The 230686-nt window shown below is 34.1% G+C and carries 175 protein-coding genes and 2 tRNA genes (1 of these 177 only partly in view); 102 read left to right on the forward strand and 75 right to left on the reverse strand.

From position 1 onward, the window contains the following. The first annotated feature begins 230 nt into the window (after positions 1–230). Complete coding sequence (locus HGP29_RS00800; RefSeq protein WP_168880403.1) at positions 231–1793, forward strand: tetratricopeptide repeat protein; 1563 nt, start codon at positions 231–233, stop codon at positions 1791–1793. Between the two features lie 47 nt (positions 1794–1840). Here the strand turns inward: HGP29_RS00800 and HGP29_RS00805 are convergent, their stop codons facing one another. Next, positions 1841–3022 (reverse strand): Na+/H+ antiporter NhaC family protein, encoded by a 1182-nt coding sequence (locus HGP29_RS00805; RefSeq protein WP_348646718.1) that lies wholly within the window; start codon positions 3020–3022, stop codon positions 1841–1843. 403 nt (positions 3023–3425) lie between these two features. Between HGP29_RS00805 and HGP29_RS00810 the strand changes: the two genes are divergently transcribed. Then, a complete protein-coding gene (locus HGP29_RS00810) occupies positions 3426–4685 on the forward strand; it encodes a hypothetical protein (RefSeq protein ID WP_168880405.1) in 1260 nt (419 codons plus the stop codon). Between the two features lie 86 nt (positions 4686–4771). On the opposite strand, the gene HGP29_RS00815 is transcribed toward HGP29_RS00810, so the two are convergent. From HGP29_RS00815 to HGP29_RS00830, 4 genes are all read right to left on the reverse strand, one after another. Next, entirely contained in the window at positions 4772–5776 is a 1005-nt protein-coding gene (locus HGP29_RS00815; RefSeq protein WP_168880406.1) for an aspartate-semialdehyde dehydrogenase, read from the reverse strand. A 214-nt stretch (positions 5777–5990) separates the two neighbouring features. Further along, a complete protein-coding gene (locus HGP29_RS00820) occupies positions 5991–6596 on the reverse strand; it encodes a sigma-70 family RNA polymerase sigma factor (RefSeq protein ID WP_168880407.1) in 606 nt (201 codons plus the stop codon). Further along, the gene (locus HGP29_RS00825; protein ID WP_168880408.1) at positions 6587–7717 is read right to left on the reverse strand and encodes a glycosyltransferase; all 1131 of its coding nucleotides are present in this window, start codon (positions 7715–7717) and stop codon (positions 6587–6589) included. The genes HGP29_RS00820 and HGP29_RS00825 overlap by 10 nt, the downstream gene beginning before the upstream one ends. Continuing rightward, a complete protein-coding gene (locus HGP29_RS00830) occupies positions 7717–8985 on the reverse strand; it encodes an asparagine synthetase B (protein WP_168880409.1) in 1269 nt (422 codons plus the stop codon). Before HGP29_RS00830 ends, HGP29_RS00825 begins: the two co-directional genes overlap by 1 nt. A gap of 310 nt (positions 8986–9295) precedes the next feature. Between HGP29_RS00830 and HGP29_RS00835 the strand changes: the two genes are divergently transcribed. Continuing rightward, positions 9296–10039, forward strand: a complete 744-nt coding sequence (locus HGP29_RS00835) for a PorV/PorQ family protein (RefSeq protein ID WP_168880410.1) — start codon at positions 9296–9298, stop codon at positions 10037–10039. Between the two features lies 1 nt (position 10040). After that, a complete protein-coding gene (locus HGP29_RS00840) occupies positions 10041–12038 on the forward strand; it encodes a hypothetical protein (RefSeq protein ID WP_168880411.1) in 1998 nt (665 codons plus the stop codon). 54 nt (positions 12039–12092) lie between these two features. On the opposite strand, the gene HGP29_RS00845 is transcribed toward HGP29_RS00840, so the two are convergent. The 4 genes from HGP29_RS00845 to HGP29_RS00860 form a co-directional block, all read right to left on the reverse strand. Next, on the reverse strand, positions 12093–13052 hold the full coding sequence (locus tag HGP29_RS00845) for an acetyl-CoA carboxylase carboxyltransferase subunit alpha (protein WP_168880412.1): 960 nt from the start codon (positions 13050–13052) through the stop codon (positions 12093–12095). A gap of 182 nt (positions 13053–13234) precedes the next feature. Continuing rightward, positions 13235–14929 (reverse strand): Na/Pi cotransporter family protein, encoded by a 1695-nt coding sequence (locus HGP29_RS00850; protein WP_168880413.1) that lies wholly within the window; start codon positions 14927–14929, stop codon positions 13235–13237. A gap of 270 nt (positions 14930–15199) precedes the next feature. Then, complete coding sequence (locus tag HGP29_RS00855) at positions 15200–16102, reverse strand: histone deacetylase family protein (protein WP_168880414.1); 903 nt, start codon at positions 16100–16102, stop codon at positions 15200–15202. Positions 16103–16105: 3 nt separating this feature from the next. Beyond that, complete coding sequence (locus HGP29_RS00860) at positions 16106–16468, reverse strand: CoA-binding protein (protein ID WP_168880415.1); 363 nt, start codon at positions 16466–16468, stop codon at positions 16106–16108. Positions 16469–16578: 110 nt separating this feature from the next. On the opposite strand from HGP29_RS00860, the gene HGP29_RS00865 reads away from it, so the two are divergent. From HGP29_RS00865 to HGP29_RS00875, 3 genes are read left to right on the forward strand one after another with little or no spacing between them, the layout of a single operon-like run. Next, a complete protein-coding gene (locus HGP29_RS00865) occupies positions 16579–18603 on the forward strand; it encodes a DUF3858 domain-containing protein (RefSeq protein WP_168880416.1) in 2025 nt (674 codons plus the stop codon). Continuing rightward, entirely contained in the window at positions 18600–20528 is a 1929-nt protein-coding gene (locus HGP29_RS00870) for a DUF3857 domain-containing protein (protein ID WP_168880417.1), read from the forward strand. The genes HGP29_RS00865 and HGP29_RS00870 overlap by 4 nt, the downstream gene beginning before the upstream one ends. Before the next feature lie 49 nt (positions 20529–20577). Continuing rightward, a complete protein-coding gene (locus HGP29_RS00875) occupies positions 20578–22623 on the forward strand; it encodes a hypothetical protein (protein WP_168880418.1) in 2046 nt (681 codons plus the stop codon). A 51-nt stretch (positions 22624–22674) separates the two neighbouring features. Here the strand turns inward: HGP29_RS00875 and HGP29_RS00880 are convergent, their stop codons facing one another. Together HGP29_RS00880 and dapF are read right to left on the reverse strand one after the other, a co-directional pair. Further along, positions 22675–24636, reverse strand: a complete 1962-nt coding sequence (locus HGP29_RS00880) for an OmpA family protein (protein ID WP_168880419.1) — start codon at positions 24634–24636, stop codon at positions 22675–22677. A gap of 209 nt (positions 24637–24845) precedes the next feature. After that, positions 24846–25625 carry a diaminopimelate epimerase gene (gene dapF, locus HGP29_RS00885; protein ID WP_168880420.1) on the reverse strand — a complete coding sequence of 260 codons (780 nt, stop codon included), beginning with the start codon at positions 25623–25625 and terminating at the stop codon, positions 24846–24848. A 209-nt stretch (positions 25626–25834) separates the two neighbouring features. On the opposite strand from dapF, the gene trpA reads away from it, so the two are divergent. Next, entirely contained in the window at positions 25835–26611 is a 777-nt protein-coding gene (gene trpA, locus HGP29_RS00890; RefSeq protein WP_168880421.1) for a tryptophan synthase subunit alpha, read from the forward strand. A 96-nt stretch (positions 26612–26707) separates the two neighbouring features. Here trpA and HGP29_RS00895 read toward each other — a convergent pair whose 3' ends face one another. From HGP29_RS00895 to HGP29_RS00905, 3 genes are all read right to left on the reverse strand, one after another. Then, positions 26708–27106 carry a hypothetical protein gene (locus tag HGP29_RS00895; protein ID WP_168880422.1) on the reverse strand — a complete coding sequence of 133 codons (399 nt, stop codon included), beginning with the start codon at positions 27104–27106 and terminating at the stop codon, positions 26708–26710. 752 nt (positions 27107–27858) lie between these two features. Then, the gene (locus HGP29_RS00900; protein ID WP_168880423.1) at positions 27859–28251 is read right to left on the reverse strand and encodes a hypothetical protein; all 393 of its coding nucleotides are present in this window, start codon (positions 28249–28251) and stop codon (positions 27859–27861) included. Positions 28252–28808: 557 nt separating this feature from the next. After that, on the reverse strand, positions 28809–30113 hold the full coding sequence (locus HGP29_RS00905) for a dihydrolipoamide acetyltransferase family protein (protein ID WP_168880424.1): 1305 nt from the start codon (positions 30111–30113) through the stop codon (positions 28809–28811). A gap of 266 nt (positions 30114–30379) precedes the next feature. Between HGP29_RS00905 and HGP29_RS00910 the strand changes: the two genes are divergently transcribed. Both HGP29_RS00910 and HGP29_RS00915 read left to right on the forward strand, forming a co-directional pair. Continuing rightward, entirely contained in the window at positions 30380–31066 is a 687-nt protein-coding gene (locus tag HGP29_RS00910) for a YjjG family noncanonical pyrimidine nucleotidase (RefSeq protein ID WP_168880425.1), read from the forward strand. 187 nt (positions 31067–31253) lie between these two features. Next, a complete protein-coding gene (locus HGP29_RS00915; protein WP_168880426.1) occupies positions 31254–31397 on the forward strand; it encodes a hypothetical protein in 144 nt (47 codons plus the stop codon). A gap of 54 nt (positions 31398–31451) precedes the next feature. Here the strand turns inward: HGP29_RS00915 and HGP29_RS00920 are convergent, their stop codons facing one another. Continuing rightward, positions 31452–32660 carry an aspartate aminotransferase family protein gene (locus tag HGP29_RS00920; protein WP_168880427.1) on the reverse strand — a complete coding sequence of 403 codons (1209 nt, stop codon included), beginning with the start codon at positions 32658–32660 and terminating at the stop codon, positions 31452–31454. Positions 32661–32799: 139 nt separating this feature from the next. Beyond that, a complete protein-coding gene (locus HGP29_RS00925) occupies positions 32800–33165 on the reverse strand; it encodes a hypothetical protein (RefSeq protein WP_168880428.1) in 366 nt (121 codons plus the stop codon). A 221-nt stretch (positions 33166–33386) separates the two neighbouring features. Between HGP29_RS00925 and HGP29_RS00930 the strand changes: the two genes are divergently transcribed. The 3 genes from HGP29_RS00930 (at position 33387) to HGP29_RS00940 (ending at position 35381) form a co-directional block, all read left to right on the forward strand. Next, the gene (locus tag HGP29_RS00930) at positions 33387–34811 is read left to right on the forward strand and encodes a sialate O-acetylesterase (RefSeq protein ID WP_168880429.1); all 1425 of its coding nucleotides are present in this window, start codon (positions 33387–33389) and stop codon (positions 34809–34811) included. 133 nt (positions 34812–34944) lie between these two features. After that, complete coding sequence (locus tag HGP29_RS00935) at positions 34945–35136, forward strand: hypothetical protein (RefSeq protein ID WP_168880430.1); 192 nt, start codon at positions 34945–34947, stop codon at positions 35134–35136. A gap of 53 nt (positions 35137–35189) precedes the next feature. Further along, positions 35190–35381: a hypothetical protein gene (locus HGP29_RS00940; RefSeq protein ID WP_168880431.1), complete on the forward strand. Its 192-nt coding sequence runs from the start codon at positions 35190–35192 to the stop codon at positions 35379–35381. Between the two features lie 78 nt (positions 35382–35459). Here the strand turns inward: HGP29_RS00940 and HGP29_RS00945 are convergent, their stop codons facing one another. Both HGP29_RS00945 and HGP29_RS00950 read right to left on the reverse strand, forming a co-directional pair. Continuing rightward, positions 35460–35678, reverse strand: a complete 219-nt coding sequence (locus HGP29_RS00945) for a hypothetical protein (RefSeq protein ID WP_168880432.1) — start codon at positions 35676–35678, stop codon at positions 35460–35462. Continuing rightward, on the reverse strand, positions 35675–35860 hold the full coding sequence (locus HGP29_RS00950; protein ID WP_168880433.1) for a DUF6132 family protein: 186 nt from the start codon (positions 35858–35860) through the stop codon (positions 35675–35677). The genes HGP29_RS00945 and HGP29_RS00950 overlap by 4 nt, the downstream gene beginning before the upstream one ends. A 131-nt stretch (positions 35861–35991) precedes the next feature. Here HGP29_RS00950 and HGP29_RS00955 point away from each other — a divergent pair, with 131 nt between their 5' ends. Further along, entirely contained in the window at positions 35992–36978 is a 987-nt protein-coding gene (locus HGP29_RS00955; RefSeq protein WP_168880434.1) for a helix-turn-helix domain-containing protein, read from the forward strand. 1368 nt (positions 36979–38346) lie between these two features. On the opposite strand, the gene HGP29_RS00960 is transcribed toward HGP29_RS00955, so the two are convergent. Together HGP29_RS00960 and HGP29_RS00965 are read right to left on the reverse strand one after the other, a co-directional pair. Further along, complete coding sequence (locus HGP29_RS00960; RefSeq protein WP_168880435.1) at positions 38347–38802, reverse strand: T9SS type A sorting domain-containing protein; 456 nt, start codon at positions 38800–38802, stop codon at positions 38347–38349. A 30-nt stretch (positions 38803–38832) separates the two neighbouring features. Next, on the reverse strand, positions 38833–42963 hold the full coding sequence (locus HGP29_RS00965; protein ID WP_211093167.1) for a di-heme oxidoredictase family protein: 4131 nt from the start codon (positions 42961–42963) through the stop codon (positions 38833–38835). Positions 42964–43668: 705 nt separating this feature from the next. Between HGP29_RS00965 and HGP29_RS00970 the strand changes: the two genes are divergently transcribed. From HGP29_RS00970 to HGP29_RS00985, 4 genes are all read left to right on the forward strand, one after another. Continuing rightward, positions 43669–44070 (forward strand): hypothetical protein, encoded by a 402-nt coding sequence (locus HGP29_RS00970; protein WP_168880437.1) that lies wholly within the window; start codon positions 43669–43671, stop codon positions 44068–44070. A 175-nt stretch (positions 44071–44245) separates the two neighbouring features. After that, positions 44246–45181 carry a DUF1989 domain-containing protein gene (locus HGP29_RS00975; RefSeq protein WP_168880438.1) on the forward strand — a complete coding sequence of 312 codons (936 nt, stop codon included), beginning with the start codon at positions 44246–44248 and terminating at the stop codon, positions 45179–45181. Positions 45182–45307: 126 nt separating this feature from the next. Beyond that, positions 45308–45865: a sigma-70 family RNA polymerase sigma factor gene (locus HGP29_RS00980; protein ID WP_168880439.1), complete on the forward strand. Its 558-nt coding sequence runs from the start codon at positions 45308–45310 to the stop codon at positions 45863–45865. Then, positions 45865–48108 (forward strand): serine/threonine protein kinase, encoded by a 2244-nt coding sequence (locus tag HGP29_RS00985; protein ID WP_168880440.1) that lies wholly within the window; start codon positions 45865–45867, stop codon positions 48106–48108. Before HGP29_RS00980 ends, HGP29_RS00985 begins: the two co-directional genes overlap by 1 nt. Before the next feature lie 3 nt (positions 48109–48111). On the opposite strand, the gene HGP29_RS00990 is transcribed toward HGP29_RS00985, so the two are convergent. Beyond that, positions 48112–48525: a MerC domain-containing protein gene (locus HGP29_RS00990; protein WP_168880441.1), complete on the reverse strand. Its 414-nt coding sequence runs from the start codon at positions 48523–48525 to the stop codon at positions 48112–48114. A 230-nt stretch (positions 48526–48755) separates the two neighbouring features. On the opposite strand from HGP29_RS00990, the gene HGP29_RS00995 reads away from it, so the two are divergent. After that, positions 48756–49820 carry a DUF1989 domain-containing protein gene (locus HGP29_RS00995; protein ID WP_211093168.1) on the forward strand — a complete coding sequence of 355 codons (1065 nt, stop codon included), beginning with the start codon at positions 48756–48758 and terminating at the stop codon, positions 49818–49820. A 66-nt stretch (positions 49821–49886) separates the two neighbouring features. Next, positions 49887–50384, forward strand: coding sequence for a transporter suffix domain-containing protein (locus HGP29_RS01000; protein WP_168880442.1), 498 nt, complete (start codon positions 49887–49889; stop codon positions 50382–50384). Positions 50385–50457: 73 nt separating this feature from the next. Here HGP29_RS01000 and HGP29_RS01005 read toward each other — a convergent pair whose 3' ends face one another. Further along, a complete protein-coding gene (locus HGP29_RS01005) occupies positions 50458–52503 on the reverse strand; it encodes a M13 family metallopeptidase (RefSeq protein ID WP_168880443.1) in 2046 nt (681 codons plus the stop codon). Positions 52504–53102: 599 nt separating this feature from the next. On the opposite strand from HGP29_RS01005, the gene HGP29_RS01010 reads away from it, so the two are divergent. The 6 genes from HGP29_RS01010 (at position 53103) to HGP29_RS01035 (ending at position 64312) form a co-directional block, all read left to right on the forward strand. After that, on the forward strand, positions 53103–57050 hold the full coding sequence (locus HGP29_RS01010) for a starch-binding protein (protein WP_168880444.1): 3948 nt from the start codon (positions 53103–53105) through the stop codon (positions 57048–57050). Positions 57051–57226: 176 nt separating this feature from the next. Continuing rightward, on the forward strand, positions 57227–57712 hold the full coding sequence (locus tag HGP29_RS01015; RefSeq protein ID WP_449401705.1) for an HPP family protein: 486 nt from the start codon (positions 57227–57229) through the stop codon (positions 57710–57712). Next, complete coding sequence (gene hmpA, locus HGP29_RS01020; RefSeq protein ID WP_168880446.1) at positions 57687–58907, forward strand: NO-inducible flavohemoprotein; 1221 nt, start codon at positions 57687–57689, stop codon at positions 58905–58907. The genes HGP29_RS01015 and hmpA overlap by 26 nt, the downstream gene beginning before the upstream one ends. 355 nt (positions 58908–59262) lie before the next feature. Next, positions 59263–60900, forward strand: a complete 1638-nt coding sequence (locus HGP29_RS01025) for a DUF6377 domain-containing protein (RefSeq protein WP_168880447.1) — start codon at positions 59263–59265, stop codon at positions 60898–60900. Between the two features lie 277 nt (positions 60901–61177). Next, positions 61178–63322 (forward strand): glycoside hydrolase family 97 protein, encoded by a 2145-nt coding sequence (locus tag HGP29_RS01030; protein ID WP_168880448.1) that lies wholly within the window; start codon positions 61178–61180, stop codon positions 63320–63322. A 219-nt stretch (positions 63323–63541) separates the two neighbouring features. Further along, entirely contained in the window at positions 63542–64312 is a 771-nt protein-coding gene (locus HGP29_RS01035) for a GIN domain-containing protein (protein ID WP_168880449.1), read from the forward strand. 572 nt (positions 64313–64884) lie between these two features. Here HGP29_RS01035 and HGP29_RS01040 read toward each other — a convergent pair. Next, positions 64885–65544 (reverse strand): HD domain-containing protein, encoded by a 660-nt coding sequence (locus HGP29_RS01040; RefSeq protein ID WP_168880450.1) that lies wholly within the window; start codon positions 65542–65544, stop codon positions 64885–64887. Between the two features lie 43 nt (positions 65545–65587). Here HGP29_RS01040 and tpx point away from each other — a divergent pair, with 43 nt between their 5' ends. Next, entirely contained in the window at positions 65588–66163 is a 576-nt protein-coding gene (gene tpx / locus HGP29_RS01045; RefSeq protein WP_317169928.1) for a thiol peroxidase, read from the forward strand. Positions 66164–66295: 132 nt separating this feature from the next. Here the strand turns inward: tpx and HGP29_RS01050 are convergent, their stop codons facing one another. Then, entirely contained in the window at positions 66296–67630 is a 1335-nt protein-coding gene (locus HGP29_RS01050) for a hemolysin family protein (protein ID WP_168880452.1), read from the reverse strand. Between the two features lie 138 nt (positions 67631–67768). Between HGP29_RS01050 and HGP29_RS01055 the strand changes: the two genes are divergently transcribed. Beyond that, positions 67769–68845 carry a branched-chain amino acid aminotransferase gene (locus HGP29_RS01055; protein WP_168880453.1) on the forward strand — a complete coding sequence of 359 codons (1077 nt, stop codon included), beginning with the start codon at positions 67769–67771 and terminating at the stop codon, positions 68843–68845. Positions 68846–68953: 108 nt separating this feature from the next. Here the strand turns inward: HGP29_RS01055 and trmD are convergent, their stop codons facing one another. Then, positions 68954–69688, reverse strand: coding sequence for a tRNA (guanosine(37)-N1)-methyltransferase TrmD (trmD, locus tag HGP29_RS01060; RefSeq protein WP_168880454.1), 735 nt, complete (start codon positions 69686–69688; stop codon positions 68954–68956). Positions 69689–69877: 189 nt separating this feature from the next. Here trmD and HGP29_RS28975 point away from each other — a divergent pair, with 189 nt between their 5' ends. Further along, positions 69878–70012, forward strand: coding sequence for a hypothetical protein (locus tag HGP29_RS28975; protein ID WP_262889511.1), 135 nt, complete (start codon positions 69878–69880; stop codon positions 70010–70012). Between the two features lie 92 nt (positions 70013–70104). Here the strand turns inward: HGP29_RS28975 and HGP29_RS01065 are convergent, their stop codons facing one another. Beyond that, positions 70105–70812 (reverse strand): SDR family NAD(P)-dependent oxidoreductase, encoded by a 708-nt coding sequence (locus HGP29_RS01065; RefSeq protein ID WP_168880455.1) that lies wholly within the window; start codon positions 70810–70812, stop codon positions 70105–70107. Positions 70813–70973: 161 nt separating this feature from the next. Here HGP29_RS01065 and HGP29_RS01070 point away from each other — a divergent pair, with 161 nt between their 5' ends. The 5 genes from HGP29_RS01070 to HGP29_RS01090 all read left to right on the forward strand — a co-directional run bounded on the left by HGP29_RS01070 (position 70974) and on the right by HGP29_RS01090 (position 75959). Further along, entirely contained in the window at positions 70974–72107 is a 1134-nt protein-coding gene (locus HGP29_RS01070; RefSeq protein ID WP_168880456.1) for a DNA polymerase III subunit, read from the forward strand. A gap of 182 nt (positions 72108–72289) precedes the next feature. Then, on the forward strand, positions 72290–72967 hold the full coding sequence (locus HGP29_RS01075) for a ClpP family protease (protein WP_168880457.1): 678 nt from the start codon (positions 72290–72292) through the stop codon (positions 72965–72967). 233 nt (positions 72968–73200) lie between these two features. Continuing rightward, complete coding sequence (clpX, locus tag HGP29_RS01080) at positions 73201–74436, forward strand: ATP-dependent Clp protease ATP-binding subunit ClpX (protein WP_168880458.1); 1236 nt, start codon at positions 73201–73203, stop codon at positions 74434–74436. A gap of 93 nt (positions 74437–74529) precedes the next feature. After that, on the forward strand, positions 74530–74859 hold the full coding sequence (locus HGP29_RS01085; RefSeq protein ID WP_168880459.1) for a YbaB/EbfC family nucleoid-associated protein: 330 nt from the start codon (positions 74530–74532) through the stop codon (positions 74857–74859). Between the two features lie 65 nt (positions 74860–74924). Next, a complete protein-coding gene (locus tag HGP29_RS01090) occupies positions 74925–75959 on the forward strand; it encodes a glycosyltransferase family 2 protein (RefSeq protein WP_168880460.1) in 1035 nt (344 codons plus the stop codon). Here the strand turns inward: HGP29_RS01090 and HGP29_RS29110 are convergent. After that, positions 75951–76178, reverse strand: a complete 228-nt coding sequence (locus HGP29_RS29110; protein ID WP_168880461.1) for a PspC domain-containing protein — start codon at positions 76176–76178, stop codon at positions 75951–75953. The genes HGP29_RS01090 and HGP29_RS29110 overlap by 9 nt on opposite strands. Before the next feature lie 241 nt (positions 76179–76419). Here HGP29_RS29110 and HGP29_RS01100 point away from each other — a divergent pair, with 241 nt between their 5' ends. From HGP29_RS01100 to HGP29_RS01110, 3 genes are all read left to right on the forward strand, one after another. Next, the gene (locus tag HGP29_RS01100; protein ID WP_168880462.1) at positions 76420–78222 is read left to right on the forward strand and encodes a tetratricopeptide repeat protein; all 1803 of its coding nucleotides are present in this window, start codon (positions 76420–76422) and stop codon (positions 78220–78222) included. Between the two features lie 305 nt (positions 78223–78527). Continuing rightward, a complete protein-coding gene (locus HGP29_RS01105) occupies positions 78528–79508 on the forward strand; it encodes a pyruvate dehydrogenase complex E1 component subunit beta (RefSeq protein ID WP_168880463.1) in 981 nt (326 codons plus the stop codon). A gap of 120 nt (positions 79509–79628) precedes the next feature. Beyond that, on the forward strand, positions 79629–80093 hold the full coding sequence (locus HGP29_RS01110; protein ID WP_168880464.1) for a GNAT family N-acetyltransferase: 465 nt from the start codon (positions 79629–79631) through the stop codon (positions 80091–80093). Between the two features lies 1 nt (position 80094). On the opposite strand, the gene truA is transcribed toward HGP29_RS01110, so the two are convergent. From truA to HGP29_RS01130, 4 genes are all read right to left on the reverse strand, one after another. Continuing rightward, positions 80095–80856 carry a tRNA pseudouridine(38-40) synthase TruA gene (gene truA / locus HGP29_RS01115; protein ID WP_168880465.1) on the reverse strand — a complete coding sequence of 254 codons (762 nt, stop codon included), beginning with the start codon at positions 80854–80856 and terminating at the stop codon, positions 80095–80097. 85 nt (positions 80857–80941) lie between these two features. After that, positions 80942–81014, reverse strand: a tRNA-Trp gene (locus HGP29_RS01120). Between the two features lie 205 nt (positions 81015–81219). Next, the gene (locus HGP29_RS01125) at positions 81220–82869 is read right to left on the reverse strand and encodes a dipeptidyl-peptidase 3 family protein (protein WP_168880466.1); all 1650 of its coding nucleotides are present in this window, start codon (positions 82867–82869) and stop codon (positions 81220–81222) included. Positions 82870–82943: 74 nt separating this feature from the next. Further along, positions 82944–83735 (reverse strand): endonuclease/exonuclease/phosphatase family protein, encoded by a 792-nt coding sequence (locus HGP29_RS01130; RefSeq protein ID WP_168880467.1) that lies wholly within the window; start codon positions 83733–83735, stop codon positions 82944–82946. A gap of 530 nt (positions 83736–84265) precedes the next feature. On the opposite strand from HGP29_RS01130, the gene ccoS reads away from it, so the two are divergent. The 10 genes from ccoS to HGP29_RS01180 all read left to right on the forward strand — a co-directional run bounded on the left by ccoS (position 84266) and on the right by HGP29_RS01180 (position 94777). Beyond that, a complete protein-coding gene (gene ccoS / locus HGP29_RS01135; RefSeq protein ID WP_168880468.1) occupies positions 84266–84448 on the forward strand; it encodes a cbb3-type cytochrome oxidase assembly protein CcoS in 183 nt (60 codons plus the stop codon). Then, a complete protein-coding gene (gene ccoN, locus HGP29_RS01140; protein ID WP_168880469.1) occupies positions 84402–86564 on the forward strand; it encodes a cytochrome-c oxidase, cbb3-type subunit I in 2163 nt (720 codons plus the stop codon). The genes ccoS and ccoN overlap by 47 nt, the downstream gene beginning before the upstream one ends. A 54-nt stretch (positions 86565–86618) precedes the next feature. Beyond that, on the forward strand, positions 86619–86819 hold the full coding sequence (locus HGP29_RS01145; protein ID WP_168880470.1) for a hypothetical protein: 201 nt from the start codon (positions 86619–86621) through the stop codon (positions 86817–86819). Positions 86820–86859: 40 nt separating this feature from the next. Beyond that, positions 86860–87048 carry a hypothetical protein gene (locus HGP29_RS01150; protein ID WP_211093169.1) on the forward strand — a complete coding sequence of 63 codons (189 nt, stop codon included), beginning with the start codon at positions 86860–86862 and terminating at the stop codon, positions 87046–87048. A 35-nt stretch (positions 87049–87083) separates the two neighbouring features. Further along, positions 87084–87965: a cbb3-type cytochrome c oxidase N-terminal domain-containing protein gene (locus HGP29_RS01155; RefSeq protein ID WP_168880472.1), complete on the forward strand. Its 882-nt coding sequence runs from the start codon at positions 87084–87086 to the stop codon at positions 87963–87965. A 124-nt stretch (positions 87966–88089) separates the two neighbouring features. Continuing rightward, the gene (locus HGP29_RS01160; protein WP_168880473.1) at positions 88090–89703 is read left to right on the forward strand and encodes a 4Fe-4S dicluster domain-containing protein; all 1614 of its coding nucleotides are present in this window, start codon (positions 88090–88092) and stop codon (positions 89701–89703) included. Positions 89704–89720: 17 nt separating this feature from the next. Next, entirely contained in the window at positions 89721–90161 is a 441-nt protein-coding gene (locus HGP29_RS01165; protein ID WP_168880474.1) for a FixH family protein, read from the forward strand. Positions 90162–90194: 33 nt separating this feature from the next. Further along, a complete protein-coding gene (locus tag HGP29_RS01170; RefSeq protein ID WP_168880475.1) occupies positions 90195–90905 on the forward strand; it encodes a sulfite exporter TauE/SafE family protein in 711 nt (236 codons plus the stop codon). 147 nt (positions 90906–91052) lie between these two features. Further along, positions 91053–91262, forward strand: a complete 210-nt coding sequence (locus HGP29_RS01175) for a cysteine-rich CWC family protein (protein WP_168880476.1) — start codon at positions 91053–91055, stop codon at positions 91260–91262. Positions 91263–91645: 383 nt separating this feature from the next. After that, the gene (locus HGP29_RS01180; protein WP_168880477.1) at positions 91646–94777 is read left to right on the forward strand and encodes a M4 family metallopeptidase; all 3132 of its coding nucleotides are present in this window, start codon (positions 91646–91648) and stop codon (positions 94775–94777) included. 77 nt (positions 94778–94854) lie between these two features. Here HGP29_RS01180 and priA read toward each other — a convergent pair whose 3' ends face one another. The 3 genes from priA to HGP29_RS01195 form a co-directional block, all read right to left on the reverse strand. After that, positions 94855–97338, reverse strand: a complete 2484-nt coding sequence (priA, locus tag HGP29_RS01185) for a replication restart helicase PriA (protein WP_168880478.1) — start codon at positions 97336–97338, stop codon at positions 94855–94857. A gap of 56 nt (positions 97339–97394) precedes the next feature. After that, positions 97395–98069 carry a tRNA (adenosine(37)-N6)-threonylcarbamoyltransferase complex dimerization subunit type 1 TsaB gene (tsaB, locus tag HGP29_RS01190; protein WP_168880479.1) on the reverse strand — a complete coding sequence of 225 codons (675 nt, stop codon included), beginning with the start codon at positions 98067–98069 and terminating at the stop codon, positions 97395–97397. A gap of 182 nt (positions 98070–98251) precedes the next feature. Next, positions 98252–99019, reverse strand: coding sequence for a peptidylprolyl isomerase (locus HGP29_RS01195; protein ID WP_168880480.1), 768 nt, complete (start codon positions 99017–99019; stop codon positions 98252–98254). Between the two features lie 242 nt (positions 99020–99261). Between HGP29_RS01195 and HGP29_RS01200 the strand changes: the two genes are divergently transcribed. The 3 genes from HGP29_RS01200 to HGP29_RS01210 all read left to right on the forward strand — a co-directional run bounded on the left by HGP29_RS01200 (position 99262) and on the right by HGP29_RS01210 (position 104114). Then, entirely contained in the window at positions 99262–102021 is a 2760-nt protein-coding gene (locus tag HGP29_RS01200) for a TonB-dependent receptor (RefSeq protein ID WP_168880481.1), read from the forward strand. Between the two features lie 90 nt (positions 102022–102111). Continuing rightward, positions 102112–103326: a hypothetical protein gene (locus HGP29_RS01205; protein ID WP_168880482.1), complete on the forward strand. Its 1215-nt coding sequence runs from the start codon at positions 102112–102114 to the stop codon at positions 103324–103326. A 212-nt stretch (positions 103327–103538) separates the two neighbouring features. Continuing rightward, positions 103539–104114 (forward strand): porin family protein, encoded by a 576-nt coding sequence (locus HGP29_RS01210; protein ID WP_168880483.1) that lies wholly within the window; start codon positions 103539–103541, stop codon positions 104112–104114. Between the two features lie 53 nt (positions 104115–104167). Here HGP29_RS01210 and fabG read toward each other — a convergent pair whose 3' ends face one another. Continuing rightward, complete coding sequence (gene fabG / locus HGP29_RS01215; RefSeq protein ID WP_168880484.1) at positions 104168–104914, reverse strand: 3-oxoacyl-[acyl-carrier-protein] reductase; 747 nt, start codon at positions 104912–104914, stop codon at positions 104168–104170. Positions 104915–105117: 203 nt separating this feature from the next. On the opposite strand from fabG, the gene pepT reads away from it, so the two are divergent. Further along, positions 105118–106344, forward strand: coding sequence for a peptidase T (gene pepT / locus HGP29_RS01220; protein WP_168880485.1), 1227 nt, complete (start codon positions 105118–105120; stop codon positions 106342–106344). A gap of 52 nt (positions 106345–106396) precedes the next feature. Here pepT and HGP29_RS01225 read toward each other — a convergent pair whose 3' ends face one another. Then, positions 106397–106654, reverse strand: coding sequence for a hypothetical protein (locus HGP29_RS01225; protein ID WP_168880486.1), 258 nt, complete (start codon positions 106652–106654; stop codon positions 106397–106399). Positions 106655–106808: 154 nt separating this feature from the next. Between HGP29_RS01225 and HGP29_RS01230 the strand changes: the two genes are divergently transcribed. Continuing rightward, the gene (locus HGP29_RS01230; protein ID WP_168880487.1) at positions 106809–107192 is read left to right on the forward strand and encodes an AAA family ATPase; all 384 of its coding nucleotides are present in this window, start codon (positions 106809–106811) and stop codon (positions 107190–107192) included. Between the two features lie 13 nt (positions 107193–107205). On the opposite strand, the gene HGP29_RS01235 is transcribed toward HGP29_RS01230, so the two are convergent. Beyond that, positions 107206–108951: a DcaP family trimeric outer membrane transporter gene (locus HGP29_RS01235; RefSeq protein ID WP_168880488.1), complete on the reverse strand. Its 1746-nt coding sequence runs from the start codon at positions 108949–108951 to the stop codon at positions 107206–107208. Between the two features lie 30 nt (positions 108952–108981). Beyond that, complete coding sequence (locus HGP29_RS01240; RefSeq protein ID WP_168880489.1) at positions 108982–110736, reverse strand: DcaP family trimeric outer membrane transporter; 1755 nt, start codon at positions 110734–110736, stop codon at positions 108982–108984. 141 nt (positions 110737–110877) lie between these two features. On the opposite strand from HGP29_RS01240, the gene HGP29_RS01245 reads away from it, so the two are divergent. From HGP29_RS01245 to HGP29_RS01270, 6 genes are all read left to right on the forward strand, one after another. Then, positions 110878–110950 (forward strand) — tRNA-Arg (locus HGP29_RS01245). Between the two features lie 120 nt (positions 110951–111070). After that, the gene (locus HGP29_RS01250) at positions 111071–111634 is read left to right on the forward strand and encodes a Crp/Fnr family transcriptional regulator (RefSeq protein ID WP_168880490.1); all 564 of its coding nucleotides are present in this window, start codon (positions 111071–111073) and stop codon (positions 111632–111634) included. Between the two features lie 70 nt (positions 111635–111704). Next, positions 111705–113138: a hypothetical protein gene (locus tag HGP29_RS01255; RefSeq protein ID WP_168880491.1), complete on the forward strand. Its 1434-nt coding sequence runs from the start codon at positions 111705–111707 to the stop codon at positions 113136–113138. A gap of 1 nt (position 113139) precedes the next feature. After that, positions 113140–113859 carry a VOC family protein gene (locus HGP29_RS01260; RefSeq protein ID WP_168880492.1) on the forward strand — a complete coding sequence of 240 codons (720 nt, stop codon included), beginning with the start codon at positions 113140–113142 and terminating at the stop codon, positions 113857–113859. A gap of 343 nt (positions 113860–114202) precedes the next feature. Beyond that, positions 114203–115708 (forward strand): DUF262 domain-containing protein, encoded by a 1506-nt coding sequence (locus HGP29_RS01265; protein WP_168880493.1) that lies wholly within the window; start codon positions 114203–114205, stop codon positions 115706–115708. Between the two features lie 2 nt (positions 115709–115710). Beyond that, positions 115711–117648: a DUF262 domain-containing protein gene (locus tag HGP29_RS01270; protein ID WP_168880494.1), complete on the forward strand. Its 1938-nt coding sequence runs from the start codon at positions 115711–115713 to the stop codon at positions 117646–117648. Between the two features lie 77 nt (positions 117649–117725). Here HGP29_RS01270 and HGP29_RS01275 read toward each other — a convergent pair whose 3' ends face one another. Further along, on the reverse strand, positions 117726–119108 hold the full coding sequence (locus HGP29_RS01275; protein ID WP_168880495.1) for a glycoside hydrolase family 30 protein: 1383 nt from the start codon (positions 119106–119108) through the stop codon (positions 117726–117728). Between the two features lie 255 nt (positions 119109–119363). Here HGP29_RS01275 and HGP29_RS01280 point away from each other — a divergent pair, with 255 nt between their 5' ends. The 7 genes from HGP29_RS01280 (at position 119364) to HGP29_RS01310 (ending at position 125990) form a co-directional block, all read left to right on the forward strand. Next, entirely contained in the window at positions 119364–120698 is a 1335-nt protein-coding gene (locus tag HGP29_RS01280) for a caspase family protein (RefSeq protein ID WP_168880496.1), read from the forward strand. Between the two features lie 26 nt (positions 120699–120724). Next, positions 120725–121615: a helix-turn-helix transcriptional regulator gene (locus HGP29_RS01285; protein WP_168880497.1), complete on the forward strand. Its 891-nt coding sequence runs from the start codon at positions 120725–120727 to the stop codon at positions 121613–121615. Positions 121616–121925: 310 nt separating this feature from the next. Then, positions 121926–122138 (forward strand): DUF6140 family protein, encoded by a 213-nt coding sequence (locus HGP29_RS01290; RefSeq protein ID WP_168880498.1) that lies wholly within the window; start codon positions 121926–121928, stop codon positions 122136–122138. A 21-nt stretch (positions 122139–122159) separates the two neighbouring features. Beyond that, a complete protein-coding gene (locus HGP29_RS01295) occupies positions 122160–124460 on the forward strand; it encodes a hypothetical protein (RefSeq protein ID WP_168880499.1) in 2301 nt (766 codons plus the stop codon). A gap of 18 nt (positions 124461–124478) precedes the next feature. Further along, positions 124479–124811 carry a hypothetical protein gene (locus HGP29_RS01300; protein ID WP_168880500.1) on the forward strand — a complete coding sequence of 111 codons (333 nt, stop codon included), beginning with the start codon at positions 124479–124481 and terminating at the stop codon, positions 124809–124811. A gap of 17 nt (positions 124812–124828) precedes the next feature. Continuing rightward, positions 124829–125341 carry a hypothetical protein gene (locus HGP29_RS01305; protein ID WP_168880501.1) on the forward strand — a complete coding sequence of 171 codons (513 nt, stop codon included), beginning with the start codon at positions 124829–124831 and terminating at the stop codon, positions 125339–125341. 97 nt (positions 125342–125438) lie between these two features. Further along, positions 125439–125990, forward strand: coding sequence for a hypothetical protein (locus HGP29_RS01310; protein ID WP_168880502.1), 552 nt, complete (start codon positions 125439–125441; stop codon positions 125988–125990). Between the two features lie 9 nt (positions 125991–125999). Here HGP29_RS01310 and HGP29_RS01315 read toward each other — a convergent pair whose 3' ends face one another. The 7 genes from HGP29_RS01315 to HGP29_RS01345 all read right to left on the reverse strand — a co-directional run bounded on the left by HGP29_RS01315 (position 126000) and on the right by HGP29_RS01345 (position 134927). Continuing rightward, positions 126000–128255 (reverse strand): TerD family protein, encoded by a 2256-nt coding sequence (locus HGP29_RS01315; protein ID WP_168880503.1) that lies wholly within the window; start codon positions 128253–128255, stop codon positions 126000–126002. Positions 128256–128602: 347 nt separating this feature from the next. Further along, positions 128603–129025, reverse strand: a complete 423-nt coding sequence (locus HGP29_RS01320) for a hypothetical protein (RefSeq protein ID WP_168880504.1) — start codon at positions 129023–129025, stop codon at positions 128603–128605. Positions 129026–129209: 184 nt separating this feature from the next. Further along, complete coding sequence (locus tag HGP29_RS01325) at positions 129210–130658, reverse strand: hypothetical protein (RefSeq protein ID WP_168880505.1); 1449 nt, start codon at positions 130656–130658, stop codon at positions 129210–129212. Positions 130659–130759: 101 nt separating this feature from the next. Beyond that, positions 130760–132862 (reverse strand): xanthine dehydrogenase family protein molybdopterin-binding subunit, encoded by a 2103-nt coding sequence (locus HGP29_RS01330; protein WP_168880506.1) that lies wholly within the window; start codon positions 132860–132862, stop codon positions 130760–130762. Between the two features lie 2 nt (positions 132863–132864). Continuing rightward, positions 132865–133329: a (2Fe-2S)-binding protein gene (locus tag HGP29_RS01335; protein WP_394354069.1), complete on the reverse strand. Its 465-nt coding sequence runs from the start codon at positions 133327–133329 to the stop codon at positions 132865–132867. A gap of 16 nt (positions 133330–133345) precedes the next feature. Next, a complete protein-coding gene (locus tag HGP29_RS01340) occupies positions 133346–133927 on the reverse strand; it encodes a nucleotidyltransferase family protein (protein WP_168880508.1) in 582 nt (193 codons plus the stop codon). Beyond that, positions 133920–134927 carry an XdhC family protein gene (locus HGP29_RS01345; RefSeq protein WP_168880509.1) on the reverse strand — a complete coding sequence of 336 codons (1008 nt, stop codon included), beginning with the start codon at positions 134925–134927 and terminating at the stop codon, positions 133920–133922. Before HGP29_RS01345 ends, HGP29_RS01340 begins: the two co-directional genes overlap by 8 nt. A 165-nt stretch (positions 134928–135092) precedes the next feature. On the opposite strand from HGP29_RS01345, the gene HGP29_RS01350 reads away from it, so the two are divergent. Beyond that, positions 135093–136622: an MFS transporter gene (locus HGP29_RS01350; RefSeq protein ID WP_168880510.1), complete on the forward strand. Its 1530-nt coding sequence runs from the start codon at positions 135093–135095 to the stop codon at positions 136620–136622. A 31-nt stretch (positions 136623–136653) separates the two neighbouring features. Here the strand turns inward: HGP29_RS01350 and HGP29_RS01355 are convergent, their stop codons facing one another. Continuing rightward, positions 136654–137046 carry a DoxX family protein gene (locus HGP29_RS01355; RefSeq protein WP_168880511.1) on the reverse strand — a complete coding sequence of 131 codons (393 nt, stop codon included), beginning with the start codon at positions 137044–137046 and terminating at the stop codon, positions 136654–136656. Positions 137047–137226: 180 nt separating this feature from the next. Here HGP29_RS01355 and HGP29_RS01360 point away from each other — a divergent pair, with 180 nt between their 5' ends. The 4 genes from HGP29_RS01360 (at position 137227) to HGP29_RS01375 (ending at position 140782) form a co-directional block, all read left to right on the forward strand. Then, positions 137227–137685, forward strand: coding sequence for a MarR family winged helix-turn-helix transcriptional regulator (locus HGP29_RS01360; protein ID WP_168880512.1), 459 nt, complete (start codon positions 137227–137229; stop codon positions 137683–137685). A gap of 159 nt (positions 137686–137844) precedes the next feature. Next, positions 137845–139017, forward strand: coding sequence for a MalY/PatB family protein (locus HGP29_RS01365; RefSeq protein ID WP_168880513.1), 1173 nt, complete (start codon positions 137845–137847; stop codon positions 139015–139017). A gap of 103 nt (positions 139018–139120) precedes the next feature. Beyond that, entirely contained in the window at positions 139121–140473 is a 1353-nt protein-coding gene (locus HGP29_RS01370) for an MATE family efflux transporter (RefSeq protein ID WP_168880514.1), read from the forward strand. A gap of 51 nt (positions 140474–140524) precedes the next feature. Then, positions 140525–140782: a hypothetical protein gene (locus tag HGP29_RS01375; RefSeq protein ID WP_168880515.1), complete on the forward strand. Its 258-nt coding sequence runs from the start codon at positions 140525–140527 to the stop codon at positions 140780–140782. 62 nt (positions 140783–140844) lie between these two features. On the opposite strand, the gene HGP29_RS01380 is transcribed toward HGP29_RS01375, so the two are convergent. Together HGP29_RS01380 and HGP29_RS01385 are read right to left on the reverse strand one after the other, a co-directional pair. Next, the gene (locus HGP29_RS01380) at positions 140845–141414 is read right to left on the reverse strand and encodes an NAD(P)H-dependent oxidoreductase (RefSeq protein WP_168880516.1); all 570 of its coding nucleotides are present in this window, start codon (positions 141412–141414) and stop codon (positions 140845–140847) included. 74 nt (positions 141415–141488) lie between these two features. Next, the gene (locus HGP29_RS01385) at positions 141489–142265 is read right to left on the reverse strand and encodes a hypothetical protein (protein ID WP_168880517.1); all 777 of its coding nucleotides are present in this window, start codon (positions 142263–142265) and stop codon (positions 141489–141491) included. Positions 142266–142468: 203 nt separating this feature from the next. Here HGP29_RS01385 and HGP29_RS01390 point away from each other — a divergent pair, with 203 nt between their 5' ends. Both HGP29_RS01390 and HGP29_RS01395 read left to right on the forward strand, forming a co-directional pair. After that, entirely contained in the window at positions 142469–143209 is a 741-nt protein-coding gene (locus HGP29_RS01390; RefSeq protein ID WP_168880518.1) for a transmembrane-type terpene cyclase, read from the forward strand. Further along, positions 143167–145413, forward strand: a complete 2247-nt coding sequence (locus tag HGP29_RS01395; protein ID WP_168880519.1) for an NAD(P)-binding protein — start codon at positions 143167–143169, stop codon at positions 145411–145413. Before HGP29_RS01390 ends, HGP29_RS01395 begins: the two co-directional genes overlap by 43 nt. 63 nt (positions 145414–145476) lie before the next feature. On the opposite strand, the gene HGP29_RS01400 is transcribed toward HGP29_RS01395, so the two are convergent. From HGP29_RS01400 to HGP29_RS01445, 10 genes are all read right to left on the reverse strand, one after another. Next, on the reverse strand, positions 145477–145656 hold the full coding sequence (locus HGP29_RS01400) for a hypothetical protein (RefSeq protein ID WP_168880520.1): 180 nt from the start codon (positions 145654–145656) through the stop codon (positions 145477–145479). 146 nt (positions 145657–145802) lie between these two features. Beyond that, positions 145803–146558 carry a class I SAM-dependent methyltransferase gene (locus tag HGP29_RS01405; protein WP_168880521.1) on the reverse strand — a complete coding sequence of 252 codons (756 nt, stop codon included), beginning with the start codon at positions 146556–146558 and terminating at the stop codon, positions 145803–145805. Positions 146559–146671: 113 nt separating this feature from the next. Further along, on the reverse strand, positions 146672–146995 hold the full coding sequence (locus HGP29_RS01410; RefSeq protein ID WP_168880522.1) for a DUF6686 family protein: 324 nt from the start codon (positions 146993–146995) through the stop codon (positions 146672–146674). 135 nt (positions 146996–147130) lie between these two features. Continuing rightward, complete coding sequence (gene creD / locus HGP29_RS01415; RefSeq protein ID WP_235958244.1) at positions 147131–148489, reverse strand: cell envelope integrity protein CreD; 1359 nt, start codon at positions 148487–148489, stop codon at positions 147131–147133. A gap of 155 nt (positions 148490–148644) precedes the next feature. After that, on the reverse strand, positions 148645–150111 hold the full coding sequence (locus HGP29_RS01420; protein ID WP_168880523.1) for a B12-binding domain-containing radical SAM protein: 1467 nt from the start codon (positions 150109–150111) through the stop codon (positions 148645–148647). 47 nt (positions 150112–150158) lie between these two features. Then, positions 150159–150449 (reverse strand): winged helix-turn-helix domain-containing protein, encoded by a 291-nt coding sequence (locus HGP29_RS01425; protein ID WP_168880524.1) that lies wholly within the window; start codon positions 150447–150449, stop codon positions 150159–150161. After that, a complete protein-coding gene (locus tag HGP29_RS01430; RefSeq protein WP_168880525.1) occupies positions 150446–151051 on the reverse strand; it encodes a hypothetical protein in 606 nt (201 codons plus the stop codon). Before HGP29_RS01430 ends, HGP29_RS01425 begins: the two co-directional genes overlap by 4 nt. Before the next feature lie 490 nt (positions 151052–151541). Beyond that, positions 151542–152717: a PepSY-associated TM helix domain-containing protein gene (locus tag HGP29_RS01435; RefSeq protein WP_168880526.1), complete on the reverse strand. Its 1176-nt coding sequence runs from the start codon at positions 152715–152717 to the stop codon at positions 151542–151544. 143 nt (positions 152718–152860) lie between these two features. Beyond that, entirely contained in the window at positions 152861–154153 is a 1293-nt protein-coding gene (locus HGP29_RS01440) for a PepSY-associated TM helix domain-containing protein (RefSeq protein WP_168880527.1), read from the reverse strand. A gap of 4 nt (positions 154154–154157) precedes the next feature. After that, positions 154158–156485, reverse strand: coding sequence for a TonB-dependent receptor (locus HGP29_RS01445; RefSeq protein WP_168880528.1), 2328 nt, complete (start codon positions 156483–156485; stop codon positions 154158–154160). Between the two features lie 365 nt (positions 156486–156850). Between HGP29_RS01445 and HGP29_RS01450 the strand changes: the two genes are divergently transcribed. The 7 genes from HGP29_RS01450 to HGP29_RS01480 all read left to right on the forward strand — a co-directional run bounded on the left by HGP29_RS01450 (position 156851) and on the right by HGP29_RS01480 (position 165087). After that, complete coding sequence (locus HGP29_RS01450; protein ID WP_168880529.1) at positions 156851–158374, forward strand: pyridoxal phosphate-dependent decarboxylase family protein; 1524 nt, start codon at positions 156851–156853, stop codon at positions 158372–158374. After that, positions 158374–159729, forward strand: a complete 1356-nt coding sequence (locus tag HGP29_RS01455; RefSeq protein WP_168880530.1) for a lysine N(6)-hydroxylase/L-ornithine N(5)-oxygenase family protein — start codon at positions 158374–158376, stop codon at positions 159727–159729. Before HGP29_RS01450 ends, HGP29_RS01455 begins: the two co-directional genes overlap by 1 nt. Next, a complete protein-coding gene (locus HGP29_RS01460) occupies positions 159726–160925 on the forward strand; it encodes an MFS transporter (protein WP_235958245.1) in 1200 nt (399 codons plus the stop codon). The genes HGP29_RS01455 and HGP29_RS01460 overlap by 4 nt, the downstream gene beginning before the upstream one ends. Further along, entirely contained in the window at positions 160922–161509 is a 588-nt protein-coding gene (locus HGP29_RS01465) for a GNAT family N-acetyltransferase (RefSeq protein ID WP_168880532.1), read from the forward strand. The genes HGP29_RS01460 and HGP29_RS01465 overlap by 4 nt, the downstream gene beginning before the upstream one ends. A gap of 45 nt (positions 161510–161554) precedes the next feature. Beyond that, entirely contained in the window at positions 161555–163339 is a 1785-nt protein-coding gene (locus tag HGP29_RS01470) for an IucA/IucC family protein (RefSeq protein WP_211093170.1), read from the forward strand. Positions 163340–163342: 3 nt separating this feature from the next. Next, positions 163343–164440, forward strand: a complete 1098-nt coding sequence (locus tag HGP29_RS01475; protein ID WP_168880534.1) for a heparan-alpha-glucosaminide N-acetyltransferase domain-containing protein — start codon at positions 163343–163345, stop codon at positions 164438–164440. A gap of 443 nt (positions 164441–164883) precedes the next feature. Beyond that, a complete protein-coding gene (locus HGP29_RS01480; RefSeq protein ID WP_168880535.1) occupies positions 164884–165087 on the forward strand; it encodes a hypothetical protein in 204 nt (67 codons plus the stop codon). A gap of 77 nt (positions 165088–165164) precedes the next feature. Here HGP29_RS01480 and HGP29_RS01485 read toward each other — a convergent pair whose 3' ends face one another. The 5 genes from HGP29_RS01485 to HGP29_RS01505 all read right to left on the reverse strand — a co-directional run bounded on the left by HGP29_RS01485 (position 165165) and on the right by HGP29_RS01505 (position 172185). Then, on the reverse strand, positions 165165–166304 hold the full coding sequence (locus HGP29_RS01485; protein ID WP_168880536.1) for a PepSY-associated TM helix domain-containing protein: 1140 nt from the start codon (positions 166302–166304) through the stop codon (positions 165165–165167). A 118-nt stretch (positions 166305–166422) separates the two neighbouring features. After that, positions 166423–167655 (reverse strand): DUF4374 domain-containing protein, encoded by a 1233-nt coding sequence (locus tag HGP29_RS01490; protein ID WP_168880537.1) that lies wholly within the window; start codon positions 167653–167655, stop codon positions 166423–166425. A gap of 26 nt (positions 167656–167681) precedes the next feature. Further along, the gene (locus HGP29_RS01495; RefSeq protein WP_168880538.1) at positions 167682–170015 is read right to left on the reverse strand and encodes a TonB-dependent receptor; all 2334 of its coding nucleotides are present in this window, start codon (positions 170013–170015) and stop codon (positions 167682–167684) included. A gap of 18 nt (positions 170016–170033) precedes the next feature. Further along, positions 170034–170993, reverse strand: a complete 960-nt coding sequence (locus HGP29_RS01500) for a helix-turn-helix domain-containing protein (RefSeq protein WP_168880539.1) — start codon at positions 170991–170993, stop codon at positions 170034–170036. A 244-nt stretch (positions 170994–171237) separates the two neighbouring features. After that, positions 171238–172185: a helix-turn-helix domain-containing protein gene (locus tag HGP29_RS01505; RefSeq protein ID WP_168880540.1), complete on the reverse strand. Its 948-nt coding sequence runs from the start codon at positions 172183–172185 to the stop codon at positions 171238–171240. Positions 172186–172446: 261 nt separating this feature from the next. Here HGP29_RS01505 and HGP29_RS01510 point away from each other — a divergent pair, with 261 nt between their 5' ends. The 6 genes from HGP29_RS01510 to HGP29_RS01535 all read left to right on the forward strand — a co-directional run bounded on the left by HGP29_RS01510 (position 172447) and on the right by HGP29_RS01535 (position 180013). Beyond that, complete coding sequence (locus HGP29_RS01510; RefSeq protein ID WP_168880541.1) at positions 172447–173397, forward strand: sirohydrochlorin chelatase; 951 nt, start codon at positions 172447–172449, stop codon at positions 173395–173397. Between the two features lie 81 nt (positions 173398–173478). After that, the gene (locus HGP29_RS01515) at positions 173479–174906 is read left to right on the forward strand and encodes an FMN-binding protein (RefSeq protein WP_168880542.1); all 1428 of its coding nucleotides are present in this window, start codon (positions 173479–173481) and stop codon (positions 174904–174906) included. Between the two features lie 12 nt (positions 174907–174918). After that, entirely contained in the window at positions 174919–177117 is a 2199-nt protein-coding gene (locus HGP29_RS01520) for a TonB-dependent receptor (protein ID WP_168880543.1), read from the forward strand. A gap of 51 nt (positions 177118–177168) precedes the next feature. Then, positions 177169–177900, forward strand: a complete 732-nt coding sequence (locus tag HGP29_RS01525; protein ID WP_168880544.1) for an HmuY family protein — start codon at positions 177169–177171, stop codon at positions 177898–177900. Positions 177901–178038: 138 nt separating this feature from the next. Continuing rightward, on the forward strand, positions 178039–178917 hold the full coding sequence (locus tag HGP29_RS01530; protein ID WP_168880545.1) for a ChaN family lipoprotein: 879 nt from the start codon (positions 178039–178041) through the stop codon (positions 178915–178917). A gap of 247 nt (positions 178918–179164) precedes the next feature. Continuing rightward, the gene (locus HGP29_RS01535) at positions 179165–180013 is read left to right on the forward strand and encodes a helix-turn-helix domain-containing protein (protein WP_168880546.1); all 849 of its coding nucleotides are present in this window, start codon (positions 179165–179167) and stop codon (positions 180011–180013) included. On the opposite strand, the gene HGP29_RS01540 is transcribed toward HGP29_RS01535, so the two are convergent. Further along, positions 180010–180837 carry an alpha/beta fold hydrolase gene (locus HGP29_RS01540; RefSeq protein WP_168880547.1) on the reverse strand — a complete coding sequence of 276 codons (828 nt, stop codon included), beginning with the start codon at positions 180835–180837 and terminating at the stop codon, positions 180010–180012. The two genes, HGP29_RS01535 and HGP29_RS01540, sit on opposite strands and share 4 nt — an antisense overlap. A gap of 242 nt (positions 180838–181079) precedes the next feature. Between HGP29_RS01540 and HGP29_RS01545 the strand changes: the two genes are divergently transcribed. Then, the gene (locus HGP29_RS01545; RefSeq protein WP_168880548.1) at positions 181080–183263 is read left to right on the forward strand and encodes a hypothetical protein; all 2184 of its coding nucleotides are present in this window, start codon (positions 181080–181082) and stop codon (positions 183261–183263) included. 387 nt (positions 183264–183650) lie between these two features. Here HGP29_RS01545 and HGP29_RS01550 read toward each other — a convergent pair whose 3' ends face one another. The 3 genes from HGP29_RS01550 to HGP29_RS01560 form a co-directional block, all read right to left on the reverse strand. Then, positions 183651–184712 (reverse strand): hypothetical protein, encoded by a 1062-nt coding sequence (locus tag HGP29_RS01550; protein ID WP_168880549.1) that lies wholly within the window; start codon positions 184710–184712, stop codon positions 183651–183653. Between the two features lie 313 nt (positions 184713–185025). Continuing rightward, positions 185026–186030 (reverse strand): hypothetical protein, encoded by a 1005-nt coding sequence (locus HGP29_RS01555; RefSeq protein WP_168880550.1) that lies wholly within the window; start codon positions 186028–186030, stop codon positions 185026–185028. An 896-nt stretch (positions 186031–186926) separates the two neighbouring features. After that, on the reverse strand, positions 186927–187484 hold the full coding sequence (locus HGP29_RS01560; RefSeq protein WP_168880551.1) for an NAD(P)H-dependent oxidoreductase: 558 nt from the start codon (positions 187482–187484) through the stop codon (positions 186927–186929). A 226-nt stretch (positions 187485–187710) separates the two neighbouring features. On the opposite strand from HGP29_RS01560, the gene HGP29_RS01565 reads away from it, so the two are divergent. After that, on the forward strand, positions 187711–188301 hold the full coding sequence (locus HGP29_RS01565) for an SRPBCC family protein (RefSeq protein WP_168880552.1): 591 nt from the start codon (positions 187711–187713) through the stop codon (positions 188299–188301). Positions 188302–188387: 86 nt separating this feature from the next. On the opposite strand, the gene HGP29_RS01570 is transcribed toward HGP29_RS01565, so the two are convergent. Both HGP29_RS01570 and HGP29_RS01575 read right to left on the reverse strand, forming a co-directional pair. Further along, positions 188388–189179 carry a T9SS type A sorting domain-containing protein gene (locus HGP29_RS01570; protein ID WP_168880553.1) on the reverse strand — a complete coding sequence of 264 codons (792 nt, stop codon included), beginning with the start codon at positions 189177–189179 and terminating at the stop codon, positions 188388–188390. A 12-nt stretch (positions 189180–189191) separates the two neighbouring features. Then, positions 189192–190685 carry an SUMF1/EgtB/PvdO family nonheme iron enzyme gene (locus tag HGP29_RS01575; RefSeq protein ID WP_168880554.1) on the reverse strand — a complete coding sequence of 498 codons (1494 nt, stop codon included), beginning with the start codon at positions 190683–190685 and terminating at the stop codon, positions 189192–189194. Between the two features lie 293 nt (positions 190686–190978). On the opposite strand from HGP29_RS01575, the gene HGP29_RS01580 reads away from it, so the two are divergent. After that, positions 190979–192154, forward strand: coding sequence for a BamA/TamA family outer membrane protein (locus HGP29_RS01580; RefSeq protein ID WP_168880555.1), 1176 nt, complete (start codon positions 190979–190981; stop codon positions 192152–192154). A gap of 85 nt (positions 192155–192239) precedes the next feature. On the opposite strand, the gene HGP29_RS01585 is transcribed toward HGP29_RS01580, so the two are convergent. Continuing rightward, positions 192240–198314, reverse strand: a complete 6075-nt coding sequence (locus HGP29_RS01585) for an Ig-like domain-containing protein (RefSeq protein WP_168880556.1) — start codon at positions 198312–198314, stop codon at positions 192240–192242. A gap of 402 nt (positions 198315–198716) precedes the next feature. Between HGP29_RS01585 and HGP29_RS01590 the strand changes: the two genes are divergently transcribed. From HGP29_RS01590 to fabV, 4 genes are all read left to right on the forward strand, one after another. Then, positions 198717–199544, forward strand: a complete 828-nt coding sequence (locus HGP29_RS01590; protein ID WP_168880557.1) for a DUF2490 domain-containing protein — start codon at positions 198717–198719, stop codon at positions 199542–199544. Positions 199545–199681: 137 nt separating this feature from the next. Then, positions 199682–201907, forward strand: coding sequence for a helix-turn-helix domain-containing protein (locus tag HGP29_RS01595; protein WP_168880558.1), 2226 nt, complete (start codon positions 199682–199684; stop codon positions 201905–201907). Between the two features lie 239 nt (positions 201908–202146). After that, positions 202147–202359, forward strand: a complete 213-nt coding sequence (locus tag HGP29_RS01600; RefSeq protein ID WP_168880559.1) for a hypothetical protein — start codon at positions 202147–202149, stop codon at positions 202357–202359. Positions 202360–202591: 232 nt separating this feature from the next. After that, the gene (fabV, locus tag HGP29_RS01605; protein ID WP_168880560.1) at positions 202592–203779 is read left to right on the forward strand and encodes an enoyl-ACP reductase FabV; all 1188 of its coding nucleotides are present in this window, start codon (positions 202592–202594) and stop codon (positions 203777–203779) included. A gap of 74 nt (positions 203780–203853) precedes the next feature. Here fabV and HGP29_RS01610 read toward each other — a convergent pair whose 3' ends face one another. The 4 genes from HGP29_RS01610 to HGP29_RS01625 all read right to left on the reverse strand — a co-directional run bounded on the left by HGP29_RS01610 (position 203854) and on the right by HGP29_RS01625 (position 208292). After that, the gene (locus tag HGP29_RS01610) at positions 203854–204315 is read right to left on the reverse strand and encodes a hemerythrin domain-containing protein (RefSeq protein WP_168880561.1); all 462 of its coding nucleotides are present in this window, start codon (positions 204313–204315) and stop codon (positions 203854–203856) included. 75 nt (positions 204316–204390) lie between these two features. Then, on the reverse strand, positions 204391–206286 hold the full coding sequence (locus tag HGP29_RS01615; protein ID WP_168880562.1) for a carbohydrate porin: 1896 nt from the start codon (positions 206284–206286) through the stop codon (positions 204391–204393). Between the two features lie 220 nt (positions 206287–206506). Beyond that, entirely contained in the window at positions 206507–207001 is a 495-nt protein-coding gene (locus HGP29_RS01620; protein WP_168880563.1) for a GNAT family N-acetyltransferase, read from the reverse strand. A 40-nt stretch (positions 207002–207041) separates the two neighbouring features. Continuing rightward, positions 207042–208292, reverse strand: coding sequence for a peptidoglycan DD-metalloendopeptidase family protein (locus HGP29_RS01625; protein ID WP_168880564.1), 1251 nt, complete (start codon positions 208290–208292; stop codon positions 207042–207044). A 650-nt stretch (positions 208293–208942) separates the two neighbouring features. Between HGP29_RS01625 and HGP29_RS01630 the strand changes: the two genes are divergently transcribed. The 10 genes from HGP29_RS01630 to HGP29_RS01675 all read left to right on the forward strand — a co-directional run. Next, entirely contained in the window at positions 208943–218473 is a 9531-nt protein-coding gene (locus HGP29_RS01630) for a T9SS type A sorting domain-containing protein (RefSeq protein WP_168880565.1), read from the forward strand. Between the two features lie 178 nt (positions 218474–218651). Next, positions 218652–222437: a GEVED domain-containing protein gene (locus tag HGP29_RS01635; RefSeq protein ID WP_168880566.1), complete on the forward strand. Its 3786-nt coding sequence runs from the start codon at positions 218652–218654 to the stop codon at positions 222435–222437. A gap of 73 nt (positions 222438–222510) precedes the next feature. Then, positions 222511–223698 carry a class I SAM-dependent methyltransferase gene (locus HGP29_RS01640; RefSeq protein WP_168880567.1) on the forward strand — a complete coding sequence of 396 codons (1188 nt, stop codon included), beginning with the start codon at positions 222511–222513 and terminating at the stop codon, positions 223696–223698. Positions 223699–223827: 129 nt separating this feature from the next. After that, positions 223828–225090: a GTPase HflX gene (gene hflX / locus HGP29_RS01645; protein ID WP_168880568.1), complete on the forward strand. Its 1263-nt coding sequence runs from the start codon at positions 223828–223830 to the stop codon at positions 225088–225090. A 205-nt stretch (positions 225091–225295) separates the two neighbouring features. Then, positions 225296–225724, forward strand: a complete 429-nt coding sequence (locus HGP29_RS01650) for a YybH family protein (RefSeq protein WP_168880569.1) — start codon at positions 225296–225298, stop codon at positions 225722–225724. 20 nt (positions 225725–225744) lie between these two features. Further along, entirely contained in the window at positions 225745–226473 is a 729-nt protein-coding gene (gene bshB1, locus HGP29_RS01655; protein ID WP_168880570.1) for a bacillithiol biosynthesis deacetylase BshB1, read from the forward strand. A 184-nt stretch (positions 226474–226657) separates the two neighbouring features. Next, on the forward strand, positions 226658–227017 hold the full coding sequence (locus HGP29_RS01660) for a hypothetical protein (RefSeq protein WP_168880571.1): 360 nt from the start codon (positions 226658–226660) through the stop codon (positions 227015–227017). Between the two features lie 92 nt (positions 227018–227109). Continuing rightward, positions 227110–228717, forward strand: coding sequence for a S1C family serine protease (locus tag HGP29_RS01665; RefSeq protein WP_168880572.1), 1608 nt, complete (start codon positions 227110–227112; stop codon positions 228715–228717). 88 nt (positions 228718–228805) lie between these two features. After that, positions 228806–230362 (forward strand): S1C family serine protease, encoded by a 1557-nt coding sequence (locus tag HGP29_RS01670; RefSeq protein ID WP_168880573.1) that lies wholly within the window; start codon positions 228806–228808, stop codon positions 230360–230362. A gap of 168 nt (positions 230363–230530) precedes the next feature. Beyond that, positions 230531–230686 carry the start of an arylsulfatase gene (locus tag HGP29_RS01675; RefSeq protein WP_168880574.1) on the forward strand. 1605 nt of this gene lie beyond the right edge of the window, so 156 of the gene's 1761 nt are visible here — the first part of the coding sequence; it begins with the start codon at positions 230531–230533; its stop codon lies off the right edge, out of view.

The following is a 230686-nucleotide window of genomic DNA, read 5'->3' on the forward strand; positions in this document are numbered from 1 at the left end:
AAACAGGATTGAATTTTATGTATTGAAAGTTTGAGTGAATCCAATATGGGGTAGAAAATGATATGGAAAAGCATTTCTTACATAGACATGATATAGACAAAGCGATATTTTACCTGAAAAAAATTGTAGAGAATATCCGTTTAGAGCATCTTATCATTGGTTTATGACTAGACAAAAGAACAATTCTAATGAAAACGTATAGACGGACGGTATTTTTGATATTCTGCTTAATGATTAGTCTTAGCTCTCAATTACTCATTGCACAGAATAACTTTTTTTCAGACGATATATTGATAACACCAAGTGTTTTAAAAAAGGTATATAATGACGATCGAGTGATAGCTTTTGAAAAACGTTTGACAGAGGTTCGAGATTCCAATGAAAAAGTTGAAATATTGATTGAGCTAGGAGATATTTATTGCAATAGAGTTAATTACCAGAAAGCGTATACGACGTATTGGTCAGCACTTGCTTTATTGGACCAAAACGATAATGAGATTTTAAGAGCATCGGTGTATAATGGTATGGGGATTCTATACAGTTTGTACAATAGGAATCAGCAGGCACTAAAATATTATAAGAAGTCATTATCAATTAACAGGAGATTAGACGATGCTTTAGCTCAAGGAAGATTGAGAGCGAATTATTTTACCATAGCAGTTCATTATCGATATGAAGAAAACCTCACTAGAGCTAAAATCTATTTAGATAGTTGTGTTCATATTCAAAAAAGGCAGAATTACGATGGATTTTATGCAGAAGCGGAAGCGGCATACCACTTGATGTTGGAACATCAATTAGATATGGCGTACAAAAAGTTTATGGCACTTCATAAAGCATTGGATAAAGGAATAAATGAACCCTATAAGGTTGTTTTTTACTCACTATATGGAGAGTTGTTTTATAAGTTAAAAGAGTATGATTTAGCGATATCAATGTATCATAAATCAATAAAATATGCTTTTGAAACAAAGTCTCATATCAATTTTGTTCCAGATACTTATCGATCACTTTCTGATGTATATCTCACAATAGGAGAACATAAGAAAGCATATATTCATTTGGATGCGGCATCAAGATTAGAGGAATATTTGTATAGCAGTAAAAGCCTAACAAATCAGTTCTTATTAGAGATAAATGATACTTATAAAAAGAGAGAGCAGGAACAACAACATGTAATAGCTCTTCAAGAAATACAAAGAATAAAGCAGGATAAGCAGATTCTCTGGTTATATATTTCTTTACTGATTCTTTTCACTTTGTTCATTATTGTAATAATTGCTTCTCGTATAAAGAGTCTAAAAAAGAACCATAAACTGGAGAGAGCTGCGATGCATGAACGACAAGAGCTGGAAAAAGAACAACAGAATAAGATTCTTACCATTAGAAACCAAGAACTCACTCAGTCAACACTTCAGAGTATTGCAAAAGATGAGGTACTCGCATCTGTAAAAGAAAAGTTGAAAGTTTTACAGAAGCAACATAATTCCAAAGAACTAAAATCTGTCATAAATACGATAAAAGTGAACCAAGATATGAGTTGGCTCGACTTTGAACATCGTTTTACAAATGCCAATAAAGAGTTCTTTAAGAATCTAAAAACAAAGTTTCCTCAGCTTAGTAATTATGATTTAAAAGTTTGCGCCTTAGTAAAGCTGAACTTTTCAGCAAAAGAAATGGCTAAGCTGTTGGGTATATCTCCGGAGAGTGCCACTACATCGAGGTATAGATTGAGGAAAAAGTTGGGTATACAGAAAGGAATAGACCTGACGAATTTTATTAATTCGATATAAAAAAGGCTTTCCATTTGGGTGATGGAAAGCCTTGAATTTGAATATTTTTATTTCCTTTTCATCAGGAAAATATATGCTAGTGCACAAATACCTAAAATAAATGGATAGTAAAGGTATTGTATTACACCTAAAGGAGTAATCACTTCGGCTACACTTACAGCAACCAATATCTGAGCTCCATAAGGAATAATTCCTTGTGTGAAGCAAGAGAAAGTGTCTAATATACTTGCAGCCCTTTTAGGTTCAATATTGTATTTGGTACTGATCTCTTTAGCTATTGGACCTCCAATGATTATCGCAATGGTATTGTTTGCTGTACACATATCAATAAATACAATTAAGAAGGCAATACCTAGCTCACCACCTTTGGTACTATTAATTCTAGATGTAATCGCATAGATGATATAATCAATACCTCCATTTTTATGAGTGATAGCTACAACACCACCGATCATTAAACAAAGAATGATGATTTCAGACATCCCCATAAAGCCCTGAGAGGTGGCTGCAATGACACCCCATATATCAAAGCTATCCATAGAAATTCCAATGATACCAGATAATACAGTTCCTAGTAACAAAACTATAAGAACATTAATACCAGCAAGTGCACCAACTAGAACAACTAAGTAAGGAACTACTTTCATAAAAGAGTACTCATAACTTTCTTCTAAGTTAAGGTGAATATTACTCGTAGTGATCAAGTAAATTAATATGGTTATTATAGCCGCAGGTACAGCAATCTTAATATTCGCTTTAAACTTATCTTTCATCTCTACACCCTGTGTTCTAGCAGCAGCAATAGTGGTATCTGAAATCATAGAAAGGTTATCACCAAACATTGCACCTCCAATTACAGCACCTAGACCGATACCCACAGGCATGCCAGTTTTCTCGGCAATACCCACAGCAATTGGGGCAATTGCTACAATAGTACCCACTGAAGTACCCACTGAAATTGAAATAAAACACGAAATAATAAAGAGACCCGTAATCAATAAATTACTTGGTAAATAGGTTAATGCTAAGTTGACAGTAGAGTCAATAGCTCCCATTGTTTTACTGACACTACCAAAGGCTCCCGCTAACAAGAAAATGATACACATCAACATAATGTCTGAGTGTCCCATACCTTGAGTATAAGTGGCAATTTTTTCTCTTAAAGTAACTTTTGGATTCATTGCCAACGCTACAACTGAGGCAAGTAAGAAAGATACTGTAGCTGGCATTTTGTAGAAGTCGTTAGTGATTATTGACACTGCCAAATAACTCACTAAAAATGTTAGCAATGGAAGTAATGCGAGGGGATTCCCCTTTTTTGTAATTGTTTGTTCCAAATTTATCTTATTTTTCTCATTAGAATACATAGTCGGACGCACACACAAATAGGCCCGAATTGCGAAACTACTAAATGTTGATCAAGCGATTAAGTTTTTGTTGTTAAATAATCTAATGCAAGAAAGGATAATAACTGCCTAATTATGAATTAAGTAAAGTTGTATTACACTTCTTTTATAATTGATTTTCGATTTGTCTACTTCAATTCTACTTCAAGTAAGTACAATAGCTAGGATCAATAATAGAATAACTTAAGTTTAAATCAATAATGAACTTACTTATCAACTAAACGAAATGAAATATCTAGCAATTATTGTATTTGCCTTTCTATTCAGTTCATGTAATCTTCTTGATTTTGATTCTGAAACCTCCACATTTATTTATCATCAAAAGAAAGAGGATCTTCCTAAGGTCTCTTCAGGTAGTGCGGATGAAAGGGGGGAAGGATTGTTATATTATGTGGATTATGAAGGTAATATTATATCCGATTTGTATGAGTTTACGGATGCGTCTTATGATTTAATTCCAATTGTGATAGATGAGGAGTATCTAGGTCAATATGTATATCGAGTTACATTAGTCACTCAGACCTGGAATGAAAGTACTAATGAACGACATTCGCTTCTTTTATTTCAATCGGTACAATTAGAGGAATTTAATTATAGTGTTGAAACTCCTATGGTCATTAGAAGAAGGTTTATTGTTCCAAATGACTATCAAGTAAAGCTTAGATCAAACAGTGCTTCTTTTTTATTAACTGAGAGATATAGCGAAGATCCTGAGGTACATGTTTATGAAGTAACAGGAGATTTATCTGAAGACCACTCCACCTATTTGGAAATAGTTAACGGTAATAATAACGAGAAATCCTACGTTCCGTTATTTTATTACCAACGAGAAGAAGCTGTATTTACAGCTCAAGACCTAAAGTCTTCAACAGCAAAACTTGATACTGATAAAATCAAGTTAACGAGTGGATATAATAGTTTAACCGGTCGTTCTTATTTTATTAAGGATGATCAATCTGCTGAATTACGCATGTTGTTTGAAGTGAATGAAACGGGGGATTTAATCATTCCTAAAATCTTTTCAGATGTAGCGCCAAAGCTCTTTATCAATAATTATGAAGAAGTAAGTTCAACGGTTTATAAGATAACAGCATATGAATATGATATCAATACAGGAAAAGTAAAATCATATAGCACTTTGAAGGAGGACAACTTAGTAAATGCTTATTCAAAAACACCTAAAGAGAATTTATCTTATCAGAATTCACAAAATATCGATACCTATTCAATATGGACTCGCTATAAGCAGACAGGAAGTATCTCTGACGGTACAGCATTCCAGTTAAGACTTTTCGTTAATAGTTCAGATCCTATTCAAGGGTTTGTTCCAATTGTACACCCTGATTTATCAAAGCTTCATCAGGTGAATTTAAATATCAATGACCTTGAAGTGGAAGAGAAAAGGATTATGGTATATGAAAGTTTTTTAGAACAGTCTTCTCTTCTTCTAAAGAATTTTTTGAGTATCGATATCACCAATAAATAAATATAAAAAAGGCTGAGATAATCAAATGATTATCTCAGCCTTTTTTGAATCTATTAATTTAAGAACCCAGAAAGATTCTTTTTTCCTTATACAAGACCTGCAGATACTAAGTATTCAGCAATTTGTACAGTGTTTGTTGCTGCACCTTTACGTAAGTTGTCAGCTACAATCCACATGTTTACAGTTTTTTCTTGTGTTTCGTCTCTTCTGATACGACCTACAAATGTTTCATCTCTATTATGCGATGTCAATGGCATTGGATATACATTGTTGGCAGGATCGTCTTGAATGATGATACCAGGAGCATCAGCAAGGATCTGACGTAATTCAGCTTCGTCGAACTCGTTTTCGAACTCAATATTTACTGATTCAGAGTGACCACCAACTGTAGGAATACGAACTGTAGTAGCAGTAACTTTTACAGAATCGTCTTCTAAGATTTTCTTAGTTTCATTGATCATCTTCATCTCCTCTTTAGTGTATCCATTATCTTGGAATACATCGATGTGAGGAAGAACGTTTAAGTCAATTGTGTGTGGATAAACTTTGTTTACCTCTTGCTCTTGACCTGCAGAAACAGCTCTTTCAGCAAATAATTGATCTACTGCAGCTTTACCTGAACCAGTAACTGATTGGTAAGTAGAAACTACAACACGCTTAATTTTATATTTTTCATGCAAAGGACCAATTGCTACAATCATTTGGATTGTTGAACAGTTAGGGTTTGCAATAATTTTATCTTCTTTAGTTAATGACTTTGCATTTACTTCAGGAACGATCAGTTTTTTAGAAGGGTCCATTCTCCATGCAGAAGAGTTGTCAATAACAGTAGATCCAACTTCTGCAAACTTTGGTGCATATTCTAATGATGTTCCTCCACCTGCTGAGAAAATAGCAATATCAGGCTTTTGGGCAATTGCTTCTTCAGCAGTTACAACTGTATATTCTTTTCCATCATAAGTGAACTTTTTACCTGCAGATCTTGCAGAAGCTACTAATAATAACTCATCGAAATGGAAATTTCTTTCTTTGATAACATTTAGGATTTGTTCTCCCACAAGTCCTGTTGCGCCTACTACTGCTAATTTCATAATTAGTGCTTGATTGTGTTGGTTTGTTTGAAAATAATCGCTTGAGTGTTTAACTCTAGAATTAGATTATAGCTGTAAAACTAAATAATCTAATTTAAATATGTTATTAATGTAACTGATTTATACAATAATAACACAGTTTGTTATATACAAAACAGCATCAATCTATTTGACTAGATTGATGCTGAGCTTATATCTGAATTTCTTTACTTAATTAAAGAACGTTTTTACTATTCTTTGCTAAGTCATACAGTAACTCTCTTGCTCTGTGTAGCTGTGCTTTGATGGTACCTAGTGGAGCATCCAATTCAGCAGCAATCTCATCGTAAGATTTTTCTTCAAAATATCTCAGTTTTACAAGTCTCTGATATTTTGGAGGTAAAAGACTCACAAATTCATGTACAATCTGAATCTTTTGTTTTTTGATTGCTTCTTCATGTGGAGTCAACCCTGAGTCTTGAATATTCATACTCATGGTATCACCATCTTTATTGGTTACTTCAGCATCAATAGAATATGTTTCTAATTTCTTTTTACGGATAAAATCAATAGCGTTATTAGAGCCAATTCTGAAGAGCCACGTACTAAAAGTATAGTCTTTTTTAAACTTTGATAGATTTTTAAATGCTTTAGCGAAGGCTTCAATGGTTAGATCTTCTGCGTCATCCACATTTCTAACCATTTTCAAGATCGTATGGTATACCGATTTACGGTAACGACTCATTAGCTTTGCATAAGCTTGTTCATTACCAGCAATCGCTTCGTCTATTAATTTAAAATCTTCTAGCGCTTTTTGGGAAAACTGTCTGTCTAAATCCATGTGTTTCGCTTTGAGATCACTGAGGATACTCCTATAATTATTTGATATGCAATAAGCATTAAGTCCATAATAGTTATTTGCCACCACTTGTACTTGGTTTTAGTGACCGAGCAGAATTTGCAAAAGCATAAAGTGACGAGCAAAATACGTATAATTAGCAGCATAGGTATGAACAATAAATTTGCCATACTTTGTGGTACTAATAGTAAATATATAAAATATACTGCTATGTGAGAAGTGCTAAGTGTACCTAAAATTAATTTATTTGAAAAATTATAATGGTATCCAGCACCTGCATGTCTATTTTTTTGTCTAAACCAGCTCTTCCAATCTTTAGGAGGAGTACTCATTGTGATACTGTCAGGATAGGTAATTGCTTGAGTATTATGGGAGTTAGCCACTTGATTGATAAAGAGGTCATCGTCACCACTCATCACAGATTTATGTTTTTCGAAACCATTGTTTCGAATGAATAAATCTTTACAATATCCCATATTTCTTCCAACACCCATGTAATTTACCCCAATATTTGAAAAAGAAACATATCCAATTGCGGTCAGAATAGTCTCAAATAGGGTAAATTGTTGGACCCAAGAATGATTGTCGCATTTGTACATTCCTACACCTAAAACAAGCTCTTTATGAGCTAATGTAGAAGATAGACGTTGAATCCATTGGTTGGATACAGGAATACAATCTGCATCGATAAAGAGTAGGTGTTTATGTTTTGCCTTTTCTATTCCCTTAGTAATAGCATTCTTTTTTGGACTTATTCCATCCTCAATCTCTTTTATGTTTACAGCAACAATATTTTTATGATGATGTTGATATTGCTTGATGATGTTCTCCGTACAATCTGTAGAACGGTCGTTGACAATCACAATTTCAAAATCTGAATACTCTTGTTGTAAAAGTTTATCTAACAGGAGGGGTAAGTTGTTTTCTTCATTTTTTGCAGCAATTATTACACTGACAGGAAATGATGAAAATTCAACATTATTTTCCTTTTTCCAAAGTCGGATTGGAGCGATAATACCCCAAAATACCAACTGTGGTAAGGCAAGAAGAAAATAAATGATATTCCATTCAGTAATAGAAAAAAGTGAAAATAGATTTAGCATCAGGTTTTTTGCTTCTTTTTCTTAGCGGCAGGGAATAGGATATTATTAAGGATGAGTCGGTACCCAGGAGAATTAGGGTGAAGGTTTAAGTCGGTAGGTTCTTCACCAACTAAGTGCTGATAATCTTCTGGATCATGTCCACCGTAAAATGTCCACGTTCCTTTACCATAAGTACCATGAATATACCTTACTTCATTGGCTTCTGCTGTTTCACCCATCACAATCACATCCGACTTAACTAATTGTTTTTTAAAGGCAGTAGTTTGGCCCATAAAGCCTTTGATGTTTTGTTCATGATTTTGTGTTAACATTGTTGGAATAGGATCCCATTTAGCTGAAAACGAGAAAAGCTTAAAGAAGTCGTTGGCCTCCGTTAACCCTCTTTCATAATACTGATTATCAATATTTGAATATTCGTATTTGTATGGATCCATATATAGACGGAAGTCTTTAAAAGCAAATGTTTTACTAAAGTCTAATTTTGATTGTGCATGGGGATCTGGAGGATCACCATCATACATAAAATCACAAATATCTACCCCTTCAGCAGAAAGTGAGATGTCATAGGTATCTGTGGCAGAACACATAGCAAAAAGGAATCCACCACCAGCTGTGAAATCTCTAATTTTTTTAGCTACAGCTAATTTTAATTGAGAAACTTTTTCAAAACCATGTTTATGAGCTGAAGCTTCAAATTTCTTTTGGTTATCGATATACCACTTTTGTCTACCATATGCTCTAAAGAACTTACCATATTGTCCGGTAAAATCTTCATGATGTAGGTGTAACCAATCATATTTTGGTAATAGATCCGCAATTACTTCATCATCAAAAACGACATCGTAGGGGATTTCAGCATAGGTTAAAACCAATGTAACCGCATCATCCCAAGGCATTTTCGATGGAGGAGAATATACCGCAATTTTTGGTGGAACATCCAAACGCATAATATCCATATTCGCTTCAGGGTGTTCAATCTCTCTTTTTATTTGTACGGTTTGAGCATCTGAAATTACTTCATAGCTTACCCCTCTAACAATCATTTCGTTTTCGAAATCCTGTGCATATTTGAAAAGGAAACTTCCTCCTCTGAAGTTTAGTAGCCATTCTGCTTCCACATCTTTTTGTAAAACCCAATACGTAATACCATATGCTTTTAAATGATTGGTTTGGGTTTTATCCATAGGTACTAATATATAATTGGCATGTACCGAAAAGCTGATTAATAGTAGAAACCAAAAAAATATATTGTTGATCTTTTTTCTCATCGAGAATAATTTAGGCTTTCTTGATATGCTTCAAATTACTGAGCATGTTGATGAATTGAGTTATCTAAGTTCAATCATGAGGCGTTAAAATGCAATTCATTTTAGCAAGATTGTAAGATTTTAGTATAAATTTTCATCTATTACACTTAAAAATATTAAAAATCAGTAACTTAGAATCAGCGAACTAAAATTTTTTATTAACGATTCATCTCATTAGCTAATTATGAAAACTAAAAAACTAACCATTCTTCTATGTTTGGTGTTTACTATTATTGCTAACGCTCAAATCCCACAACCGTCTAAAACGACAATGACCTCCGGTGCAGCTCTGTTAGGAAGAGGAAATATACCGTTGTTTTCAAATAATGTATGGTCTGCTGTGAATGATGCCTCCTCCTCTGTAAATGTAAAAGAGTTTGGCGTTGGTTTAACTCATCAATTCCAGTTTCAGGATATTTCATCATTTGCTCTTGCAACTGTAATTCCTTTTTTAAATTTTTCAACATCATTTGGACTTGTTCGACATGGTAATACTAATTTGTCTGAACATGAATTACATTTTGGAATTGCCCATAAAATAGGAATTATCTCATTCGGTGGTGGTGTTATAGGTTATCAGCTAGGGGGACAATCTATATCGTCTTTATATACTTATGGAGTAAATATTAGCGTATTGGCAGATTTAACAGAAAAGTTTTCGCTAGGTCTGAGTATGAAAAATATAAGTCAATCAGTCTATAAGGAAGGGGTCTTTGGAGCAGATTTAAATTCCCTTTTTATTCTCGGAGGACAATGGATCCCGCATTCCACTTTAAAAATAATTGCAGCAGTTGAACAGCAGAAGTTTTATGATTTAATGTTTAAAACAGGTTTGGATTATCAATTATCATCAATAGTGTCTTTAAGGGGAGGTATTCAACTATTTCCTCTGGATTTAACCATAGGTACAGGTGTCAAATTATCTCATTGGAGTTTCGATTATGCATTTATTACCGATGATGTTTTGGATTGGTCTCATCAATTCTCCTTAGCTTACCACTTACATCACAAGTAGAATGAAAACTAACTTAACGATTCTCTTTCTTTTATTAGTGAACATCTGTATAGCCCAAATGATAGAAGATGAACAACTATTGTCTAAAGTATTTAGTGATGAACAACTTGAGCTCATGAGTCAAAGAGAAATAGATTATTGGCTAGAACTTTTTCATCATCCTAAAAATATAAATAAACTATCACTTTGTGATGCTCAAGTAATTTTGGCTTTGACTTATGATGAAGTTGAAGTTCTCAGTAACTATAGAAAGAAGTTTGGAAAATTCGTATTGGTTGATGAAATCGATCGTCTTAATTGGAGTATTCAAACGAAAGAGCGAGTGAAAAAAGCTATTTATGTAGCTAAAATAGATGAAAGTAATATGAGTGTTAAGCAAAGGTGGATGTCTCCAGATCAACATTATTTGATGCTTAATACAACAGTGAAGTACCCGCTTTCTAAAGGATTTACAGAAAACTATTATCAAGGAGTTCCACTATCATCACAGCTCCGGTTTAAATGGAAAAAACGGAATGATTACAGTTTTGCTCTCAATTTGGATCATAATGAAGGGGAAATTTGGTTTTGGAATCATAAGCAAAGGAGCTATGGGGTTAGTCATGCATCAGGACATATTTCATTGTATAATAAAGGTATCTTTTCTAAGATCTGTTTGGGAGATTATCAAATGATTAGTGGTCAGGGATTGGTGTTTGGTGGTGGATATTTTTTAGGGAAAGGAAGTGATCCTATTTTAAGCGTTATTCGAGGACAAGATGGAATTAGAGAGTATGCTTCTATGAGTAATGCTGGGTTTATGAGAGGGATGGCAACAAGTATAAAAATTACCAAAAACCTAAGCACAGACCTATTCTTATCATCAAAACGATTAAATGTAAACTTTAAAGATAAAGATTTTACGATTAATAATAGTTTAGTTCTGTATGACTCAACACTTATTGGCAGGAAAAATAATTTATCAGAAACGCTAATTGGAGGTAGGTTAGGGTGGAAAAATGATACGTTTTCTACTCACCTTAATTTTATGCAAGTAAATTATTCAACCCCAAGAGAAGGTCTAAATCACGATATAAGACTAAGTGCAAATATTCAGAGTATTCGTAATATGAGTTTAGACATGAGTTATCGTTGGAAAAATCTTTACTTTATTTCTGAAGTAGCAAATGATCTAAATAACAATTACGCTATTAGTACTTCATTGTTTATTGGTTTACTTAAAGGGGTCGATTGGTCGGTACTTTATCGCGATTATGATGTAGCTTATCAAGCACCATATTCGAATAGTGTTTCCGAAGGTAGCCAAGTTTCAAATGAACAAGGTTTTTATATGGGGTTTAAGGTGAATCCTAATAAGAAATTAAACATGACTTTTTTCTTTGATGTATTTAAGTTTCCTTCTTCAACTTATCTAAATAATGGTGGTAGAGAAGGAAATGAATGGAAATTGAACACTAGTTATGTTTTAAAAAAAGGACAGCAGATTCATTTTGTATGTAGTTATAAAGAGAAAGGGAGGTTCTATGCAAATGATTCATCACGAGTAAAACAGTATACTCAAGAACATTGGGTAAAATACAGTTTGAAATACTCGTTAGCCGTAACAAAATTTCTGAATTGGTCTGTTAGAGGGCTTGTTACACAATATCAATTAGGTCAGTGGAAAACTGGCTATATGTTTTTACAAGATGTAGGTTATAATAACCCAATGAAATGGAATGTTTTTACCAGAATTGCCATGTTTTATTCTCCAAGTTATGAAACAAGATTATATGCTTATGAGAAAAATTTACGGTATTCTTATTCATTCCCTCCGTATTATGGCATAGGATGGAAGTCGTACATATTGATGAAGTATAAATTCGGAAGAGGTAATTCCATTCAAGCAAGGTGGGCTTATACTGTATTTAATGATCTACAATCAGTGGGAAGTACTTGGAATAGTAGTAATGGAAATACTATTCAAGAAGTAGGGGTACAATTGTTTCTTAAGATATAAAAAAAGCGGTAAGCCAAATGATTGGATTACCGCTTTTATATGTTTAGAGATCAATTACTCATTGAAAACACCCATTTTTGAGAATTTCTCAATACGGTTGTTCTTTAAAGTAAGTGTATCTAATTTTTCTAATTCAGCAACCTCTTCAAGGATTGTTTTCTTCATGATATCAAACATTTCTTGAGGGTTAGTGTGAGCACCACCTAGAGGTTCAGGAATAATCTTGTCGATAAGACCGAAAGATTCCATATCCTTAGCTGTAAGCTTTAATGCTTCTGCAGCTTGCTCTTTGTAATCCCAGCTTCTCCAAAGGATCGAAGAACAAGATTCTGGAGAAATTACAGAATACCAAGTGTTCTCTAACATCATTACAGAGTCACCGATAGCGATACCTAAAGCACCACCAGAAGCTCCTTCACCAATAACGATACAGATAACAGGTACTGTAAGCTTGAACATTTCTTTCAAGTTACGAGCAATAGCTTCCGCTTGTCCTCTTTCTTCTGCTTCAATACCAGGGAATGCACCTGGAGTGTCAATGAAAGTAACGATTGGCTTTTGGAATTTCTCTGCAAGTTGCATCAAGCGAAGTGCTTTTCTGTAACCTTCAGGGTTCGCCATACCGAAGTTACGCATTTGGCGTTGCTTCGTGTTACGTCCTTTCTGTTGACCGATTAGCATAAAAGTTTTGCCTGCGATAGTACCAAGACCACCAACCATAGCTTTATCATCACCGAAAGCACGGTCACCATGCAATTCAACGAAGTCGTCTGTAATTTGGTAAATGTAGTCTAGTGTATAAGGGCGATCAGCATGACGAGAAAGTTGTACTCTTTGCCAACGTGTTAGGTTTTCAAAAGTACTCTGTTTTAACTGAGTAATTTTACTTTCAAGTTCGTTTATTGCTGTACTTACATCTACGTTATTTTGAGATGCAAGGCTTCTCATGTCTTCAAGTTTCGCTTCGAGTTCTGCGATAGGTTTCTCGAAATCTAGCAGTGTATTTTGGTCCATTGCTGCGAAATATAAATGGTTAAATTGAATTTAGTAGACAAATGTGTTTACTAAATATTTAATATTCAGATCGCAAACATACACAATAAAGTTCGGAAAGGAATATTTTAATCGTTAAATCATACGAAAAAAGCCACTTCTTGTAATAGAAGTGGCTTATTCCTAGTGTATTATATATTTTATTATGCTACACCTGCTAATGCTTCAGAGATGTTCAAGATGTGATCACCGATTCTCTCCATTGAAGCTAGAAGGTCGTTGTATGCTAACATCTGACCTGCTGTTGTATCTGCATTTTGTAACTCATTAGAACGTTGTAGATGTTCTCTACGCAATTCTTTACGTTTAGCATTTACCTTTTTCTCAGCACTAATAGCACTATCAAGATCTACATTTTTGCTGTCGAGGTTTTTCATCATTACTTCGAATGCTTCATCAACAATATTAAGGAAGTCATCTAAATCTTTGGCTTGCTCTTGAGATAACCAAATTTTTTCGTCATAACGCTTCTCGATAGTAAATGTCATCCCTTTATAGATATCACCAATTCTTTCAATTTCGTGAGCAGCTCTTAGTAAGTTGTTCACCTCAGTAATTTGAGAAGAAGAAAGTGATTGATCTTTTGAGATTTTAGATAAGAAGATCGTTACCTCGTGGTGCATTCTATCAGAGTTTTCCTCGAATTTACGCAACTTAGAAGTATACTTCTTTCTATCTTTTTTATTTTCACTACTTGTAGAAAGCATCGCTCTACATGTATTTGTTTGTTTTGCTGCAATCTTACCAAAACGCTTAATCTCATTTTTAGCTTGCTCAACACCAGCTTCATTTGCGATTGGTCGTCCATCAGAAATAAATTCTAAAGAATACTCATCTTCATCTTCTTTCTCTGGTACCATCTTGATTACGATATCACGAATCTGATGTACAAAGAATACCATGATAAATGTATTCAGAATGTTGAATGTGGTATGGAAGATTGAAAGAGCTACTGGAACTGCTTCAGGATCTGTCATTGGATCACCTGTTCCAAAGTAATTTGTAGCTATATATACGATTAACTTCAAAAAGAAAGGATAAATCAGTAACATCCAGAATACACCTGTAACGTTAAAGATTAAGTGAGCTCTTGCCGATCGTTTTGCATTAGTATTACCAACAATAGCAGCAAGGTTTGCCGTAATTGTAGTACCAATATTTTCACCTAAAACCATTGCTGCAGCAACATCAAAAGGAATGACCCCTTGGTTACATAGTACAAGCGTTAATGCCATGGCTGCTGATGATGATTGTACGATAATCGTAATTAAAGTACCCACTACTACAAATGCAGCAGGAGCAAATACACCTAAAGCACCAAATGATTCTAAGAAAGAAAGTTGTTCGTGACTTAATTCTGGAACAGAGTTCTTTAACTCTTGAAGACCAATAAATAATAAAGCGAATCCTACTAATGTGTTACCCCAATCTTTTGTTTTCTTCGAATTAGCAAACATCATTGGGAAAGCGACAGCAATAATTGGCATTGCTAGCTTTGCCATCTTTACTTTGAAGCCTAAGATCGAGATAATCCAAGCGGTAACTGTAGTACCTACATTGGCCCCCATAATCACCCCTATAGATTGAGTTAAGCTTAATAATCCAGCATTAACAAAACTTACTACCATTACAGTAGTAGCTGAAGAGGATTGAATGATTGTAGTGATAAGAAAACCAGTAAATACACCGGCAACTCTGTTTGAGGTCATTGCAGAAAGAATGCTTCTCATTTTATCTCCTGCAACGTTTTGGATACCTTCACTCATGATTTTCATCCCGTAGATGAAAAGCCCTAGCGATCCAATAAGTTGTAAAAACTCAAAAATACCAAATTCCATATCTAACGTAAATACTACGAACTCAAATTCACTTGAATTTTGAACTCACAAATTAACTCAATTACAATCGAATCTCCCTTGGTTGAGTAGTTAAATTAATAATTTGTTAACCTTGGATGAAAATAAATGTAAACCTGAGTACTTATTTTATTAGTCTTGAATAAATATTTTCCAACTAATATTTACCCCCAAAATGAATACTTTCTCATTTTGAAACGCAATAATGTAACTTTCTAAATTATTATCATAATAAGTTCCTTATTTACACCATTAAAAATAGATATTATTTGCAATTCGGAAGGTATTTGCATGAGCTTCTATGATTAAGTTTAGTTGTGGAGAATACCCTCCCCCCATACTTACTGCGACAGGAACTTTCTCTGTAAAACACTTTTCAAAGACCATTTGATCTCTGTCCTTACAACCTTGCATACTCATCCCTAGTTTTCCCAATTTGTCAGTTTTTAAAATGTCTACACCTGAAAGGAAAAAAACAAACTGTGGTTGAATGTTAGAAAATAGTTCTTCTATTTTTTGTCTGAGTATTTTTAAGTAAGTAGTGTCATCTGTTTGATCTTCTAATGGGATATCTAGATCTGATGTTTCTTTATGCATAGGGTAATTGTTTGCGCCATGCATGCTGAAAGTAAATACCTTATTGTTGTCTTGAAAAATTTCTGCAGTACCATTGCCTTGATGTACATCAAGATCGAGAATTAAGATGCGTTCAAACCCTTTATAGTCGATTAAATATTGAGCGGCAACTGCAAAGTCATTAAGTAGGCAAAACCCTTCCCCATGTTCTGAATAAGCATGATGTGTACCTCCAGCAATATTCATCGCAACACCATATTTTAAAGCATATTCAGTACAGTCTATTGTCCCTTGTGTAATAATTAATTCCCTTTTAATTAATGCTGGAGACATAGGAAGACCAATACGTCTTTCTTCTTTATAACTTATTTCTTGATGTTTAAGCTTATGCCAGTATTCCGGAGTATGTACCTTTAATATATGTTTTTCTTCTACTTCCACTGGAGCAAAAATATTATCTTCTTCTATTGTACCTTCATATTTTAGTTGTTCAATAAGAAGAGGATATTTATCCATCGGGAATCGATGATCTTTCCTAACGGGATGTCCATAGCAAGGGTGATACGCAATCTTCAGCATTCACTAATAGGTTTTTGCAGATAACATTACTAAAGTACAAGCTTCCTCGAAGAAGATATTTTCTTGGCGAAGCTTCTCATAAAAAACTTCATTTTCTGTACCAGGATTGAATATGATTCTTTTCGGCTGTAATGAAATAATGTAATCCATCCAGTTTTCCTGATGTCCTGGTCCTACATACATAGTTACAGTATCTACGTTATCAATGTGTGGCTTTTCATTAATAATTTTTACACCATTGCCTACTTCACCTTTTTTTATTCCTAATGGTATGATTTCATGACCATGTTCTGTTAATCGCTGTGCTGCAAAGAAAGCATATCTAGAAGGATTTGGAGTAGCTCCAATAATCACTGTTTTCTTCATTTTGATGTTTAATTCAATTGTTTTTTATGATTTTGCGAATATAAAATTTACATTTACTAACAAAAGTAAACTCTTCAAATTTTTTATTCACCAAAGCAAACTAATTAACTATGATAACAAAACTAATTAGATCATACTATGTGATCTTGATTTCATGTGTCAGTCTCATTGCCCAAGAAGTTCCAAAGAAAATGTCATACGGTAAGGTTTCTGAAGAGATGTTGAAACTCAAAACCTATGAAAAAGACTCTACTGCCAACGCCTTTGTTATTGGTGATGTTGGCCGACTATATTTCGATGTTAAAGATGGGAAATGGGTGACATATTTTAAACGCCACACAAGAATTAAAGTTTTCAATAAGGAAGGTTATGATCAAGGAGATATATCAATTCCTTATTATATGGCGAAAAACTCTGAAGAAAAAGTGACAAATATAAAAGGTTCTATATACTCATTAGAGAATGGAAAAATCGTTAAAGAAAAGATTTCTGGAGATGATGTTATCAAAGAAGAAATAGATAAAAACCATGGAGTTTATAAAATTACATTTCCGAATTTAAAGGAAGGTTGTGTATTTGAATATACTTATGTTCATCAATCTGAGTTTACATATAACATTAATGATTGGGATGTACAAAGAGAAATACCTGTTTTGTTCAGTAGCTACAATATGGAAATTCCTGAATATTTTAAATATCAGGTAACTAATTCAAGATATTACACCATCCCAGAGTTGCAGTCTGGAAGAAATCAAAAAACATTTAATTTAAGAATTACTCCACCAGATGGAGGCAGACCTGAGTTGCACACTTTCGATGAAGATATTACAGTGAGGAAATGGAGAGCAGAATATGTTCCGGCATTTAAAGAAGAGCCATTTATGACTTCTCCTCATGACTATTTAGGTCGTTTAGAGTTTGAGTTGCTAAGCTCGAACTATGATCGAGAATTTCATTCATCTTCTTGGAAGAAAGTAATGAATGAACTGAGAACTTCCGTTAGTGTAGGAGGACAATTAGGAAGAACTTCTTACATGAAAGCTCAGTTGGAAGCAATTAAGTCAGAGACTGAAGATCCAATGCAAAGAGCATTTTTAGCTTTTGAATTAGTAAAAAACCGTATGATGTGGGATGGTAAAGCAACGATTTATTCAAAGGATGGTTTGAAAAAACCTTTTCTCGAGAAGAAAGGTAGTTCCGCTGATATTAATTTAATGCTTGTTGCTGCTTTGCAAGAGCTGGATGTTGCAGCAGTACCTCTATTTACCAGTACTCGTAATTATGGGAAGATTGTTAGGAGTAGCCCAAAAATGACGCAATTAAACTATGTATTGGCTTGTGTGAATATTAATGACAAGATTATACTTTTAGACGCTACGGATAAACTACTTTCTTTTGGAATGTTACCCAAAAGAGCACTCAGTTATCAAGGTGTTGTGATGAGTGATAACTCTCATGTTAATGGTGAGTTCATCAATATCAAACCAAGTAATACAGATTATGAATCTGTTAGAAGCAGTATTGTAATTGGTGATGATTTCTCAGCAAATGCAGAGATAATATATACTTATAAAGGATACGGAGCTTATCGTTGGAGAAAAAAGTTAGTCAAGGAGCCAGAGGAGGAAGAGTACCTTACAAAAATTGAGGAGAAACATAGTAATGTTTTGATAGATGAATATTCAAATGAAAATAAAGATAAAATAAACGATTTCGGTAAAGAAAACTTTAAGGTGACATTCGAAAGTGTTGTGGAAAAAGTAGGGGATAAGTTGTTTTATAATCCTATGCAAATGATAGAAAAAAGTAAAAATCCCTTTACTCAAGAAGCTAGAAAATATCCTATTGAATTCCCTTTTCCTATTGCTAGAAAGTTTATGATAGAAACTCAACTTCCTAAGGGATATGTTGTAAGTGAAGTGCCAAAACCCATCATCATGAAGCTACCAGAGAATGCGGGTAAATTACGTTATAGCGTTCAACAATCTGGAGATAAAATTATTGTCATTTTCGATCTGAAAATTCAGAAACAAGTATTTCTACCTACAGAATATGGAATACTGAAATCGTTCTTCGATAAAATTTATCAGTTCGAAACTAATCCTATTATGATTTCTAAAAGAGAAGTAGAATGATAAGAAAAATATTTTTAATTGTTCCTTTGATCATATTTTCAATTAGTGCAAATGGTCAGGGGAAAATTACTGAGGAACTTAAAAAAAATGCTGATGCTATAATTTTAGAAGATCGACAGGTGTTTAATATCATCGATGATGGTCATGCTGTATTTCAGCAAACCATGAAAGTGATGATTTTAAATAAATCAGGAAAAAAGTATAGTGTAATGGGAACTTCTTACGACCCTTTAACTCCAATAAAGGAATTTGAAGTTAAGATTTTAGGACCTGGAGAAAAAAAAGCTCGAAAGTTTAAGTCATCTGAAATAAAAGATGTTAGCTATGTGAGTAACTTTTCTGTTTTTGAAGATGATCGAATAAAATATGTAGATCCTGAGATTACTACTTTTCCTACTATCGTTGAGTTTTCCTATGAGCAAGAATTCGATGGATTATTTATTTATCCTTCTTGGAGCCCAATGGCAGGTGAAAACTTATCAGTGCTCCAATCCACTTTTGAAGTACATACACCCCAGAATTTTCCTTTACAAATAGATTCGCAACATGTGAACAAACATAACGTGTCTTTGGTAAATGGAAGAACTGTCCATGAATGGAAAATTGAAAATGTATCATCTATAAAAGGGCGAGAGAAGTTGGCTCCTAGCCTAATCTCAAACTTCCCAAGAGTAAAAATTGCACCAAGAACCTTTACTTATGAAAATACAAAAGGTGAATTAGACAGTTGGTCGTCTTTTGGAGAATGGATAGTAGGTTTAAACGAAGAGTCTGATGATTTACCAGCATCAACGATTTCAGAAATAAGAGCTTTAACATCAAAAGCCTCAACAAACCTTGAGAAAGCTCAAATTGTGTATCAGTATGTTCAGGATAAAGTTCGATATGTAAGTATTCAATTAGGTATTGGAGGCTTCCAACCTATGAAAGCATCATTGGTTGATGAGAAGAGTTATGGAGATTGTAAAGCACTATCTTTTTATACACATTCTTTGATGAAAGCTGTTGGAGTAAAAAGTCACTATGCGTTGGTAAAGGCGGGAGACAGTAATTATTCTATTAAAGAGTCTTTTATTAGCTCTCAGTTCAATCATGTTATTTTATGTTTACCTGAGATAGACCAAGATACAGTATGGCTTGAATGTACAAGTCAGTCAGCACCTTTTGGCTATTTGGGAGATTTTACTGGAAATAGAAAGGCGTTATTAATAGATAAGGGACAATCACACCTAGTAAATACTACTAATTATTTATCTGATGATAATTCTTTTGAAAGATCTACTAAGATTAATGTATCAGGTACAAACTTATCTTCGGCATCATTAGAAACTGTCGCAAAAGCAAAAGGTTATCAGTATGATCGATTTAGCTATTGGGTTAAACTGACAGAAAAAGAAAGAAGAGAAACATTTCTGAAAAGGTATGGTTTGATGACTTCTGAGCTTATTCATTTAAATATTGAACTTAATAAACAATACCCATCACCTTCTGTGGATGTTGATTTTCTACTTCAAGTGAATGAATATGCGAAGACCTTTGAAGAGGGAGGAATGTATCCTATTTATCCTTATGCAGATGAGTATAGTTTACCTAAAAGGTATAGATCAAGAACTCAGCCATTTGAGATTAAATACCCTTATACAGACTCTGATACTCTATATTTTAATTTGACTGAAGGTGTTGAACTAAAAGAGATGCCTGCAGATATATTTATTGATAAAGACTTTGGTAAGTACCGATTATCTTTTGAAAAAGTAAATGAACAACAGATCAAAGTACTTCGTATTTTGACAATGAATAAAGGAATCTACCCTGCTGAATTATACTCTCAATATTATCTATTTTGGAAGAAAGTGTTGTCAAATGATCATCAGAAATTCTGGATTAGTAAAGTAGAGAAAAATGAGCAGAGTTTGGATAATTAAAGTTCTCAATTAATTTTTTACAATTCTATTATTACTATTTAAACTTACTATGAAAAACAGTGTATTCTGTCTTATTATCGCAATTGCTATCATTTTTACTCAACAATCTTATGGTCAGAAAGTACCTAAAAAGCTGACATATGGAAAGGTCTCAAAAGAGTTATTAGCGTTAAAGAGCTATGACAAAGATTCTACTGCCAATGCATTAGTTATTGGTGATATGGGGTGGCTAACTTTTGATATTGAAAATAATTCATGGATCATCAGAACCAAACGTCATTTGAGGATCAAAGTTTTTAATAAAGAGGCATTCTATTTAGGGAATATCAAGTTACCGTATTATAAGTATAAAGGCACTGATGAAGTAATCAACTCTATAAAAGGAGCTATTTATTATCTGGAAAAAGGTAAAGTAGTCAAGAAAAAAATTGATCAAAGTGATGTTCGAATTTTAAGACATTCTAAAACTAAAGGTTTTTATAAAGTTACCTTTCCTCGTTTAAGAGAAGGCTGTGTTATCGAGTTATTTTACAATAAAAACTCAGAGTTTTTAAGCCATATTGATAATTGGGAAGTTCAACGAGAAATTCCAGTTTTAATGAGTACTTTCTCAATGGAAATACCAGAAAGTATGAAATATAAAGTAGTGAACTCTAGATACTTTCCTATAAAAGAATTGCCTTCAACAGGTTCATCAAAGACATTCAACCTTCGAACTAAAGATAATACATCTCTTCAAAGTTTAACTCTCGTAAAAACAACAAATGACGAGTATATACAGAATTATAATGTAAGAAGATGGAGAGTAGAACAAGTTCCTGCGTTTAAAGAAGAACCATTTATGACTTCACCTCAAGATTATTTAGCAAGATTGAAGTTTGAATTATTTAGTGCGAATAATAAACAGGATTATCATTCGAATTCTTGGACAGGGGTTGTAAAGGTTCTGAATTTACATTCGAGAGTAGGTGATCAGATGCATAGGGTTGGTTTTATGAAAGAAAGGTTGGATGACATAAAAAATAAGACTCCAGATCACCTTGAAAGAGCTAAACTAGCATATGATATCATATCAAAGAGAATGAATTGGAATAAAGAATTGTCAGTTTATTGTCATGATGGAGGAACGAGAAAAGCCTATCTAGATCGAAGAGGTAATGTTGCAGAGATTAACTTGATGCTTTTTGCTGCTTTGGAATATCTAAATGTTCCTACAATTGCAGTTTTTTCATCAACGAGAGGTTATACTATGATCACACCTGATGAAGCTGAAATTAATCGTTTGAATTATGTTTTAGCTGCAATTAATATTGATGGAAAATATATTCTATTAGATGCAACAACAAAAAGCCATCCTTTTGGTGTTTTACCTCTTAGAGCTTTGAACTACCAAGGGGTGATCTTATCAAAAAATCAAAATTTAGACGGTAAGCTTCTTTCTATAGAACCAACTTCATTAGAATATAAATCAATACAATCACGAGTAAGTATTAATAGAGATCTATCGGCAATATGTGATTTTACAGTTTCGCATAAAGGGTATGATGCTATCAATTGGAGGAATAAACATTTATCGAAATCAGAGGAGACTTATCTTGAGGAAAAAGAAAATCAGTTAGAAGGTTTAACTGTAGAGAGTTATGAAAGAGAAGGTGCTAAAAGTTTAAACTCTTCTATAAAAGAAATCTATAAATTTAATCTCGAAAAATGTATTGAGGATGTAGGTGGGCAATTGGTGTTTAATCCAATGGTAATGATTGAAACTAGTAAAAATCCTTTTACTCAAGAAACTAGAAGGTACCCAGTTGAGTTGCCATATGGTGTAAAGAGGAAATACATGATTCAAGTAGAAATACCGGATAATTTAGCAATTAAAGAATTACCAAAACCTCAGATAGTGAGGATGCCGGGGAATAGTGGGAAATTAAAATATGTAATTACTCAAACATCAGATCGTTCATTTATGATTTTGTTTGATTTAGAAATCAAAAAGATAGTTTTTTCTCCAGATGAGTATTCACTCTTAAAAAACTTCTTTGATCAAATTTATAAATTCCATACATCACCTGTATTATTAGTTAAAAACGAGATGTAAAAAAAAGGCCAACTGATACATGATCAGTTGGCCTTAATACATTCCAAACAATTATATTTCATCTAATAGTGTAATGGTAGTTCTACGGTTGAGTTGGTGTTCCTCTTCAGTTTCAGCGTTAAATACTACTGGAAGAAGTTCACCATATCCCTTAGCTTCTAAACGATCTCTATCAATTCCTCTAGAAATGATATAATTAACAGCCGCTTCAGCTCTTTTTTGGGATAACTTGATGTTGTACTTTTCAGAGCCTCTATCATCGGTATGAGATCCAAGTTCAATACTTATATTTTGATGCTGTTTTAATAGAGTCACAACTTTATCTAATTCTCTAGCAGCATCGACCCTGATTCTATAATCATCAAAATCATAAAGAATATTGTTCAGAGTGATTTCACCTTCTTCGATTAATTCGTCATAGTAATCTTTGGTCAATTCAACCTCAGATTCTAAAGTGTAATCAACAATTTTCTCAGGACGGTCTTTAATATCCTCTTGGTCTACCTCTTTATCTGCGGTAGTGTAGTATACAGAGTCTTTAAAATATTTCTGCTTAGTGGCTATTAAGATATAGTCATCACCCATCTTTAGTTGGGTTTTAAATTCATAACGTCCATCTGTATCTGATACCACTTCTTCAATAACATTACCTTCAATATCTTGAAGTTGTACTGTCACTTCTGGTAACTTAGATTCTGTAGTATCTTTTATAGCAATAGAATTACCCGCTAAGAAATAATTGACAGGTTTAAGTATTGGAGTTTTGTCGGAGAAGAAATATATATTGTCTTTTCCACTACCATTATCAGCCCTGTTTGAAGTAAAAGCACCAAATCTTTTTTCAAGGAATACCAATCCAAAATCATCACCTGGAGAGTTGAACGGTTGGCCCATGTTCTTGATTGTAATTTTATTATCCTTTCTTGTTGCCTGATAAATATCCAAACCTCCTAAACCTGCATGTCCATCAGAGGCGAAATACATTTTGCCGGTAGGAGCAACAAATGGAAACATATCATTACCTCTTGAGTTGATTCTTGGCCCCATATTACGAGGTTTTCCCCATGTGCCATTTACATTTCTCTTCGAACGGTAGATGTCAATACCACCATATCCACCTTTTCTATTTGATGCAAAGTATAATGTTTTTCCATTTGTACTTAATGCAGGACAAGCATCCCATGATTGTGGGTTTGAAATAGGTAATAAAGTAGGTGTAGACCATTCTCCGTTCTCAAACGTACTTTCATAGAGATCTACCTCTTTAAAGTTTTCTTTATGGTGCCCTGTATTACTTCTGGCAAAGATCATATACTTACCATCTTTCGAGAAAGTGGCAGAAGCTTCATGAATTTTTGGAGAGTTGATTAAGCTGTCGAAAAAGGTAACGGATCCATTGCAGCTATCTGCTCGATCAAAGGTGTATTGGTAGATATTAGAAAAACCATCTCCAGTACCATGGTAAACCGTTTCAGCATCTCTTGTTGATGTAAATACCAATTGGTCTTTATAAAACATCGGAGAGTAGTCGTCAGCTTCACTATTGATTGCATCACATTTTGTGATCTCAATAAAAGGATCTGTATTTTTTGATAAGCTATCTACTACTGCAAGATGTTTGATTTCGTCTTTTGCTCTACGGATTAATTGACGATTTGTACCTTCTTTTGTGTAACGTTCAAAAAGAGAACGAGCCTTTTTATAATTACCTTGAAGTTCTAAACCATAGGCATAATAAAAGTACATGTCCATATTTTGATAGCCAGCATCTTTAGCCTTTTTATAATAAGGTAATGCTTCTAACATTCGGTTTGACAAACGATAGGCTTCTGCTATTTTGAAATATGCTTCAGGCTTTTCTTTTTTATACTTTTCTGACTTAGCAATTTCTTCATATTTTTTTATAGCAGGTTGGTATTCACCTTGATCAAAGTGTGTTTCAGCAACTTTCAAGGGAGAAGAGCAGCTAGTGACTAGGCTGATAACAGATATAAATAGGAGAAGACGCTTCATATTGTTTATATGCGTTTCGAGGGTTTGCAGAGTTAGTGATCCATAAGGATCTAAATTTTTCAGAACTATTCTGAGTATAGAAGTTACCTTATTGTTTGAAAATAAGCAAATATTTTATCTACAATCAGAACTAAAAAGAAAAGGAAAAAACAGAAGCACATCTTCTACTTTTTCCTTTTGTATTATTTTAATAATAGGCTTATTAAGTATTAAGCATCAATTTCCGCTTTAAATACTGGTGTGGCAGGGCCTGAAAGAATTATATCAGTATAATTACCTTCTGATACTTTTTGGAACCCAACACCTAAAATTCCACCTAAAACTTTAATTTCAATAGGACTTTGCATCCCTAATTCAATATTAGCTGCGATTGCACAAGCTGTTACACCTGTACCACAAGCATAAGTTTCATCTTCAACACCTCTTTCATAGGTTCTTACACTTAATGCCTGTTCACCGGTTACTTCAGCAAAGTTTACATTGGTACCTTCTTTGGCAAAACGATCATTGTAACGTACGTCCTTGCCTTCAGCTACTGCATCAAAGTTGGTAATGTCTTTTTCGAATCGAACATAATGAGGTGAACCAGTATCCATAAAATAATGATCCGAATTATTTTCGATTTCACCTGGAGGATTCATTTTTAAATGAACAGTTTTTTGATCGTCTAATGTTGCTTCATGAGCACCATCAGCAGCCCAAAAAGATGTATCTGTATCGAATAAACCTAATGTATGTGCAAATCGTACGGCACAACGTCCGCCATTTCCACACATAGATCCCAAATGCCCATCAGCATTAAAGTATACCATTTCGAAGTCATACCCTTCCTTTAAACGGATTAAGATTAACCCGTCTCCACCTACACCAAATCTTCTATGGCATAAAAAAGCCACTTTTTCATGATCTGTAATATCAAAAGTATTTTCTCTATCATCAATCATAATGAAGTCGTTGCCAGCCCCTTGGTATTTCCAGAAATTTATCATCGGTTTATATTTTTTTCTATTAAATCGTATTTATCACAAAGGTATTTTTTTTACCCAAAAACAGAAAAATAATACAAAATGTATACAGAAATAACACAACCTGTTAGAAATCTATATTCATTTTCTTTCAAAAATCACCTTAAACGAATTTTCAATTTTAGCTTTTGATCATTATATGTAACTTTCGACAAATAACAAACAAGAAGTTTATGCATAGAATTAACGAGTTATTCGAAAGAAAGCAGCAGGACGTATTAAATATTTACTTTACTGCTGGCTATCCAAAATTAGAAGACACTAGAACTGTATTAAAAGCATTGCAAGATGGCGGTGTTGACCTTATTGAAATAGGTATTCCTTTTTCAGACCCTGTAGCTGATGGTCCAACTATTCAAGAGAGTAATATGAAAGCTCTTGATAATGGTATGACAATGCATAAACTATTTGAACAATTAGAAGGGTTTAGAGAAGAAGTAGATGTGCCTGTAGTAGTAATGGGTTATTTTAATCCTATTATGCAATATGGTTTAGAGAAGTTCTGTAAGGATGCCCAAAGAGTAGGAATCGATGGTATTATTGTTCCAGATTTACCAATGATTGAATACCTAAGCAATTTAAAAGGTATGTTTGATGAGCATGGTATTCGAAACACATTCCTTATTTCACCACAAACTACCGATGATAGAATTAAGGAAATTGATAATAACACAGAAGGATTTATTTATATGGTTTCTTCAGCGAGTGTTACAGGAGCAAAAACAGGTATTTCTGACGAACAGGTAGATTATTTTAAAAGAATTGAAAACATGAATTTGAAAAACCCAAGATTGATTGGTTTTGGTATTTCAGATCATGCATCATTTAAGCAGGCTTCTTCCTATGCAAATGGAGCCATCATTGGTTCTGCATTTGTGAAATTGATTGGACAGTCTGAGAATTTATCTGAAGATATTCAACAATTCGTAAAGGATATAAAAGGAGAGTAGATTAAGTTATTTTTCTACATCAATAAAAAAAACCTAGTCCAATAAGTTGAACTAGGTTTTTTTATTTTAAGGTGTTTAACAATCAATAGGCGTTGATTATCTACGGCTCATTTTTAAAACTTTCTTTTGAAGTTTTTGAACGTCTTTACCTTCTTGCATTCCAGCAAGAATAGCTTTGTTATAAGCAGTGATTGCCATGTCGTTAGCACCATTCAATGCAAGGTAATCTCCTTTTACTTCTAAGTTGTCTGAGTTAGCATTGATTTCGATTGATTTCTCAATCCAAATGTAAGCTTCGCTCAAATTCGCTTTCAATTCAATACATCTCTCAGCAGCGTCTGAATAAACAGCCCAATCAGATGCAGAAGCATTTTCTACTGACTCACGAAGCTTTGTGATCTCGTTGTCCTCATTTTCCATTCCTTTAGCTAAAGAAACGTTTACAGCAAGAATTGAAACTAATACGAATGCAAGAAGTTGTTTTAAAGATTTCATGATTGATATATAATTTTGAGGTTTATTTTAAATCTAAATGTTTACACAAAGAGTATTGCTATAAGCTTGCCAATTGAAGTTATATTATTGATATTCAGTTATTTGTGTTTATTTTTTATTGAAAAAGCCAATTTTAAGTGTAAAAATGACTAAGAAATCGTCACAGATTTGAACAGAGTGTACGAAAATGATCATATTTTTGTGAGTTATTCCGAATAATATTTTGTTTTAACTCTTTTGTTAACTGTTGTTTAGAATTTTATCTATGTTTTATGTGTGATATTTAGAATTTAATATCGCTTGTTTACATTTGGTAAGTTGTGTTTTTTGTACATTTATAAATACAATGCTGCTGTTTTTGTGGATTTCATAAATATTTGATTGTTATTTTGATTATTCTGTAAAAATTAATCTTTATATAAAATATTTTTTACGATAATATCATTTTACTCTTGGTTTGTGAATCAACTGAATAAAGGTGTTCACTTTTGAAACATGGGATATTTTGTCGTTAAATAGGGTATAGAAACGGTCACTTTTTAAATACTATAGGAAGTACTTTTAAGTACTTATTAGGAGGCTAGATTAACTATATCTACCAAGAGTAATATTTCGAATTGATTAAGAGAAGTAGAGGGCATTTACTAATGAAATTTCGTTTACATTTGAATAGATAGTAAGGAAAAAAGTTTATATACAAAAAAGCCTCTCTATTTCTAGAGAGGCTCACATATGGTATTGATATGTATATATTATCTAGCTAAATTCAATAATTTCTTTTGTACTTTGCTTACATCATAGCCATCGTTGTCAGAAATCGCTTTTAAAATAGATTGTCTGTAAGCTTCGATCGCCATTTCTTTAGCTCCGTTTACTGCAAGATAGTCACCTTTTAATTCTAAGTTTCTTGCATTAGGATTAATTTCAATAGCTCTTTCTAACCAGATATAAGCTTCGCTCATATTTGTTTCTAGTTCGATACATCTCTCAGCTGCATCTGCATAAATTTGCCAATCTGATGCAGAAGCATTTTCTACAGCTTCACGTAATCTAGTGATTTCGTTATCATCATTGGCAGCGAAAGTAGTACCGAATGCAAAAACTGAAATAATTGTAACTGCGATTAAGTTTCTTAAATTTTTCATGGCAATATATATTTTAATAGAAAGTGTTCGAAAATTGTTTACATATACCGTAATACTATTCTTGTGCCATAAAAATGTAAAATACTGATAATCAATTAATTAAATATTAATTTTGTAGAAATAAGTATAAAATATACACTTTAAATTGTATCATGATTGGACAAGGTGTTCAAAAGTGTACATAGAATAATGCAATTTCCAAATATTATTTTATTTACAACCTAAAAGGTGATCTCTGTCAATATTAAAAATAGGTAAAAGTGATAATGATTAGTTTTTTATTTTGAGTCTAAGTGACAAAGGAATTAATATTTATGGCATTTTTATTTAAACATGATAATTTTTTGTTCTTTGTTTTGATAATATTGAAAATTTTCAATCAATTATTTATTAATATGTAAATTTATATCTCATATTTTCTGTGAAATTTCACTTTTCATAAAAAACTGTCCGTTTTTGGAAGTATAGGTGTTTTATGTACGTTTATAGTGTTCGAAAACAAAAAAAGAGGTATTTCTACTAGAGAAATACCTCTTCATATTTATGTACAATTGAACTTAGATAGACATATCTAAATCCCAGTTTTCTAAGATATCAGCAACCTTTCTAACGAACATTCCGCCTAAAGCTCCATCTACAACTCTATGATCATATGAGTGAGAGAAATAAGCAAATTGTCTAATACCAATTACATCCCCTTGTGGTGTTTCAATTACCGCAGGTTTTTTACGGATAGTACCTACAGCCATAATCGCCACTTGTGGTTGCATAATAATTGGTGTTCCGATAGTATTACCAAAAGAGCCGATGTTGGAAACAGTATATGTACCACCAGAAAGTTCTTCTGGCTTTAATTTGTTTTCTCTTGCTCTAATCGATAGATCTTGAATAGCGATAGCTAAACCGCTTAAGCTTAATCTATCTGCGTTTCTAATTACAGGAACGATAAGGTTACCATCAGGTTTAGCTACAGCCATACCAATATTGATGTCCTTTTTAACTACGATATTATCGCCATCTACTTGAACATTAATCATTGGGAACTCCTTAATTGCTTTAGCAATTGCAGAGATGATGATAGGCATAAATGTTAGTTTAGCACCTTCGTTTTTTTGGAATGCATTCTTATTTTTATTTCTCCATAATACAACATTCGTAAAATCAGCCTCTACACATGAAGTAACATGTGGAGCGATTTGTTTTGAAGCCACCATACGTTCTGCAATCATCTTACGGACTCTGTCCATTTCGATCACTTCATCACCATTGTCCATTGAAACTGCTGGAGCCTGAGGAGCAGGACGGGCAGCAACTGGTGCAGGTGCAGGAGTTGAAGTAGGTTGAGATACTTTTGGAGCAGGAACATGACCTTTCTCAAGGAAAGCCATCATATCGTTCTTTGTCACTCTTCCGTCTTTACCAGAACCTGGAATAGTATCTAAGACTTCTTGTGAAATTCCTTCTTTCTTGGCAATATTTCTAACTAAAGGAGAATAGAAACGGTTACCGCTTTTAGCAACGATTTCATTATTTGCATTATTAGAAGGAGGAGTATTTGGGGTGGATTGTGAAGTAGTGGTAGTTTCAACAGGAGTTGTTGTTTCTTCTGCAGCACTTTCGCCTTCAGTTTCTACTATAGCGATAGGAGCACCAATTTGAACAACATCGTCTTTTTGAACTAATATTGTTTTAATAACTCCTTCTACTGTGGCAGGAACTTCTGTATCTACTTTGTCGGTGGCTACTTCAACTACAGATTCATCAAGGGTAATAGAATCACCCTCATTTTTTAACCATTCTAAAACTGTAGCTTCCATAACACCTTCTCCCATTGCTGGAAGAATCATTTCTACTTGTGCCATATATATAGTTGATTTGTATATCTAATCTCAAAACAGGACAGGCCAATTTTCTGCAAAGGTAATAAAAGAGTTAGAGAAAAATTAGCGTACAAAATACATTTATGTGATTATCGTCACCTTTCGAAAATTATACTTTGTTAATTATTGTGAGGTTTTCTTAAAGAATCTCATTAATAACTTTTGTCTACACTTTAAACCTTAAAAGAATAGTAGGTAATCTGCAGAATTATCAGAAAATTGATGAAATAAATATTTTGAAAAACATTATGAATAAAAATTCAATCCAACATATATTTTTTGATTTAGACCATACTCTATGGGATTTTGAAAGAAATTCTGAAGAAACACTGATCTCTTTATTTGAGAAATATAAAATAGGAGAGCAAGGAGTAAATATTGAAGACTTCTTAGTTGCTTATAAAAAGATAAATCATCAACTATGGGATTTATACAATCATAGTAAAGTCACAAAAGAAGACATAAGGTTGAAGAGATTTCCTATGGCTTATGAAGAGATCGGGTTGGACCCTACAACTTGTCCGGGTAATATTGGTGATGAATATTTGGAAATTTGTCCGCATAAACCTTATCTAATCGAAGGTTGTATAGAGCTTTTAGATGGGTTGAAAGGGAAATATACACTACATATTTTATCGAATGGTTTTGACAAAACACAAAGTATAAAGTTATCAACAACGGGGTTGAATAAATATTTTGATGTTGTTGTTACTTCAGAATCTTGCGGTGCAAAGAAGCCTTCTCCAGAAATTTATACCTATGCTCTAGAAAAAGCAGGTGCAAATGTTGATAACTCAATAATGATTGGGGATAACCCTATTACAGATATTAAAGGAGCGAAAGATTTTGGCCTACAAACGATCTATTTTGGACAAGAAAATACTGTAGCTGATATTGAAGTAAAGTCATTAATTGAAATCCTGGAGTATCTGTAAACCTTGTTAGTAGGTAAACATTAGGTATATGAACATAATGTGAATCAAAAGGAGCTAACAATCAATAAGGTAGGATTGATGTTAAATTTGTTGAAATTAGTTGTTAATGTTTGGCGTGTAATGTGTTAATTGTAGTATATTTATTTTGTAAATATTTATTAACATCCGATTCACTAACGAAACACATATGACAACTACAGTTAAATCATCATCTGAAAGAGAAAAAGCAATTAAACGTCTCAAATCTGACCTCCATAAATGGAGAAAATATGAAAGAGCTTCTGCTTGGCTCAAAGAGCAAATGTTGCAATGGGAAATTAATAATGCATAAAAAAGGTCATCACAACAAAAAGTGATGACCTTATATATTTTTATCGAGCTCTAATTATTTGGCAATACAGGTATCTATTGCGGCCAGAATAATATCACAAGCTTTATGAATTTCTTCATCTGAAATGATTAGAGGAGGGGCAATTCTGAAAGCATATGGAGTAGACAAGAACCAGTAAGTGATAACTCCATTTTCTATACAAGTAGTAACCACTTCATTAACTAATTCAAAGCTTTCCATATCAATGGCAAACATCAGCCCTTTTCTTCGAATCTCTTTTATGGCAGGGTGAGACTTTAATCGATCTTCAAATAATTGACCTTTTCTTTCTACATCATCAATTATGTTGTCTTCTTTTAATGTTTGAATAACAGCGTTGGATGCTGCACAACATACCGGATGACCACCAAATGTAGTGATATGTCCTAAAATAGGATCATATGATAAGACTTTCATCTTTTCTTGAGAAGATACAAAACATCCCATAGCCATACCACCTGCCATTCCTTTGGCAATAGTTAGAATATCTGGTGTTACTCCAAAGTGTTCAAAGGCAAAGAATTTTCCAGTTCTACCGAACCCTGTTTGGATTTCGTCAAAGATTAATTGGGCACCTACTTCATCACATCTTTTTCGTAAAGCGGTCATGTATTCTATAGTAGGTATTCTTACTCCTGCATCCCCTTGAATTGGTTCTACAATTACTCCTGCTGTTTTTTCAGTTATATATTGAAGGTCATCTTCAACATTGAAGTTGATAAAACGAACATCAGGTAATAATGGCCTAAATGCATTTTTCTTTACTTCATTTCCTGATACACTTAATGACCCATGAGTATTACCATGGTAGGAACGGTTAAAGCTAATGAGCTCAGTTCTTCCGGTGTATCTTTTGGCAAGTTTTAGTGCAGCTTCATTGGCCTCTGTACCAGAATTTACAAAGTAGGTGGCATTTAGCGAATCTGGTAATACAGACAATAAACTTTTAGTGAGTTCTATTTGTGGTTTTTGAACCATTTCTCCATAAACCATCACAAACAAGTATTTATCTACTTGGTCTTTTATCGCTTTGGTGATTTTTGGATGTCCATGCCCAAGATTGTTTACAGCAATACCAGAAATAAGATCCATATACGACTTACCATTCACATCGTACATATATACACCTTTGGCATAATCAATTTCAATCCCTAAAGGGTAAGGAGAAGTTTGAGCTTGATGCTCAAAAAATATGTCCTTATTAGATTTGTTCGAAATATCCATTTGTAAATTCCTTTCGTTTAGCGAAGGTCTCGCTTAGAATTACAAAAATAATGAACAGACATGGTATTTGGTACAGATATCTGTTACTGCTTCGTAATAGGAAATAAAAAAAGGGAACCTTTCAGTTCCCTTTTCTATGCTATTGCTTAGCTTTATTTTGTTCTTTCAATTTTTTATTGAAAGCATTAATCTCTTTGCTGGTAACACCTGTTGCTTCACTAATTTTTTTAGTAGCAGTTTTACCAATTTCTTTTCTCTTTTCTTTGAAAGCCTCAGCAGTTACATCACCATTTTTCTTTGCCTTGTTGTTGTTGCCGTAGTCTTTGATTTGTTGAAGTTTAATTTCGTAAACACTCTTTTGTTGTTCTTCATTAAGACTAAATTCTTTTGCGAAGACTTCAGCATACTTTTCTGCTTTCACTTGAACCTTGCTTTTCTTTTTGTCTTGAGCAAAAGATGTGATTGAAACCATCACCGCTAGTAAAATAAATAAGTACTTTTTCATTTCTGGTTAACTAAAAAATAATAATAAATAGTATAAATGTCTATTGTCAAAAATAGACGAATAAGAATACACACATGGTATAAGAATGATTCGCAAAATAATACAAATCGTTCAAAAAGGAAGAAAAGTTAATTTACGACTGTAATAAGTCGATAATGTATTCACCTTTGTCATCAAAAATAATTACCTAACATTACACTAACAATAAAAATTAGCCATTTATGAAAAATACTTTTTTATCATTTTTGATCATTATAACATCTGCATTATATATTAAAGCACAAACTAGGGTAGGAAGTCCTTTTACAGATCACATGGTTTTGCAACAGAATGAAGAAGTTAATCTTTGGGGATGGGATACTCCGGCAGCAAAATTAACGGTGAAAGGGAGTTGGGGAGAAAGTGTTAAGACGATTGTTGATCAATCAGGAAAATGGAAAGTGACTTTAAAAACACCTGAAGGAAGCTATACTAATTATCAAATTACTATTAAAGGAACATCAACGATTAAGCTTAGTGATGTTTTATTTGGAGAAGTATGGTTATGCTCAGGGCAGTCCAATATGCAAATGCCTTTGCAAGGTTATTATGGCCAACCGGTAATAGGTAGTAGAGAAATGATAGCCTCATCAAATCAAAAGAATTATATCCGTTTGTTTCAAGTAAAAAGAGCGTTTAATGGTGTAGTACAGGATACCCTTTCAGGTAAATGGACAGAGGCTACCCCATCTACTGTAAGAGCTTTTAGTGCAGTTGCATATAGTTTTGGTAAAAAGCTGGCTGAAAATTTAAATGTACCTATAGGATTAATTCATTCGTCACAAGGAGGATCAAAAGCTGAAGCTTGGATGAGTGAAAGTATGTATAGAGAATTAAGTGATGATGAGATTGTTTATGAAGGGATCAACCAGAAGAAGGCAATTAAAACTCCTACCTTATATTATAATGCAATGATACACCCGCTGGTAGGGTATACAATACGAGGAGCTATTTGGTATCAGGGTGAAGCCAATCGATCTACTAATGCTACTCAGAAGTATAGTAAAGTTCAATCTACTTTGATAAATGGGTGGAGAACACTTTGGAATCAAGGTGATTTCCCATTCTACTTTGTGGAGATTGCTCCATTTGGTTACAATGGAAAAGACAATGTAGAAGCAGCAGAATTAAGAGCGGAACAATACCTTACGACTGAACTAGTGAAAAATACTGCAATGGTATCCACAGCTGATTTAGGAGATCTAAAATACATTCATCCTTCACAAAAGATCGAAGTAGGTAACCGTTTAGCGAATATTGCTTTATCTAAGAACTATGGAATAGAAGGGTTAGATTATCTGTCACCTATTTATAAGAGTTCAACTGTAAAAGGGAAATATGTTAGTGTTCAATTTGATGATGCACCTACAGGGATTACTACTTATAGTAAAGAACTAAAAGGATTTGAATTGGCGGGTGAAGATGGAAAATTCTATCCAGCAAAAGGAAAGTTTAAAAAATATCGTTTATCGGTTTTTTCTGATAGTGTCTCTCACCCAAAATATATAAGGTATGCATTCAAGAACTATCATGAAGGAAATTTATTTAGCGTAAATGGCCTTCCTGTGATACCTTTTAATAAAGAAATTGATAAAAAAGTGGAATAATCAAGCAAATAAACTAGTAAGAATATAAATATGACCTTTTGAAGGAACAATTTGACCCGATGAAGGAAATCGAACTTGAAATAGTGGCGTTTAATTAACTGTAATTCAGATTAAAACATAAAAAACTAGTCTTATGAAAAAGTTATTATTTGCTACAATTATTGGAATGTTTATGATGTCATGTAATGATTCGGAAGTTAATCCAATTGTAGATGATAATGTAGATCCAGGTTATGAAAACCCAAGTGATCCAGGATTTGATAACCCAGGTGTTGATCCAGATTATGATAATCCAGGTAATGTAACACTTCCTATTTCTGAATAGTTACTGATAAATATTTATAAAATTAATTTGAAACAACCTTACTAGAAAATATTATGAAAAAGTTATTATTTGCTGCAATTATTGGAATGTTTATGATGTCATGTAATGATTCGGAAGTTAATCCAATCGTAGATGATAATGTAGATCCAGGATATGAAAACCCAAGTGATCCAGGTTTTGGTAATCCAGGTGTAGATCCAGATTATGATAACCCAGGTAATGTAACTTTACCGACAGCTGAGTAATAATTAGGTTTAAAGTATACGCTAAACCGTAAAATATATATTAAAAGGTATTTTCCAGAAAGTGGAGAATACCTTTTTTTATTGTCTTCCTTTACTTGAATCACAAGAACAACTAGATCCACAGCAGCCATTTTTGGCATTGCATCCCCATCCCATAATACTCATCAGAATAAAATATCCACCCATAACAATACCAACAACTTCGTGATTTTGTACGGATGGAGCTAAAACTGCAACACCAAGAACGAGCCATAGCACTCTAGGTATATTCCAATTATTGAGTAATCTCTGTTTCATTTTTTCCAATTTAGAATTACTGCACTTACAAATATACCATATAATGTGCTATTAACAGGAGAAGAAGTAATAGCACAAGTTCCATTATTACATCCAATAAAATAATAATAGCTGTAACCGAGAGTTCCTCCTAGAAGTACCACAAGGATATTTTTCCAATAATTTGATATAAAATGCATCATTTCTTTATTCTCTTTTTTCAAAAATAACCAAATGAAATAGTATCTTATGTGATAAAGATTACATATTGTAGTACGATCTCTTAGGGTAAATTAAGAGTGTATTACTTCATTTGGTTTTAATCGAAAGCATTTTGAGAATATTTTATATACAGGAATCTAAAAGAAAGGAGAATTACCAAAAATTCGCAGAGGAGTTTGGTGGTACTTTTGACGGAGAAAACCTTAAGATTGATAATGATGACCTTAAAGTTGATATTACCTACTTTGAAAATATTTTTGGTGTAAGCGTTATTATCAATGAAGTGTATTTGGAGGATGATGTACGTTTTGAGATTAACCCAACCAAAGAGGAACAACTGATGTTATATACTCGATTTATGACGTCTTCTGATTCTCAGGTCATCATAAACGACAAAACTGTGGAACAAGAGTACATAGATTCTGCGGTGATCTCTAATAATAAAAATAGCCTAGAAACAATATATCGTAAAGGGAAAAAGATTAAATCAGTGACTATCGTAGTTCCATTTTCTGAGTGGATAAAAGTAACCAAAAACGATTACCCTGAGCTTACAGATCTTTTCAAGGAAGAAACGCCATGGATAGAAGTGGTGAAAGTCTCTTCAATTATGAAAAAGACCTTAGCAGAAATTTTTTCTCTAAAGAAAATGAGCTTTGGTAGGAGAGCTTTTACAGTAACTAAATCATTAGAGCTATGTTCCTTATTGTTTATTGAGCTGATGAAAAAGAAGCAGGATGGGGAAGAAATAGGTATGAAAAAAGAGGAGTTTGAGTTAATGGAAACGATGAAAGAAGATCTACGAAATAAATTAGCCAAACCTCCTAAAATTGATGATTTAGTAAGGGAATATGGAATGAGTGCCACAAAACTCAGAGAAACCTTTAAAAGGGTAGTGGGTACTTCAATACATCAATTTATTCTTTCGGAGAGATTTCATTTAGCATATGATGCCTTGGTTAATTCTGAAGTCCCAGTATCAAAATTAGCGATAGACCTAGGTTTTAATACAACAGCACACTTTTCAGATGCTATCAAAAAGAAATACGGAGTCAGTCCTTCTGAGTTAAGAAAATCGATAAAATACGGAGCTAATTGATTTACGGAGAGTAGCTTTTACATTTTGTCTTATGTGTTAGTATCCTAAATGTATGTTTTTAACACAAAATCTAAAAAAAGTTATTTATGATTGGTTTTAATCAATAATTTTCATGTACCTTTAGAGTATACTCAGCTCCTTTTCATGTAAAAGGCATTTACGACAGGAGCTAATCCTATACAATAAATAGAGATTAGTTATCCTCCATCTTAAAAGATGGCAACAATTAAAAATGAGAAATTACAGCTTGAAATATTTTCAAGCTGTTTTTTTATGCCCAAAATTTAATGAAAGCCAAAATGTATAAGTTTATGCCTACCTAGTACAAATACAGTCTCTTACATTTCAGTATATATATACAAATTCATAGTGTAGTAATATTTAAAACCCAAGATTAACTTATTGGAATATAATTATTCCATTGCTTTGTTGAGATGATGATAGTTTAAAAAAGATGTAAAGAAATGGGAAACAGTCTGGAATTATTTTCAGGCTGTTTTTTTATTTCTATGTTTTTAAGAGAATAATCGGATTGTGTAAGTTTATTATTTATATGTGAAAATACGTTAGGCTAAAAATCGGTTTATATAACTGTAGTTTAATAATTAGCGAAATATTTTTACCCAAAAACATTTTTTAAATCGATAATTTTTTGCCCATATCGATAATGCTTTATTGCGATGATGATAGTTTAAAAAAGATGTAAAGAAACAGAAACAGCTTAGTAGAATACTGAGCTGTTTTTTTTATATGTTGTTTTTTGAAACTCAAATGATATTTATCGAAAATCGAGTGCTTCAAAATCGAGTTTAATTTAATATATCAACAGTAGTATAATTAACTAAGACTAATACCAATTAAACATTTACAATTCTTTTTTACTTGAATATGGAATTCATTTATGAAAGAATCACTCGTTTAACCAGCGAGTCCAGTTAAAAATGAGAATGATGGACAGCTTGTAGAAGAATCTGCAAGCTGTTTTTTTATGCTATTTCATAAGAAAAATAACGAAATGTTGTTTTTTGAAATAATTGAGGTTGAATTCGTAAATACTACCTATGTTTTGTGAGTATAATAATAATGTAAACTGTAAGTAAAAAAGCTTATAAACTGTAACCGAAAAGGTTACCAATTAGAAATGAGACAGAAAGCCAAAGGTTCAAGACCTTTGGCTTTTTTTATGTCAAAAATCAGATATTTTGTTTTTTGAAACTATTATGTTTTAAAATGGAAATCTTTTCGAGACAAAGCAGGTATATTTACATTGTAAACTGTAAGTAAAAAAGCTTATAAACTGTAACCGAAAAGGTTACCAATTAAAAATGAGATAGAAAGCCAAAGGTTCAAGACCTTTGGCTTTTTTTATTAATAGTCTACCACAAGTTTCTTGCTTACTGATTTACCTTCTTTGTCTGTATACATTAATATGTATACTCCTTGAGGAAGTCCTTTCTCTTCACCGATACTAGATTTCCTAATTGGAGATAGAATTCTTCTTGTTTGAATAAGTTCACCTGTAGCGGAAAATAATTGTATTTCCCCTTCTAGTAGAGCTTCCCCTTCAATTTTAAATAATCCGGAACTAGGATTGGGGTAAACTGAAAGTTCTAAGTCCGTTAATTCATTTTCTAATGAAAGCCCTTTTACTCTTGAAGATGAATTACAATTACTATTTGCTTCTTCTTGAGTTGCAAAGCATTGATCACAACTCTCAATAGGTCTGCAAGGCGGACATTTTACTGTAATAGAACTTTGTTGGCCATATGCGTTTGACAATGCCATAATTAGCATCATCAAACTGATATAAATATATTTTGTCATTATTAATTTCAATTCAAGTGTTACTTCACTTTACAGTGATTTGATAAACTGTACAATAAATGCTCTTTCTTCTTCAGAAAGGTTATTGTATGCAGTTCTAGAATTAGAGGCATCGCCTCCATGAAGTTGGATTGCCTTTTCTATCGATGTTGCTGAACCATCATGCATAAATAATGTCGCTTTACCATTTCGTTCTAGTAAATCAATGTTTCTACCCATTCCCCATAAAGCAGGCGTTCTGAAAGAACCATTATATACATTATGGACTTTCATATCTGTATATGGACGTATCACCAAATCTCTAAATTCCTTTGGAGCATCAGAACTCGTTTTCTGAGTAACTTGGTGGCAACTAGCACATCCCACTGTATTAAAGGCAAGTTCACCCTCAGCAACACCAGGGATATTGTAAGAGTTGGCAGACCTTGTTGGTACGGTTAGGAATTTGGTATAAGCAACGATTTGTTCTAAATCTTCTTGAGAAATATCAGTATCAGGATTGATACCATGATCTTCTATTAAAGCATTTTTAGTTTGATCTTCTACAGTGGCAACACCACCATCCCAACGTAATCCGGCTTCAGCACCTGCAATCCATTGGAGCATACCTATACCAAATACTGGAGGAGCAATTCTAGGACCTCTAGGAGTATTGATCACTTCTGATCCTCTACCATCTCTAAAGTGACAGCTTCCACAAGAAGTTGAGCCAATGCGTGCTTGATCTAATTCGACTTGGAATTGATTGTACTCGCTGGCTTCACTTCTGTGGGTTACACCATGGAATAAGTGATGTCCTTCTAAGAAATCATCAACGTCGTCTTCACTTTCGAGTGTGATAATATGTTGAGTGAAAATAGCATCTCTTTCAAGATTATAATTTCTTTCGTTCCCACCTGCAGTAGCTAAACTCGGTAAAATCATAAGTGTAGAAGCTTTACCCGCGGATGCTAAACGAGGATCACCTAGTGTATTGAAACCTTGTCCGATAAAATAATTTTGAAGAGTATTATAGGTTTGAGCACCTGATCCACCAGCAACTGCAGTAATTTCATAATTGACCATATTACCATAGTTATACCCAGGTCCTAAATCAGAATATGTTGTCCCTGATACTCCACCAACGGTAGTAGCATATCGAGGTGCAGGTGAATCACCAATATCTAAAATATCAATTCTTACAGGAGTAACAGGAGCTCCTGCATGAGGATGGAAAGTTCCATTAGCAGATGTTAGTTGAGGATCAATTCTTAGATTGTCAGGACCATCTGTGATAATAGTTTCATAACGATCTAAATAACGAAGTTGATCGGCATTATGTACAGCGTCAAAAACAGCTTCTGTGATACCATCATAAGCATGTGGATGTCTAAAACGCATCCAGTTGGCTGCAGTAGAGGCAATCGTAGGTCTATTTCGAGGATCAATTCTTTCTCCTTTTGTTGTAAATAATGAAGAATACATATATTGATCACCTGGGTCATCTGTCATATACCCTTTTTTCTTATATCTAAAGAAGTAAAAGAAATTATCCGCTTGTAAACATTTAGTAGGAACACTGTTCGTTTCGTTTAACTTGATCCCCTCAAATTCTATTTGGTTACAAGAACAGAAAAACTCAAAATCAGGGTTGCCATCTGCTTGAATATCTATTGTTTGACCATGACTTACTGAAATAGTAGTTAAATCTTCAGACAGATCAAATGTATACCCATGTGTACCAGGTTGAACTCCAAGAACCGGAGTTGGTAATGCAGGTGAAGGGTAGAGTACCATTGGAATATCACCACATGCTTCTTCTTCACAAGGAGCACAAGGGCCTCCACAATCGACTCTTTCTTCTCCTTGATTTAATATACCATCAGTACATGAAGGAGCAGCACCGCCTTCCAGAATTGCTGTATTTCCTAAATCTATAGGACAATCGCCACCGTCTCCCCAACGAACAAAAATGTGATAATTACCTGGAGCTAAACCCGTAATAGTGATCCATTTTAAATTGTCTTTTTCAGTGTAAGGGTAGGTATTGCCTCCATCAATTGAAAACTCAATATTTTCTCGATTTTCAACATCGTCAAATGATAAAGTAAGTATACCATCATTTTGTCCTTCAAAAGATTCATTTTGTTTAGTGATTACAGCATTTGGATTAGGTGTTCCATTACAAACTTCTTCACAAGAGATACAATTGGCTCCACCGCAGTCAACACCAGTTTCATCACCATTTTGGATGCCATCGCTACATGTAGGGCAATCGTTACAAGAAGCACCCCCACAATCAACACCGGTTTCATCACCATTTTGTATACCATCTCCACATGTAGGAACAAAGAAACATTCTGATACTTGAACAACTTTTTCTTGTTCGTTACTTCCTTGTACTTTGATGGTGTAATCTGTATTTGCACTAATATTGACAAATCTTTGATAGTAACCATCTTCTTGTTTATCAGGAGTATAGCAGCTACCATTTAGACATAGATATAAAGCAGACCCTAAATCTTCATGATAATATAAAATTCCTTGTCCGTCTATAATAGTTAAACCAAAGTCACCGCAAGAACCTTCTCCTGGTCCAGAGGAACAAGGAGTACATGAGCCCCCACAGTCAATACCGGTTTCATCACCATTTTGAATATTATCGGAACAGGTGTCAGTAATAGTTTCTTTTAATAGCCACCAAACATTACCAGCTCCTTCACCATTTGTATCATTTTCCTGATTATCCCCTGCAAAGTAATATAATGGTTGACCATTAAAAGTAAGTTGAAGCTCCCCATCACAAGTTCCACTCAACCCGAAGTCTCCAGTTAAACCCTGTGGTAAACTATTGGGTAAAATGATATTTAACTTAGAAGATGCAACAACTAATGGCCAATTCTGAGCACAACCATCGGTACAACTTCCAAACTCGTTCGTATCATTATCCCATGTATAGATAGCTTTCGCTGGTAAATTTCCGTACTTCGCAATGAGGTATTCACCATGTGTAGGTGAGCTTGCTACAGAAATAACTAAGTCTTCCTTAGTCGGAATAGGGTCTTCTGGACAAATAGGGCAAACTCCCCCACAGTCAATTCCTTCTTCATTACCATCTTTAATCTGATTCTCACATGAACCAATAGTTACCGTACCTAAATAGGTGTTACATTCGCTATTTCCCCACTTCATACCAGCGGTATAGCTTCCTGAAGCTTTGTTAGGTACAGTCAATTGCCCCTCTTCGATACTGACTTTAAATGAATCAGAATCAAAGAAAAATAAGATGGAATCATACTCGTTTTCGACATTATTAAAATGGAATGTAACACTACCATCTAAGGCACCATCTGAAGTTTCATTGCTTGTCGTAACATGTGTGAAAACATTGGCAGGGTTATTTAAACCTGTGCAGGGTTGCGGTTCTGCAGGTGTGCCAATAAAATTAATTTGGTCAATATTTAATGCAGCATCACCAGATTGGAAGATAATTGCAAAAGTATCACCCTCCTGAATGTTTACACTAACAGAAGTTGTATTATAATTACCCACCCATGCTCCTGAAGATGAAAATGGGATATTATCAATGTCATTACCATTGATAAAGAAAGATATCTCACCGGATAGCTCAGAGGCATATACAATTTCTACGGAAGATGCAGATGGTGAATTTTCAATTTGAATACCTGCACCTTGTGCTGATATATATGCTACACCTTTGCCATTTGAAGCAGCAGGGTCATCATAAACAGAGGCACTTCCGACGATTTGTGCAAGTTCTACTTCTATTTTGTGACGATCAGTTGGAGGGGGAGCAATGCATGGTTCACAATCTCCTCCACAGTCTACTCCTTCCTCGTTTCCATTTTGGATTCCATCAGAACAAGTAGGAATTACTGGGTTTGTTCCATCTCCTTTTGCTGTGGCAACAACAGAGTATTGATCGGAGATATACTGACCACTACTATTGTCTTGGATTTTCAACTGAATAGTGTAAGTGTTGCCTACTTCTAGTCCGCTGACACTTCTTTCCCAACGATTTCCTACTTTTTCTCCAGGCGAACAAGCAGCACCTAGACAGATGTAATTCCATCCACCTGTCCAGTTTTGGTCTTCAAAGTAGATGGTAGCATTTCCATTTTCAACTTCAATCCCATAACCTTGTGCATTTGAAAAGCTCATTGTTGAAATGAAAAGCAGAGCAGTACAAAGGAATTGTACATAATAGTTAGTTGAACGACCGCTATTCTTAGTATTAGAGTAGCAGTATAAACAGAGAATCTTATCCCTGATTACTGTAGATAATTCATTCATTTTCGTGTAGTTAAATAGTTACCTAAATGGTATTCGACAACGAAAAATTATGAGTTGTTAACAAGCTTACCTAAAATAGATCTACTGCATTTCTACAGGTGATTATTACTTAAATTCTACGTTTTAAGATTATTGATATTATAAACTATCGCCAATTATAAGTGAGTTTTTTATGATGAATTTATGAAGCGTTGTAGTGTAGTAATTTATGGTAGTAGTAGTGTTTTAATGGATGATCTTATGTTGGGTGATTCTCTTTTCTAATTGTCTTATTTCTATATAGGGAGTGTATTTTAAATTGATTATAGAATATTCTATTGGACATTTTAGGTATCGATTTATTGAAAAACCTAAGAGTGTTCAGTAATGGAGTAGTAGTCCAATTCCTTTATATATGAAGTAATTTTCGATCATCCATGTTCATTTAAGTAAGAATCTTAAATAGAAAAATTCTTGAAATAAGAGATACGTCAATATAGGATGTAACTCAATAGGAAGATAAACGAAAATTAAGGTGACTTTTTTTAATGTTAGATATAAGTAGTCAAATATTTAAAATAATCTTATCAAAATATGAGGAAATTTCATCTAATCTTTATCGGGATATTTATCTTTTTTTCAACAGTATTTACAGCGATGATTAAGGCTGAAAATAAGTTAGATATAGAGGATGAAAAGAGTAGTGTAGTTAACGATTTTAACCAAGATTTTGAAGTAGGAGAAGCGATTTATTATCAAGATGTAGTAACGGTAAACGTCGATTTAGAAAAGATGGCTAATTCATTAGGATGGACCGTTTATCATTATCATGAATATTCTATCACTTTTGATGGGAGAAATTCCTTTGTTTTATTCTGTGATTTTATAAAAGAGGTGAATCAAGAACGATTTTTAGCTTCAGGTTTTAAAAACATCGAAATGAAACTAATATATAAAGAAGAAGTGATTCAATATTTTCAAGAAGAATTAGAATAATCGTTTCGTCCAAATAAGATATTAGCACTAATAAGTGATATTCGTTCCAACTTTAAGGTTGTCAGAAATGGCAACCTTTTTTTGTAGAAAAAAAATAATGATTAGCTAGGGGTTTTATTTAATTATCACGCCTATGAAGATGAAAAGGAAATAAGAACCAAAAAAATCTTCAATTATGTGTAATTCAAATCAATTAAAAGCAAATTATCAAGCTGATGTAGATCCAGTAAAAAGCTATCAAGAAAAGTGTAAAGTGAATTATGATTTCTATGAGCAAGTGATAAACACTAAAGGGAGTAGAAAAGAAATTTATTCAGATATGATTCTTCCTCATACAGGAAATGCTTTTCCTGTTAAGCAAGGACAGGTAATTAGATTCGAGCAAAAGCCTAGCTTACATAATGGGAGAACTCAAATTCTTGATGTTCAATTTATCACACCAGATTTAAAACAATGGAGTGATCATTTAAATAATGGACCAATAGAAGGGTTAAATCTAAAACTCTTTTCTGGAGTATGGACACAAAGCCAGTATATGGAGAAAATAGCAACTGTAGTAGCGGACGAATTCCCATATGAACTTCTAGATGATAAGAACACATCACATATGTTTTTTGCTGCACATTGTTGCCCTGAGTGGATTGAGATGACTCATGGTAAAGAAGCGAACGTCAATAGTTGTCAAGAAAATTTCATTCATGGTTTTAATAGAATTCCTGCTATTCAGGCAATAAAGGATGAAAAAAAGAGACGAGAGACAGTACAGTTTTTCGCAGATAAAAATGATATTAATATTTTTCAAGGCAATAGATTTGGACAAGATGAAAACGGAATAACAAGGTGTTTTTTATCACCAACTCCTCAGGTTCCTGATGGTACAGGTGTTGAGTTTTATGCAGAAAAAGATTGCTATGTAGTGGTTAGTAATTGCCCTTATGCGGATCAGGCTTTACCGTTTCCAGAAGCAGACCCTAATCCAGTGTATATTACTGTAGAAGATACAGGGATACTTCCTTACTCATCAAATCATTTGAATATTAATCATGGATGGGAGGATAGAATTTATGATAGAATCTACTCTAAAGATATGACTGCAAAACCTATTGACTAACCTCTTCAGTGAATATGGCTTTCAGCAGTCAATAACTGCTGAAGCTATATTTTACTTGAATTTGTTGTATTAGATATCGACAAATATTGTTACATTTAATCACTCTTCAATTATTATCATTCTACTATGGAAAAGAACAATATCACCCAGATATTAAATAATAAATCAGACCTAGACAGATCAGATAAAATTTATCCTTTAGTCTATGATAACCTACATCTTATATCAGAAAAACTATTCCAAAGAGAAAGAGTAGGTCATACCCTTCAGCCTACCTTATTGGTCAATGAAGCTTTTATGAATTTAGTGGATAATGACAATATTGAGTGGCAAGGGAAAACACATTTTTATGCCATGGGTGCTAGGGCAATACGTAGAATATTAGTAGACCATGCCCGCTCTAAAAACACATCTAAAAGAGGAGGTGATTGGCATAAAATTGATCTTGAAAAAGTAGTAGCTTTCCACCCAGAAAAAGGAGATATGGCTTTAGCTTTAGATGAAGCTATAGAACACCTTGCCGAAAAACATGAACGTCAGGCGAAGGTTGTAGAAATGAAATTTTTTGGGGGGATGAAAATGAAAGAAATAGCGGATGAATTAGGTGTATCTATCAAAACCATTGAAGTAGATTGGACCGTTGCAAAGCAATGGATAAAGATTTTTTTAACTAAAGAAGTATAATGTCAGACGATTTACATGTAAAGGCTTCAGAACTCTTCGGTCAGGTAATGGAATTACCTTATGAAGACGCCATATCTGTCATTAATAAGTCTACAGAAAATGATGAAGCTTTAAGAGAGTATACCCTTAATCTGTATACATCTTTTGCAAAGGAAAAGGAAAACTTTGGACAATCTGATAATAATTCAAACACACAAGAACACATCACTAATTCCTCTTTTTTACAAAAGAAACTTACCCAATCATCAGTTAATGAAATAGATAAAAAATCTTTCTTTCGAAAAAGGAAGAATTGGCTAACTGTTGCATTGGTATTGTTATTAGTCATTGCCGGTTTTTTCTATGGAACCATTGTTCGCAATAAATTAATTAATAGTGAGTTAAGAGAGCATCAAGCCTTTTTAAATTCTCAATCTTCGATCGTAGAACATTGGATGGTAAGTGAGAAAATGAAGATTAAGGATCTCGCTAAGCTTTCTATTGTTCAATCTTTATGTAGGGAGCTATTAGAACAATACAATAAAAAAGGAAAGGCATACCTCACCTCGAATTCTCCACAACTAGAAGAGTTTACCCAAGAACTTAAAAAATTAAGTAAGAGTGAACAGGTGTTAGGAATGAGTATTATCCATGCTAATACACCTATAACGTTTATTAGTACAGGACTAATAGGTGAAAAAACAAAAGTTTCCATCTTAAATGGTCAAATGTTAGGTGATGGAGGGTATAAAAAATATTTAGAGGTAATTAAAGGAAAAACAGTGTTTGTACCGCCACTAACACTTTCCGAGCAAGTAGATGTATTGACTAACCCAATTGATAATTATTTTTCAGAATGTCATTTTGCAACACCCGTTTATTCTGAAGGAAATATTATTGGAGTGTTAAGTATGAGTCTTTCCTCAGAAGCTACATTTAGCCGTCTATTTGAAAATGCATTAACTCTTGATGAAACAAATGTTTATGCTTTTAATAAAAATGGTCAAATTTTAAGTAGTACTCTAAAGTATGATGGAGACGATACTTATTTAGCAGATCCATTAAAAGTTAAACTAAAGTATAATAATGAACCCACTTCTCTTTTTTCAGATATCCAAGAAAAGCTCACTCATGATCCTGTAGCTCTAAAAGGACATCTATTAAAAAGTTATTATGATTATAATGGTAATGATGTTGTTGGCTCTTGGGTTTGGTTTCCTTCAGAAGAATTTGGGCTAATTTATGAACAAAACCAATCTGTATTTTATCAATCAGTTCATCTCTTTGACCTGACTTACCTATTATCTGTTTTAGTAGTATTGATTTTCGGTGGAATAATCATTAAAACAGATTTCCAACTGAATTTATTGAATAAAAAACTACAGAAATTAGGTCAATATCATCTTCTGGAAAAAATAGGAGAGGGAGGATTTGGAGAAGTTTTTAAAGGGGAACATCAATTATTAAAGCAACCTGTGGCGATCAAATTGTTGAAAAAGAGTTTTAATGATACTGATGCCTTAGATCGTTTCAGAAAAGAGGTGATGGTCACTGCTTCATTACATCACCCCAATACAATTAGAGTATTTGATTATGGTCATAATCACCAAAATCAGTTCTATTATGTGATGGAATATCTTCATGGAATTTCATTAGAAGAATTATTAATACATAATAAGAAAATTGAAATTGGACGAGGTCTTCATATCCTTTTACAGGTTGGATATAGTTTGATGGAAGCACATCAAAAAGGGTTATTACACCGAGATATTAAACCTGCAAATATTATGGTGTGTAATCAAGGAGGAGCCTTTGATACCGTGAAACTACTAGACTTCGGATTGGTGAAAGAAGTTAATACTATAGAGCATACAAAATTAAATAGAATCGGTGGTACTCCTATGTTTATGGCTCCCGAAAGGTTACATGATCCTTTTAATGCAGATGTAAGACAGGATATTTATGCTTTAGGAGCAGTAGGATTGTATATGTTCAGTGGTAAATATATAGTGGAATTAATATCACAAAAGATGCTTCAAGGAGTAGACTCTATAGATACATTGCTAAACGAGGAAGTGTTTGATCGAAAGGACTTACCAACTCCTCTAATACAATTATTTTTTCAATGTGTCAGCTTCAATGTAGACGAACGTCCTTCTAGGGTTCTTCAATTTATACAAATACTGAGAGAGATTGCTAAAGACTACCCTTGGACCGTTGATGATGCTCAACAGTCTTGGAAAGCATACGATGTGTATGGTTAAGGCTTATACTATTTCTACTTTCTTAGTGTGAAAAAGATTTTTAAGATGAAGACTTATTAATGCAATCGATGCAGTGTAAGAAAGGATACTTAACCACATAGGCTCAAATCCAAAGTACTTAAGAATACAAGTAATAACATATAGCAAATACACAATCCACATCACTTTAGCATGTAAATGATGTTGGCATTTTTTTGTAGTGAAATATACAGCTACTCCACTTACTAAAATCATAGAAAGATCAACAAACCCCCAAAAATCTAATGTATGATGATGATGATGTTCATGTCCATGTTGCATCAATGAACTACCTATAATTAAACCTGAGGTAAGCATACAATGAACAAGACAAATAAATGACCCTGTAATTCCAATTTGATCAGACTTTTTACGAAGTGTTTCTTTAATAGTACACATAATAGATAATAATTATTTTGATAAATTGATTTTGATATCTTCATTATCATATGCGGTAACTATTGCTAAATCCCTAACTCAATTTTTGATTTTTATTCTACGCTTTGATATTCTCTCATTTGAAGGCTCATCCGTGCATAATAATTTTAGTATACATACCTTTTAAGTCTTGATTTTTAAATCGATTATTTGACTTAATACTTACACCCCTTTCAACAATAAAATGATAGATGTGGTTAACGAAGGTTAATGGTATAGGGAGTTTAAAAAGATCTCCCGCCTATGTTGGTGAATACGAATTAATCACAATCAAAAATCTATCAATTATGTGTAATAATAGTTATAACGCCGACATCGATCCAGTAGAACAATTTGCAAGAGGAGTAAAGCCTAATACTGAATTTTATGATAGTGTAATTGCTACTAAATCAAATGGTACAAGAAAGTTAGTATACGAAGAAACATTACATCCACATACAGGAGATGCTTTTTATGCGAAAGCAGGTCAGGTGATTCGAATTGAGCAAAGACCACATCAACATAATGGCAGAACACAAATTGCTGATATTTTATTTTTTACACCAGATTTAAAACAATGGAGTGATCACCTTAGCACAACTGCAGTAGCAGGTTTTTCTCCATCAATCTATGGTGCATTATGGACTCAAAGTAAGTTTATGGAGAAGATTGTAACGCTTGTTGCGGACGAATATCCCTATGAACTTTTAGAGGACCCTGATAACAATATGAAGGTACAGCATATGTTTTTTGCAGCTCATTGTAGTAAGGAATACAATATGTGTGCTTATGGAAATGATGCTGTACATATGAACAGTTGCCATGAAAACTTTATTCAGGCACTAAATAGGATTCCAGCAATTGCAGCTATTGAGGATGAAAAAGAAAGAATGGAAAAGGTGCAGTTCTTAGCAGATAGAAATGATTTAAATATCTTCCAACCCAATCAGATAATACCTGATGAGGAAGGAGTTACAAGAGGGAAGATGTTTTTGAGCCCTTCAGTTCCTGATGGTACAGGGCTGGAATTTTATTGCGAAAAAGATCTTTATTTGGTAGCAAGTAACTGCCCTTATGCAGACCAGAACTTACCATTTCACGAGGCTGATCCAAATCCAATTTATATTCAAGTATTTGATACAGGGATTACACCGCATACTGACGATCACTTAGGTATGATAAAAGGTAGTGAATGGGAAAAACTAGTCTATAATAAATTTAAGACTGGAGAAAAAGAAATCTCAGTTCGTACACCTGAGAGTTTCAACAACAAATAATTTTTTAAAGAAAGTAACTTTATTGATTTGATGGGTTACTTTCTTTTCTACCAAACTATTATCGTCATGAAAACATCATTAAAAAGTAAAATCGGTTTAGGGTTTATCATTTTAGGTTTTATATGTCCTGTATTTGGGTTGATTGTGCCTTTGTTAGGTTTTAGTAGTACAGTAACGGCCGCTCTTGTTACATTTTTTTTAGTAGGAGGCCCTGAAATTCTGTTCGTATTAGGAGGGATTTTAGCAGGAAAAGAAGGAATACAGCTAGTAAAAGGAAAGATCAAAAAACTTTTTGGATTGCCAGAAGAGAACTATCCGGCAACTTCTGCACAATATAAATTAGGTGTTATATGTATAGTGACTTGGTTTATTCTTTTGGTTGTTCCTGGGTATATTCCTAACCTTTTTGAAATGCCCTTTATTAGAGAAAACCTTCTTTATTTATCTATAGGGACTGATATAATGTTTATTGTTGGAGTATTTATTTTGGGAGGAAATCAGATGATCACAAAAATTGGAGATGTGATAAAATGGCAGCCTTGGCAATTACCTTTAAAAAAATAAAAAAAGCCCTCTACCGTTTCATACGGTAGAGGGCTTTGGTTTTTAAACAACGATAATATTGTTTAAATGATGACTACCAAACTTTAGCTCTGTCATTAGGAGCAACATACATTGAATCACCTTCAACAACATTGAATGCCTCATAGAAAGGATCAAAGTCTGATAAAGGACCTGTAGCTCTATATTGACCTGGTGAGTGTGGATCAGACATAATTTGATTTCTTAATGCCTCTTCTCTAGATTTTGTTCTCCAGATTGTTGCCCATGATAGGAAGAAACGTTGTTCTTGTGTGAAACCATCAATCATACCTGGCTTTTCTGGTTGCATTTCTAAGTAGCGTTGTAAACCATCGTAAGCAACAGCAACACCACCAATATCTGCGATATTTTCACCCAGTGTTAACTCACCGTTGATATGTAAATCTTCTAATGGATAATAAGCGTTGTATTGGTCTACAACCATCTTCGCTTTTCCTTGGAAAGTTTCACCATCCTCATGTGTCCACCAATCTTTCATTTCGCCATGAGCATCAAATCTACGACCTGAATCATCAAATCCGTGAGAAATTTCATGACCGATCACAGCACCAATACCACCATAGTTTACTGCTTCATCAGCTTTGTAATTATAGAAAGGTGGTTGAAGAATCGCTGCAGGGAATACAATCTCATTATATAATGGGTTGTAATAAGCATTTACCGTTTGAGGAGTCATACCCCATTTAGTTTTATCTACAGGCTTACCGAACTCTTTCATGTTTTTCTTAAACTCATAAACACTAGAGTTTACGATATTTTGGAAGTATGCATCTTTAGAGATTTCTAAATCTTCATAAGTCTCCCACTTGTCAGGGTAACCAATTTTTACTGTAAAGCTTGCTAATTTCTCTTGTGCTTTTTGTTTTGTTTCAGCACTCATCCAATCAAGGTTATTGATTCTTTCAGAGAAAGCCTGCTTAATATTATTGACCATTTTCTCTGCTTTTTCTTTAGCTTCGGCAGGGAATTCTGTCTCTACATATAATTTACCTAATGCAAAACCTAAAGTACCATTTGTAGTTCCTAAAACACGCTTCCATCTTGGACGGTTCACTTCTAAACCACGCATTTTTTTACCATAGAAGTCAAAGCTTTCATTAACGAAATCGCTACTTAAATAAGGAGCTGCTTCATGAACGATATGCCACTTCAAGTAGTTTTTAATAGTAGATATAGAAGTAGATTTTAAAATACCATCTAACTTTTGGAAGTAGATAGGGTGATTAACAATAATAGTATCTGCAGGTACATTAATGTAAGCTAAATACTCTTTCCAATTAATTGTTTTACACTTTTTTTGCAAGTCACTAATCGACATTGGATTGTATTGTGACCTTGGATCACGTTCTTCCACTGGCGTCATATTGAATTCCGCTAAAGAGTTTTCGAGATCAAAAATCTTTTGTGAAGCACCAGATACGCCAATCATCGACATCATATTTTCAATATGTTGTATGTATTGAGCTCTTTTTTCTTTTGATGCATCATCGTCTTTAGTGTAATAGTCTTTGTTTGGAAGACCCAAACCAGCATATCCTAAATACAATGATTGAATTTCAGAATTTTTCAAATCTTGGAATACACCAGGACCAAAGAATACAGAAGTACTTGAAAGGTGAAGTTCTTGAAGAACTTTTTGAAGATCTTTTAAATTCTTGATACCATCTACCTTAGCTAAATAAGGTTGGATAGGTGAAGCTCCTAGAGATTCAATTTTTGCAGAATCCATACCGCTTTCATACATGAAAACAGCTTTTTCTTGGTCAGATCCTTTTTTTAGTGATGAAGATGTCGCCGCTTCTTTTAAAACTTTTAAAGTTGCTTTCTCATTTCTTTCTCTTAGTTCATCAAAGCTACCCCATCTACCTCTATCAGCAGGGATTTCTGCTTTTTTCATCCATCCACCATTAGCGAATGCATAGAAGTCGTCTCCTGGGTTTACAGACTTATCCATATTTGACAAGTCTAAAGCTGCTTCGGTAGTATCTGATTCAGATGATTGAGGCGAGTTACATGAAGTCGCAAGCATTGTACCGACACCTAACGTCAGGCATAATGCTTTAGATAAGATTTTACTCATGAAGTTTAATTATTATTGGTATGCTGCAAATGTATAAAAAAAAACATCCTTTTAAAGGAACTACCAACAGTTCCCTTACTTTAAAATAATTACTTTTTATTGATATCCCTCTTATTCATTGACTGAAAATATGTTTTTGATAACATAATAAGTTATTGGTACGGAATGGAATAGTACCTTATTTATCATTTATAGAAATATTTTTAGTTGTCATTCATTATTGATTTTCACTCGACTACTTAGAATTTTAAATATGGTAATACAAATAGACATGAAGTAGCCAAAATATATCTAATTCAATTGTTTTTCATTCTCTTAATAGTGTCGTATTCGTTGTTGTGATTGTTGATATTTAGCTTTTTTCTGACGTACCATTTTATGCTTCGCCCCGTACCAATACTCCTCAATACCTCATTTTCATCAATCAGCACGCTTTAAAATAATCTTATCCCGTATTTGCAAGTGTAACTTTTCAATGACAGAGTTTAGGTGATTTAACTACGATTTTTTCCCAACGAATTATTACAACCAACTACAAAAATTAAAGTATGAAAATGAAATGTACTCGATTAATACTTTTACTTTCCATGTTTTGGAGTATGAGTATTACTTCTCTATTGGCACAAAACGACTTTAGAGAAGAAACCATTTACTTCCTTCTAACGACACGTTTTTTTGATGGCGACCCTTCTAACAACCGACCGAATGAATGGAGTTCGTATAACCCCGATCCGGAAGTCAATCCTCAAATTACAGATCCTAATGATGTAACTTGGAAAGGTGATTTCAAGGGACTGATTGATAAATTGGATTATATCCAAGATTTAGGGTTTACAGCCATTTGGATCACACCGATTGTACAAAACTGGAGTCCTTTGGATTACCACGGTTACCATGCTTATGATTTCACGAAAGTAGATCCTAGATTGGAATCCCCAGGGGCTACTTTCCAAGATTTAATCAACGAGGTGCATGCTAGAGACATGAAGATCGTTCTTGATGTCGTTACTAACCATGCTGGTAGATTTGGTATCAAAGGTTTAGCTGAAATCAAATATAATACTGATACTTCTCAAGTTTGGGGGCAAGATCTAAATGGAAATCCATTGCAACCTAATCCAAATTGGGAGTATGATGGAATGACACCAAACCCCGACGATGGACTTATTTGGAGTAGAGCGAATATTCCAACAATGCCTGCACCTTATAATGAAAATCTTAAGTTGTATAACTGGCCATCTACTCAATCCTATGTGGATACTTCAGATCCTGAATGGTATCATCATTCTGGAAATGGTTTCGCCCAAGGTTGGGATGATACTGAAAACTTATACAATAGAGCATTAGCAGGAGATACTCCAGATTTAAACACAAGTAGCCCTGTAGTAAGAGAGTATTTAGTAAATGCTTACAAGACATTTATTGAAATGGGTGTTGATGCTTTCCGTTGGGATACCATCAAACACATGAGTAAAGAAGATGTTTTATATTTCTTGGATGCTTTTAAAGCGATTAACCCAGATCTATTCGTTTTCGGTGAAGTGGCTCAAAAAAGACATGAGTTGCATAGTATTGAAGAAATTAACCCTCACTGGTATACTTGGAGAGGAGCTACGAATGCTTCTGATCCGTCAGGTATGGCTGTTATTGACTTTTATGCTGAGGCTAGTTTTCATGATCCATTTGAGTATGGTGGAAGTTTTTCTGGTGTAAAAGCTGCAGATAGATATGATCATTTATATGCTGATCCATCAACCAACCTATTATGGCTAGATAATCATGATTTTGGTCCTAATAACGATTGGAATAAAAGGTATGGAGGAACAGATGAGAACCTTGCAGCTTGTCTAAATTTTATGTTTACATGGAGAGGTATTCCTATTGTATACTATGGTACAGAAATGCGCTTTATGTCTGGAGCATATGCAGATATCCATGATGCAGAAGGAATCAAGAAGTCGATCAATGAAACAGGTAGAGCATATTATGGTGATGTAATGGATCAAGCTCCAAGTCATAAAATCTATCAACATATCAAAAAATTAAACGCTATGCGTAAAGCTATTCCTGCATTACAAAAAGGGGAATGGCGATGGAATGGCGATAATGGTGGGAATGGCGTAGGTTACGTTAGAGTTTACGGAGATAGTGAAGTAGCTGTGGGCTTAGCAAAAGACGGAGCAGCAACTTTCAACTTTACAGGTTTAACAAATGGCGTTTATAGAGATGCTGTTACAGGAGCAGAAGTTGCGGTCGCCAATGGAACTTTAAACTGTACTGTAGAGTCTGCTTCAGCAGCGGTATTTGTATTAAATGGCCCAGGTATGATTGGAGGAAATGGTTTAGGTTACTTCCAACCAGGAGTTGGTGGACCTTCGCTACCATTTGTAACCGCTTCCCCTGAACCAAAAAGGTATTTAGATCCTGTGAATGTATCACTTTCAGCAACATTGGGAGCAGGCGGACCTTACAGTATATATTATACAACAGATGGTAGTACTCCTACCACTTCATCACAAAAGTATACATCAACGATTGCTGTTACTGAGGATACAGAGATTAGAGCGTTAGCGATAGATAGCGATGGAAATACATCTTCAGTCACATCATTTAATTATAGAATTGGAGAAGTTCAGGGCTTAGAAGTGTACTTTAAAAAACCATCTAATTGGGGGAATGTCAATGTACATTATTGGAGTGAAACTCCTGCAGGAGCTTTAGCACCTAGTAACTGGCCTGGACCAAGTATGGAACAATATGATGGAGATTGGTATAAATATGTATTTGAAGAAACCGAATCTGTAAATCTATTATTCAGTGATAACGGTTCAAATAAAACGGATGACTTGTCTAGAAGTAGTAATGGTTGGTTTGATGGTACTACATGGCATAACCAATGCCCAGATTGTGGACCTCAAACAGAACAACCTCCTGTTTTAAGTAGCTCATTAAATGGAGCACAAGTATCATTATCGGCAACAAATAATGGCGTTATTTATTATACGTTAGATGGTACCAATCCTTCATCTACATCACAACAGTATACATCATCGATTACTTTAACTGGTGCAGAAGGAGAGACAATTACTTTAAAAGCCATAGCGATTAATTCTGCAGGCCAATCAGAGATAGAAATGATCTCTTATACTGTACCTGAAATTCCTGTAATAGAAGGAGGAATGACAGTATATTTTAAAACGGAATGTGCTAGTCCTGCGATTTACTTCTGGAATGTTGATGGGAATGATGCTACAACTTGGCCAGGAGAATCTATGTATGTTTCTTCGAAATACCCTGGTTTTTACGAATATACTATTGATGGTACTTGTACCAACTTGATTTTACTTTGTGATGGAAACAAAGTGACAGGTGATGAGATGAATATTTGTGGAGATGTTTGGTATGATAACGGTTGGATAGATGAACCAATCACCTCACCGGATGTCACTTCACCTACAGTAAATATTTCTCCAAGTGGAGCTGAATTTACAAATAGTGGCACTGTATCTATTTCGGCCTCTGATGATCGCCAAGGTTTACTAACTATATATTACACTACCGATGGAAGTACTCCAACTACAGCTTCTTTATCATCAACTCAAAATGTGAGTTTAACAGTTACTGAAAACACTACCGTTTCAGCAATAGCTGTAGATGAAGCAGGAAATAGTTCTGCAGTAAGCGTTGCGAACTTTACAGTAGTTGAGGTAGAACAACCAGTTGAAGGGTTTACAGTTTATGTAAAAGGCTATTCTAATATCTACCATTGGAATGCATTCCCTTCAGGAAGTATAGCAAATGCGACTTGGCCAGGAGTATCTATGGCTCAAGAAGGAAATTGGTATAGCTTTACTTTCCCTGCTGAAGTAACATCTACAAGCTTAATCTTCAATAATGGTAATGGAGATCAAACAGGAGATTTAACTAGAGGAAAAGATGGCTGGTATGAAAACGGTCAATGGTACGATAGTAATCCTGATTTTGGAGATCACCCTGTTCCAGGTCTAACAGTTCATTTCAGAACAGATTGGTCTAACGCTTCACTTCATTACTGGGGAGCTTCAGGTGGATCAAGTTCAAATTGGCCTGGAGTTGAAATGTCAAATGATGGCAATGGATGGTTTAGTTACACTATTCCAAACATAACTTCTACGAACCTTTTATTCCATGATGGTAATGGAAATCAGACAGTGGATCTAACAAGAAGCCAAGAAGGTTGGTATATGAATGGTCAATGGTATGATACGGACCCTGAATTAAGTGGAAGTAGAGTGACTTCATCATTAGATTTGGAAAGAGATATCATGATCTATCCAACGCTTATTCAAAATAATTTTTATATCACTTTACAATTGCCGACAGCTTCTGAAGTAGGAGTACAAATTATTAATCTTAGTGGTCAGGTGGTACATCCATATCAAGAGTTTAAAGTTTCATCAGGTATTCATAATCTAAAAGTATCAGATTTAAACTTGAAAGCAGGAATGTATCTTGTGAACCTAAAAGTAGGGGAACAGAAAACGGTACGTAAGCTGATCAAACAATAATATGTTTTAAATAGTAGTTCAATATAGAATCGTAGATTCAATAACATTAGTCAGTCATTTATTTATATAAGTGGCTGGCTTTTATTTTCTGATATATATCAGGTTTTGGATAGAATATTAGCAAGAATTAAACTATACCACTCTTTCATCTTTGTACTGTAGGTAATCAGGAAAAGATGAAAAATTATAAAACAGCAATTCAATCAGGTACATATAGTTTTATCGGAATAAGCATTTTGGCTTTACTTAATTCATATTTCGATCAACAGTCTGTACTGCTAACTGGAGCTTTTGGTGCAACTGCTGTTTTATTGTTTGCAGCTAGTGATAGCCCTTTGGTAAAGCGAAAGAATATGTATTTAGGACATCTTTCTTCTGCATTTATTGGGGTCAGTAGTTATTCTCTTTTTTACTCAATTAGCCCACAAATAGCCGTTGCATTAGCGGTCGGTGTATCAATCGGAGTGATGGTATTTTTCGATATCGTTCACCCTCCCGGAGGTGCTACCGCTTATATCGCAGTGTATGGAGGACAAAAAATTCACGCATTAGGGTATGGATATCTATTTTTTCCAGTCCTCATAGGAGTGATAATTCTTGATATTATTAAAACAATCCAACCAAATAAAAAACATTATGAGTGTAAATCAGAAAACTATTGATATAGTAAAAGCAACAGCCCCTGTCATTCAAGAACATGGTGTTGCCATCACTTCACATTTCTATAAGTTGATGTTTCAACATAACCCTGAATTAAAAAACGTATTTAATATGGCTCATCAAGCCGAAGGTACTCAACCCAAAGTACTGGCAGGGGCAATATTAGGTTATGCGACTTATATCGATAATTTACCTATGTTATCGGCAGCAGTAGAGCGTATTGCTCAAAAGCATGCAAGTTTAAGTATTCAACCAGCTCAATATACTATTGTAGGAAAACACCTTATTCAAGCAATAAAAGATGTTTTAGGCGAAGCAGCTACTCCTGATATTATAGAAGCATGGACAGATGCTTACGGTATTTTAGCCAGTGTATTTGTAAAAAGAGAAGGAGATATTTACAATGAAAAAATCAATGAAGATGGAGGCTGGGTAGGTTTCCGCGATTTTACTGTAACCAAAAAAACAGAAGAGTCAGACGAGATTACTTCTTTCTATTTACAGCCTGTTTCCGGACAATTATTACAATACAATCCTGGGCAATATATTGCTGTAAAGTTAAAGGGTGAAGAACATAGCCATGTGAATATGAGAAACTACTCTCTAAGTGATGCCCCAGGAAAAGAGTATTATCGAATTTCAGTGAAAAGAGAAGTAGGACAGGGAGATAAACCCAATGGTATTGGTTCGAATTTTCTTCATGATCATGTATTGGAAGGTGATATCATAGAGGTGGGTATACCCGCTGGCGATTTTTATTTAAATGAGAAATCCAATAAAGATATAGTTTTATTAAGTGGAGGAGTTGGAGTAACTCCAATGTTATCGATGTTGGAGCATTTAGTAGCTACTCATTCTACTCGAAAAATCAATTGGATCCATGCTGCAAAATCAAGTAAATCACATGCATTTAAAAGTGAGGTAAATGAGCTAACAAGAACACATTCCAATATCTCATCTACTTATATCTATTCAGACAACTTACCTGAGGATAAAATGGAAAGAAAAGGATTGGTAGATGCAGCATTAATTGCAGAACTAGTAGAAAATTATTCTGAGGCAGAATATTATTTCTGTGGTCCAAAACCTTTTATGAAAGCAGTGCTAAATGCATTGACTGTATTGGGAGTAAAAGAGGGGCAAATCAATTTTGAGTTTTTTGGTCCATCAGAAGAATTAACAACAGTAGAACACTAATAATTGGATGAAATAGTGATTTTTTTATAGAAAACGGGTGTCATTTTATGAAGTGGCACTCGTTTTTTGTGTACTGACACGCTAGAAACGCAATTTCCCTCTATTATTGTTTAACAGTGAATATGGAAATGAAATAGATACGATTATTATTATTGACATTGTACTTTGGTTCAAAACGGACATTACGAACCTGGAGAAAAAAGTAATAAGGAGGTCTCACTGATACTCCATTATTAAGTAAAGTAAGAAAAACATTAATGAAGGTTAGCATAACCATTTGGAAAAAGAGATTCTATAAGGAGTCTCTTTTTTTGTGCCCTAAATTTTTAACTTTGTACTAGCAAATTGATACCATATGAATACTTTCAAATATATATTCTTTCTAGTTTTTGTTATCCTTTTAGGTCTTCCTGTAATAGCTGATAATGAGTTTTTAAAACTCGATGAGTTACTAGAAGAAAGAGACGTTTACCTTCAAAAGAGAATTGAAAGTATTAAGCAGCTAAAAATTACATTACGTTCAGTAAAAAATAAAAAGGACCAGTTTGATGTATTATATCAGATAACCCAACAATATCTTCCATACAATTCGGATTCATCATTGACTTATGCTTTAAAAGTGGATGATATATCGAAAGAGATAGAAGATGAAAACTATCAAATTAAAGCAGATATTGTACTTGCTCAGTCCTATGCTCTTGTAGGCTTATACCATGAAAGCATGATGATTTTGAATAGATATAAAGATGAAGACTCGTTAGGGAGCAATGTGATCGATTATTATTCTATCAATGCTCATCTGTATAATACTCTAACGCTATTAAATCTGGATGATAATATCACTAAAGTATATAGAAAACGATGGAGGTATTTTGAAAATGGTATCAAAAATACAGCATCTCCGAACAGTATTTCTTACTTATTGTCTAAAGCTGAGCTCCTAAAAGATGAAGGTAAGCTTAATGAAGCTATTGTCGTTCTAAATAAATTACTTTCAAGTGTACAACAAGATGATAGAATTTTTGCACCTACAGCTTATACACTAGGAGATACTTATGGACGATTAGGGGATGTGAATAAAAAGATACATTACCTAATTCTATCTACAGAATCAGATGTATTAAATGGAGTAAAAGAACATGCTTCATTAAGAGAACTTGCTGTAGAGTTATATAAGCTTGGAGAGATTAAAAGAGCTTATAAATACATAAAAATAGCCTTAGATGATGCATTAGAAAGTAATACGCAACTTAGACGCTATGAGGTACTTGAAATTCTGCCCTTAATTGATACTTCTTATCAAGCCAATAGAGATAAAGTAAGTCAGATCATGAGATGGTTTGTTACGGTGAGTTCTATTTTACTATTGATTACTTTCTCTCTATTGTTTTTCTTTTTGAAACAGAAGAAAAAGTTAGAGCATTCAAATCAGGAAGTGAGTGATAAAAACAGTCAGTTGAGTGAATTGAATGAAGAGCTACAAACCAATAAAGAACAAGTAGAGGCTATCAATGATCAATTGCGCTCTTTTAATTTAAGACAAGAGGAGTCAATTACCAGGTATCTAAAACTATGTTCAATGTATATCGGGAAAATGGATGATTACAGAAGAACATTATTAAGGAAGGCCAACAAAAGCCCAAAAGAAGAAGTTTTGAAGCTTCTAAAATCTAAAGATGTTGTTGATACAGAATTGAAAGTTTTTTATAAAGATTTCGATGAATCCTTCTTGAAATTATATCCCCATTTTGTGGAAGATTATAATCAATTAATGATTGAAGATGCTCAGATTACTTTAAAGAAAAATGAACTTTTAAATACCGAACTTAGAGTATTTGCTTTAGTGAGGTTAGGTATTGAGGAAAGTTCGCAAATAGCGGAGTTCTTAAGGTATTCAATTACTACAATCTATAACTATCGAACAAAAGCAAGGAACAATGCTAAGGCAGGAAGAGACCAATTTGAAATAGAATTAATGAAGATAGGTGGATAAATGAAACTAAATCAAAGTGATGACAAAAAATACCATTTTACACTTATTTAATCTGTTTGCTATTGAATTTACCCCATGAAGTAGTGATGTTTGCCTTGTTTTTATAAAATATCAACTACTTTTTATGCTTTTTTTATATATATTAAAATGTTGTCATTCAGTGTTTTATGTTTTTTATTTAACTACTTTCTAACAACTTTGCCATTGTTGTGTGTAATCAATACACTAGTTTTGCAGTGTTGGAAATGAACAAACAATTAGACTTATTATTATAGATATGAAAAAGCAGATCATTACTTTACTAATTGCTGTCTTTGCAGTTTCATTCTTGAATGCTCAGACATTAAAGTCTCCAAGTGGAAACTTTACAATGGAATTCAAGTTAGACGCTAAAGGAACACCTACTTATCAATTACAAATGGATGGTGAGCCTATCGTTAAAGAGAGTAAACTTGGTTTATCATTAATCAATAAAGATAATTTAATCGAAGGGTTCAAAGTTGTAGATACAGCAGAATCAACGTTCGATGAAACTTGGACACCAATCTGGGGTGAGTTCAAGGAAATTAGAAATCACTACAATGAACTATTAGTATCATTAGATCAAACATCTACGAACCGTAAAATGAACATTCGTTTCAGATTGTTCGATGATGGTTTAGGTTTCCGTTATGAGTTTCCTGAACAATCTAGCTTAGTATACTTTGTCATTGAAGAAGAGCATACAGAGTTTGCGATGACTGGTGACCATAAAGCATGGTGGATTCCAGGTGATTACGATACTCAGGAGTATGATTATACTACTTCTAAGCTATCTGAAATCAGAGGTTTAATGAAAAATGCATACACTGGAAACGTTTCTCAAGAAGGTTTCTCAGAAACAGGTGTTCAAACGTCATTAATGTTGAAATCAGATGATGGTATTTACATCAACCTTCATGAAGCTGCTTGTGTGGAATATTCTACAATGCACTTAGATTTAGATGATAAAACTTTTGTATTCGAATCGCACTTAACTCCAGACGCTCAAGGTGTAAAGGGGTATATGCAAGCACCTCGTTCTACTCCTTGGAGAACTGTAATTGCTAGCCGTAATGCAGGTGATATCTTATTATCAAGCATTACATTAAACTTAAATGAGCCAGTAGCTATCGAAGATACTTCATGGATTAAGCCAGTAAAATACATGGGTGTATGGTGGGAAATGATTACAGGTATGAGCTCTTGGGCTTACACTGATGATGTTCACTCAGTACATTTAGGTGTTACAGATTATTCTAAAACTAAGCCAAATGGCAAGCATGCAGCGAATACAGAGAATGTAAAAAGATATATTGACTTTGCTTCAGAGCATGGATTCGACGCTTTATTAGTAGAAGGTTGGAACGAAGGATGGGAAGACTGGTTTGGTAAATCAAAAGACTATGTTTTTGACTTTGTAACTCCTTACCCTGATTTTGATGTTGAAGAAATCAGAGACTATGCAAAATCAAAAGGTATCAAAATGATGATGCATCATGAGACTTCAGGTTCAGTAAGAAACTACGAACGTCATATGGATCAAGCTTATCAGTTTATGGTAGATAATGGTTATAACTCAGTAAAATCAGGTTATGTAGGACCAATCTTACCAAGAGGTGAACACCACTACTCACAGTGGATTAATAACCACTACTTGCATGCCGTTAAAAAAGCCGCTGATTATAAAATCATGGTTAATGCACACGAAGCTGTACGTCCAACAGGTCTTTCAAGAACATACCCTAACTTAATTGGTAACGAATCTGCAAGAGGTACAGAATATGAAGCATTTGTAGGAAACAATGTGGATCACACTACTATTCTTCCATTTACAAGATTAATCGGTGGTCCTATGGATTACACTCCAGGTATCTTTGTAACAGATATCAGTGAGTACGATCCAAGCAGAACTTCTTATGTACGTACTACAATAGCTCGTCAATTGGCACTATATGTTACTATGTACTCTCCATTACAAATGGCTGCAGATCTTCCTCAGCATTATGAGAAGTTTATGGATGCTTTCCAATTCATTAAAGATGTTGCTATCGATTGGGATGAGACATTAGTATTGGAAGCTGAACCAGGTGACTTTATCACTTATGCTCGTAAAGAAAAAGGTTCTTCTAGCTGGTTTGTAGGTAGAACAAACGATGAAGAAAAACGTACATCAAATATCAAATTTGATTTCTTAGACGCTGATAAAAAATATATCGCTACAGTATATAGCGATGCGAAAGATGCTCATTACAAAGATAATCCTCAAGCGTATGAGATTAAGAAATATGTAGTGACTTCTAAATCGAAATTATCTCAATTCTGTGCTCCAGGTGGTGGTTATGCAATCAGCATCGTAGAGGCAAAAGACAAAGCAGAATTAAAGGGATTGAAGAAATTATAAGAGACATTCATTTCATATAAAATTTTGTTTTAGTTACACTAAAATATAATACGATAAATTAGACGAAAGCCTAGAGGTACATACTTCTAGGCTTTTTTATTTTGTTGAAATTCAGAGAGATAATAAGATTTTGAAAGTTGTAATATTCGTTAAATAGATCATCTAACTATCTAAGTATTTACGTATTAGTGAATGTTTAACGATATAAGATTACGATTCATGAAAAATTTTTTAATTCTACTATTCTCATTTTTTGCATTGGTATCATGCAGAGATAAAGGTACCTATAATACATCCCCAATTCCTTACTTCAGTAAAGTGATAGTTAAAGACAATGTAAAATTAAGGTTAGCATATTCCGAACAACAGAAGTTTTTTGTTGAGGGCGATGATAGCTTATTTACAATTAATCATTCAGTGGAAGACGGGATATTAATTCTTGATAATTCAGGTAGTGAAGATATTGTTGTAGCCAATCTTGGTAGTGGAGAGTTAGATTCTATTGTTGTAGAAGGATCTGGAGAAATTGAGTTCACAAAACCATTTGTTTTTTATAAAGGAAAATTGAATCTGGTACTTAAAGACAATGGTATTATGTATTCAGATTATATTATGGAAGGCCATGTTTTAAATGTGGAGATGAAGGATAAAACGGAATTGTCATTAAGAGACCTTGATATTGTTAACTTATATATTGATCAGAAAGGTCAATCATTAGTAACTATGGAAGGCACTGCAGATAAACAGTATCTATCTTTAAAAGACAAATCTCAATACAATGGTGTTAATCCATTAGGAGAAGCTTTTGAACCAATAGTAGGGAAAGTAATTGATATTGAAACGAACAATTCTGCAAATGCTTGGGTGAATGCAACTGATACTTTAAAGGCTCAGGCAAAAGATAAAAGCACCATTACATTTATTGAAAATGAAAAAACTGTAGTGAAGAAAAGTGGAGAGTCTATGTCTATTACAGCTACTAAAAAGTAGAGTCTAGAAAAAAAAGCAATAAAAATAGCCTATGAAGAATCATAGGCTACATTGCTTTGTAATAGGGAAAGTTAGTCAATTTTGATGCTGAATCTCCAACTTCCTTTTTTACCACATTTTTTGTAAATACGTCGCTTAAATGCCTAAGTATATAGTCAGTATACTTTGGAAATACTTAAAAGTCGATTTTTAAGATAAACCTAAAAAGGAGAATGTAATTGGAATGATACTTTGCAAAGAGCTTAGTTATAACATCAAAAAATATTGTGGTCTGATACCGTAAAAAAAGTGTAACATTAGTTTATCGAATTTAATTTACGATTACAGATTATATTTTCAAAAATATAGTCGATCAGACTAGTGTATTTGTTAATATTATATCAAAATACTACAGGTTTATGTTAAAATAGTGCTATTTTGATGTAAGGAAATTAACTTTTATGTAAAGAAAATTATCTCTATTACAGAAAAATGATAAATGATTATTTTTTCTAATTTTCAGTATTATTAGAAAAAATAACCTTATAAAATCTCCTTGGTAAAAAACTAATCTTATTGATTTTTAAGATCTTCTATTTCTTTCCTTCCCATTCACCATAAAACTGTTGTAAGAAGTCTTCCATCACACGATGACGCTGTTCAGCGACCTGTTTTGCAGTATTAGTATGCATCCTGTCTTTTAACAAAAGTAACTTCTCATAGAAATGTGCAATTGTTGATGACTCGTTTTTATGATAAGCATCAAAAGTATCATGCATTTCATAATTTTCTTCTGGATCATAAAGTAAGCGGTGTTTGCTGCCGCCATAAGCAAATGCTCTAGCAATACCGATGGCACCAATGGCATCTAATCGATCTGCATCTTGAACTACCTTGCCTTCAATCGAAGGCATTTCGTCTTTTACTTTAGCTCCTTTAAATGATACTCTTTTTACAATGTCAGCTACTTTAGAAATGGTATCTTCATCTGCTCCTAAATCAGTAAGAAGTTTAGTCGCTTGTCTACTACCTTCTAGTAAGTCACCATCATAAAACTTATGATCAGCGATATCATGTAATAATGCTGCAAGAGAGACAATATATGGGTCACAATCTTCTGTTTTCGCGATATTTTCAGCCGATTTCCAAACTCTATATATGTGGTGCCAATCATGGCCAGTACCTTCTCCTTGGAATTTATCTTCTATAAACTGTGCTGTTTTATTAACGATTTCTTGTTGAGTAGTATTCATTTATGATAATGTTATATTAACTTGCTTATAGTGTGATTTAATAATGATTGATCAAAAGATTTATGTCTTTATTAAAGAAGCATCGAATATAAACTATTCTCAAAAAATTCTACTAATTCAAATGGCAGAAATTACATTAAAAGGAAACCCGATTCAAACGGTAGGAGAGTTACCAGCAGTAGGTACTCAGGCTCCTGATTTTACTCTTGTTAAAGCAGATTTATCTGAAGTTAGTCTTTCAGATTTAAAAGGAAAAAAAGTCATTTTAAATATCTTCCCAAGTGTAGATACAGGTACTTGTGCTATGTCTACAAGAACGTTCAATTCAAAAGCATCTTCTTTAGATAATACTGTTGTAGTATGTGTATCTAAAGATTTACCATTTGCTTTCGGACGTTTCTGTGGTGCTGAAGGTATTGAGGATGTAATTACAGGTTCTGCTTTCAGAGATACTTCTTTTGAAGATAGCTATGGATTAAAAGTAACTACTGGCCCATTGAAAGGCTTGTGTTCAAGATCTGTTGTTGTGATTGATGAAGAAGGTAAAGTAGTTTATACTGAGCAGGTGAAAGAAACTGTAGATGAACCAAATTATGAAGCAGCTATAGCCGCATTATAATCGTCCAAATCATCCAAATAAAAAGAGACCCTTCTGTGAAATTTGAGAGAGCTTGCACAGAGGGGTCTAATTTTTTTGTATTACTAATATAGGTGTTTTAACATTGATTAACCTAATAAATGTCTGATTATTTTAATGATCAAAAGCTTCATTCTCATCTTCATCTTCTTCATTCTCTGTTGGGAACTCTAATCTTACCATATCAATTCTAGCTCCATCCATGGTGACAATTGTGAAAATAAGGTCATCAATTTCAATAATATCATCTACCACAGGGATGTTTCTATGATGGTATAAAATAAAACCTCCTAAAGTATCGTACTCGCCTTCTTCTAAGTTCCAACCCTTCTTTTCATTCAACCAATCAATCTCATGTCGGGCAGTTAAAAGGTAAATATTCTCTTCTTCCTCAAAGAAAGGTAAATCTTCTTCGTCATGTTCATCTTCAATCTCACCTACAATCTCTTCGGTGATATCTTCTAATGTAACAATACCGGCAGTTCCACCATATTCATCAATGATACATACCATACTTTTTTTCTCTTCCATCATAAAAGTCATGATTTCATCAGCTGCAGCGGTCTCTGGCCTTGAAGGCATGATATGAAGGATATCCTGAATCTCCTTAGGCTTTTTGAAAAGTTGTCTCGCATGGCAATATCCAACGATATCGTCTAGGTCTTCTTTATATATGGGTATTTTAGAATGACCGCTTTCAATAAAAAGCTTGGTCAATGCATCGATATCTTCTTCAATATCCAAAGCCACAATTTCTTTTCTAGGGATCATTACATCTCTAGCTCTGACCTCTTTAAACTCTAAAGCGTTTTCTAAGTATTTCTTATCAATAATATCTCTTTCATTATCATCGTCATCCTGAGAAGCGACATCTATGTCATTAATATATTGTCCGAGGTCAGTAAGGTTAAAAGTAGTTTCTTCCTCTTCGTCTTTAATTCCCATTAAATAACGAATAGTAAATTGTGATAGCTTTTCTACCGTCCAAGTGATAGGGTACATTAAAGAATAAATCACATTCATTGGTGGAGAAGCGATATTCAGGAACGTATCCGGATTAATCATGGTTAAGCTTTTAGGTAAAAACTCAGCGGTGATTAATACCACAACGGTAGAAATAACAGTTTGCGTTAATAGAACGGCGACTTCCAAAGAGTTCGGATCCAAAGCAGGTACATTTTGTAGATAAAAAGCCTGAAGAATTGGATCTAAAACATTGGATACAAATACACCATACATTACTAGTGCAGAAGTGTTGCCAATTAGAATAGTGGTAATAAAAGTCGACTTATGTTCAAAGAATTTATTGATCAGTCGGCTTACCATTGAATTCTTTTGTCTTTGTACTTCGATGTGTAATCTGTTAGCAGATACGAAGGCAATTTCGGTTGCTGAAAAGAATGCCGAAAAAAGTAGACAAAGACTTATATATATTAGGTTTTCGTTCATATTCAGTTTGAATTTCTTACCAAATATCAAAAAAAGTAGTTTAGAGTTACACTATTTTTGAAAATATTCCTCACAATAGTACAAATGTATCTATATTTATGACACGTTTCACATCGCAAAAAAAGTTAGTGGATTAATATGAAAGATTTGGCTTTAGATATCAGAGTAGAAAAGGCTCAACAATCTCGCATAAATGAGGTTGATTTCAATAATATCACATTTGGTAAAACAATGTCTGACCACATGTTTGTGGCTGACTATCGCGATGGGAAATGGCAGGATCTAAGAATTGTACCTTACAATTCATTTAGTTTATCTCCTGCAACTTCTTCATTGCATTACGGGCAATCAATTTTTGAGGGATTAAAAGCATTCAGAAATGTTCAGAACCCAGAGGAAGTGCTAGTATTTCGTCCGCAAGAAAACGCCAAAAGACTAAATGTATCGGCAGAACGTATTTGTATGCCAAGTATTCCTGAAGAAATCGTCATGGCAGGTCTACACAAACTATTAGAAATCGATAAAGATTGGGTACCAAGTACTCCTGATAGTTCACTGTATATCCGTCCATTTATGTTTGCTACAGACGAGTTCCTAGGAATGCGCCCTTCGGAAACATATACTTTTGCTATCATTACTGCACCAGCAGGTGCGTACTATTCGAAAGCTTTAAATGTTAAGGTAGAAAAAGAATTTAGTAGAACAGCTCCAGGAGGAACAGGTTTTGCTAAGGTGGCAGGTAACTATGCTGCATCTTTACTTCCTGCAAAATTAGCTGCACAACAAGGTTACGATCAGTTACTTTGGACTGATGCAAAAGAACACAAGTACATTGAGGAATCTGGTACAATGAACGTCATGTTTGATATTGACGGTACATTTGTAACAGCACCAACAATTCCAGTAGAAGATACAATTCTACGTTCTATTACTCGTTTAACAGTTATCGAACTGATTGAGGACATGGGACATAAAGTAGAAGAACGTCATATCTCTGTGGATGAAGTGATCGAGTCTATCAAAAATGGTAAAATGAGAGGTGCATTTGGTATTGGTACAGCCGTAACAATTGCTCCATTTGCAAAAATTGCCAATGATGGTATCGATTATGAACTACCAGCAGATTATACATTCTCGACAGAGTTGAAAGCGAAATTCCAAGGTATCCAAAAAGGAGAAATTGAGGATACTAAAGGATGGACATATAAGATTTAATAAGATCTCTCATCAAAGAATGAAGTATATAGTTCGAGAGAGCTACTGCAACATTGATTCAAATAAAAAGAGCGATTATCCTAGTGGTAATCGCTCTTGTTGTTTATACTATTTCTTTTTCCCTTTTTTCTTTTTTGAGGTCACCTCTGGGTGTGACTCTAAATATTTTTGCCAAAGATCGGGGCGTCTTTCCTGAGTTCTTTCCATAGATTGCTCTAATCTCCATTCATCAATCTTAGATTCATGACCTGATAATAGAATATCAGGGACTTTCTTTCCTTTCCAGTCAGCAGGTCTTGTATACACCGGTGGAGCCAAAAGACCATCTTGGAAAGAATCCGTTAATGCTGAAGTTTCATCACCTAATACCCCAGGAAGTAAACGGATAATTGCATCAGCAACTACTGCAGCAGCAAGTTCGCCACCTGATAAAACATAATCACCGATACTGATTTCTCTTGTAACAATTTCATCACGTATTCTCTGGTCGATACCTTTATAATGTCCACAAAGGATAATGATATTTTCACAAGAAATAGAAAGATGATTGGCAATTTGTTGATTGAAAACTTCGCCATCAGGAGTCATATATATAACTTCCTGATACTCTCTCTCTTTTTTTAGATCATTGATAATATTAAAAATTGGTTCAGCCATAAGTACCATGCCGGCACCATGTCCGTATGCGTAATCATCAATATGTCCATGCTTATTGATGGAATATTCTCTTAGATCATGAACGTGAACCTCAGACAATGATCTGTCATTTGCTCTTTGTAAAATAGAGTGAGAAAATGGACTGTCTAATAATTTAGGAACACAAGAAATTATATCTATACGCATAAAAATTGTATCAATTGAAATATTTTAAATCGGCACAAAGATAAGCAGATTGAAGTAAAATGTGATTTTATAAAGGAATGATATTCACTTATATTGGATAACTTTTGATAAAGTTGTAAATAATTGTTAAGTTTACATTATAAGAAAGTCACGCTCCTTAGAAACAACACACGATTAACTTTTACTACCATGAAATATATAAAGATATTGTTATTGATTGGTTTTACAGTTTCTTTAATAGGATGTACGTCCTATAAGCATCATGTAAAGGCAGGATATAACCCTAACGATACTGATAATGTGTACCACTTAGTACATGAATAAAACATTCAAAGCTTTTTTAGTATGATATGAAATGATTTTACCCATAAAGATCTCATTGCTATAACATGAGATCTTTTTTTATGCCTAAATTTTTATTCTACAGGGTAAGTACTTTTCCAGCTACTTTTCGGCTCTTTTATAATTTCAACGATACTGTTTTGAACCCTTTTTCTAAAAGCAGCAGCCTCCTCTGGGGTTTCATTGAATGCATCAGGAATATTAACCCCTCCAAAAACCAGGTTACTGATTTTCAAATCAACAATATGAATACCTTTATCATTGAAAGTAGCATTCATACTTTCAGCAAAGTTTTTAATAAACGATTTAGCTGCTGAACCAAACTGAGCATTAAATCCTACAGAATATGCTCCGTTATCAGCAAGACTACCTCCTGACATCATAAAAATACCTGAATTTTCTTTTTCCCAATGTGGAAGACAGGTTGTGAACGACGTCCATAATGCTCCGTAATTGATATTTATACCTGCTTGAATTTGGGCAATTGAGGCATCAAACGGTAAAACAAATTGTGCCACATTGAAATAGCATAAATCAACTTTCTTACCCATTTCTTCTGTGATTTTATCTAAGGTGTTAGGTATACCTTCCAAGTTGGATATGTCATGGGCAAACCCTTTTACATTGAATCCTTTGTTTTGATACTCCTTGGCATAAGCATCTAAATTTTCTTGGTTTCTTGAAATTAGGGCTACGGAAAAATCACATTCCAATAGTGCTTCTAAAACAACATTTCCAACGGCTTTTCCATAGCCAACAATAACAGCTAATTTTTGAGACATAGTAAAAATTTAATTGAAATGATGTTTTAAAGTAACTAATTCATCATCATTTTTTTTTACTTAAAAGTTCTTTACAAAAACATCTTAGTTATTTTATATAGAATTTGTATTAAAGCCGGAAACATAGAATCTTTGCTGAAGATTCAACTAAACATAATTTCATGCTTTTCGCACAAGTACCTGGAGCTTCAGACGTAAAAAAGATTTTAATCCATGCCGCTCAGCAAAATAAGGTGGCACATGCACAACTTTTTATTGGAAAAGAAGGCGGTGTTCAGCTTGCATTGGCTTTGGCTTATGCGACTTATTTAAACTGTGAAAATCCCTCAGATGAAGATGCTTGTGGAGGATGTAGATCTTGTCGAAATGCAGAGAAATTAATGTACCCAGATTTACATTTCGTTGTTCCTACAGTACTTACTAAAAAAGTAACAAAAAGAGAGGATGCAACTTCTGAAAAGTTTCTTCCAGAATGGAGAACCTTTTTAAAGGAAGAGAATGGACTATATAAAAATGTAGCTGATTGGGTAGACTATATAGGCGGGGAGAATAAACAAGCACTTATTACAAGACAAGAAAGTCGTCAGATTGTAAAAGCCTTATCCGTTAAAGCTCATCAAAATGGTTTTAAGATAGTATTAGTATGGATGCCAGAACTAATGCAAGCCCCTGCTGCCAATGCAGTTCTAAAAATCTTAGAAGAACCGCCAGCAAAAACGTTATTTTTTATGGTGACCAATGATCCAGAAAAACTAATTGTAACGATTTTATCCCGCACACAAAAAATATATGTACCCTCACCTTCTGATCAAGATGCATTAGCTTTTTTGACACAGCAAGGAATTGAGGAGGAAAAAGCCAAAAGGGTAGCCTTCCTGTCTGATGGTAACATTAGAGAAGCCTTACGTATTGCTGCTGATGTCCCTGACCAGAGCGAGGATCTGTTTAAATCGTGGATGAGAGCATGTTTTAAGAGTAATTACACTGAGATTATCACCAAATGGTCGGAGGAGTTTAATAAACTAGGTAAAGAAGGTCAGAAAAGTTTCTTTAAGTTTGGCTTAACTTTATTGAGAGAAGCCATGTTAATCAAGAATGAGGCAGGCAACGTAGTTCGTCTTGATGAAGAGGCCCATAATTTTGCGAAAAACTTTTCTACAGTACTTACAGACAAAAACTTACCAGCATTGGTTAATCATTTTAATGATGCTTTTTATTTCATCGAAAGAAACGGAAATCCTAAAATTATATTTGTGAGCCTATCTATCAAAGTTGGAAAAGCGTTCGGTAGATAATTCTCGAATTCCTAAGATTTTAAGCAAAAAAAAACGTATTCAAGGTAAAAAAGTTCTTTTCTCGTAAGCGTATTCTTTTATATTTGTATAGAGAACTAGATGAACAATCCCATTTGTCCCTTAACTGAAAAGATAAACAGGATCTAGTACTGATAAGCAGAAACTCAAAAAAATCATTACATATGAACTTTAAAGAAGAATTCAAGAAGTTTGCCTTGAAAGATCAAGGAATTTCAAGCTTGCACACTGATGCATTTATCAGTAGCATCGAAAATACAACACCTTACGTCATCGAAGAAAGAGATCGTAACTTTAGACAAATCGATGTGTTTTCTAGATTAATTGCCGACCGTATTATTTTTATGGGTACTCAGGTGGATGATCAAGTAGCAAATATTGTAGTTGCTCAGTTGTTATTCTTGGAGTCATTAGATGCGAAGAAAGACATTTTAATGTATATCAATAGCCCGGGTGGTTCAGTATATGCTGGTTTAGGTATGTATGATACAATGCAGTATGTACGTCCTGACGTGGCTACAATTTGTACAGGCTTGGCTGCATCTATGGGTGCGGTATTGTTAGCAGGTGGCGCAGCAGGTAAAAGAGCAGCACTTCCTCACTCAAGAATTATGATTCACCAACCATTAGGTGGTGCTCAAGGTCAGGCTTCTGATATCGAAATTACAGCAAGAGAGATCCAGAAATTAAAGAAAGAACTTTACGAAATTCTTTCAACACACACAGGTCAACCTTACGACAAAGTATGGCAAGATTCTGATCGTGATTACTGGATGCGCGCACAGGAAGCTAAAGAGTATGGTTTAGTAGACGAAGTGCTTGCTCGTAATAACCAAGGCTAATAATTCTCACTATTTTGGAGTTATGTAACAGTAATTTATCTTAAAATAGTGTAAATGATAAGGTTAGGGAGGGAAATGATTGTACATTTCCCTCTTATACATTGTATAAAAGTGTAATTAAATACGTAACTTGCACTTTCAACTATATATTGGAATTGTCTCATTGTGAGGCGATCAGAGAAGAGAAGAATTTTCTTCCAACTTTAAGAAGAAAAATAGGCAAGGAGAGATAAATGAAAGGTAATTTCTGTTCGTTTTGTGGCGCACCAAAAGATACGGTGGAATTAATGGTTTCTGGTCAGAACGCCCAAATATGTAATAACTGTATTGAGCAAGTTCATCAGATCTTGATGGAGGAAAGAAAGCCTCGCAAGAAAGATGCTGAAGCATCAAGCTTTGATCTGAAAACACCTGCAGAAATGAAAAAGCATCTTGATGAATATATTATTGGTCAAGATAAAGCAAAACGCGTATTATCTGTAGCAGTGTATAACCACTACAAGCGTTTAAACCAACAAGTAGATAATGATGATGTTGTGATTGAAAAATCAAATATTATCATGACTGGTAATACAGGTACGGGTAAAACGTTATTGGCTAAAACTTTAGCAAAGGCATTACAAGTTCCTTTCTGTATTGCAGATGCAACTGTAATTACTGAAGCAGGTTATGTGGGTGAAGATGTTGAAACAATTTTAACACGTTTACTACAAGCTGCAGATTACAATGTAGAGCAAGCAGAACGAGGTATCGTCTATATTGACGAAATAGATAAAATTGCTCGTAAATCTGACAACCCATCAATTACAAGAGATGTAAGTGGTGAGGGTGTTCAGCAGGCATTATTAAAATTATTAGAAGGATCAATCGTTAACGTTCCACCTCAAGGAGGAAGAAAGCATCCAGAACAAAAGCTTATTTCTGTCAATACAGAAAATATTTTGTTTATCTGTGGTGGTGCATTCGCAGGAATCGCAGATATGATTGCTTCTCGTTTAAATACACGTCCAATTGGTTTTGCTGGTAAAGAAAATGATCTACCAGAATTGGATAAAGAAGAATTACTAGAGTTTGTTACTGCACAAGACTTAAAACGTTTTGGTATTATTCCAGAACTTATTGGTCGTTTACCATTGGTGACTTATTTGAAGCCATTGGATAAAGATGCACTTCGTAACATTCTTACGGAACCTAAAAATGCATTAACTAAGCAGTACAAAAAGCTATTTATGATGGAAAATATCGAGCTTGACTTCGCTGATGGAGCACTTGATTACATCGTAGAAAAAGCTTTAGAGTATGATCTTGGAGCAAGAGGTTTGCGTTCTATTATGGAAGCGATTATGTTGGATGCAATGTATGAGATTCCTTCTAGTGATGAGAAAGTAGAGAAATTTACAGTCGATAGAGAATATGCTCAGCTAAAATTTGAAAGTTCTTCACACGCTAAGAACTTGAGAGTGGCTTAGTCTATCACTTTAAGATATTTAATAAACAAACAGCAAAACACTATTATTGTGCTTTGCTGTTTGTGTTTAACCACATCAATAAAAATAATCAAAATGGATTTCAGTAATATGTTTGGACAGTTAAAGCAAGTCCAAGAAAAATTAAAAGAAGCACAAGAAGAATTAGTAAATGTTAGAGCAGAGTCTGATGCCGGTGGAGGTATGGTACGCTGTGTTGCTAATGGAAAAAAACAAGTAATTAGCCTTGAAATTGATCCATTATTATGCAAAGAAGAAGATAGAGAAATGCTTCAAGATTTAGTGATTGCTGCTGTGAATAAAGCAATTGCTGAAGCAGATCAAAAAGGACAGGAACATTTAATGAAATCAACTAAAGGTATGATGCCGAATATTCCAGGGATGAACTTTGGAAATATGGGCTAACCAGAGAACAAGGAGTATTAATTCTACTCCTTGTTTACTACTTCTTACTTCAAAAATCAATATATATGCTACCCTACGAACAAGTAGCGATCGTTATACTAAACTACAACGGTAAACACTTTTTAGAGAAATTTTTACAATCAGTTATTGATAGTAGCCAAGGAGCAAGAATTATTGTAGCAGACAATGCATCTACCGACGACTCTGTATCATGGTTAGAAGCAACTCACCCAACAATTGAAACCATTGTTTTAGATAAAAATTATGGTTTTACAGGGGGATATAACAGAGCGTTGTTTCAAATTGATGCAAAGTATTTTGTATTACTCAACTCAGACATTGAGGTTCCTTCTCAATGGCTCACTCCCTTACTTTCTTTAATGGAATCTGATGAATCCATTGCAGCATGCCAACCAAAAATAAAACTGTATTCTGATAAGAAATACTTTGAACATGCAGGAGCAGCTGGAGGATTTATGGACTACATGGGATACCCTTTTTGTAGAGGTAGAATCATGGATACACTCGAAGAAGATTTAGGTCAATATGATGACACAAGAGAGATTTTTTGGGCAACGGGAGCCTGTTTATTTGTAAGGGCAGATCTATACAAAGAGTTTGGTGGTTTGGATGAACGTTTCTTTGCACATATGGAAGAGATAGATTTGTGTTGGAGACTAAAATCTTCTGGGTATTCAATAAAAACCGTTGGGAATAGTGAAGTATATCATGTTGGGGGAGGAACGTTAAGTAGAGATAACCCCAAGAAAACATACTTGAACTTTAGAAATGGTTTATTCTTACTCTTCAAAAACTTACCCACTTCAAAGTTATTCCCAGTTATCTTTTTCCGAATGGTTTTAGATGGAATAGCAGGATTAAGGTTTTTATTTAAAGGAGAAACAGCTAATTTGTTCGCTGTTTTAAAGGCACATAGGGATTTCTACCTCGCTTTTCGCTATTTAATACGACAGAGAGGCAAAGTTCCTGTAAAGAGTGTGAACTTTAACGAGGTATATAAACGTTTATTGGTTTCGGAATACTTTTTAAAAGGAAGACATAAATTCTCTCAACTACATGAGTTGAGGAACTTAAAATAGCTTCTCTCTAACATTAGAAGACTGACGTATGTATTTTCTGATGTTGATAAAAAAATGTAAGGAAAAGTAAAGAATTATGGGAGATCCGAAAGTGAAAAGTGATGCGTAAACAAAGTACAAACGTATGCTGTTTGTGGAGATATGTAATTTATTTCCAATGTGATTGCACACACCAAACGCTTTCTTTTCGATGAACCTCTGTATCAATTTTGGTTTCATAGTCTTTAATTATGTTAATCATATGAAAATAAAAATTTACAGATATAGAACATACTTTCAAAATTGATTATCTTCGATTAATGAAAGTAAATATCCCTAAAATGCTAAATTTACTTTTGTTTACTTGCTTTTAGTAGATATAAATTCTAAAAAAAGTTAAGATTTGTACTGTGAATATGTAATTTGCCTAATTGACAGGTAAATTGCGAAATCTAGAAATAGAAAAATTTGGATGACGATTATGAACAAATACACTAGTGCTTTGTCTACTGTACTTGCAGCAGGCACATTATTCTTCACGAACTGCTCTAACGTAGACGTGAATCAAATGGCTGAAGAGCAAGGAATGACAATCAACCCATCGCCGTTAGAATTACACGGTGATTCTGTAGTCTTTGATATTGAGACTAAACTTCCTCCTAAGTTATTAAAGAAAGGTTACACTTACGACGTTGTTGTACAATACAACCCTAACGATGCTGAGCCAATTGAAGTTGGTGTTGTATCTTTCAACGGGGATGATTATGCTGATGCTCCAGAGGCAACTCCTGCATTAAGCGAGCGTATGGCGTTTGCTTACGAAGATAAGTTCGAAAGAGGTCAGTTAGAGTACTTAGGTCGTGCTACTAAAGTGAAAAACCAAAAAGTAAAAGAATCTAATGACGGTGCTTTTGCTGCTATGCCAAACGGTTTAGGTCAAGGTGTTATCACAACGGCTAAAAATTACCAACCTGTATTTATTGCTAACTATGCTGACCATGGTTACAATGATTCAGAGGAGTATATCCCAACTAATGTTGAGTTCTACTTCACTCAAGGTTCATCAGTATTACGTTCTTCTGAGAAGAGAGGTGATCAAGGTAAAGTGTTAACAGAGTATGTTTCTGCTAACAACCCTACAAGAACTGTAACTATTACAGGTTCTCACTCTCCTGAAGGTTCAACTGAGGCGAACACAAAATTAGCTAATAAGCGTCCAGAGGCTGTTGAGTCATACTACCAGTCTTTGATGAAAAAATATAAAGTTGAGGAAGATCAAGCTCCTCAATTCGTAACTAAGCCAGTAGTAGAAAACTGGTCTGCTTTCAAGGCTATCTTGAAAGATTCAGACAAGTTTACTGATGCTGAGAAAGATGAAATCATGTCTGTAGTTAACGGTTCAGGTGATTTCGTTTCTAAGCAATTAAAGTTACAATCTTTAGCTTCTTACAAGAAGTTATTCCGTTACGTATACCCACCATTACGTAATGCTAACTCTGAGATCTTACAGATCAAAGACAAGTTAGATCCAGAAGTTATCAAATCTCGTGCTGCTAGCATCGCTGATGGTCAAATGGCATTAGATTCGTTAACTACTCCTGAGTTATTATATGCTGCTCACTTCGCTACAGATTTAGACGCTAAAGTTAAAATCTACGAAGCTGCAATCAGAAAAGACGATTCTCCAATCGCTCATAACAACTTAGGTGCAACTTATTTCGCTCAAGCTAAAGCTGGTGGTGACGCTGCTGCATTAATTGACAAAGCAATTCCTCACTTCGAGACTGCTGCTAAGTCTAACAACATGCCAGAAGCTTACGCTAACTTAGCTGGTGCTAAATTAACAAAAGGTGACGTTGCTGGTGCTCAAGCGGATATCGCTAAAGCAAACTCTAGCAACCCATCAGTAGCTGCTACAGCAAACGCTGTAAAAGGTTATGTAGCTTTATCTGAAGGTGATTACGATGGTGCTATCCAGTACTTATCATCTGCAGGTGACGACGCTACTGTTGTTTATGACAAAGGTTTAGCTTACTTGTTGAAAGCTGAAAAATCAGGTGCTTCTGATTTCTCTCAAGCTTCTTCAGCATTCGGTGAGTCTATCTCTGCTCAAGACAACGCGTGGGCACACTATGGTTTAGCTATCGTTGCTGCAAGACAATCTAAAGCAGACGAAGCAATCAAAGAAATCAAAGCTGCTGGCGACTTGAAAACTAAAGCGGCTCAAGATCTTGAGTTCTTCGCTTTATGGGAAAATGCAGATTTCCAAGCTGCTACTAAGTAGTTTGTAAACATACAATCCTAACAAAAAGGACTTACTTCTTCGAAGGTAAGTCCTTTTTTATTTTATCTCTATTGTATTTTTAAATCGTTTAGAATATTGGAGCCAAAAATGCTTTCTCTTTCTTGAAAAGTAGGCTTCCGATGAAGATTTTATAATTATCTATCGTCAATTATCAATTTTTAATGACGAATGTTCTTTTTTCCTCGAATCCTTTACCCTTAACTATTAAAAAATAGGGGAAAACTTATTATCTTGGCATCCGAAAACGAAAATACTGATATAATTAGCAGAACTTTTAATAAGTAATGAGAGAAATTCAATTCAGAGAGGCTCTTAGAGAGGCAATGCAAGAAGAGATGCGCCGTGATAAAGACGTATTTATCATGGGTGAGGAAGTTGCAGAGTACAATGGAGCATATAAAGTTACTCAAGGTATGTTGGACGAATTTGGTCCAGACCGTGTAATCGATACTCCAATTGCAGAGCTTGGTTTCGCTGGTATCGGCGTAGGTGCTGCAATGAATGGTATTCGTCCGATCGTAGAGTTCATGACATTTAACTTCTCATTGGTAGCTATTGACCAAATTATCAACAGTGCGGCAAAGATCTTGTCTATGTCTGGTGGTCAGTATTCAGCTCCAATGGTATTCCGTGGACCAACTGGTAATGCGGGTCAATTAGGTGCTCAGCACTCACAAAACTTTGAAAACTGGTATGCAAATACTCCAGGTCTTAAAGTTGTTGTACCATCTAATCCTTATGATGCAAAAGGTCTTTTAAAGGCTTCTATTAGAGATAACGATCCTGTTATCTTTATGGAATCTGAATTGATGTATGCTGATAAAGGTGAGGTACCTGAGAGCGAGTATATCATTCCTCTAGGTGTTGCTAACGTCATTCAGGAAGGTACTGACGTAACTTTAGTTTCTTTTGGTAAAATGGTTCACGTAATCACAAAAGCAGCTGAGCAGTTAGAAAAAGAAGGTATCTCTGTTGAAGTAATCGACTTACGTACTGTAAGACCAATCGATTATGAAGCAATCCTTAAATCAGTGAAGAAAACAAACCGTTTAGTAGTGGTAGAAGAAGCTTGGCCATTAGCGTCAATTTCATCAGAAATTTCTCACCACATCCAACTTCACGCATTTGATCACTTAGATTCTCCAGTAGTAAGAGTGGCTTCTAAAGATGTTCCACTTCCATATGCACCAACATTGATCGAAGAGATCTTACCAAATGTTGAGCGTACTGTAGATGCAGTGAAAAAGGTAATGTACAGAAAGTAATCTAGGTTATATACTTTAGGTTATCTAGAACATAGAAAAAGCCTCTTATATCAATTAAATTTGAGATAAGAGGCTTTATTCTTTTATAAAGCGGCTAAGAAACTAATAATATCTCTTGATATGACCACAATTAACCAATATACAATTCGATTAAATGATATAACGACCATAGATGAAGTAGATTTTCTTTGGAAGAAATTATATGCACATCATCATTTTCTAAGACACCAAATACATATTGAACCCTCAGATTCTGATTGGGTAAGACGAAAGAACAAGCTAAAGGATAAAGCTTGTGATCTAATCGTTTTAACTGTAAAGACAGAACTACAGCTCTTAGGGTATTTGATTGCTAGTGTACACAGGTTAGACCCTAGTGTTGGTGAAGTAGAATCACTTTATGTGGAAGAAGAGTATAGAGGAGAGGGGCTTGGTACACAATTAATGCAAGAGGCCATGAGTTGGTTCAATTATAAAAATGTAAAAGTCCGAAAATTAGCGGTGGGTATCGAAAATGAAACGGTTGTTGAATTTTATAGAAAGCAAGGTTTTATACCCAAGTCAATCATTTTAGAAATGGGATAGCTTAGTCAAAGATTTCTCTAATAAATGTATCCTCAGGATAAATAACTTCTGATAAGAATAACCCTTGCCCAGGAGCTAAATATTTGGCAGCTCTCTTGCGGTCTTTTAAGGCTAATGTTTCACGCATATAGTCGATGGACATTCTACCCATTCCTACTTCCATCATATTTCCAACAATGATACGTATCATGCCTCTAAGGAAGCGGTTGGCTGTGATATGAAATGATAAATTGTTCCCTTCTTTTGTCCATGATGAAGACATAATATCACAAATGTGTGTATTTACATCTGCATGCATTTTTGAAAAAGCAGTAAAGTCTTCAAATTCTAATAATACATTTGCAGCTTCTTGAAGTTTATCAAAATCGGGTTGTCTGAAATACTGCCAAATCAGTCCTTGTTTAAAAGGCGATTTTTCCAAAACGATATCGTATCTGTAGCTTCTTTTGATAGCATCAAAACGAGCATGAGCATCTTTTTTCACTTCCCAAAGGCTTTTTATGGCAATGTCATTGTTTAGAAATGAGTTAGCTCTATGTAGGAAGTTTTTGCCATTTAAATCCTCGTCAATGTCAAATTGAGCGTATTGTTGGGCACAGTGTACGCCTGTATCTGTTCTACCACTTCCAATAGTATTGATTTCTGTTCGCAACAATTTGCTTAGTACAAAGTCTAAATCACCTTGAACTGTTTTGGCATTTGGTTGAACTTGCCATCCGTGGTAATTGGAACCTAAGTAGGCGATTTCTGCGAAATATCTCATAGGATAAGTGGATTAATTAGAACGAATACCAATTTAATTTTTTGATATAAAAAAACCGCAAAACCTCGAAAGATTTTGCGGTTAGCACGGGCAGTAGGATTCGAACCCACGACCTGCGGTTTTGGAGACCGTAACTCTACCAGCTGAGCTATGCCCGTGTGTCATTAAGACGTTGCAATATTAACGGGATTCTGATTTTAATCCAAATAATACTATGAAAAAAATAAACGATTAGTAGTAACCGATTCATTATGAGGAATAAAAAAACGGCGTTAATAGTGTCATTAACCCCGTTTTTTGTGATTTTACCATTTGATTTAAAGAAAATACTACTTCAATCAAAATGATGATAAGTGATTTACTTTACAAACCTAAAACTTCAACACCTTGGTTAAAGATCACATCTGTAGGAATGTTAGCATCGTCAATTCTATCTAGGTCTTTTTGTAAATCATAAGTGATTTTACCATGAGATTTTACTAACTCAGCGACCCCTTGGTAATCACCATTTCCTTGTAGTGTAAGGATTTTTGCTGAAAGTGCATTCATCGCTTCTTCCATCTTCTCATAGTTTACCATGTAGTAACCTGAGGCCTCGTCATATTGGAAAGCACCATGTTCTTTAAAGAAATTGAAACGAATCATATTTGCTACACCATGAGCTGAAGCTGCACCGAAACGAACTGAACGGAAGATACCTGCTAAGAAAGTAGTGTAATAATCTTCCATTTTACCATCGATCTCTCCTTTCTTATGCAATTGAGAAACCATATATAGACCTAAAATATCAGCTTTACCTTCTTCTAATGCTGAAGCATGTTCTTTTAAAGCTTTACGAACTGTTCCTCTGCCGTTGATAGTACCTTTGATACCTAAACCATGAGCAACTTCATGGAACATAGTATTTGCAAAGAATGCATCAAAAGTGATGTGTTGACGTTGAGATGGGTCAATCAAAACTTCTGAGATAGGTACAAGTATTTTTTCATACTTTGCTCTCATGGCATTTTTTAGCTGAAGACGACGAGAACCTTTCTGTTCTTGTACACGCTCATCATTTGGTAAGTTGATAGCGATAGTCTTTGAGCCTGCATTACAATCTCCTGCATAATACACAACATCGTATGCATTCAGTTGAGAATCTGTACCCGGTAATTCTGTTTTATATTTGTTTTCTACAGGAAGACCTTTCTGTAATTCTGGTAAGAAAGAAGCAAACTTTTCTAGTTTCTTCGACCATTCCATATCCTTTATCAATACATACCCTTCAAAAGAGGTCTTATAGCCATAAAGTTTATCTTCGTAGTTTTCAATAGGCCCCACTACAAAATCAATTGGGTTGGTTTTCATATCCATCCAAGCTAGATCAGATTGAAAATAATCGTTAGATAAGAACGCCTTTGCTCTTAACTCAAGATATTTTTTTAGCCCTGGATCTTTTGCTAATTGAGCACATTCTAAAAGTAATGAAGATGCTTTGTCAAGCTCTGCTTTATACTCTTTTGAGTAAGGTACTACTTTTAGTTCACCTCTAGAATCTCTGATCACAACAGTATATAAACTTGACTTCTCCTGATTTTGAAGTTTAGAGAACTCCTCCTTGGTCATGTCTTTTGGATAGAAATTGGCTCCAATTGGTTTTGTGCCTACGCCATCAACAAAAGGACGGTTGTCTTGCAATCTATCCCAAGGTCCGTAGTTGACCTCAGCGTACCTTTTAAGTTCTGGTGTTTTTAATGACTCGATAAATGAGTTTTTGTCACCGTAGGCTTGTTTCCAGAAAATGTTGTCCATGATTTCACTTACCTGAATCATTTTCTTGATCATCTTCTTTTGGTTAGAAGATAACTTGGATAAATCTGCTGTTAGTGTGAAATCAGTGTAGTCTACCAAATGATCTACTTTTGGAACAGAAGCTACCTCTTGTTTGTCTCCATGTTGTTCTGAAGTTGCACATCCTGTAAAAAAGGACGCACCAAAAGCTAAACCTACTAATAGAGTAGTTTTCTTCATTGCTGTTATATGTTTTGTATTTATATGATTCTATTGAATATGCGAATATAAGGTGAAATCCTGTTTCTTAGATGTTATTCATAGGTGATTCTTGTTCTTATAGGGTAGTGATCAGATAATTTATTTTCTGAAAACACTTTGAAATCAATACTTTTCAATTGTGATGTGGAATGAAAAATTTGATCAATTCTAAAGGGTAAATCTCTTAAAGTATAACCCAAACCTTGTCCAGCTTCATTAAATGAGTTGGTCAACTTTTTATTAATTAAACTATATCCGTAAGCAGAAGGAGGTTCATTAAAGTCTCCACAAACGATCACAGGATACGGACTATTAAGTATGTTCTGATATAAAATATTGAATTGGTGTTCTCTTAATAGAGTACCTAAGTAGATCTTTTTTAATGTTTTTATTCCTTTATCTAAAATAGATGTATACTGGTTTTCTCCATTATCAAGAACGATCGATTGAAAATGACAGTTAAATACCCTGATCACTTTTTGAGAGTTGACTTTTATATCACAATAAATTATTCCATTGGTTTCTGAGCCACCTATTTCTTTAAAAGGAATAGCTGCTTGATGTATAATAGGATATTTTGAAAATATGCCAAGTCCAAAAGTTGCCTTGATATGGTTCGTTAAAAATGGGGGAGTGTAAGAATAATATCCTTTATCTTTTCCTAACCTTTTATTGGTTTGAAAGAGTGAGTTTTCTTTTTTGGTGATAGAGTCGCTATTATAATATTCTTGAAAACAATAAATATCTGTTTGATCTTTCTTTAACCATTGAATTAACTCCTTGGATTCTTTGTAGTCATGATTGAGATATTTATAAGTATTAAAAACAGATACATTATAACTCATGATACTGACCGATTGATCTAAATTTTTTGCGGAAGAAATGTTCCATGTTATGTCAGATTTCCATAACAGAATTATTGTACAGATACCTATAAAAATAAAGTATCCCTTTTGTTGTTGAGTGATTTCAATAAGACATACAACAAAAAGAAAAAGTAGCAAAATAGGTGTTCCTAATGCTAGAAATATAGAAAATGGGAATATACTAGTAGATACATTAGTTAGTAAGAGTAATATTAGAAGCAAAACGCCTGATAATCTTATCATTTGCCGCGAAAAAAAACTTGAATACCTGTTATTTGTCACCTTTTGAATCAATTTCATTTTTTAAATTACTAATGTATTACGGAAAGATAATTCAAATATGACATAAGTCATGTTTGAGGTGTATATATTTAATCCATTCATGTTTAAACACATATCAAAACATTGACCAAAGTCAGCTTTTTATGTTGATAACCGTCATGCACTGACCTTACGGTTGACAATTATCTTTGCGTAATATTAAAGGAACTCTTTTATTTTAAATATCTATGAGTGCAATCGTTGTATTGATCGGAATTAGTCTTATAGTAGCACTAACATTTCTGGCAGTTTTTATCTGGTCGGTGAAGTCCAATCAGTACGAGGATACGTACACTCCAAGCATCCGAATATTATTCGAAGAAGATGATCGACAAGGAACAGCAACACAAACCGGAAGCGACGAAAGCTAATTTAGAGCATTTCTCGTACGACAACGTAATTGTAAAGAATTTTGCAATTGCGACAATGTTTTGGGGGGTAGCCGGTATGGTCGTGGGACTATTAGTAGCTTTACAGCTTGCCAACCCTATTTTCAATTTTGATACGTCGTTTTTGACGTTCGGTAGACTTAGACCACTTCACACCAACGCCGTAATTTTCGCTTTTGTTGGTAATGGTATGTTTGCCGGTATCTATTATTCATTACCAAGATTGCTAAAAGCAAGAATGTACTCAGATCTTTTGGGTAAGATACATTTTTGGGGATGGCAATTAATCATTTTAGCCGCATTAATCACATTACCTTTAGGTTTTACTCAAGGTAAAGAATATGCAGAGTTAGAATGGCCAATTGATATTGCTATTGCTGTCATTTGGGTAGTTTTTGGTTTAAATATGATCATGACAATGATCAAACGTCGTGAGCGCCACTTATATGTAGCTATCTGGTTCTATATTGCCACTTTTGTTACAGTAGCGGTACTTCACATCGTAAACAGTTTATCATTACCATTATCATTCTTTAATTCTTATTCTGTTTTTGCAGGTGTTCAAGATGCATTAGTACAGTGGTGGTACGGTCACAATGCCGTAGCATTCTTCTTAACCACACCTTATTTAGGTTTGATGTACTACTTCGTACCTAAAGCAGCAAACAGACCTGTTTATTCGTATAGACTTTCGATCATTCACTTCTGGTCATTGATCTTTATCTATATCTGGGCAGGACCTCACCACTTATTATATACTGCATTACCAGATTGGGCTCAATCTTTAGGTACAGTATTCTCAGTTATGTTGATTGCTCCATCTTGGGGTGGTATGTTGAACGGTTTACTTACACTTCGTGGTGTTTGGGACAAAGTTCGTACTGAGCCAGTATTGAAGTTTATGGTGGTTGCTCTTACTGCATATGGTATGGCAACATTTGAAGGTCCAATGCTTTCATTCAAAAACGTTAATGCAATTACTCACTATACAGACTGGACAATTGCTCACGTTCACGTTGGTGCATTAGGTTGGAACGGTTTCTTAACATTTGGTATGTTATACTGGTTGTTCCCGAAAATGTACAGAACAAAATTACACTCATTGAAGTTGGCAAACGTTCACTTCTGGTTAGGTACATTAGGTATTGTATTCTATGTAGTACCAATGTATTGGGCAGGTCTAACACAATCATTAATGTGGAAAGACTTTACTCCAGAAGGATTCTTAAAGTACCCGAACTTCCTTGAAACAGTAACTCAGATTGTACCAATGTATATGCTTAGAGCATTAGGTGGTGCATTATATGTAATCGGTGCTTTAGTAGCAGTTTATAACTACTACATGACAGCTAAATCAGGTTCTTTACTAGAACAAGAAGAAGCTTCAGCTCCAGCATTACAAGGTTCTCACAAAGTAAAAAGATGGCATGAGTGGATTGAGGCTCGTCCGATCCAAATGACCATTTTATCAACAATTGCAATTTCAATTGGTGGTTTGGTAGAGTTCTTACCTACTTATTTTGTAGAGTCAAATACTCCAACAATTACAACAGTAAAACCATATACTCCTTTAGAGTTAAAAGGTCGTGATATTTATATTAGAGAAGGCTGTTACTTATGTCACTCTCAAATGATTCGTCCTTTCCGTTCAGAAACTGAACGTTATGGTGACTACTCTAAGTCAGGTGAATTTGTTTATGACCATCCATTCCAATGGGGTTCTAAACGTACTGGTCCAGACTTAGCAAGAGTGGGTGGTAAATATCCAGACTCGTGGCACTATAGCCATATGCTGGATCCAGGTTCAATGTCTCCTGGTTCAATTATGCCATCATACCCTTGGTTATTGGAAGACGAAATTTCTGTGGACGATGTTCCTGCTCAAATTAATTTGATGAGAAATTTAGGTGTTCCTTACGAAGAAGGATATGAGGACAAAGCAGTGGCCGATTTAGAGAAACAAGCAAAATCTATCACAGAGAGCTTATCTAAAGATGGTGCTGAATCTGCACCACACAAAGAAATCGTAGCCTTGATTGCTTACTTACAACGCTTAGGTGTTGATGCAAGTAAAGCATCAGAAGTTCCATTGAAATAATAATAAAGTAGTGACTTCTGCTTTGGTAGAAGTCACTCTTTTAAAAATATTGTTATGTATAAAGATGTACTTAGATCTATAGAAGATATCGAGATATTTCCAGTGATTGGTTTTATCATCTTTTTCACTTTTTTCATTGCTTGGAGTGTGTACGCATTTCGTATGAAAAAAGAATCTATTGCTGAATTATCCAGCTTGCCTTTAGATCTAGACGATGATACTGAAAATAATAACAGCACAAATGAATTTAAGTAAACTTTCGAGACACCTAATGACCCTAGTGATGACGCTGGGTATGATTCTGCTAAATGCACCGTCAACATTTGCTCAGTCATCAACAGAGAGCATGTTGCAATCAATGAACGCAAGTGAGTGGGCAATCACTTTACTAGGTTTTGCAATCGTCATTTTCTTTTTGATCTTCCTAGTATTGGCATTGGTGTTTTATACGGTTGTTGTTACAAAAAAACAGACAGATCAATAGCAGTTTTGCTTTGACTCTCAAAAATGAATTGAATCATGAAATCTGCAAATAAAAAAATATTAGCGTTAGCTGTACTAGCCCTGACAGGGCATTCTGCTTTTGCCGAAGGAGAACAGCTAATCTACGGCATAGATAACTTTGACGCATTAGTTTTTGCATTAGTAACAATCTTAGGATTATTATTCCTAGCGATTATGATTGTTGCTTTAGGGTTGTTGTTTGTAGTAAGACAAAGCCTTAAAACGTTACCAAAAACTGAGGAAGATATCGCTTTCGAAAAAGAAGGAGAAACAGGTTGGTGGCAGTTCTTCTGGCAGAAGATGAATGCTGCAAAACCATTGGCCTTGGAAGCAGACATCTTAATGGACCATAATTATGATGGTATCCAAGAATTAGATAACGATCTTCCACCTTGGTGGAAAGCCTTATTCTATATTTGTGTACTAAGTGGTTTTGTTTACTTAGGTGTTTATCACTGGTGGGCAGAAGACGATGGTGAACCAGTTTCTATTGCTGAGTATCATGCAGATGTAGAAAGAGCTGAGATTGCCAAAAAGGAATACCTTGCAACAATGGCCAATGCTATTGATGAAACAAATGTCGAAGCATCGACAGATGCAGGAGACTTAGCTGAAGGTAATACGCTTTTCCAAGCCAACTGTAAAGCATGTCATGGTGGAGCAGGTGAAGGTGGCGTTGGTCCAAACCTTACAGATGAGTATTGGTTACATGGTGGAGATATAGCAAGTATCTTCAAAACAATTAAATACGGTGTAACTGAAAAAGGTATGTTAGCTTGGGAATCGAAGTTAACACCTCAACAAATGCAACAAGTATCAAGCTATATTTTAAGCTTACAAGGAACAAATCCTCCAAACGGAAAAGCTCCTCAAGGTGAAAAAGTAGCTGCTGAATAAAACAATTAAATAGTGATAAGGGTAGTCTATATGATAGGTTACCCTTTTCACCTTATTTATATATTAATATATCATCATATATTGATGAAATACCTGAAAATCTGATTTCATTCCTTCATTAATCATGAGACAAGACCTGCATTCACAAGACCCAGATTCATTTAGAGACAGTATTTCGACTGTAGATGAGCATGGAAAAAGAGTTTGGCTATATCCTAAAAAGCCTAGTGGTAGGTATTATAATGCTCGTAAGTGGGTAGCATACATTCTGATCGCATTATTTTTTGTGGGTCCATTTGTTAAAATTGATGGACAGCCTTTCTTTATGATGAATATCCTTGAGAGAAAATTTGTCATTTTAGGGCAGCTATTTGTACCTCAGGATTTCTTTGTGTTTGTATTAATCATGATATCACTGATCATCTTCATTGTACTATTCACTGTAGTATATGGAAGAGTTTGGTGTGGATGGACTTGTCCTCAGACGGTATTTATGGAAATGGTATTCCGTAGAATTGAATATTGGATTGAGGGGGATGCTAATCAGAAAAGAAAATTAGATAAAGGACCTTGGACAAAAGAGAAGTACCTTAAAAAGATATCGAAGCATACTATCTTCATTATTTTCTCATTAGCGATTGCTAACATGGTATTGGGCTATATTATTGGAGGAGATGAGTTAGTACAAATGGTATCTCATCGTCCAAAAGAAAATTGGCCTGTATTCTTGGCACATATTGGATTTGCTGCAGTATTCTATTTTGTCTTTGCAAGGTTTAGAGAACAAGCTTGTACCCAAGTGTGTCCTTATGGTCGATTACAAGGAGTTTTCTTAGACAAAGATTCGATAGTTATTTCTTATGACCATGTAAGAGGTGAACCAAGAGGAAAACTGAAAAAGAAAAGAGCGACTTCACCTTCTGGATGTGGTGGTTGTGGTTCTGCAGAAAGAACAGAAACCAAAAAGATTGTTGGAAGAGCAAAACCAAAAAGAGCTCCACTTCCTGAAATAAAAAAGCCAGATGCTCAGGAGATTCCTAAACAGGAAGAAAAGAAAGAGGAAGTTCGTAAGATGACTTTAGAAGACGTTAATGCTTCTGTCACAGAAGAACAGCCACAAGGAGATTGTATTGATTGTAAACTATGTGTTCATGTTTGTCCAACAGGTATTGATATCAGAAATGGTACTCAGTTAGAATGTGTCAATTGTACTGCATGTATTGATGCATGTGATGAAGTGATGGACAAAATTGATAAGCCAAGAGGCTTAATCCGTTTTGCTTCTGCCAATGACATTGAAAAAGGACAACCATTTAAGTTTACTACTAGAATAAAGGCATACACAGCAGTGCTTTTAGTGTTAGTTGTTGCGGTAATGTATGCTTTAGTAGCTAGAAATGATATTGAAACAACTGTGCTTCGAGCGCCAGGTATGCTTTACCAAAAGGCAGAGAATGGAGACATTCGAAACCTGTATACCATTAATGTGATCAATAAATCAAGTTTTGATTATAATGACTTGAAAGTAGAATTAATTGATCCTGAAGGAAAGATCACTATCGCAGGTGGGCAGATGGTTCTAAAACAAGGAGGTAAGCTAGACGGAGCCTTCTTTATAGATATTAACCCAAATGATCTTGATGGTATGAAAAACAAGATTAAATTAAGAATTATCAATGGAGATCAGGTATTGGATGAAGTGACAACCAATTTCTTGGGTCCCATTAAGAAGAAATAGATAAATTAAATAATACGATGAAATTAAATTGGGGTTGGGGAGTTGTGATCGCATTTGTGGTCTTCGGAACCTTTATCATTGCTATGGTAATAAAGATGTTTACGGTACCTGTAAATATGGTATCAAAAGACTATTATGCCGAAGAGCAATTGCATGAAATACATCAGAAACAAAAGGAAAATATCAATACCTTATCAGAAGCTCCTGTTCTTACCTTGAATATGGAGGATGGAAATATTGATGTTATTCTTCCACCAGAATTAAAAAGTGTAAAAGGTCAAATCAGGTTTTTTAGACCCTCTGATAATAGATTAGATTTCAACGTTCCTTTAAAATTAAATGAAGATAATGCTCAATCTATTGATGCAAGTAGGATCATGAAAGGACGATGGATATTAAAAATGAGTTTTTCTGCCAATGGCAAAGAGTACTTATTTGAAAAAGCATTGGTGATTTAGTAATACTACTTATCATCTCATAATTAGCAACAAATGAACGAGTTATATATCACTGCATTAGGTATGGGTTTCGCTGGGAGTTTCCATTGCTTGGGAATGTGTGGGCCTATAGCTTTAGCGATTCAAGGAGGGAAATCTCAAGGTCCTCAACAGGTCTTTGATCGATTATTATATAATTTTGGACGAGCGACTACTTACACTTTATTAGGTGGGTTTGCAGGTTTATTAGGACAAGGACTCTCTTGGTTAGTTGGGTATCAGGTGTATTTAACAGCTTTTCTTGGAGTAATGATGTTGGCCTTTGGGATATTTGCTGTAAACCCTGATAAGTTATTGAGCTTTATTCCTTTCTTAGGAGGGTGGTTTCAATTTGTAAGGAAACAGCTCGGTAAATTCCTTAGAAATGCAAAGTGGTATAACTTCTTTTCCATTGGAATAATGAACGGTTTCTTGCCTTGTGGATTGGTATATATGGCTATGATAGCAGCATTGTCTACAAGCAGCATTTCTGAAGGTATGAGTTATATGTTTATGTTTGGCTTAGGAACTATACCTATGATGTTTGCTGTTGCAGTTGCTGGTCAGTTTATCGAAACAAAAGTCAGAAATCAGGTACGTCGTATTTATCCAGTGCTGTTTTTAGCAATGGGAGGTTTACTACTATTGAGAGCATATAATATTCACCAATCTTCTCAACAAATGGCGGATAAGCCAATGGAAGAGGTAGAAATGAAGTGTCACTAACCTTCTTTTGATTTATCATTTTTTTAAAGGAAAGACTATAAGAAATTCCTAAAAAAATTGTATATTTATTAGAAGTAATAAATGATTATATTCTTAATAGACCTAAGCGGATTTACCGCATACTAACCATAAATTTATCTTTTCGTAATGCCAAAACACGAGATCAAAACTTGCCAGCGTTGTCAAAAAAACTTCGAATGTAAGGTAGGGAATATCACTCAATGCCAATGTTACGAAGTAAAAATGACTTACGAAGAAACGCAACGTATGCATCAAGAGTATGAAGAATGCTTATGTGCAGCATGTATGTTGGAATTACAAATCCAGTATAGAAAAGAAGAATTAGTTGATAAGTAAAAACCGAAACTTTATATATCTACCAAGCCATAGGAATCTTTATTCTTATGGCTTTTTCATTTTTTTTGAATTTTTTTTCGATTGTATAATCCCTAGTTTTCTTATGGAGAAAGTAGATAAGAAATAGGATTGACAAGTCATAGAATAGTTAAATACGACCATTTAGAGTTATTATTTGTTTGAACATTTTTTAAATTTTGAATTATTGGATTATATCAATACCGTTGCTTTACGATTACTCCTTGCTGGATAACAGGTAGTTGTTTTTATGAAATAACCTTCAATATATTTGTGCAGCTATTAATTGTTTGATCAATCTAATTACTAACACTTAAATAAGCCTCACGACAGGCACAAATCCAATTCAATAATTTAACTACAGAATGAAAACTCAACTACTCTCGGTGATTCTTATTGGAATCATCACGGTAAGCTCTTACGCACAAGAACTTATCTCTTTCGATCAGTCCAATGGTCGAAAAACAATCTCCCTTCAACAAACAGAAAATGTATTACGACAGAAACTACAACTCAAAACCGCTACTAGTTTTCGACAAGTTGATACTAAAGTTGATGCCCTTGGTATAAGTCACAGACGTTTTCAAGAATTCTATCAGAATGTAAAAGTAGAGTATGGAGGATATACTCTAAATTTTAAAGGAGAAAAGCCACTTTCTATCGTTCATCATGTAACTTCAATTGCCTTGGAGACTATTGAGCCTTCTATTTCTGAAGAGGAAGCTTTGTCGCTTGCAATTAAAAATGTTGGAGCTTCAAAATACATGTGGCAAATGCCAAATCAGGAACAAATGGCAAAGAAAATGACCAATGGAAAATTGGCAACCTTTTATCCAAAAGGAGAGCTTGTGATTGTTCCAAATTATGAAGCTACAGATAGAGAAACCCGCTTAAAACCTGTTCTAGCATACAAGTTTGACATTTATGCTGAGGAGCCAGTAAGTAGATCTTACATTTATGTGGATGTGAAAACTGGAGATATTGTACATATCAATCCAATAATTAAACATGCAGAGGCGAATGGATCATTGTCTACAAGATACTCAGGGTCAAGAGCATCAAAAACAGATTCATATAACGGAAGCTACCGATTAAGAGATTACACAAGAGGTAATGGTATCGAAACTTACGATATGAACACAGGTACTAATTACAATAGTGCTGTAGATTTTACAGACAATGATAATAATTGGTCATCAAGCGAATGGAACAATAGCCAAAAAGACAATGCAGCATTGGATGCTCATTGGGGGGCACAGATGACTTACGATTACTTTATTGCATCACATAATAGAAATAGTTGGGATGGTAATGGGGCAACCATAAAAAGTTATGTTCACTATGATAAAGCTTATGACAATGCATTTTGGAATGGATCGGTAATGACTTATGGAGATGGTAGTGATACATATTTTGATGCACTGACTTCTTTGGATGTTGCTGCCCATGAAATTGGACATGCGATCTGTGAAACAACAGCAAATCTAGTCTATCAAAGAGAATCGGGAGCTTTGAACGAAGGTTTTTCCGACATTTGGGCCGCTTGTGTTGAACAATATGCAGCTCCAGAAAAAGATATTTGGTTAATCGGAGAGGATATTGAACGAAGATCAACGAGTCAAGCTTTACGATCTATGAGTGATCCTAACAGCGAAGGACAACCGGATACTTATGGTGGATCTTATTGGAAGAATCCAAATTGTGGCACTCCAACTCAGAGTAATGATTATTGTGGAGTACATACAAATAGTGGTGTACTAAACCATTGGTTTTATATTCTTACCGTAGGAAAAACGGGATCTAATGATATCGGAAGTAGTTATTCTGTATCTGCTATAGGTATCGAAAAAGCAGCAAAAATAGCTTATAGAACAGAAGCTGTTTATCTATCTTCTACTTCCACATTTGCAGATGCAAGAACTTTTTCGATCCAATCTGCTATTGATTTATATGGGTCGGGTTCAAACGAAGTGGTTCAAACCACAAATGCTTGGTATGCTGTTGGAGTAGGTAGCGAGTACGGAACAATCGCATATTGTGCTTCAAAAGGTAATGATGCATCTTATGAGTGGATTGCCAATGTAACAGTGGCCGATCTTGTGAATACTACTGGTACAAATGGTGGATATAATGACTTTTCGTCGTCTAAATCGGTATCATTGGCAGCAGGTAATTCCTATAATGTTTCGTTATCTCCAGGATTTTCGAATTCATCTTATGATGAGTATTGGAAAATATGGATAGATTTTAACGAAGACGGAGACTTTGAAGATGCCAATGAACTTGTTTTTGATGCCGGAAGTTTAAGTTCAACAACTGTAACAGGAAGTATTACAATTCCTGCTTCAGTAGGACCAGCATCAACAAAAATGAGAGTATCGATGAAGTACAACGCAAGTCAGACTGTTTGTGAAACATTTGATTATGGTGAAGTAGAAGATTATGCGGTGGAAATCACAACCGGTTCTCCATTAGTTTGTGATGTACCTTCTAATGTATCGGTAAATAATACTACTTCTACAACAACAGATATTTCATGGTCTGCAGTATCAGCAGCGAATGATTATACATTAAGAATAAGAGAAAGTGGTGGAACTTGGAGTCAATATACTGCAACAAGTGAAACAGCTACATTAACTGGACTATCAGCGTCAACTAATTATGAGGTACAAGTTTCTTCAAATTGTACTTCTGGTGCATCGTCGTTCTCGGCTACCAGTACATTTACAACAACAAGCGGTAATGGTGGTTCATTGAATTACTGTGCTTCAAATGGAAATAACGATACTTATTTCTGGATTGACAATGTCTCTTTTGGTGGCTTAAATAATAGTACTAATAAAGATGCTGGTTATGGTGATTATACAAGTCTATCTCCAGGAACTTTAACAAGAGGGGCTAGCGAAACCATAGATTTTAGTGCAGGATTCAGAGGAACGAGATATACTGTATATTGGTCAATATGGATTGATTACAATCAAGATGGAGATTTTGAAGATGCTAATGAGCTGTTTGTTCAAGGTTCTTCAAGTAGTGCAGGCAATTTAACGTCAACGCAGACAATACCAGCTACAGCGGTTCTTGGAACGACAAGGATGAGAGTGGCAATGAAGTACGGAGCAGTTTCCACACCATGTGAATCGTTTACGTATGGAGAGGTAGAAGATTATAGTGTAACCATTACTTCTGGAAGTACAATTAATGCTCCATTGGTATCCATAGGCCGAAAGTCTGTAGAAACTTTAGAAAGTGAATTGATGGTCCGAGACTTTAGTATTTATCCAAACCCAGCATCGTCGATGCTAACTATTAATGCGAGTTCATTTGTAGGGAATGGCATAATGAATATTTACAGTATAAACGGGAAAAATATTCTTACGATCCCTGTTACGGAGTCAAATACAAGATTACCACTTCAACAATTAAAGAAGGGGATGTACTTGATCAAAATAAACAATGAACTTGAATCACAAACGAAGAAGTTTATTGTAGAATAACTGTCCTATAATGTTAGTAATTAGAAGATAATCAATAATATAGTGAAGCTACTCTAAGATTCTTGGAGTAGCTTTTTTTAATTAGGGTCAACATCAATCGTTACCCATACTCTTTTGAAGTTCTTTTCCTCTTTAAGTTGAAGAATGGCATGGTGTATATAATTCTTCGCTTTTTTAAGGTCAAAATTCTCTCTTTCCAATTTGATGAGAATTTCAGAAAGGAAATAGTTTCTAATCTTGTTAATATTAGGCTCTTGAGGTCCTAAGATCCGTTTTCTACCTAACCAGTTGACTAAACGGTTGCCTAACCATTGTGCAGATTCTTTAGTGAGTTCCTGTTTTTCACTCCTTATAGTTAATTTAATAAGTCGAGTGAATGGAGGGTAATGATATTGTTGTCGTTCTGCTATTTCTTTTCGGTAGAAATTACGGTAATCATGCCTCGCTACTTTAGCAAATAAGGTTTCATTTGGAGTGGTTGTTTGTAATATTACTGTTCCCTTTTCACCTCTTCGTCCAGCTCTACCACTCACCTGGGTTAGAAGTTGAAAAGCACGTTCATGTGCTCTGAAATCTGGGAAATACAATAAGCGATCTGCATCTAATATTCCTACTACTCTTACATTACTAAAGTCTAAACCTTTAGTCACCATTTGTGTACCTACTAAGACATCGATATGACCGTGTTCGAAGTCTATCAGAATTTGTTCATAACTATGTTTTCGTCTAGTGGTGTCTAAATCCAGACGGCCAACTCTTAAATCAGTGAGGTAATCTTTCAGTCCTTCTTCTACTTTTTGTGTTCCTAATCCGACAGTTTTAATTTCTGTACTACCACAGGAAACGCAAGTATTTGGTACATGTTCTTTATGACCGCAGTAATGGCATCTCAATTCATTTTTATAGATATGATATGTGAGATTTACATTACAACTTGGGCAAGTGGGAACCCAACTACATACATTACAAGTAACATAAGGGGAATAACCTCTTCTGTTTTGAAAAAGGATTGCCTGATGTCCTTCTTCGGTCGTTTGATGTAAAGTCTGAAGAAGATCATCAGAAAAATCGTCCTTCATCTTCTTTTGCTTTCTTTTAGACTTTATATCGATAATTTTAATTTCTGGTAGCTGAGCATCACCATACCTTTCGCTTAATCCTGCGTAGGCATATTTTTGTTTGGCAGCAAGATAAAAGCTCTCTAGAGATGGAGTAGCAGAACCTAAAACTACTTTTGCATGATGAAAATGAGCCAAAACTAAAGCTAAATCACGTCCTTGATATCTTGGGGCAGGGTCATGTGCTTTATAGGATGAATCATGTTCTTCATCGACAATAATTAAGGAAAGATCTGAAAACGGTAAGAATAAAGAAGATCGTGTACCAACGACTACTTGAAAACGTCCTTCTTGAACACCTTTCCAAGTTTCAACTCTTTCATTATCCGAAAATTTTGAATGATAAATACCAAGTACATCACCAAAATATACTTTTAGTCTTCTTACTAATTGAGAGGTTAAAGCAATTTCTGGAATCATAAAAAGGGCTTGTTCTCCATTCTGGATTACCCCTTGTATTAATTGTAAATAGATTTCAGTTTTGCCACTTCCTGTCACTCCATGTAGAAGACAAACATTTTTTTCTTCTAGCCCTTTTATTGTTTTATGTAAGCATTCATTTTGTGCATCAGATAATTGTGGAGTGGGTTGCATCTTATCTGAAGCTGTTAATTCATAGCGAGGTATTTGACGTTCAAACTCTTCAAAAATGCCATTTTTTGTCATTGTACCCACAGAACTTGGAGATAATGCTCTTCCACTGTGGATAAAGTCTTTTTTTGCTACACCATGGTAGTTGCTTAAATGATCTTCATGTACAGGTACTAGCGTAAGGTATTTAAGCAACGCATCTTCTTGTTTCGCTTTCTTGCCAAGTTGTTCGAAAAGTTGATCCAAAGACTCTGGGTTTTCTGCGTATTGTTCAGTTAATCGAATACGCTTTTCCATCTTGGGCTTATACTTTTCTTTTATCTGCTCAATTAACAGAATTGCTTCTTTGGCAATAAGGTCTTTAATGGTTTTATATGGACTCTTTAGCTGGATGATATTCCCTACCTGAGTATATGGAATAGTCTGTTCCTTTTCTAAATGAGACAGTAAAGTAAACTCCCGATCATTTAGTATTTCAAGATTTTCTTGAATAATAAAATGTGGATGTAATTGTATATATGATTGACTACTGAGTTTTAACCCTGAAGGTAATGCTACATTTAATACTTCACCAATAGTACACATATAGTAATCAGCGATCCATTTCCAAAGTTTTATTTGTGATGGGTTTACACTGGGTTCTACTTCCAATACCTCTAAAATAGGTTTGGGTTCGTACTTATCAGGATGTTTATCATGAATTTCAGAAACAATACCCGTATACATTTTTCTGTTTCCAAACTCAACCAGTACCCTGTGACCAACCACTATAGCCACATCCATCATTGGTGGGATACTATAGCAGAAACTTTTTGGTATAGGAACAGGAAGAATTACTTCAGCAAACTTCATATATAATGGTATTGACTAAAAATCGTAAAGAGATAGAAAAAGTGTAATACTAATTATTACAGTCTTTTTCTTGGTGTTGTTGCTTGGAACTCTTTTAGGTATTCAGGTTCCCAGTAGGCAACATCTTTGAATTCATCTTTCTGGAAACTTTCTAGTGCCAGTTCTCCTATATATTGTGCAGAAGGAACGATGTTCTTAATAATTTTGGATGGTTTGCTAGCCAATAACTCTTGACATTTATCTGCTCCATTTCCAAAATATACTAGTCTACCAGAAATATCACTTAAACTATTTTCATCCATGATCATTGGCTGAGGGGCAAGAATCTCTTTCATATCAGCTGTAAATAATGCTGTGTAGACTTCCATTCTTCTTGCATCAATCATAGGACAAATATTATCCTCCGATTCTGCATAATAAGAAACTTGCAAGGCCATAGAAGCCAATGTACTTACTCCAATAAGTGGTATGTCTAAAGTATAGCATAATCCTTTTGCAGTAGCAGCTCCAATTCGAAGACCAGTATAAGAACCAGGTCCTTCTGAAACAGCAACAGCTTTTAAATCAGTCATTGCAATACCTGCGTTGTCAGTAATATTTTTGATCATTACAGAAAGGTATTCTGAGTGTGACTTATCAATATGCTGCTCATAATAAGACAACAATTCACCTTCTAATGTATGTAATGCTACTGAACAAACAGTAGTGGAGGTATCAATGCTTAAAATCATGGATGATTTAAGATTTAAAATTTATGATATAAGAGATCTCGACATCTCTAGGAATAGTACTGCAAAAGTAAAAATACTATTTCAGTTTGATCTTATCGGTTAACAAATAATTTGACACCCCAATACAACACGGTAAATTATAATGGAGATAGGGGGTACAAACCTTGTTTACTGATACTTATTTATTCAATAACTTTTGCATTAATAAATATAGGATCTAATGGCCATTCACCTTCAGTAGGAACAGCACAAATCTTATCTACTACATCCATTCCTTCTATTACTTCACCAAAAACAGTGTGTTGACCGTCTAAATGTGGATCGCCACCTATTGTTCTATAGATATTTTTTTGCTCCTCTGTATATTCTAGACCATTTTCCTGTTCAGATGCTTGCAAGTCGCCTTCTGTTACCTCTCTTCCTTGAACAATAAAGAAATCGAAAGGTGTAGATTGTCGAGTAGGGTTGTTTTTATAAGCTCTAGCAGCTGAAAGTGCACCTCTCTTATGAAAAAAGCGTCTTGGATCAATTTCATTTGGAACATGATACTTCCCGACCTTTCTTTTCTTTACTCTAAAATCAGGTTCGTCAGAGTCTCCACCTTGAGCAATGAAATTAGGTACAACTCTATAAAATTGAGAATCGTTAAAGTACCCTTTCTTTGTTAGCAAGATAAAAGAGGCTCTGTGTTTCCATGTTTCTTTATAAAGCTTAAGCTTAATATTACCGTATTTGGTTTCGATCAATACAATTGTTTCTTGGTTTTCAGGACCATACCAGTCCAATACTTTCATAATATTGGTGTCATCTAACTTCGGTATTGTTCTGTTGACTTTAGTTTTCTTTTCGTACTCCTGTTTAGTGTATTTATTACTATTATTTTCGTTACAAGAATATGCAATAAAACCAAGAATAAGTATGAATAATTTGAGTTTGAAATTTCTTAACATTGGCTGTCTGTATTAAAAAAGTTTACTCAAATGTATAGAATCGCAGAAAAATAACAATTCTTGAGGCGTGTATATTTTGTTTATAACGAATTTTTAGATTCTATGTAACATTGAGTTAACAGAAAACCTTTTTTAATTAACACCAAGTTTAAGATTTCTAAAATAATACAACATAGACCACTCCTACATTTGCAACGTGATTTGGTTAACACAGTTTTAGTATTTAAGAATTTAAACAAACAATGAAACAATTTTTCATTTCATTTACGCTAATTATTCTTTCAATCTCAGCCTTTGCTCAGAAGGGGCTTATCAAGGGTAACGTAAAAGACGCAGATACAGGTGAAGATGTAATCGGTGCGAGTGTTTCTTTATCAGGAACAACAACTGGTGCATCAACTGATATTTTTGGTAACTTCCAATTTAACGCTCCTGTAGGTAATTATACTTTAGTAGCTTCATTTATCGGTTACAAAAAAACAACTCAAGAAATTTCAGTAGTAGAAGGAGAAGAAGTTGTAGTTAACTTTTCTCTTCCTTTAGATGCACAAGAGCTTGAGGCTGTTGAAATCGTAGCGAAAGCAAATACAGAATCAGCAGGTGCTTTGATGGTAGAGCGTCAGAATTCTGATGTAATGATCCAAGCAATTGGTGCTGAAGAGATGTCAGTAAAAGGTATTTCAGATGCTGAAGACGCTGTAGCCAATGTAACAGGTGTTACTAAGGTAGAAAGTAGAGGTCTTTTCGTTAGAGGCTTAGGTGATAGATATAACAACGCAACAGTTAATGGTTTAGTAGTTCCTTCTACAGACCCTAACAAAAAAGTAATTGACTTGGGATTGTTCTCAACAGATGTTGTTAGAAATATTGATATCAACAAAACGTTTAATCCTTCTTTATATGGTGATTTTGCAGGTGCAACTGTAAATATTGTTACTAAAGACTATCCAGATGAAGGATTTTTCACAATAGGCTTATCAGGAGCTTATAACTCTATCGCTACTGGAAATGGTTTTAAAACGTTTGCAGATGGTGATATGGAAATGTTAGGTTTTTCAGGTAATGGTAGAGCTTTACCTACAGAAATGTACAACAGAGAAGTTCCTAACTCATATGACAACTCATTCTCACCAACATATAAAACGGCAGGTCCTAACATGAGCTTTAGTGCTGCAGGTGGTAACCTTTACGAATTTGGTGACGAAAGTGCTTTCGGTTTTATTGCATCAGCTTCATTTGATAACGAATATGAAATCAGAGAAGGTGTAAAAAGAACTTACAGAGCAGAAGGTACTACAATTAACAACTACGACTCAAAAGAATATATCTACTCTACAAACACAACCGCAATGGGTAATATGTTCTACAAGATCAACAATAAGAATCAAATCTCATTCAATAATATCTTCATCAATGAGTCAGCTAACAGTGTGTTAGACTTACAAGGTAAGCATGAAGAATTAGGTAGAGAAGAGCCAATCTTTAGAGAGCGTAATACTTATACTCAAAACACAGTAAATATTCATCAATTACTTGGTGATCATAAATTCGGCGAAAACGATCGCTTAACAGTATCATGGGGCGCTGGTTACTCTAAATCAAGATCACAAGAGCCAGATAGACGTCAGTTGACATATAGAGATCTTGAGTATGAAAATGGTGAATTTACAGGTAAACTATTCGCAAATGCTCCAGATGACTCTCATAGATTCTGGTCAGATATGAACGAGAATACTTGGTCAGCAAGAATTGGAGCAACTTACGGTCTTGGTGAGTACAATGAATACAATGATACTTACAGAAGTAATTTATCAGTAGGTTACAACGGGTCATTCAAAGACAGAACTTTCGAATGGTGGATGTCTACATTAAGTATCCAAGGTGTTCCTCCAAGAATCGATATTGATAACCCTCAAGAAGATCTAGATCAAAACTTTGCAGATGGTACTTTAACTTACAAGCCAATTGTTCGTTACGATACTAAATTTAATGCAGTGATGAATGTAAATGCATTCTACGCAGATTATGGTTATGAGATCGTTCCTGAAAAATTAAAAATGAATGTTGGAGCTCGTTTCGAGCAAGGTTACCAAGAAGTAGCTTACAAAGACGAAGGAACTACAGATCCTAACGCTCCAGACAATTTAAATATCAAAGAAACTAGTAATTTCTTACCATCATTGAGCTTCAAATACTCGCTTAATGAAAAGTCAAACATCCGTTTAGCAGCATCACAGACTCTTATTCGTCCAATGATGTCAGAGTTAATTCCTTTCCGTTTCACTTTTGCCAACGGTCAGAAGATTGTAGGTAACCCGAACTTGGAAAACTCAGATGTATTGAACTTCGATCTTAAGTATGAGATCTTCCCTAACTCAGGTGAATTATTCTCAGTAGGTGTATTTGCTAAGCAAATTGACAATACAATCGAGTTAGTAACAAAAGCGTCAGCGATTACAGAATTTACTTATGTAAACGCAGGTACTTCGCATGTTGCTGGTGTTGAAATCGAATTAAACAAAAGATTATCAAATATCTTCCAAAATGGAGGAGAGTGGTTATCTAGATCAAATGTTGGATTCAATACTACATTATTAACTTCACAAACAGACTTAAGCGGTTCTGCTGGTCAGTTTACAAACGAGCAAAGAGCAATGTACGGAGCATCTCCTTATATGGTGAATGCAAATGTATCACACGAAGCAAACATTTTTAGTGATAATGTAACTTCAATCTTCACTGTAACTTACAACACATTCGGTGATAGAATTGTAGCAGCAGGTTCACAAGGTGCTGGTGATATCTACGAAAGATCTTATGGAACACTAAACTTTGTTTGGAAGAATAAAATTGGTGAAAAAATCAGCTTAGACTTATCAGTGAAAAACATCTTAAACCCAGACATTACTCTTGAGCAAGAGTTCACAAACGGAACACAAGGTGTTGTTGAAACTTATAAGAAAGGAGTTGATGCTAAGTTAGGCTTCAAATACAGTTTTTAGCATAAAAAAAAGAGGAAGTAAATGGAACTTACGACCTCTCCTTTAAAAATTAATATTTTAATTCTCGAGACAAATTTACAACTTTTAATTATGAAAAAGCAATTTAAAACAGCTGCATTTATCGCATTAGTTGGTTTATTCACAATATCATGTGATTCTGATGATGTAACAGGACCTATCGATGACAACATTAACGGAGATACTCCTGCAGATTCAACTGGTACAGATGATGATGCTAGACTTCAAGATCAAGCATTAGCAGCAGGTAAAATTGTATCGAATGGTGCAGGTACAGGTGCTGGTGATTTACCATCATGGGCAAAAGGTACTGATTACGCAGGTACTTCGGTTTCTGGTGATTTTGATTTAACAATCACTGCTGGAGATTTAGCTGACAATCAATTATCATGGTCAGGTAATGTTTCTATCACAGGTGCTGTTAAAGTTCCAGCTGGTAAAACTTTAACTATTGCTGAAGGCACAGTAATTGAAGCACAAGCATCAGATTCATATTTAATGGTCTTACAAGATGCAAAAATTGACGCGCAAGGTACAGAGGAAAACATGATCGTTTTCACTTCTAAAGATAAAACTCCAGGTGCATGGGGTGGTTTATTACTTAACGGTAGAGCTACAATTAATAATGGCGATGCTAACGGTGAAGCTTCTCCAGAAGTTGATTCAAACGTTACTTATGGTGGTACAAACGATTCTGATGATTCAGGTATCTTAACTTTCGTAAGAGTTGAATTCTCTGGTTACAAATATGGTGATGAGTCAGAGCACAACGCATTTACTTTCTCAGGTGTAGGTTCAGGTACTGAATTATCAAACTTACAAGCTTTCAAAGGTACTGATGATGGCCTTGAGTGGTTCGGTGGTACTGTAAGTGGTGAGAACTTAGTTTCAGTTGGTTGTGAAGATGATTCATTTGACTGGGCACATGGTTACGTTGGTTCATTAACGAACTTATGGGTAATTCATGATGCTTCAAGATCTTTCGATAAAGGTTTTGAAATTGACAACAACTCTAAAAACAACTCAGCTGAGCCTTACACTAAAGCTACAGTTACTAACGTAACAGTTGAAGGTGTTGCTGGTGAAACTACTGCTTTCAGAGTTAGAGAAGGTGCTAAAGGTAACTTCATCAATGTAAAAGTTGTAAACGCTAAGAAAGGATTTGACGTTCACAATGATGTTACAATCAACAACGTAATGAACAACGAATTAACAGTATCTGCTTACACAGCTGAGTCTGTTGATACAGAAGTTGCTTATGTTGATGACTGTGAAACTTGTGAGTAAGTCATAGATGATATACAAAAAGGTATAGCATAATTACCCTAAGCTAATACTAAAAACTCGCAAAGACCAAATCAGTGAGTACCCTAGGTTAATAGAATTAGCCTAGGGTTTTTTATTGAATAATTTTACGGAATAATTGTATTTGGTAAGTAATAACTATCTGAAAAATAGTTGTTTATTGTGATGCAGTGAACGAATAGTTAAGTTATAGTATGAAGAATAACCAATACTATTACTTAATTATCATCACTATATTATTAACAACTACATCGATTAATGCACAGGTTTATCTTGGAATTAGTGGAGGAGCCTCACTTATTAATCAAAACGATATTGAATTTTGGCAGCAAAGATATGAAGTAGAAGGAGTGTCTACCACTCGTAAACTTTTTATTGGATATCAATTTAAATATTTAGGATTTGAGTTAGGAAACCGTTTCTTGGGAAATGTTTCAGAACAAACCGATTTATATGTTTTAAATGCTGATAAAAAGGGGTGGGATTTTACCGGAATTGGACGTTATTCCTTTGGGAGGCTTTCAGCTTTTGTTAAAGCTGGAGTAGTGTTTCTTAGTCATCGAAACTACTATACTTTGATTTATGAAAATCATGTAAACACATACCTTAATAAGGTAAAATCTCAGGATGTATTACTGGGTGTGGGCAGTGATTTTAGTGTTACAAATTTTCTTGCTTTACGTTTAGAGTATGAAGTAATTATGGTACAAGAATCAAATAACTATCATTCCATTACTCTTGGTACATTATTTAAAATTCGTCATAAATAAAAAAAGGCTGTCTTTTTTACGAGACAGCCTTTTTTGCTATATAAAAATAAAGATTAACTCTTCATTGCACCAGTCAACTGAATAGTTTGTCTAGTGATATACGTAGACATATCAGAAGCTAAGAATACGCAAAGATCTGCAACTTCCTCTGGCTTACCACCTCTTTTCATAGGGATATCAGCCAACCATTCGTCTTTAATTTTTTGATCTAAAGTAGCTGTCATTTCAGTTTCGATGAAACCTGGAGCAACAGCATTAACACGAATATTACGAGGAGCCAATTCTTTAGCTACCGACTGTGTGAAACCAATAATACCTGCTTTTGATGCAGCATAGTTTGCTTGACCAGCATTACCATAAACACCAACAACAGAACTCATATTAATGATTGAACCGCTACGTTGCTTTAAGAAAGTTCTAGTAGCTGCTTTAGTCATATTGAATACAGAGTTTAAGTTAACTCTGATTACATCATTGAATTGTTCTTCAGACATACGCATTAAAAGTGTATCTCTTGTAATACCTGCGTTGTTGATAAGCGCATCCAATGAATCGAAATCTGATGTGAAATCAGCAATTAATTTTTCAGCCGCTTCCATTTGAGATGCATCTGAACGGTAACCTCTAGCTTTGATGCCATAAGCCTCAAGCTCAGCTACTAATGCCTCACCTTTTTCTACACTTGAAAGGTAAGTGAAGCCTATATTTGCGCCATGCTCCGCGCAACGAATTGCGATTGCGCGTCCAATACCCTTAGACGCACCAGTAATCAAAACGTTTTTGCCTTCTAGCAGTTTCATGGTGTGTGTTTCTAGTTTATAGAATTAATTCAGTCCGCAAGATACAAAAAAGATATAATGAACAAGTTTTATTACCATTTATCATACGATTAATTACACTTTTTTTCCTGTTTTTAGAACAATGACATTTTCTAACAACTAAAACGAACAAGTATTCACTTTGAATTGTATCTTTGGTGCGGTAAAAATGAAATATTACTTCCATGGAAAAATTATTAGAGAGATTCTTAAGATACGTAAAAATTGATACTGAATCTGTTCCAGGTGTGGAGCAAATTCCGAGTACAAAAAAACAGTTTGACTTAGCGAATTTGTTGGTTGAGGAATTGAAAGAAATAGGTTTAGAAGAGGTAACTATCGATGAGAATTGCTATGTGATGGCAACTTTACCATCGAACGTAGATAAAGAAGTTCCTACCATTGGTTTTGTAGCCCATGTAGACACAACTCCCGATCTTACAGGTAAAAATGTAAACCCTCAGGTATGGGAAAATTACGATGGAGAAGATATCGTTTTAAATAAAGAAAAAGGTATCGTTTTATCTACTGAAGAATTTCCAGAAATCAAGCAATATGTAGGTCAGACGATTGTTACCACTGATGGTACAACGCTTTTAGGAGCTGATGATAAAGCAGGTGTAGCTGAAATCATGACAGCCATGGATTACTTGGTGAAAAATCCTGAAATAAAGCATGGTAAAATCAGAATTTGCTTTACTCCAGATGAGGAAGTAGGTAAAGGTGCTGATCTATTTGATGTTGATAAATTCGGTGCAGAATGGGCTTACACTATGGACGGTGGTCCAATGGGTGAGTTTGAATATGAAAACTTTAATGCAGCATATGCAGAGGTGACTTTCAGAGGGCAAAATGTACACCCAGGTACTGCAAAAGGTAAGATGGTGAACTCAATGAATATTGCTGCTAAGTTTGCAACAAAATTTCCAGATAGTGAAACACCAGAAACGACTGAAAAGTATGAGGGTTTCTATCACTTATTAACGATGACAGGTAGTGTAGAAGAATCGAAACTTCAATACATTATCAGAGATCATGATAGAACAATTTTTGAGGCAAGAAAAGACCATATGAAAGCACTTGTCGGTACATTCAGAAATGAATACGGTATGAATAGTGTTGAATTGAATATGGTAGATCAATATTACAATATGAAAGAAAAGGTAGAGCCTAACATGCATATTGTAGATCTTGCATTAGATGCAATGAAAGCCTTGGATATTGAGCCTGATGTGAAAGCTATTAGAGGCGGGACTGACGGTGCTCGTTTATCATTTATGGGATTGCCTTGTCCTAATATTTTTGCAGGTGGACATAACATGCATGCCCGTTATGAGTATGTTCCTGTTCCAACAATGGAAGCAGCAACGAAAGTAATTGTAAAAATTGCTGAGTTGGTAGCAACGAAGTAAAAGATATAATCAATCTTAAAACTACCTTTTTAATAGTATTGAAAAGGTAGTTTTATTTTAAGAACTTTTTCCAATCTATTTTAGGACAAAACGGTATTAGTTTGTCGTATTCAATGATCGATTCAATCTCGTTTTCTAATAAGTTATCTGTTTTATATTGTACCTGAATATAAGTCCCATCGTAATTGTATAGTTCATATTTTTTTCCTAATTGATTCATGGTACTCAGCAGGTCGGAAAAGTATTGTACAATCTCAGCCTTCTGTATCAGCGAGAGTTTATTGAAAGTGATGTGCTGGAGGTTGATCATATTTAAAAAGTATAGGTATTCGATTAAATTTGGTTCTGGGGTTGTCGTGATTAGAGAAATCAAATAAAACAGAAATAACTGTCCATCAATATTCTCCAATTAAAGTTAAAGGTTATATTGATAAATAGTAAGAATTCAATGTTATTTTTTAGTTATGGGAAGATTACTACTATTGAGAGGATTACCGGGTTCAGGTAAAACAACATTAGCGGAATCCTTAGGAGGTTCTATTGAAGCAGATGATTTTATGTTGAATGAGAAAGGAGAATACGAGTTCAACCCATCTCAGCTCAGTAATGCACATAAAAAGTGTAAGGAAATGACAGAGTACTGTATGCGAAGAGGACAAGAGTTAGTGATTGTTTCGAATACTTTTACAACTGAGGATGAAATGATTCCGTATTTCGAATTAGCAGAAAAGTACCAATATATCGTTAGTACACTGATTGTCGAAAACAGACATGGTAGTCGATCTACACATAACGTCCCTCGTCAAAAAATGGATGAAATGGCCAAGAGATTTGATATACTTTTATAGTAATATAGCTCTCTTAAATATCATATCTTACATAAAATTGAAATCGTTGGGCATGCCCTTTTTGGCCGTCTTTATTGAAACGTTGCCCTTGTACATAACTCCCACCAACACGCATTCTATCAAATGGGAACCAGAAACCATTTAAGCTATTGTAATAACTTTTTTCGAAGGTTTCTCCGGGTTGAAAATCGGCATTGTCTATCCATGAAAACCCTGAAACAATATTCATCATAAACTTCTTTGTGAAGTAATGTTCCAATGCGATATATCCACCCATACTCAATGGAATATACAATTCACCGTTGGGGTTGGGTACTGCATCTAACTGATAATTAGAGAAGGCAGAAACATATCTTGTGATCCCTTTTCCACCTAAAGCTTGCCAATAGATATGGTTGTTTTTATTGTATAAATTAAGGTTGACTTTTCCACTTACCATCATACCAAATCCAGGTTTTGTTACGATGTCTTCATTCATGTTATAACTAGATATAAAACGAAGAATTGAGGCAATTTGCAATGAAGAATGACGTAAAACAAACTTGTATCTTCCTGCAAAATCAGGGTACTTCTGTCTTCTGTCGATGGCGATGGAGTCTGTAAATGTCCTTGTTGGTGTTTCTATACTTACACCGAATTCATTTTCTGTATTACCAATTTTCTTTTCATATCTGATTAATCCTTGTCTTGTCGAAGAACCTGTACTTGGTCCTTCATTATCGACAGTTAATGGGGTAGTCGCAAGATCATTAAAAGTGGACCAAGTTTGTCCTACAGTTAAATATCCGTAGCTAACATAAGCATGTCGAAGCCTCATGTAATTTATTCCTGTTCCGCCTCCTGCAAAATCACCTTCTACATAGAAACGAATAAACCCTTCTTTGGTCTTGATACGAGAGGACATACCTATTCTTGATTGCCTTGCATCTAAGTGAAATCCGGGTTGTTTGGTACTGGCATCTCCCACAGGGATATTATAGGGAGCAAATCCTCCAACTCCTGTTAATCCGTTAAAGTCATATAATCCATTTAATTTTACATAACCACGAATTCCAAGTAGAGTAGTAGCTTTTTCTAAGTCTTGAGGGTGCTTATTATCAACAATTTTAGTGGAATCCACTTTTAGAAGTTTCGCTACTTGGATCACTTCATTGTGATGTTGCTCAACGACAACAGTATCTCTTTGGTGAAAAATAGGTTCAATATCAGCGATAATGACACCTTCTGTTTCTTCAATCTTGAGTATATTTTCACTGCTATCATGCAATACAATATTTCCCCAAAAGGGTAATGCTCCATCTCTGTAGGCCCAAAAACCGTGTTCACCTTTTTTTAATGATAAACGTACTGCTTCGTAAGCTTTTAAAGGATAGGGAATAAGGTCGATCTCAACAATAATGGACTCTCCGGTTTCATTTTCTATTCTTACCGAAGCTCCATCTCTATTTTCTGACCTTTTATTGGTGGTGTCTTCAAGTGTTGCTTTAGCTAGAGTATCAATTAATGTGATATCATTTTTATATACATATCCTCTTTTTCCTGAGATGTAATCCCAAGTTCTAATATAAGTTTCGGCAGAGTCTAAAGGCAAAGTAAGAATATCTCTTCCTTTTTCTAACCTCAGTAATGCAGGGCTATCGATGTAGGTAGATCCTTTTAAGTAGGTTGTGCGATCCACAGATGTTCGCATCCACTGTGCTTCAGCAACAAAGCTCAATAGGATTAGAAATAAAGTGAATATATTAGAAAGTGATCGCATAAATCGAAAGATCAATAAAGTATTACAAAGTTAGATGTCGTATCTGATGTACATTTGAAAACGAGAAGCATAACCTCTTTCATTATCCTTGTTTCTCCTCACACCATAAATGTAGCCAAGCCCCAATTGCATTCTATCAAAAGCAAACCAATAGCTATTGAAACTACCATAATAACTGCTTTGGTAGGCATTATCTTCTTGCCAATTGGCTGTTTCTAACCATGTAACTCCTGCAGTAATATTACTAAATAGCTTTTTTGACCAATGATGTTCCAAAGAGAAATACCCACCTGCAGTCTGAGGAATAAATATATTTCCTTCTGGACTAAAAAATGCATCAAAATTATAGTTTCTAAACCCTCTGACATATCGACTAATCCCTTTTCCATAAATCCCTTGGAAATACAAGATGTTATCTTCATTGTCAGTGAGGTATTGTTTTCCACTGAGATTGATACCGTAGCCGACCTCACTGCTTACATTATCATTTTTATTGGTGTAAGAAAGCAATCGAAACAATCCAGAAACTTGTAGGTGTCCATCAGCATAAGTCCATTTGTATCTTGAAACCACATCAGGAGCTAGTTGCCTTTGATCGATTGCTACAGAATCGGTAAATAAGATAGTTGGACTCTCTACAGCAACCGCAAAAACATTTTGGTTGTCACCTACTTTCTTTTCATATCTGATCATTCCTTGTCGGATAGCCACACTACTATTTGGGCCTTCTCGATCTACTGTTAAAGGAAGTGCTTCTAAGTTCGAGAAAGTCGTCCATGTTTGTCCTACTGTAAGGTATCCGTATTCTGCATAGGCTTGTCGTAACCGGAAATACATTTGACTGGTATTTCCTCCTGCAAAATCACCTTCAATATATAAATTGAGGTATCCCGTTTTTGCTTTTACTTTTGATGAGAATCCTAGTCTTGACTGTCTGGCCCCCATATAAAACCCTCTATCTTGTGTGTTCCTAACATCACCCACAGGTATTTCTACAGGGACAAAACGATCCACATCAGAAAGCCCATTAAAGTCAAATATTGAATTGAGTTTTACGTATCCTCTCAACCCTACAGTAGACTTTGCTTTTTCCAGATCTTGAGGGTGTTTGTTGGTAACAATTCTTGCGGTATCAATTTTTACTTTAGGAGTGATATTTACCGTATCGACATGATGAAATTCCATCCGAACGGTATCTTGCATGCTATAGATTGGTTTTAATTCACTTATTAAAACATCTTCTTCGTTCGCAATCTTCAAAACATATTCAGCACTGTCTGCTAAACCAAGGTTTCCCCAAAAAGGGAAAGCACCATCCTTACTAATCCATATGCCATGATCTCCACTTTTTAGTCTTAGAGTGATCTCTTGATAAGGCATTAAAGCATAAGGAACTTGATCTATTTCAACATGTACATCTTGCTTTTCAGTATTTTCAATATGCAGCGTAGTACCACCTCTTTTTAATGAACCTTTCACTTCTAAGTTGGTGAGGTCTCCCTTAACCAAGGTATCAATAAGAGTGATATACTTATTGTAAGCATAGCCTCTTTTACCCGTTTGGTAGTCCCAGATACGTATATAGACATCATCTTTACTAATTGGAAGGGCTAAAAGACCGCGACCTTTTTCCATAGACATAATGATTCTGCTGTCTTTATCGGCATAATCTCTTAGGTAGACGTCCTGATTTACCTCAGCTCTCATCCATTGTGCATTAGTTTGCAGTGTAGAAAGAAAAAATAGTAAAAAGAGTAATGTATAGTTCTTAAAATCAAATGTCATTGATAACGAGAGTCTTTCTCAGAATAGAATATTAAACTTGAAGAAGTTTCAATTAAAAATACTTCATTTTCTTTAGAAATAGAAAATTTGATGGTTGTTACTATGTAAAGGAGGTAGTATATTCGCAAAACATAAAAATATGGCTCCATAGTACAACGGATGAGTACGTAAGCTTCCGGCGCTTAAGATCTGGGTTCGATTCCCGGTGGGGCTACATTTCACACCTTACTAAAACTGATTAAAATAAGACGATTCTTAATCAGTTTTTTTATATTCAAGCTCAATTACTAATTTGATTAGGCACTCATCATTTTCTTTAATATAACTACATTAAATGCTTACTCTTCTTCAAAAAATTGGACAAAAGATAACGATTGATCAAGCACTGGAATTACGAATAAAAGAAGATTTTGTAAAGATTGAAACTCAAAAGTCTGAGATTTTATTGGAGGCAAACCAGAGAGCAAAGTATCTGTATTATGTGGAGAAAGGTGTTTTGCACAACTTCTATTATCATGATGGTAGACAAGTAAGTTCGTGGTTTTATATCGAAGATATGTTTATTACGTCATGGTATAGCTTCTATACACAGCAGCCGAGTTTTGAAAATATTGAAAGTTTGGAAGATTGCACTTTATATAGAATTAGCTATGAAGATTACCAAAAACTAATTTATGATTTTCCCACTTTTGGGAATTTTGCAAGGCTATTGTCAGAAGAAATCTTGTCAATTTTGGATCAGTTTTCTAAGAGTTGGTCATTTTTATCTGCAAAAGAGAAATATGAGATTTTAGAAGAGTACTTTCCAAAAATAGAACAGCGTATTAAATTAGGTCATATTGCCTCCTTCTTAGGTATATCACAAGAGACGCTAAGTAGGATTAGAGCAGGAAAATAAGATTTTGATCTATATCAAAAGACGTCCCAAAAGATTACTAGACATTTGTAGTTGAACATCAATTAAAACTATGAATCTAAATAAAATTATCATCTCTTCAGCTTCATTGCTTTTTATCATTATCGCTGCATGTAAAAGCGTTGAAACTTCATCTATTGATCCCGATATATCGATAGATGATATATCCTATAATGGTACGATAAAGCAAATTATTAATAGCAACTGTATTGTATGTCATTCCGGTAAGCGACCTTCAGGAAACTTGTATCTAACCAATTATGAAAATGTGGTCAATGCAGTAAAGACAAGAGACCTTGTGAAACGCATTAATAATGAAGCTGATCCCATGCCAACAACGGGGTTAATCGAAAAGGAAGAACGGTTAGCTATTCAACGTTGGGCAGAGAATGGTTTTCAATTAGAAATTACAGATGCTGAGAAGGCACTAAATACTATTGATACTACCTCAACAGCTTTTGTTGCACCAGATTTACAAGCAATTAATATTGATGTAGAAGGGTTTGACTTTCTAGAAAAGATGCAAGGGCATTGGGTAGGAAAAATACATCTTTTAGGCAGGGATATTCCATGGTTTGCTTTTGATTTTAGAGCAATAAATAGTTCACAAGTTCATGGACTTTTTGAAGGAGGAAGTATGGGTAACTTATTCAATACTTTCTTTGTCGCAAAGTATAAAGGCGTAAAAACAATTATGCTTAGAAATGGAGGAATTTTAGGAGGAATCTATCGAACAAGTTATTTTGTATTAACTGAAGTGGATAATAACGAGTATGTCTTTGTTGATGCTTATGGAGGAAAACAGATTATGTGGGTAAAAATCTCCTTTACTAAGGATACCATGAAGATGTTAACGTATACTAGCAAAATGGGATTAAAATCTCCAAGCAAGCACATTGAATTTGAAGGGAAAAGGGAACATCAGGATTTGGCAAAAGATGCAGCTGCTAAATATAATTTTCCAAGTAAAGAGGTAGTGAAAAAGTTTCCAACAGGAATGCCTTTACAGGATTGGGGAGAAGCTTATCCTATCGTTACATCTGCTAGTTATATGATGGAAAACGAAAACTTTGATTACGCTTTATTGGGTGAAATGGCTGGAGATCCTATACAAATTTCGGATATAAAAAACATCGCATCTTTACAGCTAAAATTTAAAAGAAAAGACCTTAGTGCTGATAAAAATATTCAGGTGTATTTATCTAGAGTTCCGTTGACAAATAAGGATGGTTCGTTCAAATCTGCTTATGGGTATATTGAACAAACTGTTATGGATGAAGTACTCCTTTTCCCTGAAATTGATTATAGAGATCAGGAGTTCACTCTTACATATCTGCACCAAGGTAAATGTTATATCACTTTTGTGGTAGATAACAACGAAGATATGGTACCAAGCTCTGGAGACTATTATAGTGTGAGTAAAGAATTAAATCTTTCAGGCGCTTCTGTATTAAAAGTAAATAACATCACTAAAACTATCCAATAACATGCAACCCAATCATTTTATTTTTGCTGACTTATCGACGTATAATCCCAATAAGTCAATGGAATTCTATGCCTCTATTTTCAACTGGAAATTCAAAAACGAATATGATTACCAAACTGCCTATTTAGGGAACCAGCCTGTGATAGGGTTATATGAAACACCAGAGAAGTTTAAACAATTAAAGATGCCTCATTTTTGGATGTCTTATATCCAAGTAAATGATGTTGAAAAGACGGTATCTTTAGCTAGAACGTTAGGAGGAATTATTGAACTAGAACAAGAGTTGGATTATTTTGGTAAAGTGGCCTTAATTCGGGATCCACAGGGAGCAGGTTTTACAGTTTATGAAGGAAATTATTTAGTGAATACTCGGACTAAGGCTAAAGAAAATACATTGGTATGGAATGATTTGCATGTCTCAGATGCGAAAAAAGTTCTTCCTTTTTATCAAGGTATTTTTAATTGGCAACTTCATAAAATTAGTGATGATACTTACCATATTTTTGATGATAAGGAAAGACATATTGCTGATATATTGGAAGTACCCAACTTCTACAAAGGGAAGTACGAGTATTGGGTATGTACTTTTGGGGTAAGAAGTCTGTCTAAAGTGAAACAACAGGTATTAGATCAAGGGGGAACAATAATCCACACCGAAGATCATAGAGTATTAGTAAGTGATGATTCAGGCGAAGCTTTTTTCTATTTGAAAGAGGTGTAGATCTATAATAATCGTGTTTTTTTCTTTCATACAATTGGAAATGTGTTTTAGTTTAAGGTTTCTTTTCTTTCTTAACAATACACAATATTCTATTTAATGTTAACCCACTATTTTTATTATTGTCTATTAATTAAGTTGTTATAGGCTTCATAACAATTTTGTCAATAATTAAACAAATAGATATTATTTATTAAAATATTCGTATTGCATTAATAATATCAATTTATTTAATTGAGAATACTATTGTCTAAACTTATACTAATATTTGATATAGTATTGCTTTATTTTACCCTACATGGATAATTCTTTTATTATCTAATTGAGCAATACTATTTATTACCTTATGGAAATTAAACAAATTACCCTAGAAAATGAGAATGTAAATACAATGAGTGACATTAATCAAAAAGATGTCATTGTACATAGTTGTACTTTACAAAGCCTTTTGAATTGTAGAAGTAAGCCTTTAATAATAAACGGTTATTCATTAAATGGTCAACTTACTATTCCTGAATATCAAAGACCATATGTATGGAAGGAAAAACAGCTTAATAAGTTACTACAGGATTTTATTGATTATCAGAAAAATGAAGATGTAAATAAGCCTTTTTATTACCTAGGAAGTATTATTTTACATCATGATAAAGCTTCCGAGCAACTTAATATAATAGATGGGCAGCAAAGAATTACGACTTCATTATTAATACAGAAATTAGTCTCACAGAATTTTAAAAGTAATATTCAATATTCTTCAGGAATAAGTATTGATAATATTAAAAGAAACTTATCCTACTTAAAAGCTATTAAGAATAGTGATATTTTTGAATTTAAAGAGTATCCACAATTATTAGAAAGTATCGATTTTAATCAAGTTAATGTTACTTTAATTATTACTTCGACAGAAGATCTTGCATATACATTTTTTGAAACTCAAAATACAGGAGGTGTTCGACTTTCGGGTAGTGATATTATTAAAGCACATCATCTAAGAGCATTACCAACAAATAAGTTAGTTAATTATCAAGCTAAAAGATGGGAATCTATAGATACTAGTAGAGTTGATAAAATTATAGAACTTCTTACTAAAGTTAGGTTTTGGGATAATAGAAAATGGAGAACCTATCCATTCTACAGGGATAAAAAAGGAATAAAAGAGACACTAATTGATGAGTTTACCATAAATACCTCAAAAAATAACGAAGATGTATCTTATTATTATAGTGCTGTCAAAAATGATTTAGGTAGAAGTTTCCAATTGCATGAAAGTGAATATAAACAATTAAAACAGCCACTTTCAGATGGAAATAATTCATTGGATTTCATTATCGATTATGTTAGACTTTACCAGAAGTTGTTTTTGGATACAACAGATCATCGAATACCTGATGAGTTCTATGACTTTAGAGATAAGGTACTTCATGGAATTCATGGTACCCTGTTTTTAAAAGAATTATTTGAAATAGCAGTAATATGTTATGTGAGTAGATTTGGATATTATAGAATTTTTGAGGCATCATTATGGTTATATCGAGCCATTTATTCAAAAAGAGTATCAAGTAATAGAAATGTTAGAGAAGATAGTATTTATAAGTTTGTATTTGATAATCAATTTATTGATAACATTATAGAAGTTTTTACCCCAGATGAATTATTCCTTTTTTTAAAGAAGTTTACTTACAATTTTAATAAAGAAAATACAGGGAAAAATCAGTCGAAAGCCAAGCACATTCATACATTAAGAAACTATTTCGATCAGAAAATTAATAATATCGATTATTACTCTGAAAATCATAGAGATTTTGATAAACATTTAATTGAAGGAATAATTGATAAAATCAATAAGCAATAAAAATGAGCAACGAAAAAATATTTAATACCCAAGTTGTAAGTCTATCTGATTTAAGAGATTATACATTTGTAATTCCTACTTATCAAAGACCTTACGTATGGCAAGATGAACAAATAAAAAAGTTATTAGATGATTTTTATTTATCATTAATAAATAATGAATCAGTCTATTATGTAAGTACTATTTTAACTAAGGAAGAAAGTAATGTAGCAGAGTTAATTGATGGTCAACAACGTTTTACGTCTTTATGGTTAATTGCATTTTCATTTCAATCATTGGGTATCAAAACACAATTAACTGATTTCATCATGAAAGGAGATCAATTAAAACTCAATTTTGAAATTAGAGATGAAGTAAAAGATTACCTAGAGTTTCTTATTGACCGTAAAGTGGATAGTAGACATAAGAATCAAGAGCATATTGATAGCCAACCTTATTTAAAAAATATTGCAAGACGACTAGTTTTTATTAAAAGTTATCTAGAACAGAAGTTAAAGCAAGAGAATAAACAAAAGCTAATTGAATTTGGAGATTTTATTTACAATAAGGTATTCTTGGTTAAAAATAAAACACCTTTGTCGACAGATCTAAATAAACTCTTTTCTACAATAAATAGTGCTGGTGTTCAATTAGAACAAACTGATATAATTAAAGCAAATTTATTAAAGCGATTAGATGATAAAGTACTTTATAGTAAGATTTGGGAATCATGTGAAAATATGAATGATTTCTTTGAAAGAAATGTAAGAAGATCTTTTCCTACTTCGAACTGGGAAGAACTTGTGAATTTTGAGAACTATATGAGCTTTAATAAAGATATTTTTAAGTATGAAATTGATACTGTTGATTCCCAATCAGTATCAATTTTTACTATTGAAGATTTACAGGAGGTTGAAATATACAATATTGAACAAAGTAATAATGTTGATGAGAAGAAAAGAACATCAGAAGAGGTGTATTGTAGATCAATAATTAATTTTGGACAATTGTTATTACATACTTACCGGATCTATTTATTTCGAAATAACAAAGAAGACTTTACTCAGACTTTTCATATTTCTAACATAATAGAAATTTTCAAAGAACTAGAGCAATCACCAACTGAAGAAATAAAAAGTTTTTTTTTACTTCTTTGGGATGTAAGATATATGTTTGACAAGTATATCATTAAATGGTTATCTGATAGTAATACGAAGCAAGAAACCCTTGAAATTGTGAATATAAACCTAAATAGTGAAGGGTATTATACTAGAACTAAGTACGAAAAATCTAATGCATTAATGCTTCAAAGTGTATTGTATTTTACAGGTGATTACCTTAGACAGTATTGGTTAACTAGTTATCTCTATTACCTATTAGAAAAACATGATAACTTACCAGGAAATAGTGAAGTGCATTCCAAGAGTTTAGAATCAATGGATAATATTCTTTCACTAAACGATGATTTGACAGATAAGGAGTTGACTAGAAAATTGATGTCAGATACAGAAATTAATTTAAATGTTAATTTAGAAGTAGAGCTTAAAAAAGCAAAAGGAACCGGATTTAAACATTATTGGTTTCAAAAGTTAGAGTATGTCTTATGGAAAAATTGGGATAAAAATAACGACCATAAATTCTATAACTTCCGTATTTCTTCTAAAAACTCAGTAGAACATATTTATCCTCAGAATCCTGAAAATAGATTAGAGCATCCTATTATTTCTGATATTATTCTGCATGGGTTTGGTAATTTAACTTTATTGAGTGTTGCTCAAAATTCAGAGTACAGTAATAAATCCGTTAGTGTCAAAAAGTCGATTTTCAAAGAAAAGAGTGAACAATACGACTCTTTAAAATCATTTCATATTTTTAGTTATGATGAATGGAATGAAGCTTCTATAAAAGACCATGAAGAAAAAATGATAAGATTATTATCGGATCATTATCAAAATAAATAATAAAAACTCCCCATACCCTTTATATTTTACATAAAAGGGAAGGGGAGTTATTCAACTTTATTCCATGGGAAATGAACCTAAATTACAATGGCAGTAATGCTTTGTTTGGGTAGTGTGATTTTCTTCGTTTCTCCTTGAAGGTGGATTCTAAAAGTAGAATCATTGTTGTCTGTATTCTGTATTAAAATTTTGATATTTCCGTCTTTGTCTTTTACCGTAATCATTGGCTTTTGACTATTCGAAGCTATACGAACATCTCCTGGCTTGATAAAATGACTGATGATATACATCGCATTATAGTCCGGATTGTATTGTATCGTCTTTTTTTCTCGATCGATATTTATTAGTGAGTTTTGTGGCCATTCCCAACCACTCTCAGTTGTTTCGTTGAGAATCATATTCCAATAGCAAAAATTACTTACACCACTATTGATATATTGGGCAACTTCCTCTAAACGATGCTTTGCTTCATCTGTACTATTTTTACCATTATAACAATGTCCTTCGGTATGAAACATCTTAAGCTGTGGTTTCATCTTAATGGCATCTGTGATGATAAAGGGAGAAGTATATTGAATACCCACACCTTCAAATTGGTCTACTTTTTCTAAAGTCAAAAGCTCAATTAAATCTAACTTTTCTGCCGTTCTAAAAGTACCAGCGTACACCTTAGTCGATATTTTTTCTTTCTTAAATAAAGGTAGAATATGGTCTGTAGTAAGCTCTAGCATTTGTGATGGAGACATCACACAACTAGGGTATTTTGTATTGGCATCATTTTCATTCTGCACACACATTCTATCAATAAAGATCCCTTCATTTTGATATTCCTGTAAGTACTTTGCAAAGTATCTGGCGTAAGCTTCATAGATTTTTTTATCTGCTTTTAGTGCGTTTTCTTGTTCTGTTAAGCCAGTAATAGAATTATTGATTTTCATCCATGCAGGAGGACTCCAAGGGGAAGCAAATAGGGTTAAATTAGGGTTGATTTTGAAAGCAGCTTTGAGATAAGGTAGAACATATTTCTGATCTCTTTCGATAGAAAATTCCTTCATTTTATAATCACCGTCCTTATTGGAGTAGCTATAAGCATCTAAACCAAAATCACTAGAGCCAATTGCGGTACGGCAAAAAGTAAATCCTGCTTTATCAGAAGCAAAAAGCTGATCGATCACAACGTCTTGTTGCGTTTTGCTTAAGCTTAGTAATGCTTCTCCCCCAATTTCATTAAAAGCCCCACCAATACCTTCTATCACTTGATATTCAATTTCGGGGTATAAAGTAATTTCATGTCCCCATTTTACCTTTTGATCTTTTACTTCAACCGCTAATTCTTTTAGAGGTGATGCCTCACCTTTCTCTAGAGTAACATACTGAACTTTTAATTGAGAAAGGTCCTGAGCGAATACAAAGTTTGATGCTAATAAGAAACTAATTAGAAGGAGACGTAAATAATTCATTTTGATCTTTCATTGATATTTTGTGAATGATCCTCGAATGTATTTAAAAAGTGAAAACTGAATGGGGAAATAATTTTTTATCAATTAGTAGGAAGAATTTCTCCCCATATTTTCATAGGATTTCTTTCAATCCAAGGTTTATCACACCTTTTGATAAGATACTTTATGAAAGATGAAAAATGTGTTGATTCTATCCGTTCAATAAGTTTATTTTTGTGAAGGACTATATTAAAATAAACTTCATTCCATACTAAAGTGAAATTATTACAACTTACAATAATTCTGATCCCCTTTATGATTCTTACCTCATGTGGTTCTTCACAATCACAACAAGAGAAAACAGACTATATTTCTAGAGGATTAGAGATTAAAGACTTCGATTTAAAGCAAGCATCCGAAGGAAAGAAATTTGCTCTTTTAATAGGAGAAGATAGTTTTGAAAATTTCCAAGATTTAAAGAACCCGTATAATGATGCATTTACCATAGGTAAGTTGTTAGAAGATAAATACGCCTATTCTGTTGAAATTTATCATGACTTAAAGTTCGAAGAAATAGCAGAAAAGGTAATTAGTTTTCAAGACAAACTAGGACCCAATGATCGTTTTATCTTCTATTTGGCAGGGCATGGAATTTTTGATGAAAAGGTATTTGGTGATGGCTTTATAGTGGCATCTGATTCAAAAACTTTGGAAGAAGATAAGAGTCGCTCAACTTTTATTGCTTATTCAAAAATGAGGAATATCCTAGACAACCTACCTGCAAAACATGTTCTTGTGATATTGGATGTCTGTTTTGGCGCCGCTTTTAATGAAGATTTTGGAAAGTATAGAAATATATATGAACCTAAAAAGTCTCAAGAGTATATTCAAGAAAAGCTGTCAATAACAACTAGAAAAGTAATTACTTCTGGAGGTCTTGAAGTCGTACCTGATGGATATTCCGGACATCATTCCCCTTTCGCTTCGTCACTAATAGCCTATTTAAATGATAACAGTTTACCGTATGTCAGTAGTTTGAATTTATATACTACTTTAGTAAAAGAGGTATCAGGTGCTACTCCTAACATTGATAACTTTGGGAAAAATAAAAAGGGAAGCGATTTTATAATTGGTACACATATCAACTCTAATTTAACCGATCAATCTGAGAAGACTCATTCTTCAAGTTTAGAAAGAACACTAAGTGATGAAGTGTACGATATCTTATATGAAAGATATGCTTTGATTGAAACTTTAGTAGGTAGTTACGAAAGTTTTGAAAAGAGTAAGAAAACAGCAATGGACCTTGAGCAATTGGAGGCCAATAAGCTACATTATTGGAAAGAGTTACAAGAATGGAATCGCAAACATTCTTCTTTTGGTAGAAGGTTGAAAAGACAAACGGATACTTTACAATACGATAAGTATGTTGACTTGAAGCAAGAGTTTAAAGAGTTAGCACAAGATATTAAAGCAACACATGATGCTTTAGAATCAAAAGATCCAGAAAAAATTTCTTCTGTCCGAACTTATGCGGATATCATTAAAGACTTGGAAGTAATGGGGTTTGATTTAGATAAATACGCGGACACTATTGGTGGGAGTAAATAACTGAATTAGTGGTTAAATGTTGAATTATGAACCTGAAACATCAAAGGAATCTTTTCGAACTAGTCAACTTACTATCAAAAGAGGGTAGAAGGTACAATAGAAGAGAACTATGTAGAATTTTATCAATAGATAAACGTACACTGATCAATTATAAGAACGAGCTATTATCAGACTTTCACATTGAAGTAATTATCCATCCGAAGGATTACACTTATTCGATTTCTAAAGAGACTATGTTGGATAGTGATCTTTTTGGATGGATGGCTAGAGGTATCGAAAGTACAGTATTATCTAAGGCAGATAATAAGAAGTTTCTTTTGTTAGATTCCTCCAATGATGATAAAAGTAATAATGTTCAATTTCTTCCTTTACTACTAGAAAGTTTACATCAATCCAAAGGTATTAGGTTTAAGTATCAAAAATTTAATTCTAATGAGAATAAAGAGGTAGAACTATTACCGTATTACATTAAACAGTATCAGCAGCGGTGGTATATTATAGGAGTAAAAAATGATCGATTAAACGAAAAAAATATTCGATGTTATGGATTAGACCGTATGGTGGGCTTAACCTTACAAGAGGATTCATTTAAGAGAAAACCAGAAATTGAGGCAGAGATGATCTATTTATATGAAAATGCCATTGGTGTTTTCTCAAATGGTGATATTGAAACCGTTATACTTTCCTTCTCCAATAAAAAAGCTCCATATATCAAGAAAGTTCCATTACATCATTCCCAACAATTACTCCCTAAAAAAGACAATCCAAACTGGACTAATTTTCAATACCAATTAAGAATCAATGAAGATCTGATATATAGAATTCTTTATTACGGAAAAGAAGTGAAAGTGATTGAACCCGACATTTTAAAAACTCAAATAAAACAGCACTTAGAAGACTCTTTGAAAAATTATTAAGGTGTGAAATATATTTTCGTACCCTTGGAAATACCTTTGTATTGTTGATAAATTAAGAAACTATCATTTATCAAATGAATTGATAGTGAGTAGAGTATCAAAAAGTAACTCTTCTTAATTTGCTACAATTAATAATTGTAAATCTTAGAATATTATCAATGTATAAAACATTGTAAATCAATTAATTAAAAATGAAACAGCTGTTTATTTTGTTACTTAAATTCTATTTAAGGTAACAATGTAACTTATTTCATAGATTTACGATTAACAAATTATTATCATCGTCAACTATTAAAAATCAATTAAAGTTATGCCTGTCTTTACAGCTACATTAAAACACTCTGGAACTACCAATGGAGTGAGATACGAAAAAGGAATGTCTGTACAAGTGGTCACTCAAACCACTTCCAATCCACTTACTGTTAATGGTGGAAAACCTGTCATTGACGCATTTATGCGTATGTATGGAATTGATATTAAAAAAGCTGGGTTGGTGAGCTCGGCATATGTGGAGGTTAGATAAAACATATTAAACTAATAAATCATGTCTAAAGAAATCATTAAAGCAATACAAGATACTGCACTAAAATGTTCAATTGATAATGTCTATTTTACTCGTAGAAGTCTTCAAGTTTATTTTAAAGAAGAATATAATATTACTGTATGTGATGACTTATCATTAAATCATTTAGTTCAAGACGCTTATTATGCATCAAAACATAGTCAAGCTTTACAAGATAAAATTGAAAATGCGTTCCTAGATAATTCTGAACGAAAATCGCTTTACAGCCCGTCACTAATAAATATTCAGCCAAAACATTTAGTAGAAAATAATACAGAAGAAATTGCTGAATTAATAAAACAACAAGTTGAAATCGTTAATGAGCTTTATATCTTATCAAAAGATTTGGGGCTAGACGAAGAGTTTAACAAACTAGCTAACAACTTACAAAAAAATGTAAAGTCAGGTGACTTTTTAGATAGTATTACAGGAGGTAAAAAAGTGAAGACAGCTTTTGCTACAGCCGAAAATGTATATAACACATATCAGACGTTAATCTTTAAATATGACGATAAAAAAGATCAATTAAATCGCATTATTAAAGATTATGAGACAATTCGTGATCAACTGAAAATGTATAGAGAAGATATCGTTGAGCATATAATTGATATTTTTGGAGATAAAATAAAAGATACAGACCCTCATTTATTTGATTATTCATCTCTATCATTTTTGGAAACAAGTAATTATATTAAAAAAATCGACTTGTTTTTTGATGATATCTCCAATAGCTGTAAAACTTTTATGGCACAACATTATCAGAAACTAACTTCTGAAATAGGAACATCAATTAAAAGCAATGCTAAGGCTTCATTGAATAAATTAGGTAATAAACGAAACCTAAAAAAAGGAGATGTAAAAGGAGAACTTATTGGCGCAGGGGTGAATATCGCTGTTGATGCCGTAACTAGTATTGTACAAGGTAGGCAAGAAGCAAAAGAGAAAGCTATTGCAATCGAAAGAGATACTGACAAAATGAGGAATTCTTTTGCTAAGGATCGACTAGAAATTGAGCAAGATATTATCCGTTTACAGGAAATTTCATTTCATGTAGGAGATGTATTCCTTCCTCAAACATTAAAGTTTCAGAAGGAAATGGTATCAATTCTTAATCATGGATTATTAAAGAACATTGAAGTACTAAAACAGGACGTTGACTATAAGAATATTTCTGAAAAAAGAACTAGAACAGTACAAGAAATCAGGTCTGCTGAGCTTCACATAAAAGATATCAAGGAAAATATTGATGCAGCAATGCCTATTCTTCGTCAATCAAAAGAAAATAAAGATAAATTCTATCCTTTTTATCAACAATGTGTAGACAATGAACCTAGTAAACCATCTTTACTGATCAATATTTTATCATTAGGAATTGCAAGTTTTACTCATAAAACATTATACGAGCAATGGTGGAGTTATTCTGAACAGCATTATGAAACATATAATCAACTAACTCTTGATGTACAAAAAGAGGAAGATTATATATCAGCTCAAAATGATATTATCACACAGAAAAAACAATTTATTCTTGAGAAAAAAATAGAAGCTGAAAAGTACTCCTATGAACTTCGACAAATAATTCAAAAAAATGAACAGAGGGAAATATTAGCGAAGAATCTTACAACAACAATTCAATTGGTTAAAGCCTCTAAAATTTTATTAGAAGCTGAATTAGATGATCATTTAATTGATGCTTCACGTATCCAAAATGAATTTGATTCAATAGAAAATATTGAAATAGAAGAAAGTCATATAAACGAAATAGCAACTCCTAGCTCTACTTTATCATTACAAGTTGGTCACTTAAAAGCTGATATGACTGAAGAACAAGCTGAAGCTTTTGATGCTCTTCAAATAAAAATAAAAGATAGAGCAAATGATAAAATACAAGCAGTTATCAGCAAACAGAAAGGAGTAGCAAAACTAAAGTTGGCTGAAAAAATAAAGGAAAACTGGAGCTCAATAGAAAATGTAATGTTAAAGCAATATTCTATTATGTTGCAGAGTCAACAACTTACCCAGCAGCAAGAAAAAACAGATGAACTAATAGTACGATACGATAATGAACTTAATGTGTTCATACAAGAATCTCAAAAGCGTATTGAAGTTATGCAAGAGGGGATAAATGCAATCGAAAATAGTGAACTTTCTGAAATGGATAAGCAAATAAAACTAGCTGAGCTTATCTCTGGACAAGAATTAAATCTTGACTTAAATTCCTTAGAAAGCCAAATAAATGAAATGTTAGAAAAAACAACATCTGACAGTACATTAATATTGTAACATAAAATATACACGACAATGAAAACACTTATTAAAATAATAATATCCATTTTTTGTTTGCCTTTCATTTCAGTTTGGAAAATAAAAAATACTGTGAGAGAGAGAAATGAAATGTTATTGAACAATGAATTACCTACTAAACAAAGTAGTGATTCCATCAATAAATATTATGCTGCTATATTACCTCTTTTAATAGTAGGAGTTCTATTCTATGACAAATATGAGATTCCTGTTTATGCCATCATACCATTTTTATTAGTTAGCGGTATTTACTTGATGACTTCTCTTAACTGGCAAAATGGTATAAAACAGATAGAAGAACAAAGAAAAAAAGATGAATCTTGGTTCTAATAAAATAAAAAAAGAAGATGAATAAGAGTAAATTTCTCACTAAACTATTGTTGTATTTCCCAATAACAGGAGTACTAGGAATGCATAATTTATATTTGATGCGGTTAGGACCTACTTTTGTTCAGCTTTTCGCTTGGGGCTTAACATTAGCATCCATGCCATCAAATGGTGGAGATAGTCCATTCTTACTATTACCTCTCGGATTATGGGTTCGGGATATTTTTAGGATCAATAAAATATTTAAAAAAGTAGAAGAGCAAAATGAAAAGGACTTGGCATACTTGATTGATTTATTTGATCAAGGAAAGCTTACTGAAGCATTAAAGTTTTTAACTAAAAAAGGTAGAACACAGATTTTAATTAAAGAACTAATCAAAAGGGGGCATGGAAATGTATTAGTGAAACATTTCGCTGATACAGAAAAAGATAAACGTAGTCTTGAAAAGAAAATTAAAAATGGAGACACCGAATCTTTAGCCATTTTCCTAAGTGCATATTATCTTAAATCAAGAGTGGAAAGAGTCTTTTAAATTAAAAATTATTTCAGCCGGTCTAATCTAATTTAGATCGGCTTATTAAAATGCAAAAATCTCTGAACTTGAACAAAATAAGGCAATAAGATCAACAATGAAACTCCTTACCCTCCTCCCACTACTCCTCACCTCCTGCCTCAACATCTCAGACATTCAAAAAATTAATTCTGAAGTTGAACTTTTAAAAGGGCATGAAATAGTAGAGCAATTATTAGATTGTAATGATGGTGATGTAGAACAACTTGCTAGAATATTTTCTACTTCAGTACCGGTGATTCAACGGATACAAAACGAAGAATCTGAATTGACATTTTCGGCTGATCAGCAGTGGAAAGATGTACTTAAGAAAGTGACAATTGAGGGGAGTGGAGTTTTCTACGATTTAGACCCTTATTACGAATCACGGACAAGGAAAGTACTTTATTATATCTATAAATTTTGGTGGATTTACCCTTTTTTATACCTAATTCCTCTTCTCTTTTTTAAAGAGTTTTTTACCCTAAATTTATTTGTGGGTTCTGTATTAAAGGATATAATTTTAATGATAATACTGTTATCTCTCAATTGGGTATTTCCTTATGTGTCTCCTATTGATTTACAATCAAAGACTCATGATTTGAAAGTAGAACTCCTCCTTAAGAGATAGAAAGAAATACTAATTCCAAAGTTGATTCACTTCAGCAAGATTTAAAGCCCAGTGCTGATCATATACCTGGTCAGCATTTTCTTTTTCATTAGCAATTTCTTGTTGATGTACTTCGGCTTTTAACTCTAGGAGTTCTCCTATTTTTATTTTGGATTCTAGTCTTTTGATTAAAGCTTTTACAGCATATAGAGACATATTATGTACCACTTGTCCACCGAATTCTAACTCCAGCCATAAAACTTCTTTCTTTTCGATATCCAATACACCAAAGAGCAATCCTTTTGTAAGATTGTTATCATTGATCTTTACTTGTTGTTGTACATGTGCAGGGTGATAGGCCACTCCACTTTTAGTTACTTTCATTGGGTGTTTGGCATCCATCCAACCTACCATTAAGTTGAGAGATAGATTACCAGAGGAATAACTGTTACAAGTAAAATAAACGTATTTCGCTTTTAATTGCTGAAGAGTTGGAATATCTATTTCTATATATTCTGCCGTTCCAATTTGATCTGGAATATAAATTATATCACCGCTATGTTTACACCCATCAATCACCATGTTTCCATAGTTGCAGTATTCTTGCTTATTAGGGTAGACTACCACACAACTTAAATCCATATCCAAATGCTGAGCAGGTAGCCCTTCGCCCCATTGCATAAATAAACGAATGGTATCTCCTTTCAGAGGTAGCTTAACTCCTGAAGGCATATAGTTGTTATCCTGAATTGTTTGACTTCTATCTCCAATAGAAATAGGTACATTATACAACTGCGGGTCAATGTAAATGGATTTCGCTTCTCCTACTTTTTGTTGTGATAAATGTTTTTTGATGAGCTGTAAGGTAAATGCTTTTATTTTCTGAATGATCTCCTCTCTTTCTACTTTTGTTAGTTGATGAATATTTTTATTCTTCATGATATGTATATGCTTTCCTCCTAATGGTTTCACTAATCGATCCCCAGTAGGACTGAAATAGTATTCAGCATACATACTTAAGGTCATGATTAAGCGCATAGGAATTTTAGAAGTAACCTCCTCAAAATGTTTGAGTGTATCATCTACTCCAAATCGAAAAATTAGAGCAAATAAGGATCTTGAAAAATAGCCTGGGTTTGCTTTTAATAGCTCAAAAGCTTCTGCTCTTTTTTTGTACTTTATGAAATGGTTCAATTTACCTCTCCACACATCATAGTTACTGTTATAAAATGTATCTAATAATTGAGATAACTGACCAAAATCTCTATGATTGCTCCATTCTGTTAGCCGCAATGCTCTAATCACTCTGACCCACATATTTCTGTTGGGATGCATTTCTTCACATTGCTTCTCGATACTCATTGGTAATTCATTGATCCATTGGGCGTATTTTCTACATTCACCTCTAGAAAAATGTAATTTTATTTTGTCTTTCTGAACCTGAACCAACTTCTCATTGATAGTTGTCCGAATATGCCATACTTGAGCATTCTCAAAATTTCTTACAATAATCGTTTTGGGTTTGATGATCTGTAAATAGCCTGTTTTTTTATACCATAAATACCTGAGAATATCATTTGGCGATTGTAGTAATGCTTTTAGTTTATCATGTTCTTTTTTCATGATTAAATAATCGATGACTAAAGCTTTATTTTCTTTTGTGATAAACTTTAGTTTTTTCGGTAACCCAAAATGAATTAATAATGTCTTCAGACTTTCTATTTGTGTCGCATCCAAAGGGTTTTTGGATTGTAAAAGACTTAAAAAGTGCTTTTCTAAATCACCTTCAGCCCACAATTCAAGTCTTCTAAAACCTATCGCATCAGACTGTTCAAGTACTAACTTTTCAAACTGAAAAGGAGTGCCACATACAGGACAGCCATTGTATTTTTCTAGCTTAAAAGTACCATCAGGTATCCTATGGCCACACGCAAATTGAGTACCTTTTTTCTCACCTAACAGGTTAGAAAGCCAGACTAAAATTAATTGCTTATTTCTATCTTTAATTTCCTCAGGGATATCCCATTGTCGAATCAATGGAGTCCAATTCGCTTGCAATCGATGTATCTTTTTAAATACACTATAGATTTTACCCAATTCTTTTGCAGGTATGTCGTTTAAAGCATCAAAAAGTTCTTTGGAAAAGGTATAACCAATGTTTTGAAGTGTTTTTAATAAAAATAAGGTATTGGTATTAATGGAAGGGGAATTGGAAGATGTAAGTATAGAATTAGATAGTACAATAGCATTATTACGAATGGCAACTTTCTGTAAATCTCTATTCATTAATTGGTAGATATTAGGTAAGGGTAAGAATAAAAAGAGATAGGTGGGATTCGAACCCATCTTCAACCACTTTCTAGGAAAGCGGGAAATCGAAAAATAGAAATTATTTCACGATGCGCTTAGACTCTCGCTCTATCTCTTGTAAGGCAATTGATATTGGTCCGATATTACAATTATTATGTAGTAACCAACACTTGGCCTGTTATTGATGAATAAAGGTAACGATGTTTTATTTTAAAATAAATAAAATACGACTTTTTAATATTCTTTTAACAGCAATAAAAAAAGGCTTCAACAAACTGTTGAAACCCTTAAACATTCTACTATAAATTATATTTTTGAGGATATTATTTCGCGATATAGATATCATCGGGATTAATATCCATTTTTTCTTTATCGATAGGCATTGTGATTGTTACTTCATATTTAGCATCATATTCGTATGCTTCTCTAGTACAATCTTTTAGCTCTACACCATACTCATTTAATAATGGAATGTATGCCTCAGATGCTGCAACTTCTGCATAATTTGCAAATTCAGGTTTACTAATAACATTAATCGTCATCACACCTCTTTTTGCGTTATATGAATAAGAGTAGATCACATCTGTAGTATTATCTTTATTAATATCTTGAACGACTGATTCAGATAAAAATGCTCTTCTTTCTTTTACATATTGTAATTTGCCAACTTCTGTTTCGATAGATTGGGCTTGAATTGAAAATAATGTAGCGAAGAATAATACTGATGTGACAATGAAATTTTTCATGGCTTATGTTTTTTGTAGTTTGATTTAATTTATTCAACGACAATCAGTTATATATAGCTATTTCTATTAATATTGATTAAGTAAACGAATGATAATTCCCCGAACTATTTATGAATTTTTATAGATAAAAAAGCCACACCTAGTAAGGTATGGCCAATAAAATCTTTAGGAGAGGTATTAAAAGTTATTTCACTTTTTTGTTGATGTTTATGACTTGGTAAGGACTTGAGATATAGGTACTATATTTTTGTCCTTCGATATTTAATTCTTTTTCAAAGTTGGCATAGAAGTCTACTGTTGTCCCTTTTTGGGGAAGCTTAATCTTAGTTGACCAAGTTCCGTCTGATTGTTGTGATAACATTTGAGCATTTTCCAATGGAAATAACTCTTTAATGTATCCCGTTGTGGAAGAAAATGGTCTGTTGAACATCCAAAATATTTGAACTGACTTCGCTACTTCTCCTGGAGCTATTGTAAAGGATATTTCTAAATATTTCTCCTGTTGATAGGTAGAGACAGAAGGGCGAGATAAAAAACTTTCTTGACTACCTAAGAAATGTTTCAAGATAAATGCATTTAAATTTTGTTGGTTGTTATCTGGTTGATGATCAAAGGGAATTTTATGACCATGTCCTGAATTTCTTTGTAAATAAACTGGGATATTTTGGCAATCCTTATCTACGAGAGGAATATCATAGCAAACAAAATCATGAGTTCCAGGGTGAAACAAAAGTTCAACTTTTCTCTGATTTAATTGATCCATATTTTCTGCAATAAATACCTCTTTGTAGTATTGTTGTGCAAGTTGTTCTAACTCTTTCCAAGTATGCCCTGCCGCAAGAGATTTCTCAATAAATGAAGGACCATAAAAACCACCTAAAAACCGATTCGACTTCTTGATTTGATGTTTCTCTAAATATTGTTCGTTTTCTTTTTCAGCCTTTTCAAATAAAGTTTTATCTCTCATTCGAATACCGGAGGTAGCATATGGAGAAACTCCTGCATGAACAGCAGTGATACGTTTGTCATGAATAACCGCAATAGAAGGGGAGGCTCCATTTTTAGAACCACCAGATATCAACACTTTTCCCTGTTCAAAATATTCTGTTTCATTATAAGCTGCAGTAATGGCTCTCATAAGTTGAGCGGGCCACCCGAAGTATTGTACAGTACTCTTGGGATCAAGTGTAGTAAAATAGTGTTGATCTATACGTTGTTCTAATGGTTTGTTATTCCAAGTAGATAATTTTTGTAATACAGTATGGACAATACCTACGTTATTTTTGATTAGTTCAATATCTGTAGGACGCTTAATGAGTGCATCTTTATGTATTTCGGGTAAACGGTGTCCACCAGTTAAATGAAAACCTTTGGCTTTCCCATTGGCAGGTACAATAAATCGTACAGGAACTCTAAAGACTTCTCCTTTATAAAATTCACCGACATGTATTTCTATCAATTTTTGTTGGGTAGGAATTTTTCCTTCTACTAAATGCCAGTCTTCTATAATACGGGTATCTAATGTGGAGGGATCTAGAATGGCCTCCATGTCAAATAGTTTACTGTTTGAGAATTGCCCGTAGGCAGTATTAAAAAATATAAGTAGTAAGAATAAAATTGTTGTAGTCTTCATGATAGTTTTTCCATAGAATAATAAAGTATGTAATATAGAATATTTAAGGGAAGAACCGTATTCTATATTACATACTTATTTTTCATAGGTTATTCAGACTGTTAACTGTCAAAAAAAGGTTGTTTTAACCATCTTTTGCCAGTAGCCTTCTTAACGGCATTAGCAAATGCAGGACTAGAAGGAGGCATACCTGGTTCACCTAAACCTGTTGGTGCTTCATTACTATCTACGAAGAAAGTCTCCACTATTGGAGTATCCATCATTCTAATCAATTTATAGGTATCGAAGTTTTGTGATTGAGCAACACCATTTTTTATTGCCATATCACCATACATCGCGTGGCCGATTCCATCTATAATGGCACCTTCGATTTGGTTTTTCGCCCCTGATGTATTGATTACAATACCACAATCTACTGCTGCATATACCTTCTTAGCCACAGGTTTGTCGCCTTTAATTTCGATCTCACATACTTCTGCCACATAACTATTATGACTAAAGTAGCATGAAAAACCTTGAGAAATACCAGGTTTTGGTTTTCCCCAGTTTGACTTTTCTTTTACGAGTTGGATTGTATTCTGCATTCTCTCAGGATCGTAAGGAATCTTATCTTTTCCTTTTGCCTGTTCCAGTAATTCCATACGAAGGTCTATAGGATCTTTCTTTAGAGTAAGAGCTAAGTCATCCATAAAACACTCTGTAGCAAATCCTAAGAAGTTTGTGATAGGAGCTCTCCACCATAGAGTAGTTACATCAGCATCAACACTTTCAGATTCTGCTTTATAGTTCTCTATTGCACCAAATGGGAAGTACTTTGGTAATACCCATGACATTCCTCTATTGTTGACAATCGCTTCTTTAATATGGTAGCCTGTAACTTTACCATTTTTAATCGCTGCCTCAACTTTATATTTTACTTTTGGTCTATATTGACCAACACTCATATCATCTTCTCGTTGGTACATTAACTTTATAGGAGCCTTGGCTAAAGAAGAAACCATGGCAGTATCCTCAACAAAGTCAGTACTTAAACGCCTACCAAAGCCACCGCCCATACGAGTCATGTCCACACTAACGTCTTCTACTTCTTTGTTGAACATCTTTGCTACTGTTTTTGCAGAGCTTTCAGGAACTTGTGTAGGTCCAACTAAACGAATTTTCTCTCCTGTAACATCAGCAAAGAAATTCATCGGTTCCATTGTATTGTGTGGCAAGAAAGGAGCTTCATAAGTTCTTTCAAGTAGTTGGTCGGCTTTCGCCCTTGCCGATGCATAATTCCCCGTTTTAGAACGTACATCTAGCTTAGATTTTTTGAGAATTGCATCCATCTTTTTATCAAAAACATCTGTGTCTTGAGAAGATTGGAGGTTATCCCATTTGATATCAAGTTTGGATTTACCTTGGAAAACGGCCCAGGTATTTTTTCCAACGACAGCAATTTTGTTGTCAAAAGAAAAAATTTGTTCTACTCCTTGTACCTTCTTGGCTTCTGTATCATCAAAAGATTTTAGTGTAGCTCCAAAAGGAGGTCTAGCAATTGCGGCGTATTTCATTCCTTCCTCTCTATAGTCTACGCCATATAATGGCTGCCCTTTCAGGATAGGTTTGATATCTACATTTTTAACAGCTGTACCAATAAGTTTAAAATCTTTGGCATCCTTTAGTGGTGCATTTTCAGGTACAGGAAGCTTCACTGCTGCTTCTAGTACTTCACCATACTTAAATTTATCACCATTGGCGTTTGTGATCACACCTTGTTCTGCTTTGCATGTTGAAACGTCCACTTTCCACTGCTGAGCAGCAGCAGTTAATAACATCATTTTAACACTAGCTCCTGCATTTCTTAAAGTAGGAAAAGTTTGTCGTATTGATTGACTACCACCAGCTACCTGACGGTTAAAATCTTTACTTAATGGAGCTTGTTTTACGGTTACATTCTCCCAAGCAACATCCAACTCTTCAGCTACAATCATAGGCATTGCAGTTTTTACACCTTGACCGATTTCAGGGTTGGGAGAGTAGATAATCACATGGCCCGTATTGGCCATTTCGATAAAAGCATTGAAGTGTTGGAAATCCAGGTCTTCGATAGAAGTTGGCATTTTCGATTCTGCCTCACTAGTGCAGCCAACGCCAATTAGTAACCCTCCACTTGCCAGAAGAGAGAGTTTTAGGAAGTTTCTTCTGTTAATAGATTTACTCATGATTATTTAGACATTTTTTGGGCTGCAGTAGCAACTGCTTTTTCAATTCGATTATAAGAAGCACAACGGCAAATGTTACCATTCATGGCCATTCTAATTTCTTCAGAGGAAGGGTTAGGATTCTTCTTTAGTAATGCAGAAGCTGTCATCATCTGACCTCCTTGACAATACCCACATTGCGGTACATCTATTTCTTCCCATGCTTCTTGAACAGGATGATCACCATTTTCAGATAAACCTTCAATTGTGGTAATTTCTTTGTCTTCGGCCATAATAACCATCGTCTGACAGCTACGTTGTGCTACTCCGTCAATATGAACTGTACAAGCTCCACATTGACCGATGCCACAACCAAATTTTGTTCCTACTAATCCGAGTTCGTCTCGAAGCACCCATAATAATGGAGTGCCATCATCAACATCTAATTTGTAGTTTTTCTTGTTAATGTTCAGAGTAACTTCCATAATTCTTAAGCAAACTGCTTTATCGTATATTTAATAATTCCGTATAATTCTCTTCAGTATCCACATCAAAGAAAAGTTGTTCTGATGCTACAATATGAATACTATCTTTATTTTCTCTTATGATATTTTTTGCTCCTTCATCTCCAGTCAATTGTAATAACTGAGGAAATACCGACCGATCAAAAATAGCAGGTACTCCTTTTATATCTTGAAATTGACTGATGATAATATTTGCCTGATTACTGACCTTCCATAATGCTTCAAGGTGTGATTTAGAAACCAAAGGCATATCTGCTAAAACAACCATTATTTTTTGTACTTCAGGTAGCTTTTGGATGATTTGGTTGATCCCAAAAGAAATACTGGAACCTAATCCGTTTTGCCAATTTTTGTGATGTAGAGGTTGAGCGGCTGATGAATCAATCACAACATGAACCTGATCTTGGTATGCACCTGTTACTACAAATGTATGGGTGGTTGTTTTAATGACTTTGTTGATACAATGCTCCAATAATGTATAGTCATTCCATAGTAATAATTGTTTTGGGCGTTGTAATCGTTTACTACCTCCGGCTGCTAATATGAGTGTAGCTTTACACATGGGCAGGTATTTTAGTAGAGATAGACATTGGTTGTTTATTTCTACAAACGGCAAGAATTTCTGCCATAATAGAAATACTGATTTCTTGAGGTGTAATAGCACCAATATCTAATCCGCATGGACTATGAATCTTATCAACAAATTCAACATCAATTGTTGGTAAGTACTCAAAAAGTTGGTTGATTAATTTTTCTTTTCTCCTTTTTGCACCTAAAACACCAAGATATGCGAAGGGTTTTGTGGATAACTTGAGTAAATACTTCAAATCTTTCACAAAACTGTGTGTCATAATCACAATGGCGGTTTGTTGATCTGTGGATAACTTTTCGATTTCATCTTCATTTAATCGAATCAACTCTTGTGCACCAGGAAAATCACTAACATCATGTTGACCATGAACACTATCAATAATGGTTACATTCCAACCTGTAATCGAAGCATATTGACAGAGTGTTTTACTATCATGTTCGGTACCAAAAATATAGAGTTGAAATTCCGGCGATAATGTCTGAGAAAACTGTTGATAGTCTTCTGGATTAATCACAAAAGTAGGAGAGAATGTAGCTCCAAGATCAGTTGAAAACTGAGTGTAACTTTTTCCTTCTAGATGATTTTCATTGGAGTAATAACTTACCGTATGGAGTGAGAGACGTTTTTGAAGTATCAGGTTAAAATCCATCAAACTCTTTTTATCCACATAGAAGGGTTCAATTAATATTTGAAGTACTCCTTCGCAGCCTAAACGAAAACGACCGTCGTATTCCATCATTTTCGCTTGTGATGTTTCAAAGACAGTTTTCGCTTGCTTTTTAATCTCGTTCTCCACACATCCACCACTAACAGCACCAATCATTTTTCCGTTTTCAAGCAAAAGCATACGTACACCAGGCTTACGATATGAAGAGCCATTGAGTGCAACGACAGAAACCAATACACATTTGATTTGCTGAAGCTGTGCTTGATATGAAGTGTAGACGATGTCCTTTAGTTCATGTAACATTTAAATATGGTAAGTTGGGTGAGGTCGAATGTATTTAATGAAATGATTGACATTCCGCTGCTGTTGTTGTATCAAAAGTAGAAATAATACTACAGAGTTGGAATTTAGAATGATAATTAGTTCGACAAGTCGATAAATTTGACTCATTTTTAGTTAATTTCAGTTATGAATGCTCAGAATAACTCCTACTCAAAAACTCAAAAGTGGACACTTATAGTGACTATCATTGCTTCTAGTTTGGCTTTTATTGATGCTACTGCTTTGAATGTTGCCCTGCCAGCGATCCAGAAAGACTTAGGAATGACTGGTACTCAATTACTTTGGGTGATTAATGGGTATATGCTTTTCTTGTCTTCACTGTTAATGGTCGGAGGGGCTTTAGGAGATTTATATGGACGAAATAAGATATTTCAGATAGGGTTGGTCATCTTTGCTTTAGCTTCTTTGTCTTGTGGTTTTGCCGTAAACCCAATGCATTTATTACTGTCTAGAGCAGTGCAAGGAATAGGAGGAGCATTATTGACACCAGGAAGTTTATCGATTTTAAGCGCACAGTTTGATGAAGACAACCGAGGTAGAGCATTTGGTCTATGGTCGATGTTTAGTGCACTAACTAGTATCTTAGGACCAATCTTAGGTGGTTGGTTAGCTGAAATAGGGTGGTGGCGAGCGATCTTTTTCTTGAACACTCCTTTTGCTGTATTTATCCTATTAGTAATGAACTCAAGGATTCCTGAGAGTAGGAATTCTCATGCAGAGAAATTGGATATTTATGGGGCCATTTTAGTGACCTTAGGATTAGCGGGAATTACTTATGGGTTTACAGAGTCCTCAAATTATGGCATTTTTGATCCAATGGTTCTTACATCGGTAACACTTGGAGTAATTGCTATGATTGGCTTTATTTTTTTAGAGAAACACAGTACCCATCCGATGATGCCATTGTCGTTATTTTCGTCAACGGTGTTTTCAGTGACCAATATTATTACTTTTCTGATCTATGCCGCTATGGGAGGAGCCTTGTTTTTCGTTCCTCTTAATCTGATTCAAATTCAAGGATATTCGGGTATTGAGGCAGGGCTTTCTCTACTTCCTGTAATATTATGTATTGCGATTATCTCGCCATCAATGGGGAAAATTGTAGATAGATATGGTTTTAGAAATTCATTACTAATTGCTCCTATCATTACAGCATTGGGGTTTGCTGCGTTTGTATTAGCAGGAAAAACAGCAGGGCCTTCCGCTTATTTTTCAACTTATTTTGTTCCTTTTTTGCTGGTAGGTATCGGAATGGGAATTATTACAGCTCCACTTACTACTGCAGTTATGGGGGCTGTCGATGAGAAACATGTTGGTGTGGCGTCTGGAATTAATAATACAATTGCTAGAGCAGCCAATGTTTTGGCAGTAGCTTTTATGGGATCTTGGGGGCTAATTGCCTTTAAATCGAAAGTAAGTGATCAACTAAAAGATTCAGATCTTCATCAAGGACTAAAAGATAGGGTGCTTAGTGAGGCGTCTAATTTTACAGCAGCCAAAGCACCAGAATTTTTACAGCAATCGTTACAGCTTCAAATACAAGATATTTATCAACGTGCATTTTTATATTCATTTGATGAGGTGATGATAATTGCTTCCGTAATTACAGTTTTATCGACAGTAGCAACTTTGGTGGTTTATAGCAAAATAAAGTAAGAGGAAGAGTGGTGTAAAAACACCCCTCTTTTTATGATTGAACTACTGGGACTGAATTGTCATTTTTAGCTTCTTCTAATTGTGTATATAAGTAATATGAAGAAGTGATTAATAGGAATCCAACTAATGCTGCATAGTATTCATTATCATGAATATTAATATGAGCTCCAATGGCTAGCAAAGTATTGAATGTAAATCCTGCATAGGCCCATTCTGTAAGTTTCTTAGATAAATTTGCCCAAATAGCTACTAAGCCTAAAACCTTTGCTACAGCTAATGGATAGATGATAAATGTAGGAAAACCTAGTTTTACAAAAGCAGGTGCTGCTACTTCATCGTACTGGAAAATGTACATTGACGCACTCATAAGCATTAGTGCAGTGAAAAGTCCAGTGATGATGCGAAAGAGTAGTTTCTTATTCATAATATTTAATTTACTGGGGCATATTTTCCATGGAAAATATATTGATAAAAAAATGTTTTTCTGTTTTGATGACTCAAATGTATGTAAAATATTTTACATGGAAAATAATTATATGGAAAATTTTATTATTTTTGATCCTAAATGAAAGAATTACTTACTTTCGCATAGAAATAAGAGCATATGAAAACCATCGACGAAATAATAAAAACAAAATTTAAAGACGATAGACACCGTTTTATAGCCAATATGATGTATACGAGCAATTGGTTACAAAATAGTTTTGTAGATTTTTTAAAACCGTATGCATTGTCTCCTCAACAATTCAATATTCTTAGAATATTAAGAGGTGCAAAAGAGAAATGGGTAACAATGAACGATATCAAAGAGTTGATGATTGAAAAAGCCCCAAATGCAACGCGCCTTTCCGATAAATTACTAGACAAAGGTTTGGTAGATAGAAAAAGAGCAGACCATGACCGTAGGGTGGTGTATTTATCAATTACTCCTGCAGGATTGGACCTATTGGCCGAAATTGATAAAGAAGAAAGTCATTTAGACAAATCGAACTTTGATAATATCACTGAAGAGGAAGCAAAAATTTGTAGCCATATTATTGATAAACTGAGAAACTCAGAATAATCAAAGCCAATTCATGTAATTCTTTTCTACTATTTTGAACGTATTCGATACGCTATTTTAAGTTAACTATAGCATATCAATTTTTTAGATATTCAGATGTGTCTTTTTCTAAAGTTTTGATACATCTAATAAAAAGAGTTTGACTTCAAAATAGATAAGATGATGAATTTAGATCAAAAACTTTCGGAATTGCCATTAATCAAAACAGACAAAACATTACAAAAATCTTTATATGGCAGAGATGACCTTACCACCATGTGGGTTGCGGATATGGATTTTCAAGCAGATCCGTCGATCCAACGAGCATTAACAGAGCGTATTCAAAATGCTGGATTTGGTTATGAGATCTTATCCTCTTCATTTAAAGAAGCTCAAAAAGCATATTACCAAAAGCAATATCATATAGATCTTAATCAAGAAGAGGTTTTATATAGTCCATCTATTCCTACAAGTATTTCGGTGATTATAGATCAACTGACCAAAGAAGGAGATGGAGTGATTATTCAGACACCTGTATTTTTTGAATTCAAGCAAATTCTAAAGAAGCAGAAGCGAAATGCAGTGAGTAATCCTTTATTATATCAAGAAGGGCAATATCTGATCAATTTTGAAGACCTGGAAGAGAAAGCAAGCGATCCCAATAACAAAGTGCTCATCTTTACTAATCCTCATAACCCTGTAGGGAGAGTATGGACTGAAGGTGAAATTAAAAAGGTAATAGACATTTGTAAAAGAAATAATGTACTGATCATTTCAGATGAGATACATAAGGACATCATATTGTTTGATCATCATTTTACCTCATTATTAAAATACAAAGAGGATTACGATAAAATTGTGATTGTGACTTCTGAAGGAAAAACATTCAACTTTGGAGGGATTTCAGATTCCATGGCTATTATTCCAAATGAGGAAATCAGGTTTACCATCCAAAAACAGTTTGATATACTTCATTTCGGTCGACCTAATGCATTGTCTCAAGTGGCTGTTGAAGCGGCGTATAGAAACTCCAAAAATTGGTTAGCCTCGTTAAAGTCAGCGATTGAAGAGAATTACTTATTGGTAAAAGAAACTTTAGTAAGTAATCAATCAAAAATTAAAGTCACACCTTTAGAGGGAACATATCTACTATGGTTAGATTTTAGCAAATTATTTGATCATCCCAATACAATGTTTACAACAGTGACGAATCAGACTCAATTGGCTTTGAATGCTGGAAAATGGTTTGGTAGAGAAGGTGCATTATTTATGCGTATGAATATTGCTACTAGCAGAGAAAAGGTACAAGATGCCATCTCAAGATTAATCGAAATGGAGAAGTCTTTATCTTAATTATTAAGAATTATTGATTGAATACTCCCAAAATACTCATTGATTAAATGTGTCTTTTTGCTTCAACCACAGACTATATGGGTGAATAAAGAAGTGAAAAGTTATGAAAAAAGATCTTACTACAGGCCCCGTTAAAGATAGTATTGTTGGCTTAGTGATACCCATTGTATCATCTTCTCTGTTACTGTTTGCCTATAATTTCGCAGATATTTTATGGGTAGGTCAGCTGGGAAGCGATGCCATAGCCGCGGTAGGTACAATGGCCATTTTTCTGTCTTTTTGTTGGGCTATTATCTCAGTTTTCTTATTTGGGAGTAATATTATTGTATCTCTATCCATCGGAAAACAGAATAACAAACAAGCCCAAGAACTGGCTCAACAGGCATTTATTGGAGTGGTCGGATTAACTGCCATCATTCAAATTCTAATCTTCTGGCAGCATGAGAATATTATTTCCTTTTTTCAATTAAATAATCCTGTTGTAGAGAAAATGGCCAAAGCTTACCTTATTTGGTCAGGTGTTGAAATGATATTCTCATTTATGATTCAACAAATGACGAGCGTAAGCAATGCCAGAGGAGATGCCAAGACACCATTGAAAATTAACCTAATTGGGGTGGGACTAAATATTATTTTAGATCCCATTTTTATGTTTGGATTTGACTTAGGTGTTGAAGGAGCGGCGATTGCTACTTTTATCTCAAGGTTTATAGCGTTTGTTCTTTTTTGGAGAAGATCAAGTGTAGAGTTTTATGGCTGTAAATGTGTGTGGATATTTAATCTGAAAGACTATATCAATGTATTGAAGATTGGTTTTCCTCCTTCGATTCAAAGAGTGATGTTTACGTTGGTTGGAATTTTTATGGCAAGAATTGTTGCTCATTGGGGGGCTGAAGCCATTGCTGCACAAAAAATTGGATTACAAATAGAATCGATGACCTTCATGTTGGTCAATGGTTTATCTGGAGCAATGTTGTCTTTCACAGGACAAAACTTTGGTGCTCAAAAATTTGAACGTATTCAGAAAGGGTATATTTCTACAGTTCAGTTTGGGAGTATATTTGGTGTAGTTATGGGTGCTGTATTTTTCTTATTTCCTGAATTCTTTGTAAAGTGGTTTTTAAGCGATCCGAAAGCTGTGAATATTGCTGTGAGTTATTTACAAATTATCGGAATTTCTCAATTTCTGATGTGTATTGAGATGATTACTACTGGAGTAGTAAATGGTTTAGGCAAAACAGAAATTCCTGCTGCCATTAATGTGGTATTTACTGTAATTCGAGTTCCTATGGCTTACTTATTTGCCTATACTTTGGATTTTGGAATCAACGGTGTTTGGCTATCTATAGCAATTAGCACTTTTTTGAGAGCGATTGCCATCACCATTGCTTATGTCCTGATCAAGAAAAAAATATTTATTTCCGAAAAAAAATCATTACAAACGGTGTCTTTTTAGATAGTATTAATACTACAATAGTGAATATAATATCAATAAAATTTATTTATCATGGACACTAAAATATTAAGTTATATCCGTCAAAATTTCGTAGGAGAATTATTACATGCAAGACATTTAATTGACCCTTTAGCCTTAGCCAATGAAGATCAAGAATTACTTTTAAACGGTGAAATTAAAGACCTTTTAAATATAGTTGTAGAGAATGGACAAGGCGCAAAGTTAAATTTATCAGAGAAAAGTATTAAAGAATTGAATAGGGCTTTCTCTACTTTGAGAGCCAATCAACCATCATGTGCTTGTGGGTAAAGATAGAATAGATGAATTAGTAAAAAGCCTTCGTTTTTTAAGTGAAACGAAGGCTTTTTGATTTAGTAGACTTTTGCAATATCGGCGAGATAACCTTTACGAAGTTCATCAGAACCCATGGCAACATTTCCATAGAAATGAATGTCTGTATCTACACCACAGAATCCAAGTACACCATCATCAAAAACTCTCTTCAATGCTTTGTGCATATCTGTTTGTTGATAATATTCGTCTGGAGAACCATGGCAGACAAAAACCTTAGCAGATTTTCCTTTTAATTTTTGGTCAACACCTGTTTCCGTATATTCGAAAGCAAAACCGCTGGCATATACTCTATCGATATAACCTTTCATCATCGCAGGCATTTGTCCCCACCATAATGGAAATACCAGGCTAAAATGATCCGCCCAAGTAATTAATTCTTGTTGGGCTTTCACATCTGAAGGAGTATCACCTCCCATAAACATTCCCTGTATATCTGGAAATTGCATTACAGGATCAAATCCAATAGAGTACAAATCAACCACTTTTACTTCGTTGCCTGCTGCAGTGCTGCTTTTTTCTATTTCATCGACAATGGCTTTAGTAAAACTCTCAGGGTTAAGGTGAGAATAAACGATTAAGTGTTTCAAGATGATATGTGTTTAAGTGATTAGCATATAAAAACTACGTTACATCAACACTGCAAACACTTTTTTTCGTTCCTTTATGAGGATAATTCTTCTAAAAGTTCAGTGTTTTCTTTCTTCTGAATAGGTTGATATTTTTTAGGCCACCATAACTTCCAATCGAAAGTAAGTTGAAACCCTCCTAAAATATTTTCTTGAATAGGTGGTATATCCAAAGTTTGTGATGGTAAACCTTCAATATTTTTTACTTGGATATTAACGGCAGCACCTTGAACACTTTTATCAATAACTTCATATCTAGCTGTCCAAAAAGTGGTTTCATTATTAATAATAGCTCTTGTATGCCATAGTTCACTAAGCTGTTTGCAGTAGGGAAAATCATCAATGGTTCCTACTTCACCAGTTGGGGTAGTAGTCATGGTTATTGCTTCAATATTTTCTCGAAAAACCTTATGACTAAGATATTTCATCTTCGAAAAATGCTGTATTTCTGAGGTACCCATAAATTTTCCAATCACTTTATTGAGGTGCCACATTACCTGTCCTCCAAAGACAATCAATAAACTATCAACATATAATATTGGAGAGGTTTGGTAATTAACAGAGGGATTGTCTTTAAAGTGAACAAAGGGAATCAATGGAATCATCTCTTTGTACTTCACTTTAAAAAATGAGAAAAAGATATGTATAACCTGTTCATTGAACATATAAATTACCGGATGGTCGTCTCCAGAAGTATAGTTTTGTGATGTGAAATCTATAGCATCAGGGAGAAGTTTCCTCAGAATTTGTTTTGGAAGAGAAGTTGCCGCGAGAATAGCATCGCAATGTCCCCAAAGACTTGCTTTGTTCATAGTTACAATAGCTTGTTAATTTTGATCTATCTTTATTAAGATGAAGATATTAAAACTTAATAATTATGTATTGTTTTAAGTAATATAATTTATATTTCTTTTTATTACCTTAGTGCATTAGCTATACTATTAAATGCTATATTTTTTAGATCAACTATTGTAAACTCACTTTTTAAAGTAACTTTCTTTCAATCTTACGACTTATGTATTTTGTAAACTATTTTCTAGATTGGTACTTCAATGCTATTGATAATCTAGGCTACTCTCATCTTGTTCTTAATCTTTTTTTGGCAGGCTATTTAAGTTGGGTCACAGCCTACGTTTTTATTATTAAAGGTATTTACAAGAACAAAATCAATGAAATGCCACTCTTGGTGGGTCCCGCAAATCTTGTTTGGGAATTTATCTGGGGATATATATTCACCCCCGAATTAGGTGATGTTTTTATCTTAGGAATAAAAGTTTGGTTTATTCTCGACCTGATCATTAATGTTACGATGCTGAAATATGGGTACAAACAGTTTCCATTGGATAGCCTGAGAAAGAACTTTCGTTGGACATACTTGGTATCATTAGTCTCATGGTTCTTTATTGTTTATTCTTTTGGTAAAGTAAATGATGACAATCCGTTAGGGATTACTTCTGCTTTAATGATTAATGTAGTGATGTCGGGCTTGTATATACATCAAATGCTTTTTAATCTAAATCTTAGAGGAAAAGGATTTTCATTTGTTGTAGCAGTTTTAAAGTGTATGGGAACATCGATTATTGTACTCGCTGCCTTTTTCCAATGGCCTGATGCCTATTTCTTACTCACTTTAGGAATCATATCCTTTGCTTTAGATATAGCATATATCATCCTTTTCAAAAACATTCAAACGAACTCAGACCAAGAACAATTATGGGAAAACCAAGAAGAATTGCAGTACTCGGTGGAGGCTTAAGTGCTATGACAACCGTTTACACATTAATGCAAGAACCCAATTGGAAAGAGAAGTATGATATTACTATTTACCAGTTAGGTTGGAGAATTGGTGGTAAAGGAGCAAGTGGAGTAAATCCTGAGGCAGGGTATAGAATTGAAGAACATGGCCTACACCTGTGGATGGGGTTTTATGAAAACGCTTTCCGTCTTATCAAGGATGTTTATAAAGGTTTGAATAGAGATAAAAGTGCTCCATTGTCTTCATTTGATAAAGTCTTTAGTCAACAGGATTATTTTATTTTTACAGAACAGGTAAAAGATAAATGGGTGGATTGGAAAGTACCCTTCCCTAAATTACCTGGAAAAGTGGGAGATGGAGAACTCCCTTCTGTCGAAAACGTTATCGCATCTATCTCTGATTTTGTGATAGACCTTTTTATCGAATGGTTAGAAGGCTACTTACTAGAAAATCAGAATAAGAAATGGACACAGAAAGTCATTGATCAACTTTTAAAAGTAGTGTTTTGGAAAGAGACTAGAGTCACTGCTTCGAAGAAAGATTTTATTAGTAAGCTGCGACAACGACTGAGTCGATTGGATGATGATATTATAGATAATGTTAGAAAGAATTTTATCAAAACGATTGATAGTAAGGAACTACAATATCGTCGAGAAGAAGAAATTGATTACGTTTTCAAACACTGGGATAAATTAAAAAACTTTATCTGGAAAAACATAGGTAAAGCTACTCAACAGAATGATGTAGGACGAAGAGCTTGGATGGCTATCGATTTGGGTTTATCCTTGTTAAAAGGAATGGTCAAAGATCAGGTGATCACAATTAATAATGATGAATTACGCTTCGATTTTGAGGTAATTAATGATATTGATTATGGTGAATGGCTTGTAAAGCATGGTGCAGATAGAACATTAACGGTAGGTTCTCCTATCGTTAGAAGTATGTACGACGGTCCCTTCTCTTTTCTAAAAGGTAACCCTGATGAACCCAATGTTGAAGCAGGAACCATTCTTAATATTTTCTTAAGGTTACTATTTACCTGCAAAGAAAGTGTGGTTTGGAGAATGAATGCAGGAATGGGAGATGTTATTTTCTCTCCATTTTATGAGGATTTGGTACAGAAGAAAAAAGATATATTTAAGTTTTTCCATGCGGTAAGAGATGTCTCTTTATCTGATGATAAGACCTCTATTGAACGAATAGTTTTAGGTAGACAAGTGACATTAAAAACGGATGAATATTCACCTTTGGTCAAGGTTAAAGGATTAGATTGTTGGCCAAGTCGTCCACTTTATGATCAGATAGTAGACGAAGAAGCGGAGGAGCTAAAGGAAAAAAATATTCATTTAGAATCTTGTTGGACAGAATGGGAAGATAGAGAAACCATCATCTTAAAAAAGGGTGAAGATTTTGACGATGTTATCTTTGGGTTTTCTGTAGGAACGGTTCCACATGTAGCAAAAGAGTTGTTAGACCACAGTGAAAAATGGTCGAAAATGATAGAGAGTATCAAAACTGTACAAACTCAAGCTTATCAATATTGGTTTAATCAATCTTCAGAGGAATTGGGCATCGAAGAGGATAAATTACAGTCAGCTTATGTAGAGCCTGTAGATACTTTTTGTGCGATGAATCAAGTCTTAGACAAAGAGGATTGGCCAACATCTCATGATCCCAAATATGTTGCTTACTCTTGTGGTGTATTTTCAGATGCAGAACATATTCCATCCTTTGATGACCATGATTTTCCAAGAAGAGAAAAATTAAGAGGATTAGAAAATTGTCGAGAATATATTGAAAAACACTTATCTCACTTAATTCCTTCATTATATGATGACGAGGGCAATTTTAATTGGGATGCTTTAGTGGATTTACAAGATCGAGTAGGGGAAGAACGTATGCATTCTATTTATACGAGAGTAAATATAGACCCTTCTGAAAGGTATGTTTTATCTGCGGTGAATTCTTCGAAATATAGAATCAAGACTAACGATACAGATTTTGACAATTTATTCGTTACCGGAGATTGGATTCAGAATGGGATGAATGCAGGCTTTGTAGAAGGTGCGGTTACATCTGGTCTACTTACAGCCAAAGCCATATCAGACGAACCTGAAAAGATACCTATCATCACTGATAATTGGTCCATCAAAAAGTTGGAAAAAGACCTTATCAAAAAACGAGAACTTGAAAAAGTAGAATAAGGTAGATAAAAAAAAGAACCTAATCATGACTTTCTATAATAATAGTCATGATTAGGTTTTTATTTATTCTCCGAAATCATTTCCATAACCGGGATCTATGGTTGATGGGGAATTACCATAGCCTGCATCAACATTATAATTGGGGTTTTCATAACCAGGATCAACAGGTTCTACTTCTGAACTGTCATCACTACATGAAAATAACGTAATAGGGAATAAGATAATTAGCATAAACTTTTTCATAATTTTTTCTTTTGATGTAGTACAAAGGTCATGAAAAACACCGTTGGATGAATTGAACAATTATGCATAAAAGTTGAACCTCGGAATTTTATTTTCAAGTTGTTCTAAATGAAAAAAGAGGCTGAATTACTTCAACCTCTCCTGTATTATTCTTTGATAGCAAAAACTCTAAGCCTTTTGTAGTCAGCATACCAGATACCGTCTTTTAGGAATTGAGCTTTTACATTTTCTTGTACTTCTGATTTTACTTCTTCTTGGATAGCCTCAGGAACTTCTTCAAAGAATGACTTACCAAACATACTTAGCCAATCTTTTACACCTGTTTGTTCATCTGCTAAGGCTGTTGGACGGTCGTAGTGCTCGATACTTTTAATTCGGAACCCTACATCTTCTAAGATCTTTGCGTATTCTGCTACTGAAGGAAAAAACCATACTCTTTTTTGAGCTTGTGTAGTATACCCTCTCTTTAATAAGGAAGCGCGAAGTTGATCGACAATTGTGGCAACATTGTCTTTTCCACCCATTTCTATGACAAAGCGACCTTGAGGTTTTAATGCTTTATACATACATTCAGCTGCTTCTTGAGGCTGTAATACCCAATGTAGTGCAGCGTTTGAAAATACAGCATCAAACGATTCATCAAATGAAAAGTTGCTGGCATCTTTTACATAGAAGTCGATATCAGGATGTCTTTCTTTTGCATCCTCTATCATACTTTCAGAGTAATCGAATCCGACAACATGTTGTGCTTTTTCTTTGATTTCAGCCGTAAGTTGCCCCGAACCACAACCTACATCTAAAATGCTTTCATGTGGTTGAGGTGCTAATAATTCTAATAATGAGCTACCATAAGCATAGACGAATGCATGCTTATCATTGTAAAGTTGAGCGTTCCAGTTCATTTATATTTGGGTTTAGTGATGAACTGAAGGTAGTAAGTTAAGGGTGTTTTAAATAATTAACCTTTTCAATAATTACTATTTCAAAATAGGACTCGAACAACTAATCTTGAATATTAGATTTGGCTTAGAATTTCCTCAGTATCTAGCATAAGCATCGACATTTGACAACCAGTTCTTAATTGATCAAATTCTTGGTAGTCAAGACAGTAATTAATTTTCTTATCGTCTGTTTTTAATATGATTTTTGGACTCTCTCCTTCAAAATCATAAGCGTTTTCATCAAACTTTACAATTGATAGCTTATGAGTGTACTTCTTGAACTCTTTTACTGTAAAATTCATTAGAATGTTATTCAGTTGTAGACCAATTCTTTTACAGTCAATACATTGGCTAATCATTAAATCCTCGTCGTAGTATAAGTCTTTTGTTCTGCACATATCTGTTATTATTTTTATTTAGATCAAATATAAATAAGGAAATATTGAATTCATATTTACACCCAAAAATATTTTTACGAAAAAGGAAAAATCGCTTTTCAAACTATAATTCGAAAAGCGATTTAGTGAGTTGCACTATTGTTTAAAACTGATTTGGTACCAATCAATTTTTCTTGTAAAGAACATTGTTAACCCAAGTATTACAGTTAGGCCAACACTTCCCATTAATAGAGCATAATCTACCATTTGTAGGGTAATAAATAAGAAACTGAAGATACCATAGAGGAATGTCATAAGCATTAGGGAGAGTTTCCATTTATGGAAAAGAGTAACCGAGTACAGCGAAATCATGGAAACAATGGCTACAGCAGAGATACCAAAAGCAATATTGAAACTGCTGTGTTCAGAAATCGCGACCAATAAAGTATAGAAAAGACACAAGGCAACTCCCACCATTGCATATTGTAATGGGTGAATCTGTGTTTTATTGACCACTTCTACTAAGAAGAAAATAAGAAATGTAAGTCCGATAGTAAGAATACCATACTTTGCTGACCGTAGTGACTTTTGATAATCATCTGCTTGTATTATTAGATCTACACCAAAATCTGAATGATTAATGTTATTAGAATAATCTACTCCTTTAGTAGTCCACATCTGAGGAAAGTTTCTGTTTAGTTTTAGTACTTTCCAACGGGCAATAAATCCATTTTCTGAAACTTCTCTAAAGTCGGGAAGAAATTCCCCAGTGAAGCTTGGAGCTGTATAAGGAGATTGAAGTTCGACTTCAGTAACGGCTCCTACAGGTAAGAAAGAGAGGTTTTTACTCCCTTGTAAGTCGATTTCAAAATCGAAATGATATTCTTTCTGTTCCTGTGATACTTTTACAGGAATAGTAAAACCACTTGATGCTAATTGAGATAATTTAGTACCTGGGTTAGCTCTTTTATGAACATCATTCCAATTGGCTTTAATTTCTTCCTCAATCCCTTTTAAATCAGAAATACCAACTGTAATAAAAGCTTGGTCTAGTTCTCTTTTTTTTAGCCCCATAAAATTGGGGTATTTCTTTAAATGAAAAATTCCTGAAAGCTTCAATTTAGATCGATAGACAATTGCATCGTAGATACCTCTATGCAAGGTTTCTGATGTAAGGTTTCCATTGATCTTCAGGTGTTCAGGTAAAACATGCCAATATTCTGTATACTCCTGTTTGTTACCTTCTTTATCTGTTTTTACCATGGATAAAGGGATCGTAAGAATCGGACCTTTTATTTGTTGTTGTTCAGCCCATTTAGAAGAAACTTCTCTAGTGACACTATCTTTTAATTCTTCTCTTTCTTCAATGATAGATTGTATCATCACAGAAAGTAAAAGGAGCCATACCATAAGTATCCCAATAATTCCAATTTTTACCATTAAAGAACTTTGCGTCCATTTTTTTTCTTTTTTTACAGGTTTCTGCTGTTGATTTTCCATAATTTCTTTTTTCATAAAGTACTTTGAATTTCAAAGTGAGTAAATAAATTTTTTTAATTTCTGTTTAATAGTAGAGATATCTCTTGTTAGCTTTTGAGTAAACAAAAAGCAGAGAAGGTCTAATAAATAGATAGATAAGTGAAAGAATAATTTCATTTTCGATATCGTTTTTAGGAGACTTTATTATGATGTCTCGATGATTTGATAATAGGTTTTGCTTTGGTTTTGATTGTCTTTTCTTTAGTTATAATGTGATCACTGATATCGTGTTTCGAAGTATAATTAACCTTAGACAATATTGATTCCAAAATAGGTAACATTGTATTCAAATTTTTAGATTTGATGATAAAATTCCAAAGTGGCTCAAATTTTTTCCATCCACCACTATACATAAAGTGCTTTAGTTTGTGTTTGTGGGCATCATGACTCAAACTTCCTTTCAGAATATTAGACCAAGAGTAAAATTCTTTATAGGCCCAATCATAGCCATCTTTTAATTCTTGTGCAGTTAGTTTTTGGGTTTGATATACTACATTTCTAGTATCATATAGGTCCCAATTTTTAGTGATAATTCGACCACTTTTGTCCATATCCTCATATAGTTTTGTTCCTGGGTAAGGCGTTAGTACATGATAAGTAGATGTAGTGATACCATTTTCTACCCCCCAATCAACAGTTCTTTTAAAGACATCCTGGTCATCATCATCCAATCCAAATACGAAGCTTCCATTGATCATGATACCGAGGGAGTGTAAACGGTTAACAGCTTTGATATAATCTTTTTGTAAGTTTTGCTTTTTATTACTTTGCTTTAAGTTTTCTGGGGAAAAGGTTTCAAAGCCGACAAACAGACTTCTTAAGCCAGCATCAGCCGCTTTTTCTATAAGGTTTCCTCTAAGGATTGAATCTACAGTAGCTGCTCCTTGAAACACTCGATTCATTCCTTTCATTCCTTCAAATAGTTCACTGGCAAATTTGGTATTTCCTAAAAGGTGATCATCTAAAAAATAAAGGTGCTTTCCCGGAAGTCTATCTATCTCTGCTAAAGCATCGTCGACTTTTTGGGTATAAAATCCTTTTCCACCTTGGAAGAAGGCATCCTTGTAACAGAAATCACAATGATGTGGACATCCTCTAGTAACGACAATAGAGTTGGGAACTAAATAGCGATTTCTTTTAATCAGATCTCTTCTAATTGGAGGAACACCTACCAATGTTCTTATTGATGATGCATAACGTTTTAGTGGTTTTTTAGCCTTGAAATCTTTTAAGAATTGAGGGAATGTTTCTTCGGCAGGGCCAAGGAAAATAGTATCTGCATGGGGAACAGCCTCTTCTGGTAAGGAAGTTACATGCAATCCGCCGAGTAGAACATAGGCACCTTTGGCTCGATAATGATCTGCAATTTGGTAAGCTCTATAGGCATTGGTAATGTATACCTGAATGATTACTAAATCAGGGTCATCATTAAGATTTAAGGTTTCAACATGTTGATCTTGTAAATCGATCTCATCATCAGGAGAGAGGTATGATGCAAGGGTAGCCAGTCCTAATGGAGGAAAAAGAGAGTATTTGATAGGTCTCCAAAAGGGGCTTTCAGCTTCTGCTAAAGCAGGTAAAATCATTTTAACTTTCATGTGTATTTAAAAGTACTTTGAATTACAAAGTAAGTGGATAAAATTTTTTATTTTAATAGGCTTTCGATGGCCTTGATGTGTTTGGTAAAGGCAGTTTTTCCCTCTTCCGTAGCCGAATATTTAGTATTGGGCTTTCGGTTAAGAAATTCTTTTCGAACGGATACAAACTCGCTTTTTTCAAGAGACTTTAAATGACTGGCAAGGTTTCCATCTGTAACACCCAGTAACTCTTTTAAGGAATTAAAATCTAAGTACTCGTTGACGACAAGAGCAGCCATAATTCCTAAGCGAACTTTATTTTCGAATGCTTTATTTAAGTCGTTTAATAGATTCTTCACTTTTTAGCATTAAAATACATATAGGTACCATAGACAATGTGTAATACACCAAAACCGATGGTCCAAAACCATAAACCATATCCAATAAATTGGGTAGCGAGTAGTCCTAGGATAATCTCAAGTATTCCCATTCCTCTAAGCTCAGATACTGAATATTTACTGGCATTGACTAAAGCAAGTCCATAAAAGATCAGAGTTAGAGGTGCAGCTAAACCTATAAAGCCTTTTTCGACTAAACTTAAAGTAAGAACACCACCTGCCACTAAAGGAATCATCATATTAATAAGCAATCTCTTTGCCTGTAGATCCCATAGTGTTCGACCATTCTTTTTAGCTTCTCTAAAGGTGAAAAATAGAGCAGAACCCAAAGCAGCTAAGAGAGTAACTATTCCAATAACAACTAAAGCATCAATTTTCTTCTGCCCGATAATAGTTCTATTGTAGCCTATATTATAAAGTATATCATAAGCGAAATATGCACCTACTAATGCACAGAAACCAGCACTGATTCCAGAGAGCCCACTTAAGGATAAAAATCGCGAAGAACGATTCATGATATCCTTAATTTCTTTTAGGTCGTTGATGTATTCTTGTTCTTTCATAAAAAAGTACTTTGTAATTCAAAGTAAGTGATAATTTTTATCAGAAACAATTTTTCATAAAAAAACCTCTATTACTAAAATAATAGAGGTTTAAATTGAAATTAAGGTATGTTATATTTTAAATCTGCTAGTAATTATAAAGGAACGTTTCGTACATCTTCTATTGTAGTAATTGGGTTATTATATTTTTTAGTTGATATGATTTTCTTTTAATGTGAGGGATATTAAATAGAATGTGATCAACTGTGTTTGTTATTTTTATTTAGATCAAATATAAATAAGTGATTTTGAAATTAAATTACGAAAATGGAAAAAATTCATTTATTCTTTAATAAAGTCGATTTTAAGCAGTACTTACTAGGCTAAAGTGATGATAATTAGAACTTAGGTACTCAAAAAGTAAAGAACAGTATTTTTAAAGAACAAAAAAGTGGGATACCTCAAATCGAGATATCCCACTTTTTATTAAGGTTTCAGTTAAAAAGTCACCTTAAACTTTCTCTGTATATTCTAATTGTTCTTGAGGAGCTTTTTTCTTTTTATAGTTTCTACCATACCACATAAGAAAGCCTGTAAGAGGTAAGGAAGCTACCACCAAACTGATAAAGAAAACGATGATTTTTCCAGGTAAGCCAAAGATTGTTCCCACATGGATATCATAATTCATTCGTAGTACCAAGTCAGAAAAGTCAGCGTCAGCATATATACCATAAATGCTTTCTGTTGGAACTAGTTCAGCTGTAGCTTGATCATAGAATAGGTAATCAGCATCGTGGTATTGACCTTCTTCATATAATACTTCCACTAATATAGAGGCAGTATCAGCCGCTGGTAAATGAATTTCAATTTCTCTGTAATCGGGAAACTGTTCTTTAGTAATATCAAATACTTTATGAATACTATTATTAGGATCTTCTAATGATAAAGATATTTCAGATGTATTATTGGGGTGTAGGAAATACAAAGACTTTTCTCCTCCAATTGCTTTGTATGTTAGGAAAGTGAACCAACCTAAGCCGATACATACACCTGTAAAGGCAATAAGAAACCCTAAAACTGAACTGTAGAACCCTACAACGCTATGAAGGTCATAATTTTTTCTTTTCCACTTTGTCTTTTCATTCCAGTCGAAAGAGAGGCGTTGCTTTCTTTGTTTTTTAGAACTTGGCCACCATAAAACTATGCCTGATATAATAATCATCAGAAATAATAAGGTACTGTAAGAGGTGATAGGTGTTCCGATATCTTCTGGAAGCCATAAACTTTGATGTCCTTTTAGCATAAAGGCAAAAAATCCAGAGAAGTGATCTGTTACATGTAATACTTCTGCAGTATATGGGTTTAAATATACTGATCTGTAAAATTCATCAGGTGCAGCTTGATAAAAAATCACTTCAATGGCTTGTCCTTCTTGGCCATATGAAATACCATGGATGATATTTTCCGGAAATACTTTTAATGCAGCTTGCTTTGCTTGAATAGGAGATATAAACGGTTGGTCTTGGACCGTAACTTGGGAATAATCGTCTGTTAGATTTTTAAATTCATCATGGAATACCCATGCACAGCCAGTAATAGCTAGAATAAATACAACAAGGCCTGTTGTAAAGCCTAAATACAGGTGTATTTTTCTAAAAGTTTTCTTGAGAGTTTTGTTATTTTTCATTGTGAGAAGTTGAACCAACTCATTATCAGAATGTAAAAAGTAAGTTGGAATGAAGTGATTAGTTTCTGGGAAAAATAAGCCTTATCGTTTGGGTAGTATTTAGTAAATGCGGTATTTTTTTATCGTTTTCGGAAATTTCTCAATTATTTTTTCTCCTTGTAAGATCGTATTGCTCGGTATATAAAGTAGATAAGAATAAAAACATAAAACATTGGAGAGGTAATATCACTTGTGGGAGTATTGGCTCCCCATGTTGTGCTACTGATAGCAATTAAAGTAAACAAACCGAGACAAAGTATTGTAAACACTCCAATGATATTTTTTGTAGTAAATAGTGGGAATTTTTGGATGCGTTTTTTCTCAGTTCTTTTGTAATAGATAAAAAAGCCAGAAATACTAAGGAAGCCTCCAATTAGGCCCATAAGGCAATAAAATACTTTAAGACTAATACCTAAAAAATCTCCAAAATGAAGAGCTTCTTGCATATAGAAAATATGACTTCCTAAACCAGTTTTTCGAATATCTAAAAGGTGTAATGGTGTTAAACTCGCTTTATCTAATACAATAAAGTTAGTTTGTCTTTCATAGGGTAGATATGGGATATCACCAAAAACACTAATACTTCTACTTCCATTGGAAGAAATGTTCATTCTTAGATTTTCTAGCTCCGGAAACTCTTGTTTAACAGTAGTAAGTACCTCTATAAAATCAATTGGAAAATGTATATCCTCTTCTGTTGATATAGGAAATTCTGAAGGCTGAAAAATACCTGGACGTTCACCAATTAATGGTTTTTGAATTTTTGGTTGAAGGCCAAGCCAAGCACCGGTCAAAGCAAGAATTAAATGCATCACAATAGTGGCAATACCTATGAATTTATGTAAGTCTGCCCACTTTTGTCGACTTCTTTTAGTTCTAACTTTTCCGAACTTCTGCTTTTTTGTGAAGTCGAAATATAATGGAATACTGATGACAAGAGAGAGGAACATGCAAATCCCTGCCAATCCAACCCATTGTCTACCGTACCATCCTTCGAATAAACGAACATGTATATTTCTAATAAAAAAGGCGACTGTTTTATACATATCCCTTTCTCCTAAGACTTTACCAGTATAAGGATCAATGAATATTTCTTTGGCTACTTTACTATTATTTTCTTTTGCACTGAAAGAAACTTTCCAAGATCTATCCTTAGCAGGAGCGGGTTCTACTTTATAACTTTTGTGATCAGGGTAATTCTTGAGTACTTTTTGTATATGATAATTGATATCTACCATATCCTCTTTAGGAGACACATAAAACAGATCAGTATTTAGCATATGATCTATTTCAATTTTAAAGACTGCAAGAGCACCTGTAAAACTTAGGATGCAGATAACTAGGCCAGTATATAAACCAAGCCAACTATGCCACATCCAAAGTTTTTTCTTATTCATTTGTCTAGAAAGTGTAGTTTAAGCCAATTGTATAATTTCTTGGAGCACCAGGGAAAACTCTGTCGTAGCTATAACCACCAACGTAGTATGTTTCATCAGTAAGGTTTTTCAGGTTGGCTGATATTCTGAATTTACCAATGTTGTAGTACACCGCCATGTCCCATAGCATATAAGCATCTAACACCAATCCTTCAGTGTTGGTTAATCGATCACCTACATATTGACCTCCAAAGCCAAGGCCTAATCCTTTTAATGTCCCTTGTGAGAAGTCATATTTCGCCCAGAATCCAGCTTGGTTTTTCGGTGCATTTTCTTTTTGTCTACCGATTTCTGCAGGATTGTCAGACTCTGTAATTACCGCATCGTTATAAGCGTAATTCACAGTTAAACTTAAGTTTTTAGTTACCTGACCATTTACTTCAAATTCAAACCCTTTCGATTGTTCTTGTCCTCTTTGGATCAACTTATCAATATCGTTAGGGTCTTGCACTAAGATATTATTGACTGTAATCCAATAAACGGAAGTAGTTGCAGAAAGTCGTCCATCGAAGAAATCTCCTTTAAGACCAGTTTCCCACATATTGGATTTTTTAGGATCAAAAGGTCCTCCATTTTGCTCGGCATTTAAACCGAAGTCTTGTGGTTCAAACCCTTCAGTATATGTACCAAAAGCATTAATTGTTTTAGTGATTTCATAAGTAAGACCAAGTCTCGGTAAAAATGCAGTTTGATCTTTGGCTACCTGTTGTCCATTTTCTACACGAATATCTTTATAGAATTCTTGTCGAACTCCTAATAATACATTCAGTTTTTTGTATTGTAGTTGCTCTTGTAAGTAGATACCTGTTGTATGGTTTTTAGTGTAAGCAGTCGTGCCTTTCTCTATTGTTCTCTTAGGGTCAAAGTCATAATCATTCGGATTACTATTGCCATATTGAGGGTTATCTAAGTCAAAATTCGGGACACCTTGTGCTTCGCCTCTTGCTTGTTTTTCGTATTTATCATACACTTTTGCACTATAATCCATCCCAAACATTAAAGTGTGTTTCACTTTGCCAGTATTGAATTTAGATACAAAGTAATTGGTGATATTATCAGAATTCTCGTATTCATCTCTTTCCACATAACGCATTTCAAGAACGCTTGGCGAAATGTACTTTCCGTTTGTTCTGTGTTCGGCTAAATCAGATTGAGACCTGAACATTAAATATGATGAATTGAATGATAACCAATCATTAATTTTTTGATTCCACGAGAAAGTAATGTAAAGGTTATCATTATTTAAATGGTCACCCGGTTGTGAAGTAGAAAGGTTGATTGGTGTTTCACTTAGGTCTGTACTACCTTCGTAATTAGGTTTACCTCTATCTAAAACAGTATTGTTTTTCATGTAGACCATATCTACGTTAAAACGTGTTTTATCTGAAGGGACAAACGATAAGGAAGGTGCTACATAAAAGGATTCTCCACCACTATTATCTCTAAAGGTATCTGTAGTCTGATAGCCTGTATTGAAACGGTAAAGTAGCTTTTCATTTTTAGTGAGTGGCCCCGTAATATCTACATTTGCTTTATAAGTATTAAAACTACCTCCCGAAATAGAAGCACTCCCTTGAGTAGTCGTTAATGGCTTTTTTGTTACGAAGTTGATTGTACCACCTGGGCTTGCATTGGCAAATAATGCAGAAGCAGGACCTTTAATCACTTCTACTCTTTCATATAAACCAATAATAGGTTGAGTCCAAAAGTTGAAGGCAGTCTTTAACCCATTAACTAATTGACCATCTTGATTTCTATATCCTCTAACGGTGTAATCATTATAGATTGTATATTGACTTACACCGGCTACATTTCTAACAACATCCCCTAAATAATAGGCTTGCTGATCTAGTATAAGTTCCTTAGTTACGGTTGATATTGATTGTGGAACATCTTTTATCAATGTACCCGTTCTAGTCGCACTAAATGTATATTCATTATTGTAGGATTGATCTTCAACACCAAGTATTTCTACTTGTTGAAGTTCTCTAGTATTTTCTTTGAGAATAAAGTGATGTTGAAGCTGGGCATTTTCAGTTACATTGATAGTAACCGATGCTTTTTCATACCCTACAAAATGGGCTACTAATTGATGTTCTCCAACAGGTATATTTTCTAAGGTAAAGGTACCGTCTTCTGCAGTACTTTGACTTATTGTAGTATGCAAAATACCTACACTAACATTTGGTAGGGTATTTCCTTCTGTATCTTTAACTGTACCACTTATATTTTGCTGGGCAAATATAAGTAGGGGGGAAAGTGCTAATAATAGAGTTAACTTAAAATAGGTCATTAGAAATGTAATTTTCTTATTAATGATGCAAATATGTGTATTATTTAGACTAATTATAAACAAAGAACACAATACTTTACTAACAAAACTTAATCGGTGAACCTATTTATTCTCATCAAAACCTAAGAGTATAACACATTCTTTTTCAATTAATATCTATTTGATATTTTGATACTTATCTCAGAGTATTTGTACTCTATCCATTCTTTCTAAGTGTGGGTTACTTTAAAGTAGTAGTGGATATATTTCCCATTATCATCATTTTTATACCCTTTTTCATAAATGATTATATGGACTTACTGTTTAATTTTGAAATATTATTTAAAATTAGTCTAAATAAAAACTACACCATCAAACTACCTACTATGTTTCAAACGATAACAGATAAACCAGCTAAGGAAAAACAAATTGATTTATCATTTCTATTTTCTCAGCATGCAGAAAGTAGATTGAAATATATTCAAGACATTGGAAAAGCGACAGACAAAGTGTTAGGGTTCTTGGAAGAACGAACTAAACCTTTTAGTGGAATACAACCAGATGATCTACAACCATCTTTTGATAAGATAGATTTAAACGATGAACCACTACCGTTGGAAGAGGTATTAGATGAGCTGAAACATCTTTACCTCGACCATGCGGTAGCATTTCATTTACCAAAATATATTGCTCACCTAAATTGTCCTACAGTGATCCCCTCATTGGTAGGAGAGCAAATCTTATCTGCTGTAAACTCCTCGTTAGATACTTGGGATCAAAGTGCCGGAGGGACCTTGATTGAGCAAAAACTGATTCAATGGACAGCAGATCAAATTGGTTTCGAAAATGGAGATGGTGTATTTACCAGTGGAGGTACACAATCTAATTTGATGGCAGCTCTATTAATGAGAGATTCTTTCTCTTATGAGCAATTAGGTTTTGATATCAATAAAAATGGAGTACCGAAAGAAAAGCTGAAAATATTTAGCTCAGAACATAGCCACTTTAGCACAAAAAAAAGTGCAGCAATTTTAGGGTTAGGACAGGATGCAGTAATCAGTATTCCTACGGATGAAGATTTTAAAATGAGAACTGATCTTTTGGAGTCTGCCATATTACAATGTATCTCACAAGGTGACTTTCCTATCGGAGTAGTGGCTACTGCGGGAACGACAGATTATGGAAGTATAGATCCTATTCACCTTATCGGAGACATCGCAGCAAGATACCAAATGTGGTTGCATGTTGATGCAGCTGTTGGTGGTGGCTTACTTCTGTCTGACGAATATAAGTATTTGTTAGATGGTATAGAAAAAGCAGATTCAGTAACGATAGATTATCATAAAACCTTTTTCCAAACGGTAAGCTGTAGTGCATTCGTAGTGAAGAACCCGAATGTGTTATCTCTGATTAGTCACCATGCAGATTATTTAAATCCTAAAGATCAGAAGGCAAATGGCTACCCGAACCAAGTAGATAAGTCGTTACAAACAACCAAAAGATTTGATGCATTAAAATTATGGTTGACTCTAAGAAATATGGGGAAAAGCCAGTTGGGAGCATATTATGATAAAACGATTTCATTGACAAAGATGGCAGCTGAGATGATAGAAGCTCACTCTTCTTTCGTATTGGTAAACCCTCCAAAATTAAATTGTCTTGTATTCAGGTTTGAGAAATCACAACATGAGAATATCGATTGGAATACATTAAATAAAGATATTCGAAAGGCCTTATTTTATAATGGTGAAGCATTGGTTGCCGCCACAAAATATAAGGGAAATAACTACTTGAAATTTACGATTCTGAACCCATCCATGACTTCTGCTGACCTTAAGGAAATTTTAGGATTACTAGAAGGTTTAGGTTTGGAGTTAATCAAAAAATTAGAATATAAACTAGAGAACTAATGGTAGTCGATAAGAAAATATATGATATTATAGGAGTTGGTATTGGTCCTTTTAATTTAGGTTTAGCCTGTCTTACAGATCCTATTGAAGAGTTAGATGTATTATTTCTAGATAAGTCTGAAAGCTTTAATTGGCATCCTGGAATGTTGATGGAATATACAACGCTTCAAATTCCATTCATGGCAGACCTAGTTACTTTAGCAGACCCTACTAGCAAGTATTCCTTTCTAAATTATATCAAGCAGGAAGGAAGAATGTACTCTTTCTATATCAAGGAGAACTTCTTGCTTTTACGTCAGGAGTATAACTACTATTGCCAATGGGTGGTGAGTCAATTAGCAACTTTACAGTTTTCTACTGAAGTGACCACAATAGATTACGATGAGGAATTACAATTGTATAAAGTGATTTCACGACATACTAAAACTGATGTAATGGTGGAGTATTGGGCAAGGAAATTAGTCTTTGGTACAGGAACAACCCCTTATGTTCCTGAAGCGGCACTTCCTATCCAAAATAAAGTAGTTCATACCTCAAAGTTTTTACATAATAAAGAAGAAATACAGCAGCAAAAATCGATTACGGTTTTAGGCAGTGGACAAAGTGCAGCAGAAGTATTTTATGATTTACTCTCAGAAATAGATGTTCATAACTATTCATTGAATTGGGTGACAAGGTCTTCTAGGTTCTTCCCGATGGAGTATGGTAAGCTAACTTTAGAAATGACTTCTCCAGAATATGTTGATTACTTCTATCAGTTAGGAAAACAAAAAAGAAGAGAACTTTTAGAAGAACATAAACACTTGTACAAAGGGATAAATGAGGATCTTATTAATGAGATTTTTGATTTAATCTATAGTAAGAAACTTAATCACCCGGATGTGAATATCTCTCTAAGAACCAACTCAACATTGGTCAACTCTACTGTCGATAACGGTCAAGCAGTGCTTGCATTACATCAAGAAGAAGAGGAGAAATATTATAAGCATACTACAGATGTTGTATTGGCAGCCACTGGATATAAAGCGGTAACTCCTTCTTTTGTTAATGGGTTGAATAAGCATTTACGCTTTGATCAGCAAGGTAATTTTGCAGCTAGAAGAAACTATTCTATTGACCATAAAGGGACAGATGTTTTTGTGCAGAATGCAGAATTACTAACTCATGGTTTTGTTACACCTGACTTAGGAATGGGGGCTTACCGTAATTCATTTATCATTAAAGAGATTACAGGTAAAGAATACTACCCAATTGAGAAGAAAATCGCATTCCAACAATTTGCTGTAGGAGTCGATGAAGAAATCTCACATCCTAATGAAATTTTGAATAACACATTAGAAGAAGTGATGTTATGAAGCTGAAATACTTTTTAATAATAATGACGTTTATTGCTGTTGTCAGCGATACGATGTTACATCCTTTTTATCCACAGTTTTTTATGGATAAATTCTTGGTCGAAAGACCAGAACATGTAGGGTATTATTTAGCAGCTTGTTGTCTGATTATTATGTTGGCATTTCCATTTTGGGCATGGGTCAATAAGAAGTATCATTTGTTTGATATCTTGATTATTACCCAATTGGTAGCCGCTGCATTATGTATCACCATATTTTGGGTCAGCAACATCTTCTTGTTTTGGACAATAGCATTAACCATGATCTTCTTTAAAGGGAGCTACTTATTAATGTACCCTTTTATCATGAAGATTGATGAACAGGAAAACCATACATCATCCATTAGTATCTTATCCGTTATCGTTCACTTGGGAGCTATTTTAGGAGCTTTTTTCGGTGGTGGAATGTTAGACTATGTAGATGCATCGTATGTCTTTTTCATTATGGCAGCAGGTGATCTGATTCAATTTGGTGTTTGTCTTTATCTAAAAAAGATACATGATACATCGACTGAAACAAGTGCAACAAAAGAAGACGAAAAAGAAGAAGAGTCGGCAAGTACTTGGGCTCCTCATGTATTAAAGATTGGTGGAATTACGATGGTGTTGTATTTCAGTACATTTTTAATTCGACCTTTCTTTGTAGAGTATTGGGAGGCAGTAACGCAAACTAATAGTAATCTAATGGGAGGGATGATGTATTCAATTCCTGCTTTTGTTGGAATAATGGCACTTATCTACAATCACTATGTTGCTAAAAAACAAAGTCCAGTAAAAGTTATTCTACCTTCTTTGGTATTAGGTTTTTGTGGTATCCTATTACAGGGATCGGGTTTTAGTTTTAGTATTATCATAGGGCGATTGATGTATGGATGGGCAGTATTTCAACTGTATGTTCAATTTGATGTTATCGCTTTCCAAAAGAGCAAACCGGAAAACTATGCTTCTGATTACAGTAAAATTCACTTACTACAAAACATGGGTGTTTTAATGGCATCATTGGTATCAGGGTATAGTGTTGAGTTATTCTCATTGACAATGCCATTCTGGATTTCATCTGTCGGTTTTATTGTTGCAGGATCCCTATTTGTGTTTTTCTTCAGAACTGAACTATTTAAAAAAGTAAAAACTAAAACGCTTAAATCTTTATCGGTATGATCATTCAAAAAGATCACCATGTAGAATGGTTAGAAAATGCGAAAACGCACATTTTACCAAAAGAAGGGTATGGAACATTTTCACTTAGGCCTTTTGATTTAGCAACTGATATTGACTTTTTACATGAGTGGGTCAATTTACCTTATGCTAAATACTGGCAATTGGAAAACTCTACAAAAGAAAAAGTAAAAGAGGTCTATGAGGAAATAGTCAATGAAACGAGTACGATTGTTTTTATTGGTCAGTTTGATAATGAACCTGCTTTTTTAGTGGAGTATTATAAGGCACAAGAGGATAGAATTGGAGAATACTACCCTGCTCAAGAAGGTGATTTCGGTTTTCACATTTTAGTGGGACCGTCCGATACTCCAAAGAAAGGTTTTACAACTAGTGTATTTAAAATGGTCATGGACTTTCTGTTCCAACAAGATCAAGTCACAAGAATAGTGGTAGAGCCAGATGTGGATAACGATAAAATCCATGTCTTAAATAAAAGAGCGGGATTCCAATACGATAAGGTAATTACGCTACCAGAAAAGAAAGCACACCTGGCTTTTTGTACTCGAGAAGATTACCAATTATGATTCATCATTTTCCTTTTAATTATGACGTCTGTAAATAATAGTTTTATGCTTTCACTAGAAGAAAAGGTGTGGCATAAAGTCAATCAATTATATATTAAAAAAGCCATTAGTGAGTTCTCTCATGAAAGGTTACTTTCTCCTGTGAGAATTGGGTTCGAAAACGATTGGGGAGTATATCAAATACTTTCTGATTCGTCTGAATATACCTATATTTTTAAAGCACAAGAGATGCAATTAGATCATTGGAAGATCGATGTGCCATCTATAGTGAAAAATAAGGGAGACGAACAACAAGAGCTGCTTCTAATGGATTTTGTTTTGGAGTTTAAAGAACAACTTCAAATCCCTGAATCCATGTTGGAAACATACCTAGAAGAAATCTCATCAACATTGTATGGAGCTACTTATAAGTATAGTCAAAATACAACGACAGCAGATGAGTTATCAAAGGGAGATTTTCAATTAATCGAAAAAAATATGATTGAAGGTCATCCTTGTTTCTTAGCCAATAATGGACGTATTGGTTTTGATGTAGAAGACTTTTCAAAATATGCACCTGAGGCTTCGAGCGGTTTCAAAATGTTATGGTTGGCAGGGCACAAAACATTGGCAACTTTCTCATCAATAGAAGGTCTTTCATTTGAAAAAGTGATGCATCAAGAAATTGGTAGCTTACAATTTGAGCAATTTCGAGATGAACTAAAAAGTAAAAATTTAAACCCTGATGATTACTTTTTCTTCCCTATGCATCCATGGCAATGGAATAACAAATTGTCTATCATTTTCTCTTCAGATATTGCTTCTAAACAATTGGTAGTATTGGGAGAAGGTAAAGATAAGTACCAGCCTCAACAGTCTATTAGAACCTTATACAATACAACTTCTACGGATAAGTATTATGTAAAAACAGCGCTATCGATCCAGAATATGGGTTTTCTTAGAGGGTTGTCGCCTTATTATATGAAAGGTACTCCAACGATTACAACTTGGATCTCTAACTTTTTAAAAGATGACGAATACTTAAAGTCAAAAGGATTTAAAATGTTAGGCGAGGTGGCAACCTTAGGATATAAAAATCAATATTTCGAAAAGTTCGGTAGTAAAAGTGCATACAATAAAATGTGTGCTGTTTTATGGAGAGAATCTCCTCATCAATTCTTAGAGGAAAACCAGTCATTATCAACAATGGCTGCATTATTACATATTGATACAGAAGGAAACTCATTACTTAAAGCTTGGATTGATCGCTCCGAATTATCGGCTTGTGAGTGGATCATTAAATATTTGGATGCTTATTTAACTCCTTTATTGCATTGTTTCTATCAACATGATTTAGCGTTTATGCCACATGGCGAAAACTTAATTCTGAGGATGGAAAATAGTGTTCCTGTGAGTGTCTTTATGAAAGATATTACAGAAGAGGTAGTGTTATATGAACCAAAAGAGAATATGCCGGAAGAAGTTTCTCGATTAGTAGTGAAGACTACTGATGAGGTAAAGTCACTTACGATTTTCACAGACGTTTTTGATTGTTTCTTCCGCTTTGTAGCACAAATACTAGATGAACATTGTGATGTCTCTGAAGAACATTTTTGGGGATTAGTGGCACAATGTATTTACCAATACCAACAAGAGCATCCTGCACTCGAAGAGAAGTTTAAAGCTTCTGATCTATTTGCAGATGACTTTATTCTCTCTTGTTTAAACCGTTTACAATTACAAAATAATAAACAAATGGTTGACCTTTCAGATCCTGTAAATAGTCTACAGTTCATTGGTAGAATTAAAAATCCTATCGCACAATTTAAAATGTCAACTGTTGAAGTTTAGAAAATGAAAAAAAGATTAGAATCGATTGATTTTGTTAGAGGAATGAGTGTGTTGCTACTCATTCCTTTACACTGTATGATGATGTATGCCACACTAGATACATGGCAGAATAGTGAATTAGGGCAATTTATGCAGTGGGTAGAAAAAGGATCTCCTGTGTTTATGGTAGTGATGGGCTTTTCTTTTGTATTTTCTAAAAGACAGAAGCCGTATGATTTATTATTAAGAGGAGTAAAAATATTAGGTATCGGTTACTTATTGAATTTTCTTAAGTTCAATGTTCCTATGGTTTTGGGGTGGTTTCCAGAGAAACTAATTCTTGCCAACCATTTAAAGGTAGAAGAATTTCAAGAAAATATGCTTCATTTCTTCTTACTGGGTGATATTCTACAATTGGCTGGTTTTACATTATTGTTTATGGCTGTACTTTATAAACCATTAAAAAATAAGTGGAATATTCTGGCTACGGCACTACTGATTGTTCTTGTTTCTAAAGAATTAAGTGGTATTAGAATTGGTTATGGATTTGTCGATTATTTCTTAGATATCATGTGGGGAAATCAATACAATGTTTACTTCCCACTTTTCCCTTGGATGGCTTTCATTTTTATCGGAAGATTTATTGGAGAATTGTACTTAGAAGATAAATACAATACAAAGCGATTCTATAAAAAGGTATTAATATATAGTGGAGTATTGGTTGCAGTTGGCTATGGACTTTGCCTTTATGATTATGAGTATCATTTCGGAGATTATTATCATTTAGGAGCTGGAGGAACACTTATGTTGATGGGACTTAATGTTTTCAATTTTTATTTAGGGCATATCGCTTCTCTTGTGATAAAAAGCAAAAAAATAAAAGCAGTAGTGAATTATGCAAGTAAGAATGTTACCGCTTTTTATATTCTTCAATGGGTCTTTATTGACTGGGGAATGGCAATTTTTGGATTTGCTAACTTAACACAAGTTCCAATTATGATGATTATTACCGTATATATTCTTCTCACATTTAGCGTTTTATTGGCAAGGGATTATGTTGCCAAAAAATCTAATACTTGGTTCAAATGGGCAGGTAATAAAGATGTTGCAAATGTGAATTAATTGTTCTCTTTTAAATTTCTCATTTCATAATTAAATGTCTGAAAACGTAGTTATTAAGTCTATTATTTTGTTCAAATTTGTATTGTGGGAATCGAAAAATATAAATACTAATTAGATGGAATACCCCAGAAACTATCCCTCAATTACAGTCTTAGAACTCGAATTATAGATGTATATAATTCATTTTAACAGATATCAATGGGGGTATAAAAAATTAACAATTATAGTGTCTTTGTTAGTTTGATATACTTCTTATTGAACGACAGTGTTATAAAAAAGCTACAGTAATTTGCTGTGGCTTTTTTTGTGTCTTTTTAATAAAGAATTGGATTATGAATAGATGCGGCAAAGAATTTTGTATTATAATTTTTTTAGTGATTACAAAAATATGATTATCAAGTCATAATAGTAAATTCCCATAAACTGATAAATAAAATAGTTGGATGAAACTTGGTGTAAAAGGATTTAATACAATCCTATTGGTAATTACTATTCTACTTACATGTTATGTCTTGATTGATTATATGATCGATGGCATTGTCTCTTATTCAACCATATTGGTTACTATTATAGTATTCTCAGTATTGGTTTTCCTAAAAGTGCTAAGAGGTGTATTGGTCAAATCGGACAAAAAAATGGTTGGTTAATTTTCAAAATTAAAGCATTACAAAAACTAAGAATGGTATAAAAAAAGGCAAGATGAATAACGTCATCTTGCCTTTTTTTATACGGTTTCAAGTATTTTTTTTGGTTTAGCTTTCTTCTTTTTTCTTCTACCTCTCCATAGTAAAAAGCCTGTGATTGGTAGACTACTACTTATCAGACTAATAAAAAACATAATTGTTTTCCCCACTATTCCGAATATTCCACCAGTATGAATATCATAATTGAGTCGGAGAATTTTTTCAGCAGGACTCGCATTTTTATACCTTCCTCTATATCCTGAATAATTAAGTTCTTTGCCTGAGTACTGATCAAAATACCTCCAATCAAGTTTACCATAGGTTCCATGTTCTGGAGAAGTATAAATAGTAATAATATCTTCTTTCTTGTTTGGAATGTATATCACACCTCCGATCATCTCAGGACTATCATTAATGACACTTTCCCAAGCTATATCAATCGTTTTTTTGCTACTATCAACTGTTGGTCTAGATTTTAATTCATTTTTATCATCTAGTTTTTCACCTCCAGAGAGTAAAAAATATACTCCGGTTTCAAACCATGAAAATGACCACACTAAACCAGTAATTACAGTAAAAATGAGTATCCATGAAGCATAGAATCCTAGTACGCTATGTAGGTCGTAGTTTTGTCGCCTCCATCTGGCATCCCATTTAATTTTAAACTTTTGTTTAATCGCTTTTTTTGATTTGTTTTTTGGCCACCATAAGATGATTCCGCTTACAAGAAGACCACTAAAAAGTAATGTGCAAATACCTATGATTTCTTTACCATACGGTAATAGTAATGAGATGTGGATATATAAGATTATAGTGAAAAAGTCTTGTCTCAGGTTTTTTGTTTTTAATACCTCTCCTGTATACTGATCAATAAAAGTAAGGTAATAGTATTCTTTTCCTTCTTCAAAATGTAATGCCATACTACTGTTTTGTGGTGATTCGTAGTAGACCCTCTGTACCAAAGTATTGGGTAGTGCTTCTTCTGCAATTTCCTTTATTTTTGATGGAGGTAAGCTATTGTCTAAGACGTTTTCTACAAAACGGTAGGGTTGTGTTATTTCTTGTATTTCATGCTCATATGCATAGATTGCCCCGGTTATAGAAACAATAAATACGACCAATCCAGATATTAACCCAACGATAAGATGGAGTTGACCAATTACTTTTTTTGTGGAAGTCATAGTGTAATGAAATGTGTGGGAGGGAGGTATTAAATAGAAGACCTAAGTAGAAAAGAAATAGAGGTAGCGTTATCAGAAACGTTACCTCTATTTTTTATTATTTCATCTAATCTTTAATTTACTCAATTGGTAAATCGAAAATACCTTTTGCGTAATGACCAACGATCATAGCACCTTCAGTAGCCGAAGCTGTTTCAGGGTTGATTTCGTAAATATGTCCACCTTTATCATTAGAGATATTTACATATACTTTACCATCTTTAATTAAGTTGGCAAAGCCCCATCCTCCACCTGTTAATGGAATACCAGTTACAGGAGTTACTTCTTTCGTATTTAAGTCGGCAATCATATAGCTTAAGTGAGCTTGTTCTTCAGCAATGTTCGGAGAATAAGTAGACCAGTGTACTTCGTCATGCATAACAACTCTTACTACCATTTTACCATTTCCAACATATACAGCACTATTGATTTTGTAACCACCACTCGCTGCTTCAAAGTCAAAGAAATAGCTATCATCAAATTCAGTATCACCCGCATTGATTCTTAAGAAACCAGATGGTGTTGTTGGAGTAGGAAGGAAACCACAAGCTAAAGAAGAAGTAGAGTAAGTATAAATATTACCGTTTTCGTCTTCTTGCATAGCTGTTTCAGATGTATAACGACCGATCTCTGATGTTCTTTCATCCTTGATAAGTTTTACAAACTCCATTGAAGGATATTCATATACAGCAATTTTTGCTGTATCTGCCATTGGAGTAGCAAACGCAGGAACAACCGCACCTGTACCAGTAAGGAAGTAAGAGATAAATAATTTATCACCTCTTTGGTGTACTCCAGTTGGGAAAGAAACTAAGTCTAAGTCTTTTCTTTCGTCAATTCTAGTAAATTTTCTTTCACTGATAGAAACATCATTTTTATCAATAAAATAAACAGTTCTTTCTTCGAAACCTTCTCTTGGAGCTCCTACAGCAATAAATGTGTCATCATCAATGTTTGTTGTAGCATAAACTCCTTGGTCAGTAACAAGTTGTCCTGAAGAAACAAGACCACCATTTTCACCCTGTAAATTGTATGCAGTAATAATGTTGTCAGACGAATAACCACCAGCAAATACCATATTTCCAGCTTTATAGAAAGACATCCAAGCAGGTTGTTCGATACCATTACCTACTGGAGAAATTTCTCCTTCAGTTAAAGATTCAGCTGTTAAAAGAACATCAATTTGACTAACTGCTTCAATACCTACAACATAGGAAGTTTCGACAGTAGGAGTAGTTGAAGACTCTTCACAAGAGGCAAAAGAGAAGAGTGCAGAACCTAGGAGAATAGATTTGATTAATTGATTTTTCATTTTGAAAAATTGTTTGTTTTATAGAATTAATTCTGAATAAAATAGCGAGCTTTAATACTAAATGCACGCCCTGGTTTTTGTTGGTTTAGGTTATCATAAACCTTAGCATCAAAAATATTTGTACACAATAATGACAGATTATAACGCCCATCTTTAAGGGTGTAAGTCACGTCGATATTATGAGTAAGTTGACTTGGAATTACAGACTTTGACTCAGATGCCGCAAGACTTGGCCATGCTAAATAAAAGTCATGTACATATCTTGAAATTGTGGTGAAAGTTAGTGTCTGATCACTTGGCAGTACTTGCTTATAACTCATCGTTAAATTGCTAAAGAGATAAGGCTCATTAGGAAGACGATCTTTATAAACAGCCGATTCAGGATCATTATTTCTTAGATTTAAGTAGGTGCCAGCCAAACTTAAGTTGAAGACATTATTGAACAAATAGTTTACTGTCAAGTCAATTCCTTGAGCTAATACTTTTGGATCGTTGACATAATAGCTTCTATTCATTCTAGGCTCAAATCGGATATAGTTTTTGGTATTTCTGACAAAACCATTGAGTTCAGCCTGAATACGATTTCTTCTTGGAGGTGTACTCCAGCGTAAACCTAAGTTTAGGTTATCACTTTCTTCAGGTAAAAGTTCTTGATTAGGAATGACATTCAACCCATCACCAAATAACTCATAAGACTCAGGGAAACGGTAGGCTTTTTCATAAGAAGCTTTAAACTGAATTGTTCTTAGCTTATATGTAGCAGCCAAACCATAACCCAAAGCATCATTGTCGTAGTTAAAATCTGAAGATTCGGTACCTTGATAATTGGATTGTACCGCAAACAACTTATAGAAATACTGTTTACCGAATACAATGGTAGATAGTTTATCATTAAAAGCAGAATAAGTATATGAGGCACCGACGACTTGTTTTAATACATCGTTGGGGTTGGAGAACTGTGTATTATTTTGAGGTTGGTGTTTGTCTGCACCTTGTAGTGTCAGTTTATTTAATGAATAATTGACGGCTACACTATGGTTATTTGTTAGTACATATTCACCGTTTACATTACCTAATAAGTTTTTTTGATTTAGTGTGAAATCTGATTTTCGTCCCATTTCACCCGTAGTAGGATGAACATCTGCTTCATAATTTCCAAACCAATCGTATCGATTTGGACTAACGTCAACACTGTTTTCCTCAGAATCAACATAAACAAAATAACTATTTACATTTAACCCTTGTGTGAAAAGGTCTTTCTTATGGTAAGTAAAATTATAGATGAGTTTATCTTCTTGTCTAAATGCTTCTCCAACAGGAAATGCAGGAGTACCAGTAGCATAAGGGTTTTGTTGAATTTCCTTATAATTTTCAGAATACAAAACGCCAAACATTAATTCATCTGCAAATTTTTTTCCCATTACTCCTGCTTCAGCCCAAACCATTTTAGAATTGTAAGCATCATGAAAACGTCTTACTTCAGTTGGTTCATCTGCCAATTTTCCAGATTCGAAATCTAAGAGGTGAACATCAATTTTATAATCATTATCACTATGGTTAAGGAATGATTTTACCCTTGCTGTAAACCCTGTTTTATTATCATGAACTTGAGCGTTTAATGAAGCCCTGTGCGTATTGAAGTTACCATATGAGTAGGAAGCATCAACATAATCAATCGGTTTTGTAGAAGTGACAATGTTTACGGCACCACCCAATGCATCCGACGATAAGTGTATAGGAACAGCCCCCTTATACACTTCGATACCTTCGATTTGGTTGACAGGGAAGTTATTTAGTGTAAGAGAGGTACCAAAGTAATCCATAGGGATACCATTAATAAATGTTCTGATTCTATTCCCTGAAAGACCATTTAGTGAAAGGGAGAAGTTGGAGCCTAATCCACCATCTTGTCTGATATTTACACCCGAGATTCTTCCTAAAAGTTGACTGGCATCTACAGTAGAGTTTTTAAACCCTTCAGTTTCAACTACCTCAACAGCATATGCTGCTTCTCTTAATAATGTTGCTTCAGACTTTCCAAGAATAGTAACTTGTTCTAACTCTGTTGTAGCTTGAGACATTACAACGTTAATGGAAGTGTTTTTAGTTACATTCACTTTTACAGTTTTTTCATCAAAACCAACGCAACGGAAATGTATCTCATAATTACCTTTAGATAAATTATCTACATTGAAAAGACCATTATTATCTGTTCTTGTATTTTTATCTGTTGGTTTTACCTGTACTGTGGCAAAAGGAACAGGTTTTTTCTTATCGTCTAATACTTTTCCATTTATGGAAAACTGTCCGTAAGTAACGGTTGCAGTAAATAATATACTGATGAATAGTAATAGTTTCATAATATTGATAATTAGTGACTACAAGCACCTACTTCTGTACTGGTACGGAGTACATCCTATTGCTTTTTTAAAAGCATAAGAGAAATGAGAGGCATGTTGAAAACCAATTTGTTCTGTAATTTGTCCAATAGGTAGTTTAGTTGTGCAAAGAAGTGATTTGGCATGTTCAATTCTTTTTCTATTGGCAAATTCAAAGATTGTTTCGTTTGTATATTTTTTAAAATATTTCTTTAAATAGGATTCATTAATTCCAACCTCTTTTGAGAGGTCTGGTATTGAGTACTGTATATGTATATTATCAGTAATCAGTTGTTTAATGAATTCTACCTTAGACTTAATAATATGGTCTGGTTGTTCTATTTCTTGTAGTCGGATAATTTCTGATAAAATTGCTACGACCTTTGATGAATAATAGAGGAACTTCCCCAAATTATTTTGATGATTGTCTAATATTTCTAATAAGATCTTATGTATTTTAAGATCCTTTTGAATAATGAAATTTGTTTTTTTATTGAAGAGAGAGAATAATGTTTCTGATAAAATTTTTGGTAATTGTAAGTGTTCAAAGTATCCATCATTAAACTCAATTACCAAGAGATCAACCTTTGACAGTTTATTGAGTCTCAGTTCAAATTGTTGCTCATTAATAAGTTCACCTTCCAAACTTCTTAACATTCGCATGTTATTGTTGACATGATATTCAACTTGAGCTTCACTTAAATTGAATACCAATATTTTTTTGTTTGGATTTAGTACAATAAAGCCATCTTCACAAGACATGTATTGTTCTACTAAATATCTATTAATCGAGAAGGATGCTAAGAGAATAGATTGGTAGTAACCTTTTACTTTGTCATTGTCCCATGACTTTTCTTCTTCATAGACACCGTTGTTTTTCGTGTTAACGTAATTTGAGTTGTTATTTAGATAATTAAAGTAAGACGAATTTTCGGGAGCTAGGAGAACATTTAGTTTCATTGTCTTGTTCTAAGTATTTGGAAACGGTTTCATATTTCTTGTTTGTTAATTATTACTGAGGCGAATTTATTATTTATTTAGATTAATTTAAAATAACCAAAAAAATAAAAATCATGAAGGTTTTGTAGAAAATGTATGGTTAACTGCTTGTTGATTAATCTTTTATTGGTTTTTGGAAAGGGTGAAGTAGAGAGATTAATTTCTATTGTCGTAATTTTTTTTTCTGAATTCGATAAATTGAATTCTACTTTTGTTGAGTTCGGTACTGATTAGGAGTTAATCCAGTATTTTTTTTGAAAGCATAAGAAAAATGAGCAGCATGTTGATATCCTACTTTTTCTGCAACACAAGAAACAGTACAATCAGTGGTTGTTAAAAGGTTTTTAGCAAATGAGATTCTTTTCTTCGTTGCATATTCAAAAATTGTCTCATCAAATGTTTCTTTAAAGTATTTTTTTAAATATGAAGTATTGATTCCTACGGATTTAGCTAAATCAGGGATAGAATATTGTATATGCAAGTCTCTATCAATAATCTCTTTAACTTTTAAGACTTGCTCTTCGTATTGATTGTTATTGTTATTGGTTTGATGTAATACCTGATCAACCACTTCTGATAACACCTCAAAAATTTTTCCATTCAAATACATTAATTGACAAACACCTCTTTTGGTTGAAGAAAGCATTTCTTGTAATAAATGAATGGTATTACCTTTTGTTTTAAAAATAGGTGAGGGGATAGCTTGAAACAGTGAGGTAACCACTTCTAATAGAGACGGGTGGAAAATCCCTTGACTAAAATAGGAATCTTCGAATTCTATTATCAGAAAGTTGCATTTTGTGTTTTTCTGAGTGATAAATTGGTGATTTAGAGTAGGGAATAAAGTACCATCCTGAGGTTTGAGAGATACTTCAGATGATAGATTCTTAATTTTTAATGAATATGCTGAATCTATATTAAATACAATGTTTTTATGATGACTTTTCAACGTAAAGAAAAACTCATCAAGAAAAATTTCATTGATTTGACAATGAGTAATGGTGAAATTGTTGAAAGCTATTTTATGATAAACACCGTTCGCAAATTGTTTTTTCCACCCTCTTTTTGTGATGTGTAATCCAAAGTTATCTTGACTTGTTAGTATCGTACTATATTTGTCAATTACCTCTATGATGTCGGTATTGGACTCCATATTCCCCCTCGATTTTGTTGATATAAGTGATAACCTGAATTGGTAGTAAGTCACAAAATTATGTTTATTTAGATTGGTTAAAAATAAAAGTGTTTAAAATTTCACATTTTTTCTGAATTAGTATGAATTTTCCTGTTTCGTAATAACAAAATTTACAGATTTCTCTATTCGTAATAATCATTTCTTTTTTCGATAGTTTTTCCAATATAGTAACCTATACATTTGTGGTGTTATTTAGATTAATTTTAAATAAGTAGACAAATGAAACTTTTTTATTCGACAATAGTTACGATAATTCTTACTGTATTCATGACTTCATGTGGTACAGAAAAGAAACAAACTTCTAACGAAGCAGCCAATAGCACATCAGGTGAGAAAATTGGTGTTCTTTTGGTCAATCATGGATCTCATTCTGAAGGATGGAGAAAAATGTTGAAAGATATTGAGTTAGATGTACGTGATGACATCATGAAAAGTGGTGATATCGCTGAGGTACGTACTGCATTTATGGAGTATACAGAACCATCTATCGCAACTCAGATGAAAAAATTCGATGCAGAAAATTACGATAGAGTTATCGTTGTGCCTATCTTCTTAACAATCTCTTCTCATACAAGTAATGATATTCCTAACATTGTTGGATTAGCGAATGATCCTAAAGTAAAAGAAGAACTAAAAGCAGAAGGCATTGAAACATATACTTCTAAGGCAAGAGTATTGGTTACTCCATTATTAGATTTCCCTACAGTATTAAAGAAAAATATTACAAGAAGAGCTAAAGCGTTGTCTAATGGTTCTGGTGATGAAGGTGTTGCTTTAATTGCTTATGGTGATGAAGAGTTTAACCAACAATGGGAAGAAATGGTAGAAGATATTGGTCGTTACCTAAAAGCACAAACAGGTATCGGTTCAATTTCATATGGATGGTGTGGTCATTTAGTAAGATACTCATCTGAACCAACGAAAAAAGCAATTGATCAGATCTTAGATTTAGAGGAAAGAGCCATTGTTATTCCGGTGTTAGTTGCTAATGATGAACATTTCCAAGGGGAAATTATCCAAAAAGGTGTTGACATGGTGGAAGATCAAAAACGCGTAGTTTATAAACAAGATGCAATTCTTCCTGATGCTAACATTAATAAATGGGTAGTGAAAATTGTTGCTGAAACAGTAGCAGAGTTAAAAGGAACAAAAGAAGTAGCAGCTAAGTAATTGCATTTTAATGATTGCTGATTGATGTATAAAGAACATCTGTCAGCAATTGTAAAACTTCAACGATCAATACGGGTTTCCATGCAGTTAAAGATAGACTATCGTAAATCAGGGATCACTCTACTAATATTTGGTGCATTTGCATACTTTGCAATTTATGGACCTTTAGATAGAGAAGATTTACATCAAAACATTTCTACAATTGAGAATGAACACTTTGCTCCAAAGTTAGTGGCAGATTTTGAAAGAAAAACCACTAAAGAAGCAGGTTTAATTTCTGAAGGGAAGAGTTATGTTTTGGGAGAGTATGGTTTAGTAAGAGCAATTCCTAAAAATGTAGTTAGAGAGGCAGGAATGATTTCTTTCTCTAATGACATGGGGGAGTCACTTCATAACAAGGAGTGGGCGAATGATATGTCTGGTCGTTTAAAAGAAAAGTATGGAGACGATGCCGAAGTAGTAATAAAACTACATGGCGATTTATGTTATGCAGAAATATACCAAAGTGGAAGGTTACGATCATTGTACTTTGAAAACATGATGCATAATACTGTACAAGGATTTTCAGGACCTATTTATATGGGTATAGAAAGTTCGTTAGGTGGTAGTGTGAGAGAAGTGTCTTACATTACATCTAAAGAGACAGAAAGCTATTTGCGAAAGGTACTTAGAAGTGGTTATTTAGATCAATATAAGAATTTAAATATAGGAGACTCAGACCATCAAATTAATGCAATATCTGGGGCAACGATCACAACAAAAGCAATGGCAGATGGAGTGACAGAAGCATTTCATGTTACAGCTCCTCAGGTCCTTGCTACTTACTACGATTTTGATGTCGATGCATTTGGAGTTAAAGCAGAGCTTACTTATTGGTGGATTGTTCACATCATTGTTATCACTGGAATTTTTGCTTTTGCGATGATTCCTCAAATTAAAAAGACTAAAAAGTCTAGACTAGCAGTTTCAATTTTTACGATGGCTTATATAGGTTTTGGAATGAATAGCTCATTCACTTATATCACTTATTTAATGCCATTTATGGGAACAGAAGTTTCTTTGTTCCTAACAATTTATGCCTTACTAACGCTATTATCAGCCGTTTGGGGAAAAAATGCTTATTGTTCATATGTATGTCCTTTTGGTGCAGCACAGATGATCACTTTGAAATATTCTCCTTTCAAATCGAAGAAATTATTTATAACAAACAAACAAGCAGAATATATAAGGTACATCGTTACATTGGTCTTATTTGTAGGCTTTGTAATAGGATATAAAGAGTTTGGGAATTTTGAACTATTCCCCGATTTATTCAGTACCGAAATCTCATCTTATTGGTTTTATATCTCTCTCGCATTTATTGCTATATCTGTAAAGTACCCGATGCTATGGTGTCGAGTAGCTTGCCCTACAGGTTGTGTATTGGATGCTGTAAAAAATGCTTCAGAAAAGAAAGTAAAACGAGGGCCAATTAAAAAGGCTCCTATGAAAAGACCTTTAAGAGCATAAACATTCTTGATAATGAAAATTACTACAACAATATTTCTTATTCTTCTCCCTCTATTTAGTTGGGCACAATCTCAATTAATTAAGATCGAGGTGATAGACAACGAGCAAAAACCTATGATTGGTGCTCATGTTTGTTTATTATCTTCTACAGGAGAAAGATCATATTATACTACAAACCAGGATGGTAAAACAGAATTGAAAATTTCTGAACAAACCAAGTGTATAGTTTCTTATACTGGATTTAAGACAACAGAATTAGAATTATCCAAACCTGGAACTTATGCTGTAAAACTAAAACCAGACTTACTAATGTTGGATCAAGTAGTGAAGACAGCCAGTGTTGAACCTCAAAAAGTAGATGAATCAATTTACAAAATAGAAGTGATCAACGGTCCAACTCTTGAAAAAATGGGGGTGCAAACGATACAGGATGCACTACGATTTCAACCAAATATCAATCTTCAACAAGATGGTGTTTTGGGTACTAGAATTATCATGCAAGGTTTAGAAGGTCAGCATGTGAAAATATTGATTGATGGAATGCCTGTAGTTGGCCGACAAGGAGGTAACATTGACTTATCACAGCTAGATGCAGCACAAATTGATCATATTGAAATTATCGAAGGGCCAATGTCTGTCGTTTATGGATCCAATGCATTAGCAGGTACGATAAATATTATCACCAAAGAAAACAAATACCATACGGTACAAGGTGTAGCAAAAGTATATGGTGAATCTGTAGGCTTAGTGAGTGGTGATGTGAACGTATCTGGTGTGAAGAAGAATCATAAATGGGGTATCAGTGGTGGTACTCGATTATTTAATGGCTTTGATCCGGATAAATCAACAAGATCCATGTCATTTAATCCAAAAGATCAGTACAACGCTGATGTATATTATGGATATAAGTTTTCAGGTTGGGATACAAAAGTGGGTGTTCGTTTTGGTAGAGAAGATTTAACATTGGTGGGAGATTATACTTCGCCTACAAATCCAGTTAGAGCATTCGATTCGAATTATATCACAGATAGAATCACGTATTACGGTCAGTTCAATAAGCAGTTTAATAATGGTGATGCTTTCCAGGGTATGGTATCATACAATACATATGATAGACATGGTCAACAATACTTTGTAAAGATCAATGAAGGTACAGAAACACCACAAGGAGATCCATCGCATGATGCATTCCAAACATTAAATACTCGTCTTTCTTATGCAAAACAGGTAAATGATTGGTGGAAAGTAAATGCAGGCTATGAGTTAACAGACGAAACGGGTAGCGGTGATAAAATGGATGAAGGAGCAAGACTTACCGAAAATGCAATCTGGACAGATATGAATATGAAAATATCTGAAAGATGGGCTTTCCAGCCAGGAGCAAGATTTATCCATCATTCTCAGTTTGGAGCACCACTGATCTATTCTGCTCATGTGAAGTACGATGATAAATCATCTTGGGCGGGCCGATTGTCTTTTGCAAAAGGTTTTAGAGCACCTTCTTTAAAAGAAATGTACATGAATTTTGTGGACTCAAACCATGAAATCTATGGAAACCCGGACTTACAGGCTGAAACGTCTTACAGCTTAACGGGAAATATCAGTAAGAATTTAGAGTTATCGGAAAGTGCTTTAGTAAGGTTAGAAGCTTCTGCTTTTTATAACCACTTGAACGATGTTATTGAGTTGGCACAAGGAGAAGATGGCAGATCGTATATCTATACGAACGTTTCCCAGAAGAAAACTCAAGGTGGAACTTTTAAAGCCACTTATAATAACAATAACAAATTAAAGATTGATGCAGGAGTAACACTTACGGGAATAGGTTACGACTTGTACAATGAAGGAAATTTTGACTTCAGGTATTCAACAGATCTTGTTTCATCTGTTTCCTACTTCTGGCCTCAATTTGATTTGTCAGCAAGATTAGATTACAAATACACAGGAGCAAGAGTTCAATTAACAGTTTCTGATGTTGATGCTCCGGTAGAGGAAGGGACAGTAGATGCTTACAATATGCTGAACTTCTCTTCAACAAAAAACTTCAAAAATAAAAAGTATGCTGTAACGGCAGGGGTTAAAAATATTTTAGATGTAACAGATGTGACAAATACTACGAATGGTGGTGCACACTCTGGAGGTACATCGATGTTGATCGCATGGGGAAGAACCTACTTTGTATCATTCAAGGTAGCCATCGGTAAACCATAATTCACAATAAGTTCTATTCAATTTTGAAATTTTTTCTTAAACAAAATAACAATGAAAAAACTAGTAACAATTCTTTCAGCTATCGCTCTACTTTCATCTTGTAACGAAGAATCTACTCCGGTAGTACCAGAAGATACTTCTTCTCATGATCTACAAGTTTCTCTTTATGGATTACCAGTGGTAACTATCGAAAAAGAACAATACCCAGGTGGCCCAGTGACTGAGGTTGAGTTGGACTATAACCGTCAGGTATACATCGATCTTGATGCTGCTTCTGCAGACACGAATGCAGATACAACAGGTATCCACTGGAACGATGCTGGATATGTACAATTTGATATCCCAGGTGGTGTAGACACTGCTGAAGGTAGCGAAGGATGGGACATCGTGATGACTTATTATAACGGTTACACTTCTGATGGAGAAGGTGGACAAGTTCCTTATTACATGACAGGTGGTCTAGTAAACAAAGGTACAGCTAAGGCACTTCGTTTAAACAAAGCAGAATTAGAAGAAGAAGGTCAAACTTTTGTAGCTTATAATGATGTTACTTTCGAAGATGCTTCTGCTTTAACATTATCATCAAGTGCTGATGCTATTGGTTCTGATTGGAAAGCGTTAGATTTCGAAACGTTCACTTACAAGATCGTTGAAGACCAATACTATATTGTAGAGTCATCAGAAGGTAAATTATACAAGCTTACATTTACAGATTTCTATAGCGAAGAGGATGGTACTAAGGGATTCCCTAAATTCAAGTTCCAACGTTTAATTGCTGAATAATTTCAGTTGTCACTATATTCAGAATACCTCTGAGCATAAACCGTAGAACATTTACTTTGTTCTGCGGTTTTTATATTAAATTACAATATGTTTTACGATGAGGCTTAGTTAAGTCTCCCTTCCATTTTAATATTACTGATGAAACAACTTCTTTTATCAACTATTCTTTTATTTACTTCGCTTATTGTGAACGCACAGTTGAAAGCATATCAGATCTTCGACAAAGAAGGAAAAGAAGTAACCTTTGAGGAAATGTCTAAAGCCTTAGAGCAATATGATGTTGTCTTTTTTGGTGAACTACACAATAACCCAATTGCCCATTGGTTACAATTTGAGTTATCGAAATCATTAGCAACAGCAAAGAATAATGAGATTATTTTTGGTGCTGAAATGTTTGAAAGAGATAACCAAGTAGTTTTGAACGAATACCTTGAAGGTTATATCAAAGAAGCTACTCTTATTAAAGATGGAAAAGCTTGGGACAACTATAAAACAGACTATGCCCCATTAGTAGATTTTGCTAAAGAGATAAATGCTCCTTTTGTAGCGACAAATATACCAAGAAGGTATGCAAGTATCGTTTCTAAAAAAGGTTTGGAAGAATTAGAAAAACTAGAAAAGTCAACTAAGAAACAATATATCGCTCCACTTCCAATAGAAGTGCCTTATGACTTACCTTCTTATAAAGAAATGGAAGACATGATGGCAGGGCATGGAATGAAAGGAAAAGCTAAAAACTTTGTGGCTGCACAAGCAATCAAAGATGCAACAATGGGTAACTCTATTGTGAAAGCTTTAAAAGACAATAAAGGAAAATCGATGCTTCATTTTAATGGTAATTTCCATTCTAAAAATCATGAAGGTACGGTTTGGTATGTAAAACATTACAATAAAAAAGTGACTTGTGGAGTCATCTCTTTTGTAGATCAAAGTGACTTATCGAAGATAGAAGATATGAATAAAGGAGACAATGAGTTTACGATTGTATGTAATTCAAATATGACAAAAACATTCTAGTTCGTCTTACATATTGTGACTTGAGAGCCATTTTCTAAAAAGAAGATGGCTTTTTTCATACATGAAACTTTATTCTTCAGTGTATTTATTTAATTTAGTTTTTAGATAATCACACCACTTGTTGAAATGCGATGGCAGGATGCATTATTAAACTGTGATCGACATGGATACTTTCTACTGATATCAATTTTTAAATTAGTTAACCCCTAACTGTGATTATCCTTTCTTATTTATTAATACAACTAGCATGAGTTTCGAACTTTTTCATTTTGACATTAACAGTAAACCGTCTATTGGAACAGCGATTTTTTCACCTCCATTTAAAGCCAATTCTGCCTTTGTAGATGAAGCTAGGTTTGTAAAAATCATCAATGGAAATACCAACCTGTATGTACCGGATAACCATTTAAAGCTGAAATCTGGAGACCACTTTATTATGAAGTGCGATAACTTTGTGAATGTTTGGGATAAAAACGCAGACGATTCCAAATCACAAGTTTTTGTGGCTCATTTTAATCCTGAAATTATTTCAACGATATATGATGATAATATACCTGAGAATTTTCAGCAGAATTCAAGCATAGAAAACAACGCAGTAGAAATGGTAGAAGCCAATATAATGTTGGATACATTTATCAATTCAATGCTTTTTTATTTTCAGAATAAAGAAATGATGACTGAAGAGCTACTTAAGTTGAAAATGAGGGAGTTACTCTTGATTCTTATCAATTCTGATAAAAATGGAAAGATAAAGATGATGCTTAATAACCTTTTCAAAGCGAAAGAATATGATTTTAAGGAAATCATTCATGCTCATCTCTATGAAGATTTAAGTATTCAAGACCTCGCCTTTTTTACTGGTTTGAGTTTATCAACTTTCAAAAGGAAATTTAAGACCGTATTTAATACGAGTCCCAATCAATACATAAAAACCAAACGTTTGGCAAAAGCAGAAAATATGTTGAGAGTCACCAACGAAAGAATTTCTGACATAGCTTACGATTGTGGTTTCAATGATATAGGCTACTTTTCAAAGATGTTTAAGTCGGAATATAACATTACACCCACAGATTTCAGAAAGAGTCTAGTCGTTTAAATCACTTCGGCTACTTTATGAGGAAATTCCAATGGAAGCAGATGACCACCTTCATAGATTTCTATGAGTTGAAGATGTGGGTTCAATTGCTTCCATTTTTTTCTGACTTTATCCGTTAGAAAAAGGGAAGGTTTACCCGCAATTACTTTGAAGGGTATTTCAACTTTTTTGATGGCGTTGTCCAAGTTTCTTGGTTTTCCATAATTATACATTTCCCAAACAGGATCATATAACAGTGTGTACGACTTGGATAAACTTCTTGATGCGAGTTGATATAATTGAGCATCATCAAATCTTTTATAACCTTTATTTTGTCTTAGATATTGGTAGTACTCATCTATATCATCCCATGTCTTTTTCTTCCCCTTTGTCGCCTTCATCGGTTTAATTCTTTTCTTGATAAACAGTGGCATAGGATTAAAGATCATTTGGATGGTTTTTGATACGCTACCAGGTTCAATAAGGATCAATTCCTTAAATAAATCGGGTCTTTTGATATAGGCTAAAAGAGTAGCAGTGGCTCCTTGAGAGTGCCCAATGCCAACAATAGGTGTGGTGTATTTTTGTTCTATAAACTGAATGAGATCGTCTGCATATAACATCCAGTCAATTTGTTTATTAGGTTGATAAATATCTTCCCAACATCCTCTAAAGTATAAACTACTTAATGCATATTTTTGAGATAAATCAGAAGTTAATTCATAGTAAACATCTGTAGGAAACCCATTAGCCCCATAAAAATGAGCAGGAACACCATCTGTAGAGAATTCTTGATAATTTGCTTCTAATGAACCAAGTTGAATAGAGAGTAGCTTATTTTGCATTTTAGTGAATGTTTATTCATAAATATAAAAAAATAATTTTATTAGTTGTGTGGAACTATATTGTTAAAATCGTTGTTCAATTTGTTCAAATATTAAATAAGTGTTAAATTAACTTTCGTCAGTTTACCTACAATAAAAAGAAAATTATAACTCAAACTATTTAAAAATCAATTCAATCGAGACTGCTTTTTATTAATACTACTACTGACACAAAGCTATCTTTACCACTTTATTTTAACATTATGAATAAACTACTTTCTAGAGGTATATTATGCCTCTTGTTAATGGGATCACTCGCATGTCAAAAGCAAATCAAAGAAACTGCTGTTTCGCCTGAACAGGAAGAAGTTTCTAGTAAAAGAATGCCGTTTTCGCAAAGAACATTCTTATGTGATAACAAAAACGGAATGGCATCAATTTTTGAAGTCGAATATGATTTCCAAGGTTTACAAGGTAATGCTACCTTACAACCCATCGTAAGTATTTCTGGTCATTCTCATATTGCAATTACTCCTGATAAAAAATGGGTGGTTGTTGTCGGGAATGGAAATGGAAAAATCACATTAGTACCAATTCGTGAAGATTATTCTACAGCACTGACATCTTCAGATTTGGTGGTTTACAATCTAAATCGAAATGTAAGAATCACTCAAGTCGATTTCGATAGAGACGACCGTCTTTTTATCGCTGGAAGAGAATTTTTAGAGGTTGAATTACCTTCTGGTGTAGCTTGGGGAACATCAACTAGTTCATTACTTAACTTAAAAAAGTACAGGTCTTTCTCTAACACACCTGCAAATGGGGTAATGAACCCTATCGAAACTGTCAGCGAAGAAGAAGAGTATTATGACGATGATGCACTGTCTTCTACTCGTCCAAAATTTATCGGTGGAGACATTCTTTTCTCACAGAATAGTGAAGAGACTGATGGCTTCGAAACAGAAAGGTTAATCTCATTTACTCGACACAAAGATAGAGTGAATGGACAAAAATTAGCCAAAGCTATGGTCGTAGAAATGGGAACTTATGAGAACAATAGCGGAAAAGAAAAGTTCTATGTTTCTACCAAGAGATTATTCTCTTTACAAGGACAAAACAAAGTAACAGGTGCAGCATTAGTTGGTGATAATCATTTTATGGTTTCATCAAATGGAGCGACTTGGTTTAAGGTCTACAATTTTAATGGAGATGTAATTGCGAACCCTACAATCAATTTCCCTCTTGGAATGTCAAAATTAGCGAATGGAGATATGGCTTCTACTCAAGATTTTGATAAAAATACTTTTAATCCAAAATCGGATAATAATAAGGAAATAACAGATCCAGGAAAAGATTATTATACAGAATGGAATGAAAATACAGGGGATAATAATCATAAATATGCTGAAGTGAAATTGTATCGTCCTGCTAGCGGAATGAGTAGAGATCCTCAGAACATGACCGAAGAAGAGTACAATGATTCTAGAGATTCTCGTCCGAATGCAGCCAATGCTGATATAGCAGATTACCGTAAAAATGCTGCGAAATTTGTATCACTGGGAGGTAACGGAGGTTACGTTTTAATGCGTTTTGAAAATGGTGTTGCTGTAAACAGTACGACTCATTTACAAGTAGTAGAAACCACTTGGGGTAGACCTGCCGAATTCACAACCATAGAAGATGCTTACGCTTCATATAAAGAAAAAGCATCAGTTTATGTTCTACCAGATGTTGATCAAAGATATTATACAGAAAATTTAGAAAACCATGCCGATTGGACTATGGTCGGTACGGCTTCCATTACCAATAATAAATTTGATATTAGTGGTGTAGCATCCGATAAAGTGTATTGGGTGAAAATCGTAGATCATGCAGATACACAAACTCCAGACGGTTTTGATGTGAACTTTGTTGCTGCATACGATGCCGAACCTGAAATTTTAATACCATCTAGTATTAGCGGAGACTTGCCATGTGATATTACAGTGGATAGTTATGCTATTCGATCAGGAGATGATGATCCTTGTGATAAAGTAAGAAATGGCGAAGCCATGTATAGAATTCCTAACGCAAGCGAAGTGGTGTTAGGAAGTGTAAATATGTTTGATGCTACTCAGAGAGCATTCTTTGGAAGAAAATCTGGTCGAAGTGCTATAATAGGTGTTTTTGTAGCCAATATTGATGGGAAATTACATGCTTATGAAATTCATGATGATTGTTCTGTAAAAGGGATGAGACATTTTGAATGGGGTGGAGAAAATAAAAACGCATCTTTTGTTCCACTACCGATGAAAGCTGATAAATACGATATGTCTCAGGTAAGTAATACTTTTATAGAATGGGATGAGTATGACATTATCTATGAAATGGATGGACAAAGAGTAAGAGTGCCATTTATGAAGAAACAAGAAAATAGAATTCGTTATTCCAATGCAAGTATAGATTAGTGCGATAAATCACAACAAAGGTGATTTATAGTTCAAACTTAGAGGGAAGTCTTATTGTTAGGCTTCCCTTTTACTTTTTGCGATGTGTAATACGTAATAATGTTGATAAGTTTGTTCAGTGTTATATGTAGAGCGAGTTTGCATTAACATTATAGGATTTAATAAGGTATTACATCCAACAGTATGCTAAAGATCTTGTATTACAAATAAAATAATAGGGACAAGAAAAGAGGTTACACTCAACATTGAGCAGTAACCTCTATTTCTGGATAAACAAAAACAATAATAAACCTATGTATAAAATGAAAAAGTGGTTGCTATATACCATGTAGAGAAAAATTCGCTACGGGTACCATTAATTGTTAAACTATTACTTACTGTTACAACTTAATTTTCTATTTCTATCACTTCGTCCTCTTCAGTTAATTCTTCAAAGTTGAATAGATCTGCACTCATAGTTTTAACAGCAGGTGTTAGTGCCTCATCAATAACAATAGCAAACCCTTTTGCTACACCATTTGTAACTTGTAATGCATCCATATCCCAGGTATTGAAACCTCCATCAATTGGAACTTGTTCTCCTCCGGCGTCGATCATTCCACTTACATTAAACTCTGGTCCTCCAGAGAATATCCATTGATATTGTAAGCCATCTTCACCTGGCGTACCAGAATTTGATGAATTAATATCTTCTCCTGCTTGATTAACTTCATTAATCTTTAGAGTGAGAACGATATATGACCCTTCCTTGATCTCATCTGCATTTGTGTAATCTACCACAATAGCTTTGTCGACTACAACAGTATTATCCTGAATCATATTATCATCTTCATCATAAATTTTGATGTTTAGGAACATCTCATAAAATTCATTGGTATTTTCTAATACAGAACCAAAAGTAAAACGTCCACCATCAGGAGACATAATAAAATCATCTAATTCTGTAGTGGAGTTCACATCATGGTATTGAGGTTGTGAGGAGTAGTCAATTAATGGATTAAATGCATTTCTAGCATTTTCTATCTCTTCAATAATGTCAAAATTACTAGTGACATCAAGTCTTAATGACCTGAAACCTTTGGCGTCATAACCATCACCAGGAGTATAGGTAGTTTCTTCTTCATATGTGGCTTGGAAGTATGTACTACCAAACGGAACATCAGTTAATGTTCCTGATCCATTTTCATCTACAGGGGCAGTCCATCCTGTGAAAGCAGAAAGTGAACTGACATCACCTCCAGTGCGCATGACAATATTATCGTAAGTAATAAATTGATTGGTAGGTACCGCGTTAGTAATACGGGCATTAGATACACCGTCAGCTCCAACAAATGCTTTAAGGTTTGTGGTTTCAACCGCTGGGGTTGGAGTAGCTGAATCATCATTTTGTGTATTACATGCTGCTGCAATTAAAATAATTGCAGCAGATGTTAAGAATGATTGTTTCATAATAGTCGAATTGAATTAGTTGTGGAAAAGACAGAGAAAATATTTTTTATGTATTGCTAAAATCTTAATTGATGTTCTGCTTCTTGATTAGTTTTGGGTAAAGAATAATTATATATGATGTAAATGAGAAATTTTGAAACCGATGATTACCGGCTAAAATTGAAATATAGGTAAAGATAATTGTATAAAAACCCAATCCTTTGGCATGTAAAAATTGGGTAAGAATCATAAACATTGACTTTTATAACACCAAAGGTTATCATATTGAAATAACCTTTGGTGTATTTAAAATTGCAATACAAATATTATTATTCTATTGGATCTCTATTACTTCAGTTTGTTCCTCAGTAAGTGGAGCAAAGTCGAAAGTAAGACCTGTGAATGTAGTAATTGTAGGAGTGAAGTTTTCATCGAATGTGATCGCTAAACCTTTAGCTACACCATTTTCTGTCATTAAGGCGTCTAATCCATATAATCTCATACCACCATGTGATGAAGGAGATGCAGCGTTAGGATCTCCATCAAAATGGAATCTATGCTCGATACCTCCTGGTACGATATCAATTGGATCTTGAGGTGTAACTACTGAGCTTACTTCTGTAATTAAGACATCAATAGAGATATAAGTACCATCTGCTAATTGTCTGTCTGAGAAGTCAATACCCCAGCCATAACGCATTGGGTCATAAGCATAATCAGTCCATCCACCTTGGTTGTAGATTACTGTTCCGTCAGCTCTCTTCATTTGGAAATTAGCTCTTAATGCATAGAAAACACCAGCTCCTTGATCTTCTAATGCAAGACCTACTGTAATTCTACCTTGTTGAGCTACCATGCTAAATTCGTCCAACTCAGTTGTTGAGTTAACTTCTTGATTTTGTTCTCCAATGTAGTCAACAAAAGGATTTCGTAAATCTCTTGCTTCATTCATTGCATCCTCAGCAGAACTTCCATCATCTGCTTTTACCATTGCTCTCCATTGGTTGTTTTGATTTCTTGGGTCAATGTAAGTTGCTTCGAAATCTGTCACACCAAAAGGTACATCTGCTAAAGTACCACCTGTACTACCATCTGATGACGGTGGTGTCCAATTACTAGACCAATCCGCACCATTTACGGTCATTGTTATTAGAGATTGATCAATCCATGTTAAGTTTTCAATACCAGCGATTCTGGCATTTGATAAGGCACTGTTCGATACATTTACCTGTAAATCTACCGATTCCGCAGCTGGGCTAGGAGTGTCTGTGTCTTCTGTAGAACAAGAAACCATCATTGTTGCAAGAAATGCAACTGCTAATAAAATTTGCTTTTTCATTTTAGTCGTAATGAATTAGTTGTGAATAAAAGGGTAAAGGATAATTTTTATCCAGATTGTATCTGTTTTTGGGGTTGACTATCTACATGGTCAATCAAAAGATGTGCAAAGTGTTACAGAAAGATGTTGTGTAGGTATTTACCTACAAGAAAGATTGATCAATTTGATAACAAATAGACATATTTCAAGATAGCATGTACGATAAATAAAACTGTTGTCGATAATCAACGACAAAATAATGAATAGGTAAAGACTAATTTTCTACTTTTAAAATTTGATTAAGAAATAAATAATTTAACAATTTAGAACTAGTTCTGGGTAATAAGAATCAAAATTTAGTTGGGTAGATCTAGTGTTTCTATAAATTTGATACATGACAATATTCCTTAATAAAATTCAAAAACAATAATTTTGAATGTTAATAATATTTAATATTTGTTTAACGAAATAATTGTAGAGTTCAACGTAAGTAGAGGTGTGAGAAGTTGATTTTATACCTTAATTCACTTGTTTTTCAATGTTTTTGTAAAAGTGTAATTTAGTACATTATAAATATTTAATCGTATGAAGTGACTAAATTTAGAATTTGTAGGACTTCAGATACATTTTTGAAAACAATACTTTAGAATTTAGATAGATAACGGAAGTGTGTAATGTTACTGTTAAATTTATTATTGAAATAATTATACAATTTTATGTTGAATTGTATAAGTAAATCATGTACTATTTCATTAATTAATTGGTTGATTTTAATAATCACTTGTTGTAAATTCAAATGTGAATTATTGTACTATTTTTAGCTTGTGATACTGTAGGAGTAATCTCTATAAATACAAAAAAGCCGACTTAAAAAGCCGGCTTTATATGATTAGTTGTCTACGTTTTGTTCGTATTATTTATTTATAAGAATATATTTTTTCTATAAGTTTTACTGAATATTCAGCAGCATTTTTTTCAACTTCTTCAGGAGAGTTGTAAACATCTTTAACATAAACACACCCAAAAGCATACATTGGTTTCTGAAATTCCATTTTAGTAAGGTAAGCAGTTTGCTCCATAGGGATCAAAAAGCGGTCTACTTTAAAATGATTTGAACCTAGTGGAGAATAAGCTTCTTCTTTTGCTCCCACTGTAAAGCTTAATTGGAAATTTTTGCCTTTCAATTTATCACCTCCCGCTCCATAAGCGAATCCATAGGTAAAAACATCATCAAACCACTTCTTTAAGATGGCAGGCATGTTATACCAATAAAATGGATATTGAAAAATTACATTATCACTCTCTAATAGGGCTTTTTGCTCTGCTTCAACATCAATCTTATAATCTGGATATAAAGCGTGAATATCTCTTACTTCTATGTTTTCAATATTTTTCTCTAATTCTGAAATAATCTTTTTGTTAGCAATAGAATGTTCAAAATTAGGGTGAGCAAGAATAACTAGAGTTTTTTTCATGATAAGTAGATTTTGATAAAAGGTCTTAATGAATTTTCACTTTCTTAACATAACGATCTCATAATCTTTAGGTTGTATCAATAGAATTAATGTACAATAATGACTTTAAATAAGTGTGAACCAATTTTCCTAACCTTTGAGCTTATCCTCCCAAAAGATCAATCATGAAACGCCCACCTTTGTAATGTCAATAATTCAATAAAGAACATTACTAAAAAGAACACTCATGAAAACTCAATTTAGATTTATAACCTTTCTTTTCTTAACAGTTTTATCCATTCAAGTTATTGCTCAAGAGAAAAAGACACAGCATGTTGAAGTATCAAGAATAATAAATGCTCCAGTTGAAAGTGTTTGGAAAGTTGTAGGCGAAGAATTTGGTGAAATTCATAAATCACACCCCAAAATTGTAAGTTCAGATTATTTAAACGATAGCCCTACTCATGGATGTGAAGGTGCTGAGAGGGTTTGTAACCTGAATATGGATGGGTCTAAATACATTAAAGAGAAGCAAGTAGAATTTAACCCTGATCAACACAGCTTTAAAGTACAAATCACCAATAGTGGAACTTTACCATTAGATGCAGAATACTCTTTTGCAGAATATAAAGTGGAAAAAGTAGATGAGAATACGAGTAAACTGATTTTTACTTTCGACTATAGAACGAAGCCTGCTTTTATGGGAAGTCTTGCTAAAGGAAAATTTAAGAAACAATTATCTGATTATATGTTGGCAGTAGACCATTATGTAACTACAGGTGAAGAAGTGAATGCTGAAAACTTTAAAAACATCAAAAAGCAGCAACAGTCAAAATAAGAGAGAATAAATATACGAGTAATTAGGTATATTACTGGATACCAATTTATCAAGAAAACTAGTTGTTGTTCAACTAGTTTTCTTTTTTATTGCTTAATGATTCTATAATTACTTTTCCCAATTTTAATAAGATAAACACCGGGATGTAGGTTGTGGATATTCAATTGTACAAAGAAGTCGTTTTGTTGGACTACCTGTATTGAATTTGAGACGATTTTTCCTGACAAATCAACAAATGTAATTTGATTTGCGACTATCCCTTCCTGTTCAATTGTTAAAACGTTTTGTGTTGGGTTAGGATAGATAGAAACTCTCGATGAAGCTTCTTGATTAAAAATGGCTAAGGGACCATAAGTAGAAGATTGACCATCAAAGTCGACTTGTCTCAATCGATAATATGATTTTCCGGATAATGGTTTTGTGTCTCTTAGAGTATAGTTAATTTGATGTTGAGATTGACCTGCTCCCAATACGGTACCTACTTCAGTCCAAGATTTAGATCCTGCCTTCTGTTTTTCAATAACAAAATGATCGTTATTTATTTCAGAAGCAGTAATCCATTGTAAAACCACAATATTGTCATCTGTGATTTCAGCTTCAAAGGAAGCAAGTGTAATTGGTAAATCGGTTAATTCTTCTGCCGAATATATCCCTACTTCAGCACCATGACCGTATCCTCCGGAGTAAATCTGATTGTTAATGGTATATAAAAGCGAACCGTTGTTTTCTTGGTTGCCACTACCCAAATAAACGGTATTGTCTACCTCGTAAGTAATAGTGCCATTTCCACTACCATCACCACCAGAATAAATATCTTGAGAAAAACTTTGAAATGAACTCAAAAGAAGAGCATATAAAAAGATGATATTGTATTTCATAGCTTTTACTTTTTAAGGTGCTGTTCTTACTCCTCGTCCACCATGAACATTGATTCTACTTTCTGCTACGACCATATCGCTACGGTCTGTAGTCAATAATTTTGTGTCTTTTTGAATGAAAGAACCTCCACGGTTACCAATTCCAGGATCACCCGTACTACCAGGCCATGAAGGAAGATCCATGTATAATCCACCAGAACCAATCGTTCCATCTCCATGAGTACCATCAAAGGTTTCTCCAGCAGTAATAGCATCTATGACTCTCTCTTTAATATTTCCGGCTAATTCTAAAATGCCAAAATAGGATGCACCGGCGGTTGCTTTACTCGTATTATTTGTCTGTGCAGCAAACGCTCCAACTCTAATAGGTCCTTCTAAATTCCCATAAGTATAACTACAAAGGGCATTACCTTTTGTGGCATCAAAAGTAGCATCTGTTACAGTTTCAGTTTCATCGGTACTTGTTAGCACATAGTCTGTGGCTTCAGCATCTGCAGTACCATCCTTTAGTTCTCTAGTTCCCCAAGGGAAGTTTCCAATAACGCTGGTACTTTCAAAACCTCTACAGGCTTTTTCATATTCCATTTCGGTCATCGGCCTTAAAGCAGCCCAATCCAAGTAAGTAGCAATGTCCGCCCATGAAAGAAAGTTACAAGCAACATGCGGATTACTACTGCTATAATCATCACCAGTAATACTTAAATTATACCTGAACCGGTCGCCAGAAAATGATGATTTATATCTATTGTTTGGAGAACTACAAGTATTTAAAAAGTCACAATACTGTCCTTGAGTAATCTCATATTTCATACAGTAAAAAGCTTGATAACCTTTAGGAAAACTTGCATTTACATTAGCAGTCAAACCATTCTTAGTAGTTAGACTAAATGATTTGTTTTCTCCATCAATTGATAATACACTCGTAAAGAAGTTTTCTCCTCCACTATAATTCGCACCCAACACATAAGTTCCTTCTGGTACATAGACCATTTCAATGGCAAATACCTTTATTTCTATAGCATTATTAATATCAACTCCGTTGTAACCGTAATCCCATTTCAACCCTACATTACTATAATTAGCATTGTTACTACTTTGTGTTAATTCATTAGCAGAATATAGAAAAACACCATTAGAATAATTATCAATATCGGTGAAATCCAAAGCAGACGAAATGTTGGCATTACTAGGTACTTGATGCCCATCTGCAATTCCGGTACCATTCACATAACTTAATGTACAGTGCTTCCAATCCCCTTCGTTTTCTCTGTACTTTGCAAAAATCCATGCAGCATCCCAGTTAGAAGGTCCAAAGGCTACTTTCCATGAGTTAGACCAAGAAAGATCAAATTCAATAACGGCAGTTTCCTCATCGATATCTTGAGATGTGATACTAATGTTACTAATTGATATATTATTCGCCTTAGTACCAAATGATAATAACAGACATCCAAAAGAGATAAAAACTACCTTTTTAAGGTGAGAGATTAGTGGTTTGTTGATCATCTTCATTTCATCGTTTGAATTAGCAATGCTGGTTAAAATGTTGTGTTTTCGTTGAATGTAAGTAGCAATTATTTTGGTTTAAATACTTGTAAATGAATTCCTTTGGATAGATGGTCACCCATGAATGCACCAATTACAAACCTTTTCTGCTCTTCTGATCGCTGTCGGTAATAAATCATGAATTAACTATTTGGTTAATGTGGTCGTAATTTGATAACGTTTGATCAATATTTGATGCCAGTATTTATAACTCATACCGTTAATTATGTTGTAGTTTAAACAAAATATTCGCTATGAGTACTAAGAAATTTAATCTGATCGCTATTTTATTGATACTAACTTTATCCACAACAAAACTTTGGGCACAAGACCAAACAGGAGAAAAGCAGAAGAAAGAAATGACAAAGTTTAACGATGCCAATGAAAGAAAAGGGGTGAAGTTCAAAGTTATTCCAGGTCCTTTTTATGATCCTTCTATTAAGTATGGTATGTTTCTAGCTCCCATGCTCACCTATTATCCCTCTAAAGGAGACATGATATCTCCTGCTTCCACTACAGCTTTTTATGGAATTTACACTTCAAATAATTCTTATATAATAGGAATGAATAATGAACTATACTTAAAAGAGGATACATGGAGATTGAAACTTAGAGCAGGGTATGGAAACCTCAATAAAGATTTATCACTATATGGAGTAGATGAGAATGGACAATTGGATTATTCCCAAAAAACAGTTCAAGATGTTACACAAGAAGTAAGGCAGTTAGAAACGTATGCGATGCATAAAGTAGTACCTAGTTTGTATATGGGACTTGGGTATACGTATAAAAGCTTTGGATTTACAGGTAATACTCCAGAAGCTGTCGAAGCGTTGGAAAATAACGACATGAACGGAGCTTCAGTAAACCATGGCTTAGCATTAAAACTTGATTATGATACTAGAGACAATGTTCAGTTTCCTTATAAAGGATATTATATGAGTTATACGGGAACAGAGTTTTTCTCTGAAGGACAAAACAACAATGCCTATTTTAGTAATAACTTCAAAATGATGGGTTTCTGGTCACTAACTAAAAATCATAGACATATTATTGCTACCAAAGTTTATGGAAACATATTAGTAGGAGATGTCCAAAAGCAAGACTTTTCTATTTATGGTAGAATAAACGGTGATGTACAAAGGGGATATCAGTCGGGAACACATACCGATAAAAATGCATTAAATGTAGAGGTAGAATATCGATATACTTCGCCTTTATTAAATAATAAATTAGGGTTCATTGCTATGGTGGGTGATGGTAAAGTATTTGGGTACTACAATAACTTTACAGATACAGAACATTTACCTGTTGTCGCACTGGGTATTAGGTATGCAATATTACCTTATGAACGTATTAATATAAGGTTTGATACTACCTATGGTAAAGATGGAATGGTTTGGTATTTTGGTATACGAGAAGCATTCTAATAAAAACAGAAAGGCTACTCCGAAACGGAGTAGCCTTTTTACTGTCTGTCCTTAAATAATTGTCTTCTATGTGTACCAATATTAATTATTGTTTAATCACCTTGATTTGACTAAACTGTTGTTCCCCTTGAATCTGAATAAAGTAGATACCAGATTTTAAAGATTGGAAGTCAACTTCAACATGATTGCCTTGATGCAATAATTGACGGATTAATTTACCTTCAATGTTGATGATATTGATGTTCTGATCTTGTTCAGGAAGATCTAATACAAGAATATCACTAACAGGGTTCGGGTAATAAGAAACTTTTACTAACTCATCTTCTAGACTTGTTACTTCAGCTTCCTCAATCATAATACTGATCGAAGCAGATGCTGTTGCTCCCTGATCGTCTGTTACAACTACTTTAACTTCATAAGTACCTGATGCATCAGGTGTCCAATCTAATTCGAATGGAGCAGCTGTAATTGTTTCTACTAATTCATCGTTTACATATACCTCAACTTTCTCAATAGAACCATCAGTATCTGCTACATCCATTGTATAAGAAACCGTAGCTCCTAATGTGTAAGTTGTCACTTCGTCTGATGTTGCTACTGAAATTGTTGGTGCAATATTATCTTCTTCACCAACACTGCTATCAACGATATTAATAACAGCTTGAGTTGTACCTGTAAGATCGTCGTTATCTGTAGCTATCGCTTTTACTGTATATTCACCAACAGCTTCACCTGTCCAGTTAAATGTATAAGGAGCTTCAGTAACTGTAGCAAGTAGTTCATCATTAACGTAGAAATCTACTTTGCTTACTGTACCATCTTCATCTTCTGCTGTCGCAGTGAAAGCAACTTCACTGTTTATTTCAAAAGAAGATTGATCATCTGTAGTTGATAAAGTAACTGTAGGTGCATTATCACTTACTTCTTCTGTAAGTTCGAAAGTCATTTTACCTAAATTAAAACCACCATCAATAAAATAGACTTTCATTACATGTTCCCCTTTCGTAAGTGATAAGCCCTCTACAGTTTTACTTTGCCAAGTATTCCATCCGCCTGTAGCATCTACAGAGATATTACCCGAAATATTAGTACCGTCTACTTCAATGTAGAATGGACCTCTACTTTCTGAGTTATCGGATGCATACCTGAATGAGAAGGAATAGATTCCTGATGTAGTAACCTCTACAGTATACCTTAACCATTCACCAGGACCTGTCCAACCAATAGTTGGCCCTTCATCTTCACCATACACAACATCTACAAATTCATCTTTTCTATAATCACCCTCGTTGTAAGCTACCAAGTCGAAGTAAGTGATGTTTTGTCCGTTACCGAATTCAAATACATCGTAATGACCAGACTCGATAGTACCAGGGATCTGTGCCGCTGTATCTCCAAATGGAGTAATATTACCAATAGAAACAGTTGTTTCTTCAGAAGTAACTGTGGTAGCATCATCAAATGTTGCTGTTGCTTTGAAAGTGACATCGCCACTAACATCAGAAGTCCATTTTAAAGTATATGGAGCAGCAGAAACACTACCTACACTATTGTTATTGACAAAATATTCTACTGATGTAACTGTAGTACTACCATTTAGTACCTCAGCTGTTAGCGTAATATCTTGACCAATCACATAGCTTTTATCTTTATCTACACCTGCAACCTTTAATGTTGGTTCATCGCCTTCGTCATCATCTCCACAGCTTCCTACAGTAAATGTTTGAATATCTTCAATTGTATTTCTTTCACCACCTTCTGGGTGAGAGTAAGTGTAATAGAAAGATACTTCACTTCCAGCAGGAGCATTTAATTGGAATGGCTCGTTTGGCTTAGCATTGTAACCAGGGTATGCACCATCACCAGTTTTGTAGAATAAGATCAATACATTATCACCCATTCCATCAATTAATGGAATGAACGTCAGTGTTGGATTTTCAGCTTCACCAGAGAATGAATAACTGAAGTGACCATTTGCCATTTCTGCTTCATAACATGAGTTGGCTGATGTACCTGTTACTTCTATTTCTTTTGAAGTTGCTGTTTTGTTATCATTATCTGTAACCACTGCAGTGATTACACTCTTACCTTTAACAACACTCCAATTGATAGAATAAGGAGCCTCAGTGTCTGTTCCAATAGAACTTTCACCTACAAAGAATTCGACTTGTGCTACTGAACCGTCAGTATCAGCAGCTGTAACTGAAATTGAAATATTAGTTCCCTCTTTGTATGAGGCTCCATGATTTGGTGTAACAATTTCGATTGTTGGAATTGTAGTGTCTACAGGCTCGCTGACACAGCTTCCAACAACGAAGGTATTCGGTGTAGCTGATGTATTTCTTTCTCCACCTTCAGGGTGTGAGTAAGTATAATAGAATGAGATTTCGCTTCCATTAGCAGCTGTAATTTGGAATGGCTCATTTGGCGTAGCATTGTAACCACCATATCCACCGCCGTTGATAGAAAGGAACAAAATACAAGTTGGTGAACCCATTCCTGATTGATTAGGAATAAATGTTAGCGTAGGGTTTTCACTAGCGTCTGATAATTCAAAATCATAATCGCCATTATCACTTGTTCCAGAGCAAGAAGGTGCTTCTTGTGCTGTAATTGTGAATGTTTTACTTGTACTTGTTTTAGCATCATTATCTGTTGCTACAGCATAGATAGTGTAATCTTTTGCTTCCGTTGGAGTCCATGATAATTCAAAAGGATCAGTTACAGACCCTACAGATTCATTATCTACAAAGAATTCTACAGAACTAACATCTCCATCAATATCAGAAGCTTCTGCAGCTAGCATGATTGAAGAATTAACAAAAACCATATCTCCATCTTTCGGAGCAGTTAATTGTACTGTTGGAGCAATTTTACCGTCAGCAGTAACAATTAATTTAATCACATCGCTGTTTGAATACTCACCATTGTCTACTGTTAGTTGAACAAGGTACTCACCTTCTACTAAGTTGCCTAAAGTAGGAGTAGATGTTGTTTCACCTTCAAATTCAATAACACTAGCACCATATACTTGAGTCCATGCATAAGTCAATGAGTTGTTTCCTGGGTCTGAACTGTTAGAACCATCTAAGCTGAAGCTACCTGCAGAGATATCTACCACTTGGTCTTCACCTGCATCAGCTACAGGAACATCATAAGAAAGGTCTCCAGTACGACCGAAAGTCATTCTACCTAAGTTAAATTCACCACCTAGGAAAGACACTCTAAGGATATGTTGTCCTTGAGTAAGTTCTATATTGTTTACTGTTGCCGAAGCCCAAGTACCCCAACCTCCTGTTGTAGCTACTTCAATGTCTTCAGAAACTTTTTCATCATCAATTGATAAGTAGAAAGGTCCACCGCCATTTCCATTTGCACTTGCATATCTGTAAGTGAAATCATACACACCTGCAGTTTCAACATTTACAGTATATTCCATCCATTCGCCACCAGCTGTCCATCCAACTGTAGCTCCTTCCGCTTCGTCTGCAACATTATCGATATACTCATCTTCTCTGTAGTTTCCTTCGTTATAGGCAGAAACATCAAAGTAAGTAATACCTTGGCCAAGGCCACCTTCGAACTGGTCAAAGTTACCAGCATCTATAGTACCTGGAATTACATTGATTTCGTTGTTAAAAGGAACTTGAAGACCTGCAACAACTGTAATGATGTTAGAAACATCTACAGCTTCATCAGTATGGATTTTTGCATAAAAACGATGCTCACCTGCTGAAAGTTGAGTAGCAGAAAAAGTAAATGGAGCAGTAGTTAGTTCACCAAGAAGATTACCATTGTCGAAAAATTCAACTTTCGTAGGAGTTACTTCCTCAACAGTTAATGTAAGATCGATTGAGCCATTGACTGCAGCTTGTTCGAAGCTAGTTTCCAATAAACTCTCAATTTCAACATCTTTGTTTGTTACTGTTTGGCCAGCAGCTACTGCTAGTTCATAGCCATCAGAGAAAGTTACTGTGATTTCTGAAGTACCATAGTTGTGAGCAACGTATGTTTTTTCTCCATCATTGTTAAAAGTAACAGCCATAGGATGGTCTGCAGTAACAGAAACATCAATCTGACCAAGAGCATTCATACTGTGTAACCAATAGTAGGTGTGTGAATCAGATACACCAAATTTTAATGGTCTGTTTGGATAGTCGTTGTATAACTCTAATGCTTTACTTGGATCAGAGAAAGATAAGTAGCCCCACATCACATCGTACCATAGATTTGGGTTCTCTACATTATTTAGCACATCAGTATTCTGGGTCATTTCATTCCATAATTTATCGACATAAGCGGTGTTGTGTCCCAAATACAGTGCGCCTCCATGAAGAGGGTAAAGTTCAATATTATATGATGCTGCAATGTCTGCTGTCCAGAATGTTCCATTGTCGTAGCTATTACTCCAAACTCTTGATACTAAGCTATAAGCCTGATCATCTTTAAAGTTACGCTCGTTCATATCGAACCAATATTCTTCGACAGCCGTTTGTTCTGTTGTATATAAATAGATTCCTAGATCTCTAATTTCATCGTTGCCAGTAACCGATCCCCAGTGAATTAATGAAGAGTGGAACTGCATACTTTCTGACGTAGATTCTTGATCATTTCCTTGAGGGAAAGAAGCAAAACCATTTGCCCAACAGTGTCCTGCGTATGGACTAAAGTTTCTTAGGAATGGAAATAACTCGTCGTCTCTGTTTGGAGAAGAAGCGTCTCTAACCAATAAGTCGATCATATCACCATATTGATCTGCCCATCCTGGCTCGTATTGCTCTAAAAATGCTGCGGCATGGATAAAGTAACCCCAGTGGAAGTGGTGGTCATTTAAATTTGAATCTTGACCATGGCCGGCAGGGTAACCCAACATAGCACTCCAGTCTGTGTTGTAGTAGAATAAGAATGCTACCTCACCACTTTCTGCAGTTAACCAATCTTCTAATCTTGTCTTAATAGTAGTGATGATGTTATCTCTTACTTCAGTTTCGCCCATTAAGTCAGCTATTCTTGCATTTTGGATCAAACGGTTCATTGCTTGTCCTTCATTGTAAGAATCTGTCCAGTCTGATAAACCTTCATTTTCTAAAGATTTCACTTTTGACAATAATGCTGATACATCAAAAGATTCACTGTTGTTGTTGACATACGGTAATGTTGGAAGGATACCTCTAAATGTATTTTCAACTTGGAAAGTATTACCTTCAATCATTTTTAATTCACCTCTTACTGTAGTGTAAGCGATAGAACCTGGCGTTGTTGATGCATCTGAAAGATTAGCCCATTGGTGTGGAAGTAATCCTAAAAGCATATTTGTATCATCGCCTTCTTTAACTTCTGTAGTAACAGTAAAATCTGTCGTCAGTGTAGAAGCAGAAGCATCGTAATCCCATGCTACAGTAGTATTTGTAGGGAATACATAAGCATATTTTTGGAAATCAGCTGCAGTAGTAGCAACGTCAGAAGTAGACTGTGGTAGCATTACTGCTGACCAGTAATTTTGACCATTTAAAGATGATGAGTAAGTACTGCCATCTTGAGTCCAAGTACTACCAGTAGGCGCATAGATTACAAAATCAGCACCTTCTCTAGCATCTTGTACCATGATCATTTCATCAGAAACAGTTACTGTTCCGTGGTTGATAGTAATTGTTGCTACATCATCATCGCCTTTTGAGAAATAGACGAAGGGCATACCTATACCAGATGTAGCTTGTAGGTGGTGCGAACCATCATTCCAGTCTATAGTTACAGTCCAATCACTATGGTCTGCAACTGTAGCCTGAGATGCTGAAAGTCCGTCAACTCCTACAACGATTGGAAGTAAATCATCAAACACACCCCAAGAGATATAGCTCATCACTAAACCCTCGTTGGTGGTTTTCATAGAAATTGGATAATTGAATAAGTTAGAAGCGTGATCACTTTGTATTAAAGTGGACCACCAATCATTAGTTGGTACGGGTTTATCAACTGCGTTTCCGCTTAGTTGAGGTGTGCCCGTAGGGTAGCTGTTTCTCCCCGCTGCATCAGTTCCTGGATAGGAAGTAGTATAACTACCACTTCCAATGTTGGTTATTTGTGCGTATCCGGTGATATGAAGAGAAAGAGTCAATAAGGCTATTATTATAGCCGAATGAGACGTAATTTTAAATTTCATAAGACGGTTTTTGTGTAATAGTCATTACCCCTGGACGAGAGGTAAAATATGTTAGTGAATTGAGTATGTACTTCAATATTCTGTGCACAAAAAAAAGTTAGTAATACATCATTTCAGTTCATTAAATACGATTTCGTAAATCAGTTTTTGTGAGTTTGATCAAAACAAACATAAAAGATGTAATTGGAACTTGAAAATGAGGGGGTTACAGGGGTTATCACTTAAAAAAAATACATTTAAGTATCTGATTGTTAGTTATTTTGATTGGTTTTGTAAATATGTTTAAATAACTGTAAATCATTTAAAAAAAAGATATTTAACATTGAATATTGAGTAAAATCACAAAATGTTACTTATTGAAAATCACAAAAGTGTCAAAAATACAGTTAAGTGTAGTTCATTATGGAAGAGAATCAATCATTAACTGATCAGAATATCTATCGAATTTTTTATAACTTCGCGCCACTAAAAAGAGATATTAATCCATTCATTGTCATGATAATTTTTAAGAAGTTACTTCTTAGTATTTGCTTTGTTTTATTTGCTGCTACATTAAGTTATTCACAAGAGAAATCCCCAGTGAACAAAGACGTAGTTAATCAACAATTATGGATGGATTTCTATATCAAGGTGCAGAAGAATGATCGCTTTAACTATTTGTTTGATTTTGGTTATGAAACGATCTTTTTGGATAACTATTGGAACAAGATCTACCACGAGACTTCTGTTAATTACCAATTAAGTAATCGTTTTGATCTAAAAGGAGGGGTAGCTTTTTATTATCACTTTAACCAAGATATAGATAATCGCTTCGAATTAAGGCCTTGGCAAGCTATCGTATATAAGGTAGTAAAGAGGGAACGTATAAATATTGGTATCCAAACTAAAATTGAACAAAGGTTATCTTGGTTAATGGATAACAAAACATACAATTACGACTTTCGATTAAGAATGAAAGTTGCTGGTAGTGTAAAGTGTTTCAAGAATGACTTGGATTGGTATGTGCCATTTGTTGCAGAATACTTCTATCCTATAAAGGATAATATCCCAGAGGTCTTTCATAATGTAGCAAAAATTGGTGTTGGGATAGGAAAGAAGTTCAATGATAGGTGGAATGGTTCTTTTATGGCAAATTGGCAATATTCAAGATCAGGTCCACAAGATCAATATAAGGTATCAGACTTTGCCTATCAGTTTCAAGTGACAAGGTTGATTGATAAACGAAAGTAATCGATCTCTGATGATAGTTTAAATATTTCACAATAAAGAGGTGGAAAACAGGATGCTTGTGTTTAATATTTCATCATTTTTTCTCAACTTGTGAAAAGTTATCGTTTTAATCTCATTTTAAAAACAGCAAACGATTCATGGAAGAATATTCATTACCTGAACTAGTTTCTCGCTATATCAACACAACCAATTGCAATGTATTCTTAACAGGAAAAGCAGGAACAGGTAAAACTACCTTACTAAAATCAATTAGAGAAAATACACATAAAAATGTTCTTGTGGCTGCCCCAACAGGTATTGCTGCAATTAATGCTGGAGGGGTAACCGTACATTCCTTGTTTCAATTACCATTTGGTGCATATATACCGGATGAGAATTTTGAATTCAATGACAATGTTACCACTGTAGCACATATTAATACCCCAAAATCGATCTTTAAGGGTTTTAAAATGACTTCAAAGAAAAGGGCTTTGCTGAAGTCTATGGAGTTATTGGTGATTGATGAGGTAAGTATGCTGAGAGCAGATATGTTGGATGCTATCGATAAAATCTTGCGACATGTCCGTATCCGAAAAGATCTTCCCTTTGGTGGTATTCAAGTATTATTTATTGGAGATATGTTACAGTTGCCTCCGGTAATTAAGAACGATGAATGGATGTATTTAAGGAATTACTATCAAAATGGTTATTTCTTTAATTCAATAGTATTAAGACAGCATCCACCCATCCATATTGAGCTTCAGAAAGTATATCGACAATCTGACCCTACTTTTGTTAATATATTGAACCATTTTAGAGAGAATAAAGTAACTTCCAACGATGTGAAAGTGCTCAACTCTCATTATGACCCCGACTTTGAACAAACAGAAGGTGATGGGTACATTCATCTTACAACACATAATAAGGTAGCTGACGAGAAAAACCAGAAATGGTTGACTGAATTAAAGAGTACCACATTTACCTATTCTGCAGATGTTGAAGGAGAGTTTCCCGAAAGTCAATACCCTAATGCTGAAAATTTGAAGCTAAAGGAAGGGGCACAGGTTATGTTTATTAAAAACGACTATTCAGGAGAGAACAAGTACTTTAACGGTAAGATTGGAAAGATAACGAAATGTACTTCTAAAGATGTATGGGTAAAGTTTGATGATGGGACCCCAGAGTTTAAAGTTGAGGATTATGAATGGGAGAACAAGAAGTATGTATTAAATAAGGAAACCAATGAAGTTGAAGAACAATTAATTGGTAGGTTTATACAATACCCACTGAAATTAGCTTGGGCCATTACTGTACATAAGAGTCAAGGTTTAACATTCGATAAAGCTATTGTGGATGTAAATAGAGCATTTGCATCAGGACAAGTGTATGTGGCTTTATCAAGATTAACTTCTTTGGATGGGTTGGTATTATCTTCTCCAATTAATGAAAGAGGTATTCCAATAGATCAATCGCTAAGTCATTTTACACAATCCAGTCAGTCTATTGAAGAATTGACTCCTCACTTAAAACTGGAAGCGCATCGATTTATCTATGATACTTTGCAATCAGCCTTTAATCTTAGCTTTTTGATTGAGCATTTAGAAGAACACTTGTCTACCTATGATAAGTTGGAGAACCTTTCTTCCAAGCAGACTTATAAACCTTGGGCAAAGAAACTATTAGAAAAAATTCGTGAATTAAGAAAAGTAGGCGATGGGTTTAGAAGGCAAGTTCATCAAATTATTACTGAAGAGAACGATGGGTATATAAACTTCTTGCATGAAAGAACACTTAAGGCACAAGGGTATTTTGATAAAGTTTTAAAGGAACATCATAAAAACGTTCAAGCACATTGGGATAAGCTTAAAACAGCAAGAGGTGTAATGGCTTACAGTAATGAAGTGAAAGAAGTGGCTTCTTATATCTATAATGTTGCTCAGAAAATGATTCGAGCAGAAAGGTTAGTGAAATCCTATATTGATAAAGCAGATTTAAAGAAAAATGGTATAGGGAAACCTAGTTTTGAGATCTCTGAAAAGAAAGATGAGCCTGTTCAATTAGCTCCAAAACCTGAGAAAAAAGAAAAAAAGAAGTTCTCTCCTCATGTAGAAACATATATTTTATTTAGGAAGGGAAATGATGAAAAAGCAATTGCAAGGGAAATGGGGAAAACCGTTGGGACTGTTGAGACACATCTTGCAAAAAATATTGCACAAGGGAGAATTCAATTAAAAGAATTAGTTCCTTCTAAAACCCAAAGAGTTATAGAAAACGCGTTGGAAAAAACGAGAAGTAAATCGTTAAAAGCGATCAAAGAAGAAGTGGGAGCAAAGGCATCTTTTGCACAAATAAAGTACGTAATTGCAGCAATGGAAGTGATGTAATAGCCTTTAATAATGATGTTTTTTATCTTATTAATCAGATAATTAATAGGATCTAAATTAGATTTTGTTGTTCTAATTTTAGTTCACAAACATTTGATTTTCGATCAATTTTGATAAATAATAGTTAATTGTACACTTTTTAAGGTTGTTTTACAGTTTATTATTAAAATTCTTCGTTAATTGAATATATGACTACGAAAGACGGACATTATTATTACAACTAAAACATCATTGACATCATGGATATTTTAATTGCTATCACTCTACTGTTTCTTTTATGGAAACTAAGAAGAGTTATTTACAAGACAATGGCTTATTTGATGTATACACCTTATTACATTGTGACGAAAATTCATCAAAAAATTATGATGATGATGTACAAATTGGAACATCAAAAAGAGAATTTAAAAGATAGTCTGGCTGTGAGAAAACATGCATTCCACAAGGAATAAGAGCAACAACAGAAAGGAATCTCGGTGTGATAAAACATCGGGATTTTTTTTGTTTTATACTTTTATATAGGCTCGATAAATTCCTAAAAGTCAATAAAAAAATTACAACTTCTTCTTACTTACTTCTTACTTCTTACTCTTTTTTTTACCTTTGTCCGTCTTAAAAGACATAACCATTTATTTAAAACGTCTTGGTGAACAAACAACAACGAGACATAAATAAGTATTAGAGATGATTATCGAACCTAAAACTAGAGGTTTTATCTGCTTGACAGCACACCCAACAGGATGTGAGCAAAATGTGATCAATCAGATTGAATATGTAAAATCTAAAGGAGCAATTGATGGTGCTAAGAAAGTATTAGTAATCGGCGCTTCTACAGGTTTTGGCTTAGCATCAAGAATTACAAGTGCATTCGGATGTGGAGCATCTACTATTGGTGTATTTTTAGAAAAAGCACCTTCAGCAGGTCGTCCAGCTTCTCCAGGTTGGTACAACAGTGCAGCGTTTGAAAAGCATGCTCATGAAGCAGGTTTATATGCTAAATCTATCAATGGTGACGCTTTCTCTAATGAGATCAAGCAACAAACTATTGATATGATCAAAGAAGATTTAGGTCAAGTTGACTTAGTAATCTACTCTTTAGCATCTCCAGTAAGAACTAATCCTAACACAGGAAAAAGACATAAATCAGTATTGAAGCCAATCGGTGATGTTTTCTCAAACAAAACTGTAGACTTCCATACAGGTAACGTTTCTGAAGTATCAATCCAACCAGCAACAGAAGATGATATCGCTAATACTGTTGAAGTAATGGGTGGTGAAGATTGGGAAATGTGGATCGATGCAATGAGAGAAGCAGGTGTTTTAGCAGAAGGAGCTGAAACTTATGCTTACTCTTATATCGGACCAAAATTAACTGAGCCAGTATACAGAAAAGGTACTATCGGTGCTGCAAAAGATCACTTAGAAGCAACAGCTCATAAGATCACTGAGAAGTTAGCAGATATGGGTGGTAAAGCAGTTGTTTCTGTAAACAAGGCCTTAGTGACTCAAGCGTCATCAGCTATTCCTGTAATTCCATTGTACATTTCTTTATTGTACAAAATCATGAAAGCGGATGGTATTCATGAAGGTTGTATCGAGCAAATCCAACGTTTATATGCAGACAGAATCTATTCAGGCGATATGAAATTGGACGAGAAAGGTAGAATCAGAATTGACGATTGGGAAATGCGTGACGATGTTCAAGCGAAAGTTGATGAGCTTTGGGCAATCGCTACAACTGAAAACTTATCAGAAATTGGTGATTTGAAAGGTTACTCTGATGACTTCTTCAACTTATTCGGTTTCAAAGTGGATGGTGTTGATTATGATGCAGACGTTAATGAAGTAGTTGAAATTCCTTCGTTAGCATAAAACATATATTCTTTTAAAGAATACAAGCCAACTCGAATAACATCGGGTTGGCTTTTTTTATTTTATAGCTTGATTTAATTCTCCCAGAATTCAGGTTCAAAGGCATGTCCTTCTATTTCTGTTACTTCTACATTGAGGTCATTTCCAATGCCGAACAATTCCTTGTCAGATAGATTTTCTTCTAGCCAAGGAAATAGGATCCGCTCCTCAAATCGAATGTGATTATTGATGATCTGACTGAGAGCTAACCCTTGTTCTATAACATCAGAAGGCGTAATATTAATGTTCGTGATAATGTTACTAATGATATTATGATCGTTTAAAAATCTACGTTTGATCTTCTCATCATTAATTAAATAGGCTAGCGTATTTTCTTCTTCTGTAAAATGATTTCGAAGGTGGTTTTCATAATAATCATTGATGTACCGAACAGCAGTGAGCTGATCTGTATGATTAAGTTTCTTTAGACGATGGCAAAACACAAGTCCATGATGATGCTCATGAGATAATGGAATAAGGTTTTCGTTTCTTTTCATATACTTTATTGGGTAGGGTTTACTATAATTTACCGATTCTAAATCGAAATCTCAAGAAGTTATGATCAATAACTTTTACAATGCATACCTCAGTCTAAAAGAAAAGATGGCGACTGCATTTTTCTCTTGATTGTATACAGGGTTGATATATACTTGAACATCTGGAGAAATATTGACATGTTCAGTAAGTTGCATATTGTAGTAAAGTTCTATACCTAATTGGCTTTCATCAATTTCAGGATCTACAGGTGCTCCAAGATCTACTCCAATTCCAATTTGATCATCTTTTACAATATTATAAGAGCAACCGGCCATGACCATATATCGCATGAGTGCTCCATCTCCTTGTGAGTAGGCTAATCTTGAAAATAGAGTTGTTTTATGAATAGAAGTAGAAGCGGAAAAACAAATCCCCTGACTTTCATTCGAGATCAAATTACCTTCGCTATCAGTTCTTGCATCTTGATACCAATACGTAACATGGATATTCTCTCCATTTAGAAATGGAGTATGGGTATTCCAACCTAATTCAACCCAATATAAATATTCTCCTTTGGCAAAAGATTTAAAACTATTACTGATAAAGTTGGTTGGTTCTCCATTAGCATCATGGAAACCTCCGGCAACATAAGTGTTTTTAATAAGGTCTTTTGCTAGAAATGCACCACCAATTCCTTGGTTGGGAATCGCCATTGCAGGGTTATTAAAAAAAGCTTCACTCAGAAAACATTTGTAAGGGTTCAACAATGGAAAAAGATCAATAAAATCTCCTGGATCCATGATACCTAAAACAAATCCATATTTATTATTCTTGAAAGATTGCCTCCAATATAAGTTGGTTAATCCCCAACCCATATCTTTAAAACTTGCTGTACTTAGTGCAGACCCTGATTCATATCCTAAATGTCTTGGAGCAGTAGGTGTTAAGCTATGTCTATTTTCAATCTTAAAGATTAAACCTCCTTGGGTGTCTTTGGTATTAACAGGTTCCCATGTACCAAAAAAGCGATATATTCCACTTGCCGCATTGGGTGAACCAGATTTTACATATGAAGAATGCTGTCCTAAAAACATATAATCCATTCCTATTGCTACATTATACTTTAGTTGAATGTATCTTTTGAAATCATAATAAGTGTCTAAAGGTTTATCCATGGGCTTTACATTTACCCAAGCATCTTTTTTCATGTCATCATTTAGAAGGTCAGCATCAACAGATTTAGAACCTCCTGTCATTTGTATTCTATCGTAGCCGGATTTTGTATTTTGGATATTTATTCTTTTTGACACTTGAACGGTATCAAGAAAGCTTCTCTTGTACATTGTAAACTCAGGATCATCTTTAAGGTCCATTAAATCTAATTCCATTTCAAGCATTTTATTTTCATTAAATTCTTGACCTACTTGTAGCATTAAATCGCTGCTGTCTGGAATATATATGTATCCATAGTCGGGGATAGTTTCTTTCTGAATGGCCCAGTATAAATATTCTCCTTCATCTAAAGTGATATTTTTCATTTCATCTGGAGCAAGGTTAACGGTGTCTTTGCCCAATTGAACCATCATACTGTCTATTGTTGTATTCCTTATATATATAAAGGCACTATCATGGTTGGCATGTGTCGAATGTATATTCTTGATTATATTTTCAGCCTCCAATAAATTATTAATCGTAATGTCTTCGATTAATGCATAGCCTTTCTGATCAGATTCTATATCCCATACCTTAATAAACTTGTCCTTGTGTTCCATATCAAAAACAAGAAGAAATTGTGCAGAATCAACAATGGTTAGAACATCAGATTTTACGGAAGGTAATAGATATACTTCTGTACTCTTATTGGTATTGGCATTAAACCATTGAGCATTTGCTTCAGGTATATTACAACTGAAGTAAATAATAAATAATACCCATAGGGAGATATTATAACGGATAGTTTTTGAAAAATAGTTTTGTATGAGCAGTAACATGTTAATCTCTATCAATCATAGTATAATATAGCTGATAATAAGATATTTATTAAAGTAGTCTTCAATAAAAATCGTAGTTAGTCTTTTCTTAAAATCAAGTATAATATACAAATCACAAATCAGTATTCGGATATCAAAAATAATGATTAATATCAAACAAAATAAATTAATTCTACTTTGTTAACTGTATTTGATCTGGAGAGAGAAGGTAGGTGTTTTTTTACGGAAGTATTTTTTCATAACAGTTAAACACACCTTTTCTAAAGGTTACTTCACCAAGTTTTTGATATCCTATTTTCTCATACATCCTATTAGAAATGGGGTTTCCGATAAAGGCATCGAATCGGAGTGAAGTGAGTCCATTTTTAGTAGCAAGTTGTTCACCATAAGCTGTGATTTTCTTGGCTATTCCTTTCCCTTGGAATTTGGGGTCAACAGATAAGCGGTGCATGACTAAAAACTTATTAGTAGTGTTTAACCACTGGATATCATTGTACTCGATATCAAACTCTTGATTAAAAATGACGTAACCTGCTAATTCATTATCTTCAAAGTAACCATAGGCGTTACTACTTTCCAGATCAGAAAGAATATCTTTTTCTGTTGGATATTGCTCATCCCATTGATCAATACCCATGCTTCTCATTTTAGAAATAACATTCTGAATTAATTCCATAACAGCATTAAGGTGTTGGGAAGATAAGTTTTGTATCACTGCTTTTTAGGTTTAATTTGAATAGTAGTAGGTATTGATATTATTTGCTCATAATAAGATCCACTTTATCTAATTCTAATTTCAATGGCATAATTTGCTCTTGATAAGAAGTAATAAGAGAATCAGGCAATGGTTCTGATGATGGTAACTCTTGTTTTCTTGAATCCACTTGTTTACCATTTTTCCAGAAACGATAACATAAATGAGGGCCTGAAGCAAGACCAGTTTTTCCTACATAACCAATTACGTCACCTTGAGTCACTCGCACACCTCTACGGATACCTTTCTTGATTTTATTCATATGAAGGTATTGTGTAGTGTACACACTATTATGACGGATTTTTACATAGTTGCCATTGTACTTAGAATAAGTAGCCGCTATAATTTCACCATCTCCAACAGCATGAATCGGTGTACCAATTGGGGCGGCATAATCAGTTCCTAAGTGGGCTTTGTATCTTTTCTGAACAGGGTGATAACGACGTCGAGAAAAAGAAGAAGATATTCTTGAAAAATGTAAGGGTGCTTTTAAAAATTCTTTCCTTAAGCTATTACCAAATTCATCAAAATATTCTTGTTTGCCATTGTATTCGTAATCAAAAGCATAATAATCCTTTCCAAGATGTCGAAACATTGCAGCTTCAATATGGTCTATACCTACAACAGAATCTTCCACCACTTTTTCAAAGAAAATGACTTTAAAACCATCTCCTTTTTGAATATGGAAGAAGTCAATTTGCCATGCGAAGACATCTGACAATAAGTTGACTAGTAAAGGTGACTCGTTTTGATCTGTTAATGTTTGGTATAAAGACGAGGTAATGTCTCCATGTACTTCCTTCTTCTGAAGTGTAACAGGTTTTTCCCCTTTATAGACTGTACAGCTGTCCTTAACATTGAAAACAACATAATTAATATCATCTTCCTCATAGATAAAGTAATCTACTCGGTTAGAGTCGGCGCCGAAAAGAAGTGTGTATTTCTGCCCATATTTTATTCTTCGAACATCAAACACACCTTTTGAGTTGTTGGCAAGTTTATAAATAGTGGAATAATCAATATCATACTTTGTCAAGACATCAGATAAATTCTGGTTTCTTCTAATCTTACCTTCTTTAACAACAAGGGTATCGATATTAATATTATAGAGATATTCTGAAGTATCCACTTCTACATAAATGGAGTCGGTAGTAAGTTGGTCATTTACTTCAGTATTATTATTTGAGGTCTCACAGCTCATCGCACCAAAAGTGATTAAGCCAGCAATGAAACTCTTGATTACATTCTTCATTATCAAAATTAAATCGGGAGGCTAAAATGTGAGTTTACATTCTAGCATATTATTGATATATCTGTAAAGCTAATAACCACATGCCTGCCCTACAATTAAACACCTAAAAATTGACAGACTATCACAACCTTTAACGCCAATTATTTTCAAGAACTACTGAAAACATTAACTGTGTACCCAATTATTAAATTTTGTAATTAATTGAAAATCTGAAAAATAGATCTATTTTAAGATTAATTTGCATTATTTTATTACATGATGCTAAATGACATTGAAAAATTTAAACTTTATTAGAATTATGTCAGTTAATATTTATAAATTGCAATTATTACGAAATTGTTGAACCTGAAATTTTTGCTACTTCTACTTATAAAAGCGACATATAATAATTTGAATTAGTGTAATATATTTCAGCTATCTATCATTTCTACTTATAAAAAATACTTATTTATTAATAATTACATTTATGGTAAGACTATACTCAACGCTTACATGATAGTTCCTTGAACCTATTCAAAATCAGGACTTAATTTTAAAACTTTTCTTTCGCTACTTATATAATACTGCAGTTTTAAACCCTGTAGTACGATCACTTATATATACTTATTTACAGCTTAATCTATTTCTACTGAATAGATAAATTATCGTTTATGCTTATATTTTCTACAAATCGATCACTAGCTTACTTGTTGACAATCCTCTCATTATTATTCACTATATCAACAACTAATGCACAAGCACCTTCCGACGGAAGAGTGTATCACTTCGATCCTTCTTCATTGAGTGGAGATGTTTCTTCATGGAGCATTACAGGGGAAGGCGGAAATCCTAATCTAACATTTACAGGAGATGCAGGCTACAGACCTACTATCTTGAGTAATGGTGTTTCAGGAAACAAAACAATCCAGTTTAACAATTCTGATTACTTATATAGTACCACAGCGCTTCCTGATATGAAGTCAGTGTACATTGTATTCAAAATTGATGGATTAAATGCTTCAGCTTCAACCTATCAAAATGTAAATCTTATTGGTGGTGGAAGTAAACAAGTAATTTTATCTGCAAAAGATTTTTCTTATTCAGCAGAAAGAGGTTTCCGATTCAATGTTACAGGAGGAGGACAAGGTTTTAAATATAGCCTTGACTTTAATGAAACGTACACTACAGGTACTTCAGCGTCGGGAGATTCTGATCCTAAGTGGAGTTATGGTACATGGCACATCTTAGAGTTAGAATTTACAAATTCAACAATTGCTGATTTAGATCTTGGTGATTACTCTAAAATCTTTATTGGTGCACTGCCATTTAACAATCATGGAGCAGTAGAAAATAACACTTTCCAAGGTGAAATTGCAGAGATTATTGTTTACGATAAGAAAGTAGATGATGTAATTGCTTCAGGTAACACACTACATGAAGATGTAGAAACTTATCTAGATTCAAAATACAACCTTTATTCATCTAATGTTTGGTATACGACTACAGGTGGTGGATACAAAACATTTACTGATGCCAATTCTTGGACTACGAGTTCAAATGGTGTTGGTGGTACTAATGGTGTACCTTTACCTAACGATGAAATTCACATTTTAGGTGGACAAACAGTTACTGCTACAGCAGATAATTTATACTTCTCTAAGATGGTCGTTGAAGAAAATGGCATCTTGGATTTAGGAGAAACTACAGGGCACAACTTCCAAACAATACAAGGTTCTGGTACTATTACTTTAAAAACAAACAATGTCCCACTAGGATATGGTTTGGACCCTACAGTAGGATTTTATTCTTATGATGCAGCAACTGGAAAAGGGGGTACACTAAGATTTGAAGGAGGTAACGATATTGTATTAAATAGTGGATTTAACTACGAATTTGGTAACGTTGAAATAGATATAAATGGTAATAATTTTTATGCACAGGATCTAGACATCAATGGTAATTTAAATATCGTCAATGGTAATTTGATCTTTGGTGATTTTTCTGGAGCAACATATGTAGAAACAGCATCAACACTGAATATTGGTCATTCATTATCTATTGCAACTAATGGTGGAATCGATACTCACGCTAACGATACACAAAGTCATATTATCAATATCAACAAAGACTTTTTAAATGAAGGAAATGTTGATGCTCCTAAATTATCATTAAGAGCTATTGATGAAGTAGAAGAACAAAAATTCGAATTTAATGGTGCAACAGACATCTATCAAGTGTATGTCAACAAAGGGCTTACAAGTAGATTAAGTATCTCAGCGAATTCATCAGCTAACCTTAAATTAGGAAATGATGGTAAAGGTTTAACCATTGTCGAAGGTATTTTAAATACTGGAGGAGGAATTCGTTATGATTTCAATAATGCCTCAAATAGTAGCTACTCTCATACTCTTCCTGAAGCTGCAACTCTTGAAATTGGAGCAGGAAGTATCTTAACTATGAGTGGTGGATTTGTATTTTATGTATCAGGTAAGATTAATCTTGATGGAGGTATATTCGATATATATAACGATGGAGTGAACAACCCTACAATGGGTATAGTTTTAAGAGAATTATCACAATTAGAAGTAAACAGTGGTACGTTAAAGTCTACAGTGATTCGTCCAACGGTAGGTTCACTTTCAGCTATACACAGAGGTTCTATAAAACTATACGGTGGTACTACTCACCTTTATGGTACATCCCAAGCTTTTTATACGCTAGTATTACCTTTCTCAGATAACTCTTTCGAGATGTATGATGGAGCAGAGTTAAATATCTATGCAGAAAATGATAAAGGTATTCATATTGATGCTAACCCTGAAAACGTAAATGTAGAGGGTGGTGAAATCAATATCTTTACAACTGCAGGAAATAACTTTATTCTAAATTCATCAGCACCTCTTTATAATGTAAATACTTATGGAGATGGAACTGTAAAATTAGCAGAGGCTACCTATTCATGGAGTGGAAATAATGTAGTGACTCCAGCCAATGATTTATATATCAATGGATCATTAAACCTTGCTGCTAGTAAGTTGGACGGTAACAACAAAGACTTATACATCAAGAAAAACCTAATCCTATCAAAAGAAGAACCATTTGTATATACAGGTATTCAAAGAAATACAGGAACTAATCAAGCAAATTGGTTCCAATCGTCGGTAAATTGGATCAACTTTATTGGTAATGATGATTCTGAGTTAAACATTAATTATGAAATTGCTAACGATATTACTTTTGATGTTGGTAATATTTCAGTAGGTAATTTTAGAATCAATAAAGATACACAAGACAAGAAAGTAACATTAGTTGCCCATTCTAGTTTTGCTATTTCTGATGACACCGAAGCTACAATCGGATACCATGAAAATGAGTCTAACTTAATTGATTTTGAAGGAGACTTTGAATTACTTTCAGGTATTTTTGATCATAGAAATTATTCTGTTCGATTATTTAGAACAGGTGCTACAGTAAAGAACTTCGGTACATTTGGTATTTATGATGGAACAAAAACATTGTCAGATACTGAAGGTACTGCAGGTGTACAAGCCTTATTAAAGTTTAGAGAAGGTGATGTAACCATCGAAACAACCGACAACGCTGTATTTGGTAACGTTCGTATCTACCTTGAAGATCACACATTAAGTTTTACAAGTGATGTGAAATTTAATCGTGTACAATATGTTTCAGGTACTGTGGATTTACAGGATTATCAGTTAACTATCGATCGCTTTACATTTGGTACAGGTTATTCTTTAACATGTGCTAGAGATGGCGACAATAATGTAGTAAATGCTGGTTGTGAGGATGCTATTATTCCTCGTTTTGGTACTGGTACTTTAAAAAGAAGTAACACAAATATCAAAACATACAATAACTTCTTTGTTACGAATGGTAAAGCTTCTAGTGGTGGCTTAAGATTAAAAGTAGATAATAATAGAACTGACTTTGAGTTTGTTAATATCCATGATAAGTTAACCAACAAAAAATATACAGCATCACATGATGATGACGCCATCTATATGGCCAACTCTCGTAGATATGGCGGTATAGCCCTTCACTTTCCGGTTGCTATAAGAGATGATAATTCAAATTATATCTATACACCTGCCAGTGTTGTTTTGACTAATGTAGATGATAATAATTCTGGTTATATTTCTGTATCACCGGCATTATCTCAATTACCTACTGCCAATCAAGATTCAAATGATGAATTATTAGGTGTTTATTGGAATGTAAAACGTTCTTCTTTTACAGAAGATGCGACTTTACCAACAGTAAGATGGTTCTTCGAAATCCCAAATGATTTTGGTTCAGGGTTAAATCCATTTACTTCTAACTCTAATGACTTAACAGATTCTGAATTAGAAGATTTGGTACCTGGTAAAGTATTAGACAACGATAGTTATATCAGACAAAACAATGCAAATGTATCTAGTACTTATGAGCGTATCAGTTTTGATGCTCCGGAAATAGATGCTAATGGCGATATTACCAACCCAACGGTAAGTGATATTAAAAGAGATATTATGCTAATGTCTAGATGGGATGGAAATTTAGCGTTTGACCCTCTAGATGTATACCAAGATAAATTAGTATTTGCATTCGAAGAAAATTACGATGGTTCTGATAGGTTTGTATTAGAAAATGCAAACTACACAGTAGGTCATCCAACTCGTTTTGATGGTGCACCAAGAATTATGGTTTACCAAAATAAACTAGCATTAGATGGTGATGGTAAATATCAGTACAATTATGGTGCTGGAGAAGGGGATAACTCTTGGGATAACCCTTTAAACTGGTATGTTTTAGACGAGTCAAAATATGACGATGCTAATGCTTTAACTCCAATTGGAGCCGGTGGTCAGATTCCTACAAAAAATGATGTTGTAATTCTAGGTACTGAAGATTTTGGTGCAACAGGAATTATCATCAATACAGGTAAGAGTACGTTAACTTACAGTGAAGCAGAGTACGATAATGGATTAAATGCTTACATTCAAAAAGATATTGAAGTAGCGGAATTAAAATTTGAACACTCTGAAAGAAGACGAGGTAATATTGAAGTTTACGGTGGTGATCTGAAAATTGGTAAAGTAACAGGTGCAGGAGAGCTGGCACTAAACTTCGGTAAAGACGAGGATCAAGATTACTTCGAACCAAAACTGATAGGTGACTTTGGAGAGTGGACCAACAATCCGATAAGTATATTAAAGTTGATGTTCCCTTTTAAATTGAAAGGTACTTCAGGTGAAGAATCGATCACTACTTTAGCTCATGCAGCAGATTTTGGGGCAACAGCATTAACAAAAATGCCTCAATTGAATTTATCAAAACTTCCAATTGTAGAATTACATTCAGGGGCATGTTACTTTGACTATGACTTTGAAGCAGAAGCTATAGAAGTGAGATATAGAGGTACATTATATATCGATGGTGAAACTACAAATGGTAACATCACTTTAAATGACACCTTAAGAGTACATAACGATGGTGCTATTATCTTCGGTAAAGAAGGTAATCATCCTAAAACAATCAATGCAGGTACTTTATTCTCATCTCAGAGATCATCAGAAGGTGTACTTGAAAACCAGAACTATATATACATCGAGCAAGGGATAGCAACAACACCTGTTCATCATACTTTAAATGTTTCAAAGAATTTAAAAATCAATGATATTCTTTACTTCGATTTATATGGTGGAGGAATCAATGATAGTGATGGAGCAACAGATGCACAAGCTTCAAAAGTAACATTAAACTTCACTGGAGATGAAGATGCATCATTCGAGTATCCTGATGCAGAGCAAAGAGCATCGATTGAATTATATGATGTATCGTTCAATAGAGGTAAGTCAACAACTTTCACAATACAGGATCCATTCACTATTGCTAAAACAGCTGATGGAGACACAGAAGAAAAACCTTTCCTAATCAATAGTGGTACTGTTGTATTAGAACCATCTTCTGCTTGGAATGTAGAACTAAATTCAGGAGGTGAAGAATATTATATTCCTTCTGATGCAGGTTTAATCGTAAAAAATAATGCGACAGTAACAATTTCTTCTACACATGCTACAACTGGTGGTATGTTATTAGATGGTCTATTGGAAGTAGATGGTGGTACTGTCGATTTCGATGAAGGTTCTTATAACTATATCAGTTATGGTATTTCTGGTAATGCCAAGATTAATGTAAAAGCAGGTGAGTTTGTTGTCGGCGGGCAAGTTCGTAGAGTATTGAACAACGATAAAGGAGCACTTCACTTCTATCAAAGTGGTGGTACATTTACTGTTGGTGGTCAGACTCTTCCTAGTAATTATAATCAAAAAGCAATATTTGAAATCGTTGATGATGGATCTATTAATTTAGATTTCACTTATGATGAGTCTAATCCTACAACTTCATTTACAATCAAAGGATCTACTTCTTATGGAGCTAATGATGTCAGTTTATTACTAACACCAACTACACAATCATTAAGTAATTTCTATGAGAATGAAGACACAAGTTTACCTTCAAGAATTCTTATTGAAGGAGACAATTCATCAACATTCTCTATTCACTCAACTTTACCATTGGGTGATACAGAAGTGAAAAGTGGTACTGTAAAAGTATTGGAAGACGATTTGTATTTCAGTGGTGATCTATTAATCAACGCTGGAACTACTTTTGAACAAGGGATAAAAGACGTATGGTTCGATCAGAGTATTTATAACTCAGGAACGTACGAGGCCGAAAATACAACGACTTACTTCAATAAAGCAACTCAATATTTATACGATAGAGATGCTGATGGATCTGCTTTGGGTGTTTATAATTTCGGAAATGTAAAAGTAACTCAAGAGACTTCAAAGTTGATTATTACTTATGCACAAACAGAGAATGGGCAAAGTGGTATTTTAATTAATGGTAACCTTGAGCTAGGTGAAGGTGCTAGAATTGGCCCAAAAACGAATGATACTGGTTTAATACAATCTGATATCTATTTACTAGGTGATTTATTCTTATCTAACGGTACTATCAGTAATGATAATTCAGGTAATGGTAAATTATATATGGCGGGTACTTCGAATCAAATTATCAATTCTGAAGAGGGGACAATCTACAGTATGGTGATTGATAATATGAACCACGCTTCTTTAAAAGATCCAGATAATGAAGATCTATTCCTGACTTTGACAATCGAGAATTGCTTACAATTAAAAAGTGGTAATCTTCAGATTGATGAGAATACTTTAATTATTGAAGAAGGAGCATCTATTACAGGTGCAACGAATGCATCAACATTAAATGACTTCAGTAATACAAGTATGATCGAAGTAACGGATAGAAACCGTAACGGCGGTGTATATGTGATGTATGCTAAAACGGAAACAAAATCTACGGTTGTTCCATTAGGTGTTGGTAGTAAGTTTACACCAATTGAATTGGACTTAACAACAGGAGCTACTTCTGATAATTTTGGAGTCTCAATCAATGTATTGAATGAAATTCCAGTAAAATCTATAGAAGAAGGTCTAACTCAAGCTGATGCTAGAATTATTGATTTTGGTTGGTACATTAATATGGTGAAATCCAATTCTTCAAGATCAATAAGAGATATTCCTACAGGTGTTCAATTAAGTGTCAACCTACACTACAATGATGAAGATATTATCAATGGAGGTGATGAAACGACTTACCTTCCATCTGTAAATGTGGGGAATGCATTCTATGATTTCACTGTAAACGATGTTTATGAGAATGATAATTACGGTACAGTGTTAATTAATGCTGCATTGATGGCCAATATAAATGCGTTATTACCTGCCAACTTACAGGAATCGAAATTTGAGTCATTAATGGTAATAGGTCACCCAGATGATATTGCAGATCTTACACCTATTTTTAGAACACAACCAAGACAAACAATGACTCAAGTTGACAATGATGGTTTAACTGAGTTGGCTTGGAATTCTACTTCTTCTTGGCAACGTTATGATTACTCTTTAGGTAGTTATGAAGCATTGCAACCTACCGACGATGTACCAGGTTTAGGTGCAATTGTTAAAGTACGAAGAGGTACAGCAGTAGTATTAGATCAAGATGTTGAACTTTCTGAAATCACAATAGAAGATGAAAATACAACTTACTACGATGGTAAATTAATTATTGCAGCAGGTTCAGAAGGAGCAAGTTTAGGTAAAGTTGATGGTAAAGGTTTAATCATCATGAGAATCGAGAGATTGATCGATGATAACTGGTCAGAATTCTTAACACTAAATAATGGTGGTGTTATTATGGATATCACTGGTAATGCTACTTATACTGATGTAGAAAATAAAAATGGTGATGGTTCATATGCGAATGATTTTATCGAAGTAAATGCCGCTACCAATGTTGCAGGTATCAACGAGTTAACACTTGTAGCTCCAGACAATGGTTTAGGTGCAGAAACATATCCTGTGTATACATTAAATAGTAACCTTACTATTGGAGATAAAGGTCTAACAGTAAATGATGGAACAACACTAATCATTGGTAATAATAATGAGGTGGAAGTGGAAGTGATGACGGATTTAACTTTAAAGAAAGATCCTGATATGGCTGAAAACAACCATGCGAGGTTATATCTTAATGGAGGTTCCAAACTAGTTATTCATGGTAACTTTATTGCAGAAGCCGGTACTGTGATTAAAAGTTTCAATAGTAAATCGGGTGAAAAAGAATTTGTCTTTAAAAAGGATATTACTTTCGAGTCGGGTGTAGTTCTTAGTGATAATGATTTAACATTTATCTTAGATGGTACTACTACTCAGCATGTACAGGTGGGTAATACGAAAGATATGCCATTGAAAAAAGTAGTAGTGATGAACACATCTTCTGAAACTACTGAAGAGGCAATCCAATTACAAAGTAACTTATTTGTTGGTGAAGAATTAGATCTTACTGACGGTAAAATTGCTTCAAATGGTTTCTTGTTCCATAGAGGAGCAATTAACTATGATCCTGATGCGGTAGTGAACAAAGCTTTTGCTTCTTACATAACTGGTTTAGCACATTTCTTAGTAGAAGCAAACCATGAAGGAGCAACTTTCTTCCCTATAGGTAACTTGGCTGATTTCCATCCAATTGGAGTAGGACAAATTGAGCAGAAAGACCCAGGCTTCTCACATAAAACAATTGATGCTGGACAATCTCATATTGTATGGCAAGTTGAATATGTAAGCGGTAAGAAAATAAAAGGCGATGGTTCGGATTTAGATTTACCTGCTGATATTAATACAGTATATACAGAAGGGCACTGGGAGTTAAACCCAATGACGGTTGGAGAAACATTAGCTCGTCAGTCTGAAGAATTTACAACTCACGTCAATTTTATATTTGATGGTAAACTGGATGGCTATGCAGCTGCAGAAGATGTAAGATTGTTATATCACACAGACGGTGCTGAAACTTGGGATTACTTACAATCAGGAGAGCCAGATTATCTACCTGCTGATGGTGTGATCCAATCTACTCCAATTACATTCTATGGTACTCGTCCAAGTGGAAGTGGCTCTAGATTAATGTCGAATGCAAGAACTTTATCTGAAGTAATTGGAAATCCAGGTAATGATAATAATATTATTTCGGTGTCCAATGCAGGTGATGACCTTCCTGTAGAGCTGGTTTACTTCGAAGGCGAACTTGCAGATAATGGTGTGACATTATCTTGGAGTACTGCTGCCGAATTAAACAATGAAGGTTTCTATATTGAAGTGTCAATTGATGGAAGAAACTACGAAGAAATCGCTTTTGTAGAAGGTCAAGGTAACTCAAATATTACGAAAAATTATTCGTATATTCATGAAAGACCATATGGAGGTCAATCGTACTATAGATTAGTTCAAGTAGATTTTGACGGACAGTATGAGATCTTCGGACCTGTGGTAATCAACAACGAATCTGAAGATACGGAAACGGTCAATGAAGAATCAGTGTTGATTTATCCAAACCCTAACAATGGCGATGTGGTGAATATTCAGTTCACTAATTTCGACCAAGAAGTACAAGTTGTATTAATGAACAACAATGGATTAACAATTGAGTCTATCACTCATAATCCATCAGAAGATCCTGAAGCTTCATTTGGTGTAAGGGATTTACCTTCTGGTATGTACTTAATTAAAGTGATCGATGCGAAGAAATCAGTCGTAAAAAAATTGATAATTCGCTAATTATATAAGCAGAGTGGGAAAGGCTATCACCAATTGGTGGTAGCCTTTTTGTTTTTTATTAAGTATTTATGATAAGATTCTAAGAAGTTGGTGAGGAAAATTTATGCTCTTGTGTTCTTTGTTTACATATTTGCCCCTTGGTATTACTAACGTATGCTATACATAATCTTATCACCCAATGATTAACTACCAGAAAGTAGCTATTTTGCTGCTATTCGCTTATTTGAATACTACTAATAATTTTCTCTTTGCTACTACTTGTTTACCCAAAACCAATGACACTAATGAATGGATTGATAAAATATCTATTGGTAACTACCAATTAGAACAATCTATGAGTAATGGTTTTGAGACTGTAAAGACGAGATTTACTTTTGATGCGTCAAAAGAGTATTCTATTACTTTAACTCCTGGTTTCCGAACAGCAATGATTCCGGAAGGCTGGGCCATATTTATCGATTTAAATCATGACAATGATTTTGACGATGATCATGAGGTATTACTAGAACTCTCACCAGAGTCTGGTACGATAACCTCTGCTTTCCAATGGTATATTCCAGGTATGAAATCAGATACTTATACCGTTAGGATTGGTATGAAATACAATGATATTCCATTCTCCTGTTCTTTTGATGAAAAAGCGGATTATGTTGATTTCGTTGTTGATCTCCAAGCTCCTTCATTGCTGATTCCTCAAGAACATTACATCAGTGGTAATAGTATATCAGTTGCATTTGATGATGATATAGGTATCAATAAAGATGTCGTTCTTATTGATGAAAATAATCAAGAATATCATCAGCAAAGTTCCTCAGAAATAGTTACTTTTTCGGATTTACAACCTAATAAAGAGTATACTATAAAAGCTAAATCTACTGATGAATTACTCTATTCAGTACCTTTTAAGATAAAAACACTAGCTACTAATTCTACCATTAAAATTGAGGATAAAGCATCTACTATTGTTTCCTCTCCAATCATTTTCTCTGACCCAAGTAGTTTAAACGAAGCCTATAATAGTCGAGAAAAAAGAGTCCATAAGTTTAGTACATCAAATCCAGATGCAGTGGTCGGTATTAAAGTCAATTATTGTGAGCTACAAGCCAATAACGATTACTTAATAGCCTCTTCTGAAGAAGTGTTCTCTATCAAAAATCTAAATTTTTACCTGACAGGAGACGTCGCTAAAGGCAGAACATTTTTCTCTAATTCCTCTGAAGTGTATTTCACTTTTATGACCAATGCTTCTCAGAATTTTGAAGGTTTTGAAGTAGTTGTTTTTGAGGCATTACCCTTGGATCAAGAGTTTTCTATTCTACCTGGAGACAACTTTGCTGAAATTGTTTTTGATAACAATGCGAACGATGTTTATACATTGGAATTACAAGATAATACAACAAAAGAGTTCTCCATTTATACGACTACATCGGATCATTACCTCATAGAAGGGTTATCAAAATCACATACCTATAAAGTTAAGATTAGAAAGGATGGTTATGCCTTTGGTACAGAAAAAACATTTGCAACTTTATCGTCAGCGCCTCAATTATTATATAAGGCGTCTTATACTGATCAAATAGAATTGTACTGGGAAGATGAAAGTGCTGAATATTATAAGGTAGAAGTCAAAAATGGTGAAGAAACCAATATTGAAGTCTTTTATTCTAATTATGTATCGGTAGAGGATTTAATTCCAAATACAGCGTATCAATTTAGAATTCGGTCTAACAATTCAGCTTGGTCAGAATGGGTAGATATAAAAACATTAATGACTGATGTTTATGTGATGGAAGCACATCCTTTAACAGTAGATCAGTTAACACATACAGATCCGCAAGGTTTAAATAGTTTTTACCATTCCAATCAACAAATTACTCAGCTTTTAAAACCAATTGACCAACAACATAAAGTGTCTTTTGATTTAGTTGATTTCTACCTAGAACCAGGAATCGATTATTTGGAGATTTACAATGGCGATACCGATGAACTGATTACAAGAATTTCAGGAGACTATTATCCAGTTGCACCTGTTGTAAGTACTCATGTATCAGGTGAGCTTAAATTGGTTTTCTACAGTGATGCATCAAATACTGGCGTTGGTTGGGTGGCAAATGCATCATCCATTAGAAAAGCTCCAGAAGCACAAATTTTAGCCATAACTGATCAAGAAATACAGTTGTTATTTGATGGGAATAATGAGTTTCTACACTATAAACTGAAACAAAACGGTGAAATTGTAAAAGAAGGAACAACAGCTTCTGAGCAATTAAATATTACTGATTTAATTAGTTCTACAAACTATGAAGTGGTATTTAATTATGCAGACCATGTTGATCAATCGTCATTTAGATTTCAAACTAATGGATCTGCTCCACTTCTTCAGTTGGCTAGAGTATACGATTCAAAAGCCTATTTTACCTTATCAGGTTTTGATAACCAAAATATGGTTACAGTTTTAATTAATGATGAAGAACTGGTTTTTAATGCAACCGAAGAGTTGGAAATCGATAATTTAGAACCGTCAGAACTGTATACCATTGCTGCGAAATTTGGTGATTCAGAGTATTCAGAAGAGATTCAGTTTAAAACAAGAGCAGAAGGGTTAAATGGATATTTTCAGCTTCAGCCAACAGAGTTTTTTAGTAAAGTAGGAGAAGTAGATTATGAAGTAAGTATAGATTTAGCTTATCATAATCTAGATTTTGATGCTCCTGTACTGTTAGATATGGAAATTGTTGGTATGTACGAAACATATCAAATCTCAAATAATTCAATCTTGAGGGTGGTGCCACAATCCAATAATATCGTATCTGGAGTGATCACAAAAGAAATGCTGGAAGAGATTAGAGATATTCCATTAGGCATCAACGTAAAGATGAAAAATACTGATGGGACAACGGTCTTTGATAATAATGGTGAGCCATTCTATTTGTCGTTTCCATTTAAAATTATGGCCGCCGCTTCAGTAAGTCAAGGGGATGAATCTTTAAATTTAACAGTGAGTAATGCCTCGCAAGTACAAGAAGTAATTTTAGATGGAAAAAGTACGCCATTTATCATTGAAGATGGAGTATTGTTATTGGATTTGCCCGAATGGTTGTCTCAAACAGATCATTATATTCGATTAGTCAACGATCAGTTTTATGATGACTTATACTTTACAGTTGGAGGAGAAAGGGTACTTGACATTCCTACTCTAGCTATCACAAAGGATTCGACAGCTTTGTCTATCGCTTTTGATGATGTATTTGCTGCAGAAGGATATGAAATAAAATGTGTCAATCTTAATAATCAACGTTCCTCTTCATCAGTAATCTCCAATACAAACTTAACCATGGATGTTGAAGAAGCGACTAGCTATTCAATTGCTATTAGAACTTTATTTGAAGACGAAATTACTTCGGAATGGAGTGAACCAACTACGGTTTATGTCAATAGAGTGACGTTTGAAAACCCAACTATTTCAATACTTCAGGTAGTGGATAATGCGATTTCTTTTGAATGGAATAACATCGAAAATGCTGAATTTTATTCGGTTCAAGTAGAAGGAATCGATCAAATAACAGAGCTAGAAGCAGATATCACCTCTTTTGAATTATCTGATTTGACACCTAATACTACTTACCGATTGGCGATTACTACTATATATGCCAATGATGAAAAGAAAGTTAATACTGACTATATCGAAGTAACTACAATTCCTGGAGTTTCAACCTTGGGAAATCAGTTAGCGGAAAATCTAGAAATTCATGGTACAGATCCATTGTTAAATACTCAAAAGCTGAGTTTCTCTAGAGACTTTTTAGAGACACCAACTTATTTTATCTATGATGCAAAAGGACATCTGATCGATAATGGAGCATTGACAGGGAAGGAGTTAATATATACACATTTACCTAATGGATATTATCACTTGATTTTGAAAGAAGGAGAAACAGTTCATCGTTTTCCATTCGTTCGTTAACTTTTGAATCTATTAAGAGCGATACTTTCAATCAATTCCGTACTTTTGCAGGGAAATTTGATTAATTAAGTATATGAGTCTCATTAACGTAGATAAGTTCGAACAACATCTAAAGGATAGTTTAAAGAATAACACTTTTGTAAAAATCACTTTATCGAATAAACGAGTAAAGGAAAATGACCTTAAATCTATTAATGGTAAATTGGTAGAATTAAAAAAAGGACTTCACCTTTCGTGTTTATATAGATATCCTACAAAAGATATTACTAAAAATTACCCTGTTGAAGAAGTGGTGGAAAAGGTGATGAAATACCTTGAAGAAAACTTCTATAATGCAGATTTATATACTGTTGAAGCAGATTATCACTTATTGATCTCTCCAAAGAATTCTGCAAAACTTAGAGTAAAGGCAGCGTCGACAAAAGAGAAACCAAAACTTCAACACGATAAGCAAAAGAACCGCCTTATTGGTACTAAAGACAATGTTTATTTACAAGAACTTGGCGTTACTACCAAAGAGTTTAAAGTAAAGAACAGTATGCAAGATAAATACCGTCAGCTTAATAAATATGTTGAGATTATTGATGGTATTTTGAAGAATGTAAAATTCGATGCATCCTACAATGTTGTAGACATGGGGGCAGGGAAAGGCTACTTGACTTTTGGTTTATACGATTATTTAACGAACGTAATTAAGCAAAAGCCACATGTTATCGGTGTGGAAATGCGTAAGGAGTTGGTCGAGAAATGTAATGGTATTGCGGAGCGTTCGAAATTCGATGACCTTGAGTTTGTCGAAGGAACTATTAAAGAAGCGGAACTTCCAGGGATTGATTTACTGATCGCTTTACATGCTTGTGATACTGCCACAGACGATGCGATTTATAGAGGAATTCAAGCACAGTCGAAAGTGATTGTATGTGCACCTTGTTGTCACAAACAAATCAGAAAACAAATTAATCCAGAAGACTCTTTAAGTAAGATTACACAGTTTGGTATTCTAAAAGAACGTCAGGCTGAATTATTAACCGATGGTATCCGAGCGTTAATAATGGAAGCTTACGGTTATAAAACAAAGGTTTTTGAGTTCATCACTACAGAACATACACCTAAAAATGTATTGGTCGTTGGTGTTCAAGAAGAGAAAAGAACAACTCCAAAACCTGAGGTAGTAGAGCAAATCAATGAAATAAAGCGTATTCATGGTATAACTTCTCATCATCTTGAAGAGTTGTTAGAGATGAACATAACTATTTCGTAATTTCGTAAAGTACTTGTGTTGAGCTGAAATATTTTGTTTCTCTATTCCACAAGTAACGATTTGATTACATATATATAAAAGTGATGAAAGTGAATATCACTTTTCGCCACATCAAAAAAATATAATTTCTTGAAAAAAGAATTTCATCATATAAAAGCAGAAAGTGATAAAGCACCAAGAGCCGTTTTGGTTGGTGTATCACTTAAAGATCAAAAGTTAGAAAAGGCAGAAGAATACTTAGACGAGTTGGCATTCTTGGCTTCTACTTTAGGGATCGAAACCGTAAAAACTTTTATTCAACGTTTAGACCACCCCGACAAAAGAACTTTTGTGGGTAAAGGTAAGTTAGAGGAGATTCTAACTTTTGTAAAGGCGGAAGGAATTGATACAATCATTTTTGATGATGATTTATCTTCTGCCCATGCAAGAAACTTGGATAAAGAAATTGAGGATGTAATGATCATTGACCGTTCGTTACTAATTCTTCAAATCTTTGCCATGCGCGCTAAGTCTGCTCAGGCAAAAACTCAGGTAGAATTGGCACAATACCAATATATGTTACCAAGACTGACCAACTTATGGACTCACCACTCTAGACAAAGAGGTGGTGTAGGTATGAAAGGTCCTGGTGAAACAGAATTGGAAACGGATAAGCGTATTATTCGTGACAAAATATCTTTGTTGCGAAAGAAATTAAAGAAAATTGAAACACAGTCTGACTTACGAAGAAAAAACCGTGACCGTGAGGTTCGTGTGGCATTGGTAGGGTATACCAACGTAGGTAAATCTACGATTATGCGATTGCTGAGTAAGGCAGATGTATTTGCAGAAAATAAACTCTTTGCAACAGTAGACTCTACAGTAAGAAAGATAACAATGAACAATGTTCCTTTCTTGATGACAGATACTGTAGGGTTTATTAGAAAGTTACCTACTACACTGATTGAATCTTTTAAATCTACACTAGACGAAATTGTAGAGGCAGATATTTTGATTCATGTTGTAGATATCTCTCATGAATCTTTTGAAGAGCATATTGAGATAGTGAACAAAACATTATTGGAAATCAAAGCGACAGATAAACCTACGTTGCTTGTTTTCAATAAAGTAGATAACTATGTGGATAGAGAGTATCCTCCATTTGAGGATCATCCTCCTGCAACTCTTGAAGAATGGAAGGAAAGCTACCTTGCAAAAGAATACAATCACATTTTCCTATCTGCAATAAAGAAAGAAGGTGTTGATGAGTTAAAACGTAAGATCTTTGAATTGGTATCTGATAAATTCTACAAGATTTATCCTAATCACCACTCATTTGCTTATAACCAATTGTGGTTGGATAACGGTGGAGAATGGCCAATGCAAGAGAGTAGTTCAGACGAAGACGAATAGGAAAACATTATTCTCTTATTCTAGTTATACATTCAAGAAATGGAGATATATGAAAGTATGTCTCCTTTTTTTTATAGAAGAATGAAGTGGACTACATTCAAAGGAAAAGTATTTCTTAATGAAACTAGAAACACATAACTTCGACCTTTAATTTTATTGAATTACATATTGATAGAAGTAATACCATTTCAAATCAAAGCATCAGATGAAAAGACTTTTTTTACTACTTCTTATATTTATATCCCTTCAAGGGTATTCTCAATCAAAAGACTCTGATTTACAGAAAATACAATCCATTTTGAATAAGCAGGAAAAAGCTTGGAATAGAGCAGATTTAGAAGGCTTTATGGATGGCTATTGGGAATCTGAAGACCTATTATTTATTGGGAAAAGTGGAGTAACCAATGGATGGCAAGCTACTTTGGATAATTATAAAAGATCATATCCGGATGCGAAAGCGATGGGTAAACTTCATTTTACGATTCTTAAAACAGAAAAATTATCAGATAATGTTGCCTTGGTAATAGGCAAGTGGCATTTGACAAGAGAATCAAAAGACTTAGAAGGACATTTCTCCTTAACTTGGAAAAAAATCAATGGAAAATGGGTGATCATTGCTGATCATTCATCATAATCTATACCCTTAAGAAAATCATGAAATTAGATATATTAGTCATCGTGGCCCACCCTGATGATGCGGAATTAAGCTGTTCAGGTACATTAGTAAAAGCCATTCAACAAGGTAAAAAGGTTGGTATTGTAGACCTTACCAAAGGCGAAATGGGAACAAGAGGTACTCCTGAATTAAGAATGGAAGAAGCAGAAAAAGCATCCAAAATTATGGGGTTATCTGTTAGAGAAAACTTGGGGTTTGCAGATTTTTATTTCAAAAATGATGCGGAACATCAAAAGGAAGTCTCTCGTATTATTCGTAAATACCAACCGGATATTATTATCACAAATGCAGTAGAAGACCGCCACCCAGACCACGGAAAAGGAGCAAGGTTAGTTATTGATTCATGTTTTATGAGTGGATTAAGAAAGGTGGTTACTATAGAAAATGGTAAAGAGCAAGAGCCTTGGAGACCTAAAAATGTATTTCATGTAATCCAGTCTAATTATCTAACACCAGACTTTGTTGTAGATGTAACTGAGCAATGGGATGTGAAAGTAGAAGCAATAAAAGCTTTTGCTTCTCAGTTTTTTGTGGGGGATGCAGATGCGGCACCGGGTGAGCCTCAGACATTTATCTCTACGCCTCAATTTATGCAATTTTTAGAAGCGAGAGCCAGAGAATATGGTCAAAGAGTTGGGGCTCAGTTTGCTGAAGGCTTCATGAAATCAGCTCCAATTAAGGTAAATGACCTATTTGACCTAGTCTAGTAAAACAAAAAAACTGGACGTATTGTTTGAATTTTATGATAGTGTAAGTGGCTTATTTTTAGACTTTTATATAAAATGGTGTCGAAGATCACCAAAACTAAAGAGTTAAAAAGGTAAATTATATGTTACAAACCTATTAAAAATCACTACATTTGTAGGGTGAGATAATGCACTTATTATAATTATGCAACGTCTAGAATCTTCTATTAAGAACTTATTGATCCAGAACCGTGACAATAAAGCTTTAGCTAGCTTATGTCCTTATCATCGTCATAGAATTTCCACTTCTGTTGAAAAAGCAAAAGAGGAAGTTGCTGCGTTGTTTAAGGTTTTCGTTGATGGAGAATTGGATCGCTTTAAAAAGCAAATTCCTGAAGAATCTAAAGCTACAATCCGACAAATTGTAGAAGGATATGTAAATGAAGTGCTTGATTTACTAGAAAGACAAATGCTGGATGGTGGTCAACATTATTCTTCAGAAGAACTTATAAATGGATTGGTGAGAATTTTCCATGTGGAAGATTGTCCTGTATTTCATAAATAATATATTAATTTATATCTTAATGCCATAAACTTATTCTAATGAGTTTATGGCATTTTTTTTACTTCAAACTTCTTAATTTAAACTATTGTTGAATGAGAAAATTAATCTCTCTATTAGCTCTCTGTGGACTACTATTTGGCGGATGTGCGTCTATTCTAAATCCTAGGTTTCAAAAAGTTGCTATAAAAACAGCTAAGGGATCGAAACTTACAATTAATGGTGATACACCAAAAAAGAAAGACGGTAAGTATTATATCAAAAGAGGTAGAGATCCTCAGCAAATTGTGATTACTAAAGATGGTTATCAAGATGAATACCATGCTGTAGTAGCACACCGAAAATCACCTCTCTTTTTTGTGTCATTAGGTTTACCTCTTACTTATTTCATTAATCCCGTGGGAGGCATGTTCATATTTGGAGCTCTCTTTGATTATGGGCAGAAATCAATGAATTATGATAAGGCATATGATTTCTCGAAAATGAAACGCGACTTGTATGAGAAAGAAGACAATATCAAAGATGTTCGATTAAATCAGGTATCTGTTTCTGTTGATAAAAAGAAGTTGAATTATGATATTTTCTTCAATTATAAGCAGTATCTAAAAGGCAAAAAATACTACTCAACACACAATCCTAAAAAATCAATTAAGATTGAAAGAGAAGATATCGATATTGAGAATACTGTATTTACAGACATGCTCAACTCAATTTTACATGACAAAGGTTTTATCAACAAAGATAACAAAGCACTAAATAGCTCTTACCTAAACAATGTTTATTTAAATGCTAATCTTGTTGAAATAGATGTAGACGTCATTAATAGTAACGCTAAATTGTCGAGTGGTAAGTTCTTGAATGCTACATTAAAAATTGAGTGGGAAATTTTAGATTACTACAAGAAACAAATTTATAAGAGAACAATTAAAGCGAATTCGGGGCAAATTGTTATCCCTAATAATGGAGAAGATGCAGTGTCTGCAGCATTCTTTATTGCTTCAAGTGATGCGATTAGCAGATCTTTGATTCAGTTTATGAACTTTAAAGAAGTGAAAGAGCATATCAAAGTTTCTGAAGAGCAACTTAGAGAAAACAGCTTCCCAGTGTTAAATATTCCTGTTGCTTCTCAGTATGTATCGACCATGAATGAAGCGATTAACTCTTCTGTGACGATTAAAAATGAAGACGGTCATGGTAGCGGGTTTATCATTTCAGAAAACGGATATATCATTACGAATTATCATGTTATTTCAGATGATTCGAAACCATTGGAAGTAGTAATGAATAACGGAGATACATTTACACCTGAAATCACTAGAGTAGATAAGGTTAATGATTTAGCGTTATTGAAAATTAACGCAGAAGAGTTAATTCCTTATAAAATCAGTGCGTCAGAAGAAATCGAAATTGCTAAAGAAATTTATGCAGTAGGTACTCCAACAGCTGAAGATTTAGGATCGACAGTTTCAAAAGGTATTATTTCTGGTATCCGAAAAAATAAGTCAGGTCAAAAAATATTACAGACTGATGCAAGTATTAATGGAGGTAACAGTGGGGGAGTAATATGTACTAAAGAAGGTTTGGCTTTAGGTGTGGTATCTTCAAAACTAAGAGGATTAGGTATTGAAGGGGTAGCTTTTGGTATTCCGTCGTACCTTATTTTTGAGAAATTGAAAATCAAATACACTACTGTTGAAAAATAAATAATCCGTTTAAAAGGCTAGTCTTTATCTAAGGGCTAGCTTTTTAAGTTTTACCTTCTAGTAATTTTTTTCAGGTAACTATTGTATCATGTATAAGATAATTATCACTCTATTAATTACTTCTTTTCTCTTTAGTGGTTGTGCTACAATTTTGAATGGGAAGTATCAAAGAGTTAGAATTCAGACTGATAAGGGAGCCACTATTCTTGTCAATGGTGAAGAACCAAAAATCAAGAATGGAAAGGTTCATGTAAGTAGATCAAAAACACCACATCAACTAACGGTAACTAAAGAAGGGTATCAAGACGAAAATAGAGTATTGATAGGTTATAAAAGACATCCTTTATATTATTTATCATGGGCTTTTGTCTTTTATATTTTGCCACCTGCTTTAGATAACGGGGATAAAGCTTTCAATTTTGATAAATCATATAGCGTTACTAAAATGAAAAGGGAGTTATATGAAAAAGGAAGTGAGTTAAAAGATGTACGATTAAATAAGGTTTCTGTAGATCTTGATAAGAGTGTACAAAATCAAAAGCTTTTCATTAAGTACAGAAACTATTTAAAAGGCGTAGAGAGTAATTATTACGACAAGTACTACGAAAAAGAAGATATTGATGTTGAAAATACAGTATTTTCAGATATACTGAATGTTACCCTTCATGATAAAGGGTTTATCAACAAAGAAAATAAAGCACTGAATAATTCGTATTTAAATAATGCATATTTAAATGCTAATTTAGTAGCAATGGAAACTGAGCATGTAAAATCACATTATGGTTCAAATGTTGATTTTATCACAGTTAAATTTAAAATCGAATGGGAAATTTTAGATTACTATAAAAAACCTATTTACAAAAGAACAATATCTACAAAGTCAGATCAGTTTGTGGTAGGAAAAGTTGTAGATAGTCCTTCGGAAACAGGTTCTTTCAAAGCAATAAATACAACTATTGAAAAGTCTTTAGTTCAGTTTATGAACCTAAAAGAAGTGAAAGAGCACTTAAAGGTGACTACTGATATTAAAGAAGAAAGCTTTGCTTCATTACCAATCCCTTCAGCACCGAAATATGTTTCCAACATGAATCAAGCAGTAGATGCTTCCGTAACAATTAAGAATGAAAATGGTCATGGGAGTGGATTTATCATCTCTGAAAATGGTTATATCATTACTAATTATCATGTAATTTCTGATAGTGGTAAAGATTATGAAGTAGTTTTAAATGATGGAAGGTCATTTAAGCATGAAATAATAAGAGTAGACAGGGTGAATGATTTGGCATTAATTAAAATTGAGGCAAAAGACTTGGTTCCATTCAAAGTGAGTAATACAAAGGAACATACAATTGCTCAAGAGGTTTATGTCATTGGTACACCTACTGCTGATGACTTAAATTCAACGGTTTCAAAAGGTATTATTTCAGGTATTAGAGAAAATAAATCAGGTCAAACATTATTACAAACGGATGCCAGTATCAATGGTGGTAATAGTGGTGGAGTAATATGTACGAAACAAGGGATGGTTCTAGGGGTAGTATCATCAAAATTAAGTGGACTAGGGATTGAAGGTGTAGCTTTTGGTATTCCTTCACACTTAATTCATGAAAAATTACATCTTGATTTTGTTGAAGTAGATAATTAGTCTTCTGATAAAAATTATAAAGAAAACGGATAGTATTCTCTAATGAGTACTATCCGTTTTTTTATAGACTAGATTCAACTTGTATTCATTTTTGTTCAACTAAAGGCAGTTGAATATCAGGTACTTTTGTGATAGAAAGAAAGATTATATCACAAAAATATTATTGAAATGAAAAAGCTACTTATAATTTCTTGTGTTGCAATAGTATTCTATTCTTGTGACACTCCTCAAAAAGTTACTTCAAATAATAATACTGAAAAACGTCCCAATATTTTATTAATCGTTGGAGATGATATTGCCTTTGGTGATTTGGCACCATATGGT

Source organism: Flammeovirga agarivorans (assembly GCF_012641475.1).
GTDB classification, from domain to species: Bacteria; Bacteroidota; Bacteroidia; order Cytophagales; family Flammeovirgaceae; genus Flammeovirga; species Flammeovirga agarivorans.

Coding starts and splice junctions, on each gene's coding strand:
- HGP29_RS00800 (WP_168880403.1), top strand. CDS start 231: ATGATTAGTCTTAGCTCTCAATTACTCATTGCACAGAATAACTTTTTT.
- HGP29_RS00805 (WP_348646718.1), bottom strand. CDS start 3,022: ATGCCAGCTACAGTATCTTTCTTACTTGCCTCAGTTGTAGCGTTGGCA.
- HGP29_RS00810 (WP_168880405.1), top strand. CDS start 3,426: ATGAAATATCTAGCAATTATTGTATTTGCCTTTCTATTCAGTTCATGT.
- HGP29_RS00815 (WP_168880406.1), bottom strand. CDS start 5,776: ATGAAATTAGCAGTAGTAGGCGCAACAGGACTTGTGGGAGAACAAATC.
- HGP29_RS00820 (WP_168880407.1), bottom strand. CDS start 6,596: ATGGATTTAGACAGACAGTTTTCCCAAAAAGCGCTAGAAGATTTTAAA.
- HGP29_RS00825 (WP_168880408.1), bottom strand. CDS start 7,717: ATGCTAAATCTATTTTCACTTTTTTCTATTACTGAATGGAATATCATT.
- HGP29_RS00830 (WP_168880409.1), bottom strand. CDS start 8,985: ATGAGAAAAAAGATCAACAATATATTTTTTTGGTTTCTACTATTAATC.
- HGP29_RS00835 (WP_168880410.1), top strand. CDS start 9,296: ATGACCTCCGGTGCAGCTCTGTTAGGAAGAGGAAATATACCGTTGTTT.
- HGP29_RS00840 (WP_168880411.1), top strand. CDS start 10,041: ATGAAAACTAACTTAACGATTCTCTTTCTTTTATTAGTGAACATCTGT.
- HGP29_RS00845 (WP_168880412.1), bottom strand. CDS start 13,052: ATGGACCAAAATACACTGCTAGATTTCGAGAAACCTATCGCAGAACTC.
- HGP29_RS00850 (WP_168880413.1), bottom strand. CDS start 14,929: ATGGAATTTGGTATTTTTGAGTTTTTACAACTTATTGGATCGCTAGGG.
- HGP29_RS00855 (WP_168880414.1), bottom strand. CDS start 16,102: ATGCTGAAGATTGCGTATCACCCTTGCTATGGACATCCCGTTAGGAAA.
- HGP29_RS00860 (WP_168880415.1), bottom strand. CDS start 16,468: ATGAAGAAAACAGTGATTATTGGAGCTACTCCAAATCCTTCTAGATAT.
- HGP29_RS00865 (WP_168880416.1), top strand. CDS start 16,579: ATGATAACAAAACTAATTAGATCATACTATGTGATCTTGATTTCATGT.
- HGP29_RS00870 (WP_168880417.1), top strand. CDS start 18,600: ATGATAAGAAAAATATTTTTAATTGTTCCTTTGATCATATTTTCAATT.
- HGP29_RS00875 (WP_168880418.1), top strand. CDS start 20,578: ATGAAAAACAGTGTATTCTGTCTTATTATCGCAATTGCTATCATTTTT.
- HGP29_RS00880 (WP_168880419.1), bottom strand. CDS start 24,636: ATGAAGCGTCTTCTCCTATTTATATCTGTTATCAGCCTAGTCACTAGC.
- dapF (WP_168880420.1), bottom strand. CDS start 25,625: ATGATAAATTTCTGGAAATACCAAGGGGCTGGCAACGACTTCATTATG.
- trpA (WP_168880421.1), top strand. CDS start 25,835: ATGCATAGAATTAACGAGTTATTCGAAAGAAAGCAGCAGGACGTATTA.
- HGP29_RS00895 (WP_168880422.1), bottom strand. CDS start 27,106: ATGAAATCTTTAAAACAACTTCTTGCATTCGTATTAGTTTCAATTCTT.
- HGP29_RS00900 (WP_168880423.1), bottom strand. CDS start 28,251: ATGAAAAATTTAAGAAACTTAATCGCAGTTACAATTATTTCAGTTTTT.
- HGP29_RS00905 (WP_168880424.1), bottom strand. CDS start 30,113: ATGGCACAAGTAGAAATGATTCTTCCAGCAATGGGAGAAGGTGTTATG.
- HGP29_RS00910 (WP_168880425.1), top strand. CDS start 30,380: ATGAATAAAAATTCAATCCAACATATATTTTTTGATTTAGACCATACT.
- HGP29_RS00915 (WP_168880426.1), top strand. CDS start 31,254: ATGACAACTACAGTTAAATCATCATCTGAAAGAGAAAAAGCAATTAAA.
- HGP29_RS00920 (WP_168880427.1), bottom strand. CDS start 32,660: ATGGATATTTCGAACAAATCTAATAAGGACATATTTTTTGAGCATCAA.
- HGP29_RS00925 (WP_168880428.1), bottom strand. CDS start 33,165: ATGAAAAAGTACTTATTTATTTTACTAGCGGTGATGGTTTCAATCACA.
- HGP29_RS00930 (WP_168880429.1), top strand. CDS start 33,387: ATGAAAAATACTTTTTTATCATTTTTGATCATTATAACATCTGCATTA.
- HGP29_RS00935 (WP_168880430.1), top strand. CDS start 34,945: ATGAAAAAGTTATTATTTGCTACAATTATTGGAATGTTTATGATGTCA.
- HGP29_RS00940 (WP_168880431.1), top strand. CDS start 35,190: ATGAAAAAGTTATTATTTGCTGCAATTATTGGAATGTTTATGATGTCA.
- HGP29_RS00945 (WP_168880432.1), bottom strand. CDS start 35,678: ATGAAACAGAGATTACTCAATAATTGGAATATACCTAGAGTGCTATGG.
- HGP29_RS00950 (WP_168880433.1), bottom strand. CDS start 35,860: ATGATGCATTTTATATCAAATTATTGGAAAAATATCCTTGTGGTACTT.
- HGP29_RS00960 (WP_168880435.1), bottom strand. CDS start 38,802: ATGACAAAATATATTTATATCAGTTTGATGATGCTAATTATGGCATTG.
- HGP29_RS00965 (WP_211093167.1), bottom strand. CDS start 42,963: ATGAGCTTTTCAAATGCACAAGGTTATGGGATTGAAGTTGAAAATGGA.
- HGP29_RS00970 (WP_168880437.1), top strand. CDS start 43,669: ATGAGGAAATTTCATCTAATCTTTATCGGGATATTTATCTTTTTTTCA.
- HGP29_RS00975 (WP_168880438.1), top strand. CDS start 44,246: ATGTGTAATTCAAATCAATTAAAAGCAAATTATCAAGCTGATGTAGAT.
- HGP29_RS00980 (WP_168880439.1), top strand. CDS start 45,308: ATGGAAAAGAACAATATCACCCAGATATTAAATAATAAATCAGACCTA.
- HGP29_RS00985 (WP_168880440.1), top strand. CDS start 45,865: ATGTCAGACGATTTACATGTAAAGGCTTCAGAACTCTTCGGTCAGGTA.
- HGP29_RS00990 (WP_168880441.1), bottom strand. CDS start 48,525: ATGTGTACTATTAAAGAAACACTTCGTAAAAAGTCTGATCAAATTGGA.
- HGP29_RS00995 (WP_211093168.1), top strand. CDS start 48,756: ATGTGGTTAACGAAGGTTAATGGTATAGGGAGTTTAAAAAGATCTCCC.
- HGP29_RS01000 (WP_168880442.1), top strand. CDS start 49,887: ATGAAAACATCATTAAAAAGTAAAATCGGTTTAGGGTTTATCATTTTA.
- HGP29_RS01005 (WP_168880443.1), bottom strand. CDS start 52,503: ATGAGTAAAATCTTATCTAAAGCATTATGCCTGACGTTAGGTGTCGGT.
- HGP29_RS01010 (WP_168880444.1), top strand. CDS start 53,103: ATGAGTATTACTTCTCTATTGGCACAAAACGACTTTAGAGAAGAAACC.
- HGP29_RS01015 (WP_449401705.1), top strand. CDS start 57,227: ATGAAAAATTATAAAACAGCAATTCAATCAGGTACATATAGTTTTATC.
- hmpA (WP_168880446.1), top strand. CDS start 57,687: ATGAGTGTAAATCAGAAAACTATTGATATAGTAAAAGCAACAGCCCCT.
- HGP29_RS01025 (WP_168880447.1), top strand. CDS start 59,263: ATGAATACTTTCAAATATATATTCTTTCTAGTTTTTGTTATCCTTTTA.
- HGP29_RS01030 (WP_168880448.1), top strand. CDS start 61,178: ATGAAAAAGCAGATCATTACTTTACTAATTGCTGTCTTTGCAGTTTCA.
- HGP29_RS01035 (WP_168880449.1), top strand. CDS start 63,542: ATGAAAAATTTTTTAATTCTACTATTCTCATTTTTTGCATTGGTATCA.
- HGP29_RS01040 (WP_168880450.1), bottom strand. CDS start 65,544: ATGAATACTACTCAACAAGAAATCGTTAATAAAACAGCACAGTTTATA.
- tpx (WP_317169928.1), top strand. CDS start 65,588: ATGATTGATCAAAAGATTTATGTCTTTATTAAAGAAGCATCGAATATA.
- HGP29_RS01050 (WP_168880452.1), bottom strand. CDS start 67,630: ATGAACGAAAACCTAATATATATAAGTCTTTGTCTACTTTTTTCGGCA.
- HGP29_RS01055 (WP_168880453.1), top strand. CDS start 67,769: ATGAAAGATTTGGCTTTAGATATCAGAGTAGAAAAGGCTCAACAATCT.
- trmD (WP_168880454.1), bottom strand. CDS start 69,688: ATGCGTATAGATATAATTTCTTGTGTTCCTAAATTATTAGACAGTCCA.
- HGP29_RS28975 (WP_262889511.1), top strand. CDS start 69,878: ATGAAATATATAAAGATATTGTTATTGATTGGTTTTACAGTTTCTTTA.
- HGP29_RS01065 (WP_168880455.1), bottom strand. CDS start 70,812: ATGTCTCAAAAATTAGCTGTTATTGTTGGCTATGGAAAAGCCGTTGGA.
- HGP29_RS01070 (WP_168880456.1), top strand. CDS start 70,974: ATGCTTTTCGCACAAGTACCTGGAGCTTCAGACGTAAAAAAGATTTTA.
- HGP29_RS01075 (WP_168880457.1), top strand. CDS start 72,290: ATGAACTTTAAAGAAGAATTCAAGAAGTTTGCCTTGAAAGATCAAGGA.
- clpX (WP_168880458.1), top strand. CDS start 73,201: ATGAAAGGTAATTTCTGTTCGTTTTGTGGCGCACCAAAAGATACGGTG.
- HGP29_RS01085 (WP_168880459.1), top strand. CDS start 74,530: ATGGATTTCAGTAATATGTTTGGACAGTTAAAGCAAGTCCAAGAAAAA.
- HGP29_RS01090 (WP_168880460.1), top strand. CDS start 74,925: ATGCTACCCTACGAACAAGTAGCGATCGTTATACTAAACTACAACGGT.
- HGP29_RS29110 (WP_168880461.1), bottom strand. CDS start 76,178: ATGAAACCAAAATTGATACAGAGGTTCATCGAAAAGAAAGCGTTTGGT.
- HGP29_RS01100 (WP_168880462.1), top strand. CDS start 76,420: ATGAACAAATACACTAGTGCTTTGTCTACTGTACTTGCAGCAGGCACA.
- HGP29_RS01105 (WP_168880463.1), top strand. CDS start 78,528: ATGAGAGAAATTCAATTCAGAGAGGCTCTTAGAGAGGCAATGCAAGAA.
- HGP29_RS01110 (WP_168880464.1), top strand. CDS start 79,629: ATGACCACAATTAACCAATATACAATTCGATTAAATGATATAACGACC.
- truA (WP_168880465.1), bottom strand. CDS start 80,856: ATGAGATATTTCGCAGAAATCGCCTACTTAGGTTCCAATTACCACGGA.
- HGP29_RS01125 (WP_168880466.1), bottom strand. CDS start 82,869: ATGAAGAAAACTACTCTATTAGTAGGTTTAGCTTTTGGTGCGTCCTTT.
- HGP29_RS01130 (WP_168880467.1), bottom strand. CDS start 83,735: ATGAGTTATAATGTATCTGTTTTTAATACTTATAAATATCTCAATCAT.
- ccoS (WP_168880468.1), top strand. CDS start 84,266: ATGAGTGCAATCGTTGTATTGATCGGAATTAGTCTTATAGTAGCACTA.
- ccoN (WP_168880469.1), top strand. CDS start 84,402: ATGATCGACAAGGAACAGCAACACAAACCGGAAGCGACGAAAGCTAAT.
- HGP29_RS01145 (WP_168880470.1), top strand. CDS start 86,619: ATGTATAAAGATGTACTTAGATCTATAGAAGATATCGAGATATTTCCA.
- HGP29_RS01150 (WP_211093169.1), top strand. CDS start 86,860: ATGATTCTGCTAAATGCACCGTCAACATTTGCTCAGTCATCAACAGAG.
- HGP29_RS01155 (WP_168880472.1), top strand. CDS start 87,084: ATGAAATCTGCAAATAAAAAAATATTAGCGTTAGCTGTACTAGCCCTG.
- HGP29_RS01160 (WP_168880473.1), top strand. CDS start 88,090: ATGAGACAAGACCTGCATTCACAAGACCCAGATTCATTTAGAGACAGT.
- HGP29_RS01165 (WP_168880474.1), top strand. CDS start 89,721: ATGAAATTAAATTGGGGTTGGGGAGTTGTGATCGCATTTGTGGTCTTC.
- HGP29_RS01170 (WP_168880475.1), top strand. CDS start 90,195: ATGAACGAGTTATATATCACTGCATTAGGTATGGGTTTCGCTGGGAGT.
- HGP29_RS01175 (WP_168880476.1), top strand. CDS start 91,053: ATGCCAAAACACGAGATCAAAACTTGCCAGCGTTGTCAAAAAAACTTC.
- HGP29_RS01180 (WP_168880477.1), top strand. CDS start 91,646: ATGAAAACTCAACTACTCTCGGTGATTCTTATTGGAATCATCACGGTA.
- priA (WP_168880478.1), bottom strand. CDS start 97,338: ATGAAGTTTGCTGAAGTAATTCTTCCTGTTCCTATACCAAAAAGTTTC.
- tsaB (WP_168880479.1), bottom strand. CDS start 98,069: ATGATTTTAAGCATTGATACCTCCACTACTGTTTGTTCAGTAGCATTA.
- HGP29_RS01195 (WP_168880480.1), bottom strand. CDS start 99,019: ATGTTAAGAAATTTCAAACTCAAATTATTCATACTTATTCTTGGTTTT.
- HGP29_RS01200 (WP_168880481.1), top strand. CDS start 99,262: ATGAAACAATTTTTCATTTCATTTACGCTAATTATTCTTTCAATCTCA.
- HGP29_RS01205 (WP_168880482.1), top strand. CDS start 102,112: ATGAAAAAGCAATTTAAAACAGCTGCATTTATCGCATTAGTTGGTTTA.
- HGP29_RS01210 (WP_168880483.1), top strand. CDS start 103,539: ATGAAGAATAACCAATACTATTACTTAATTATCATCACTATATTATTA.
- fabG (WP_168880484.1), bottom strand. CDS start 104,914: ATGAAACTGCTAGAAGGCAAAAACGTTTTGATTACTGGTGCGTCTAAG.
- pepT (WP_168880485.1), top strand. CDS start 105,118: ATGGAAAAATTATTAGAGAGATTCTTAAGATACGTAAAAATTGATACT.
- HGP29_RS01225 (WP_168880486.1), bottom strand. CDS start 106,654: ATGATCAACCTCCAGCACATCACTTTCAATAAACTCTCGCTGATACAG.
- HGP29_RS01230 (WP_168880487.1), top strand. CDS start 106,809: ATGGGAAGATTACTACTATTGAGAGGATTACCGGGTTCAGGTAAAACA.
- HGP29_RS01235 (WP_168880488.1), bottom strand. CDS start 108,951: ATGCGATCACTTTCTAATATATTCACTTTATTTCTAATCCTATTGAGC.
- HGP29_RS01240 (WP_168880489.1), bottom strand. CDS start 110,736: ATGACATTTGATTTTAAGAACTATACATTACTCTTTTTACTATTTTTT.
- HGP29_RS01250 (WP_168880490.1), top strand. CDS start 111,071: ATGCTTACTCTTCTTCAAAAAATTGGACAAAAGATAACGATTGATCAA.
- HGP29_RS01255 (WP_168880491.1), top strand. CDS start 111,705: ATGAATCTAAATAAAATTATCATCTCTTCAGCTTCATTGCTTTTTATC.
- HGP29_RS01260 (WP_168880492.1), top strand. CDS start 113,140: ATGCAACCCAATCATTTTATTTTTGCTGACTTATCGACGTATAATCCC.
- HGP29_RS01265 (WP_168880493.1), top strand. CDS start 114,203: ATGGAAATTAAACAAATTACCCTAGAAAATGAGAATGTAAATACAATG.
- HGP29_RS01270 (WP_168880494.1), top strand. CDS start 115,711: ATGAGCAACGAAAAAATATTTAATACCCAAGTTGTAAGTCTATCTGAT.
- HGP29_RS01275 (WP_168880495.1), bottom strand. CDS start 119,108: ATGAATTATTTACGTCTCCTTCTAATTAGTTTCTTATTAGCATCAAAC.
- HGP29_RS01285 (WP_168880497.1), top strand. CDS start 120,725: ATGAACCTGAAACATCAAAGGAATCTTTTCGAACTAGTCAACTTACTA.
- HGP29_RS01290 (WP_168880498.1), top strand. CDS start 121,926: ATGCCTGTCTTTACAGCTACATTAAAACACTCTGGAACTACCAATGGA.
- HGP29_RS01295 (WP_168880499.1), top strand. CDS start 122,160: ATGTCTAAAGAAATCATTAAAGCAATACAAGATACTGCACTAAAATGT.
- HGP29_RS01300 (WP_168880500.1), top strand. CDS start 124,479: ATGAAAACACTTATTAAAATAATAATATCCATTTTTTGTTTGCCTTTC.
- HGP29_RS01305 (WP_168880501.1), top strand. CDS start 124,829: ATGAATAAGAGTAAATTTCTCACTAAACTATTGTTGTATTTCCCAATA.
- HGP29_RS01310 (WP_168880502.1), top strand. CDS start 125,439: ATGAAACTCCTTACCCTCCTCCCACTACTCCTCACCTCCTGCCTCAAC.
- HGP29_RS01315 (WP_168880503.1), bottom strand. CDS start 128,255: ATGAATAGAGATTTACAGAAAGTTGCCATTCGTAATAATGCTATTGTA.
- HGP29_RS01320 (WP_168880504.1), bottom strand. CDS start 129,025: ATGAAAAATTTCATTGTCACATCAGTATTATTCTTCGCTACATTATTT.
- HGP29_RS01325 (WP_168880505.1), bottom strand. CDS start 130,658: ATGAAGACTACAACAATTTTATTCTTACTACTTATATTTTTTAATACT.
- HGP29_RS01330 (WP_168880506.1), bottom strand. CDS start 132,862: ATGAGTAAATCTATTAACAGAAGAAACTTCCTAAAACTCTCTCTTCTG.
- HGP29_RS01340 (WP_168880508.1), bottom strand. CDS start 133,927: ATGTGTAAAGCTACACTCATATTAGCAGCCGGAGGTAGTAAACGATTA.
- HGP29_RS01345 (WP_168880509.1), bottom strand. CDS start 134,927: ATGTTACATGAACTAAAGGACATCGTCTACACTTCATATCAAGCACAG.
- HGP29_RS01350 (WP_168880510.1), top strand. CDS start 135,093: ATGAATGCTCAGAATAACTCCTACTCAAAAACTCAAAAGTGGACACTT.
- HGP29_RS01355 (WP_168880511.1), bottom strand. CDS start 137,046: ATGAATAAGAAACTACTCTTTCGCATCATCACTGGACTTTTCACTGCA.
- HGP29_RS01360 (WP_168880512.1), top strand. CDS start 137,227: ATGAAAACCATCGACGAAATAATAAAAACAAAATTTAAAGACGATAGA.
- HGP29_RS01365 (WP_168880513.1), top strand. CDS start 137,845: ATGATGAATTTAGATCAAAAACTTTCGGAATTGCCATTAATCAAAACA.
- HGP29_RS01370 (WP_168880514.1), top strand. CDS start 139,121: ATGAAAAAAGATCTTACTACAGGCCCCGTTAAAGATAGTATTGTTGGC.
- HGP29_RS01375 (WP_168880515.1), top strand. CDS start 140,525: ATGGACACTAAAATATTAAGTTATATCCGTCAAAATTTCGTAGGAGAA.
- HGP29_RS01385 (WP_168880517.1), bottom strand. CDS start 142,265: ATGAACAAAGCAAGTCTTTGGGGACATTGCGATGCTATTCTCGCGGCA.
- HGP29_RS01390 (WP_168880518.1), top strand. CDS start 142,469: ATGTATTTTGTAAACTATTTTCTAGATTGGTACTTCAATGCTATTGAT.
- HGP29_RS01395 (WP_168880519.1), top strand. CDS start 143,167: ATGGGAAAACCAAGAAGAATTGCAGTACTCGGTGGAGGCTTAAGTGCT.
- HGP29_RS01400 (WP_168880520.1), bottom strand. CDS start 145,656: ATGAAAAAGTTTATGCTAATTATCTTATTCCCTATTACGTTATTTTCA.
- HGP29_RS01405 (WP_168880521.1), bottom strand. CDS start 146,558: ATGAACTGGAACGCTCAACTTTACAATGATAAGCATGCATTCGTCTAT.
- HGP29_RS01410 (WP_168880522.1), bottom strand. CDS start 146,995: ATGTGCAGAACAAAAGACTTATACTACGACGAGGATTTAATGATTAGC.
- creD (WP_235958244.1), bottom strand. CDS start 148,489: ATGAAAAAAGAAATTATGGAAAATCAACAGCAGAAACCTGTAAAAAAA.
- HGP29_RS01420 (WP_168880523.1), bottom strand. CDS start 150,111: ATGAAAGTTAAAATGATTTTACCTGCTTTAGCAGAAGCTGAAAGCCCC.
- HGP29_RS01430 (WP_168880525.1), bottom strand. CDS start 151,051: ATGAAAGAACAAGAATACATCAACGACCTAAAAGAAATTAAGGATATC.
- HGP29_RS01435 (WP_168880526.1), bottom strand. CDS start 152,717: ATGAAAAATAACAAAACTCTCAAGAAAACTTTTAGAAAAATACACCTG.
- HGP29_RS01440 (WP_168880527.1), bottom strand. CDS start 154,153: ATGAATAAGAAAAAACTTTGGATGTGGCATAGTTGGCTTGGTTTATAT.
- HGP29_RS01445 (WP_168880528.1), bottom strand. CDS start 156,485: ATGACCTATTTTAAGTTAACTCTATTATTAGCACTTTCCCCCCTACTT.
- HGP29_RS01450 (WP_168880529.1), top strand. CDS start 156,851: ATGTTTCAAACGATAACAGATAAACCAGCTAAGGAAAAACAAATTGAT.
- HGP29_RS01455 (WP_168880530.1), top strand. CDS start 158,374: ATGGTAGTCGATAAGAAAATATATGATATTATAGGAGTTGGTATTGGT.
- HGP29_RS01460 (WP_235958245.1), top strand. CDS start 159,726: ATGAAGCTGAAATACTTTTTAATAATAATGACGTTTATTGCTGTTGTC.
- HGP29_RS01465 (WP_168880532.1), top strand. CDS start 160,922: ATGATCATTCAAAAAGATCACCATGTAGAATGGTTAGAAAATGCGAAA.
- HGP29_RS01470 (WP_211093170.1), top strand. CDS start 161,555: ATGCTTTCACTAGAAGAAAAGGTGTGGCATAAAGTCAATCAATTATAT.
- HGP29_RS01475 (WP_168880534.1), top strand. CDS start 163,343: ATGAAAAAAAGATTAGAATCGATTGATTTTGTTAGAGGAATGAGTGTG.
- HGP29_RS01480 (WP_168880535.1), top strand. CDS start 164,884: ATGAAACTTGGTGTAAAAGGATTTAATACAATCCTATTGGTAATTACT.
- HGP29_RS01485 (WP_168880536.1), bottom strand. CDS start 166,304: ATGACTTCCACAAAAAAAGTAATTGGTCAACTCCATCTTATCGTTGGG.
- HGP29_RS01490 (WP_168880537.1), bottom strand. CDS start 167,655: ATGAAAAATCAATTAATCAAATCTATTCTCCTAGGTTCTGCACTCTTC.
- HGP29_RS01495 (WP_168880538.1), bottom strand. CDS start 170,015: ATGAAACTATTACTATTCATCAGTATATTATTTACTGCAACCGTTACT.
- HGP29_RS01500 (WP_168880539.1), bottom strand. CDS start 170,993: ATGAAACTAAATGTTCTCCTAGCTCCCGAAAATTCGTCTTACTTTAAT.
- HGP29_RS01505 (WP_168880540.1), bottom strand. CDS start 172,185: ATGGAGTCCAATACCGACATCATAGAGGTAATTGACAAATATAGTACG.
- HGP29_RS01510 (WP_168880541.1), top strand. CDS start 172,447: ATGAAACTTTTTTATTCGACAATAGTTACGATAATTCTTACTGTATTC.
- HGP29_RS01515 (WP_168880542.1), top strand. CDS start 173,479: ATGCAGTTAAAGATAGACTATCGTAAATCAGGGATCACTCTACTAATA.
- HGP29_RS01520 (WP_168880543.1), top strand. CDS start 174,919: ATGAAAATTACTACAACAATATTTCTTATTCTTCTCCCTCTATTTAGT.
- HGP29_RS01525 (WP_168880544.1), top strand. CDS start 177,169: ATGAAAAAACTAGTAACAATTCTTTCAGCTATCGCTCTACTTTCATCT.
- HGP29_RS01530 (WP_168880545.1), top strand. CDS start 178,039: ATGAAACAACTTCTTTTATCAACTATTCTTTTATTTACTTCGCTTATT.
- HGP29_RS01535 (WP_168880546.1), top strand. CDS start 179,165: ATGAGTTTCGAACTTTTTCATTTTGACATTAACAGTAAACCGTCTATT.
- HGP29_RS01540 (WP_168880547.1), bottom strand. CDS start 180,837: ATGCAAAATAAGCTACTCTCTATTCAACTTGGTTCATTAGAAGCAAAT.
- HGP29_RS01545 (WP_168880548.1), top strand. CDS start 181,080: ATGAATAAACTACTTTCTAGAGGTATATTATGCCTCTTGTTAATGGGA.
- HGP29_RS01550 (WP_168880549.1), bottom strand. CDS start 184,712: ATGAAACAATCATTCTTAACATCTGCTGCAATTATTTTAATTGCAGCA.
- HGP29_RS01555 (WP_168880550.1), bottom strand. CDS start 186,030: ATGAAAAAGCAAATTTTATTAGCAGTTGCATTTCTTGCAACAATGATG.
- HGP29_RS01560 (WP_168880551.1), bottom strand. CDS start 187,484: ATGAAAAAAACTCTAGTTATTCTTGCTCACCCTAATTTTGAACATTCT.
- HGP29_RS01565 (WP_168880552.1), top strand. CDS start 187,711: ATGAAAACTCAATTTAGATTTATAACCTTTCTTTTCTTAACAGTTTTA.
- HGP29_RS01570 (WP_168880553.1), bottom strand. CDS start 189,179: ATGAAATACAATATCATCTTTTTATATGCTCTTCTTTTGAGTTCATTT.
- HGP29_RS01575 (WP_168880554.1), bottom strand. CDS start 190,685: ATGATCAACAAACCACTAATCTCTCACCTTAAAAAGGTAGTTTTTATC.
- HGP29_RS01580 (WP_168880555.1), top strand. CDS start 190,979: ATGAGTACTAAGAAATTTAATCTGATCGCTATTTTATTGATACTAACT.
- HGP29_RS01585 (WP_168880556.1), bottom strand. CDS start 198,314: ATGAAATTTAAAATTACGTCTCATTCGGCTATAATAATAGCCTTATTG.
- HGP29_RS01590 (WP_168880557.1), top strand. CDS start 198,717: ATGGAAGAGAATCAATCATTAACTGATCAGAATATCTATCGAATTTTT.
- HGP29_RS01595 (WP_168880558.1), top strand. CDS start 199,682: ATGGAAGAATATTCATTACCTGAACTAGTTTCTCGCTATATCAACACA.
- HGP29_RS01600 (WP_168880559.1), top strand. CDS start 202,147: ATGGATATTTTAATTGCTATCACTCTACTGTTTCTTTTATGGAAACTA.
- fabV (WP_168880560.1), top strand. CDS start 202,592: ATGATTATCGAACCTAAAACTAGAGGTTTTATCTGCTTGACAGCACAC.
- HGP29_RS01610 (WP_168880561.1), bottom strand. CDS start 204,315: ATGAAAAGAAACGAAAACCTTATTCCATTATCTCATGAGCATCATCAT.
- HGP29_RS01615 (WP_168880562.1), bottom strand. CDS start 206,286: ATGTTACTGCTCATACAAAACTATTTTTCAAAAACTATCCGTTATAAT.
- HGP29_RS01625 (WP_168880564.1), bottom strand. CDS start 208,292: ATGAAGAATGTAATCAAGAGTTTCATTGCTGGCTTAATCACTTTTGGT.
- HGP29_RS01630 (WP_168880565.1), top strand. CDS start 208,943: ATGCTTATATTTTCTACAAATCGATCACTAGCTTACTTGTTGACAATC.
- HGP29_RS01635 (WP_168880566.1), top strand. CDS start 218,652: ATGATTAACTACCAGAAAGTAGCTATTTTGCTGCTATTCGCTTATTTG.
- HGP29_RS01640 (WP_168880567.1), top strand. CDS start 222,511: ATGAGTCTCATTAACGTAGATAAGTTCGAACAACATCTAAAGGATAGT.
- HGP29_RS01650 (WP_168880569.1), top strand. CDS start 225,296: ATGAAAAGACTTTTTTTACTACTTCTTATATTTATATCCCTTCAAGGG.
- bshB1 (WP_168880570.1), top strand. CDS start 225,745: ATGAAATTAGATATATTAGTCATCGTGGCCCACCCTGATGATGCGGAA.
- HGP29_RS01660 (WP_168880571.1), top strand. CDS start 226,658: ATGCAACGTCTAGAATCTTCTATTAAGAACTTATTGATCCAGAACCGT.
- HGP29_RS01665 (WP_168880572.1), top strand. CDS start 227,110: ATGAGAAAATTAATCTCTCTATTAGCTCTCTGTGGACTACTATTTGGC.
- HGP29_RS01670 (WP_168880573.1), top strand. CDS start 228,806: ATGTATAAGATAATTATCACTCTATTAATTACTTCTTTTCTCTTTAGT.